The sequence below is a fragment of the Cobetia sp. 3AK genome (assembly GCF_029846335.1).
Classification (GTDB): domain Bacteria; phylum Pseudomonadota; class Gammaproteobacteria; order Pseudomonadales; family Halomonadaceae; genus Cobetia; species Cobetia marina.
The window spans coordinates 57,672-288,357 of record NZ_JARWKR010000003.1 but is presented as its reverse complement, the minus strand read 5'-3'; the positions used below and the strand labels follow the sequence as shown (position 1 = coordinate 288,357).

Sequence of the window (230,686 nt, the reverse complement as noted above, 5' to 3'; positions counted from 1 at the left end):
TCCTCTGCACGCGGGCAGGGCGGTGACAGGCAAAATCCGGTAGAATGCCTGCCCCCGTGAGGTAGAGCATCATGTGCGGTCGCGATGGTTGGCAGGCTCGCGGCGATGCACGAAAATGGAGGTTCCCGCGGGCGTGTCAGTCATCAGCAGGAGTCAGCCAGGCATGAGCGAGATGCAGGATCAGGATCGCGAGACGGCGGCGCTCAAGGTGCCCCCCAATTCGCTGGAGGCCGAGCAATCGGTCCTCGGCGGTTTGATGCTGGACAACAGCGCCTGGGACACGGTGTCCGAGCGACTGGTGGCCGACGACTTCTATCGCTACGAGCATCGTCTGGTCTACAACGCCATGTCCCAGCTGGTGGGCAGCAGCCGGCCGCTGGATGTGGTCACGTTGTCCGAGTTGCTGGAAAGCCGTGACCAGCTGGAGTCGGTCGGTGGGCTTGCGACCCTCGCCGAGCTTGCGCGCAATACGCCCTCGGCCAGCAACATCAAGGCCTATGCCGACATCGTTCGCGAGCGCGCGACGCTGCGCAAGCTGATCCAGGCGGCCAACCAGATCGCCGAGAGCTCCTTCAGCCCTCAGGGGCGAGACGCCGACGAGCTGGTCAACGAGGCCGAGCGTCTGGTGTTCCAGATCAGCGAATCACGCCCCAAGAGCGGCGGCCCCAAGGGCATGAGTCAGCTGCTGACCGGCGCGGTGGACCGCATCGATGAGCTGTTCAATCTCAAGGGCCAGATGACCGGCCTCTCGACCGGCTTCCGGGACCTGGATGACATGACCTCCGGTCTGCAGCCATCGGACCTGGTGATCATCGCGGGGCGCCCCTCGATGGGCAAGACCACCTTCGCCATGAATCTGGTCGAGCATGCCGTGGTCTCCGGCGACAAGCCGGTGGCCGTGTTCTCGATGGAGATGCCGGCCGAGTCGCTGATGCTGCGCATGATCTCCTCGCTGGGCCGCATCGATCAGACCAAGGTGCGTACCGGTCAGCTGGATGATGAGGATTGGCCGCGGCTGACCTCGGCGGTCAACCTGCTCAAGGACAAGCAGCTGTTCGTCGATGACACGGCGGCCCTGTCGCCCAACGAGATGCGCTCACGCTGTCGCCGCATGGCGCGCGAACACGGCGGCATCGGCCTGATCATGATCGATTACCTGCAATTGATGCAGGTGCCGGGGCTGTCCGAGAACCGTACTGCCGAGATCTCCGAGATCTCGCGCTCGCTCAAGGGTCTGGCCAAGGAATTCGCTTGCCCGGTGGTGGCGCTCTCGCAGCTGAACCGCTCGCTTGAGCAGCGTCCCAACAAGCGCCCCGTGATGTCGGATCTGCGTGAATCCGGCGCCATCGAGCAGGACGCCGATGTCATCGCCTTCGTCTACCGTGATGAGGTCTACAACAAGGACAATCCCGACAACAAGGGCTTGGCCGAGCTGATCATCGGCAAGCAGCGTAACGGCCCCATCGGCACTGTTCACATGGCCTTCATCGGCAAGTACACCCGTTTCGAGGACCTGGCGCCAGACAGTTATGGCCAGGCCTTCGCTGAATGACGTGATGCGCATGCGCATCAAACATGTACCCGGGCGGCGGCAGCGACGTCGCCCCGCAAGACCCGCACTGACGGGGAGGAGATAGCATGGCAGGTGGATTTGGGCGCGGACGCGCACGCACTCCCAAGCTTCAGGGACGCGGTACGCTGGAGAGCCTTGAGCGCGAAGGGCCTTTCAAGGAATGGCTGGGCATGCCGGATCTCTATCGCTTCACGCTGGTCGTGGAGGGCGAGAGCTACAGCTATCAGACCGAAGACAGTGAAGTGCCGGTCGTCGCGGGCGACATGGTGGTCTTCCGTTACAAGGAAACCAAGGCCGGCAAGTGGATCGACCGCAATTCCCTCGGCAAGGCCATCGACCCCAACTCGCTGTAAGGCGTCCACTTCCGGCGTGGCATGAGCGTATTGGCCAGCCACGACCGTGCAGGCTCGTCGCAAGGCGTCCTTGCACGGCAGCACCGCGGTGATGTGCCCGACCCTTCGCTGACACATCACCGCCCGTGTCATTTTCCTGTCATATCAGCATGCTTTGATTCTGGTATGCTGCCATCCCCGCATCCCGCTTTAGCTGAGGCATCCACTCCCGAATCCGGCCAGGCGCTGGAGGCGTTGCTGCGTCTTCGCCAGTTGCGGATGCATTTCCAGCCCATCGTGGCGGCAGATGGCCGTGAGGTCTTCGCCTACGAGGCACTCGCGCGCGCTGCTGCGGGATGCAGCTTGCGCTCACCGATGGCGATGTTCGAGTCGGCTCGCCAGCATCGGCGCCTCGCCGAGCTGGACGGCCTCTGTCGTGAGCTGGCGCTTGAGCAATGGGCCGAGCAGGGCCTGAGTGAGCGCCTGTTCCTGAACGTGTCGCCGGAGGTGCTGCTGGACAGTGCGCATTCTCGGGGACTGACGCGTCATCTCCTGCATCGCCATGGGCTGCATCCGCATCAGGTCGTCATCGAGTTGACTGAGCAGACCCCGGGGCTTGACCCGGCACTGATGCGTGAGGCCGTCTGCCATTACCAGTCGATGGGCTTCGCCATCGCGCTGGATGACCTCGGTGAAGGGTACGCCAGCCTCAAGCTGTGGTCGGCGGTTCAGCCTGACTTCGTCAAGATCGACCGACACTTCATCAGCGGTATTCATCAGGATTCACTCAAGCGGCGTTTCGTGCGCTCGATCATCGACATCGCCCACGGCAGTGGCAGTCAGGTGATCGCGGAAGGCATCGAGCAGGAAGGCGAGATGGAATGCGTGTCTCAGCTGGGGGCCGAGTATCTGCAAGGCTGGCTGTTTGCGAGCGCCGAGGTGGACCCTGCTGGCCAGCGTGCCGGCCTCGAGCAGCGCCTGCGTCGTCTGAGTCGCCGCCGGCATGCCGCGCCTCTGGCACTCGGTGCCGGCAGCCTGCTGCGGCAGGTGGCGCCGGTACTGCAGGATACCTGTCTCGAGGAGGTGGCCGAGCGTCTGCATGCCGAGCCGGAATTGATGGCGCTGGCAGTGGTGGACGCGCAGCAGCGGCCGGTCGGCATGATCATCCGCCATCGACTGCTGGGATTGCTGAATCAGCGCTCCGGACCGGAGCTGCATGGACGACGAGCGATCCATGAGGTCATGCAGACCCATTCACTGCGTGTCGAGGAAGATGAGCCGCTCGAGCGTCTGTCGGCCAAGCTGCTCGGGCGCCGGGACATTCATCGTGACGAGGATTTCATCATCATGCGAGGGGGATGCTATCGCGGCCTTGGGCGTCCTCTGGATCTGCTGCGTATCCTCGCGGAACGTCAGCTGGCGGTTCGTGCTCAGTGTCCGTGAGCCTCTCCGGGGCGGCGGCCTTGAACATGACGTCATCCAATGGTCATGGCGGTGCCGTGCAATCGTCATCGTCCTCCCGCAAGCTGGCGTGAAGCCTTGACGCCACCATCACGATGATGGATACCTCAGACAACAGAGGTCCAGGAGCCGACACCATGTCCAGAATTGCCGCTGCCTTCACACCTGCTGGCCTGCTGGTCAGCAACCTGAATGCGCTGATCGCCGAGTATCCGGCACTGGAGGCGCGCGTGATCAGTCATGCCGCCAGCCGCTTCTATCAGGTCCAGCTGGTACTGGAAGCGGGTGCCGATGAAGACGATGAGCGCAGTGAACTGTTGATGAAACGTGGCAAGCCGATGCTGTTCCGCTCGCTGGAGGATGTCTACAGCGAGCTCAGGCGCGCCGGTCTGTCACGCGCCTGGCTGGTATCCCAGGTGGCCAACGACGAGATGATCGGCCGACCGCCTCAGTACCATCAACCGTTGAGCTCGCGCATCCCCTTGAGCTTCTGAGTCAGCGTCTCCTCTGGGGGATCCAACGGCCGATACGCTCACGGTGGCGGGCAAAGACCCGATAGCCGACATCCAGCATCGGACGCAGCCCCGGCAGCAATGACAGCCTCACCAGGCGCCGATAGCCGAGCACCGCATAGAGGGCTCGGCTGGCGTCCATGCCGACATACCACTCCCCGCGCGCATCCTGCACGTGCAGGCGCCCCATCATCGTCTCGAAGCTCAGCCCCAGAGCATCTGGGGAAAAGTCCTTTGCACGAATGTCGACCGTCCTGACCCGTTCCCGCCTCGGGTGTCTCGCCAGCCAGGCGACCTCCCGCTGGCACAGGGGGCACTTGCCATCGTGATAGAGCGTGACCGGTGCACTGGCCTGCCAGATGCGACTCATGAGGATTCCTTGTCGGTCGTGGAACTGGAGGGCGCGGGATGGTAACCCGCGCGATGGGCACCGCTGCCATAGTCAGCGGCGCTGTCGAGTCGGGCGAGAAAGGCCTCGGCCTGTTGCAGCAATGCCTCGCGCTTGTCGTCCTTCATGCGTCGCCAGCTGCCATAGACCAGCGACATGCGCGGGTTGCGTGACAGTGATTCGCGATGGCGTTCGATGAAGTGCCAATAGAGACTGTTGAAGGGGCAGGCATGCGTGCCGGTGACCTTCTTCGGCGAGTACTGGCATCTGTCGCAGTGATTGGACATGCGATCGATGTACTTGCCCGAGGCACAATAGGGTTTGGAGCCCATCAGGCCGCCATCGGCGTGCAGCACCATGCCCAGGGTATTGGGCAGCTCCACCCACTCGCAGGCATCGACGTAGACCGCCAGATACCAGTCGCACAGCGCCTCGGGCTTCACGCCGCACAGCAGGGCGAAATTGCCGGTGACCATCAGGCGGCGGATATGGTGGGCATAGGCATGATCACGCGTACTGAGGATGGCTTGATCCACACAGCGCATGCCGCTGTCGCCGCGCCAGAAGACCTCCGGTAGATCCCGTGTCGCACTCAGGCGATTCTCCTGCTTGTAGCCGGGCATGCGTGTCCAGTAGATCCCACGCACATACTCTCGCCAACCGAGAATCTGCCGGATGAAGCCCTCGGCGGAGTTGACCGGTACCTCGCCACGTCGCCAGGCATCATCGACGGCAGCGCAGACTTCGTGGGGACTCAGAAGCCCGATATTGAGCGCCGCGGAAAGTCGGGAGTGGAACAGGAAGGGGTCACTGTCATCGATGGCATCCTGATGGCGGCCGAAGTCTGCCAGGCAGTGCGCGAGGAAGTGAGCGAGATCGTCGAGCGCCTGGGCGCGGGTCACGGCCCAGTTGAAGTTGTCCAGATTGCCGAAATGACGCAGCTCGCCCTCGGCTCCCTCGCCGAAGCGGGTGTCCACCAGTGTCAGCACTTCGCGCGTCAGCGCATCCTGGCGGTGGTCATGCTGCGGTGGTGGCGGTGACTGGAAGTTGGCGGGAATCGGTTCGCGATTGTCATGATCATGATTGAACTTGCCGCCGGCGGGCTCGCTGCCTTCCATCAACAGGTCCGTGTCACGACGCTGTTCACGGTAGAAGTATTCCATGCGCAATTGCTTGCGTCCGTCGGCCCAGGTCGCGAACTGTGCCGGTGTGGTGAAGAAGCGGTGATCTTCCAGCACCACCCAGGGGATCTCGCCTTCCTCGCGGCGTGCGAGGAAGGCCTCCAGCAGTCGCCATTCCCCGGGGCGAGTCACCAGAATGCCGTCACACTGATGGAGCGCGGCCAGCCGCTCGGCTTCCAGGATCAGCGATTGACGATTGTCCGGGTCATCCAGGCGGCTTTCATGCACCTGCCAGCCGCAGTCGCGCAGCTCCTGTGCGTGATGGCGCATCGCGGCCAGCATCATCGCGATCTTGTGCGGATGGTGTGGCACGTAGCGGCCTTCCTCCTCGACCTCGCAGAAGGCGATCAGACTCTCGGCAGGTGCCTGCTTGAGGCTCGCAAGCTCGTGACTGAGCTGGTCACCGAGAATCAGCACCAGCGGGCGCGCGAAGTCGTGACGGGTGGCAAGTTGCAGAGTGGAGGTTTCGGGCACACTGACTCCTGCGGCGGGGCGCAAGCACGGCTTGCGTCAGGTTGTGACAATAATTGTCGTAAAGCTGTACAAATCGTGATGATAGTATAACTTCATCCCTCACGCACAGGGCGAGCTGGTAACATGGCTGCGCTGTCGGTGAGGGTGGCTGGTTGCCGCTTCACCTCTTTTCTTGCCTCTTGTCAGGAGTTCATCGCCCATGAGCACCCCGCGTTTCGGCGTCATGCTGGTCAATCTCGGCACCCCTGAAGCCCCGACACCCAAGGCGGTGCGTCGCTACCTCGCGGAGTTTCTCGGTGATGTACGCGTGATCGACCTGCCGCGCCTGCTCTGGCTGCCGATCCTGCATGGCCTGGTGCTGACGACTCGCCCCAAGAAGGTCGCCGAGGCCTATGCCTCGGTGTGGACGGAAGACGGCTCGCCGCTGATGGCGATCGGCAAGCGTCAGCGTGCCGCGCTGGAGGCGCGTCTGGCCGAATCGCTGGGCGAGGAGATTCCGGTAGAGCTTGCGATGACCTACGGCAAGCCGACCATGGAAGAGGTGGGGCGCAAGCTGGCCAGTCGTGGGGCAGATCGCATCCTGGTGCTGCCGCTCTATCCGCAGTTCTCGCGGACCACGACTGCCGCAGTGTTCGATCGCCTGGCGCGCGCGCTCAAGCCGTGTCCGCACCTGCCGGAACTGCGCTTCGTGCGTGACTACCATGATCATCCTGACTACATCGCCGCGCTGGCCGCCAGTGTCCGTGAACACTGGGAAAAGGCAGGGCATCGCGGCAAGCGTCTGTTGATGAGCTATCACGGCATCCCCAAGCGCTATGCGACGGCGGGCGACCCCTACCCACGCCAGTGCGAGCGCACCAGCCAGCTGCTGGCCGAGGCGTTGGGGCTTGGGGACGATGAGTGGGCGATGACCTACCAGTCCCGCTTCGGCAAGGCCGAGTGGCTCAAGCCGTATACCGATGAGACGCTCAAGGCCTGGGGGGCTGAAGGTCTGGAAAGCGTCGACGTCATCTCGCCGGCCTTCGCGGCCGACTGTCTCGAGACGTTGGAGGAGCTGGAAGAGGAGAATCGCGGCTACTTCACCGAGTCCGGCGGGGGCGAGTTCCGCTACATTCCGGCGCTCAATGACCGTCGTGAGCATATCGATCTGCTAGAGGCACTGTGCCGCCAGCATGCTCAGGGCTGGTGACGAGCAGGGCAGGCATGAGGCCCGCCTGAATGATCTGAGCACCGCAGTCCGAGTGACAGATGCGCAGTGAAACGCTGGAAAGACAGCGCCCCCACCAGTCTCCTGGCGGGGGCGCTTTGCGTTGGTCTGCCGTCTCGCCTCGCGAGAGGAGTGGGGCCGACCGGGGCAGGTCAGAGCGTCAGGCGAACACGAGCGCTCAGGGCAGGCGCGATTCCGAGGCCTCGGCATTTGCCTCATCCGGTTCGTCTGATACCTCCAGACGTTCCGGCACGTTGCGGGTACGGATGTCCGCCACCAGCTTCTGATGCAGCGCGGCCTTGGACAGCAGGTGCGCGGTCACCGGGGCGGTGATGAACAGGAAGATGGTGATCAGCATCTCCTGGAAGCTGAAGTGACCGGTAGTGGCACGGAAATAGATCATCGACGCCATCAGTACGCAGCCGACCCCCAGGGTGGTGGTCTTGCTGGGACCGTGCAGACGCATGTAGAAGTCCTTGAGGTGCGTCAGCCCCAGCGACCCGATGAAGGCGAACAGGCCGCCGGCGATCAGGAAGAAGGCGATGACGCCTTCCAGGACAGGATAGAACCAGGTGGGCATGGAGACTCTCCGCTCAGGTCATTCGATGATGTCGCCGCGCAGCAGATACTTGCAGACTGCCACGGTGCTGACGAAGCCCAGCATGGCGATCAGCAGCGCCGCCTCGAAGTAGGCCTTGCTGTTGAGCTGGATGCTGAACAGCACGATCAGCGCGATGGAGTTCACGTACATGGTGTCCACGGCGAGGATGCGGTCCGGCAGGTCCGGGCCGATGGCCAGCCGGAAGACGTTGAGCATCAGGGACGCCGCGAACAGCGCGATGCTGATCCACAGGGCGATGTCTAGCATTCGTAGATCTCCTTCAGCGGGCGCTCGTAGCGCTGGCGGATCTCGTCGATCAATGCCTGTTCATCCTCGACATCCAGTGCATGGATGATCAGATGGCGACCATCCAGCGTGAGATAGGCAGAGACCGTCCCCGGTGTCAGCGTGATGGTGCTCGACAGCAGGGTGATCGGGAACTTCTGCTCGAGCTCCAGCGGATAGCGCACGAAGGCCGGGCGGAATTTCGCACGCGGATTCAGGATGAGTCGCGAGACCTGCAGGTTGGCGATGATGATGTCCAGGATGACGCGCAGCAGGTAGCCGATCAGTCGCCACGGTTTCTGGAGGTCCGGCTGCGGCTCCCAGAAACGATAGGTCAGTGCCGGAATGGCGATGGCCAGCACCGCACCGAGCAATATCTGCCCGGGCGAGACGCTGTTCTGCAGCATCAGCCACACGACCAGCAGCAGGGTCGAGAGCATCGGGGTGGGCAGAACGCGAGAACGAGACTTGATCATTGAGCGTCTCCCTTGAGCGGCAGAGCGGTTTCCGGTGCGGCGTCCTTGCCCAGAAGGGCATCGAGATAGGGGGCCGGGTCCGACAGTTGCTGTGCAGTGGCCTTGGTCCACTGCGAGACGGGACCGGCGAAGACGACCAGAGCCAGTGCGGCGGAGATCAGGCCGCAGGTCGCTATCCCGCGCGCGACACCGAGTCGTTCACCGCTGGGTTCACTGTTGCCGGTGCGCCAGAACACGCTGGAACCGGCACGCGAACAGGCCACGATCGAGCACAGCCCGGCCAGGAGCAGCACTGGCCACAGCCATACCTGCTGCTCCAGTGAGGCGGACGACAGGATCAGCGCCTTGCCGATGGCGCCCGAGAAGGGCGGCAGGCCCGCCGCGGCCGCCGTGCCGACCAGGAACAGTCCGCCCAGCAGGCCCGCCTGCAGCAGTGGCCGTGAGCGCACGATACGGGCGCCGGCCTTGCCACGCTGGCCTGCCATCACATCCACCAGCAGGAAGAGGCCGCCGGTGACCAGGGTGGAGTGGATCAGGTAGAACAGCAGGGCGCTGTCCGCCGCGATGCTGTTCATGCCCAGCGCCGTCAGCAGCGTACCGACCGAGATCATGACCAGATAGGCCACCAGGGTGCGCAGGTCACGTGCCGAGAGCACGCCGAGCATCGACACGACCAGCGTGGCGAGCCCTGCCCACCACAGCCAGTCGCGACCGAGGTCTGCCAGGGTGCCGGCGTTGTCGGTGAAGATCAGCGAATAGACGCGCAGGATGGAATAGATGCCGACCTTGGTCATGATCGCGAACAGCGCCGCCACCGGCGCCGAGGCCGCGGCGTAGGCGCGGGGCAGCCAGAAATACAGCGGCAGCATCGCGGCCTTGAGGCCGAATACCACCAGCAGCAGCAGACCGCCGGCTTCCATCAGGCCGGCACGCCCCGGGTCCAGCGTGGTGACGATGACGGCCATGTCGGCCATGTTCAGCGTACCGGTCACGCCGTAGAGGATGCCCAGCGCGATCAGGAAGAACGCCGACCCCATCAGGTTCAGCACCACGTAATGCAGGGCCGACAGCGTGCGTGCCTTGCTGCCGCCGTGCAGCAGCAGGGCGTAGGAGGCGATCAGCAGGACCTCGAAGAACACGAACAGGTTGAAGAGGTCACCGGTCAGGAAAGCGCCGTTGATCCCCATCAGCTGCAGCAGGAACAGGCCATGGAAGTTGGAGCCTGTCTCATCGATGCCCGCCGTGGCATACAGGCAGGCCAGCAGGCCCAGCACCGAGCTGAGCAGCACCATGGTTGCCGACAGGCGATCCAGCACCAGCACGATCCCGAAGGGAGGCTGCCAGTCGCCCAGCGCGTAGTAGCGAATGGTGTCGTCGTTGGCCTGAACGACCAGCGCGATGGCGATGGCCACCATGATGGCCTGGGTGATCAGGCTGATGCTGCGGCGCAGTACCGGTGATGAGCCGCGACTCAGCAGCAGGCAGGCGCCCACCAGCAGCGGCAGGACGATCGGAAGGACAATCAGGTGTTGCAGCATCACTTGCCATCCTCTTTCGAGTCGTCCAGACGGTTGCCGTTGACGTGGTCACTGCCCAGGTCACCGCGCGCGCGCATGGCGAGGATGACCACGAAGGCCGTCATGGCGAAGCCGATCACGATGGCGGTCAGCACCAGTGCCTGGGGCAGCGGGTCCGCCGTGGGCGAGCCTGAGCCGACCACGGCGGGGGTGCCGTGCATGGCAAGCCCCCCCATGGAGAACAGGAACAGGTTGACCGCGTAGGACAATAGCGTCAGCCCGACCACGACAGGGAAGGTGCGCCCGCGCAGGGTCAGGTAGACACCGCAGGCGGCCAGCAGGCCGGTGGTAGTGGCGTAGAGGGCTTCCATCAGCTCTTCTCCTTGGTCGGGCGGTGCGGTGTCGTCAGCTTGCCGAGGTTGGCGAGAATCATCAGGGTCGCGCCGACCACGGTCAGATAGACCCCGAGGTCGAACAGCAGCGCGGTGGCCAGCTCTATCTCACCGATCACGGGAATCGTGAAGTGGCCGAACGATGATGTCAGGAACGGATAGCCGAAGACCCAGCTGCCCGCGCCCGTCAGGCCGGCGATCAACACCCCGGCCGCCGCGACCGGCTGGTAGGGGAAGCGCAGCCAGCGCTGTGTCCAGTCCACGCCGCGCGCGATGTAGAGCAGGATGATGGCCACGGCGGTCACCAGACCGGCGATGAAACCGCCGCCGGGTTCGTTGTGGCCGCGCAGGAAGATGTAGACCGAGACCAGCAGCGCCAGTGGCAGCAGGGTCTGGGACACGGTGGCCAGAATCATCGGGTGGCGGTCCGGCGACCAGTTGCGGCCATCCAGGTCAGTGGATGGCATGAACAGGCGCAGGCGGTTGAGCAGCTTGAAGATCGCCAGTCCGGCAATCCCGAGTACGGTGATCTCGCCCAGCGTATCGAAGCCACGGAAGTCGACGAGAATCACGTTGACCACGTTGTGGCCCCCACCGCCGGAGACCGCATTGGCCATGAAGAAGTCGGAGATCGATTCGACCGGGCGGGTCAGGATGGCGAAGTTGAGGCTTGCGACCACCACGCCGAAGGCGCTGGCGAGCAGGACGTCACGCATGATGCGTCGCGCGCTGGATTCCTTGGGTGTGCGCTGTGGCAGGAAGAACAGTGCCAGCATCAGCAGGATCATCGTCACCACCTCCACCGCCAGCTGGGTCAGCGCCAGGTCCGGGGCGGCAAAGCGTGCAAACGCCAGCGAGGTCATCAGGCCGACCACTGACAGCATCAGCAGGGAGATCAGGCGCTTGCGGTGAGTGATCGCGGTGCCCAGGCCGGCCAGGCCGGTGATCACGGCACCCGTCAGCAGCATGCCATCGAAGGGCTGCTGCTCAAGCTCTCCGCCCAGGCGCGGCACGGCCAGCAGGCCGATGCCGACGAAGACCAGCGCGGTCAGCAGCAGCCACAGCATATAGCGCTGCAGCGAACCGTTCTCGAAGCTGTCCATGAAGCGCTCGGACAGTTTCACGACTCGCTGGACGTTGGCCTCGAAGACCAGCAGGGCGTTGCGGGCCCGGAACTGGCGCTGGAAGGCGTACAGATGATGGCGCAGGGCGTAGACGGCGACACCGCCGCCCAGCGCGATGACGCTCATCAGCAGCGGCAGGTTGAAGCCGTGCCAGATGGCGAGACTGAAGTCCGGCACCGGCGCTGCCAGTACGCTGGCGGAGGCGCTCACCAGCAGGTCCTTGATCACCAGTGACGGCAGGATGCCCACCAGCAGGCAGATCAGCACCAGCACCTCGATGGGCAGCTTCATGTAGCGCGGCGGCTCATGCGGGGTCTTGGGCAGGTCCTTCGGCTCGCCATTGAAGAAGACGTCGTGGATGAAGCGCAGCGAGTAGGCCACCGACAGGATGCCACCGAGGGTCGCCAGCGCCGGAATCAGCCAGGAAAGACCGCCCAGCAGCTGGGCATCGAGGCTCTCGGCAAAGAACATTTCCTTTGACAGGAAGCCGTTGAGCAGCGGCACGCCGGCCATCGAGGCCGAGGCGACCATCGCCAGCACCGTGGTATGCGGCATGTAACGGTACAGGCCGTTGAGCTTGCGGATGTCACGCGTGCCACATTCGTGGTCGACGATGCCGGCTGCCATGAACAGCGAGGCCTTGAAGGTCGCGTGATTGATGATGTGCAGCAGGCCCGCGACGGCGGCCATCTGGCTGTTGAAGCCGAACAGCAGCGTGATCAGACCCAGATGACTGATGGTCGAGAAGGCCAGCACGCCCTTGAGGTCCTGCTTCATCAAGGCGAACCAGGCGCCATATAGCAGGGTGGCAAGGCCCGTGAGGCTGACGATGTAGAACCAGAGATCAGTCCCCGAGAGCACCGGGTGCATGCGCGCCAGCAGAAAGACCCCGGCCTTGACCATGGTGGCGGAGTGCAGGAAGGCGGACACCGGTGTCGGCGCCGACATCGCGTGGGGCAGCCAGAACTGGAACGGGAACTGCGCGGACTTGGTGAAGGCGCCCAGCAGCACCAGTACCAGTGCGACAGGATACAGCTCGTGGGAGCGGATCTGGTCTGCTGCCGCGAGGACGTCATCGAACTGGTAGCTGCCGACGATATGACCGATGACCAGGATACCGGCCAGCAGCGCCAGCCCGCCCGCACCGGTGACGGTCAGCGCCATGCGGGCGCCCTTGCGCGCCTCGCTCAGCTGATACCAGTAACCGATCAGCAGGAAGGAGCTGAGACTGGTCAGCTCCCAGAACACCCACATCAACAGCAGGTTGTCCGCCATGACGATGCCGAGCATCGCGGTCATGAACAGCATCAGGAAGCTGTAGAGGCGTGCCAGCGAGTCCTCGCTCGACAGGTAGTAGCGAGAATAGAGGATGATCAGCAGTCCGATGCCGAGAATCAGCAGGACGAACAGAGCTGACAGGCCATCGAAGCGTAGCGCCAGATCCAGCCCCAGTTCGGTGATCCACGGCAGGTGGAACTGGGCTATCTGGCCGGCGAAGACATCGCCGAGATGGAAGACGGCGATACCAAGTGCCAGGGCAGGGGCAACCGCCGTCAGCCAGGCAAGGCGGCCGCGGGGCAGGTCTCTGGCCATCAACGGCACCAGGGCACCGAGCAATGGCAGTAGCACGATCAACAGCAGGGTCATGGAAGACTCGCTCCAGTCGTTGTAGGGCGTTGTCCCTCTGTCGTCAGCGGAGCGGACACGGGCTCAGGGCCAGGCCATCAGCTTCGAGGTCGGGACGCGGATTTCGGCCACTGGGTGCCGATAGGATAGGCGAGCGCATTGCAGGCTGCCGAGGTTGCCACCTCTGGATCACGCTTCCGTGTCAGGTCGACGCCTGCTCGGGAGGTGCGTGCCGCTATCAAGTGGCGGGAATGGGTGGCAGTGGCAGCCGATGGCGGCTCAGAGGTTCAGGCGCCCGGCAGGGACGCAGGTACCTCGGGATGAGACGTCACCGCCGCGGGCGGATCAGTCAGAAAGGGGAGGCGCACGGCACGAGGTGCCAGCATCCAGGTGGGGATGAGGTCCGCAGCGCGCCCCCGGCTGCCCGCGATGGGCAGACGGTGAAGATGCCGGGTTGGTGCGGTCATGTCATGTCTTGCGAGCATGGCCGTATTCCTCCTGAAGCCCCTGGATGACAAGTGTGTTTGCGGGTAGAGACACTTGCGCGATCTTGTTGAAAACATTGGTGGATCGTGACCTAACCTCTCGAATGTATCACGCACTTGCACCCCTCGCCAGCGCACGGGCGGCAGGTCGGATGAGGTCCCTGATCGGACAGCGTGTTGTACAGAGCGGGCTATTTATTGTACAAATATTATACGCCGATAACGCTTTGGAGCTCGCATGCGAGAGGCCATCAGCACGAATTCGGGCGGCCCACCGGAGACGTCACTTGTCTGGCTGCGTCATGACCTGCGTCTGGAAGACAACCCGGTATTCGCGCTGCCCAGTGTCCGTCGCCCCTATCAACTTCTGGTCATGTACGTGCTGGACCAGCGCTGGTTGACGCCTGTCGAGGGTCTGCCTCGCCTGGGACCTGCCCGCCTTCGCCTCCTCTGGCAGAGCCTGATGAACCTGCGTGGCATGTTGCTGCGCCGCGGCAGCGATCTGCTGGTGCGAGTGGGGGATCCCGTCAGCGAGGTGCTGGCCCAGGTCCGCCAGCATGACGTGGACTGCCTGGAAGTCAGTCATTCCCGCACCCCGGATGATGCCGGCAATCTTCAGCGTCTTGCCGCGCAACTTCCTGCCAGTACCCGGCTGCATTGCCACCCACGTGAAGGGCTCGTGCTGGAGCCGCTGGACGAGCGGGATGCGACGCAGGAGCCCACGGCCCTGTGGACGCCTCCGCAGGTGATGGAAAGCCCGGCCCATGGTGCGAAGGCGATGTCTCTCGCCGCCCCGGAATTGCCCGCTTCCTCGCGGCTCTCGCCAGCGCTGGCGTCACGCGGGGCGATGTCTCTGCGTCTCGATGATGCCCAGTGGTGGACGCGTCATGCCTCGCGCAATCCCTTGCAGGGGCTGCCGTGTTCCTTGCCGCCATGGCCGGAATCGGCATCACGCGGTTTCCCGCCGCTGGAGGCAGTGTGCGCCACGGCCAGCGCCTGGCAACCGGTGGGGGAGATCGCCACGCTTCAAGGCGGAGAGGAGCCGGCGCGCGAGCAGCTGTCTTCCCTCGTCTGGTCGCGTCCGGAATCAGAGGATGCCGAGGTGCAGGCTGCCTGGCGCCTGTCCGCCTGGTTGGCGCAGGGCTGCATCAGTCCGCGGCGCATCCTGCAGGCACTGGCGGAACATCGACGGGAAATGGGGGAGTCTCTCGCGGCGCATCAGCTGATGGCTGTGCTGCTCCAGCGCGAGTACTGGCAGCGGGTCCTGCAAGCGCAGCCCGAGGAATCGCTGATGGGCTGGTATGGCGAGGCGCTTGAGAAGGAGGCGGCCTGCGATGTGGCATTCCAGCGCTGGCGCGAAGGGCGCACGGGCGACGCACGGGTGGACCGGGCCATGCACAGGCTGACCCGGGAAGGCTGGCTGCCGTGGGATGAGCGCCAGCATCTGGCCCGTGCATGGCTTGCCGCCGGGGGAGACTGGCGACTCGGGGCGCGCTGGTTCGAGCACTGTCTGCTGGATTTCGATGCCGCCGTCCACTGGGGGGAGTGGCGGCATCTGGCGGGTCAGCCGGTGTGAGGTCTCAGCCCAGTCGCGCCAGCAGCGCCGTGACTGCCGTCTCGACGCGCAGGATGCGCTCGCCGAGGTGCACGCCCTCGAAGCCGGCCTTCATGAACTGCTCTACCTCATAGTCCACGAATCCACCCTCCGGGCCGATGGCCAGGATCACCGGCTCACTCACCGCGCGCGGGCACTCCTGCGGCATGCCCGGGTGCGCGATGATGCCGCGCGGCTTCACGGCGCTCTCCGGGGCCATCAGGCCCGGCAGTCTGTCCTCCACGAATGGCTTGAACAATGTCTCCTGCGTGACCGTCGGCATGATGGTGTCGCGCGCCTGCTCCAGTCCCAGCACCAGATGCTGGCGAATCTTTTCCTCTTTCAGCTCCGGCGACTGCCAGTAGCTCTTCTCCACGCGCCGCGTATGCAGCAGGGTGATGTGCTTCACGCCCAGCGCCGTGACGTGTTCCAGTGAGCGCGCCAGCATCCGCGGGCGTGGCAGCGCCAGCAGCAGATGGACATCGAGTGGTGCCGGCGGCTGACGCTCCAGACGCAGACTGAATTCGGCCACCTCGGTGTCCAGCCGCTCCAGGCGTCCACGACCGATCAGCCCGCCCTCGATTCCCAGGGTCATCTCGTCACCGACAGCGGCACGATGCACCTCGCGCAGATGGCGCAGTCTGCGCGGGTCCGTCACGCGTGCATGGTCGGAGGCGAGCAGGTCATCAGCGCCGAGCAGGATAAGGTTCATGGCGATACCGTAGACAGACAGGAGGAAAAGAGGCGGCATTCTAGCATGGACGCCAGATGGCTCGGCTTCGGCGAAATGACAGCGAAGGGGGCGATTGCCCGGGGCGTGGCGGGAGTGGATCAGGCGCGTGGAAGCGGCTTTCCTTGCAGTGCCCCCCCTTGAGTGCACAATGAAGAAAAATCGACAGGAGCTTGATCCGTGAGAGTCATCCGCAAATACGCCAATCGGCGTCTCTACGATACCGAGCAGAGCCGTTATGTGACCCTCGAGGACCTGCGCAGCCTGGTGCTGGCGGAAGAGGTCTTCAAGGTCGAGGACGCCAAGAGCGGCGAGGACCTCACGCGTACCATCCTGCTGACCATCATCATCGAGCAGGAGCAGGGCGATGGTGAGGCCGAAGTCTTCTCCAACGAGCTGCTGGAGCAGTTCATCCGCATCTATGCGATGGCCAAGCCATTGCCGCTGGCGGGGTATCTGGAGCAGGGCACGCGGCTGATGATGGAGCAACAGCAGCGCATGCAGGAGCAATGGTCCCAGGCCATGCGCCACTCGCCCATGGAGATGATGCGCGAAGTCGCCGAAGAGAATCTGCGCTTCTGGCAGCAGGCCATGGGGGGCGGCATCAACCGGGGCCGGACGAGCTCACGCTCTGCCGATGATGCCCCGGAGGGCGGGACGAACGACGACGGCGAGGCTCACGACCCCGAGGGCACACGCTGAGTGATGCCTGGTCGGCCGGCATGAAAATCACATGAAATCGCGTTGATGTGAAAAGGGGCGTCCCGAGGGGAGCCCCTTTCTGCCATAATGCGCAGCCTGACATTTCCTCGGTCGCCCGTGTCTTGCGGGCAGCCTTGATCCTCACTGGCTCATGAAGGTTGAAAAGATGAAGGTCCTGATCATCGGCGGCGGTGGCCGCGAACATGCGCTGGCCTGGAAAGCCGCCCAGTCCTCCCGTGTCGAGGAGGTCTTCGTGGCCCCCGGCAATGCGGGCACGGCGCGCGAGTCCAAGCTGACCAATCTGGCGATTGCCGCTGACGATCTTGATGCTCTGGTCGCCTTCGCGCGGGACAACGCCATCGAGCTGACCATCGTCGGCCCGGAAGCGCCGCTGGTGATCGGCGTGGTCGATCGCTTCCGCGAGGCGGGGCTCAAGTGCTTCGGCCCGACGGCCGGCGCTGCCCAGCTGGAAGGCTCCAAGGCCTTCACCAAGGACTTCCTGGCGCGTCACGCCATCCCGACTGGCGACTACGCCACCTTCGCCGAGGTCGATGCGGCGCTTGAGTACCTGGCCGCCCACCCGGCACCGATCGTCATCAAGGCCGATGGTCTGGCGGCGGGCAAGGGAGTGGTGGTCGCGATGACCGACGAGGAAGCTCGCGCCGCCGTGCGTGACATGCTCGAGGACAACGCCTTCGGTGATGCCGGTGCACGCGTGGTGATCGAGGAGTTCCTTGATGGCGAGGAAGCCAGCTTCATCGTGATGGTCGATGGCGAGAACGTGCTGCCGATGGCCACCAGTCAGGACCACAAGCGGGTCGGTGAAGGCGATACCGGCCCCAACACCGGTGGCATGGGGGCCTATTCTCCGGCACCGGTGGTCACCGCCGATGTGCACCAGCGCGTGATGGACGAGATCATTCTGCCCACCGTGCGTGGCATGGCGGCAGAGGGACATCCCTACACCGGCTTCCTGTACGCCGGCCTGATGATCGATGCCCAGGGCGCGCCGAAGATCATCGAATACAATTGCCGCTTCGGTGATCCGGAGACCCAGCCGATCATGGTACGTCTGAAGTCCGACCTGGTGGCGCTGTGTCTGGCCGCCGAAGACGGGCGCCTCGATACCCAGACCTGCGAGTGGGATTCCCGCGCGGCGGTCGGCGTGGTGCTGGCGGCAGGCGGCTATCCGGCCAGCTACCGCAAGGGCGATGTCATCACCGGGTTCGATGCTGCCGAGGCGACCGGTTGCAAGGTCTTCCACGCCGGCACCGCCGAAAAGGACGGGCAGGTGGTCACCAGTGGCGGTCGCGTGCTGTGCGTCACCGCGCTGGGCGACAGCGTGGCCGCCGCCACCGAGCGTGCCTACGAGGGTGTGGACGCCATCGACTGGCAGGACGTGCTCGTGCGACGTGACATCGCCTGGCGTGCCATCGCCCGTGAGCGTGGCGACGCCTGAGCCTGTCCGGCATCATCGCATTGTCTGCAAGACCCGGCCTCTGGCCGGGTCTTGTCGTTATCGCACCGTGATTCTCGCGTCGGCCATTCTACGACCATCGTGTCGAGAGTCTGGTCATGTCGGTGTCGGCCGTGCGATAACCTTCATCATCACTTGTTCACGCATGAACGGCGGCCCATGGGTCTCCCCGGCCTTGAGCATGGCATCGGGGAAGCATGGCGACTCCGCCGTCATCGTCCATTTCCGTCTCGCCGACGAGGAGTCCTCATGGAGCGTATTCGGCTCGAGTTCCCAGAGCAGCGCCTGGTGCATCGTCATGCGATGACGATTCGTGTCAGCGATATCAATTATGGCCAGCATCTCGGTCACGATAGCGTGGTCAGCCTGGCGCACGAGGCACGTGGCCAGGCCTGGCAGGCACTCGGCTTCCCGGAATGGGATGTCGATGGCCTCATGAGCATCGTCTCCGATCTGGCCGTGCAGTATCAGGGGGAAGGCAAGCTGGGCGATGCGCTGGTGGTGGAGACCGCCATGGACCCCGTGTCCGGCAAGGGGCTGGGTGTCCATCATCGTCTGGTGCGGGTCGGTGACGGCAGCGTGCTGGCCACCGTCAGGGTCGGGCTGGTGTTTGCCGGCCCCGACGGACTGGCCGTGCCGAGTGCACGTGTCAGTGACGAGATCGAGCGCACGGTCGCGGCGCTGGCCTGCGAGGTGGCGCGCTGATGTCGCGGGAGTATCCGATCATCGCCGTGACGGGCTCCTCCGGTGCGGGGACGACCACGGTCATGCGGACCTTCGAGCGCATGTTCTCGCGTGAGTCGATCCATGCCGCCTATGTGGATGGTGATGCCTTTCACCGCTATACCCGCGATGAACTGGTACGCATGTTCCAGGAGGCGCCGGAGCGCAAGCGCGAGCTGTCACACTTCGCGGTCGAGGCCAACCAGCTTGATCGACTGGAAGCGCTGTTTCTGGAGTATGGCGAGCAGGGCTCCGGCACGCACCGTCACTACATCCATGCCGAAGACAAGCGCATGATCGAGGCGGGCTACAAGGTCGGGACCTTCACCGAATGGCAGTCGCTGCCGGATTGCACGGACCTGCTGTTCTACGAGGGCCTGCATGGCGGGCTGGTGACGCCCGAGCATGACATCGCGCGTCATGTGGATCTGCTGATCGGCGTGGCACCGACCATGAACCTCGAGTGGATCCAGAAGATCGACCGGGACACCAAGCTGCGCGGGCACTCCCAGGAAGCGGTGGTCGATACCATCCTGAGCCGCATGGATGACTACGTCCGCTATATCCAGCCGCAGTTCTCGCGTACCCATATCAACTTCCAGCGCGTACCGACGGTGGACACCTCCAACCCCTTCGAGCCGCAGGACATTCCCACCGATGCCGAGTCGATGGTCGTCGTGCACTTCCGTGATCCGGGCAGCGTCGATTTCCCCTATCTGCTGGCGATGATCCAGGGCTCCTTCATGTCGCGCCCGCATACGCTGGTGGTGCCGGGTGCCCTGATGGCGCTGGCCATCGAGCTGATCATCACGCCGCTGGTCAGGAGTCTGCTGGCCCAGCGCCGCTTCCGCTGAGACGTGAGGTCGGCGAGAGCAGGACGCGTCACCGCCCCTTGAGACGCGGCAGGATGCGTTTCTTCCACAGGCGCAATACCTGATTCAGGCGACCGCTGCGCATCAGCAGGCGAGCCTCGCGTGGCCGCAGCGGCAGCCCCAGCGTCCGTTGCTTGAGCTTGAGGGAGTGGCGCAGGTCGAAGCGACGCATCATGCGCATCACACCGGCCGTGCCCGGCAGTCGCGGCAGCCGCACCGCCGAGGTGAAATCGATCAGTACCGGTATGCCTTCGCGCAGTATGACGTTGGAGCCGCGGATGTCGTTGTGTGCCATGCGGCGCTGATGCAGCTGCTGCACGACGAGAATCAGCTGCTGGCAGAGTCCTGGATGCGCCGCGGGATCCAGCTGTGCATCGCTCAGCAGAGGGCCGGGAATGTATTCCATGGCCAGTGCCAGCGGGGAGACGCGTGCGATGGCGCGCGGTGCATGCGTCCAGCCGGCCAGGCGGCTCAGCATCTTCAGTTCTCGACGGACCAGCCAGCGCGCGACCAGTGCCGCCGGGGTGCCGGCATAGCGACGGTAGTCCTTGCATACCACCGTCTGGCCATCGAGGTGCGTGAGATAGACTTCCGCCTTGAGAAAGCCCTTGGCGCGCTGCAGAAAGTCCTCTGCCGCCGGTTCGCGTGACAGCGTCCCGGCAGTGTCCGCGTCAGGCGTGGCCACTGATGCCTTGGGTGTCACTGTACCCGTGGTTGTCCTGCCGGAGGCGTCCAGCTCGTGAGTCGCCTTTTGCAGGGAGGGGGTCAAGGAGGTTTGCAGGCGCATGACGGCAGGCTTCTTGTTAGCGAGGTAACAATGATTATCCTATCATTTAGCGAGTCCGCCCACCGTCGTGAGTGAATCATTCTGTTGCCCATCCAGCGACACTCGTCTCATGCGCAGGAGCCTGTCGGTATCGGGGACGTCTCGGTGATCACTGTCTCGGTGATCATTGTCTTGGTGATCATTGTCTTGGTGATCATTGTCTTGGTGATCATTGTCTCGGTGATCATTGTCTCGGGGCTTGGCCCATTGCGGTGCTGACGCTACGCTTGCACCTTGCGCTGCCGTTGGCGGCGACGTCATTGTCGAGGGAGAAGGTGTCATGGACTGTCTGTTCTGCAAGATCATCAATCGCGAGATTCCCGCCGATATCGTTTATGAGGATGAGGAGGTGCTGGCCTTCAATGACATCAACCCTCAGGCGCCGACCCATGTGCTGATCATTCCCAAGCAGCACATCGCCACGCTCAATGATATCGAGGAAAGCCAGCTGGCCACGGTGGGACGCCTGCAGTACACCGCCGCCAGACTGGCGAAGGAATACGGCTTCGCCGACGATGGCTACCGTGTGGTGATGAACTGCAATGAAGATGGCGGCCAGACGGTCTATCATATTCACATGCACCTGATGGGTGGTCGCCGCTTCACCTGGCCGGCTGGCTGAGCCGGCGTAGAGCAGGCGCCTGTACCGGCGGTTCGCGGGCAGGTAGCGGCTAGCGATATACAAGCGTGCGGCACACGGGCGCATACCGGGCATGACGTGAAAGCGTCATGCCCGGTCTTGTTCTGCAGGCTGCAGGCAGGAGATGTCGGAGCGATGCGAGACTCAGACGTGCCGACGACGACAGCGTCACTCTGCCCCTTACCGTGAGTGGGGGCCTTGCGTAAGATGGTGGCATTGCTCACGCCGTGCAGGAGTTCTTACATGACGCACCCCACCGCCAGTCAGGCACAACGTCACCACAGTCGCGCCGACCAGTTGATCCATCAGTTCGATACCGTTCTGCGCACGCTGGTCCCTCATGCGGCTCAGCCGTCACGACCTACCCCGGCAGGCGATATCGTGGACAGCGAGATCAGTGATGCGGAGCGTCAGCATGCTGCCGGTCTGATGCGCATCAATCACACCGGTGAAGTCTGCGCCCAGGCGCTGTACCAGGGCCAGGGGTTCACGGCGCGTCTGCCGGAAACGCGCAGCCAGATGGAGCTTGCCGCTCAGGAGGAGATCGACCATCTCGCCTGGTGCGATGCACGTCTCGTCGAGCTGGATGCCAATACCAGCCTGCTCAATCCACTGTTCTACATGACGAGCTTTGCGCTCGGGGCAGCGGCCGGCGCCATCAACGACAAGGTCAGCCTCGGGTTCGTGGCCGCGACCGAGGAGCTGGTAGGCGAGCATCTGTCGAAGCACCAGCAGACACTGCCCGAGGGCGATCAGCGTTCACGCGCGGTGCTGCGGCAGATGGAGATCGATGAAGCGCATCATGAGCAGTGGGCGCTGGAGGCCGGAGGACATCGCTTCCCGGGGCCGCTGAAGAGCGCCATGCGGCTGATGTCCAAGGTGATGACCGCCAGCGTCTATCGCGTGTGAGGGTCAGGCACCTGAGCTTGCCTGCGTAGCGTCAGGTCGCTGAAACGAAGAAGGCCGCCCCGTGGGGCGGCCTTCTTGCGTCGTGTGACCCTGAATCGGTCATCGGTCATCGGTCATCGGTCATCGGTGTCGGGGCTTATTCCTTGACCTGGTACTCACCATCCAGCGTCGCGGTGCTGGTGCCGTCTTCGCGTGTCGCATCCCGCGAATAGTTCTGGCGGCCGTTGGCCTTGTCCTGGGCTTCCTGCATGCGCTGTTGCATCTCGCTCATGCGCTTCTTCATGCGCCGGCGGATGAAGGGCAGCATGATGATGCCCAGTACCATCATGACCAGTGCCGCGAACAGGCTGAAGATCATGACGACACCGCCGATCAGCCAGGCAGCGACCAGCTTGAGGCCGGACAGGCCTTGAGAAGGACGCTGGTTGCCGGCGTTGGCCTGCCATTGGCGAGCCTGGTTCCAGAGAGTGTTGTGCTGTTGGCCTTGCATGTTGATTCTCCGCAATGGTTGCCGGGCCGATGGGCCGGGCAGGGAAGACCCGATGTGTGAAGGTGGATGGTCGGGGGTATCGGGTCTGGAAAGTGGGGTGTCTCATTTGGCTGTCAGCGCCTGAAGCACCTGAGCCAGGGCGGTGCTGCAGGCCCCTGCGAGATTCGTCATGCCTTTGGCTGCCTCATGATCTCAGCATCGAGGTTGGCAGCGTTGTCGTCAAGGCGATTGTCGTGTCCGCAGGGGCGCGGTGGAGGCCGTCAGGTCCGAGCGTCATCCGCCCGGCATCGTGCTGGCAAGGGTGGGCAGGCTCAAGGACAGGGTCTGCTGTCGGCCTTGCCCGTCCAGTCCGACGATTCGGATGGCATGCGCCTCCACGTCGACACTGCGTATTCTTTCAATGCCGTCGCTGGCGGCAAAATTCAAGGTCTGACGCAGGCTGTTTCTCCCCATTGCCCCTTCCTCCGTCTGGCGGGTCTGGCGGCGTAGCGCCTCATCGATCAGCTCGCCATCCGCGCGATTGATGGACAGTTCCATCTCCCAGCCGTCTCGCCCCCAGCCGGTGAAACGGACCTGATTCGCCACGATGTCCATGCCACTGAATTGACGCATCCCACTGTGGCTGGCTCGCATCATCAGCTGGGTCAGCAGTTCCGGGGCCAGCCCCGTGGACAGAAGGCGAGAGCTTTCGTGAGAGCCTGCGTGATCGCGCTGCGAGTCCGGTGCCGCTTGCCCTGACGTGGCATCGCCATTGTCATCGCCCATCCCCGCAGCACGCCTGTCAGGACTGCCAAAGCTGTCAGGACTGCCAGAGCTATCGGGACTGTGCCCGCTCGCCGTGGCGAGCGCGGCCACCTCGCGACGAGTGTCATCCAACCCCGTGCCCAGCGTGGAAGCACTCAGTCGATGCTGGGGAGGGAGATCCTCGATGCCATTGGCATAGGCGGGCACCGAGCCCAGCATCAGGCCGAGAGCGCCCGCTCCCAGTCGCTGGCGAAGGTTCACGATGGAGCGCCCCGCCAGCCGGATGCTGATGGCCCGAGAGCGAGCCTCCTTCACACTGGTAGAGGCAGGAGATGACGGCATGGACGCCTCCTCAAGGCAGTGGAACATGGCCTCACTGTGAGACATGCGACCTTGCATGACACTGAGAGGGGGATTCATCTGAGGTTCATTGCTGCCTGTCAGTCTTTGCGGCATGCGGTCATCCGTGCGCATCCGCTGGCGTCCGCGCTGTTCCAACGCAGGTTTGCTTGCACATTCCATTGCCAGGATGCTTGTCGAGCATCAGCGCCCGTCGCGGCGCATCAGACCCGCCGCAATTCAAGAGGTTTTCCGTCATGCCGACTCCCCGCAAGGCCCAGACAGGCGCCAGCGCATCCCGCGTCAGCCAATGGCGGCAACGCTATGGATGGTTGTGCCTGGGGCTGGGCGGCTTGCTGATCGGTGTCCTGGCCATGCCGCCGCATGCGCTGTGTGACAGTGAGCGCTGGCGTAGCCTGCACGATGAGGTGGCTGCCGGCCGTGTCATTTCACTGTCTGAACTGCTGGACAGTCTCGAGCGTGACTGGCTGGGGCAGGTGGTCGAGGTGGAGCTTGAAGACATCCATGGCGAGTTGATCTACGAGGTCGAGATGCTCGGACCGCAGGGCCAGATGGCCAAGTTCACCGTACGGGCCGCTGATGGAGAGCTGCGTGAGGTGCGTGGCGTCAATCTGGACGCGATGCGCCGTCATGCTCCCGAGAGCCCGGCAGGCCCGTCGCCATCCCTGAGCGAGCGTCAGCCAACGGGCGGTCTTGAGGGTGCCGAAGACCCCTGAGGACCGTTATGCTTGCAGCAGTGTCCTCGTGTGATGCCGTGACGCGGTATCCGTCACCGGATAGCGACTGCCCAGGAGTGCCCAGAATTCATGAAGATATTGTTGGTGGAAGATGACATGCCGTTGGCCGAAGCGCTGATGGCACGCCTCAGTGAGGCAGATGTGCTGGTCGAGCATGCCGTCAATGGTGCCGATGCCGATTTTCTGGTGCAGACCGAGCGCTATGATGCGGTGGTGCTGGACCTTGGCCTGCCGGATGGTGATGGCACCCGCTGGCTGGCCCAGTGGCGTGAGGCCGGCATCGAAGTCCCGGTGCTGGTGCTGACGGCGCGCGAGCGCTGGTCGGACAAGGCGGCCGGTTTCTCTGCCGGTGCGGATGATTACGTGACCAAGCCCTTCGAGACGGCCGAGGTCATCTTCCGCCTGCGCGCGCTGGTGCGTCGCTCGCGCGGGCATGCCCATCCGGTGCTCAAGCTGGGGGATCTGGCCTGTGATACGCATGGCGGCACCGTCAGCCTGGCGGGGCGCCCCGTGTCACTGACGGCACAGGAGACGCGGTTGCTGATGCACCTGATGCATGCCGTGCCCGGCGTGGTGAGCCGTTCGGAGCTGGTCGAGCATGTCTATGATCGCGACCACGAACCCGACTCGAATGTCATCGATGTCCAGATCAGCCGCCTGCGTCGCAAGCTGGGGGCTGAGCGTATCGAGACCCTGCGCGGCCGCGGTTATCGCCTGCGCGACCCGGATGCCGAATCGGGTGGCGCAGACGGGGCCGGCGCAGCGGGAGCGGACGGCCGCGACGCATGAAGCCATTGTCCGTCGGCCGGCGACTGCTGGGTGGCTCGCTGGTCATCGCCTTGATCGTCATGCCGTTGACCGGTCTGGGGCTGGCGTGGAGCTTTCGGGATGCGGTGACGACGGCCTTTGACCAGCGGCTGCTGTCGCTGTCGAAGGTGTTGATCGCCGCGATCCAGTTCGATCGCGAGAAGGGCCGCCCGGGGCTTACGCGCTCGTTGGGTGATCCGCGTTTCGATCAGGCCTACTCCGGCTGGTATTGGCAGATTTCCGATCGCCACGGCAATGTGCTGACCTCGCGCTCGCTGTGGGATCAACGCCTGCCGATTCGCGATGAGATCAGTGCCGACGGGTTCCTGAGCCGGGATCTCGACGGGCCGCGTCATCAGTCGTTGCGCGCCATCGAGCGTGATATTCGCCTGCCGGGCCGCAGCCAGCCACTGCATGTGATGGTGGCGGCGAGTCGCAGCGAGGTGGACGCCGAGGTCGCGCGTTTCGAATGGTTGCTGGCGGGAGCGCTTGTCGCGCTGGCGTCGTTGCTGGTGTGTGGTTCCGCCGCGCAGATCAGCTGGGGGTTGGCACCGCTGCGGCGGTTGCGGGCACGCCTCAAGCGGGTCGCGGAGGGGGAGGCGGACAGGCTGGAAGAAACACGCCTGCCACCTGAGCTGACTGAGCTGACGCGCGCGATCAATGCAGTGCTGGAGCGAGATCAACGCCTGATCGAGCGTGGGCGTGCCGCGGCGGGCAATCTGGCGCATGCGCTCAAGACGCCAGTCAGTGTGCTCAAGGCCCAGTCCGAGCGCTTTGATGGCGAGGACCGCGCCCGCATCGATGCCGAATTGCGACGTATCGATGAGGCCGTGCGTCACCATCTGGCGCGGGCGAGTGCCGCGGGCGGTGCGCATCTCAGTGGGCGAGTCAGTCTGCGCGAGGCCGCCGGGCCGGTGTTCGATGGCCTTGGGCGCCTGGCGAGCCGGCGTGGCATCACTCTCAGCCTCGCGCTGGAGGATGATGCCGGTGTGCGCGTCGACCCGCAGGACCTGCAGGAGATGGTCGGCAATCTGCTCGAGAACGCGCTGCAATGGGCGCAGCAGCAGGTACGTGTGACCAGCGAGTCCCGCGATGGCGGTGTGCTGCTGGTCATCGAGGATGATGGCCCGGGCATGAGCGACGAGCAGAGCGCCGCCGCGCTGGGGCGTGGTGCACGTCTCGATGAGGGGCGCTCCGGTTCAGGACTCGGGCTTGCGATCGTGGACGACCTGATGGCGCTGTATGGCGGCGAGCTGAGGCTGGAGCGCTCCGCTCTGGGCGGCCTGGCGGCGCATGTCTGGCTGCCCAGCTCACCGCTGGTGGGGACCAAGCCCACGGCCTGATGGGAAGTGGGGTGTCCTGCAGTCCTTTGACATAAGTCTATTGCAAGATGTCAATCCATAGGGCTTGGCTATCATCTCGATCCCGAGAGATGATTGGGCGTCACGCCAGCCGCACCGTATTCTGAAGGGGTTCGGCTGGCAGCCGGACGGGCTTCGTTTCTGAGTCTCGTCTGCCGCGCCCTGCGGTGATGACGAACTGGCGCTCCTTCGGGGGCGCTTTTTTTATGCCTGATATCTCCCTGTTCCGGCAGCGGGATGCGCGCCTGTCAGTGACCCCGGGAGAGGGTTGGCGGGTGCGCAAGGCGGAGATTGAACGCAGGGAGGCTAACGGTCGTCTTCAGGATCGCATAGGCTGTCAGACAGGAGTCGTGTGAATTCTCAGGCGTCAGGAGGTGGGCATGAAGGACATGACGATGTGCGCTCAGCGTGGGGATCTGGAAGGGCTCAGGGAAGCGCTTGCCGAGCCCGGGGCGCGTGAGCGCCTCAATGATGTCGATTATCGCGGCCGCTCGCCGTTGATGGTGGCCGTGCAGGCCAATCAGCCCGAAGCGGTGGCGGTGCTGTTGGCCGCGGGAGCTGACAGCGAGCAGACCGACGCCCTGCATGACACGCCTTTGCTGGCTGCTGCGGCGCTGGGATATGGCAATTGCCTGACCTGCCTGCTTGAGCACGGTGCCTCGGCCACGGTGCTCAATCGGTTCTCCTCCACGGCCCTGATGTCCGCCAGCGAGCGCGGCCATGCGGATATCTGTCGCGTGTTGCTGGAGCAGACGGACGTGCCGCCTGATCATCAGAATCGCCTTGGCTGGACGGCGCTGATCGAAGCCGTATTGCTGGGGGACGGCGGGGATGCCTATCAACAGGTGGTCAAGCAGCTGCTGGATCACGGCGCTGACGTCAATCTCGCGGATGCCGAGGGAGTGACACCTCTGGCGCACGCCCGCTGGCGCAAGTTCGAGACCTTGAGTGACATGCTGGAAGCGGCTGGTGGTCGGGAGCAGGGCGTGGCGCATGTCGTGTCAGACGAGACACTTCAGGCAGCCCGCTCGGCGAGTTCCCGCCAGACATGATGGCCAACCTACGCAGGAGGCAGCGCATGGTATTACCCTGGGGGCTGTTGATCATCGGCGTGGCGCTGCTGTTGCTGGGTGCGCTTCGCTGGCAGTACGCACAATCACTCGCACGGGAAAGCGTCCAGGTGATGGGAGAGGTGATCAGTCATGATCGCGCCCTGAACGTGGAAGGGCGCGGCCGCATCCATCTGCCCAAGGGCGGTGAGTTGAGTGAGGACGAGGCCCTGGCGATGGCAGGCTTGCCGCCGGGGGGACGCTTCAATGTCGAGTCGATCCAGTACGCGCCCATCGTGCGTTACCAGGACAGGCGTGGCGGTTGGCATGAATATGTATCACCGCTGGCGGTGCAGACGCCGACGCCTGCGGTCGGCGAGACCGTGGCCGTGAACTATCGACGCAGTGCGCCTCACGAGGCCAGTCTGCCTGGCACGCGCGGCTGGTTGATCGGCGTCCCATTGGCGCTGGGGATCGCGCTGTGTCTGGTGGCGCTGCGTCTGTTGTTGAGAGGGCCGGTAGCATGAATAAGACCGGTAGCATTAAGAGGGCCGGTGGCATGGAGGGGGACGCATGTTGGCAACTGGCTGTCAGAGGTGAGGGTGAATGAAGGATTCTGAAGGCCAGGGGACAACCCGGCGTTACGGTATCGGCATGCTGGTGCTGTGCTGGGGGCTGATACTTGGCATGCTGGTGTGGTGGTTCCAGGGGCAGCTCGAGGAGCGTACCCGTCCGAATGCCTCGCTGGCCGGTCAGGCATTGTCCCAGGGGGAGCCGCTGACCCTGACGCGCAACCGCTCAGGGCACTTCGTGGCCCCCGGCGAGATCAATGGTGAGCCGGTGACCTTCCTGCTGGATACCGGCGCCACCTATGTCTCGGTGTCCGAATCACTGGCCGAGCGTCTGGCGTTACCGCGCGGGCGCGATGCCCGCTTCACCACCGCCAATGGGGTGAGCCATGGCGCACTGACCACGCTGGATGTCGTCAGTCTGGCGGGGCTCAACCAGCGCGAGGTGCGCGGGGCCATCGTGCCGGGCATGCATGATGAGGTGGTGCTGCTGGGAATGAGCTTTCTGGGGGAGTTCGATATCAACATGCGGGGGCAGCAGATGACACTCACGCCGGTTGCGGGGCGTGGCGGCTGACGAGACTGCCGGGCAGGAGAGGCCGGCCAGATAGTCAGACTGACAGGTTCTGATGCTCATGCTGTCTTGCCAACGATGGCCTCGCCAACGAAACGCCCCGCTCATGGGAGACCATGAGCGGGGCGTTTCACGTCTGACGCGTCAGCGGAAGATCAGTCCTGCTTGGGCGGCTCGACATGACCACCGAAGCCGAAGCGCATCGCGGACAGCAGACGGTTGGCGTAGGTGTTTTCCTTGCGCGAGCTGAAGCGCGAGAACAGCGCGTTTGCCAGCACCGGCACGGCAACGCCCTGCTCGACGGCGGCATCGACGGTCCAGCGGCCTTCGCCACTGTCGGAGACGGCACCGCTGTAGTGATCCAGGCGCGCATCGCCGGCGAGCGCCTGGGCGGTCAGGTCGAGCAGCCAGGAGGAGACGACGCTGCCACGACGCCAGACTTCCGCGATGTCGGCCAGGTTGAGGTCGAATCGCTGGTCTTCCGGAAGGTCCTCGGAGCCCTTGCTCTGCATCAGCTCGAAGCCTTCGGCGTAGGCCTGCATCAGGCCGTACTCGATACCGTTGTGCACCATCTTCACGTAGTGACCGGCACCGACCGGGCCTGCGTGGATATAGCCACGTTCCGCGCGCTCATCCGGGGCATTGCGACCCTTGGTGCGCTCGAGGTTGCCATAGCCGGGGGCGAGGGTGTCGAACAGCGGCTCGAGATGATCGAACACGGCTTTCTCGGCGCCGATCATCATGCAGTAGCCGCGCTCCAGGCCCCACACGCCACCGGAGGTGCCCACGTCCACGTAGTTCAGACCCTTGTCCTTCAGCGTGGCAGCACGACGGATGTCGTCCTTGTAGAAGGTGTTGCCGCCATCGATGATGGTGTCGCCGGCTTCCATCAGCTCGGCCAGTGCGCTGATGGTCTGCTCGGTGATCTCGCCCGCCGGCAACATGACCCACACGGCACGCGGTGCCTTCAGCTGCTGGACCAGCGCCGCGAGATTGTCGACGTGGGTGGCGCCGTCAGCGACCAGTGACTGGGCAATCGCCTCGTCACGGTCATGGGCGACCACTTCGTGGCCATTGCGCATCAGGCGGCGGGCGATGTTGCCGCCCATGCGGCCGAGTCCGATGATACCGAGTTGCATGTTCGTTCCTTTCACGTGAAGCCGGGGAGAGTCGGGACGGCGCGAAGCCTACCCTGTGCGGGCGCTGGACGCAAAAACGGGCCATATCAATGACATGGCCCGTTGGGGTGCTCAGCGGAGACAGGCGTCAGTCGCGTGCCTGTCTCCGGGAGAGGGAGTGATCAGCGATCAATCCCAGCTCAGGGCACCGCCGACCTGATATTCGGTGACGCGCGTCTCGAAGAAGTTCTTCTCCTTGCGCAGGTCGATGATCTCGGACATCCACGGGAACGGGTTCTTGGCGCCCGGGAACTGCTCCTTGAGGCCCAGCTGCGCGAGGCGACGGTTGCAGATGAAGTGGAGGTATTCCTCCATGATGGCCGCGTTCATGCCCAGTACGCCGCGCGGCATGGTGTCACGCGCGTATTCGATCTCGAGCTGGGTGCCTTCCAGAATCATCTGGGTGACTTCGTCCTGGAATTCGGCGGTCCACAGGTGCGGATTCTCGACCTTGATCTGGTTGATCACGTCGATGCCGAAGTTCAGGTGCATGGACTCGTCACGCAGGATGTACTGGAACTGCTCGGCGACGCCGGTCATCTTGTTGCGACGACCCATGGACAGGATCTGGGAGAAGCCGCAGTAGAAGAAGATGCCTTCTGTGACGGCGTAGAAGCCGATCAGGTTGCGCAGGAACTCCTGGTCCGCTTCCGGTGTGCCGGTGTGGAAGTCGGCACGCGCCAGCGCCTGGGTGTGCTTGAGGCTCCAGGCGGACTTGCGCGCCACGGAGTCCACTTCACGGTACATGTTGAAGACTTCGCCTTCGTCCATGCCCAGGGACTCGATGCAGTACTGGTAGGCGTGGGTGTGGATCGCCTCTTCGAAGGCCTGACGCAGCAGGTACTGGCGGCACTCCGGGTTGGTGATGTTCTTGTAGACGGCCAGCACCAGGTTGTTGGCGACCAGCGAGTCGGCAGTGGAGAAGTAACCCAGCGAGCGCATCACGATCAGACGCTCGTCTTCGGTCAGGCCGTCCTGGCTCTTCCAGAGCGCGATGTCCGCGTTCATGTTCACTTCCTGCGGCATCCAGTGGTTCGCGGAGCCGTCGAGGTACTTCTGCCATGCCCAGTCGTACTTGAAGGGCACCAGCTGGTTGACGTCGGCGCGGGCATTGATCATGCGCTTCTCATCGACCTGAATGCGCTGGGCACCCATTTCCAGTTCTTCCAGACCCTTGGCCACGTCAAGATCGTCCAGCGCCTGCTGGGCGCGGGCGATGCGTTCCGCTTCGCTGACCGCGTAGCCTTCGCTGTTCTCGCTCGCGACGGCAACTTCAGCCGCCGGGGCAGCCGCCGGGGCTTCGGCCTGCGGCGCCGGTTTGGCAGCGGCCGGCTTCTCGGCAGCGGGGGCTTCGTCTTCGTGGAAATCGTCCCAGTTCAACATGTTGCGTTCCTCGTGTTCGTAGTGGTCACGCGGGCAATCAGCGTGACAAGAAGGCGTTGGCGGTGCGTCCTGCGACGCTGGCGCCATCGAGAGGCGTGATCTGCCGAGAGGGAAGGTCAGGCCCGGGCCGTGTTTCGAGACAATGTCAGGAGGCAGTGATTGTTGTGTCGGCACAAGACCGAGCCAGGCTCGGTCTTGAGAAAGTGCCGCAGCCCGCCTGCCGGGGATGTCATCGCAGGCGGGGAGTCAGGCAGGGCCTGACTCGAGTCTTGCGCAATCGCTTACTGACAGGCCTCACAGCCCAGCTCATCGATGTTGCTGGCGGAGGGGGCACGCTGACCGCTCTTGCCTTGCAGGAAGTCTTCGATGCCACGCGGTTCCGGCTTGGCTTCCGGTGCCGGGGTCGGCGCGGGAGCAGGAGCCGGGGTCGGTGCGTTGCCGACGGCGTTGTGCTTGCTGCGATCGACGGTGGACTTCTCCACGGCGGTCGCACCCAGAGCACGGAGGTAATAGGTGGTCTTGAGGCCACGGAACCATGCCATGCGGTAGGTCACGTCCAGTTTCTTGCCGGACACGCCCTGGATGTACAGGTTCAGGGACTGCGCCTGGTCGATCCACTTCTGGCGACGCGAGGCGGCTTCGACGATCCACTTCGGCTCGACTTCGAAGGCGTTGGCGTACAGCGCCTTGAGGTCTTCCGGAATGCGCTCGATCGGCTGGACGCTGCCGTCGTAGTACTTGAGGTCGTTGATCATGACCTCATCCCACAGGCCGCGCGCCTTGAGGTCGTTGACCATGTAGGCGTTGACCACGGTGAACTCGCCAGACAGGTTCGATTTGACGAACAGGTTCTGGTAAGTCGGCTCGATGGACTGCGAGACGCCACAGATGTTGGAGATCGTCGCGGTCGGCGCGATCGCCATCACGTTGGAGTTGCGCATGCCCTGGGTGCGGACCTTCTCGCGGATGTAGTCCCAGTCCTGAGTCTGGCTTTCGTCCATCTCGATGTAGTCGGCGCCACGCTCGGTCTTGAGCTTCTCGATGGAATCGATCGGCAGGATGCCCTGACTCCACAGAGAGCCGTCGAAGCTCTCGTAACGGCCACGCTCGGCCGCCAGATCACTGGAAGCTTCGATGGCGTGATAGCTGACGAGTTCCATGGATTCGTCGGCGAAGGTCACGGCTTCTTCGGAGGCATAGGCGATGGACTGCGCATAGAGCGCGTCCTGGAAGCCCATGATGCCGAGGCCGACCGGACGGTGACGCATGTTGGAGCGACGCGCCTGCGGAACGGCGTAGTAGTTGATGTCGATGACGTTGTCGAGCATGCGCACGGCGGTACGTACCGACTTCTTGAGCTTGTCGCCATCCAGCTTGCCGTCGATGACGTGCTGCGCCAGGTTGATCGAGCCCAGGTTGCAGACCGCGATCTCATCCTCGGAGGTGTTGAGGGTGATCTCGGTGCACAGGTTGGACGAGTGCACGACACCGGCGTGCTGCTGCGGGCTGCGCAGGTTGCACGGGTCCTTGAAGGTGATCCACGGGTGGCCGGTCTCGAACAGCATGGAGAGCATCTTGCGCCACAGATCACGCGCCTTGACGCGCTTGAACAGCTTCAGCTGGCCCTGACGGGTCATCTCCTCGTACTGCTCGTAACGCGCCTGGAAGGCCGCGCCGTACAGGTCGTGGAGGTCCGGGCAGTCGGACGGCGAGAACAGGGTCCACTCGGTGTCATCGAAGACACGCTTCATGAACAGGTCCGGCACCCAGTTGGCGGTGTTCATGTCGTGGGTACGACGACGGTCATCACCGGTGTTCTTGCGCAGGTCGAGGAATTCCTCGACGTCCATGTGCCAGGTTTCCAGGTAGGCACAGACGGCGCCCTTGCGCTTGCCACCCTGGTTGACGGCAACGGCGGTGTCGTTGACGACCTTCAGGAAGGGCACGACGCCCTGGGACTTGCCGTTGGTGCCCTTGATGTAGGACCCCAGTGCGCGCACCGGCGTCCAGTCATTGCCGAGACCGCCGGCCCACTTGGAGAGCATGGCGTTGTCGCGGATGGCACCGTAGATGCCATCGAGGGCATCCGGCACGGTGGTCAGGTAGCAGCTGGACAGCTGGCTGCGACGGGTACCGGCGTTGAACAGGGTCGGCGTGGAGGCCATGTAGTCGAAGCTGGACAGCAGCTCGTAGAACTCGATGGCGCGACCTTCGCGGTCTTCCTCGTTCAGGGACAGACCCATGGCGACACGCATGAACATGACCTGCGGCAGCTCATAGCGCACGTCGTTCTGGTGCAGGAAGTAGCGGTCGTACAGAGTCTGCAGGCCGAGATAGGTGAACTGGTTGTCACGTGTGTGATCGATGGCCGCGCCGAGGCGATCCAGATCGAAGGTGGCCAGTTGCTCATCCAGCTGCTCGAAGGCGATGCCGCTCTCGATGTAGGCCTTGAAGGCGACCGGATAGTGGTCCTTCATCTCGCCGAAGGTGGCCTCGTCAGCGACCTTGAGGAAGCTCAGGGCTTCGCGGCGCAGGTTGTCCTGCAGCAGGCGGGCGGTGACGTAGGTGTAGTTCGGGTCCTTCTCGACCAGCGTGCGCGCGGTCATCATCAGCGCGGTGGACACGCCATCGACCGGCACGCCGTCGTACAGGTTCTTCAGCGAGTCATCGACGATCTTCTGGGCGTCGACGTTGGACAGCTCGGCGCAGGCATCGAACACGAGTGTCTCGATACGGCCCAGATCCAGCGGACGCACGCTGCCGTCGAGGTGCGTGACATTGATGGTCGGGTGCGGCTTGGCGATGCCGTCGTTCTGCGCGCTGCGGGCACGGGCGTGCTCGTCACGGTAGAGAACGTAGGCGCGGGCCACCTTGTGCTCGCCGGAGCGCATCAGGGCCAGTTCGACCTGGTCCTGGATGTCTTCGATATGCAGAGTGCCACCATCAGGCATGCGACGCTGGAAGGCATCGGTGATCTGGCTGGTCAGCTGCTGGACCAGATCGCGGATGCGCGAGCTGGACTCGACCTGGTCGCCTTCCACGGCGATGAACGCCTTGGAGAGTGCGACGGAGATCTTGCTGGCATCGAAGGGCGCAACATCGCCAGTGCGCTTGATGACGCGCAGGCGCTGGGGTGCGGTCACGTCGACTGCCGCCTGATCGGTGCTGAAAGTGGAATCCATGACGCCTTCCTGAATCGTCTGAAGGTGAATCGTTGCCCGGCGAGGGCCCGTGGGCAAAGCGTGTGTCACTGCCGGCGAGGCACCCGGTAGGGCGTGCATCACGCACGGCTGGCTGACATATCGTCTGATCGCTGTCTCGGCTGGCATGACCCGTCAGGCCACTGAAAGGCGGTCAGACAGGAAATTTGGTACCGATGACAGCTTGGTCGCGGCAGATCATGCGTTGCCGCGCCATCTGCTGAATCATCTCTTTCGGGCTTGACTTGAGGCTTGAAAATTGCCTTTCCGGCTTATGGGGGCGGACGTCGCCAAAACCCTACATATGGGGTGTGAGCTGAGTTTGGACACAAGATAGTGTTGTTTTTGGGGTCGTGCAAGTGGATAACTTGTGGGTAAGGTGTGGTTGAAAATCCGTGCCTGCCGCCCGGGGATGTCAAGACATTGCGTGTTAATTTCTTTGCCCCTCGTCAGTGCGCATGTGTGCGGGACAGCTGGCGCGTAAATCCCCAAATTGGCGTATCATTCGTGACAAATCACCCTGAAAAGGTTACGACGTGGCACAGGACGGTAACTCCCTGTGAGCCGCTGGCCACGCCGACCCAACGATGCGGATGGAATGCCCTTGGATACCAATGCGCAAGAACATGTACTGATTGTCGAGGATGACGAGCGTCTGGCGACATTGACGCGTGAGTATCTCGAAGCCAATAACTTCCGCGTCAGCGTCGAGCACGATGGCGGCCGGGCAGTGGACCTGATCATCAGCCTGCGCCCCGACATCGTGATTCTCGATCTGATGCTGCCGGGCGAGGATGGCCTGTCCATCTGTCGTCGCGTGCGGCCCCAGTTCTCCGGCCCCATTCTGATGCTGACGGCACGTACTGATGACATGGATCAGGTGCTGGGCCTCGAGATGGGCGCCGATGACTACGTGCCCAAGCCGGTGCAGCCTCGCGTGTTGCTGGCGCGCATGCGTGCCTTGCTCAGGCGGGCCGACGGCCCGGAAGAGGCGGCAGGCGAGACGCGTCTCGTCTTCAATGACCTGGAGATCGACAACGCTACCCGTGAAGCCTGGCTGGCGCGTGAGCGTATCGAGCTGACCAGTGCCGAGTTCGACCTGCTGTGGCTGTTGTCTTCCAATGCCGGGCGTGTGCTGACTCGTGAAGAGATCTTCTCGGCGCTGCGTGGCATCAAGTATGACGGCCAGGATCGCTCCATTGACGTGCGCGTCTCGCGCATCCGGCCCAAGATCGGTGATGACCCCAATCACCCTGAGCGGATAAAGACGGTACGCAGCAAGGGTTACCTGTTCGTCAAGGACCTCTGATTCATGCGGCGTGCGCTGTCTGACAGTATCTTCCTGCGCGTCTACGTGGTGCTGCTGCTGGCGTTGCTCCTGACGCTGGGCGTGGCGTTGGGCGGTTATCAGCTGACCAACGCTGTCCGACTCGAGGCCTACCAGACCCGCCTGGGGGCGGCGCCGATGCTGCTGCTGACCCGGCAGGTGGCCGAAGCGCCTCCTGCCGAAAGGTCGAGCCTGCTGGAGCGCTCCTCGCGCCTGCTGGATGCGCGGCTGATGCTGGCGCCTGTCGAGGTATTCGACCTCAACTGGTGGGAGAAGCGCCGTCTGGCGGCCGGCCGGCCTCTGGTGCATGAGCATCAGGATGCTGGCTGGCAGCTACTGATGCAGGTGCCGGGTGAGGAGCAGGTGCTGGAGCTTAGGCTGCTGCATCTGGCTGAGCGACAGTTGCGGGGATTGATGTCGTTGCTGCGGGAAACCTTGTTGCCCATGGCACCGGAGCAGCGTGTCGCTCTGTTGTCGGAGCTGCAGGATGCCTCCGGGCTGGCCTTCGCTCAATTGCCTGACATGCCCAACGGGCTGGATGCGCAACAGGTCGGGCGGATCAACGACCAGCGAGTGGTGCTCAACATGGCAAGCCATGGACAGGCGCTGGCGCTCTATACCCGCCTGGAGGGTCACAACCTGATCAAGGTCGGGCCGCTGCAGGTCTTCGAGACGACCCCGGCGGCATTGATCGTTGCCATGATTCTGGCCGTCATCAGCCTGTTGGGGGGTGTCATCTATCTGGTCGTGCGTTCGCTGGAGGCACGGTTGACTCGACTGGAGAAGGCGGCGACCCGGATTGCCGGCGGCTACCTCGATACGCGGGTCAGGATCGAGACCAATGACTTTCTTGGCCGTCTCGGCATGGCCTTCAATGGCATGGCCGAACGCGTGCAGGGATTGCTGGGAGCCCAGCAGGACATGATTCGCGCCGTCTCCCACGAGCTGCGTACCCCGGTGGCACGTATCCGCTTCGCGCTGCAGATGATCGAGGACATGGTGGATGATGATTTCGTGCTCCGGCAGATCAAGGGCGCCGATGGTGACATCGAGGAGCTCGACAAGCTGATCGACGAGATCCTGACCTATGCACGCCTCAATGACGCCGCCGGGGTTCAGCTGGATCTGGGGGCGGTGGACTGTCGGGAAGTGGCGGAGCAGGTCTGTGAAACCCTGGCGCCACTGCATCCTGAGCTGCTGCTGAGCATTGAAGGCGGTGCCTTTGATGTGGAGGCGGAGGCACGCTATCTGCAGCGTGCGCTGCAGAATCTGGTCTCGAATGCCTGTCGGCATGCAGATTCACGTGTGCTGGTGCGCATCTCCAGAGACCCGCAGGTGGTGCGCATCGATGTCGAGGATGATGGCCCCGGCGTGGGCGAGGAGGACCGCAAGAAGGTCTTCAAGCCATTCGCGCGACTGGATGATTCACGCACGCGATCTTCAGGTGGCTATGGTCTGGGGCTCTCCATCGTGCAGAAGATCATGCACTCTCATGGCGGAAGCGTGGTGGTCGATCGGGGCATCGCCCTTAAAGGGGCACGTTTCAGCCTGCTGTTGCCCTTGTCCAGCAGCAAGCTGGGACGTGAGGCGCCTCCTTCCTTGCCGCCCGTGACCCCCGGGGAGGGGGATGACGGGCAGCGCACCTGAGCGATGCTACTCTATCGTGATACGCAGTGGTGCGAAGCGATGTCATCAGCGAGGAGGGCAAGTGGATGAATCTGCAAGATGCGAGCCGTGACGTCGGGGCTCTGCATGACGCATTGATCGGCTCCTGGGAGCTGCAACGCTTCTGGTATGCCTGGCCGGATGGGCGTGAATGGGAGCCATTGGGGAGGTGTGCGGGTCAGCTGCACTATCTCCCCAATGGCTTCATGAGCGTTCAGCTGGCGGCTCGTGAGCGTGAGCCTCTTGGGGTGGCGCCCACTGATGATCAATTGATGGCGGCCTTTCGACAGGGCTTTGCCTATTGTGGGCGCTGGTGCTGGGATGAGCAGCGTCAGGAGGTCCGTCATCAGGTAGACGTCGCGAGCATCGCGGACTGGAGTGGCGTGACGCTGGCGCGGCGAGTCCAGCTCACCGGAGAGTCACTGCTGCTGGGCACGGACGCGCCCAATCTTCAGCTGCCTGCAGGGGGCTATACCACCTGGCTTGCCTGGCAGCGTCTTCATGATAGATGACATCATTACCGAAAAGGCTTGACGGGATCATGGCTTAAGGTGCAAGGTAACCCCTGTTGGATAGCAAGACGCACCACTCAGTCGCCTGTGCTGCTCGGTAAAACGCCTTGAGCGCCCCGAAATGCCTCGCTGATTTGATGCATGGTTTTGCTTTGCCCACGCTCTTCGGGTAATGCCCGTTATTTCAAACATGCTAATCAGAGAGGAATTTCTCATGGCAACTGGTACAGTTAAGTGGTTCAACGACGCGAAAGGTTTTGGTTTCATTGCTCCGGCTGACGGCGGTGACGATCTGTTCGTTCACTTCTCCGAAGTCCAGGCAGAAGGCTTCAAGACCCTGCAGGACGGCCAGCAGGTCTCCTTCGACGTGACTCAGGGCCAGAAAGGCCTGCAGGCAGCCAACGTCAAGGCTATCGACTGATCATCACTCGCTGCGGAATCCGTTCCGTGTGAGATGATAGATGTCTAGAAGCGCCCCAGCTCATGCTGGGGCGCTTCTGTTTGTGTGCGTGAAAAAAATGCAGTATCGGTGACCTGGTACGCCCCGCAGAGGCATGCCATGAACAAGAGCCCCGTCCCATTGCACGAGAAGCGCAGTGGGACGGGGCTCTTGTCGTTCAAGTGGTTGTCCGGAGATGCCCTGGGGCATTGGCTCAAGCTGGCTTCACGCCGCTGAGCACCTCAAAGGAGGTCTCGCGGGCAGTGCGCAGGAAATCATCCATCCAGGGAGTGCCCAGCAGATCCTCTCGCACCGCGGCATAGAGCGTCGCCCAGATTCCGTCGCCCAGAGGCAGGCCACGAACATAATCGCGGGTCAGGTATTCGGCCAATGCCCAGTTGGGCAGTGCCGTCACGCCGCGACCGCTGGCGACAAGCTGCATCATCATGACCGTCATCTCGGCATGGCGGATCTCGCGAGGGCTGATGTTGGCGGGCTCGAGGAACTGGGTGAACACGTCCAGTCGGTCATGCTCGACAGGGTAGATGATCAGCACTTCTTCCCGCAGGTCTTCCGGTTCCACACGGCCCTTGAGAGCCAGTGCATGCTGGCGTGCCACGGCCAGCATGACTTCGTAGCGGAACAGTGGCAGGTACTGGATACCGGTCATCTCCACCGGATTGGCCGTGATGACCAGGTCCAGCTGCTCGCGACCCAGCGCCTGGAGGGGAGAGAAGCTATGGCCCGAAGGAATGTCGACCTCGATCTCCGGCCAGTGATCCCGGAAGCGATCCACCGTCGGCATCAGCCATTGGAAGCAGCTGTGGCATTCGATGGCCATATGCAGCCGTCCTTGCTCACTGCCTGCCATGCGCGCGATGTCACGCTCTGCCATGCGAAATTGCGGCAGTACCTGTTCTGCCAGTGACAGCAGGCGTTGCCCTGCACGGGTGAACTCGACCGGGCGCGTCTTGCGAATGAACAGTGGCGTGCCCAGGCGCTCTTCCAGGTCCTTCAGCTGATGTGAGAGGGCGGACTGGGTGAGGTGGATGCGCTCGGCAGCCTCGACCAGCGAGCCGGCATCACGCAGTGCCAGCAGCGTGCGGAGATGGCGTAGTTCGAGCATGATGAGTTTTGCTCATTTGGATGAGTGAACAGTTCATTTTCATTCAATTCTTGGGCGAAGTGCAGCGCAGGTCAATCGCTGCTGCGCGAGGAAGCGCCAAGGAGCTCCGTTGGGCATTCCCCCTGAGCCTGATGGATCTCGGCATGGCCATCGCAGAGGGAGGCGTCTCATGCAGGCAGTGCCAGTGTCTTCACGATGACGGCACCTCATGGGAATTGCCGTGAATCGAGGCCCACAAGGCTGGCTGCGCTTGATAGACTTTCTTCATGCGCCAGGATGGCGTTGCTCTCTACGCCTTGAAATCACGCTGTGTCGCCGCCTCCAGCGGAGTGCGGTGCGTTACTTTCTGTCGTCAGGCATGCCCAGGGAGGGCTTTTCATGTTTCCGTTTCACTCGCGCCCGGATCATACGAGGGCCGCTGCCTGTTCGGCGCCAGATGTCTCGCCTTGGCGTGGCGGGCGTCAGGTGGCCACTATCTCGACATGCACTGCGACAGGTATCTCGACAGGCGCCTCGGCCAATCTCCTGTGCGTGTCGATGATGGCGCTGCTGAGTGGCTGCTCCATGCTGTCGGATGAATCGCGTGATGCGCCGAGTGCGCAGGTGATGCCGGCACCGCTGAAGATTCCTGAAGTGCGTCCTGCCACGAAACCAGTCAAGCCCAGGGCACCCAGTGCCGAGTCGTTGGGTCAGGCGCCGGCGGTGACATTGCCCGCGACCTTCCTGCCGCCCCGGGGGGCCAGCGAGTATCAGGTCTGGCGCTGTACGCCGGCGCAGGATCTGTTGATGGCCTTCAGTGATGGACAAGACGCGAGGGGCAGGCCTCCCGTCTCTGTGGCGACGGACACCCCTCAGGAGGCGACTGCTGAAGGCTGGCTGCGGCTATGGTCGCGTCAGCATGCCTACGCCCTGGGGCATGTGGTGAGTGCTTCCGGCGCCCGTTATCGGGCCAATGACGCCCCGGTCTCCGAGCGGCAGCGTCAACAGGCCGAGGGGGGAGCCCGTGAACTGGAAGTCTGGTTCAAGGGGCGGGAAGCCACGCTGCACAATGCGCGCGGCAATCTTGAGTGCGTTCAGGATGATCAGCGCACCATCCAGATCCCCGATGACCAGCCGCTGCTGGTGGCACAGGGTCACGAGCCTGAGTGGCGTATCAGTCTGGATCGAGCGCATAACCGGATGACGGTGACGGCATCGCCCGACCTGTTGGGTGCCGTGCAAGGCAAGGCGCGGGTGACGCAGGACGCTACAGGCACCGATGACAGCAGCTCTGGCGTTGCCGGGAACGAGAGCGGCAAGCAGGAGCAGGAGTCATCGTCGCTCAGTCAGTTGACGTTACCCTATCGGGTCAATGACGACGGCAAGCATGGCAAGGTGCTGTCGGCGCGCTTGCCGCGCGCTTCAGTCGGCAGGGGGTGGCTGAAACTGAGCCTGACGCCGGGTGCCTGCTTCGACACCATGCAAGGTACCCCGTATCCGCTGACCTCCGAGCTGACTCTGACGCGAAAAGGAGGAGAATCTCGAGATCTGAGTGGCTGTGGAGAGGCATACCTCCCCTGACATGACGTTTTTTTCGTCGATTTTTTCGAATGGTTGGTGCGATCTTTATCGCTTTTCGTGCCACGGAGTTCATCTATCATGGCGGGCAGCTCTCCATCACGGGCAACGGATGCCAAGCCTGGCTCGTGATGGGAAATCGTCCTTTCTGTCTGCGGAGAACCTGCCATGTCTGCCACACCGCTCAATGTTCTGCTGGTCTCATCTTCCCTGTTCGGAGAAAAAGGCAACTCTCGTGAACTGGCTTCCGCGTTCGTGGATGCCTTGCAGGCGTCCGGTCACGAGCATCAGTTGACGCATCATGATCTGGTCGAGCGCGATCTTCCGCACCTGGGCGCCGCCGAGATGCAGGCATGGATGACGCCGGCGGATGAGCGAAGCGCCGAGCAATGCAAGCTCGCCGAGCTGTCTGATGGTTTCCTGGCCGAGCTGAGAGCGGCAGACCTGCTGGTCATCGCGGCACCGCTCTACAATCTGGGCCTGCCGACCCAGATGAAGGCGTGGTTTGACCGGGTGCTGCGTGCCGGCGAGACCTTCCGCTACACCGAGAAGGGGCCGGTAGGTCTGCTGGAAGGCAAGCAGGCACTGGTGCTGGCAGCACGTGGCGGGATGTATGCAGGCAGAGACCTGGATTCCCAGACGCCGCATCTCAAGTCGATGCTTGGGCTGATGGGCATCACGGATCAGCACTTCGTATACGCTGAAGGCCTCAACATGGGCGATGAGCCAAAGGTGGGAGCTCTGTCAGAGGCCAGGACAGGCATCGCCAACTACGTAGATGCTCTCTGACCCGGTGTATCTGCCGTAGCTGAGTCACATTGGTTGAGCATGATGAATGAAAACGCCACCGCCGCTCTGAGAGGAGCGGCGGTGGCGTTTGTGCTATCGGGAAGCAGAGGTCACTGTGGGAGGAGACAGTGGCTGGAAACGCTCAGCCTTGGTCTTCGAGCACTTCCAGTTCGCCCTTGAGGCGCGCATGCAGCTCTTCCAGCGGCGGCTGAGCGCCGCCTTGCGGCCAGCCCGCCGTCAACACCACGCCATCGGCGGCATAGTCGCTGGCATCCACCGGTACATCGTAGCCGCTCAGCCAGTGACGCACGTCGGCCTCATGAGCGAATCCGACCTTGAGGCGTCTGGGTGTACGCGGCGTGAAGGTGGTGGTGGGCAGTCGCTCGAGGGCGTCGAGCACGGCACGACTGTATGCACGAGCCAGGCCACCGGTGCCCAGCTTGATGCCGCCGAAGTAGCGGATCACCACGCAGGCGATCTGCCCCACGCCGCTGCCTTCCAGTACCTGATACATCGGCCTGCCGGCGGTACCGCCCGGCTCTCCGTCATCGGAGAAGCCGATGGCATTCTGCTCATTCGGCGCACCCGCGATGAATGCCGTGCAGTGATGGCGTGCATTGGGATGGGCGAGATGCGCCTGTTCCAGCAGCCGCGTCATGGCGTCTGGTGTCGGAGCGTGGGCCAGCCAGGCGATGAAGCGGCTCTTCTCGATCTCGATGCTGTGCTCGTGATGCGCCTCTGGCGCCAGTGCAGGTATCTGATAGCTCATCGTGCCATCTTAGCAAAGCGTCGCCCTCAATGAGTGACGGCGTTGCCGCGTACGACACCCATCACCATGCCCAGCACTTCGATATCGGCATTCTTGAGGTAGATGGGGGCCATGCTGTCGTTGGCCGGTTGCAGGCGTACACCGCTCTTCTCGATATACAGCTTCTTCAGCGTCACTTCCTGCTGGTTGATCATCACCACGGCGGTCTCACCATTCTCGGCACTTTCACTGCGCTCGATGATGATGATGTCGCCATCATGGATGTTGCAGTTGATCATCGAGTGGCCGCGAACGCGCAGGGCGTAGGTGTTGCGTCGCACCATGCGCGTCGGCACGGCGATCGTGCCGCAGTCGGCGATGGCTTCGATGGGCATGCCGGCGGTGATGTTGCCGAGCAACGGGATATCCATCATGTCGCTGGCAGTGATTTCCTGCCAGGCCTCGTCATTGAGCGGCAGATTGTGAAGGCGCTGAAGGTAGTGTGGAGCGTGAAGACGTGACATGAGCTATCCCCTGATGCTGTGCGGTCGGCAGAGGGAGCCGACCTGCGATGCAGCGTGAAAGGTCGTCAGGCTGAGTTCATCTGCGGCCTGATAGGCTCTGCGAACATGATGACAACGCGATGAGAGCCGACCCGTTCGGTCTGCTGCCCGGGCAATGCCAGGCATGCGATGACGATACTGTATGAGTACTGTTTTTGTATACAGTGTCTGCATCATAGCAAGCCAGCGCGAGGTGGCAAGGGGTGAGTCGGTCGTCGATGCCAATCAGGCGATGGGTGTGTCGTATGAATGTGCACCATGCTTTGCTGATGGAGCGCGCGAGAACTTGACTCCCGTGCAAGGCTCGACGCGTGCGGGTCGCGTCATTCGGGCGACCGGTGGTCAGTGCCGGCTTCAGCTCGTAGAATGACGCGATTGGATCCCTCGGGACCAGCCTCTGATGTCGCGCTCCGCGACTGACCAGCCGCGAGATGTCGGGATGTCGATCCAGCCAGTCAGCGATGAAGCCCGTTGCGTGCCGCCCTTGCTGGCGGTGCGGGCGCTTGGGTGTGAGCGCGATGAGCGCTGGCTGTTCCAGACGCTCGACTTCAGCCTCGCGGCGGGCGAGATCCTGCAGATCGAAGGCCCCAATGGCAGTGGCAAGACCACCCTGCTCAAGATTCTGTCCGGGCAGTTCCATGATCACGAAGGCGAAGTGCTCTGGCAGGGGCAGCCTGCCTCGCGGGTGCGCGACGATTTTCTGGGATCTCTGCTCTATCTGGGTCACCAGCCCGGCATCAAGGGCACGCTGACGGCATTGGAGAATCTTGCCTGGTATCAGGCGCTCGGTGACGCTGCATCTTCTCGAAACGCCGCGGAGCGACGCTCGCTCGCCTGGGCAGCGCTGGACGCCGTGGGGCTTGCCGGCTTCGAGGATGTGCCGGCCCAGCAGCTGTCGGCTGGTCAGCAGCGGCGCATCGCCCTGGCGCGATTGCATCTGACACCGCGTCGACTGTGGGTGCTCGACGAGCCCTTCACCGCCATCGACAGCGATGGCGTCCAGGCGCTGGAGGCGCTGCTGCTGGCGCATGCCGAGCGGGGTGGCAGCGTGGTGATGACGACCCACCATCGCTTCTCGGATGTCTCGCGATTGCGCCGAATAGGCCTTGGGCAACGCGCTGGCGCGGAGTCGAGGGAGGGCGCCTGGGCATGAGACATGATCCTCTGACACCATTGTCCGAGTCTCCCGTTGCCTGCTCGTTGGGAGGGGCACTCAAGGCGACACTTCGACGCGACCTGCGTCAGGCGTTGCGCCGGCGCAGTGAGCTGATCAACCCGCTGGTATTCTTCGCCCTGGTGATCACGCTGTTTCCGCTGGGGATCTCGCCGGACAAGGCGTTGCTGGCGACACTGGCGCCGGGGCTGTTGTGGGTGGCGGCCTTGCTGGCCACGTTGCTGTCACTTGAGGGGCTGTTCCGGCAGGACCTCGACGACGGTAGCCTTGAGCAACTGCTGCTGACACCCCAGCCGTTGCCATTGCTGGTGCTGGCCAAGGTGGCGGGGCACTGGCTGTTGACCGGTCTGCCGTTGGCGCTGATGGCACCGCTGCTGGGCGTGATGCTGGGGCTGCCGAGCGGCGCCTTCGGGGTGCTGATCGCCTCGCTGGCGCTGGGCAGTCTGAGCCTGTCGCTGATCGGCGCGATCGGCGCGGCGCTGACGGTCGGGCTGCGGCGCGGCGGCGTGCTGCTCTCGCTGATCATCCTGCCGCTGTACATTCCCGTGCTGATCTTCGGCGCCGGCGCGGTGCAGAGCGCCGTCACCGGCATGCCCAGCGCCGCCCACCTGGCCATGCTGGGTGCGATGCTGGCGCTGGCACTGTTGCTGGCGCCGCTTGCCATCGCCGCCGGCCTGAGGTTGAGCATCAATGGCTAGTCCCTGCTCCCTGCCGGCTGGCAGAGGGTGGCCTGAGTGCCGCCAGCACTTCGCCAGATATCCTTTCGCCCCTGACAAGAGGCTCGTGTGAACGCCGATTCCGACTCTCATCAAGCGCCTGCTCGCAAGGTTCGCCCGCGCAAGGGCGGGCTGTGGCCATGGCTGCATCGCTTGGGCACACCGGCGACCTTCTTCGCGGCCAGCCAGCGCTGGCTGCCGTGGCTGTGGGCCGTGGCGATCCTCGCGCTGGTGGCCGGCAGTGCCTGGGGGCTGGCCTTCGCGCCGGCGGATTACCAGCAGGGCAACAGCTTCCGCATCATCTACGTGCATGTGCCGGCGGCGATTCTCGCCCAGTCCTGCTTCATGCTGCTGGCGGTATGCGCACTCATCTACCTTGTCTGGAAGATCAAGCTGGCGGACATGGTCGCCACGGCCGCCGCCCCCGTCGGCGCCTTGATGACGGCGCTGGCACTGTTTTCCGGCTCGGTATGGGGCATTCCCACCTGGGGCACCTGGTGGATCTGGGATGCCCGGCTGACGTCGATGCTGATCCAGCTGTTCCTGTATCTGGGCGTGATCGTGCTGCGCGGTTCCTTCGCCAGTCGTGACAGCGGCTCGCGTGCCGCCTCGATTCTGGCGCTGGTCGGCATGGTCAATATCCCGATCATCAAGTATTCGGTGGATTGGTGGAGCACACTGCATCAACCTGCCACCTTCACGCTGAGTGAAGCACCGCCGATGCCGGCCAGCATGTGGATTCCGCTGCTGCTGATGGTCATCGGCTTCTACGCCCTGTTCGGTGCGCTGGTACTGATGCGCACGCGGGTCGAGGTGCTGAGGCGTGAGAGTCGCAAGCAATGGGTGCGTGACCTGCTGAGCCCGCACTCGGACTCACGACCCGGCCAGAATTCGCCTGCAGGCCCCGTTTCCACAGAGGGTGATCACTGATGAGCTTGCCCGATGTCGCCTTCTCGAGTGTCAGCGAGTTCTTCGCCATGGGAGGGCACGCCCTCTATGTGTGGTCCGCCTGGGGGCTGACGGCGGCATGCCTCGCGGGGCTGGTGATCGCCACGCGGCTGTCCCGTCGCGCGGTGGAGGCCGATATCCGCCGCCGCCTGCGTCGGGAATCCGCCCGTTCCTGAATCCATTCTCGACCTCCCGTGCCAGTCGTCCCGCTGGTCGCGAGAGGCATGATCGTCCCTTGCCCTGATCGAGCCCTGACCATGACCCCCAAACGCAAGCAGCGCCTGTATCTCGTCACGGCCATCGTGCTGCTGGCCGCCCTCGCGGTGGGCCTCACGCTCTATGCCCTGCGCGCCAACATCAATGCCTTCTACACCCCGACCCAGATCGCCAGTGGCGAGGCGCCCCAGGGGCGTCAGATTCGCGCAGGCGGCATGGTGCGCGATGGCAGTGTCAGGCGTGACAACGAGACGCTGGATGCCATCTTCACCGTCACCGATTTCGATCATGACGTGACGGTGCATTATCAGGGCATCCTGCCGGACCTGTTCCGTGAAGGGCAGGGCGTGGTGGTGATGGGCACCTTCGATGGTGAGCATCTCGAGGCCAGCGAAGTGCTCGCCAAGCATGACGAGAAGTACATGCCGCCGGAGGTGTCTGATGCTCTCAAGGCGTCCGGACGTGATGTCTCTGGCAACAGGACGGATGACAGGATAGACACCGGGATGACAGAGAAAACACCTCAGGAGGCGCAGTGATGGTGACGCAACTGTTGCCGGAAATCGGCCATTTCGCGCTGATTCTGGGGGCCTGTCTGGCCTGTGTGCAGGCGGTGGTGCCGCTGGCGGGAGCCGCCACGCGTCGCCCGCTGTGGATGAGTTTCGCCCAGCCGATGGCCTGGGGGCAGTTCCTGTTCGTGCTGATCGCCTATGCCTGCCTGACCGCGAGCTTCCTGCTGGATGACTTCAGCGTCGCCTACATCGCCAACAACTCCAACAGCCAGCTGCCGTGGTACTTCAAGTTCAGTGCCGTGTGGGGCAGTCACGAGGGTTCGGTGCTGCTGTGGAGCCTGATACTGGCGGGCTGGGGCTTTGCCGTCTCGCTGGGTGCGCGCGATCTGCCGCGCGACATGCTGGCGCGGGTACTGGGCATCATGGGATTGATCTCCACCGGTTTCATGGCCTTCGTGCTGCTGACCTCCAATCCCTTCGCACGTCTGCTGCCGGACATGCCGGCAGATGGCGCGGATCTCAATCCGCTGTTGCAGGACATCGGGCTGATCATCCATCCGCCGATGCTCTACATGGGCTATGTCGGTTTCTCGGTGGCATTCTCGTTCGCGATGGCGGCCCTGCTGGGCGGGCGCCTCGATGCGGCATGGGCACGCTGGGCGCGCCCCTGGACCAACATCGCCTGGGCGTTCCTGACCGTCGGCATCGCGCTGGGCAGCTGGTGGGCCTACTACGAGCTTGGCTGGGGCGGCTGGTGGTTCTGGGACCCGGTGGAGAACGCCTCCCTGATGCCGTGGCTGGCGGGGACCGCACTGATCCACTCACTGGCGGTCACCGAGAAGCGCGGTGCCTTCAAGAGCTGGACGGTGCTGCTGTCGATCTTCGCCTTCTCGCTGTCACTGCTGGGGACCTTCCTGGTGCGCTCCGGCGTGCTGACCTCGGTGCACGCCTTCGCCAGTGACCCGGACCGCGGCCTGTTCATCCTCGTGCTGCTCGGTATCACCGTCGGTGGCTCGCTGTTGCTGTTCGCGCTGCGCGCACCGCGCGTGCGCTCGACGCTCGGCTTCCACTGGCTGTCGCGGGATGCCTTTCTGCTGGTCAACAACCTCGTGCTGCTGGTGATGATGGTCACCGTGCTGCTGGGCACTCTCTATCCGCTGGTGCTGGATTCGCTGGGGCTGGGCAAGATCTCGGTGGGCCCGCCGTACTTCAATGCGCTGTTCGTGCCGCTGACCACGCTGCTGTGTGCCTTCATGGGGCTCGGGCCGGCCTCGCGCTGGAAGCAGATGCCGGGGCGCGAGCTCGCACGCCGTCTGGCACTTTCCGGCGGCGCGGCACTCATCATCGGCGGGCTGCTGCCGCTGTTGCTGGATATCGAGTGGAGTCTCTCGGTGGCGCTCGGGCTGGTCATCGCGCTGTGGGTGGTGCTGCCGCTGCTGCGCGACCTGTGGGACAAGAGTGCCTCCAGGGCAGGGCGTCTGGCAGGTCTCAAGCGCCTCACGCCCAGCTACTGGGGCATGCAGCTGGCGCATCTGGGCCTGGCCGTGACCATCGTCGGCGTGACGCTGGTCTCCAATACCGAGGTCGCCGAGAACGTGCGCATGGTGCAGGGCAAGGAAGTCAGCGTGGGCGGCTATCAATTCCGCATGACCGAGCTTGGCGAGTATCGCGGCCCCAACTACCTGTCCGACCGCGCCACGGTGGAGGTCAGTCGTGATGGCGAGGCGGTGACGACGCTGCATCCCGAGAAGCGCCTGTTCCTGGCCAGCGGCATGCCGATGACCGAAACCGCGCTGGATGCCGGCTTCACGCGTGACCTCTACGTCGCCATGGGCGAGAAGCTCGATGACGATAGCTGGGCAGTACGCATCCAGGTCAAACCCTTCGTGCGCTGGCTGTGGCTGGGCGCCTTGCTGATGGGCGCGGGCGGCGTGATCGCCGTGCTGGATCGCCGTTATCGTCGGCGTGTCGAGGCCAGTACGGTGACCGACAATCCCTCACTCACCGCGCAGGAGGCTCACCCATGAATCTTCGTCGTCTGGTGCTGTTCTTGCCGTTGGTGGTCGTGGTGGGGCTGGGCGCTTTTCTCTATCAGCGCCTCGATGATGACCCCTATGCACGGGACTCCGCGCTGCTGTCGCGGCCCTTCCCCGAATTCTCGCTCAGCACCTTGAGTGATCCGCAGGCGCGCTTCGATGCCTCGCTGCTCAAGGGGCAGGTCAGCCTCGTCAACGTCTGGGGCGAGTGGTGCCCGACCTGCAAGCACGAGATGCCGCAGCTGCTGGATCTCGCGAATCGCGGTGTGCACATGGTCGGGGTCGACTACAAGGACACGCGTGCCAAGGGCCGGCAGTTCCTGGAGGAATTCGGTGACCCGTTCAGCGTCAATCTCTTCGACCCGGACGGCACCCTGGGGTTTGATCTCGGCGTCTATGGAGCACCGGAAACCTTCCTGGTCGATGCCGAGGGCGTGATCCGCTATCACCACACCGGCTACATCCGCCCCGAGGATGTCCGTGATGTCATCCTGCCGACACTGGAGCGGATCGCGGAACCTGCGACTGGTGCCGCCGGCGAGGAGGCCAGCTCATGAAGTCCGTGCTCAAGAGTGTCGCCATCCCGCTGGTGCAGGCGCTGGTGGTGCTGATGTTTCTCTCGTGGCTGTCTGCCGGCAAGGCGCAGGCCGCCATCGAGATGCATCAGTTCGACAACCCGGTGCTGCAGAAGCGCTACGACAGCCTGACCGCCGCACTGCGCTGCCCCAAGTGTCAGAACCAGGCGATCGGTGACTCGGATTCCCCCATCGCCGGTGACATGCGCCAGAACGTGGCGGATCTGCTCAATGATGGTCGCAGTGACAGCGAGATCCAGAATTTCATGGTCGCGCGTTTCGGCGAGTACGTGCTCTACAATCCGCGCCTTGATGGGCGTACCTGGCTGTTGTGGGGCGGCCCGGCGGCCCTGATCGCGCTCGGACTGCTCATCGTGGCCTTGATCGTGCGGGCCCGGCGACGGGCACGGGTGCGTGCGCTGGACGATGATGAGCAGGCACGCCTTTCAGCGCTGCTCGACAGGCATCGCGATGCCGGCAATGCACCGCAAGACGCCAAGGAGCGCTCATGATTCTGTTATGGCTGGCGATCGCCGTGCTGCTGCTTCCCGCCGGTTGGCTGCTGTTGCTGCCACTGCGCCGCGCGCGCCGTGTGCATGCCGCCCAGCAGGCCTTCGAGGACAACGACAGCCTCGGTGCCGAGAATGTGCGTGTCTATCGACGTCGACTGGCCTCGCTGGAGCGCGGCCATGCGCGCGGCGAGCTGGATGACACGGCGCTGGCGGAAGGGCGTGTCGAGCTGGAACGCAGCCTGCTGGAAGACGCCGAGGCTTTGAGGCGCTCCCCGCTCAAGGCGGCCGGCAGTGGTCGTGTGCTGGTGCCCGTGTTGCTGGTAGCGATGGTGGCGGGCTCGCTCTACTGGTATCAGCGCGAGGGGGCGAGCGGCGATCTGGCGCTGGCGCAGGCGATTGCCGCCACGCCGATCCATGATGCCGCCAGCTCCAATGCGCGCATCGCGCGTCTGCGTGCCGAGGCCGAGGCACAGCCGGACAACGCCAAGGTGTGGATGGCACTGTTTCCGCTCTATCGTGATGCCGGACGCCTCGATGAGGCGATGCAGTCTCTCGAGGCGTTGATCGCGCTCGAAGGTCGGGTGCCCGCGCTGGTCGCGCAGCTGGCGCAGCTCAAGTTCTTCGCCGCGCAGCGCACGCTGACCGATGAGGTGCAGGGGCTGGTCGACGAGGTGCTGGCAGCCGACCCGCGTCAGCCCACCGTGCTCGGCCTGTTGGGTATCGAGGCGTTCGAGCAAGCCCGCTATCCCGAGGCCATCGACTACTGGCGCAAGGCGATTGCCGGTTTCGAGAACCCCGATGCCGCCAAGGCCCTGCGTGAAGGCATCGCGGCCGCGCGTCAGCGCATGGCGAGTGCCGGTGAAGTCGATGCCTCGGTGGCGCTGGACAGCCCGGCAACGGCTGCTGCTCAGGACAGTCAGGCAGGCACTGCACGTCTGACCCTCAAGGTGTCGCTGGACCCCGCACTCGAGGCGCAGCTGGCGGCGATGCCGGTGAGTGCTGACGAGGCGACCCTGTTCATCGTGGCGCGTGATGCCGAAGGCAAGTTGCCGCCGCTGGCGGTGGTGCGTACCACCGCAGACACGCTGCCGTTGACGGTCACGCTCTCGGATGATGATGCCATGGCCCCGATGGCGCGGCTCTCGATGGCGGAGCGCGTCACTCTCGTCGCGCGCATCTCCGCTTCCGGTCAGCCGGCGGCGCAGTCGGGGGACCTTGAAGGCAAGCTCGAGAATGTCATCGTTACTCGCAGCACCGAGGCCGATGCTGATGTCAGTCACGAGGCTGCGGACGCGCCACTGATGCTGCGTATCGATCACCGCGTCGCACGGTGAGTCGCGATGTGCCCCGACTCGACGATCTGATCACGTGGATCATCATTGCGCCGGTTGGGGCCATCGCCGCTTTTGGGTAGACTGCGCGCTGGTTTTTCGAAATGCCCTCGATGAGCGGCTGCTTCGTCGTTAGGACATGTTTACCCTGCGGCGGCGCGGGCTCTCCACCGGGAGACCTGAGAGACCGCGGCGGTTCAGGTTTTCCTGCTTCAGCTCTTCTTCCTCCAGACTCAAGGACGCGCCAGGCGCAATGCGGCTCAAATCGATCAAGCTGGTCGGCTTCAAATCCTTCGTCGATCCGGTCACCGTGCCCTTCGACAGCAACATGACGGCGATTCTCGGCCCCAACGGCTGCGGGAAATCCAACGTCATCGATGCTGTGCGCTGGGTCATGGGCGAGTCCAGCGCCAAGAACCTGCGCGGCGAGTCGATGACGGACGTCATCTTCAATGGCTCCACCGGTCGCAAGCCGGTGGGGCAGGCCTCCATCGAGCTGACCTTCGACAATGCCGACGGCAGCCTCGGTGGCGCCTGGTCCGAGTACGCCGAGATCGCCGTCAAGCGTCTGGTGACGCGTGACGGCCAGTCCGGCTACTTCCTCAATGGCCAGAAATGTCGCCGACGTGACATCTCCGATGTCTTCCTCGGCACCGGGCTCGGCCCGCGTTCCTACTCCATCATCGGTCAGGGCATGATCTCGCAGCTGATCGAGGCGCGCCCGGATGATCTGCGCAGCACCCTCGAGGAAGCCGCCGGCATCTCCAAGTACAAGGAGCGCCGCCGCGAGACCGAGAACCGCATGAAGCGCACCCAGGAGAACATGGAGCGCCTGGATGATCTGCGCGAGGAACTCGACAAGCAGCTCGAGCGCCTCAAGCGTCAGGCCGAAGCCGCCAAGCGCTACCAGACCCTCAAGCAGGACGAATACCGCCTCAAGGGCGAGCTGGCCGTGCTGCGTCGGCGTGGCCTGCGCGCGCAGCAGCGTGAGCAGCAGTCACGTGTCGCGGAGCTGGAAACCGGCGTCGAGCGCGAGATTCTCGGTCAGCGTCAGTGCGAGAGCCAGCTGGAAGAGCAGCGCTATCAGCACGACGAGCTGGCCGGTGAGCTGGAAACGCATCAGGCCGCCTTCTATGAGACCGGTGCCCAGATCGCCCGTCTCGAGCAGAGTCTCGAGCACGCCCGAACCCGTGAGCAGCAGCTGGCGGCGGATCTCGAGATCGCGCGGCGTGAGCTGAGCGACATCCAGCGCGTCGAGGGCGAGGACGGCGAGCGTCTCGAGATGATCGAGGCACGTCTGGAAGATATCGCGCCGGAACTGGAGCTGGCGCGTGAGACGCTGGAAGGCCTTGAGCTTTCATTGGAGGAGGCTGAGGAGCGCCGCCAGGACAGTCAGAGCGAGTGGGAGCGCTTCAGTCAGGCCGACAACGAATCCCAGCGCGGGGCCGAGCGTGCCCAGAGCGAGATCCAGCGCATCGAGAATGCCATTCGTGACGCCGAGACTCAGCGCGAGCGCCGTCGTCAGCAGCTGGCGGAGTTGCCGGATGTCGCCGAACTGCGCGAAAGCCGTGAGGAACTGCGCGAGCAGCTCGACGAGCTGACGCTCGGCAGCGAATCGCTGGAGTCGCGCCGCGAGCAGGCCAGTGAATCCCGTGAGCAGGCACAGACGGATCGTCTGGCGCTGGACGGTGAGCGTGACCAACTGCGCCAGCGTCGCAACGTGCTGCAGGGCGAGCAGGCCTCGCTTCAGGCGCTGATCGATGCCGCGCTGCGTGATGACGATGACAGCCTGGCGACGCATCTGGACCGACATGGTCTCGCGCAGGCCCCGGCGCTGGCCGAGGGGCTCGAGGTCGCCGAGGGCTGGGAGTCCGTCAGTGCCTGGGTGCTGGGGCCCTTCCTCAAGGCACGCATGTCCCGTGCAGAGTCGGATGCGACGGCTGCCCTGATGAGTGAGTTGCCCGGAGGCGAGCTGTTGCTGGTCGATGCTGCCGGGGAGACGAATGCCACGGCTCCTGAAGGCACGCTGGCGGCGCGGATCAGCGGTGCCCCGGCGCTGACGGACTGGCTATCCAGCATTCACTGCGTCGAGTCACAGGCCGCCGCCTGGGGCCGGCGCGATTCGCTGGCCGCCCATGAAAGCGTGCTGACACCGGACGGCCTGTGGTTGGGGCGTGGCTGGAGTCGGCGTCAGATAGCGGGCGAGCGCGCCGACAGCGTGATCGGCCAGCGCGCGCGTCTCGAGCAGGTCGTGCTGGAACTGGAAGCGCTGGAGTCGCGACTCGACGATATCGAGGCGCGGCTGGCTGCCGCTGACGAACAGATTGCCGGCGCCGAGCAACAGCTCGAGCATCTGCGGGTCGAAGAGCGGGAGCTTGGCGAGCGTCAGCGTGAGCTGAGCCTCAAGGAGGCGGGGCTCGCCAGCCGACTCGAGCACGTCGATGGCCGTGCCCGTGAGCTTGAGGAAGAGCTCGAGCAGCTGGCGGAGACCCGCGAGAATCATGCCCTGACGCTTGAGGAAGCGCGTGAGCGCTGGCAGCAGGCGCTGGAGTCAGTGGAGAACAATGCCCAGTCGCGTGAGTCGCTGGAGCGCTCACGGCGCGAGCATCAGGAGGCGCTGGCCGGGCTGCGTGCCCAGTTGGCGCCCGCGCGGGAGCAGGTCAGCCGTCTCGACATGGAGCGTCAGCGCCTGGTGACAGAGCGCGATGGCATGCAGGGCCAGCGCATGCGAGCCGTCGAGCAGCGCGAGAAGCTCGCCGAGCGCATCGAGCTGCTCGAGGCCAGCCGTGAAGAAGCCTCGCTGCCGCAGGAAGAAGAGCGCGAACAGCTCGAGATGTTGCTCGAGACACGCCTCTATCAGGAAACCAAGCTGAATGCCTGTCGTGACAAGACTCATGAATTGGTCGAACAGATGCGCCAGGCGGAACAGTCGCGCCAGACCCATGAACGCAATCTCGAGGGCATTCGTCAGCGCCTCGAGGAAGGGCGCATGCAGGTGCAGGCCCTGACCTTGAAAGCGGATGCGCAGGATGAGCAGCTGCTGGAGCTGGGCTATGACGAGGCGGCGATCACGCTGCTGGAGGACGAGCTGGACCCGAACGCCACCGAATCGGCCTGGAGCCACAATCTGGAGCAGGTCGGTGAGCGCATCAAGCGGCTGGGGGCCATCAACCTGGCCGCCATCGAGGAGTACGACCAGCAGGCCGAGCGTCGCAACTACCTGGAAGCCCAGCATGCGGAGCTGGCCGAGGCGCTGGAGACCCTTGAGCGTGCGATACGCAAGATAGATCAGGAAACGCGGGTGCGTTTCAAGGACACCTTCGACAAGGTCAACGCCGGAATCCAGACGCTTTTCCCGAAGATCTTCGGTGGCGGAACCGCGTGGTTGACACTGACAGGCGATGATTTGCTCGAGACGGGCGTGGCGATCATGGCACGCCCGCCGGGCAAGAAAAACTCGACCATTCATCTTCTGTCAGGCGGGGAGAAGGCTCTGACGGCGCTGGCGCTGGTCTTCGCCATCTTCCAGCTCAATCCGGCCCCGTTCTGCATGCTCGATGAGGTGGATGCGCCGCTGGATGATGCCAACGTCGGGCGTTATGCAAGGCTGGTGAAAGAGATGTCGGAAAGCGTACAGTTCATCTATATCACCCATAACAAGATCGCCATGGAGGCGGCGGATCGGTTGATGGGCGTCACCATGCAGGAACCGGGCGTCTCGCGTCTTGTCTCTGTAGGGATCGAAGAAGCGGCGGTACTGGCTGAAGCGTGAGTGAAAAGCCGTGCAGGAGGCCAAGGTCATCCTTGTGCGCGGTAGCCAGCGGCCGTCTTTGCGGCCAAGTTGGCAAAATCGTGTTGCACATAGAGATCGAAAGCACTACGAGTTTGCGTCATAGTGTCAGTCAGGGATAATTGAAGGGCGATTGCGCAGGTCACCACCACAGGATTGACATTCGAAAAATGTCCCCTTTTTCTGCAATCGCGCTATGCTGTTCACGTGCATGGTGCCCAAGCAAACAGGCTAATGACCCATGGAATTGAGAGAGTGGCTCATCTTGTTGGGGTTGGTGCTGGTCGCAATCATCGTCGTTGACGGTGTGCGCAGGCTCCAACGTCAACGTCGAGTACCCCGACTGGATCGAGCGGGTACGGAAGATTCCACCGAAGAGGCGGGTGTTTCCGCGGTGGAAGAAGAGGAAGAACGTGACAACTGGGAGCTGCCGAATGGCGGCTACCGGGTGGTTGGCGATGCCGAAGCGCAGGCCGAGGCGGAGCAGGATGCCGTGCTCGACAATGCCCATGGCATCAAGGCCTCACGGGTGACGCAACCGAGTCGTCCGGCACAGCCCATGGAGCGCCGTGAAGCGCCGGAGCGCAAGGGCTTCGGCGAGCGTGCGGCGGCCTTCGGTGCGCGTGCCAGCCAGTCGATGCGCGACGTGACCGCCAGTCTGGGCGCGCGGCGCGACGACGAGCATGACGAGGCGCATCGCGAGCCTGTGCTCGGCACCGCCTCCAGCGAGCAGTCAGAGACGGCGCGCGAAGAGGACTTCCATGAAAAGCCGGTGATCACCGCCGAGGACGACAGCATCAGCGTCTCCTCCACCCAGGCCAATGATCTCGAGCCAATGGCCGAGATCGAGGAAGGTCAGGATGTGAAGGCCGAAGCGTTCTCCGCTGGCCAGCAGGCCGATGACGAGCACGCGGCTTCCGAGCGCAAGGAGCCTTCGCTGGAAGCGGCCGCCGTGCCTGCTGCCGACACGACAGTCTCCGAGGATGATCGCCATCCGCTGGTGCTGCGTGCCGAGCGCAATCAGGTCGATGACCAGCTCGCCCGTGACACCCTGGCCGATGCCAGTGAAGTCATCATCATCTCGGTGATGGCGCGTGGCGAGGAAGGCTTCAGCGGTGAAGACGTGCTGGGCATCTCGCTGGCCTGTGGTCTGCGCCATTCCGAGATGGGGCTGTTCCTGCGCCATGAGGAAGATGATGACGACAGTCCCTTGCAGTTCGCGATGGCCAACGTGGTCAAGCCGGGGATCTTCACGCCGGCCGAGATGGTGGACAGTCAGCTGGATGGTGTCACCTTCCTGATGCCGCTGCCGGGCGCGGACGACACTTCTGCCGCCTTCGAGACCATGGTCGAGATCGCCATGCTGCTGGTGCGTCGCCTGGGCGGTGAGCTCAAGGACGAGAACCACAGCGTGATGACGGCCCAGACCATCGAGTTCAAGCGCCAGCAGGTGCACGAGTTCGAGCGTCGCAATCGTCTGCATCGCTACCAGGCCAACTGATCGACTCGCGAGCCATTCTCTGAGTGGGTCCGTCATGCCACAAACGCCAACGGCGACCTTCGGGTCGCCGTTGGCGTTTGTGTTTCATGCGATTCTCCGTCCTCGTTCTGAAGCGCCTGATGCCATGTGTCATCTGCGGCCTTTCCTCTCAGCCGGGAGTGGGGTCCATCGAGCGCTTTGAGTACAATGACGGCGTCATGGCGATCCCCCGGCCCTGCGATTCAGGCCGGAGGACCTGTCGCCACCCGCTTTCCGGTCGATCAGCGTAGCCCTTTGGGCACTGCTGATGAGGCCACCGTTTCGAGTGAGTGTCATGTCAGCCCAGGATGATCTGTTTTCGGCCCCTGCCGATGATTCCAGCGCCTCGAGCGTTCCTCAGTCCGCTGCTCCGGCCGCGGTGGAAGGTGTGCCTGCCAAGGTCATGGAGGAGGTCGCGCAGCTGCATCGCGAGCTGCTCGAGGCCAGCCACCGCTATTACGTGCTGGATGACCCGACGCTGACCGATGCCGACTACGACACGCGCCTGCGCCGTCTCGAGGCACTGGAAGCCGACTACCCCCAGCTGATCACGTCGGAGTCCCCCACCCAGCGTGTCGGGGCCGCACCGGCCAGCGGTTTCGAGGAAGTGCAGCATGCGGTACCGATGCTGTCGCTCAACAATGCCTTCGATGACGATGAGCTGCGTGCCTTCGTGCAGCGTGCGGCGAAAACCCTGGAGTTGGGCGATGCGGAAGACGCAGGCGAGGCATTGAGCTTCTGCTGTGAACCCAAGCTCGATGGCCTGGCCGTGTCGCTCATCTACGAGAATGGCGTGCTGGTACAGGGCGTGACGCGCGGCGATGGACGTACCGGGGAAGGCATCACCACCAATCTGCGCACCATCCGCTCGATCCCGCTCAGGCTGCGGGGGGATGATCTGCCGGCGCTGCTTGAAGTGCGCGGCGAGGTCTACATGAGTCACGCCGGCTTCGAGGCGCTGAATGCGCGCGGCCGCGACGAGGATGGCAAGGTGTTCGCCAATCCGCGCAATGCCGCCGCCGGCAGTCTGCGTCAGCTGGATTCCAGTATCGCTGCCTCGCGCCCGCTGGAGTTCTGTGCCTATCAGGTCGCGCGCCTCGATGAGGCGCTGCTGGCCACGGAGGTCGGTCAGAATCATTCCAGCCTGATGGCGCTGCTCAATGACTATGGCTTTCGCACCAGCCCGCAGCTTGAGGTGGTGCGAGGTGCCCAAGGCATCATCGAGTACACCCGCCGTCTCGGCGAGCAGCGCGAAGGGCTTGATCACGACATCGATGGCGCGGTCATCAAGCTGGATGCGTTGCGTCTGCAGCGCGAGCTGGGCTTCGTGGCGCGCGCGCCGCGTTGGGCCATCGCCTTCAAGTATCCCGCGCAGGAGCAGGAAACCACTCTGGAAGGCGTCGATTTCCAGGTCGGACGGACTGGCGCGCTGACACCGGTCGCCCGGCTGGCACCGGTGCAGGTCGCCGGGGTGGTGGTCTCCAATGCCACGCTGCACAACATGGATGAGGTGGAACGTCTCGGCGTGCAGATCGGTGACAGCGTGATCATCCGGCGGGCCGGCGATGTCATCCCGCAGGTGGTGCGGGTCGCCAGCGAAGGTGCCAGCCGTGAAGCCATCGTGCTGCCGGACGGCTGCCCGGTGTGCGGCTCCGAGATCGAACGTCTCGAAGGCGAGGTGGTGGCACGCTGCGCGGGCGGACTGATCTGCGCCGCCCAGCGCAAGGAAGCCCTCAAGCACTTCTCCAGCCGCAAGGCGCTGGATGTCGATGGCCTCGGCGAGAAGCTGATCGAGCAGCTGATCGAGCGTGAGCTGGTCAAGACACCGGCGGATCTGTTCCATCTCGACGCTGCCACACTGGCCGAGCTGCCGCGCATGGGCGAGAAGTCCGCCGCCAATCTGGTCGCCTCGCTGGACAAGAGCCGCCACACCACCCTGGCGCGCTTCATCTATGCCCTCGGTATCCGGGAAGTCGGCGAAGCCACCGCGGCGAATCTGGCCACGCACTTCGGCACGCTTGAAGCGCTGCGTGCAGCGGATCAAGCCGCGCTGGAAGCCGTGGAAGATGTCGGCCCCATCGTCGCGGCGCATATCCATACCTTCTTCCAGCAAGCGACCAACAACGAGACGCTGGAGGCGCTTCTCGCCTGCGGTCTGCGCTGGGAAGAGGTCGAGATCGGCGAGCGACCCCAGCCGCTGGCAGGCCAGACCTGGGTGCTGACGGGGAGTCTCGACAGCATGACGCGTGATGAAGGCAAGGCGCGCCTGCAGGCGCTGGGCGCCAAGGTGGCGGGCAGTGTCTCGAAGAAGACCGCTGGTGTCGTCGCCGGGGAGGCGGCGGGCAGCAAGCTCGAGAAAGCCATGCAGCTGGGGCTCACGGTGCTGGATGAAGCGGCCTTCGTGGCGCGTCTGGCCGAGTGGGAAGCCGGCACCGACTCAGTTTCAGGCTCAGATTCAGATCCAGGCTCAGATTCGGACGCGCAGAAAGCCGATGCGCAAGACAGTGCAGGAGAGGATGCATGAGTACGGACACGCTGAATGATGCACCGCAGGCGCCAATGGCTGCGTCACGTTCCACGGATGAACAGGAGCTACCCATGAGTCAGATGCCGCTTGATCAGATGGACCCGAAGGATCGCTTCATCGAGGTGCCGCAGACCATGCTGCCCGCCGACACGCGTCGCGCCCTGCTCGAGACCTTCGTCACCCGTCAGGGCTACGACACCACCGATGTCGGCGAAGGCATGGCCGGCTGGGTCGCGGAGCTGGAAGGCCAGCTGTCACGCGGCAAGCTGTTGATCGTCCATGACATCGGCACCGAATCCACCGAGGTGATGACGCTGGAGCAATGGCAGTCCTTCGGGCGTCAGCTGGCAGACGATGAGGAAGAGGGCGACTGAGCCCGGCCAGCGGCCATGATCCGTTGGCGAAGCCCTGACCTTGCTCCTAACCCTGGAAACGACGACGCCCCCGGCACAGGCCGGGGGCGTCGTCGTTCCTGCAGCGTCTGTCGAGGCACCTGGCGTCGGTGCTCCTATCGAGGGCGGATCATGCGAATCGAGGCCGGATCATGCGAACCACATCGGCACGACCAGACTCGAGATCAGCAGGATCAAGGCCCCGCCCAGGCGCGAGGAAATCTGCGCGAAGGGCATCAGCTGCATGCGATTGGCCGCCGAGAGGACCGCGACGTCACCCGTGCCGCCCATGTTGGCCATGCACAGGCCAGCGGTGATGGCGGACTCGATGGGATAGAAGCCGACCAGCTTGCCCACCAGCCCTGCACCGAAGGCGGCGCCGGCGACGACACCGAAGACGATCACCACGTAGGTGATGGTGATGGCGTCGATCACCTGGCCCAGGTCGGTATAGGCCACGCCGATGCCGAACAGCAGCGCGAAGGTCCAGTTGCCCGCGACGAAACGGAACCATTGAGCGGCAGCCTGGTTGATGCTTTCCGGCACCAGGTTGGCGCACTTGAGTGCGGCGACCGCGATGATCATCAGCGCGTAGGGGTGCAGCGGGATGACCTTGCCGAGAATCTGGCTGGCGACGAAGAAGCTCAGGGCGATGACCATGCCGATGCCCAGCTGGGAGAGATCAGGCGCGCTCTTCTCTTCACGGACATCGACACCCGGCATCATCTGGCCGCCGCCGGTCAGTGACGGGAAGCGCTTGCCAAGCCCGTTGAGCAGCCCGGCAATGATGATGGCGAATACATTGCCCAGCGCCAGCGCCGGTACCAGGATCGAGATGTAATAGCTGGCCGGCTGTCCCAGCAGTTGCTCGTAGATCTGGCTCATCGGCACGGCGCCTGCCCCCATGCCACCGCCCATGATGGGCAGGGCGATGACCATGACGGCATCCTTGGGCGAGAAGCCCATGATCCAGCCGACCAGCATCGCGAAGAGTGCCGCGAACAGCACCGAGCACAGCAGCGGCAGCGCGAAGCGTGCCCCGACCTTGACCAGCACGCGGGAGTCCATGCCGAGAATGCTGCCGGTGATCAGTGCCGCGATGTAGAAATTCAGAAAGCCGCCGGCCTTCATGAACTCGCTGACGCTGGCCGTGACATCCTGTGGCAGCCAGCCGCTATAGACCAGCGCTGCGGCACCGAAGATGGCGAGAATCGCTCCGCCTCCCAGGTAGCTGTTGATGATCGGCAGGCGATCACCCAGAAAGCCCAGCAGCTCACCGAGGACCATCATGACCATCAGGGCGCCGATCATGCCGGCCGGCAGGGTATCGGTGGCGATGGCGGCGATCAGGACCAGAAACGACAGGGCGAAGATCGGCAGGGACATGCCGAAGATGCGTGTCTTCAGGTAAGGCGACTCGTCGGCAGGCGTGGCCGTGGCGGTCTGCGAGGAATGTGTCATGCAGGCTCCTTGTCCTGCACTCTGTCGTTGCAGGACCTGTTGTCATGTCCGGATGCGCTGGCGTGGCATCGCGGGATCGGTTGGGACAAGGTGGGACATCATGTCCGCGCAGTGGATGCGCGTCACAGGGAGCTTACGATGTGGCTTTCGAGGGCCAAGTTTTGCGAATTAAAGAAAGCCTTTTGAAACTTATGAAACCGCATGGCGCGGCTCGCTCACGTGCTGGGCGAATTGGCCATGCCACCAAGGGGGCACGTGGACTGTCTGGCGTGTTGCATTCTTCTCAACCCGGACTGAGCGCGCTGACCTCGCTGCTGGCTGCCGGCATGGTGATCGTCAGTCTGCTGGTCGCGGCCTGGCTCTTCAGTGCGCAGCTGGAGCGGACCCAGCATGAGATACAGGGACAGCGCATCGCCGCCCTCGCGCAACGCATCGCGCGGCTGCCTGAGGTGCGCGCCACCTTGAGCGAAGCCAACGCCTCGCAGGCAGCGCCTCCCGTCGCGGACAGCCGCCTGGCGGCACGCATCGAGCGGCTGCGCCGCGAGAATGCCGTCGACTTCATCGTGGTGATGCGTCCGGACGGCGTGCGACTCAGTCACCCGGAGCCCGCGCGGATCGGCCAGCCGTTTCAGGGGGGAGACGAGCAACGTGCGCTCGGAGGCGCGGCCTATCTCTCCGAATCCCGCGGTACGCTCGGCGAAAGCCTGCGCAGCTTTGCCCCGGTGATGGCCTCTGCATCCGATGGCGAAGCGCGTTCCGTCATCGGCGCCGTTGCCATCGGCATCACGCTGGATTCGCTGGGGCGGCGGCTGGCCGATGAGAAGCGTCAGCTGCTGATCGGGCTGGGCATCCTGATGCTGTTCGGCACGCTGGGGGCGCTGGGGCTGGCACGCTATCTGCGCAGACAGCTCAAGGGGCTGGAGCCGGCGGCCATCGCGCGTCTGGTGGAAGAGCATCAGGCGGTGCTGGCCAGCCTGGAAGAGGGCATCATCGTGGTCGACCCCGAGGGGCATGTCACCCTGGTGAATGCCGCGGCGCGCGAGCTGCTGGGGACGGCCCCCGAACCGGGAGAATGCCTTGAGGCGTGGTTGCCCGATACCGGCATGCACGAGTGTCTAGCTGCGCACTCGCCGGTGGCGGAGCAGGACGCGGCTCGCCTGCGTCAGGTCACCCATGACGGGCGGCGATTGTGGGTACGTTGCCAGCGGGTGCATGATGGCGAGCATCTCATGGGCGGCGTGCTGGTATTGCGTGAGCACGACCGCATGCAGCGCCTTGCCGAGGAGCTGACCGGCGTTCGCCGACAGGCAGAGTCACTGCGCGCCGCGCGCCATGAGTTTCGCAATCGGTTGCATGTGTTGTCAGGGCTGACGCAGATGCAGGACCTCGACGGCCTGCGAGATTACCTGGCATTGCTGGTGGAGCGGGAGCTGCCTGCGGATGCCGCGGCCGCCGAGCGCATCGCGGACCCTCTGCTGGCAGGATTGCTGATCGGCAAGCACAGTGAGGCTCGCGAGCGTGGCATCGCGCTCAATGTCGAGCTGGACGTCGAATGGCATCATGCACGGCCCGAGCACCGGGAGATGCCCAGCGCAGCGCTGTCTCAGTCCGAGTTGTCTCTGGCCGAGTTGTCTCAGGCCGTGCTGCCGGTGCTGGAGCGCAGCTTGAGCCATGATCTGGTCAGCGTGATCGGCAATCTGCTCGACAATGCCTTCGAAGCGCTGGAGGAAATGGACGATGCCACACACGCCCCGGCCGTCACTCTGAGCCTGATGCTGGAATCCGTGGGTGAGGCGTCAGAGGCCCAGTTGTCGATCAGCGTGGCAGACAACGGCCCCGGCATGTCGGCGGAGCTCATGGAGACGGCGCGCGCGGCGGGGGTAAGCAGTCGTGGTGAAGGTCGCGGGCTGGGGCTGTCGCTGGTACAGGAGATCGTGACCGCGCGCGCGGGAGACTGGCACTTCTACTCGCCCCCGGGCGGCGGCACCCTGGTCGAGCTGACCTTGCCCTGCCAGCGGTCGCCCACTGCGGCGCCCTGAGAGCATTTCACGTCGTTGGACGGCTGCCGTCCAAGACCCCGCATGATCAAGGAGCCTGAGCGCATGCGTGTGCTGATAGTCGAAGACGACCCCATGGTCATGCGTCTCAATGTCGAATACCTCAATCGTATCGATGGCATGCGCCTGGTCGCCCAGTGCGAGGATGTCGCCGCGGCGCTGGAGGTGCTGGCGCAGGAGGCGGTGAACCTGGTGCTGCTGGATGTCTATCTGCGCAGCCGCAGCGGTCTGGAGGTATTGCGCTGGTTGAGACGCCATGCCGCCCCTGACATCCAGGTGATCCTGATCACCGCCGCCAGTGAGGCGGACACGGTGCGCAGCGCGCATGCGCTCGGAGTATGCGATTACCTGGTCAAACCCTTCAGCTTCGCCCGCTTCCAGCAGGCGCTGGCACTGGCACGGCGTGGTCGCCAGCAGCTGGAGAGTCTCGAGGGGGAGGTCAGTCAGCAGCAGCTGGACCAGCTGTTCGGCTCGCAGATGGCGGTCAGTGGCGCGGCGGGGACGGTGTCTGATGGCCGCCTGCCCAAGGGTGTGACGGCGGCGTCCCTGGCGCTGGTCGCCGGTGCCATCCAGGCGCTGCCACGCGATGAAGACAGTTTCACCAGCGAGGCGTTGCTGAGCGCCACGGGCATGTCGCGCGTGACCATCCGCAAGTACCTGCGCCATCTGGCGGCCTGCGGCATGCTCAGCGAGGCCTTCCACTACGGCCAGATAGGCCGCCCCTCCTTCACCTATCAGGTCATCGATCGTCAGGCGCTTGCCAGGCAGTGCCGGCTCCCCTGAAGGACGTCATCGGAGGGCGAGCCCTGTGTCTCTGCCAATGCCCACCCATGTCTGCCAATGTCCGCCAATGCCTCAGCGCCGCTGCACGATATCGCGGATCAGGCGGCGTCCCGGGTGCAGGTGCTCGGCCAGTTCGCGCTCCAGCGGCAGCGGCTCGCCGCACAGCTGTGAGGCGATCAGCTCCGCACACAGCGGTGCGGTGGTGAAGCCGCGTGAGCCATGCGCGGTGGAGAGCCACAACCCCGGCAGATGGGCGCCGCTCAGTGATGGCACGCGCTTTTTCGCATCGAAGGCCATGGCGGCGTAATCCTCACGCCATTGCGCGGCGTCCGGTGCCGGGCCGGCCAGCGGGCTCTTGTCGGGGCTGGCGGCGCGCCAGGCGACACGCCCCTGCCAGGCATCGTCTTCCAACCTGACGCCACGCGCCCGCTCCCAGGCAGCGACGAAGGCGGGCAGCGCACTGCGCAGCTCGGCGACATTGGCGCTGTGGTCTGCTTCACGTACCGAGTCATCCTCATCGCGCGGGGCGAAGGTCGCGCCGAAGCTGAGCGTCACGCTGCCGTCGGCGTGATGCTGACAGGGCGAGACATAGCCACCGGCACACACCACGCTGTTGAGCATGGGCAGCCCTGCTGCCTGTTCGGGCGGCACCGTGATCTCGCTGACCTGACCACGAATCGGCTGCAGCGGCAGATGCGCGAGCGGCTCGGGCAGGTGAGTCTGCTCCCCCAGCGCGACGATCAGCTGATCCACTTCCAGGCAGCTGCCGTCGCTGGCTTGCAGCTGCCAGCGTGGCGCTGGCTCGGCGTCGCCAGAACCCCCATCTTCCTCGGCCCCCAGCGATTGAATGGCCTCGATGCGCGCCTGCCGAAAGCTGATGCCCGGCGTGGCGGCGAGGTGCTGACACAGCGCCTTCGGACGCACCCAGCCCGCGACGGGATAGAAGAGGCCATCGAAGGTGATTTCGCTGCCGGCGATCTGGCTGGCCTGGCCGGCAGTGACCGGCCTGAGCAGCGCCTCGGGCAGCGGGTGATTGTCCGCGAAGCGCTGTTGGCGCTTGCGCTCACGCTCGCTGGTGGCCAGCTGCAGCACGCCGCTGGCGGACCACAGGGTCTGCTCGGGGTCGAGGCTTGCCAGCCAGCGCCGGCTGTATTGCAACGCGGCCAGCTGGAAGCGGCTGGCAGGGTTGGTCTCGGCGGCCAGCTTCACGTAGAGCGCCCCCTGGGTATTGCCGGAGGCCCGCGCACCGGGGGCTTCGGCGTCGATCAGCGTGACCTTCACGCCACGCCGCGCCAGCGCCTCGGCGCAGCTGGTGCCGGCGATGCCAGCGCCAAGTACCGCGACGTGTGTCTCGCGGGAGATGGGCGCCGGCTGGGGCGGCTGCGTCCAGGGCTGTTCCCGGCGCAGCGGATGAAGCACCCCGCGCTGTGCGGGCGATGTCAGCGGGGGACGGGGCTGGTCATGCTGTCCCTGCCTTTCGGCAAGCCCCATCAGCTCGGCGCGCGCCGCCGAGGTGGCGGCGTCCAGCTCGCCGCAGATCATCTCGCGCTTCATGCCATGGCCGGGCACCTTGCGCCAGGCGAAGCCTGCCGCCCGCAGGCCGCGTCGCACGAAGCCCGCGGCGGTGAAGGTGGCGAAGGTCGCCTCGGGATGCGAGATGCCGGCCATGGCCGCGAACAGCGCCGGTGACCACATTTCCGGATTCTTCGACGGCGAGAAGCCATCGAGGAACCAGGCATCCACGCCTCCTTCGAGGCGTGACAGGCGCTCGACGGCATCGCCGAAGTGCAGATCCAGCGTGATGCGCTCATCCAGCCACAGACGATGCACGCCGAGTACCGCAGCCGGCCATTGTGCCACCAGCGGTTTCGCCAGTGAGGCGAGATCCGGCCAGGCGGACAGCGCGCGTTCGAGATCCGCGGCACGCATCGGATGCTTTTCCACCGAGACGACATGCAGGCGTGCCTCGGCGGGTGCCGTGGCCAGAAAGCGCTGGGCGGCGCACAGGATGTTGAGGCCGGTGCCGAAGCCGGTCTCGCCGATCACGAAGGGGCGCGCTACCCGCCAGTCACGGAAGCGCTCGCTCAGACGATTGCTGTCGAGGAAGACGTGTACGGTCTCGGCGCGGCCATCGTGGATCGAGAAGTACACATCCCCGTAATCCATGGCCTGTGGGGCCGCGTCATCCCATTCAAGGCGTGCCTCTTCCAGCGCGGCCAGCGGTGCCAGCGGGACCTCCGGCACTACGCCGGGTGCCGTGACAGGGTCGATCGCGCTCGGTGGCGTCGTCGTAGACTTGCGTGTCATGGCGTCCGGCCTGTCCTTCGGCGCCGCATCGGACACTGACGATGCGGACGGCTCAGGCGTGGCGGAAGCAGGCTGGCGGGGGGAGGAGGGACGATCGTTCACGGGCATTCCTGGCAGGAGGTCGAGCGGGAGAGCAGGGCATCAGGGCAGTGGCCGGGCAACGTCTCCAACGCAGACGACGGACAGCCAGGCTGTCCGTCGTCAGGGGGCGAAGCTGCCGGTCAGCGGCCGAGCGGCAGTCAGGACTAGGGCAGTGTCTGCTTGAACGGCTTCACTTCGGCGCTTGCATAGACACCGGCGATGACGAAGGGATCGGCATCGGCCCACTTCTGGGCCTCTTCGAGGGAATCGAACTCGGCGATGATGACGCTGCCGCTGAAGCCGGCGTCTCCCGGTGCTTCGCTGTCGATGGCCGGGTTGGGGCCTGCGATGACCAGACGGCCTGCGGCATTCAGGGCCTCAAGACGTGCCAGATGTGGCGGTCGTGCTGCCATGCGCGCTTCGAGACTACCTTCGACATCCTGACAGACAATGGAATACAGCATCACGAATCATCCTTATGTGAAGAGGTGGAAGAGGAAGACTCTTCCTGAGGGGCCTGCACCATGTGACGGGACAGATAGACGCCCTGAACGATGACGAACAGCAGTGTCAGGCCAAGCATGCCGAACAGCTTGAAATCGACCCAGATGTCTTCCGAATAGTGGCTGAAGACATAGATGTTGAGGCCGCCCATGGCGAGGAAGAATACCACCCACGCCAGGTTGAGGCGGTGCCAGATGGCACGCGGCAGCTGGATCGCCTTCTCCATCATGCGCTCCACCAGCGGCTTGCCGCCGAACAGCGGCGAGAGCAGGAAGGCGACGGCAAACAGCCAGTTGACCACGGTCGGCTTCCACTGGATGAAGGCGCTGTTGCCGAACAGCACGGTCGCGCCACCCAGCACGACGACCAGCGCCAGCGTGACCAGCTGCATCTTTTCGACACGCTTGTGACGCCAGTAGATATAGAGCACCTGGGCGAGGGTGGCAGGGATCAGTACGGCCGTGGCCATGATCATGTCGCCAGTCGTCTTGTAGACGGCGAAGAAGATCACGATCGGCAGAAAGTCGAGCAACATCTTCATGAGAAACACACACTCCTGGACACGACGGCGGTGCCGTCGGGAAGGCAAGGGCTTGTGCGAGTGGTATCCTTTGGCAACCAGCGGCGCACCCTTGCCTGCATGCGTTCATTCTGCCGCCATTGCTGCCTGCTGACAAAGCCCATGTGGCTTCCAGACATATACGGCAGTCAACACTGCCCCTGACGTCCTTGCCGAGGGCTTGCCAGCATGATCGGCAACTCGAGGCTCTGGACGTTCATCCCGAGAGGTTTTCCCGTGTCCGACGTCCTGTCCGACCATCCGCCGACATCCGAGTCGCCCGCTCACCAGCCATCATCGCCACCGCCTGCCCGTCCGGTCCCCCGCGCGCTGCCCCAGCGTTTCGAGACGGACATCGAGGTGCCGGACATCGACCTGCACATGCACTCGACCGCCTCCGATGGCGGCATGGCGCCGGCAGAGCTGGTCGCGCTGGTCGCGCGGCGCGGCGTCTCGCGCATGTCACTGACCGATCACGACAGCATGGAAGGCATCTTCGAGGCTCAGCAGGCGGCGATTGCCCATGGCGTCACCCTGCTGCCGGGCTGCGAGCTGTCCGTGCGCTGGCGCAATCAGACCATCCACCTGGTGGCGCTGATGCCCGAGGGCGCCGGAGACGCGTTGAGCGCCGGCCTCAGGCAGCAACATGATGCACGTGAGCGGCGCAGTCACGAGATCGCCGCGCGCATGGAGAAGCTGGGACTGAGTGATGCCATGCAGCGTGCCCGTGAGCAGGCCACGCTCAGCGGGTCGGGAGACCGCCCCCTGTCGCGGCCCGACTTCGCGCGCGCGCTGGTGGAGGCGGGGCTGGCCCGTGATCTTCAGGATGCCTTCAAGCGTCACCTGGGCTCCGGCCAGAAGGGCGACGTCAAGGCACACTGGCCCGAGATGGAAGAGGCGGTGGGATGGATACGTGCTGATGGCGGTGTCGCGGTGATGGCGCACCCGATGCGCTACAAGCTGACCCGCACCAAGCGCGGTGAGCTGCTGCGGGACTTCATCTCTGCCGGCGGTGAGGCCGCCGAGCTGGTCAGCGGCTTCCAGAACATCGACCGTGCGCGTGACCTGGCGCGTCAGCTGGATGAACTAGGCCTCTATGCTTCCGTCGGCAGTGATTTCCACTTCCCCGGGGGGCCGCTGGCACCCGGCAGCATGAGTCCGCCACCGCGCACCAGAGTGCCGCCCGTCTGGTGTCATCCGCGCCTTGCACCCTTTTTTGCGGCCGCCACCGCCACCATGTGATAGAGATGGCAGAGCCGGCCTGACTGGCGTGTCGCGTCGTGTCAGGCCGGTCTTGCCGAGAGTTCGCCGAGAATTTGCCGAGAGTTCGCCGAGATCAGTGCGCCAGTGCCCGGCGCACTGTGCTGACGCAAGGAGCGCCGCATGGGACAGTTTTTCCAGATACACCCTGAAAACCCGCAGAAACGTCTTATTGATCAAGCGGTTGCCATCATTCGGCAGGGGGGCGTGATCGCCTACCCGACCGATTCCGGCTATGCACTGGGTTGCCACCTGGGCGAGAAGAAAGCCATCGAGCGCATCAAGCGTCTGCGTGAACTCGATGACAAGCACAACTTCACCCTGATGTGCTCGGATCTGTCGGAAATCGGCACCTACGCCAAGGTGGACAATGCCGTCTTCCGGCTGCTCAAGAGCCACACGCCCGGAGCCTTCACCTTCATCCTCCACGCAACCACCGAAGTGCCACGCCTGCTGTTGCATCCCAAGCGTCGCTCCATCGGCGTGCGCGTGCCGGACCATGCCATCACGCATGCCCTGCTGGAGGCACATCACGAGCCGCTGATGAGCGTGACGCTGATTCCGCCGGGCGAGGAGCTGCCGATGACGGACCCGGAAGAGATCCGTCAGCGCTTCGGGCATGCGCTGGATCTGATCATCGATGGTGGGGCCTGCCGCCTGGAGGCCACCAGCGTGGTGGACCTGCGCGACCTGCCGCCCGTCATCGTGCGCGAAGGACGAGGCGACATCTCGAACTTCGTCGAGTGAGGCACACCGCGTGACGCGCGTGGCGAGATGCTCATGACGACGAGAAGCGGGTGGCGACATGGCAGGCGAGGTCGTTGAACAGGAATTCAATAACGCTGAGTGTTAATATTCGGCTGTCTTGATAATTCAACGACATACCTATCATGCACAGAGGATCATCGATGCCGATCACGTCTTCATCTCAAGCGCGTGTCTCGTTGCTGGCGAGAGCCACCAGGGTCGCGACACTGGCAGGAATCATGGGCCTGGGAGTCGCTCCCGTCAGTCAGGCGGCCGAGACACCCGAGGCAGCGCAGTGTCCGCCGGCAGCATATGCCATGGCACTACGCTATCAGCAGCAATCGGCGGAAGTCGCGGCCCTGCAGCGTCAGAGCTATGCGCTGGCGACACGTCATCTGGAGACACTGCTGGCATCGCGTGATGACGAGAAACCTGCCGCGATCATGACCGACCTTGATGAAACCGTGATCGACAACTCCGCGCTGCTGGTGCGTGATCTGAAGGCCTGTCATGACTTCACGGGCTGGGACACCTGGAAGGCGTGGGAGCGAGAGGGCAAGCCGACCCTGATTCCGGGTGCCAGGGAGTTCCTCGAACTTGCCGCATCGCGTGGCGTGGCGATCTACTACGTGTCGGATCGCTACGAGGAGAACAAGGACGCCACGGTCACCACGCTGAAAGCCCTGGGTCTGCCCGGTGTCGATGACGCCCATGTGCGCCTGCTGGGGCCGAGCAAGTCGGTGCGTCGCCAGGCGATCGCGGAGGATCACGACATCGTGATGCAGCTGGGCGACAGCCTGCATGATTTCGCGGATGACTTCTCCGACAAGACGCCCGAGCAGCAGAAGGCGCTGGTCGCGGAGCAGGCGCAGCATTTCGGCAAGGATTGGATCATGTTGCCGAATGCCTCCTACGGCAGCTGGAGCGAGGCCACGCTGACCGCCTGGGACAAGCCCTTCTCTGACCGCTAGCCCTTGCCGGCTTCCGGCTGAATGACAACGCCCCCGGACCTTGCGGTCTCGGGGGCGTTGTCATTTCCGAGGCGTTGTCGTGTGCCGAGTGACACTCGGCCTCGTCAACTGCGATCGCGGTCGGGGGAATCGTCGCCTGAGGAGGGGGCCTCCTCCTTCGCTGGCGGCTCGGCGTCGGGCTCAGGTCCGGGTTCTGGGTCTGTCTCAGGCTCTGGTTCAGGCTCTGGCTCGCGTGGGTCACGCGTGTCTTCATCCAGCCAGGTGCCGCAGAACTTGCAGTACTTGGCATTGCGATCATGGCCCTCACGGCCACAGCCGGGGCAGGCTTCATCGCTGGTCTGCTGCATGCGCAGGCCGTTGAGCACCTCGGCCGAGAACACGCCGGTGGGCACGGCGAGAATCGAATAGCCCAGTATCATCATCATCGCCGAGATGAACTGGCCCAAGGGCGTGATGGGGGCGATATCGCCGTAGCCCACCGTGGTCAGCGTCACCACCGCCCAGTAGAGCGCCTTGGGGATGGAGGTGAAGCCGGCTTCCGGGGGTTCGATCAGATAGATCAGGGCACCGAATACCGTGATGATGCTGAGTACGGTGATGAAGAACAGCAGGATCTTGCGACGACTGCGCGCGAGAGCCTCGACCAGCATGCGACCTTCGCCGACGAAGGCCATCAGGCGCAGCACGCGGAACAGCCGCAGCACACGCAGCACGCGCACCACCAGCAGTGCCTGCGCCCCCGGAATCAGCAGCGAGAGCCAGGTCGGGGCGATCGACAGCAGGTCGAGCACGCCGTAGAAGCCCTTCGCCCAGGTGCCGGGGTGTTTGAGGCAATAGAGGCGTACTGCGTATTCCAGCGTGAACAGCAGGGTGAAGGTCCATTCCAGGATACGGAACAGCTCCCCATGGCGGGCATTCAGCGACGGCACGCTATCGAGCATCACCACGGCGACGCTGGCGAGAATCATCGCGACCAGCGCGATATCGAAGGCCTTGGCCGCCTTGGTGTCGGACTCGAAGATCCAGTGGAACAGCCGGGCGCGCAGCCTGCCGCTGGCCGGCTCGAAATCGCTGGAGCGAGGGGGGGCGGTGGCGGATTGTGACGTACTGCCGTATTCGTTGGCCGGCCCTTGGCGTTCAGGCATGCGGGCTTCCTTGACTGGCGTCGCAGCGCCGGGGCGGGCTGCGACGCGATGGTGGGGGCAGGGCAGGTGAGGGCGCGATGGCCTGGCGCTCAGCGAGCGATTTCACCGGGGTCTCTCAATGAGCTTTCTCGATGAGCTGTCTCACTGAGCTTTTAATGAGCTGTCTCACTGGCCTCGGCTGCGCAATGCCGCCAGCAGCGACAGGCTTTGCTGACCGAAGGCCGCTGTCATCCAGCTGTCTGACGTGCCCTGCTCACGGGATTCGCTCAACGCCTCCGTCAGCGCCACCGCATGGACATGACCGGGATGCTGACTGGCGGCCAGGCGCGAGGCCAGGGCCGAGAAGGCGGCCAGGGCGTGGTCGTGCCAGCGCATGTCATCTTGCTGCTGGCGGTCGGCATGTGCATCCAGGGCATCGATGGCCGCGGCGAGCAGGGCATTCGTGTCGGTGGTATCCAGCGTCTTCTCGTGCCATTCGCCATCTCTGAGTGCGGCACCGCGGCGTGCCTTGCTGGCATCTGCCGGGCGCAGGGCCAGTCGGCTGGCCAGGGATTCCGCCAGCGTCCACAGCACCCCTTCGCGCTGCTCGGCGCTCAGGTCGTCACCGCCAGTGAGTTCCAGTTCGATCTCGCGGATGTGCGTTTCCCGACCTGCTGCCTTCACGTGGCCGAGATCCAGCGCCATCTCGACGCCGACACCCGCTGTCTGGCCATCCTGCGTCACCGTCAGCTCCAGCTGCCAGGCATGACGTTCGAAATCCGTGCTGAAGGTAGGGGCGAGGGCGCCGAGCAGGTGCTCACGCGGACCTTCCTCAAGCGCCTGCAGAGGGGGAAGGCCGCGCAGGCCATCGAGATCGAGGCCTGTCTGGCCGTCGGGCAGCGCCCATTCCCACTCGCCCCGCGAATGCAGGCCGCCATGGCTTTCGCCACTGGTCTTGAGGGTCTGGCGCAAGGGGCCCGTACTGTCGGCATCCTCTCCACTGCGGCGCAGGCGCAATGCCATCTTGGCGCGTTCCAGCGCATGCTCAGGCGTGTCGAAATAGGTATTGGCCAGCCAGCGACGACGGGGCGTGGTGCCAGCCAGTTCCGCGATGTCCGCAAGACGTTCCAGAATCGCCGTGCGTCCGAGGCCGCTGTGGGTCAGCGCCAGCTTGAGTTCGATTTCCTGCGCCATGACGACGGCACTCCCTGTACGAGAAGATGAAGAATGAAGATGGCCGGGCATGGATGACGACAGCGATACGAGGACGCTGGCGGCCTGTCCGAGATCCCGGGACAGGCAGCCCCCGGCGGCTTCATGCTCGCGCCTGTCCCTTGCCAAGGCAAGCGCGGAGCGTGTCGCCAGCCTTCCCACGGCAGGTGATCCGTCAGCAGAATCACAGTGATATGACAGTATCGTGACATTTGTGTGACATGAATTGCCTGCCGCCAACTCCTTGGTTATATTATGAACAATGTAATCAGTCAGCGACCCCGCGTCCTGTCGCTACATGACAATCTCTCCTCTGGAATCCTTCGAGTTCCCCCCGACTGCCGCTGATGTTGCGTGAAGTACAACAGCATGGCGGTATCGTGTCGTTACGATGAAAGTTATGTGATCGTCACAAAGGCTTTGCTACACTCCGCGCGTCAATCCTTAACGCCGACGGCCACTATGGTAACGACCAACCCTTTCTCTTCGATGTTCGGGCGCTCGCCTTTCAAGGCGCTGCACACCCACATCATCAAGACAGACGACTGTGCCCAGCACTTGCTGACCTTCTTCGACGCCTGCGAACAGGGTGATTGGGATCAGGCGGCCAGCATTCGTCAGACCATCAGCAAGCTGGAGCGTGAAGCGGACGAACTGAAGACGCAGCTGCGTCTCAATCTGCCCAATTCGCTGTTCCTGCCGGTATCCCGTTCCGACCTTCTCGAGCTGATCCATGTCCAGGATTCCATCGCGAACGTCACCAAGGATATCGCCGGCATCATGCTGGGTCGCCACATGCAGATACCCACCGCGCTGGTGCCCGCCATGCGTGAGTATCTGAAGACTGCGGTCGAATCGGTCTGCCAGGCGCGCCGTGCGCTGGGCGAGCTGGAAGATCTTGTCGAGTCCGGCTTCGGGCGCAACATGAGCGAGCTGGTCGACAAGCTGATCAATGAGCTGCATGAGCTCGAGAAGCAGTCCGACGAACAGCAGATCGCGATCCGCCAGACCCTGTTCTCGCTGGAAGCCGCTCTGCCACCGGTCGACGTGATCTTCCTCTACAAGATTATCGACTGGGTCGGCGATGTCGCCGATCAAGCTGAAAAGGTCGGTACCCGACTGCAGATCCTGATGGCGCGCTAAGCGCTGTCAGGACGTCCTGCCATCTGCTCAAGAGTTCCCTAATGTCCATCATTGCTCAATACGGCGATGTGCTCGTCATCCTTGCCTGCGTATTCGGTTTCTTCATGGCGTGGGGTGTAGGCGCGAACGATGTCGCCAATGCCATGGGTACCTCGGTTGGTTCCAAGGCCATTACCATCAAGCAGGCGATCGTCATCGCCGTGATCTTCGAATTCCTCGGTGCCTGGCTGGCTGGTGGTGAAGTCACCGATACCATCCGCAAGGGCATCATCGACCCGTCACTGCTGATCCAGAATCCGCAGTTCCTGGTCTACGGCATGCTGGCATCACTGCTGGCCGCCGGTATCTGGCTGCTGATCGCGTCCATGAAGGGCTGGCCGGTCTCCACGACCCACTCCATCGTCGGTGCCATCGTCGGCTTCGCGGCGGCGGGTCTCGGCGTGGATGCGGTCGAGTGGCCCAAGGTCGGTCAGATCGCGGCCTCCTGGCTGGTCTCGCCGCTGCTGGCGGGCTCCATCGCCTTCGTGCTGTTCAAGTCCGTGCAGACGCTGATCTTCGACAATGAAGACCCGTTCGCGGCCGCCAAGCGCTATGTCCCGATGTACATGTTCCTGGTCGGCTTCATCATCTCGATGGTGACCATGGTCAAGGGCCTCAAGCATGTCGGGCTGCACCTGAGCTTCGAGTCCAGCCTGCTGCTGGCCGTCGTCATCGGTGCCATCGTGATGGGGATCGGCGTGCTGATGGAGCGCAAGGTCGCGCGTTCTCGCCTCAAGGAGAAGAATCGCGCCACCGGGGATGATTTCGACTTCAGCGGCGTCGAGAAGGTCTTCGGCCTGCTGATGATGTTCACCGCCTGTGCCATGGCCTTCGCCCACGGCTCCAACGACGTGGCCAACGCGGTCGGTCCGCTGGCAGCCATCATCAGTGTCGTCGATTCCGCCGGTCAGATCGGTGCCAAGGCCAGCATGCCCTGGTGGGTACTGGTGCTGGGTGGCGGCGGTATCGTCGTCGGCCTGGTCACCTATGGTCGCCGCGTCATCGCCACCGTCGGTACCGGCATCACCGAGCTGACCCCGTCTCGTGGCTTCGCGGCCACCCTGGCGGCGGCCTCCACCGTGGTGCTGGCCTCCGGCACCGGCCTGCCGATCTCCACCACCCACACCCTCGTCGGTGCGGTGCTGGGGGTAGGTCTGGCACGCGGCATGGCAGCGCTCAACCTGCGCGTGATCGGTACCATCGTGATGTCCTGGCTGATCACTCTGCCGGCCGGCGCGATCCTGTCGATCCTGTTCTTCTTCATGTTCAAGGGCATGTTCGGCTAAGCCGACATCTGCCTCAGCGCCCGGGCTTGCGACGGGGTGTGCGACAGGGCGCTGCATGAGAGAAACACGCAAGATGCATTGGCAAGACGCATCGGCAAGATGTATCGGCAAGACGCACTTGAAAAACGTTTTTGAAAAAACGTTTTTTAAAAAAAAGAGAGGCGACCTTCGGGTCGCCTTTCTCGTTTAGGCCGCATGGATGTCAGGGGCGTCGCTCGCCGTGCAGGCTGCGGCGCTGATATGATGATTCACGGGCATGCCTGACATGTCATTTTCCTCCCTCCTGCACGGAGCTGGCTCTTGAACACGCGTTTTCCCTTCGCGGACTGGTTTCGCAACTCCTCTCCCTACATCAACGCTCACCGTGGGCGCACCTTCGTCATTCTGATCGAAGGCGAAGCGCTGTCTTCCTCACGACGAACGCAGTTGATTCAGGATCTGGCGTTGCTGCACACCCTCGGCGTGCGACTGGTGGTGGTGTTCGGCGTGCGTCCGCAGGTCAGGGAAGCACTGGAGGGAGTGGGAATCGAGGCCGAGCGTCATCAGGGACGTTGGGTCGTCACTCGTGACATCCTCGCGCATCTGGAGCAGCAGGTCGCCACGCTGCGCCTGCGCCTGGAGGCCAGCCTGTCGCTGGGGCTGCCCAATACCCCGCTGCATGGTGTCGAGCTCTCCGCCGTGTCGGGCAATCTGGTGATGGCCAAGCCGCTGGGCGTGCGAGAGGGCGTCGACTTCCTGCACGGTGGCGAGGTGCGTCGGGTGCGCAGCGAGGCCATCCAGGGGCTGCTTTCCCAGCAGGCCATCGTGGTGCTGCCGCCGCTGGGCTTCTCCAGCACCGGCGAAGTCTTCGACCTCGATGCGGCCGAGGTGGCCGAGCACGCGGCCGTGGCGCTGGCCGCCGACAAGCTGATCCTGCTGGGAGAAGGGGAGGGGCTGTTCGATGAGCATGGCGTACTGTTGCGTCAGCTCAACCCTGAGCAGGCCGCCGCCCTGGCGCCGCCACGTGAGGATGACAGCGAACTGTCTCGTCATCTGGCCGCGGCCTGTGGTGCGGCGCGGCGCGGCGTCGGTCGCACTCACCTGCTCAGCTGGCGGGATCGCGATGCGTTGCTGGGCGAGCTGTTCACCCGCGACGGGATCGGCACCATGATCACCCGCCAGGGCTACGAACAGCTGCGCAAGGCACGCCTGGAGGATGTCGGAGGATTGCTGGCATTGCTGGGGCCGCTGGAGCAGCGCGGTATCCTCGTCGCTCGCTCGCGTGAACGCCTCGAGCACGAGATCGACGACTATGTCGTGCTCGAGCGTGACGGCATGATCATCGGCTGTGCAGCCCTGCATGTCAGTCGTGACGCTGCCATGGGCGAGCTGGCCTGCGTGGCCGTGCATGATGACTACCGTCGTGGCCAGCGGGGTGAGCAGCTGCTGGCCGAGATCGAGGTGCGTGCACGGCGTGGTGGCCTCACGCATCTGTTCGCGCTGACCACGCATACCCTGCACTGGTTCATCGAGCACGGCTTCGTGTCAGCCGGCCTGGATGACCTCCCGCCGATGCGACGAGAGATCTACAACTCCGCGCGCAATTCCAAGGTGCTGATCAAGGCGCTCTAGTCACGACCCAAGCACGTGGCGCTCAAGACGCTTGCCGTCGCCCTCAAGACTCTCGACCCCCGTCAGCCGCCTGAACTTTCAGGTGACTGACGGGGGTCTTGTGCATGATGCGCGGGAAATTCCGGCAAGATGCCGCGCTTCTGGCTCGATGTCGCACTTCTTGATCGATGTCGCACTTCTTGATCGATGCCGCGCTTCTGGATCAATGCCGCGCTTCTGGATCGATGTCGCACTTCTGGATCAGTGAGTGGCGCGATGTCTTGCAAAAGAGACGTTTCAATTGATTGATATGGAAGGAGAAAATCGGATACCAACGATAACTGTTGGCATTTTGCGACGAAAAGGACGTGTATTTCATCGTTTCACGTCTCGTGCGTGGGAATCCACGCCGATGCCGGTTTTTGTGTCTTTTCAAGTCATTGTTTTTGAATGTGTTTTGCGGTTATTGGCACGGCGTTGGCAATAGTCATGTTGAGCACGAGGGAGTGCCCATGAAAATGGACATTTTCTCCGGCCTTCCAGCGATGACGGTACTCACTACCCTGTGCGCTCCGTGATCGCTGACAGGCCAAGCGTCTGCTCCACGCGATGTGTGACTTCAGGTTGCGATGAGACAGGTACGGCCCCCAGAGGGCATGGAAAGTATCTTTAGGGCAAGGATGCCCGGGCATGGATGCCCGATACTGGATGCGGTGATGCTTGATCCGTCACCGCCATCCCCGGAATTCAGGTGAGCGCCGGGAAGTGCCCGGCGAGCGCCGCAAGCATTGCGATGCATCGCCCCCCTGTGATGTATCCGATAGGGAGCTCGGACCCTGTCCGAGGCGAGTGTCAACTGACCTGGAACGACCACCAGGTGGCACTGGCGACTCCCGGGCCAGCGACAGGCAGACCACCTGTCAGGCCCAGCAATCACGATGGAGGTCTGCTCTCCAGGTAACAGGCATTCGTCGTGATGACTGACCCTTCAGTTCCCTGCGTACTTGGGCCGGCTCTTGCCGGCCCTCTTTTTGTGCGTTTCACGAGGATGGGTCAAGTGAATCATCCACGACACCTGCCCGGGCGCGGTTTCTGTCGTCGAGCGGGGATGAATTAAATCAGAATCATATTGATTAACGAACTGGCAACCGCGATGGGCGCTGGCGAACTCTGGTATCCTTGGAAGACGTGATTCGATGATGACCACCCCTTTCCTGCATAGAGTTCTTTCAATGGCCTCCAAGGTGACACGGCACTGGCGCCCCCGCTCTCTGCTTCAATTGGTATTGATGGCATTCATGGTGGTGATGCTGCCGATTGCAGTGCTGATGTTCCAGGCGGGTCAGGCACTCTCCGAGCTCTCGGAGCTGGCCGATGTCAGCGCTCGCCAGGCGGTTGACCAGACTCGCCGAGCCCGCACCCTGACCAATCTCGCCGTCGAGATGGAGCGCAGCGCACGCCAGTACGCGGTGCTGGAAAATCCGGATCTGATGAAGATCTACGCTGACAAGGCCAGTGCCTTCCGCGAGCTGCTGGACGAGCAGGCGCGCCTGCTGGGCGAGGGAGACCCGCGCGTCAGCGAACTCAAGGGCTCGCTGTCGCAACTCGAGCGCATGCCGGAGATGAGCGTGGCGCAGGTCAGCAGTCATCTCGAGGACTTCGGTCCCTTCTCCATCCAGGCCAGCGGCCTTCTGAACTCCACCCGTGAACTCGTCGATGCCCGCATCGAGGGCATTCGTGCGCGCGCCTCCCAGGTGAAGACTCAACTGTGGTGGCAGACGGCCGCGCTCGTCTCCATCAGTCTGTTGCTGATGCTGTTCTTCACCTGGCTGATCATTCGTCCCATCCGTCAGCTGGAGCGGCGCATCAATGGTCTCGGCAGCGGCACCGACCGAGAGGGTCCGCTCATCAAGGGGCCCGCCGAGCTGGTCCAGCTGGGTGAGCGTCTCGACTGGCTGGCGGCGCGTCTGGATGAGCTGGAAGAGCAGAAGCAGCAGTTCCTGCGTCACATGTCGCATGAGCTCAAGACACCGCTGGCCAGCATCCGTGAAGGCACCGGGCTGTTGATCGATGAGGTCGCCGGTCCGCTCAGCCCGCATCAGATGGAAATTCTTGGCCTGCTGGATGACTCCAGCAAGGAATTGCAGAAGCTGATCGAGCAGCTCCTGGACTACAATCTGCTGCAACACAATCAGGGGCTCGAACGTAGCCGCTTCGATGTGCACGAAGTCTTCAAGGAAGTGCTGTCAAAGCACCGCCTGGCACTGGAGAAGAAGGGCATGCGCGTGCACCTGCCACCCGCCAGCCTCAGCTGGGAGGCGGATCGTCCGCGTACCGGCCGGATTCTCGACAACCTGATCTCCAACGCCATCGCCTATGGGGAAGATGGCGGCGATCTATGGCTGAGGGCGCGCAAGGAGCGTCGCCAGCTGGTGATCGAGGTCGCCAACAGCGGCGAACCGATCGCTCCGAAGGACCGCGATCACCTGTTCCAGCCCTTCTATCAGGGCGCGGTGAAGCGCAAGGGGCCGCTCAAGGGCTCCGGTATCGGTCTTTCGGTGGCCGCCGACAGTGCTCGCGCCCAGTTTGGTCAACTGGCGCTGGTGGAGGACGCCAAGGCCGACGTCTGTTTCCGCCTGACCTTGCCGACCCCCAGCCGCTCACCCTCCTCTGGTCAGGAAGGTGAGCAGGTCCTGCTGGGGGGTGACAGTGCACCCCATACCACATGAAATGGCACCCGAGAGTGCCATCAGACACGCAAGGAAGAGAAGTGATGAAGGGTCAACGACTGTTGACGGGAATCACCACCGGCATGCTGGTCAGCTTGCTCAGTGCCTGTGGCGCCCTGTCGAATATCACCTTGCCGGGCAACGAACACGTCGCCGATACTCCCAGCGTTCAGGACAGCTGTCATGGGGCGGGCGATCTGCCCGATTTCAAGGAAGGAAACTGCCTGCTGGATGAGTGGGTCGCCTTTGCGCTGCAGGCTCAACGCGGCAACGATCAGTGGCGCGACAGCACCCTGATGCAGCTGGAAGGCAACCGCCATGACCGTCGTCTGGCGCGTGCCATCGTGCTCAGCTGGGGAGACGAGTCCGATTGGGAACTGGCCTCTGACCTCTACAAGGCGGACCTGCCCACCGCGCCGAGTCGTCTGCAGCCGCTGCTGCGCCAGTGGCTCAACGGGCTGGAGGAGCGTCGCGGCCTGATCGCGGATCGCGACAAGAGCGAAGGCGTCCGCCGCAAGCTGAGTGCCGAGAACGCCCAGCTCAGCAAGAAGCTCGAGGCGCTGACCGCCATCGAGGAAGCCATCAATTCTCGCCGTCAGACCACGCCCTGAATCCGATGCCGGGCGTGTCTGGCCACGAACTGTCATTGGCCCAACCGGCTGCATGACGCAAGACTGTGCGGGACTGACGTCGGAGGGATTTCCGAGCGACAGGCCCGCAAGGAGAGTTAGTGTGAAATACGCTCAAGCGCATATTCTGCTCGTGGATGACGATGCAAGTCTGCTCAAGCTGCTCGGCATGCGTCTCGAAAGCCGTGGCTTCAAGGTCACCACCGCCAGTAGCGGCCGTGAGGCGCTCAGCCGTCTGGAGGCGGCGCGTCCTGACCTGGTGCTGTCTGACCTGCGCATGGACGAGATGGATGGCATGGCGCTGTTCGGTGAGCTGCAGAAGCGTCAGCCGGGCATGCCGGTCATCCTGCTCACGGCGCATGGCTCGATTCCGGATGCCGTCAGTGCCACTCGTCAGGGCGTGTTCAGCTTCCTGACCAAGCCCGTCGACAAGGATGAGCTGTTCGCGGCCATCGACGAGGCGCTGGCCCAGGCGCCGCCCGTAAAGGAGGGTGACGATGCCTGGCGTGCCGGCATCATCACGCGTTCCCCGCAGATGGAGCAGATTCTCGAGCAGGCACGCATGGTCGCGGCTTCCGATGTCAGCGTACTGGTCACCGGCCCGTCCGGCTCCGGCAAGGAGCTGATGGCCAAGGCCATCCACAACGCCAGCCCCCGTGCCTCGCGTCCCTTCGTCGCCATCAACTGTGGCGCGCTGCCGGAGCAACTGCTGGAAAGCGAGCTGTTCGGTCACGCCAAGGGCTCCTTCACCGGTGCGGTCAGCGCGCACCAGGGCCTGTTCCAGGCCGCTGATGGCGGTACCCTGTTCCTCGATGAGATCGGCGACATGCCACTGGCGTTGCAGGTCAAGCTGCTGCGTGCGCTGCAGGAGCGTCAGATCCGCCCGCTGGGCTCCACGACGTCAGTGCCCATCGATGTGCGCATCATCTCCGCCACGCACCGCAACCTCGACAAGGCGATGCATGACGGCGACTTCCGCGAAGATCTCTACTACCGCCTCAACGTGGTCAATCTGAAGCTGCCCGCCCTGCGCGAGCGTGCCGAGGATGTGCCGCTGCTGGCCAAGTACCTGATCAGCCAGGCGGCTGCCCGCCACAAGCCGTTCGTGAAGGGCTTCTCGCCGGAAGCGCTCAATCTGCTGGCCTCCAGTGCCTGGCCGGGCAACGTGCGTCAGCTGGTCAACGTGGTCGAGCAGTGTGTCGCGCTCACCAGCTCCTCGATGATTCCGGAAGCGCTGGTCTCCCAGGCGCTGGCCGCGGAAGAGAACGCCTTGCCGTCCTTCTCCGAGGCGCGTGCCGGTTTCGAGCGCAGCTATCTGATCAAGGTGCTCAAGATCACCGAAGGCAACGTGACCCAGGCCGCGCGGATCGCCGGGCGCAACCGCACCGATTTCTACAAGCTGCTGGGACGTCATGATCTGGAGCCGGGCGCCTTCAAGCCGGGCGCCGAGCAGGGTCCGCCTGACTTTTGATCCAGCGCGCCCGAAGCTGCGCGAAAGGCGTAAGGTCAAAAGCGATCCAGCGCGCCCGGAGCTGCGCGAAGGGCGTAAGGTCAAACGCGATCCAGCGCGTCCGAAGTCACGCGAAAGACCAGGGTCAAGACCTGTGTAGCCGTTCACGCGTGTCAGTGTGAGTGGTGCGCAAGGCGAGTGATCAAGAGCGGTCCGGTGTATCTGACGTGAACCGCCCATGAAAAAGCCCCGTTACCGGTTCCGGTAGCGGGGCTTTTTTCGGTCTGGTGGCGCATCAGTGCCGATCAGGTGCTCAGGGTCTGGGCTTGTAGCGGCGCTTGACCTCGACGGCCAGACGGCCCTCGCCGAGGCGGATCGAGAGCATCTCGCCGGGCTGGGTCTGATGGGCGGCGCGGATCACCTTGCTGTCGTCCGCTGCCGGCGTCTGGCTGCCGCCGACGCGCTCGACGATGGCATAGCCGCGGTTGAGCACGTTGAGCGGGCTGACCGCATTCAGTGCACGCATCGCGCCTTCCAGTCGCTCACGATCCGCTGCCAGCCGGCGCGGCAGGGCATTGTCGAGGCGTGGTGTCAGCATCGCCAGCTGCTGGCGATGGCGCTGGATGTCACGTGCGGGGCTGGCCTGCTGCAGGCGGCGGGTCAGCTGGTCGGCCTTCTGCTGCTCACTGGTCATGCGCATGCGCACTGCGGCGTGCAGGCGGCGCTCCAGTTCCCGGGCTTGCTGGCGCTGGGCCTGCAGCTCGCGCGCCGGATGGCGCAGGCGCGAGCGGGCGTGATCCAGTCGCTGTGCCGCCTGATCGAGCCGTCCGCGCTGAGCACGCCATAGGCGCTGCGTGAGGGCAGCCAGCTGCTGCACCTGGGCACGTTGATCCGGATACAGCGCCTCGGCGGCGGCGGATGGCGTGGGCGCGCGCAGGTCGGCGGCCAGTTCCGCCAGTGTGGTGTCAGTCTCGTGGCCGATGGCCGCCACCACCGGCAGGCGCGAGTGGAAGATCGCGCGCGCCAGATGCTGGTCATTGAAGGCCCACAGGTCCTCGAGACTGCCGCCGCCCCGCGTGATCAGCAGCGCATCGCAATCGCTGTCGCGATTGGCCATCGCCACCGCACGAATCAGCTGGGGTACCGCCTGTGGCCCCTGCACCGCCACCGGCAGCACGCTCAGGCGTGCCTGAGGCCAGCGCTTGCGGGTCACCGCGATCACGTCCTGCAGCGCCGCGCCGGTCGCGGAGGTGATCACCCCCAGATGGCGCGGCGGGTGGGGCAGGGCGCGCTGATTGGCGAACACGCCCTCGGCTGCCAGCTGCTCCTTGAGGCGCGCCAGGCGCGCCAGCCACTCCCCCAGCCCCGCCTGCTGCAGCGCCTCGACGATCAACTGATAGTCGCCACGCGCCTCGAACAGCGACACCTTGGCGCGCACCCGTACCCGGTCACCATCCTTGGGCTTCTCACGCAGGAACTGGGCGCGGCTCTTGAACAGCGCACAACGCACCTGGGCGTTGTCATCCTTGAGCGTGAAGTAGCAATGGCCGGAACGCGGCTGCGAGAAGCCCGAGATTTCCCCCTCGATCCAGAGCTCCCCCAGCCCCCGCTCCAGCAGGCGCTTGGACTCACGATTCAGCTGAGTGACGCTGATGGCATCGGCGGCAGACGATGTTTCGAACACGCGGCAATCCTTGTGTGAGGGCTTGTGGGGGAATCCGTAGCGGAGCTTGTCTGGTAGATGGAGAGGGCCATGATGCCACAGGCGGGGAGCCTGCCACCAAGAAGCCCCCGGACTCCTGAGGGAGAACGGGGGCTTGGGGGGTGCCACACGGGGTGCCTTGCTCAGGCTGTACGCGTCTTGCGCTTGCCGAGTCGTGACAGCAGGAAAGGCCCGAGCAGCAGCAACAGCGAGGCCAGCCACAGGCCCTGCGAGATGCCCGATTGCCACAGGATACTGCTGTCGCCACCGCTGATGGCCAGGGCGCGACGCAGATTCTCTTCCATCAGTCCGCCGAGCACGAAGCCCAGCACGATGGTGGCCAGCGAGAAGTTCAGCTTGCGCAGCAGGTAGCCCAGCACGCCGATGCCCAGCATCAGGTAGATGGCCCCCATGTCGGAATGCAGCTGATAGACCCCGACGAAGGACAGGATGACGATGCCCGGTACCAGCGCCCAGCGCGGGATGGTCAGCACGCGCGCGAAGAAGCCGGCCAGCGGCAGGTTGAGCAGCAACAGCACGATGTTGCCGATGTACAGCGAGGCGATCAGGCCGCCCGCGACCTTGGGATGCTCGCTGAACATCATCGGGCCGGGCGTGATGTTGTAGAGCATCAGCGCGCCCAGCAGCACGGCGGTGGTGCCGGAGCCCGGAATGCCCAGGGTCAGCATCGGCACGAAGGAGCCCGCTGCGGACGCGTTGTTGGCGGCTTCCGGCGCGGCCAGGCCACGCATGTCGCCGGTACCGAAGGTATTGTTCTTGTCGCTGACACGTTTCTCGGTGGTGTAGGAGACGGCCCCCGCCACCGAGGCGCCGGTACCCGGCAGCACACCGATCAAAAAGCCGAGCAGGCCGGAGCGCAGCATGGCGCCCTTGCAGTAGAGGATTTCCTTCATCGTCACGAAGACGCGGCCGATGACAGGCAGGGCGCCGGTCTTGCCATGCTGCAGGCGGCTTTCCAGCATCAGCAGGATTTCACTGATCGCGAACATGCCGATGATCAGCACCACGAAGTCGATGCCGTCGTAGAGGTCGGGGATATCGAAGGTGAAGCGCTGGATACCGGTGCCGGAATCGACGCCGACGGTGCCGATCAGCACGCCGAGAATGGCGCCCAGCGCCGTCTTGACCGGGTCCTTGCCCATCATCACCGACATGGACGCGAAGGCGAACACCATCATGGTGAACAGTTCCGCCGGACCGAACTGCACGGCCACCTTGGCCAGCAGCGGGGCGAACAGGGTCAGACCCAGGATCGCGATGCTGGCACCGACGAAGGAGCTGATCGCCGAGATGCCCAGTGCCGGTCCCGCCAGGCCCTGCTTGGCCAGCGGATAGCCGTCGAGGGTGGTCATCACGGCGCCGGCATCCCCCGGCACGTTGAGCAGAATGCTCGACATCCGGCCGCCGTATTCGGCACCGGTATAGATGCCTGCGAGCAGAATCAGTGCCGATTCCGCCGGCAGGCCGAGGGTATAGGCCAGCGGCATCAGAATGGCGATGCCGTTGATGGGGCCGATGCCCGGCAAGGCACCGAACAAGGTGCCCAGCAGTGCGCCACTGAAGGCCAGGCCAAGGTTGAGTGGCGTCAGTGCGACGCCAAAGCCTTGGAGGATGAAATCAAACATGAGAAAGCCCTCTCGGAATCAGGAAAACCACAGCCCGGTCGGCAGCGAGATTTCCAGCACGGCGGTGAACAGCACGTAGCTTGCGCCGGCCATCAGCACCCCGGTCACGCAGGCAGCGCGCCAGCGGGCACCGAACAGACGGGCGATGGCGGTGATGGCGGCGACGGCCGTGATGGGGTAGCCGAGGCGCACGAAGAAGAAGGCGAAGGCGATCAGGATCACCATCACCAGCCCCAGTTGCAGCATCACGCTGGCGGATGGCCAGTCACCTTCCGGGCCGGGGCGCAGGATCAGCACCAGCGAGAAGATGGCCATCAGGATCGAGAGGCCGATGGGAAAGGCCTTGGGGCCTACCGGGTCGTAGGCGAAGGGCACTTCGATACTCAGGGACTGGGCGACGATGAACGCCGCCAGTCCCATCAGGGCGAAGCCCAGGATGCGATCGGCGGCGAGTCTCATTTTGTCAGTCCCACTTCCTTGGCGAGGGTCTTGAAGTCGGCGACCTGGCCTTTCACGTAATCGTCAAAATCCGCGCCGAACTTCTGGATCGGGAACAGACCGCGCGCTTCACGGATCTCGGCGAATTCCGGCTTTTCGCTCAACTGCTTGAGGCGTTCGACCCAGGCGTCGTAGTCGGCATCGCTGACGTCCTTGCCCATGTAGTAACCACGCCAGATCGGCCAGGTCACGTCATAGCCCTGTTCGGCAGCCGTGGGAATCTCGGCGAAGGCGCCGTCCATGCGTTCTTCGGACAGCGCGGCCAGTACGCGAATCTTGCCGCTGGAAAGCTGGGACTTGAGCTCGGACAGATCACCGGTATAGACCTTGATGTGATTGCCCAGCAGTGCCGCCAGGGCTTCACCACCGCCCTCGAAGGACACGTAACGCAGCTTGCGCGGCGAGACATCGATGGACTTGGCGATCAGCGCAGCCTTCATCCAGTCCTGGCTGCCGATGGTGCCGCCGGCGCCGAAGGGAATCTCGCTGGGGTGTGCCTTGAGGTCCTGCATCAGTTCATCGAGGGTCTGCCACGGGGCGTCTGCATTGACGACCACCGCGCCATAGTCGACCCCCAGTGCGCCAACCCAGCGGACGTCATCGGCGCTGAACTTGCCGAACTTGCCCAGCGCCAGATTGACGGCGGCACCGGTGCTGGCGGCCACGACCAGATTGGGGTCATCACTGCGTACCCCGATGACGTGGTTGTAGGCGACCGCGCCGATGCCACCCGGCATGTAGGTGACCATCATCGGCGAGTCGATGATGCCGGTTTCCAGCAGGCCGTTGGCGGCCAGGCGGCAGGTGAGGTCGTAGCCACCGCCGGGCTTGGCCGGGGCGATGCATTCGCTCTTGTCGGCCGCGGCGGCGGGCATGGCGACCAGGCTTGCCGCGGCCAGCGCGAGCGGCGCAGCCATGGCGGCGGCGAGGCGCAACGGCGTGATGTCGCGAAGGGAAGAGGGCAGGCGTCGGGACTGGCGCATGGTGTGCTCCTGATGGCTGTTGTTTTTGTCTTCACAGCGCCTTTTGCTTTATGTTCATGGCGACAGGGTGGCGCTGTCTGATCGGTATATCGCAGCGGTAGTTGCGATACCGGCATGGTAGGAGCGCGACCTTTCATCAACCTGTCACTTTCCCTTCCCCTTACTGAGACTTTGGATGCATGCGCCTGCTCGTCGTCGAGGATGATCCCCTCATTTCCCGCACCCTGCAGCGCAGTCTGTCGACGCTGGGCTATGCCATCGATGTCTTCGATACTCTGGCACCTGCACGGGACGCGGCGCGCCAGGGCGGCTTTGATCTGATCCTGCTTGATCTCGGCCTGCCGGATGGGCAGGGCATGGACCTGCTGTCGGAGTTGCGTCAGCGCAATGACCTGACGCCGGTGCTGATCATCACGGCGCGGGATGGGGTGGACGACCGGGTGCGTGGACTGGATCTTGGTGCCGATGATTACCTGGCCAAGCCGTTCTCGCTGGTGGAGATGGAAGCCCGTGTGCGGGCCTTGCTGCGGCGCAGTCAGGGGCGCAGTGACAACACGCTTCGCTTCGGTCCGCTTGCCATGTCGACCCGCAGCGGCACTTTCACGCTGGTGGGCGCGACGCTGGATCTGCCACCACGGGAGCGTCTGCTGCTGGAAAGCCTGATGCTGCACGCCGGCAAGGTGGTGTCGCGGGAGGTGATCGAAGGCAAGGTATTCGGCTATGGCGAGGTGGGCTCGAATGCGTTGGAGGTCTACATCAGTCGGCTGCGCAAGCGCCTGGCAGGCAGTGAGATACAGATCCGTACCCTGCGTGGGCTGGGCTATCGTCTCGAGATGACAGACGCTGGATGATCATCCACGGCAAGCTGCGCAATCGCCTGCTGGGGTGGATGCTGAGCATGATGCTCATCGTCGGCGGGCTCGTGTTGATCGATGCCTGGGTCACCAGTCAGCGCTCGGCCCAGCGCGCCTTCGACAATCAGCTCGAGGATGCGCTGCTGGCCATGTCAGAAGCCATCCAGTGGCAGGATGACAAGCCGCGCATCATGATGCCGCCGGCTGCCCTCAAGATTCTCTCCACACGACATCAGGAACGTGTCTTCTACCGCCTGCTGGATGATCAGGGGCGGGTACTGGCCAGCAACCTCGAGATCCCGCTAACCCCGCAGATGCTGCGCGAGGCTGGAAAAAGGGATGTCTGGCAGGCCATCCGTTATCAGGGCGTCACGTGGCGGCTGCACGCGCGCAGCGTGCGTTCCGCAGGCTGGGAGCGGCAATTTCGTGTGCAGCTCTGGGTCGGACATACCACCGAAGGGCGCCGGCAGCTGGCGCGCGAGCTGATGATTCGAGCCACGGGCCGCATGCTCATCATGGGGGTGCTGGCGGTGGTGATGATCCTGATCACGCTGAGGCTGGCGCTGACACCGCTCAAGCGTCTGCGGCATCAGTTGCGTCGGCGTCAGCCGCAGGATGCCACGCCGCTGGAGGGCACCATGCCGGAAGAGATGCGCGAGCTGGTCGAGACGCTGGAGCAGCTTTTCCACCGCCAGGGAGAATCCCGCGATGCGTTGCTGCGTTTTACCGCCGATGCCAGCCACCAGCTGCGCACGCCGCTGGCGGGAGTGCAGAACCTGGCGGAGTTCGCGCTGACGAGCTCATCACCTGACGAATGGCGCGCAGCGCTCGGGGATATCCACGCCAGCGCTGCACGCACCAGTCGCCTGGCGGGGCAGTTGTTGAACCTGACGCGGCTGCGTCACCTGGCATTGCCCACCGAGCAGGATGCGCTGGATCTCGGTGAACTGCTTCGCGGCGTGGTGCTGGAATGGGTTGATCACGATCTCGCGCGCCTGCATGACCTGGGGCTGGCCGAACTGCCTGCACAGCCGGTCTGCGTGATTGGCGAGTCGTGGGCGCTGCGCGAACTGATCGGCAATCTGATCGAGAATGCGTTGCGCTACACCCCGCCCGGCAGCGAGATCACCCTGCGCCTTGCCGCCCATGACGATAGCGTGCTGCTCAGCATCGAGGACAACGGCCCCGGTGTGCCGAAGGAGATGCTGGAGCGACTCTGTCAGCCCTTCGAGCGCGCAGGGCGTCAGGACACCGACGGTTCGGGACTTGGGCTGGCGATCGTCGAGACGATCGCCCTGCGCCATCAGGCTGACTTGCAGGTCACCAATCGCGATGTGGGAGGGCTGTGCATTCGCATCCGCTTTCCGAGGTGGCCGTCATGAACCTCATGTCTGGCAGGCTGCGCGCCACCCCAGGGGCCCGTCGAGTCACGAGTTGCCTGGTGCTGGCCCTGTGGGCAGGTCTTGCCATCCTTCTGGCTGCCAGGCCAGTCATGGCGGCACAGGACCGCCTGGTCATTGAAGCGGCAATGGATCGCCAGGTCGCGGCGCCCTTGCTGGCGGCCTTCTCGCGCCAGTATCCCGCCATCGAGATCGTCTATCACGATCGCACGACGATGACGCTCAATGCACTGGCCGTTCAGGACAATGCGGGGGCCGATATCATCATCAGCTCGGCGATGCCCTGGCAGGTGGCGCTGGTCAATCAAGGACTGGCCCAGCGACTGGACAGCGAGGCTGCAAGGCAATGGCCCGAGTGGGCCAAGTGGCGCGATGAAATCTTCGCCTTCACCTTCGAGCCCATCGTGATGGCCTACCGGCTGGATCTCGCGACCAGAATGATGCCGCCATCCTCGCATGCCGACGTACTGAACCTGCTGACGGAGCATGCCGAGACACTGACGGGGCGAGTCGTGGCCTATTCGCCCTCGAAGAGCGCACTGGGATACGCGCTCCATCTTCAGGATTCCTACTATTCAGGACGCTTCTGGAAACTGGTCGCGGCGCTCGGACAGGTCGACACCACTCTCGAGACCAGCACGCAGCGCATGCTGGAAGGCCTGAGCGATGGCCGCTACTGGCTGGGGTACAACCTGCTGGGGTCCTACGCCATCCGCTGGGCACAGTCCCACCCTGAGGTCATCGTGCAGATGCCCATTGACTATGCGCTGATCTCCATGCGCACCGCCTTCATCCACCGCGATGCTCCGCATCCGGAGGCTGCGCGAACCTTCATGGACTTCCTCATCGGACGGCAAGGGCAGCATGTGCTGGCGGGCGAGACACCGCTCTACAGCATCCGCACGGATATCACCGGCCCCTACACCGCCCAGTCGCTGCGGGATCAGGTCGGCCAGCGGCTCTACCCGCAGCCTCTGGACGCCTCGATTCTGAGCATGCTGGACAAGGCGCGTCGTCACGATTTTCTCGACCGCTGGTTCGATGCCTACTCCGGCGGTACGCCGACCCCCTGACGCAAGCGCATCCGCCGGCGCATCCCGCCGCAGGCCGCGCCATCCGTGGCTCTAGTTGACCAGATGGTTAGTGTCAGGGGGTACGAAATCGCGAGATTGATAGCCTGCGACGTTTGTCTCGAGTGGGGCGAATGGGTTATCATGGGTGATTACCTCGCAGCAACCGCTAGAACCGTAGTCATGGTGCCCGTCCATCGGGCCCTGCACTGCGGCTTTCGCGCATCCCTCATAAACTGCTACTGGGCGTTCGACATGCTACGTATAGCGCAAGAAGCTCTGACGTTTGATGACGTTCTTCTCGTCCCCGGCTACTCCGAGGTCCTCCCCAAGGACGTCAGCCTGAGATCACGTCTCACACGCGACATCAGCGTCAATATCCCGCTCATCTCCTCTGCGATGGATACCGTCACCGAAGCTCGCCTGGCCATCGCCATGGCGCAGGAAGGTGGTGTCGGCATCATCCACAAGAGCATGAGCATTGCCCAGCAGGCCGCGGAAGTCCGCAAGGTCAAGAAGCACGAGAGCGTCATCGTGCGTGACCCGGTCACTGTCAGCCCGAAGGCCAAGATCCAGGATCTGCTGGCGATGTCCGAGGAGCATGGCTACTCCGGCTTCCCGGTGGTCGAGGGTGAATACCTGGTCGGCATCGTGACCGGTCGCGACATGCGCTTCCAGCCTGATTTCAGCGATACCGTGGCCGGCATCATGACCGGCCGCGACAAGCTGGTCACCGTGCTGGAAGGCACGCCGCTGGAACAGATCAAGGCCAAGCTGCAGGAAAGCCGCATCGAGAAGATGCCGATCGTCGATGACGAATTCCGCCTGCGCGGTCTCGTCACTGTTCGCGACATCGAGAAGGTCAAGACCTACCCGAACGCGGCGAAGGACAGCAACGGCAGCCTGCTGGTCGGCGCCGCCGTCGGCACCGGCCCGGAAACCCCGGACCGCGTCGCGGCCCTCGCCGAAGCCGGCGTTGACGTCATCGTCGTCGACACCGCTCACGGTCACTCCAAGGGCGTGATCGACCGCGTCGCCTGGGTGAAGGAGCATCATCCGAAGATTCAGGTCATCGGTGGCAACATCGCGACCGCCGAAGCCGCCATCGCCCTGGCAGAAGCCGGCGCGGACGGCGTCAAGGTCGGCATCGGCCCGGGTTCCATCTGCACCACGCGCATCGTCGCCGGTGTCGGCGTGCCGCAGATGAGCGCTGTCGCCAACGTCGCGGCCGCCATGGCCAAGTACGACGTTCCGGTCATCGCCGATGGCGGTATCCGCTTCTCCGGTGACATCGCCAAGGCCATCGCCGCAGGCGCCAGCATCGTCATGATCGGCGGCCTGCTCGCCGGTACCGAGGAAGCGCCGGGTGAAGTCGAGCTGTTCCAGGGCCGTACCTACAAGGCGTATCGCGGCATGGGCTCCATGGGCGCCATGTCCCAGACCCAGGGTTCCAGCGATCGTTACTTCCAGGACAAGAACGCCGGCGTCGAGAAGCTGGTACCGGAAGGCATCGAAGGCCGCGTGCCCTACAAGGGCATGATGAGCGCCATCGTGCACCAGCTGATGGGCGGCCTGCGTGCCTCCATGGGCTACACCGGCAGCCAGACCATCGAAGAGATGCGCACCAAGCCGCAATTCGTGCAGATCACCGGTGCCGGCTTCGCCGAATCCCACGTCCACGACGTGCAGATCACCAAGGAAGCGCCCAACTATCGGCGCGACTGAGACATAGCGAAGCGCGATGCAAAGCGGGAGCCCTACACGGGTTCCCGCTTTGCTTAGGTCGAAGAAACTTCTGGTCTCGGCTATTCTCGGCGCCAGATTGTGTCGACCCCGCGCTCCCTCGCAGCTCCGAAGCGGGTCACATGACTCCCCAATGAGAGACTGAAGATGCAAGACATCCATTCCCACAAGATCCTGATCCTCGATTTCGGCTCCCAGTACACTCAGCTGATCGCACGTCGCGTGCGTGAGCTGGGCGTGTTCTCCGAGGTGCGTGCCTTTGACATCACCGAGGAAGAGATCCGCGAGTACAACCCCAACGGCATCATCCTGGCCGGTGGCCCGGAATCCGTGACCGAGCTGGACTCGCCGCGTGCGCCGCAGTGCGTGTTCGAGATGGGTCTGCCGGTGTTCGGCATCTGCTACGGCATGCAGACCATGGCCGAGCAGCTCGGCGGCAAGGTCGAAGGCTCCAACGTGCGCGAATTCGGCTATGCCCAGATTCGTGTCGATGGTGAGTCCGCGCTGTTCAAGGACATCAAGGACCACCTGGACGACGAAGGCCGCCCGCTGCTCGACGTCTGGATGAGCCACGGTGACAAGGTCGCGAAGGTCCCGGAGACCTTCACCGTCACCGCCTCCACCCCGAGCTGCCCGATCGCCGCCATGGCGTGGGAAGAGAAGCAGTTCTACGGCGTGCAGTTCCACCCGGAAGTCACCCACACCCTGCAGGGCCAGCGCATCCTCGAGCACTTCGTGATCGAGATCTGCCAGTCCGAGCGCCTGTGGACCCCGGCCAAGATCATCGAAGACCTGACCGATCGCGTTCGAGCCCAGGTCGGTGACCGCAAGGTGCTGCTCGGCCTCTCCGGCGGCGTCGACTCCTCCGTGGTCGCGGCGCTGCTGCACAAGGCCATCGGTGACCAGCTGACCTGCGTCTTCGTCGACAACGGCCTGCTGCGCAAGAACGAAGGCGACCAGGTCATGGAAACCTTCTCTCGCCACATGGGCGTCAAGGTCATCCGTGTAGACGCCGAAGACCTCTTCCTCGGCAAGCTCAAGGGTGTCAGTGACCCGGAAGCCAAGCGCAAGGCCATCGGCAACACCTTCATCGAAGTGTTCGATGCCGAAGCCGCCAAGCTCAAGGACGTCGACTTCCTCGCCCAGGGCACCATCTACCCGGACGTGATCGAATCCGCTGCCAGCAAGACCGGCAAGTCCCACGTCATCAAGTCCCACCACAATGTCGGCGGCCTGCCGGACGACATGAAGATGGAACTGGTCGAGCCGCTGCGCGAACTGTTCAAGGACGAAGTCCGCAAGGTCGGTCTCGAACTCGGCCTGCCCTACGACATGGTCTACCGTCACCCCTTCCCGGGGCCGGGTCTGGGCGTGCGTATCCTCGGTGAAGTGAAGAAGGAATACGCGGATATCCTGCGTGAAGCCGACGCCATCTTCATCGAAGAGCTGCACAACTTCGACTGGTACCACAAGACCAGCCAGGCGTTCGCCGTCTTCCTGCCGGTCAAGTCCGTCGGTGTCGTCGGCGATGGCCGTCGTTACGAGTGGGTCATCGGTATCCGTGCCGTCGAGACCGTCGACTTCATGACGGCCCGCTGGGCGCACCTGCCGTATGAGCTGCTGGAGAAGGTCTCCAACCGCATCATCAACGAGCTGGAGCACGTCTCGCGCGTCACCTATGACGTCAGCAGCAAGCCGCCGGCCACCATCGAGTGGGAATGATCGCCTGACGATCCCCCCTCGCTGAGCTGACGCAGCGTTCTGTCGAGACGGTCTCTTGAACTGATCCAGACAAGAACGTAGCAAGCAAAAAGCCCTTCTGGCCATTGGTCGGAAGGGCTTTTTTTGTGGGTGTTCTTTTCAAGTAATGGATGCACTAACCATCTAAATTTTGTGATTATTTCTCAACTATAGGTGAGAGGTTAAGGAGCAAGATGCTGAGAGTAGACGAGAATAAAATCTTCGAATTATCGTCTATAATAAACTCGAGGTCAAAACAAACTCTCTAAGTTGCCGAGCCTGAAACCATAACAGGCTAGACAAGAGAGCATTATCCTGAGATTGTAAGATGTATTGGCTACCCATGTTCTTGGAGATAGGAAAAGCTAAAGCTTGCTATTTTAATAGCACCAGTAATTAACACGCTCTATAAAGAGGATAGTTTTTTAGTCTATGGCATGAAAATTGTTAAGGAATTGTTCACATTTAGATGATAGGTGGTCTATACTTGCTTATGACTCTAAAAATTTGACCACGCTGGTCGAACAAGTGTCAAAGCATCCATTAGATAAATGATTATCCATAGCGTATGGCGAACAAAAAAGTAGAAGAGATTTTGCTAGTAATTAGCTGACTGTTTTTATCTGTCTATAGGTTTCAGCAATAAGAATGTAGTGGTGTAGTTTATACGGAAATATTTATAATACAAGGAAGAATTGTGACTAATATAAGCGATAAAGATACCAAAATTCGTTTGCTTGATTTGAATCGTAAAACAAGTAGCGAGCTTATAGAAGAGAAAGATTTACAGAAAGATCTTTGGATGAACCTTGTTAAATTATTAAAACCTAGTGAATCGCTCGGTGAAAATAATAAGGATGAATTTACTCCTAAAAGCTTGCGTATTTCTCAAGACCGTGTTCATGAAGCAATCTTCATAGGTGGACGACGAGGTGAAGGCAAAACTACGATTTTACTACAAGTATTAGGCAAAATAGAACGTGGTGAATGGCCTAATTATCGTAGTCTTGGATTACTTGACCCAACTCTACTAGAAACTAAGCAAAACTTAATATTGTCTATTGTCCAGCGCATTCGTGAATATTTAATTCATGAGGAAGATTCATGGGGTAAGCGGAGCCGGGGAAGTGAGCAAAAGTTACAAAAGGCGCGAGAAGCCTTAAAAGTTTTGGCCAAAGGTATTACTGTTCTGGACGGTATTGGTAAAGATGTACATGATGAGGACTGGTCTGAGGCATCTTTCATTCTAGATGAAGGAATGGAACGTGCAGAAGCAGCTTATGGATTCGAAGAAGGCTTTAGGAATTTCGTGAGCTGTGCAGCAGAAGCTGTTGGTTGTGAGGCCTTTGTATTGTGTATTGATGATGTAGATACCAAGTCAGAAATGGGAGGGCCGGTACTTGAAGCACTGCGCAAATATCTGACATCTCCGAAATTACGAGTAATAGTTTCAGGTGACCCAGAGCTTCTACAATCTCTTACACGTAAGTTACAGCTTGAAGGTCTAGGTAAAAATTTCTTCGATTTTGAACATAGTATCAGTAAATCTTACCCAGAACATTCCCGTGTTGGCATGCTATTGGAGCAATTATCCGGACTTGAAGATCAGTTTCTTACAAAAGTAATGCCGCCTAATCGTCGCCTTAAGCTTAAAACTCTTAATGAGATAGACGCTCGGCCTGATACTAAGATAATGCTTAGGCAAAGGCATGCCAAAGAAGAAGTGCCACTTAAGAAATTCCTGAAAAAAATAATTATCCATCACTGGGGTGAGCACAACCCGAGTGCACTTCATCATTATCGTTCGGCTATCTTATCCATGCCGGTCCGTAGTATTATCGAGTTTCTAAATGTATGGGATGTAGAGGATAATAGCAGTCCATACGCAGAGGATGTTACTGCACGTATGATTGAAATTGCACGTAGCCAGTTATCTGAGGTTGGTTTACGAATAGACTCTATTCAAAATATCCCTACACCAGAGATGAAAATACGTCGTATCGTTGAGTGGATGTGCCAAGAGCCAATACGATGGACAGATTTTTCGAATCTTGTGCCAAACGGAGCACATGAAGGGCATGATCGTGTCGTGCTGGCTCTATCCTCACTAATGTCTGGTGGGATGTTAGATAAATTATCAGGTATTATTCGGTTTTGGCTCCTGTTCGCTTTACTCAAGGATCAAATTGAACTCGGGACTTTCGGCGATAATGACAAGCTAAAACATAATCTATTAAGATTTTTAGCACATACTCGATATATGCAAGATCAACCAATAGGAAATATGCTCGGATACTGGGCGGGGTGGACCAGAAGTCCAGCCGAAAGTAATCAATCGGGTATACTAATGGATTTGACTATTGTTGGTATCCCTGTAGCGACAGATCGAGTCCGTAATCCCAATCGTGCAATTAAACGTTTATATGGTGTTGAATATACCAGTGGCAGTGGCTGGAATCCATTTAAGAGAAAAACTGTAAAAGAAATAGATAGCTTTATCGAAACACTTCCTGAGGACTTAGCTTCATTTCACAAGAAACTGTCAGTTAATAGGAGTGTGTATGGAAGAACCCAGAATACCCTATCGGGGGCTTTGTATAACTCCGTAGAAGGTCTAGCTAAAAACTTAGATAGTACCGCTGGGTCTGCATTGTTGCTTCCTTATACAAAAGTTTCGAGCCCTCAACGCTTTGAATATGGTAATTACAGTCTTTTATCTGTTTTTGCTGGTGTTATAGATTTGTTAATTGTAAAAGATTGCCCACGGGTTATGAAGGGCTGGCAAAAAAATAATACTTTCCCTATAGTTCGCAATAGTAGAGCTGAAATAAGTGCTGAAAATGATTTATTAGAGCAGGATGGATATGAAAATAATGAATATACTTTTAGTGATCAAGATAGTGAAGATGATTTTGATGCGGACTTTGTGAAAAAATTAGAGTTTTGGTCAGCTTATGATGCTATTAGTGGTGAAATTTCCTCTAGTTTACTCATGTCAATTTGGAAAAAATTTACTAGCGCAGTACCGCGTCTATTCGAGAATGGGAATGCCGGGACAAAAAACTTAATCAATCGCAATATATTTCTTGGTCGTTTTTTCCATCGACAGGTGATAATTTTCCTTCACGCATTTGGTGTAGAGTTGTATTTGCGCGAAGGTGGTCAGATAAAAGTTAGTTTACAGAGCAGTCCAACGAATTCTGATAAGATTTTTTTAGATCTTCTTACACATTTTTCTTCTTCAAAAATTCTTTATGAAGAGGAGATCAATAATTCTGGGAAGAGTTTCAAGGATACACCTGGAGGAGAGCTTTTCTATCATGTTCTAGAGTTTCCAATGTGGGCATATTATCTTGAGTCAAAGTCATATAATGAAATTAAGACCTATTTCCGCGACGAAGGAGCAGGAGCAGTTATACCTGAAATTTCATATATGCCTAATGGAATTGGTAAAGGTGATGAAATAAAATTTAATAGTCTTTATCTTCTTCTCAATACTATAGTCATGTCCGAGGAATATAAGCCATGAGCGCACTATTTTATCGTAGAGCGTTCTCTGATCATCATACGCTTTATGAACTGTCTCTTGGTAACGTCCCTGAGTTTGAATCTTGGCGGCGACGCTTGTATCTTCTGGAGCAGCGTGAGGTGGTCGGCCAGCCTGACCATTTGCTTAAGAGCTATCGGGATATACGCTTTCCGATGTGCAATAAAAAAAGCAATATGGAGGCTTTTGGTCATTTGACTTGGGCGTCACTAGATAGTCTCGCTGAGCGTTTTATTGAACGTCATCTCGGTATCTTAAGCATAAAGCAAGATAGATTTCAGGAATGGCATAATCTTATTACGCATTTTTCTCCATTAATGATTATTGTTGCTTTCCTCGTTAAGGAAGGAAGGCTTAAAAATCATAAGCCGCAAGAGCTATATAGAGCACTACGCCAAGAAATCGGAGATACAGCTCTCCTTTCTTCATATGATCCTGGTATAGAACATATGATCGAAAATGAAGGGCTCAATGAGATGCATATGCATCTTAATGGTTCGACAGAGCTAGATACTATCTGGCCGGATGCGGTTCGTGATCCTTTAGGCTTTAAAAGGTATCTGAATGATACGGGAGATGTGCGGGATCAGTATGAAAATATTCTTCCTAACTGGTCCGTGGAAAAACTAGTGCGAGTACTATTTAGTGCTCGCCGGGCTAGATACTTGATTTGGCATGTCGTAACTAAGGTTGCTCAGGGAGATGATCCCGAGATCTCAACTTCTGCTGTACTAAATATCATTAATTCAGAAAAAACAGATGGAGACTGCAAAAGATTATGGTGTAATATTTCTGGTTCACTTGCAATGCCCTATGATCTTAAATGTCATCCGACTGAAGGTCTCTTTGATAATGTACGTGATAGCGGAACGCTGCTTCATGATGAAGCAGTGTTTCTTTTTATGACTTTAGACACGCTTAGGAACAATAGTCTGCAGAGTAGTATCGCTTTGGCCGTGTTTTTTGTATTCTGCGTTCAGCGTCAAATTATCGAATTATCAGTGCAGCAATTAACACAATATGGCTTCGATCAATTCCAAAAATTTACAATGAACGAGATACGTTCTCGAGTGGAGTTGACGTATGAGCAGAGATTTAAGCAACTTAATATTCGCCCGCCCTATCGAGTTATAAGGCACTTAGAAGGTCGTTTTGCACCCAAAAATGATGTAAAAAAATTGGAAGATCTATTGGGCAGAATTATAGACGGAGCTTCTAGGTTTAGATCTTCCGTAGATAATAACTCGATAAGTACAAAACCCAACCGGCTTGCCCAGCTTCGCAAGCCTGCTGAAGGTAATCTAATTGGCTTTGGAGATAGTAGCGGTTTTGGTAGGCATGACTTTGAACTATCTTTAGTGGCACATTTTATTAAAAAACCTAGTAGTCTTAAGGATGCACTTTATTTAAAAAGAAGAACTGAATTAAGAAAAGAGGTTAAAACTCTTACTCGAGTACTGAAGCGGCGTCCTGCTCTTGCTCAGCTCGTGCGTGGAGTTGATGGTGCAGCCAACGAGCTTCATTGTCCCGCAGAGGTCTTCGCCTCAACCTTTCGGCAGTCTCGTGCAGCAGGAATTCCTTATGCAACTTTCCATGCCGGTGAAGATTTCCGACATCTTATTGGTGGAATTCGTGCTGTTCATGATGCTGTGACTATGCTGAATCTTCAAGCAGGTGACCGCATAGGGCACGGCACAGCTGTGGGAATTAGACCAGGTTTTTGGCTTGAACGAGCCCCTGAGCGTGTGCTGCAAGCACCTTGGGATACTTTGCTAGATTTAGTGTTCGCACGCTCCTTGCTCCATGTTCTAGATGGCTTTTCAGCAGAAGTCCATAAGCTGGAAAATGAAATTACCGATTTGTCTTTACGCTTGATAGGCCGTAACGTTTCTGCCTCTGAACTAGAGGCAGCTTTGGCTTTACGATATATAGATGTATTGGAGTACCACGATATATTAGGCGCTAGTACTCCGAGTTATACGTACTTTGAGTCCCGAGCAAAGACTTTAAGCACGGATATTTCTCGTCAAGAAAATGCTCTTATAGCTTCTGTTGCTAGAGATAAGCCACATGTGTTTGATTTATTTATGGAGCTCCAGTGGAAGCGGAAAAATTGTATATATAAAGAGCCATTTGAGATGAATTGCGATATTCTTTCTGCACGGGCCCTATCCGCAATGCAATCACAGGTGATAAATTGTCTCAATAGAAAGCGTATTGTGATCGAATCTTTGCCGACAAGCAATCTTCGTATTAGTCTTTATGATAACTTTGTTGACCATCATCTGTTCCGATGGCTTGGATTGATGGTAGATGAACCCCTCGACATAATTCCCGACTTTTGTGTGGGAAGTGATGATCCAGGCATTTTTGCTACAAACCTGAAAAATGAATTTATTTTAATTTCAGAAATACTTCGCAACCATTATGGGTGTACTCATAAAGAAGTTGCACAAATTGTTTCTTCATTAAATAGGACTGCGTTAGCATTTCGCTTTAAGCCCGGTGTAGGCAAAGTAGATGCTTCTTGAAAGGCACTTAATTAGTGTACATTATGCAAAAAGCCCTTCTGGCCATTGGCCGGAAGGGCTTTTTTGTGGGTACGATTCAGAGATCGCTTACCGCCTTGTTCACTTCTGCTCGACTGGCCCTTGCCTAGCTTTCTGCAGGTTCAGTCGGACGCCGTGGGCGGAGTGGAAGAAGCCGAAGCCGGCCAGCGGGCGGGTGGCGCCGTCAGGCGTCTGCCAGTAGACATCGGCGCGGTGATTGCGGACCTCGTGCATCACGGCGTCGTATTTCAGCAGTAGTGAGTCCGGTTCGGGTTTTTCGGTCTTCACGTTCCATTCGGTGATGACCAGCACGTAGTCGCCGAGTTGTGGTTGATAGGTGGATGCGAGATGCGCCCCGTTCAGCCTCAGCGGCAGGCTGTCGCCATCCTCGGAGAGCGCGAGGTGGTGACGGAGGTAGTCGCCGAGTTGATCTGTCAGCGGCTGCGGCAGGGGCTGGCCTGGTGCCTGCTCACCAAGGGCTGCCAGTTCCGGCGCGGCGATCAGCAGGTCTTCACGCGGGAACTGGAGCGTGAGGTGCAGCGTGTGCTGCGGTTGCTGCTCGAATGTCAGCACGCTGCCGGGCAGGGCGTGGGCGTGAGCCGTCTCGATGAGGCCACCTCCCGCCCCGCTGGCCTCATTGCCGAGGGAGATCACGGCAAGGGCGAGCAGGGCGGTGCGCCAGGAAGCGCGCCGGCTCATTCGGTCTGGCCGCCGTAGTCGTCGGTGCGATCCCGCCATACCGAGTGGGGATGGTTGCCGACCTTGTCGGTGGACTTGTTCGACTGCAACGAGAATTCGATCCACAGCGAAGGGCCGTGGATACGCACGTAATCGTTCTCGGCGCTGACCTGCGGCGTGCCGGAGAAGCCGAGGTAGGTATCCGGAAGCTCTGCGGTGTACTTCGCCATGTAGGCCTTGGCCTCCGGCGCGGAGATGTCGTCCACGTAGGTCTCGATGGCCGTCAGCAGCAACGCTTGCTGGTCGTCATCCAGCTCGGAGACGGGAATGCCTTCATAGCTCTCGGGGATGGCATCGTCGGCCTGGGGGCCAGCGAGGATGTCACGGTAGGTGCCTTCCAGTGTCGCATCGGCCTGTTGATCCTCGGAGAGCGAGCTGAGCAGGGTGGCGAAGGCATCGCGTTCCTGGGTCAGCGGCTCGTTCACGCGCCCGTTCATCTCGAAATACGGGAAGGGTTCCACGCCACGGAAGGAGGGCGTGGCACCGGCCAGCTTGCCGTCGGTGTAGGTGTTGGCGAAGGCCATGTGATGGCCGCCGTAGTACAGCTCCCAGGTGCCGCTCTCACCCGGTGTGCCGAGGAAGGCAAACTTGGTGTTGTAGGAGGAGTAACCGGCCTTGTAGTCGGTGCTGACGGTGTTGATGTAGTCGTCGGCATTGAGCGTCTGAATCATCTCGTCGAAGCCTTCATCCGGCGCGTGGCCGGTGGCTTCCAGCATGATGGCCTTGACGAGGCCGCGCTGCTTGATGTTCAACTCGCCCAACAGCACGCCGGGACGTTTCGGGAAGGCGCCAGCGGGCAGGTTGCTCCAGTTCTCGGCCTCTGCGAGGGAGTAGTCATGCTGCAGGTTCTGCATGATGTCATCGTCGGAGATATCGGCCTTGAGCAGATCAATCAGGCACAGCATGCGCTCATAGCCTGGCGTGTCGCCGCACTCGGCGGCGCTCTCGGGGATCGGCACGCTCTGCATCTGGGTGCTGGTGTCGCCCATGCGCGCGCGCAGCGCCTCGCTCAAGGCCTGGTCTTCCGCTGACATCGGCGGCGGGCCATCGTGATCGGGCGGCGGCCCGTCGTGCCCTTGTTGTGCGAGGACGGGGAAGGACAGGAGCGCGGCCAGCGCGGCTCCTCCGGTCACTGCGAGACGTCGGGACATCGATGGGCCTATTTTCCGGGGACAGGAAGAAAACCTTAGCCCGCCTGACGTCGAGCAGGAAGCCTTCGCCAGATGAATTCTTTGTGCACATGCCGTGGGCTGTGCGTCGGCTGGCGACGACAGCCACTGGCTATCTCGCGCCTCACGCCAGCGTCAGATCACCGTCGTATTCGAAGCACCTTTCCTCGCCGCTGACGGGATCAATGAACTCGAATCCCTTGGAGAGCAGCTGCAAGGGGCGCGCGTAGTCATCCGGCGAGAGCGGTTGCAGCTCGGGGTAGTAGCGGTCATTCAGGATCGGCCAGCCCAGTGACTGCATGTGCACCCGCAGTTGATGGCGACGCCCGGTGATGGGGTGCAGCTCGAACAGCGCCCGGCTACCGCGTTGCGCGACACAGCGGATCAACGAGTGGCTGTTGGGCTCGCCTTCGGAGACCTGAAAGCGGAAGCGTTGCTCGGCCTGTTCAAGGCGGTTCTTCACCTCCCACTGCTGGCCCACCAGGGTCTCCTCGCTGTGGGTTTCGGCAATGGCCTGATAGGTCTTGTGGATATTCCGCGACTTGAACAGCTCATGATAGCGGTGACGCGATTCGGGATTCAGCGAGCACAGCACCAGCCCGGCGGTGGCCCTGTCCAGGCGATGCACCGCCTGCAGCGCCTCTATTCCGGTACTGTCGCGCAGGCGCTGCTGCAGGCACTCGTTCACGTACAGGCCACCGGGTGTCACCGGCAGAAAGTGTGGCTTGTAGGCCACCAGGATGTGCTCGTCCTGATGGAGAATCCGCTCCGCGAAGGGGATGCTCGGCTCGCGCGCCACCTCACGGTAATAGAAGACGCGCAGATGTGGCTGGTAGGGCGTCTGCGGGGTGATCAATGCGCCATCCTCGCGATGCACCTTGCCGGTGGCCATGCGCTCGCGCCAGGTGGCCTCATCGATGGCCGGAAACTTCTGCAGCAGATATTCCAGTACCGTCGCCACGCCGGGGTTGATCTGCGGCAGGCTCAGCTTGGAGGGGCGGGCGGAAATGGACATGGAAGGCATCACGGTGGCGAGAAGAAAGGGCGAGCGTGGGGCGAGCAAGCCTCACCCTCATGGCGATGGCCCAGTGTAACCGAGCGACGCATGGCTGTCGGGGCAGATGGCCTTGCGAGAGGTTGGCGCGGGAGTGGAGCGATGCGTGCGAGAGGCTTGCCGAGGCGACCAGTGCGGCCTGTGGCTGGGGATATGCGGGTTATCTTTAGAAGAAAATAGCCAAATAAGCCTTGTCGTCTTACGCTGAAAGCCACGCATGACGAGGCTTTCATCCCCACCCCCCACGACTGGAGCGAAGACGCGATGCAAGATGCCAACAGCCACCTGTCGATTGCCATCATCGGGGCAGGCCCGATAGGGCTGAGCGCTGCGGTCAACCTGCTGGCTGCGGGCCTGGAGCCCATCATCTTCGAATCAGGCGAGCAGGTCGGGGAGCATCTGGCTCGCTGGGGGCATGTGCGCATGTTCTCGCCGTGGTCCTACAACGTGGACCCCGTGGCAGCCGAATGGCTCACGCCCACCGGCTGGCAGGCGCCACGAGCGGATGCCTTCCCCACCGGCGCGGAGCTGCTCGCCGACTACCTTCAGCCGCTGGCCGCGCTGCCGGAGATTGCCTCCTGCCTGCATACAGCGACACGGGTCACGCATGTCAGTCGCCTGCAGCATGATGTGCTGCGCTCGCAAGGGCGAGAGGAGGCACCCTTCGTGCTGCGTGTCTCGGGGCCGGATGGCGAGCGCGACGTGCTGGCACGGGCGGTGATCGATGCCTCCGGCACCTTCCAGTGCCCCAACGGCATCGGGGCGCATGGCATTCCCGCACTGGGGGAACTCGCGGCGGCAGAGCGGATCGCCTACGGCGTGCCGGATATCACCGGCAAGGCGCGGGAAGACTATGCCGGCAAGACGGTGCTGGTGGTCGGGGGCGGGCATTCGGCCTTCAACGCGCTGCAGGATCTGGTCAGCCTGGCCGAGCAGAATCCGGACACGCGCATCCTGTGGGGCGTGCGCTCCGCCACGCTGCACAACGTCATCCGCTCCCCGAAGGACGATGAGCTGCAGGAGCGCCGGGCACTGGAAGTGCGTATCCAGCAATGGCTGGAAGACGGCAGATTCGAGGTGGTGACCAATCTCGCCATCGAGGCGATTCATCCACAGGAAGAGCAGGGTGCTCGCCTCGTGGTGGAAAGCGGTGGCCAGCGCCTGCCGGCGGTGGACCGCATCATCGCCGCCACCGGCTTCCGCCCGGATCTTGCGCTGCTCTCGGAGCTGCGTGTCTCGCTCGACCCCGCCACCCAGAGCCCGGCGCGCCTCGCACCGCTGATCGACCCCAACCAGCACAGCTGTGGCTCCGTGCCGGAACACGGCGCCGCCGAACTGACCCACGCGGAACCCGGCCTCTATATCCTCGGCATCAAGAGCTACGGTCGCGCACCCACCTTCCTGATGCGCACCGGCTACCGCCAGGTGAAATCCGTCGTCGCCGCACTGCTGGACCCCGACGCCGTCACCCCCGCCCCGGTGTGTGGCGCCATCAGCAGCACTGCCAATCAGGCATCACGCCAGTGTGAGCCATGTGGGTAAGAGCAGGTAAGGACTGACAATGAAAAAAGCCCTCCCGGCATCGCCGGGAGGGCTTTTTCATGCGTCTTGCGGACTACGTTCTCCGATGGATGATCTGCGGGTTTCTACTGAGATCATCGTCTTACATCGGGTGTTGCTCTTCTTCGTAGAGCTCGGCCTTGGCGTCGCGGAGGACATCTTCGCAGGCGCTGTGGTTGGCCAGTTGCAGCATCAGATTCTGGCTGAGGGCGAAGCCCTTGCCCAGACAGGTGTCGACCTCTTCGCGACTGAGCGCCGGGGTGACATTGCAGTCAATCTTCATCGTACGACTACCGCCATCAAAGCGGTCGGCGAGGGCGCGCAGGCGCCAGGCAAGCCGTGTTTTCCAGCGGGCGGTGGGGTCGGGACCTTCCGTCACGTCGAGCGTGCAGCGCCATTCAGGTTTGTAGACCTTCATGTGAACCTCCTCGGCTGGTCGTTTCAATGATCGATCGTGATGTTCTGCTCCGCTTGCTGTGCTTGATATCTTGCGTTGTTTCTCGTACCGGAAGTCCGTTCCAGACGTGCTCCTGGTCGTCGTGCGCGTGCATCTGCCACGAGGGCGGCGGCGAGACATGGACTGTCGTCAACCGGGCCCGTCACTTCACCATACGAGTTTTGGGCCCGGGTTACATCAGTTCGAGTGTAAACGTTGGTTATCCTCATGTGTTTTCAGCAGGCATTCCAGTGCCAGATGCAGCCAGTCAAAGGTGTCACGCGGGGCTACCGCTAGCGAATCATCAGGGCTGAGGGCTCTGGTGTGCTCGCCCAGCAGCTCCGTAAGCGTCTCGATCTGCATGCCGTGATGTAATGCGAATGTCTCAAGCTCCCCACTGGTAGACCAGATCTCCTGCATCACGGTCGGCACGGCGCTCATGGCGCAGGCGGCGTCCAGTATCTCGCCGCGTGCACGCTCGGCCTGTATGCGCGCAGCATGCTCCAGCAGCCTTGCGCTCAGGGCGGGAAAGCGTGCCTGGACAATCGCGGGCGGCAGGTGGGAGGGAGATGTGCACGGCGGGTGGGCAGAAGCGTCGCGCGGTGCCTGCCAGCGGCGCAGCGGTGCGCCGGATGTCGGCGTGTCTGGTTGAGAGGCCATGTGGATAACTCCAGTGTGCAAGCGCCAGTGCTACAGGTGTCTTGAGGATGGACAGGCATTCAAGCGTTGTCAGTCGCGGCAGGAGAGCAGAGATGAGGCGGCATCACCGCTGACGCAGCAGTGACTTGCGCTGAAGAGCGCAATCGCGTGATGCACTGCCAAGTGGTTCATTTCGCGAGAAAAAAGTCGATCTGGATGCAACCAGACCTCAATGGTGTGCGTACACAGGAAGACGTGCCCGGCACGAGGCGGCGCTGACTGCCTGACAGGCCCATTTCCTCTGGAGAGAATTGACATGACGAAGTACGCCGATCGAATCCGCATTTCCCTGCTGCTGCTGCGCCTCGGGGTCTTCCTAGTGATGACAATGTGGACGTTGGACAAGTTCTTCAATCCCGGTCACGCCGCGGCCATCTTCGAGAAGTTCTATTCCATCGGCGGTGTCGGCGAAGGCATCGTCATCGTGATCGCCGCCATCGAGATGGTGCTGTTGCTGATGTTCCTGGCAGGCGTGAAGAAGACCCTCACCTATGGGCTGGTGCTGGTGCTGCATGCCGGTTCCACGCTGTCCGCCTTCAATCAGTATCTCGCGCCGTGGGAGCACCTGCTGTTCTTCGCCGCCTGGCCGATGCTGGCCGCCTGTGTGGCGCTGTTCCTGCTGCGGGAAATCGATACCTGCTTCACCCTCGGCGGCAAGCAGGCACGTCTCGCGCAAGCACAGACCCAGGCCGGCTGAATCGCGGGTTCGTGAATGCGCTCGCCTGAGGGCAGTTGCGCTCAGGCGATTCGTGAGTCACCCGTTGCCCGTGCGCTGACAGCAAGCGCCAGTAGCCAAAAGGCCCGGTCATGCGATGCATGGCCGGGCCTTTCATGTGCTTGCTGCAGGGTGTCGTGTGTCTCTTTCGCCTAGTGTATCAGAGTGTCATTTCTCGTTATTGTTATCTTTGTGATAATCATGATGGCGTTGTTGAGGTTGTCAGCGCCTTGTTGACGTATTCATAACGACGCCAGGTCATTACGTAAGATCTGACGCAAGGCGTGGCATGAGCCCTCATGCCTTGTCGGTGCATGTCAGGCGATGCTGGAGCGCAGTGGCGAGGACAGAGTCTCGCTCAGCGTGTTCAGCGCTGTGGTCAGCTCGCGTTCGGCCTCCTTCACGCGTTGTGCGCCAGAGGATGGCGCTGCCTGCTCGGCCAGCTGGGTGGCGGCGGACAGCGGGTCCGTCACCGGTGCTGCCACATGCTGCGTTTCCAGGCGTGCGAGGATGGTCTCCAGTGCTGGCAGGCTTGCGTTGTTGTGGAATTGCCAGACGCCGTAGATGCGGCCATCGAAGGCGGCTTCACTGCCCAGGGTGGGGTCTGCCGCCAGTCCGGCGCCGAGTCCGAACAGGTAGAGGCCCTCAAGGAGGTTGCCTGAGAGGTCTCGGGGATTGCCGGTGGCATCGGAATCCAGTCCGCCCTTCACTTGGCTGAGCGGCAGCGGCTGACGCGTCGCATCCAGCAGGCGCGGCAGAATCGGCTGATAACCGTTGCACTGCACCACTACCGGCGCGTCGGCCAGAGCTTCGCTGGCCGCGAGCAGGCGTTGCTGAGGGCCGGGGCCGGTCTGGATGAGCCTGACCTGCATGTCGCAGTCTGCTATCCGACCGCTGGAAAGCACTTGCTGGCCAATGCTCAGGGCACGGTAGCGCAGCCCGCCGGAGCGATTGATGCGTCTGCTGATGGGGCAGACATCGCGCTCGGCATCATAGGAATAGCCCGCGGCCTTGGCCTCTTCGGCGTTCTCGAAGAACAGCCGGACAGGCGAGCGGTGGAGCAGGGTGATCTCGTCGATGCGCGTCTTGTGGAATGCGCTGGCGAGCAGATCCAGCATCGAGAAGGCGCTGTGGGAGCCACCCACCACGCAGACACGCCCACCACGCCGCAGGCGCGGCAGCAAGAGGCTGCGCAGCTGACCTTCCGGCATGCGCAGCAGTTCATCACCGCTGTAGATGCGCGCACGCGGTGACAGGGACAGTCCCTGGCGCGAGAGGTCCTGGGTCAGGTGTTCCGGGCATTGATAGCCGCCGAGATTGAGCACCAGATTGGAGGTGCGGATCCGTGTCGGACGAGACGCGTGTTCCGGTGTGTGAGTCAGCGTCAGCAGATTGTCATCCTCGATACGCTCAACCTCATCGAGACTCGTGCCGCACCACAGCTCCACGCCGACAAGGCGGGTGGCGTGTTCCAGCACCAGCCGGGACGCCGCTTCCAGCAGGGCGCCCACTTCACTGAGCGCCGGGGCGGTGAAGGCCTGGGCGCGGATGTTCTCCAGGCACGGATCGCCTTCCAGCGGAGCGAAGACTTCCGCGAGGGCCGGGTCTCTCAGGCAATCGAGAAAGACATCCCCCACCGAGTTGGCCGTGATGCGATATTCGCCCAGCCGTCCGGCCCCCAGAGGCGCATCCCGATGAATGCCTCCGGCATCCAGTATCAGCAGACCATGGCGTGCGAGTTGCGCCAGTTTTCCGGTTTTCAAGGCATTGAATAGAAACCCCATGCCCGCTGGGCCAACACCGGCCACGACACATCCGTAGGCGGTGATTCGTGAAATATCCTTCATCAGGTTCTGCTCCCTTTGTGGTTCGCTGCGTCCTGAAACTGTCTTGATGACGGGGTGTTTCTCCTGACCAGTGGAGCCCCTATTCCTCAAGAAGATCGTGGCCATTCAGCGCCAGTCTGTGCTGGCTGGTGAAGGCGTCATTGGCGTCGTCGGCCCTGGCCCACGCGGAGGGTATGAGCGTGTTCGGGCTGTCATGCCTTCATGAAAAGGCATTGATATTTCTCATTGATATCAATTTAATCAACAAGATAGCGGAGTAATGGGCGTGATGATGCGGTGATGCTCTCATGACGGGACATGGGTGTTGCACAGATGATGCAGACGATGATCAGTGACGAGACTCGATACCGGTGCGTCCCTTTTTCGTTGAGGTCCGCACCCTTGATGCAACGCTTGAGGCATGGCGATAGGTATCGATGACAATCAATTCTCACACGCGCACGATCACTCGTGGCGTGGCGCAAGACGTGGGAAATGACAGGAACGTCAACGGGTATTCTGGTGAATCGGACAGGATTAATAAATGACCTGAATCAGGATTGAAAACGGCTGATGACGAAAATCATTCATTGCCATTAATGCGATATCGTTTGCCTCATGCGAGGGGATTATCGACTGGTGCGAGGAAGGGACTGACAACCAGCAGTCGATCAGCTGTCGTGTCGTTGGAAAGGATGGCAAACGTGAACGCGGGCGGCGCGCTGGCAGGAACCCGCAGACATGTGAAGTCGCAGGTAGAGGCGTGCAGGCGAGCGAGCGCTGGCTCTGTTATGCTCTGCGCCCGCACGCATGCCTGTTCGGCTCGTGCCTGTTCATCGACTGAAGGAATGTCCTCGTGACTGACGCCACCGCCACCCCTGCCTTTGCCTCTCTGGCGCTGGCGCCCGAGCTGCTCACCAATCTGGAGACGCTCGACTATCACACCATGACGCCGATTCAGGCGCAGAGCCTGCCGCCGATGCTGGAAGGGCGCGATGTCATCGCCCAGGGCCAGACGGGCTCCGGCAAGACCGCCGCCTTCGGCCTCGGCCTGTTGTCGCGCCTCAAGGTCTCGCGCTTTCGTGTCCAGTCGCTGGTGCTGTGCCCCACGCGTGAGCTGGCCGATCAGGTCGCCGGCGAGATTCGCCGTCTGGCGCGCGGTCTGCACAACGTCAAGGTGCTGACGCTGTGTGGCGGTGCGCCCTTCGGCCCGCAGCTGGGCTCGCTGGAACACGGCGCGCATATCATCGTCGGCACGCCGGGCCGGGTGGACGAGCACCTGCGCAAGGGCAGCCTGAGCCTTGCCGAGCTTAATACCCTGGTGCTGGACGAGGCCGACCGCATGCTCGACATGGGCTTCGCCGAGGTGCTGGAAGCCATCATCGCCGAGACCCCGGAAGCGCGTCAGACGCTGCTGTTCAGCGCGACCTTCGCCGATGGCGTGCGCCCGATCGCCGAGCGCATCCTGCGGGAGCCGGTCAGCATCGAGGTCGCCTCCACCCACGATGACAGCAGCATCCGTCAGCTGTTTCATCGGGTAGCGGATGAAGAGGCGCGTTTCGAGGCGCTGCGTATCCTGCTGCTCAAGTATCGTCCTGACACCAGCGTGGTGTTCTGCAACACCAAGCGCGAGGCACAGGAGGTCAGCGATGCCCTCAATGAGCACGGTTTCAGTGCCATGGCCCTGCACGGTGATCTGGAGCAGCGCGAGCGTGATCAGACGCTGGTGATGTTCGCCAACAAGAGCACCTCGATTCTGGTGGCCACGGACGTCGCGGCACGCGGGCTGGATATCGACGCGCTGGATGCGGTCTTCAATTACCAGATCGCCCGGGACCTCGATGCCCACGTCCACCGTGTCGGGCGTACCGGTCGCGCGGGCAGCTCCGGTATCGCCTGTACGCTGTATACCGAGAAGGAAGACTATCGCCTGGCCAAGCTGGGAGATTTCCTCGAGCAGACGCTGGAAGCCGAGCCGCTGCCGGCGAAGAGCATGCTGACCCGTGAACCCTTCCGCGCGCGCATGGCGACGCTGCAGATCGATGGCGGCAAGAAGGACAAGCTGCGTCCCGGCGACATCCTCGGTGCCCTGACGGGCGATGGCGGCCTGCCGGGCAGCCAGATCGGCAAGATCAAGGTACTGGCCCGCACCACCTACGTGGCGGTGGAGCGCGATGTCGCCAAGGCCGCGCTGACCCAGCTGATGAACGGCAAGCTCAAGGGCCGCTCCTTCCGCGCGCGTCGCCTCAAGAGCTGACAGGGGCGCACGTCTGATGGCGTGGAAATCAGCAGAGGAGTGACATGGCAGGTCCCACGTCTCTCATCTGGATCACGACCTTGTCATCACGTCATTCGATGCCCGCCACTTCGGCGGGCATCGTGCTTTTTGAGCAGTAGATTGACTCTCGCGGGCCATGACGGCGGTGGCTAAGCTTGGGGGTGACGGCCCTGATCGACAGGGCGCTGAACCGGTAACTCGTGATGACTGACAATCCCGCCGATAATCTTCGCATCCGTGAAGAACGTCTCATCGATCATGAGCGCATCTACCGCATCCATGAATCCGTGTTTGCCGGCCACCGGGAGGCTCGCCTGGGCGACAGACTGCGTCGCAGTGATCTGGCGCAGATCTCGCTGGTGGCCGAGCGCTTCTCTGACCCGGAAAGCGGGCGTCACCTCAGTGAAGGCGAAGGAGGGCTGCTGGGGCATGTGATGGCCTCGCGCGTGGAACTCTCCGGCTGTCCGGGACGCGTGCTGATGGCATTGGCGCCTCTGGCGGTGCTTCCCCAGCACCAGCGTCATGGCATCGGCAAGCGGCTGGTGATCTCGGCGGTCAAGCGTTGTCGTCTGCTGGGAGCGGGCGCCGTGGTGGCGGCGGGTCATGCCGAGTTCTATGCCCATCTGGGCTTTCACCCGGCGCGCCATTACGGCCTTTATTGCCATCACGAGGATGTGCCGGGCGCCTTCGTGGCCATCGAGCTGGTGCCGGACTATCTGGCGGGGCTGGGAGGCGAGGTGCTCTTCGACCATGGTTTCTCTGACCTGGGCCTCTGACCTGGGCCCCTGGCTCGAGCGCAGATTCGCGCTCTGATCCGGGCTCCTCGAAGGGGTTTGCCCTGTGGTGTGCCTCGTCACTCGGTCATCCCCTTGCAACTCGGCGTTGCGCCACCCTTGAAACCGCGCGACACCCGCTCCATGTCCTGTGTATCCCCGCGCTGTTGTCTGTACTGGTGTGCAGGCCGGGGCGTTATCCCGACCGATGATTCAAGGAGAGACATCATGAAGCTCAAGACTCTGGGTAGTTCGCTGATGATTGCCATGCTGGGTCTCGGTGGCCTGTCACTCGCCGGTTGCGAGGACGAGGGCCCGATGGAGAAGGCTGGCGAGAAGATGGACAACGCCGTGGAAGACGCCGGTGACAGCGTCGAGAACGCCACCGACAGCTGATGGCTGGCCGTGACTCGCCCGCGAGCACGGCGAACCGCAAGGTGTGAATGCACAAAGGCCCCGCCTCTCATGAGACGGGGCCTTTGCATGTCAGGGCTCCGTGTATCAGGGCTGCATGTATCAGAGGTTTGAGAAAGTCTCAGGAAGAGACAGGCTCAGACAGACACGGGCTGCTGGTCGCTCTGCTGCTTGCGTTCCGCGACGGCGGCGTCATAGGCGCGGCCTTCCTCGGCCTCGGTGGCGGCGCTGAAGCGCACCAGCAGGGCGAACAGCGAGATCACGATCACGCCCATGCCCAGATACATCAGGCCTTCCTGATAGGTCAGTTCTTCACTGCGGAACAGGAAGCCCGCGGCGACAGCCCCCGCGTTGCCGCCCGCACCGACGATACCGGCCACCGCGCCCAGTGCCTTGCGATTGACGAAGGGTACGATCCCGAAGGTGGCGCCTTCCGCCATCTGCACGAACAGGCTGAACACCAGCATGATGCCGATGGCCACCGCGAGGGTTTCCATCTGGGCGAAGCCGACCAGCGCCACGCCTTCACACAGCAGCGCGATGAACAGCCAGCGCACGCGACCCTTGAGGCCGGACTGACGGGCGAACAGGTCGGAGAAGACGCCGCCCAGGGTGCGCGCGAACAGGTTCATCAGGCCGAACAGGCCCGCGATGAGGCCGGCGGTGGCGAGATCGAGATCGAAGTGATCGAAGAAGTAGATGGCGGCGACGTTGTTGATGGTCAGCTCGACCCCGAAACAGGCGCCGTAGACGAGGAACAGGGCCCAGACACGGATGTCGCGTGCCGCCGCGCCGAAGGTGGCGCGCATGCTGTATTCCTTCTCGGCCTTGGGCAGCTCACCACGCTCACGCAGCTCGCTGAAGTTGCCGTCCGGCGCATCCTGGGTGAAGAAGTAGTAGGCGATCCCGGTGAGGAACAGCACGATGCCCGGCACGACCATCGCCAGACGCCAGCCCAGGGTCTGCTCGACGCCCAGCATCAGAAGACCGGCCATCACCAATGGCATCAGCATCTGGGTGGTGCCGCCGCCCAGGTTGCCCCAGCCGGCGGTGGTGGCATTGGCGGTGCCGACCACGTTGGGGCCGAACATCACGGAGGTATGGTACTGGGTGATGACGAAGGACGCGCCGATGGCACCGATGGCCAGACGGGCGAGGAAGAAGGATTCGAAGCTGTCGGCGAAGCCGATGCACATCACCGGCAGCGAGCCGAGGCACAGCAGCCAGGTGTAGGCCTTGCGTGGCCCGATGCGATCACACAGCACGCCGATGGCAAGTCGCACGATCACCGTGATGGCGACGGAGGCGATGATGGTGTTGCCGATCTGGGTCTTGGTCAGGCCGAGGTCATCGCGCACCACGGCCATCAAGGGCGCGATGCCAAACCAGCCGAAGAAGCAGACGTGGAAGGCGAACCACGACATGTGGAAGGCGCGCATCTGCGGGGTATTGAAGCTGAACAGCCGGATACGGCTGGCCTTGTTGCGAATATCCATGAGTGGGCTCCTGGTACAGCGTCGGTGCCGGACGCCAGGGTCTCGGCGCACGACGGGTGGTCGAACAGCTGTGAACGACAGCGGGGCGCCTCGTCATTGAGGGGCCTGGTTCGACGCACTCGTACTCCCGGGAGCCTGGTCCACGTCATGGATGATGCATGGCACGCTTGTCTGCCATTGCCTGACTCAAAGCAAGTAGCGCGCCACTTGCGGGGGTGTTGTGCGTCCAACCCCCGTCATATCAAGGGCTTGGAATCATCATGTCGGGCAAGACAGCAGTGGGGAGTAAGCAGGGCGATGCCCAGTGGCGGTGCGCGGCGGGGTGAGGATGATCCAGTCTGGCGCACGTGGCGGGCGAGAGATCGCCAGATCACGCCATGCATCATTGCTGTGCAGCCGGGCGCGCCCTTGCGCACTGCGGAAGGCCTTTAAGGCCAGCGCTGCACCAGTTTGTGGCATGAATCCTGCAGTGTCAGAGGCGTGGCGCCATCCTGACTCCCGCTTGCGAAGACGCCGTCGTCGTTGATCTCGGACGTCGGTGCCTGATCGCTCGAGGCGTCGCCTGACACCCCGGCACCACCGCCTGACACACTGCCAAGGAAGCCTGATATGCCCGTGACCGTGTTGATCGTCGATGTGCGCAGCGAGCGTTCCGCCGCTCTGGAGCAGGCGCTGTTGAGCGCCGGCTTCGAGGTGGCGCTGCGGGTCGATGAACACGAGGACCTGCATGCGCTGGTGCAGCACCATCAGCCGGATGCCGTGATCATCGACGCCGACCTGCCCAGCCGTGACACCCTCGAGCACCTCGGCCAGCTGGGGCGTCACTATCCCAAGCCGATGATCATGCTGGCCAGTGAGGACGCGCCGGACCTGGTGCGCCAGGCGGCTGGCGCCGGCGTGTCCGCCTACGTGGTGGATCACGTCATGCCGGCGATGGTGCGCAGCATGGTCGAGGTGGCCATCACCAGCTTCGAGGCTCACCGTGCCCTCAAGGGCGAACTCAATCGCACCCAGACCACTCTGATACAGCGGCGCAGCGTGGATCGCGCCAAGGCGCTGGTGATGGAGAGTCGCGGACTGGGGGAGGATGCGGCCTACCAATATCTGCGCAAGACCGCGATGAATCGGCGTCTGGCATTGCACGAGCTGGCCGATGAGCTGCTCAAGGCGTCGCGTCGGCACTGAGCCGAGTCTCGTGATGTCCTTCTCTTTCGATCGTTCAAAAGGTGGATGTGATGCTCAGTGATTCTCTTCTCAATGGCCATCAGTTGACGCTGGGGTTGATGCCGCTCAATGACGCGGCACCTCTGGTGGTGGCGGAGCGTCAGGGGTTCTTCCGTGAGGAGGGGCTGGCCGTGACGCTCAAGTGGCAGCCGTCGTGGGCGGCACTGCGCGATGACCTGCAGACCGGCGTGTTGCAGGGCGCGCAGATGCTGGCGCTGATGCCGCTGACCTCGACCCTGGGGCTGGATGGCCGCGCCACACCGGTGATCAGCGCGATGACGCTCAATCTGGGCGGCAACTCCATCACCCTGTCGCGGGCCCTGATGGCGGCGCTGGCCGAGGAGGGGCATGACCTGGGCTCTCCGCTGGCGGTGTCTCGGGCGCTGGCGGCGCACGTGCAGGCGCGCCGCGAGCGTGGGGAGGCGGCGCTCAAGCTTGCCAGCGTGCATCCCTTCTCCTCGCACCGCTATCTGCTGCGTTACTGGCTGGCGGCCGGCGGGATCGACCCGAATCGCGACATCGAGATGCGTGCGGTGGCCCCGCCGTTGATGGCCGCCCAGCTGGCAAGTGGCGCGCTGGACGGCTTCTGTGTCGGAGAACCCTGGAACAGTCTGGCCGCCGTGCAGGGCATGGGGCAGGTGGTGGCGGGCAGTCATGATATCTGGCGCTTCGGACAGGAAAAGGTGCTGGGCGTGCGCGAGGACTGGGCGGAGCAGCACCCGCTGGCGCATCAGGCGCTGATTCGTGCGCTGCTCAAGGCCTGTGCCTGGCTGGACCGCCCGGGCAACCGTGAGCAGGCCGCGCAGTGGCTGCATGATGAAGGCATGCAGGAAGTGCCGCTTTCGGTGGTGGCGCGTGGACTGCGCGACGTGGATGTCGAGCAGTCGGTGGAGGCGTTCCAGCGGGAAAATCCCGGCTGGACCATCTTCCATCGCTACGCGGCCAACTTCCCGTGGCGCTCGCAGACCCGCTGGTATGCCGCCCAGATGCAGCGCTGGGGGCATCTCGAGGGAGTCAGCGACAATGACCTCGAAGCGACCCTGGCACGCTGCGTACGCCCGGACCTCTACCGCAGCGCAGCCCGCAAGCTGGGCATGGTGGTGCCGGTGGCGGATGAGCGCAGCGAAGGCACGCATCCGGCGCCCTGGTGGCTGAGCGGCGAGGCAGGGCAGGTGCCGATGCCGGCGGATGGCTTCATCGATGGGGCGGTCTTCGAATGACACCGCTGGCGCGCGCTGAAGCGTGAGGCGACAAGCCGAGGGGTGAGCAGTGGGAAGCGAGTCAAGAGGCGAGGGGTGAGGGGGGAGGGGTGAGGGGGTAGAGAAGAGGCGCCCGCGAGCGCGAAACCTGTCGGCTCAGGCATGTTGGCAGTGCGGTTATGATATTCTCATCGGACTGCCAGCACCGCGTCAGGGGATCGCATGACCACTCGCAAGTCTCAGATTCGCAAGGATAATGTCGGCCGCATCCTGCTTGCCGCCGAAAAGATCTTCGCTCTCAAGGGCTATGTCGGCGCCAGCATGGTCGATATTGCCGCCGAGGTAGAGCTGCCCAAGTCCAATCTGCATTACTACTTCAGCACCAAGGAAGCGCTGTATCGCGCGGTCCTCGATGGTCTGCTGGCGCTGTGGAAGGAAGATGCGCTGTGCTTCGAGGCCTATGACGACCCGCAGCTGGTGCTCTCCACCTACATTCGCGCCAAGATGATGCACTCGCGCCAGCGTCCGTATGGCTCCAAGGTATGGGCCAGCGAGATCATGCAGGGCGCGCCGGTGCTGGGCGAGGAGCTGACGGTGTGGCTCGACGAGTGGGCCGAGATGAAGAAGTCACGCCTGCGCCAGTGGATCAGCGAGGGGCGCATCGACAACGTCGATGCTTCCGCCTACCTGTACATGATCTGGGCCAGCACCCAGCACTACGCCGACTTCGACCACCAGATCGCGGTGCTCAATCAGGGCAAGGCGCTGAGTGATCGCGAATTCGAGCAGGCGGTGCAGAACGTCACGCGGGTGCTGCTGAAGGGCGTTGGCTTGTCCGCCTGAGTCATCAGGTGATGTCATGATCAAATTATCCTGAGGCTAACAATGATCATCATTGATGGATCATGAGGCCATTGAAAAGGGGCTGCCATTGCTGGCAGCCCCTTTCTGTTTTCACGCCACTGAACGTGGTGTCATGCGCTGGAATCTGTGCGGATCATCCGGGTCTTGTCCGCAACGTCAGGGGCACGCCGCGCGATGCGGGTTGCGCGGGTCCTCCATCCAGTTCATGTACGGCTTGCCGGTGTCCTGCACCTCCATGGTGATGCAGTCCTCGACCGGGCAGGTGATCTCGCACAGGTTGCAGCCCACGCAGTCGGCGTCCTTCACCTCATAGCGGGCGGTGCCGTTGTCCTTGGCCAGATGCAGGATGGCCTGGTGCGAGGTGTCCTCGCAGGCGATGTAGCAGCGTCCGCAGCCGATGCACTTGTCCTGGTCGATCCGCGCGATCACCTGGTAGTTCATGTCCAGCTGCTTCCAGTCGGTGGTGTTGGGCACCGCCGCGCGGGAGAACTCGTCGATCCGCTGATAGCCCTTGCTGTCCATCCAGCGCCCCAGGCCGTCCTTCATCTCCTCGACGATACGGAAGCCGTGCAGCATCGCCGCGGTGCACACCTGCACGCTGCCCGCGCCGAGGGCGATGAATTCCGCGGCATCTTCCCAGTTGGAGATGCCGCCGATACCCGAGATCGGCAGGTTGGCGGTTTCCGGGGTGCGCGCGATCTCGGCCACCATGTTCAGCGCGATGGGCTTCACGGCGCTGCCGCAATAGCCGCCGTGGGTGCTGCGGTCACCGACGATGGGATGCGCGACCATGCGGTCGAGATCCAGATGGGTGATGGAGTTGATGGTGTTGATCAGCGAGACGGCATCCGCGCCGCCACGCCAGGCGGCCTTGGCCGGTTCGCGCACGTCGGTGATGTTGGGGGTCAGCTTGACGATCACCGGCAGCGAGCTGTAGGTCTTGCACCAGCGCGTGACCTGCTCGACATACTCCGGCACCTGACCCACCGCGGCGCCCATGCCGCGTTCCGGCATGCCATGGGGGCAGCCGAAGTTGAGCTCGATGCCATCACAGCCGGTAGCCTCGACCTGCGGCAGGATGGTCTTCCAGGCCTCTTCCTCGCACGGCACCATCAGCGAGACGATCAGTGCGCGGTCCGGCCAGTCCTTCTTGACCTGGGTGATCTCGCGCAGGTTGATCTCCAGCGAGCGGTCGGTGATCAGCTCGATGTTGTTGAAGCCGCTGACCTCGCCATTCGGGCCATAGTGCGCCGAATAGCGCGAGGAGACGTTCACTGCCGCCGGGTCTTCCCCCAGCGTCTTCCAGACCACGCCACCCCAGCCGGCCTCGAAGGCGCGTACCACGTTGTAGGCCTTGTCGGTGGGCGGGGCGCTGGCCAGCCAGAAGGGGTTGGGGGCACGGATGCCAGCGAAGTTGACCGACAGATCGGCCTTGTAGCTGGCGACGTGATCGTCAGCCGCTGCAGAACTTGAGCCAGCGCCTGCCGGACGCGCGTTGTCATCATTGAGCGGGGTATGAATAGTCATCAGGCGGCCTCCACCTTGAGCATCAGATCGTGATGGATGGCCTCGGCGGCCAGCTTGCCGTGGGCGACGGCTTGAACGGTGAGATCCTGTCCGCGAGCGATGCAGTCACCGCCGGCATAGACGCCCGGCAGACTGGTGCGCAGCATCTCGTCCACCTCTATCTTCGCCCCCTCGCGGGCCAGCCCCGCGGCATGCGCATCGCTCAGGCTCGCGTCATCGAAGCCCTGACCGATGGCGGTGAAGACCCCATCGCAGGCCAGCGTGAAGGTCTCGCCGGTATCGACGAGTCGGCCATCCTCGACCCGTGTGCGCGCGAACTGCATCGCACTGAGCGCGGCGTCACCACCATCCTCACTGTCGCTTGCCACATCGATGGCCAGCGGACGCGCCCAGGTGTGGATCATCACGCCATTGGCCCGCGCGATTTCCTGCTCGTGATGGGTGGCGGACATCTGCTCCTCGCCACGCCGATAGACCAGATCCACCGTCTGTGCGCCGAGGCGCCTGGCCTGCACGGCGATGTCGATGGCGGTGTTGCCCGCGCCGATCACCACCGCGTGCCTCGGCACTGCCAGCGCGTTCAGTTCGCCGCTCTGACGCAGCACCTTGATGAAGTCGGTGGCCGCCATCAGGCCGCTGGCATCCTCGCCGGTCAGGCCGAGAGCATGGCTGGTGCCAAGGCCCAGGCCCAGGAAGACGCTGTCGAACTCGCGTGTCAGGGCGGCCAGCGCCAGGTTGTCGCCGAGGCGCTGGCCGTGGCGGATCTCGATGCCGCCGATCTCGAGCAGGAATTCGACTTCGCGGGCGGCGAAGTCATCGGTCAGCTTGTAGCGGGCGATGCCGTATTCATTCAGGCCACCGGCTTTCTCCTCGGCCTCGAAGATCACCACGTCGTGGCCGAAACGCGCCAGGCGGTGGGCGCAGGAAAGCCCGGCAGGCCCGGCACCGACCACGGCGATGCGCCGGCCGGTGCTGGCTGCCCGCGTGAACGGGTGGGTCTCGAACTGGGCGTTGTCCAGTGCATGGCGCTGCAGCAGACCGATCAGCACCGGCTGGCACTCATCGCCCTGATTGCGCACGCAGGACTGCTCACAGAGGATCTCGGTGGGGCAGACGCGGGCGCAGCTGCCGCCGAGGATATTGGCATCGAGAATCTCACTGGCGGCGCCTTCGAGATTGTCATCGTGGATACGGCGGATGAAGGTCGGGATGTCGATGCTGGTCGGGCAGGCCTTGATGCAGGGCGCGTCATAGCAATACAGGCAACGCGAACTCTCGATGAAGGCCTGACGCTTGGTGAGCGCCGGATGCAGATCAGTGAAGCGCGCACTCAGCGCCTCTTCCGCGAGCCCGGACGGGGCCCAGTGGGAAGGAGTGGAGGATGTCGTCACGGTGTGGCTCCTGCCCGCGCTCAGGCGCGGGGTCGTTGTTGTTGGTCTTGCAGGCGAGTCAGGTGGCGCGGCTTGGTTGGCAACGCCTTGATTGGCAGCGCTTCGGGACCGGCAGCGCGTCAGGTGCGCTGCCAGGCCGTCGTTCAGTCGTGTCGTTCAGTCGTGCCGGTCTTGTCTTGTTCGAGTCGTTCGTCGGCCGTCAGCTGCGATCCACGGCGGTGACGACATTGCTCTCGGCGCGGGCCTTGAGCTGGTCGAAGACACTGGGGTAGGGCGGGCGTTCGACGTATTGGCCGTGACCGCGCTTGGCATGCAGCTCGCCATCGCGCCATGCCCAGTCGCCGCGGCTGATGGTGTGACGCGGGATACCCTTGACGGTGCGGCCTTCGAAGATGTTGAAGTCGATGTTCTGGTGGTGAGTCTTCGCCGAGATGGTGCGTTCGGCGTTGGGGTCCCAGACCACGATGTCGGCGTCGCTGCCGACCCGGATCGCGCCCTTGCGCGGGTACAGATTGAAGATCTTGGCGGCGTTGGTGGAGGTCAGGCCGACGAAGTCCTCGGCGGAGAAGCGCCCGGTGTTGACGCCCTCGTGCCACAGCATCGCCATGCGATCCTCGACCCCGGCGGTGCCGTTGGGAATCTTCGAGAAGTCGTCCTTGCCCATCTCCTTCTGCTCGGCACAGAAGCAGCAGTGATCGGTGGCGGTGGTCTGCAGGTCACCGGACTGGATGCCGCCCCACAGTGCCTGGCGGTGCTCCAGCGAGCGGAACGGCGGGCTCATCACGTGGCCTGCCGCGAATTCCCAGCTCTTGTTCTGATAGACCGCTTCATCGATCAGCAGATGGCCTGCCAGCACCTCGCCGTAGACTGGCTGGCCGTGCTCGCGGGCGTAGCGAATTTCCTCCAGCGCATCGGCGGTGGAGACGTGAACCAGATACACCGGCGTGCCCAGGGTGCCGGCGATACGGATGGCGCGGCTGGCGGCTTCACCCTCGACCTGCGGCGGACGCGACAACGGATGCGCTTCCGGCCCGGTGATGCCATCGGCCAGCAGCTTCTGCTGCAGGTGGTAGACCAGCTCGCCGTTCTCGGCATGCACGGTGGGAATCGCGCCCAGCTCCAGGCAGCGCGCGAAGCTCGAGACGAGGGTGTCATCCGGCGCCATGATGGCGTTCTTGTAGGCCATGAAGTGCTTGAAGCTGTTGACCCCGTAATCGGAGACCAGTGTCTGCATGTCCTGGCTGACGCTTTCGTCCCACCAGGTGACGGCGACGTGGAAGCTGTAGTCGCAGCACGACTTCTCGGCCCACTCGCGCCAGGTGTGATAGGCCTCCATCAGCGGTTGCTGCGGGGAGGGGATCACGAAATCGATGATCATGGTGGTGCCGCCGGCCAGCGCCGCGGCGGTGCCGGTCTGGAAATCCTCGCTGGCCACGGTGCCCATGAAGGGCAGCTGCATGTGGGTGTGCGGGTCGATGCCGCCGGGCATCACCAGACAGCCGCTGGCGTCGATCACCTCGCAGTCGTCCGGTACCTCGAGGTCGGTGCCGATGGCGGTGATGGTCTCGCCGTCACACAGCACATCGGCGGTGTAGCGCTCTTCGTGGGTCTGGATGCTGCCGCCCTTGATCAGGATTGCCATGAATCTCTCCCGGCCGCATCGCGCGGCCTTGTCCGGCATTGAGTGTCAGGTCGTGTTGTCGTTGTCGTTATCGTGCTGGCCGTCATTCACCATCGGTGAGGCGGGTATAGGCGTCCGGACGGCGGTCACGGAAGAACTGCCAGTTGTTGCGCACCTCGCGCACCATCGCCATGTCGAGATCGTGGATCAACAGCTCGTCCTCGGTGGCACTGGCCTGGGCTTCGATCTGGCCGCGTGGATTCACGAAGTAGGAGGAACCGTAGAACTCGCCGATATCCCAGGGTTGTTCATGGCCGACACGGTTGATGGCGGCGATGTAGCAGCCATTGGCGGCGGCGGAGGCGGGCTGTTCCAGCTCCCACAGATACTGGGAGAGGCCGGCGACGGTGGCGGAGGGATTGAAGATGATCTCGGCGCCGTTGAGCGCCAGCGCGCGCCAGCCTTCCGGGAAGTGGCGGTCATAGCAGATGTAGACGCCGATGCGCCCGTAGGCGGTGTCGAAGACCGGCCAGTCGGACTTGCCGGGCTTGAAGAAGAATTTCTCCCAGAAGCCCGCCACCTGCGGGATGTGGGTCTTGTGATACTTGCCCAGATAGCTGCCGTCGGCATCGATGACGGCGGCGGTGTTGTAGTACACCCCTGGCTGCACTTCCTCGTAGAGGGGCACGATGATCACCATCTGATGCTTCTTCGCGTACTGCTGCATCAGGGTGACGGTGGGGCCGTCGGGCACGCGCTCGGCGGCGGCATACCACTTGGCGTCCTGACTCGGGCAGAAATAGGGCTGATTGAAGACTTCCTGGAAGCACAGGATCTTGACGCCTGCCTCACCGGCCTGGTCGATCAGCGGCAGGTGGGCCTCGTTCATGGCATCGCGGATCTGTGCGGGCTCGAGGTCGGTGGAGACGTTGAGTCCCATCTGGATGACGGCGCAGCGCAGCTTGCCGGCATCCTCGGTATAGGAGATGCGGGAGTCGTTCGACATGTCATCCTCATCGGGCGGCTTGGCGCCGGTTGTTGTTGTCTTCAATGAGTGCTGGTGGGCAGAGCGGGTGAGCCGGGATAGCGCGAAATGGACCTTGGAAAATCATGCCGCCTGTCCGGAAAGTCTGCATGCCGGCGGCAGGTATCGTGGGTCAGGGAAGGTCCGATGCAGATCCTGTCTCGCCAGTCAGCTTAATGAACATTAGACAGTGTTCCCGCGTTCGGCAAGACGAAGTGTCAAATAAAGTCTCGTGAATTTATCTTGTTGTTATGAAAGGATTTTCGGTCAAGATTTCGCATGAATTCACCATTGTGGTGCCAGGAGAATCAGCGTGGTTCACGCGATTTTCAAAGGAAAACTCAATGCATATCAGTGGCTTGTGACCGTCTGTATGGGCCCTGTGCAAGACCGCCTTGCACCAGCTTGGAACCTGACCATACTGACAATTGGCGCGAACACGGCGTGTCGCCACCTGATGGGCATCAGACGGTCAAACCCGCGCCATTGCCTCTCAAGTTGTCTTGCGGGACAGGTTTGATTTGACGGCAATAATGCCGCCATCGGCATGCGATTTGCCCATGAAAGGTACCGCTTCATGTGGATGGGTAATTCGAGCATCCCTTGGCTGAAACAGGGTGAAAAGTGAATCAGGAGGGTGAAGGAAGGGACGGATCTTCAAAGACGGCAAGACGCGCCACAGAGCGCAAAGGCAGGACAAGCGACGTGCATCACCCTCAACAATAACAACAGCTGAACAGGTGAGGACTCATGGCCCCGACACAGACTCGCTCGCACATGGTGCGCAGCAATGAGGAAATGATCGAGCTGGTGGTGGCGCAGGACGTCGCCCGCAGCCCGCGCTACAACGAGGATATCGCGCCGACCAGGAGTGCCGAGCGCACCTGGTCGCGCTGGAACATCGCCGCGCTGTGGGTCGGCATGTCGATCTGCGTACCCACCTATACCCTGGGCGGCGTGCTCACTGCCTACTTCGGGCTGAGTGTCGGCGAGGCGCTGATCACGATTCTGGTCGCCAATCTGGTGGTACTGATTCCGCTGACCCTCAACGCCTTCCCCGGCACGCGCTTCGGGATACCCTTCCCGGTGGTGCTGCGCTCCTCCTTCGGCATCATCGGCTCCAACGTGCCGTGCATGATTCGGGCGGTGGTCGCCTGTGGCTGGTTCGGTATCCAGACGATGTTCGGCGGCCTGGCGATTCACCTGCTGCTCTCGAGCCTCTCGGCGGACTGGAAGGCGCTGGGCGGGGTGGGCGAGGTCATCGGCTTCTTCATCTTCTGGGCGCTCAACCTGTTCGTGGTGATTCGCGGCGCGGAATCCATCAAGTGGCTGGAGACGCTCTCCGCGCCCTTGCTGCTGGCGGTGGGGGTCGGCCTGATGGTGTGGGCGCTGCCGCATACCTCGATCAGCGAACTGCTGGCCCAGCCACCGAATCGTCCCGAAGGCGATGGCGTGGCCAGCTACTTCATGGCGGGCCTGACCGCGATGGTCGGCTTCTGGGCGACGCTGTCGCTGAACATTCCGGACTTCAGTCGTTACGCGAAGAGCCAGAAGGACCAGATCGTCGGTCAGATCATCGGCCTGCCGCTGACGATGTTCTTCTTCGCGGCGCTCGGCGTGGTGCTGACGGCCGCTTCCAGCTCGCTGGTGGGGGAGACCATCTCCGACCCGGTCAACCTGATCGGTCGCATCGACAGCCCCGGCTGGGTCGCCATCGCCATGGTGCTGATCATCATCGCGACGCTCTCCACCAACACCGCCGCCAACATCGTCTCGCCGACCAATGATTTCCAGAACATCGCGCCGAAATTCATCAACCAGACGCGCGGCGTGCTGCTCACCGGGCTGGTCGGGGTGCTGCTGATGGGCTTCGAGCTGATCAAGAAGATGGGCTGGATCGTCTCCGACGTGAGCCTCGAGAGCCTCTATTCCAACTGGCTGTTGGGCTATTCGAGTCTGCTGGGGCCGATCGCGGGGATCATGATCGTCGACTACTTCGTGATCCGTCGTCAGTCCTTCGATCTGCCGGCGCTCTATCTGGATGGCAGCACCTACCCGGCCTTCAATCCAGCGGGCTTCATCGCCTTCTTCGTGCCGGTGGGGCTGACGGTGATCAGCTTCTCGCAGCCCGGGCTTTCCTGGTTCTACGACTACGGCTGGTTCACCGGCTCGCTGCTGGGGGCGCTGGTCTACTTCGTGGCCAGCAAGCTGCTGGTCAAGGCACCGCAGGTGCACCTGCCGGAGGCGATACCGGGTGGCGGCGCACAGCGTGCCTGACGCCGCTGGCGGATAGCTCGCAACGCAACGTCACGTGCAACGACAGACGGGCTGCCCATCGGCAGCCCGTCTGTCGTCGTGGCAAGGGGAAGTGATAGCCGGTTGAGGCCTTCGCGCCCTGGGCGTCAGCCCACCAGGCCGGGGATGCCGTCCTCGAAGCGCTCGACCATGAAGTCGACGAACTGGCGCACCTTGGGCGAGAGATGGCGGTGGCGGGGATAGACGATCCACACCCCGGTATCGCGCACCTGATACTCATCCAGCACCGAGATCAGCTGGCCACTGGCCAGGTGAGGCGCGACGTAATAGTCGGGAATCTGGGCAAGCCCGAGGCCCTTGAGCGTGGCGTCCAGCAGTGCCGGCCCGGAATTGGCCTGCCAGCTGCCGGAGATGCGCACCTCGCGTCGCTGGCCCTCGACCTCGAACAGCCATTCACGCTTGGAGCCCGCCAGGCAGCGGTGGCTGGAGAGCTCCGCCAACGTGTGCGGGCGCGGCGCACGCTGAAAGTAGTCGTGCGAGGCGACGACATACTCCTGGCGGTCCACCAGTCGCCGCGCGATCAGCGAGGAGTCCTTGAGCACGCCCATGCGAATGGCGACATCGAAGCCCTCGTCGATCAATTCCACCGGACGATTGGTGAAGTGCATCTGCACCTCCAGCTGCGGGTGCAGCAGCTGGAAGTCGTTGACCAGTGGCGCGACGTAGCGCTCACCGAAGGTGGTGGCGCTGGTCAGCTTGAGAACGCCGCTGGGACGGGCATGGAAGTCGCCGATGGCCTGTTCGGCGGCGCGGAAGCCATCGAAGAGGTGATGGCAGTGCTCGTAATACACCTGTCCGGCATCGGTGAGACGTGTCTGACGGGTCGTGCGATAGAGCAACTGGGTATCAAGCTGGGCTTCCAGCTGGCTGATCAGGCGACTGACATGTGAGCTGGAGACCCCGAGATGACGGGCGGCACCGGAAAACGAGCCGATTCTGACGACTTCCACAAAGGCTTCGATGCGGTCCCAACGCTGCATGCCCGCTCCTCATCATTGTTGTTGAGTGACAATAATCATCTGAGTGCTGACGGCTTAATCCCGCCAAGGTCACTGCGTAGACTGTGTTGCATACTGATGGCACCGCACGCGTTGCGGCAATGCATTGCTCCTTGCCTGTCCCCCCGGGTGAACCCCTTGTGAGCAAGGGGTCACCGGCAGGCTCGCCGGGAGAATGCCACGGATCAGTCTACCGCCATTGTTGCTCCGAGGAGATATTAATGAAATCACGTGCTGCGATTGCGCTGGAAGCCGGCAAGCCGCTGGAGCTGGTCGAGATCGATGTCGAAGGACCGAAGGCCGGTGAGGTGCTGGTACGCATCGTCAATACCGCCGTCTGCCACACCGATGCCTACACCCTGTCCGGCGCAGACCCCGAAGGCCTGTTCCCGTCCGTACTGGGCCATGAAGGCGCGGGTATCGTCGAGGAAGTGGGCGAGGGCGTCACCGGTCTGGTGCCGGGCGACCACGTCATCCCGCTCTATACCGCCGAATGCGGCAAGTGCAAGTTCTGCCTCTCCGGCAAGACCAACCTGTGCAGCGCCGTGCGTGCCACCCAGGGCCGTGGCCTGATGCCGGATGGCACCTCGCGCTTCTCGCTGGACGGCAAGATGCTGCACCACTACATGGGCACGTCTACCTTCTCCGAGTACACCGTGGTGCCGGAAGTCTCGCTGGCCAAGGTGTCCAAGGAAGCGCCGCTGGACAAGATCTGCCTGCTGGGCTGTGGCGTCACCACCGGTATCGGCGCGGTGATGAATACCGCCAAGGTCGAGCCGGGTGCCACCGTGGCCATCTTCGGTCTCGGCGCCATCGGTCTGGCCGCCATCCAGGGCGCGGTGATGGCCAAGGCGTCGCGCATCATCGCCATCGACATCAATGAGGACAAGTTCGATCTGGCCCGCAAGTTCGGCGCCACCGACTTCGTCAACCCGAGCAAGCTGTCCGTGCCGGTCCAGGAAGCCATCGTCGACATGACCGACGGCGGCGTCGATTACTCCTTCGAGTGCATCGGCAACGTCAAGGTCATGCGTGCCGCGCTCGAGTGCGCGCACAAGGGCTGGGGCGAATCCATCATCATCGGCGTCGCCGGTGCCGGTGAAGAGATCGCCACCCGTCCCTTCCAGCTGGTGACCGGGCGCGTCTGGAAAGGCTCCGCCTTCGGTGGCGTCAAGGGCCGTACCGAGCTTCCGGGCTACGTCGAGCGCTACATGGATGGCGCGATCAACCTCGACGACTTCGTCACCCACCAGATGCCCTTCGAGAAGATCAACGAGGCCTTCGACCTGCTGCATGAAGGCAAGTCGATCCGTACCGTGCTGAGCTTCTGATCCGCGAGCGATCTTTGGCTGAAACGCCTCCGGGCCGGGCAGGCAAGCGTGATGCCTGGGCGGGCTCGGAGCGTGAAACGGCGTCGGCTTGCCGACGCCGTCTTCATGAGGCGATATCACAAGGGAGAGCATGATGACCGCGACCGAACAACTCGAGCTGGTCAGCGCCAACAAGGTGCATGGTGGCTGGCTCAAGCGTTACCGCCACCGCAGCGGCAGTCTGGATTGCGACATGGTGTTCGCCATCTACCTGCCGCCGCAGGCCGAACAGGGCTCGGTGCCGATGCTGTGGTGGCTGTCGGGGCTGACCTGCACCGACGAGAACTTCATGCAGAAGGCCGGCGCGCAGCGCAAGGCAGCCGAGCTGGGCATCGCCCTGATCTGCCCGGATACCAGCCCGCGTGGCGTGGACCTGCCCGGCGAAGACGACAGCTACGACTTCGGCAGCGGTGCCGGCTTCTACGTCAATGCCACCCGCGAGCCGTGGGCGCGCCATTACCGCATGTACGACTACGTCACCGAGGAGCTGCCGGCGCTCGTCAAGCGTCACTTCCCGGTGGATGGCGAACGCGAGTCCATCTCCGGTCACTCCATGGGCGGCCACGGCGCGCTGATCTGCGCGCTGAAGAATCCGGGCCGCTATCGCTCGGTCTCCGCCTTCGCGCCGATCGCCAATCCGATGGCCTGCCCGTGGGGCGAGAAGGCCTTCAGCGGCTATCTCGGCGATGACCGCACCCAGTGGGCGCAGTGGGATACCTGCGAGCTGGTCAAGCAGGCGGGTAACAGCGGTGCCGCGCGTCAGGAGCTGTTCGTCGAGCAGGGCGAGAATGACCAGTTCCTGGAAGAGCAGCTCAAGCCGGAGCGTCTGGAGGCGGTCTGCGCCGAGCAGGGCCACCCGCTGATCCTGCGTCGCCAGCCCGGCTATGATCACAGCTACTTCTTCATGGCCAGTTTCATCGATGAGCATCTGACCTACCATGCGAAACACCTCCTTTGAGGTGTGAGGATGGTAGCCAATGAAGATAAAAAGGCATGCGAAACACCTCCTTTGAGGTGTGAGTGTGGTGGCCGGTAGAGATGAAATGGCATGCGAAACACCTTCTTTCTTGAGGTGAGCCTGAAGCCTCGAGCTGTGATGTGACATGGCCAGCCACAGGGGATCGCTCCCCGAGCAGAGAACCTGCGTGAAAGACAGAAACGACAGCCCCGGCATCCATCACAGGATGTCGGGGCTGTCGTTTTTCCGTCATGAGCGACACCGCCTTTCAGAACCTTTCGCTATGAAGGACAGTTTTCGTGGCTCGCGGTTATATCGCGTCGATGTCAGCCAATCACGGCGTTATTCTGTGCCGTACAGCAACGATGATTTGCCGTGCAGCGGCGATTTAATCGCTGCGCGGTATCAGGGCGATGGTTTACTGTCGAGAGGTGGACAACGCACGACGTCCAAGCAGTGATTCACGACACCCCTGACGTTATCGGACTCCTTCGGGTCGCATCCCGAGTCGCTCAAGCGAAAGATCACGATGATGGCTGTCATCACTGCTGGAATCGCCAGCCTTCCGGTCGATTCCCTGCTGAGTGCCAACAACGACAATATCGCGGACCCCCTGATCTCCGACTGATCCGGGTGAGGGCATTCATGCTCCGGTCTGCAACTCAGGCAGATAGCAAGAAGGAGTTTCCCATGGCACTGACCAGTGGCTGCATTGATCGCCCGCACGATCGCTCTCACATGACATCCGGCTTTTCCTCCGATTCCCGCCGGGCGGGGGCCCGCTCGCTGGGCCCTCAGGCCGGCGAGACACGCCAGCCGCAGACCATCGGCTTCCTGCTGCTCGACAGCTTCACGCTCATCTCGCTGGCCTCGGCGGTCGAACCGCTGCGCATGGCCAATCAGCTGGCCGGACGTGAGCTGTATCGCTGGTACACCGTGACCCTGGAAGGCATGCCCGTGCGTGCCAGCGATGGTCTGCAGGTCACGCCGGATGTGTCGGCCGAGACCTGTCCGGCGCTGGACATGGCCATCGTCTGTGGCGGCGTCGGTATCCAGCGGGCGGTGCAGCGCCCGCATGTCAGCTGGCTGCAGGCCCAGGCGCGCGCTGGCCGTCAGCTGGGCGCCGTGTGTACCGGCAGCTGGGCGCTGGCGCAGGCCGGGCTGCTGGAAGGTCACGAGACCAGCATTCACTGGGAGTGTCTGGCGGCCATGCAGGAGGCCTTCCCGCGCGTACCGCTGACCACGCGGCTGTTCTCCATCGACCAGCAGCGTGCCACCGCCTCGGGCGGCACCGCGCCGATGGACATGGTATTGACCATGATCGCCCGCGAGCATGGCCGCGAGCTGGCGGCGGGCATCTCCGAGATGTTCATCTGTGACCGCGTGCGCGGCGAGCAGGACCAGCAGCGTGTACCGCTCAAGCACGTGCTGGGCACCACCCAGCCCAAGCTTCTGGAAATCGTCGCGCTGATGGAGGCCAATCTGGAGGAGCCCATCGGTCTGGACGAGCTGGCCCACTACGTGGATGTCTCGCGCCGTCAGCTGGAGCGCCTGTTCCAGCGCTATCTGCACTGCTCACCGTCGCGCTACTACCTCAAGCTGCGCCTGACGCGGGCGCGTCAACTGCTCAAGCAGACGGCGCTGTCGATCATCGAGGTGGCCTCGGCCTGTGGCTTCGTCTCCACGCCGCACTTCTCCAAATGCTACCGCGAGTACTTCGGCATGCCGCCGCGCGATGAGCGTATCGGTGGTGAGCGTCAGCCCGGCGTGTCTGACGTGCCGTGTCGTGCCGATGTCGATCATCAGCTGCACGGCGTGGCCAGTCTGGAAGGCGTACTGCATGGTGCCATCCATCAGTCGCTGAGCCAGACGACTGCCTCCTCGCCGCTGCATACCGCCGCCGAATCGCCGGTGTCCTCGGCGATCCTGGCGCTGGCCAATGCGCGTGGCGAGCCAACCTACGCAAGCGTCAGGCTCTGATCGCCATACACCTGCGTGACGGGATGACCCCTCGATGCCCCTGCCCTTCGGCCGGGGCATCTTGGTTTTCACAGGAGCCATCGGCGGGCTCTGGTACACTCGAGCGCTGCATGAGGCAGTAGCTGACAACAAGGGCTGGGAGACGGGATGACCCGTCGTGATCAGCCACGACACGCGCGACAGGGGACGGCGAGGGATGGCACGAACACAGGGGCAGAAGACCCGCGATGGGCAATCGGCACGCCGCGGCGCGACACGCAGGCCGGCGGCGTCCGTGAAGATGCGCCCGATGGAGCGTCTGCGCTGGCTGGCGGTGTGGGCATTCAAGATCGTCGCCTGCTGGATGGTGGCCTGTGTCGGCCTGGTGGTGTTGCTGCGCTTCGTGCCATTGCCGGTGTCGATGGTGATGCTGGAGAAGTGGGGCTACAGCCTGGTTTCGGGGGCGCCGATGGCGCTCCAGCATGACTGGGTGCCGATGGAGGAGATTTCCCGCAATGCCCGGCTGGCGGTGATCGCCTCGGAAGACCAGAAATTTCCCGATCACTACGGCTTCGATGTCGATCAGATCGTCAAGGCCATCGATGCGCGGCTGGCCGGTGAACGGCTGCGCGGGGCCAGCACCATCAGCCAGCAGACCGCCAAGAATGTCTTCCTGTGGAACGGGCGCAGCTGGGTGCGCAAGGGGCTGGAGGTCTGGTTCACCATCCTGATCGAGGTGATCTGGCCCAAGGAGCGCATTCTCGAGGTCTATCTGAACGTCGCCGAGTGGGGGCCGGGGGTGTTCGGTGTCGAGGCTGCGGCCGAACATCACTTCAATACCGATGCCGCCAGCCTGTCCGCCTATCAGGCCAGCCTGCTGGCGGCGGTACTGCCCAACCCGATCCGCTTCAATGCCGGCAAGCCTTCGGCCTATATCCAGCGGCGTGCCAGCTGGACACGGCGCCAGATGAACAATCTCGGCATGGGCTATCTCAAGCGGCTGGAACAGCCGCGTGGCTGGTTGAGCTGGGACCTGCTGCCTTCGCTGAAGGAGCTGTCCCCCGCGCACTGACCGGCTTGACGGTACACCATCGGCTGTCCCACGACGCCCCGGCTCTCTCGAGTCGGGGCGTCGTCGTTTCAGAAACGACAGTCCTGACGCGATTCGGTAGCCACGCGTCGCATCTGGCGTCAGAGGGGGAAGAGGGCAGGACTATGCTGGCACAGCCTGCTGGAGATCGTGTTCCGGCAGACCCTGTCCGCCGGGTACGGGCAGTGACCTGACTTCCAGAGCCGCCTGCCCAGCGCCGGAGCGACATGATGTCCGAATTCTCCTCCTCCTTCGGTGGGTCCGATGCGGCCCGCGCCCTGCACGATGACAGCATCGTCATCGATGGTCTGGTGATCGCCAAGTGGCAGCGCGAGCTGTTCGAGGACATGCGCAAGGGCGGTCTGACCGCGGCCAACTGCACCGTCTCGGTCTGGGAAGGCTTCCAGGCGACCGTCAACAACATCGTCAAGAGCAACCAGCTGATCGCCGAGAGCAGTGACCTGGTCTGCGTGGCGCGCACCGCCGCCGACATCCGCGCCGCCAAGGCCGCGGGCAAGACCGGCATCATCTACGGCTTCCAGAATGCCAACGCCTATGAAGACCAGATCGGCTATGTCGATGTCTTCAAGCAGCTCGGCGTGGGCATCGTGCAGATGTGCTACAACACCCAGAATCTGGTCGGTACCGGCTGCTACGAGCGCGATGGCGGCCTGTCCGGCTTCGGGCGCGAGATGGTCGCCGAGATGAACCGCGTCGGCGTGATGTGTGATCTCTCCCACGTCGGCTCGAAGACCTCCGAGGAAGTCATCCTCGAATCGAAAGTCCCTGTCTGCTACTCCCACTGCGCGCCGGCCGGTCTCAAGGACCACCCGCGCAACAAGTCCGATGCCGAGCTGCGCTTCATCGCCGAACACGGCGGCTTCGTCGGCGTCACCATGTTCACCCCCTTCCTCCGGGCTGGCGTCAACGCCACCGTCGATGACTACGTTGAGGCCATCGAATACGTGATGAACCTGGTCGGCGAGGATGCCATCGGCATCGGCACCGATTTCACCCAGGGTCACGGTCAGGACTTCTTCGAGTGGCTGACCCACGACAAGGGCTACGCCCGTCGTCTCACCAACTTCGGCAAGATCGTCAATCCGGAAGGCATCCGCACCATCGGCGAGTTCCCCAATCTGACCGAGGCGCTGCTGCGTCGCGGCATGAGCGAGCACCAAGTGCGCAAGATCATGGGCGAGAACTGGCTGCGCACGCTGGAAAACGTCTGGGGCGGCTGAGTCTGCCTGCCTGGGCCTTTTCTGGTTCGCTCTTTCTTGATCGCACTTTCGTGATCTCTCTCCTGATCTCTTTCTTGAACTCTCTTTTGCATCTCCCTTTCAGCCCCTTTTGAGGACACCGACATGAGCAAGATGGCCCCTGAACTGCCGATCGAGGTGGATAGCGAGACCGGCGTCTGGACATCGGACGCACTGCCGATGCTGTACGTGCCGCGTCACTTCTTCATCAACAACCATGTCGCGGTGGAAGAGGCGCTGGGCGTGGAGAAGTACGCCGAGATTCTCTACCACGCCGGCTACAAGAGCGCCTGGCACTGGTGCGAGAAAGAAGCCGAGCTGCACGGCCTGGTCGGGGTGGAGGTCTTCGAGCATTACATGAAGCGTCTGTCACAGCGCGGCTGGGGTCTGTTCATCACCGAGGAGATCGATCTGGAGCGCGGCACCTGCAAGGTACGCCTGGAGCACTCCTGCTTCGTCTATCAGCAGGGCAAGACCGGCACAAAGCTTGAGTACATGTTCACCGGCTGGTTCGCCGGCGCGATGGACCAGATTCTGGCCGCGCGTGGCAGCGAGCTGCGCACCGTCGCCGTCCAGACCCAGAGCGGTGGTGAGGAAGGCTGTGATGTGGGGTATTTCGAGGTCGCTCCCGGAACAGTGTGACGTTTTCAGATCCGCCACTCTCTATTCCATGGCTCGGGTCAAGGCCCAGGCCCGGCCCAGGCAAAAGGCAAAAGCCGGCTGCCCGATCCTCTCTCTGTCACGACACTCACCACACACACAACAACGACAACGCAACGCCTGAGCGCCGCCTTTCCTGACATGCAAGACGCCTGACGCCGCCCGCCGCCACGAGCCCCGACTCGAGGCGGCGGGCAGGCCAGGCCGGCGTGACAAGGCGGCGCTCTCCCCGGCGAGGAGCTTTCACCATGGCATTCGACGCACTCTTCCAGCCGATCGAGATCGGCAAGCTGACCATCCGCAACCGCGTCGTCAGTACCGCCCATGCCGAGGTGTATGCCACCGATGGCGGCATGACCACCGAGCGCTACGTGCGCTACTACGAAGAGAAGGCCAAGGGCGGGTGTGGCCTGTGCATCTGTGGTGGCTCCTCGGTGGTGTCCATCGATAGCCCGCAGGGCTGGTGGAGCTCCGTCAACCTGTCGACTGATCGCATCATTCCGCATTTCCAGAATCTGGCCGATGCCGTGCACAAGCATGGCGGCAAGATCATGATCCAGATTACCCACATGGGCCGTCGCTCACGCTGGGACGGTTTCGACTGGACCTCGCTGATGTCGCCGTCCGGTATCCGCGAGCCGGTGCACCGCTCCACCTGCAAGACCATCGAGGTGGAAGAGATCCAGCGCATCATCGCCGACTTCGCCCAGGCGGCGCGGCGTGCCAAGGAAGGCGGCCTGGATGGCGTCGAGCTGTCCGCCGTGCACCAGCACCTGATCGACCAGTTCTGGAGCCCGCGTGTCAACAAGCGCACCGATGAGTGGGGCGGCAGCTTCGAGGGCCGCATGAAGTTCGGTATCGAGGTGCTCAAGGCGGTGCGTGCCGAGGTCGGTGATGACTTCGTGGTCGGCATGCGCATCTGTGGTGATGAATTCCATCCCGATGGCCTGTCGCATGACGACATGAAGCAGATCGCGGCCTATTACGACGCCACCGGCCTGCTCGATTTCTTCGGCGTGATCGGCTCCGGCTGTGATACCCACAACAGCCTCGCCAACGTCATTCCCAACATGTCCTACCCGCCGGAACCCTTCCTGCATCTGGCCTCCGGCATCAAGGAAGTGGTCAAGATTCCGGTGATCCACGCCCAGAACATCAAGGACCCCAATCAGGCCGAGCGCATCCTGGAAGGCGGCTATGTCGACATGGTCGGCATGACCCGCGCGCACATCGCCGACCCGCACATCATCGCCAAGATCAAGATGGGCCAGCTCGACCAGATCAAGCAGTGCGTCGGTGCCAACTACTGCATCGACCGCCAGTACCAGGGGCTGGACGTGCTGTGCATCCAGAATGCCGCGACGTCACGCGAATACATGGGCCTGCCACACGAGATCGAGAAGACCAGCGGCCCGGTGCGCAAGGTCGTCATCGTCGGTGGCGGTCCGGCCGGCATGGAAGCGGCCCGCGTGTGTGCCGAGCGTGGCCATGCCGTGACGCTCTTCGAGGCGAAGGAAGAGCTGGGTGGCCAGATCACCACGGCTTCCAAGGCACCGCAGCGTGACCAGATCGCCGGTATCACCCGCTGGTATCAGCTGGAGCTGGCGCGTCTGAAGGTCGACCTGCGCCTGGGCACCCGCGCCGATGAGGCCACCATCCGTGACCTGCGCGCTGACGTGGTGATCCTCGCGGTGGGCGGCCGTCCGTTCATGGAGCAGTTCGAATCCTGGGGCTACGACGAGGACCCGGCCAAGAGCCTGATCGTCTCTTCCTGGGACGTGCTGGACGGGCGTGTCGCGCCGGGCAGCAACGTGCTGATCTACGACAGCATCTGCGAATTCTCCGGTGTCTCGGTGGCCGATTATCTGGCCACCAAGGGCGCCAGGGTCGAGATCGTCACCGATGACATCAAGCCGGGGGCGGCGGTCGGCGGTACCACCTTCCCGACCTATTACCGCAGCCTGTATGCCAAGGAAGTCGTGATGACCTCCGACATGGTGCTGCATGAGGTCTACCGCGAAGGCGAGGGGCTGGTGGCGGTGCTCGAGAATGAATACACCGGCACGCTGGAAGAACGCGTCGTCGACCAGATCGTGGTCGAGAACGGCGTGCGCCCCGATGAAGCGCTCTACTACGCCTTCAAGGACGGCTCGCTCAACAAGGGCCAGATCGACGTCGAGTCGCTCTACGCCATCAAGCCGCAGCCGTGCCTGAGTCAGGCCACCGACGGGGATGATTACCTGCTGTTCCGTCTCGGCGACTGCAATGCACCGCGCAACACCCACGCCGCCATCTATGACGCCCTGCGACTGTGCAAGGATTTCTGATCGCGTCTGACACATCGGTGGGAGGTTTGGCTATGAACGAAACAGTGTTGTCGGTGTTGATCTTCGCCGCCTTGGCGCTGGCCGCCATCGGTGCGGTCAAGCGCATCGGCCTGTGGCGCCAGGGGCGGGCGGATGCCACGTCCATGAGCGTGGGAGAGCTGATCGCGAGCCTGGCCAAGGTGCCGCGCCGCTACGGGGTGGACCTGCACCATGTGGTCGCGCGGGACCGCTACATGGCCAATACCCACGTCGCCACCGGCGGTGGCTTCGTGGCCGCGGCGCTGCTGATGGTGGTGGTCTACGGCTTCGGCTTCGACTCTGCCTGGCTGGGTGTCTTGCTGCTGCTGGCCAGTGGCGCGATGTTCGCTGGGGCGCTGTTCGTGCGTCGTCGTCGTCTCGACCCGCCGGCGCGCCTGTCGCGTGGTCCGTGGATGCGTCTGCCAAAAAGCCTGCTGGTGTTCTCTGCCAGCCTGTTCGTGATGAGTCTGTCACTGGTGCTGCCGGAAGGCGTCGGCGGGATGATCTCCGGCGGTATCCTCGGGCTGGTGCTGGTGGCGGGGATCGCCTGGGGGCTGCTCGAGATGATCGTCGGCATGACCGGTGGCGGCTCGCGCATCACCGGGCCGATGAAGCATGCCTTCGCGGGCGCGCTGCATCTGGCCTTCCATCGGCGTCCGGGGCGTTTCAGCACCCGTGACAGTGCCGGCATCCGCGATAGCGCGCTGCTGCCGCTGGATCTTTCCAATCCCGAGGCACCGCTGGGCGTCGGCAAGCCTGCCGACTTCAACTGGCGTCAGCTGCTGGGCTTCGATGCCTGCGTGCAATGCGGGCGCTGTGAAGCGGTGTGTCCGGCCTTCGCGGCCGGTCAGCCGCTCAATCCCAAGAAGCTGATCCAGGACATGGTGGTGGGCATGGCGGGGGGCAGCGATGCCGCCTACGCTGGTTCGCCCTATCCGGGCGATGAGCCGAAGCGCGCGCCCGGCCAGCATGGCGGCGGCCCGCAGCAGGCCATCGTCGGGGCATCGCCGCATGCTCGCCCGGCAGGTCAGGCAGCGTCTTCCGGACCGATCCAGATCAAGGCGGCTCCGGGCGCTGCGGGCAAGCCGGCAGACGCCGACAAGCTGATCCACGAATTCACGGTACTGGTCGAGCCGGAAACCCTGTGGGCCTGCACCACCTGTCGCGCCTGCGTCGAGGAGTGCCCGATGATGATCGAGCACGTCGATGCCATCGTCGACATGCGGCGCCACATGACGCTGGAGCAGGGCGCGACCCCGGGCAAGGGCGTCGAGGTGCTCGACAATCTGATCGCCACCGACAACCCGGGCGGCTTTGCGCTCGAGGCGCGCCTGCACTGGGCGGCGGATCTCGACCTGCCGCGCATCGCCGAGGTTCAGGCCGCCCGCGAGGCGGCGCGTGATCCGCGTCCTGTGGAAGCGCTGCTGTGGCTGGGCGACGGTGCCTTCGACATGCGCAACCAGCGCACGCTGCGCGCCTTCGTGCAGGTGCTGCGCGCGGCCAGGGTCGATTTCGCCATCCTCGGTGCCGAGGAGCGTGACAGTGGCGACGTGGCACGCCGTCTGGGTGACGAGGCGACCTTCCAGTCGCTGGCCACCCGCAATATCGCCACCCTGTCGAAGTACCGCTTCGCGCGCATCATCACCTGCGATCCGCACAGCTTCCATGTGCTGGGACGTGAATATGCCGCCTTCGGTGGCGACTACCTCGTCAATCACCACACCAGCTACATGAATGAGTTGCTGGCGGCGGGACGTCTGAGTCTCGATGCCACCAGACTGGCCACGCTCGGCTCGGTCACCTGGCATGACCCCTGCTATCTGGGTCGCTACAACGGGGAATTCGAGGCGCCGCGCACCTTGCTGGCGGCGCTGGGTCTTGAAGTGCGCGAGATGCAGCGCGCCGGCTTCCGCTCACGCTGCTGTGGCGGTGGCGGTGGCGCGCCGGTGACGGACATCCCCGGCAAGCAGCGTATCCCCGACATGCGCATGGGTGACGTGCGCGAGACCGGCGCCGAGGTAGTGGCGGTGGGCTGCCCGCAGTGCACCGCGATGCTGGAAGGCGTGGTGGCGCCGGCCGGTGAAGCCGAACCCCAGGTGCTGGATCTGGCGGAGCTGATGGCGCGGGCGCTGGTAGCGGATGCGTCCACGCAAGGCTTGGCGACGTCGACCACGCAGCCCACTGACGCGGAGGTGGCGGCATGACGATCCCCGTCGATCCACAAGCAACCGAGCATCCACACGCATCCGAGCGCGAGCCACTGCCACGCCGTGACCCGCGCCTGGAGCAGCAGGCACGCAATCGTCTGCACCCGCAGCATCTCAGCGCGCTGCAGGCGCTGGGCCGAGGCGCGGCCACTCCTCAGGAACGCTGGATGGGCCCGAAGGGCGTGATGCGTCGCAATCCCCACGTCGGCCACTTCATCGCTGCCAATGGTCGCAAGCGCATCGACCGCAGTGGCCGCTCCGGGCCTGTCGCGGCAGGTGCCGGTCAGGCCGCCGTCGTGGCCAAGGCGCGCGTGCTGCCGCTGGTCGAGATCGCATCACCTGCCTTCCTGATCGCGGTGGTGCCGGACATGACCGGCGGGCGACTCTCGAGCCACGACCGCGATGTGCTGGGGCTGGCGCGTCAGATCGCCGATGCCGACCCCGCCCATCTGGGGGCGGTGCTGGCCGTCACCTTCGGCACCTTGCGCGAGGAGGGTGACGCCGCCGACAGTGTCGGACTTGGTGCGGCGGGTGCCGATCGCTGGCTGCATTTTGCCGATACCCTCCACGATGGCTACGCGCCGCTGTCCCAGCTGGCGGAGCTTGAGGCCATTGATACACGCCTGGCACCACGGCTGTGGTTGCTGCCGGAATCCCGCACTGGCGGCGGTGAGCGTGGCCGACGTCTCGGGGCGCGCCTGCTGTGCACGGGCGATGCGCTGGCGCGGCCCAGCGGCAATGTCTATCAACTCGAGGGCGAGCTTGCGGCCATCGGGCGTGGCGAGCTTGCCGAGGTGAACGTCACCGGGCGCAGCGGCAATGGTCAGCAGGACCTGACCCGCGCGCTGACCCGTATCCTGCTGTGCGAGGCGGAATGCGCCGAGCCGGTGGAAGATGTGCGCCACGCCGCGCTGCCGCTTGAGTGGGAGGCAGCCAGCACCGCGCACGCCGTGCCAGACGTGATCGAGGATCTTGGCCCGGTGGCGGTCGATCCCTCCGCGATCGCGCTGGGCGAGGCCGAATTCATTCTCTCGGCGGGCAACGGCATCCGCGATTGGGATGGCTTCCACCGTGCCGCCAGCCTGCTGGGGGCCACCGAAGGCGCCTCGCGGGTGGCGGTGGATGACGGCTTCATGCCGCGTGCCCGTCAGGTCGGCGCCACCGGTACCTGGGTGACGGCGCGGGTGTACGTGGCGGTGGGCATCTCGGGGGCCATCCAGCATCTGCAGGGCATCCAGCGCTGCGACAAGGTGGTGGCGATCAATCTCGATGGCGGCTGTGACATGGTCAAGCGCGCGGATCTGTCGGTGATCGGCGATGCCGGGGCGATCCTCGCCAGTCTCTGTCAGCAGCTCGAAGCCGAACGCGGTGCCGGTGTTGACGCCGCCCAGGCGGCAGGTGGTGCCTCGGCGGCGGGTCAGTCGTCTACTGCGCCCGCCATGTCCTCCAACCCGTCATCCGCCACGCTTGCCGCCGACGCGGCCTGAACTCGCGCCTGCGACAGGAGAAAGGAGAAGGACATGAAGGCAGATCATTCGTCCATTGCGCAGCAGGCCTCGGAACCGCTTGAGGTCGTGAGTCTGGTATCGCTGGGGCAGCACCCGGTCTCGGGGCGTCTGCGGCGCGCCGAGCAGGACGCCCGCGCTCTGGAGCTGTGTCTGGCGCTGGAGCGCCAGTCGGCACCCGGTGCCGTCAGCCTCAGCGCCTGGCACGCCAGTGGCAGCAAGATCGCGCCCGGCAGCGAGCAGGACCAGGCACTGCGCGGTTATCTGGGCATGGGCCTGGAGTCGTTGACGCTGGTGACGCCTGACTCTCTTCAAGCTGAACCGCTCAAGGCTGCCGATCCGTCGCTCACGGCTGTCGATCCGCAGGCGGCGGCTGCCGATCAACCGGTCATCGATGTCTGGCCGCTGCTGGTGACGCGCCTCAAGCAGGCGGCACCGCAGCTGGTGGTGTGCGGTGGCCAGAGTGAGACCGGCGAGGGCAGTGGCCTGCTGCCGCATCTGCTGGCGGAGAGCCTCGGCTGGCCGCTGGTGGAGGGTATCGTCGCGATCGAGAGCTGCGATGGCGCGCATCTCACCGCCTTGCAGGCCCTGCCGCGTGGCCAGCGGCGGCGACTGCGGGTGAAGCTTCCGGCACTTGTCAGCGTCGATGCCGCCGCGCCGGCGGCACGTCAGTCGGCCTTCGCGCAGGCGCGGCGCGGTGAACTTGCCTCACTGGCCAGCGGCGAGCTTGTTCATGACGCGGTGGCCGAGGCCTTCGGCGTGGCCCCGGCTCGCAAGCGACCCAAGCGCTTGAAGCGCATCAAGGCGACCAGCGCGCGGGACCGCTTCAAGGCCGCGGCCGCCAAGGCCGAGGGTGGCAGCGGCAAGCGTCTGGAAGGCGTGAGTGCCGAGGAGGGCGCGGCGGAAATCCTCATGCTGCTGCGCGAGGAAGGCGTGCTGCGCTGAAGTTGCGCAGACATGAAAACGCCCCTGTCAGCTCGGCTGGCAGGGGCGTTTCGTCGTTCAGGCGTGTCATTCATCCCACTGCCAATCCTCGTCATCCAACGGCGCGGGCGAGGTATGTTCCTCGCTGCCCGAGGAGGTCTGACGGGTGGCCTCGCCGGCTTCGCGCTGGCGCATCGGCATGCTGTCGATCACCTGATAGATCTGGTCCGGTGCGACGAACCCCTCCAGCTGCATCTTCTTGCCACCGTCCTTGCCGATCAGGATGACGGTGAAGGGCGCGCCCTCGCGCAGCTGCATGGCATCACGCAGGGCGCGAACCTCCTCGAAGCTCATCGGCACGCCATCGTGGATGCCGCGCGTGCCCATCAGCGTATAGAGCGTGACATCGCGCTGCTGCATCTCGCCACGCGTGGCGCGCAGCTCATCACGCTGGCGCTCCAGCTCACGGTCCTGTTCATCCGGCGCGACCAGCACCAGCGAGCGACGGTTCCAGGTCTCGCCCAGCAGCGGGTTGGCGGCGGGGTCGACGTTGGCGGCGGTCATGGTGGTATCTACCGTGTCTGGTGGAGAGGGCGGTGGCGGCGCCCCTGCGGAAGTCTCGGCGGGCGCATTCAGCTGCGGATTCTCATCCAGCAGGCTGAGGGCCTGGGCGGGGAGACTGGTGAACAGTCCGGCCAGCAGGCACAGACTCACTCCTCGGGCGAACGCTGCCCGGACAGCGATGTGGCGCGGCAACGAGCGGCGCGAGGGCGAAGACGGCGTATATCGGGACATGACAGTCCTCCGGCGGCGTGGGGCAAGAATGCAGGACAGTCCGGCATGGGACCGCAACGCAGGGGCCTGATGTCAGGTTATGTCAGTCTGCACCAGTTTGCCGACCTTGTGCAGGCGGTTTGTGTGGTACTGCACGGGGCGATATATCAGCGGTATCTGCACGGATATGACACGTGCTGTCTGACAGGATGGCTGCCAGATGAGGGAAAGTGTCTGCACGATCTTTCTCGGGCAACTCGGTGATTGTATGGGTGTCCAGCTCGCAGGAGGCCTGCCATGCGGGGCTTGGTGGTCTTTGCGTTGCTCGTTTGCGACAGTTGTATCCAGAGTTATCCGAATGTTTTTCAAACAGTTACACGAAAGATTGAACATCCGGCCGTGGTGTCCGTCTGAGTTGGTGTAATCACTTTTTGATGATCAATGAATGACTGGAGGTTGCAATGAAACGGATGACTGCATACATGACGGCTGCCCTGATCTCTGCGGGCATGGTGTCTGCGCCGGCGTTCGCTGCTGACGCACCGGCCCAGGGTCAGGCTCCTGCTCAGGCGACACAGGCTCAGGCCGGTGACTTCAGCGATGCGCAGTTGGAACAGTTCGCTGCTGCCTCCCAGGAGATCGCACGCATTTCCCAGGATTTCGCCGGCAAGCTGCAGGAAGCTGACGACGAGACCGAAAAGCAGAGCGTCCGTCAGGAAGCCAATGACGAGATGGTCAGCGCGGTCGAGGACTCCGGTCTGGAAGTCGCGACCTTCAACTCCATCGGTCAAGCGGTGCAGAACAACCCGGACCTGATGAAGAAGGTGCAGAAGCTGGCTCAGGAAAACTCCTGATCTTGCCTGGATGACGTTCGGGTCATCCAATGAAGACGCCGCCCCCGGTTGCCGGGGGCGGCGTTTTTTTGTGCTCATGATCCGTCAGCGCCGCATGTCAGGCGCCGGTGACCGGTCGGGCGAGCGCGTCCTGCGCCTTCCTTTCCTGCATCAGACCACGGAACAGCGAATAGCACATCACCAGCAGTACCAGCGTGAACGGCAAGCCTGTCGCGATGGCACCGGCTTGCAATGAGCCGAGTGCGGCACTTCCCCCGCCGTACAGCAGGGCACCGGCAATCAGTCCCTCCATCGCCGCCCAGAAGACTCGCTGGCTGACCGGCGCATCCACCTTGCCGCCGGCAGTGATCGAGTCGATCACCAGTGAGCCGGAATCCGAGGACGTGACGAAGAACACCAGCACCAGCAGGATGGCGATGAAGGACGCCACGCCGGACAGCGGCAGGTTGTCGAGCATCTGGAACATGGCCAGTGACACGGAATCGATGCCGTTGGCCAGCGCGCCGACCCCATTGATGGCCTGTTCCAGCGCCGTGCCCCCGAAGACGGACATCCAGACGATGGTGACGAGTGTCGGTACCAGCAGCACGGCGGTGACGAATTCGCGCACCGTGCGGCCGCGCGAGACACGCGCGATGAACATGCCGACGAACGGCGACCAGGAAATCCACCACGCCCAGTAGAAGACGGTCCAGCCGTGGAACCAGCTCTCGTCCGGGCGATCGATCCAGTTGGACAGCGGCAGCAGGTATTGCACATAGCTGAGTGTCGTGGTGCCAAGTCCCGTGAGGATGGCCAGCGTCGGCCCGAAGATGAGGATGAAGATGATCAGTACGGCGGCGATGATCATGTTGATGTTGGAGAGCAGCTTCACCCCGCCATCCAGGCCGCGACTGACCGAGTAGATGGCGACCAGGGTCACCAGGATGATGATCGCGATCTGGGTCGGCAGGCCATCGCCGATGCCGAACAGGTAATCCAGCCCCGATGCCGCCTGGGCGGAGCCCAGTCCCAGCGACGTCGCCAGCCCGAAGATGGTCGCCAGCACGGCCAGAATGTCGACGACATGCCCCATCCAGCCCCAGGTGCGCTCACCGAGTATCGGGTAGAACGCCGAGCGGATGGTCAGCGGCAGGCCCTTGTTGTAGGTGAAGAAGGCCAGCGACAGACCCACCACGGCGTAGATGGCCCAGGGATGCAGGCCCCAGTGATACATGGTGGCACCCAGCGCGGCGCGAGCGCCCTCCGGCGTGCCGGCAGGCGCATTCAGCGGCGTGCCGTACCAGTCGGTGTAATAGGCCACCGGCTCGGCGACGCTCCAGAACATCAGACCGATGCCCATGCCGGCGGCGAACAGCATCGCGAACCACGAATGCGTCGAGAACTCGGGAGTCGCCTTCTGGCCGCCCAGGCGCAGCTTGCCCACCGGGTGAATGATCAGCAGCAGGCAGAACAGCACGAAGAGGTTGCCGGCCAGCATGAACAGCCAGTCGCCATGTGCGATGGACCAGGCCTTGGCGCCGCCCAGGGCACTTTCCGCGCCCGCGGGGAAGACGATGGCAAACAGGATGAAGCTGACGATCAGCACGGCGCTGATCGCGAAGACGGGGTTATGCACATCGAGACCCATGACCTGGACATTGTCCTGGCCGATCTCGTAGTCCGTGTCATACGGATTCGATGACATGTGGTGACCTCATGTTGTTATTGGTGTCGCCATCCGAGCAGGGCGGGTGGGGCGAGTCGAGGCGTTGTCGCGGGTGTCTCCCGTGGCTGCGATGAGGGAAGGGGGTGGAGTGGCAATTCAGAGCGCGGTGGCGAGTCTGACTGCGGGACAGGTCGCCGCCGGGCCTCGGTGATTGTGTGAGGGCTGGGCGAGGGCGAGTTAGCTGGATACGACGCCGACATGTGCGTGACTGACATGCGAGGCGATTCGGCGGGGGAGGCGGTTGTCGCGGCTCTGCCCGCTTTGTAGATTGCGATCTACAGTGAAGGAACCTGCCCGGCGTGACGCACCTGCCGGACAGCGCCCACCTTCACGCAGACGCGTCCACGGTCCAGCCAGGCCGTTGTCTCGACCGCACGCTCCGCCAGTTCATAACGATAACAATGTGGTGCCGCCATGACGCCTGAGACCCTGACCGAGCCGACCCCCGTCGCTCGTCGCCGTTCGCGCAGCCAGTTGCGCGGCCGCCCGCTGGATGCCGAGGCCTGGGCCGAGGTGCAGCGCCTGCTGGGCGATGCCCCGGCGCAGCGTGATCTTCTGCTCGAATATCTTCACGTGCTCAATGATGAGGTCGGCTACCTGACGCTGGCCCATCTGCGCGCGCTGGCCGAGTGGATGCGCCTGCCGATGGCCGAGGTCTACGAGACGGCCACCTTCTATGCCCATTTCACCGTGGTGCGCGATGGCGAGACGCCGCCTGCGGCACTGACCGTGCGCGTCTGTGATTCGCTGTCCTGTCAGCTGGCCGGCTCCGAGGCCCTGCGCGCCGGTCTCGCCTCCGGGCTGGACCCCGCACAGGTGCGCGTGCTGCGGGCACCCTGCATGGGGCGCTGCGACAGTGCGCCGGTGGCGGAGGTCGGGCATTGCCATCTCGGCCATGCCAGCGTGGAAGGCGTCACGGCGGCGATCGCCGAGGGCCATGTGCATGCCGCGCCGGCCGCGAGTCTCGACTATCCGCGGCTGGCGGAATATCGCGCCAGTGGCGGCTATGGGCTGCTCGCCGCGCTGGAGGGCGGTGAGGTCAGCATCGATGACCTGGCGCAGATGATCGAACAGGCCGGTCTGCGTGGCCTAGGCGGAGCGGGCTTCCCGACGTTTCGCAAGTGGGGCTTCGTGCGTGCCGAGGCAGGGCCGCGCTATTGCGTGATCAATGCCGATGAGGGCGAGCCCGGCACCTTCAAGGACCGTTGCTACCTGGAGCGTGAGCCGCATACCTTCCTCGAGGGCGCGCTGGCCAGTGCGCATGCCATCGAGGCCGAGGCGCTCTACCTTTACCTGCGCGACGAGTACCCGACCCTGAATGACGTGCTGCGCGAGTGTATCGCGGAGCTGGAAGCCGCAGGCCTCGTCGCGCCCGGCTTCATCCATCTGCGGCGTGGCGCCGGTGCCTATATCTGCGGCGAGGAATCGGCACTGATCGAGTCGCTGGAAGGCAAGCCCGGCAAGCCGCGCCAGCGTCCGCCCTTCGTGGCCCAGTGCGGGCTGTTCGGACGCCCGACCCTGGTCAACAACGTCGAGACGGTCTACTGGATCGCGCGGCTCCATCGCGAAGGGCACGCGCCATACGTGGCAGCCGGACGCCAGGGGCGTCAGGGGCTGCGCAGCTTCTCGCTCTCCGGGCGCGTCAGACGCCCGGGCATGTATCTGGCACCGGCCGGCATCACGCTCAATGAGCTGGTCGAGGAATACGGCGGTGGCATGGCCGAGGGCCATCGCCTGCGGGCCTATCTGCCCGGTGGGGCCTCCGGCGGCATTCTGCCGGCCAGCAAGGCGGACCTGCCGCTGGACTTCGACACCCTGCAGGCCCATGGCTGCTTCATCGGCTCGGCCGCGGTGGTGGTGCTGTCGGACCAGGATGACCTGGCGGCGGTGGCACGCAATCTGATGAGCTTCTTCATGGATGAGTCCTGCGGCCAGTGCACGCCGTGCCGCGTCGGCACGCGCCAGATGCTGGCGGCGCTGAGCGGCGATGAGTGGGACGAGGCGCTGCTGGCGCGCTTGTCGCAGGTGATGATGGATGCCTCGATCTGCGGGCTCGGACAGGCCGCGCCCAATCCGGTGCTCGGCCTGCTCAAGGATTTCCGGGAGACCCTCGCCAGCAGCGGGGTGCGCTTGATCGCCACGAGCCATGCGGCTGACGCCACGGGAGGTGAGGCATGAATGCGCTGACAGGACTCGGCAACTCGCCTTCGGATGATCAGCCGCTGCGCGAGGATGGCTTCACCATCACGCTGGATGGTGCCGAGGTGACGGCCTATCCCGGCGAGACGCTGTGGACGATCGCCAGGCGTGCCGGCGAGACGATTCCCCACCTCTGCTACAGCGAAGCGCCGGATTATCGCGGCGATGGCAACTGTCGCGCCTGCATGGTCGAGATCGATGGCGAGCGCACCCTCGCCGCCAGCTGCATTCGCGAGGCGCGCGCGGGCATGGTGGTGCGCAGTGCCAGCTCACGGCGGGCGGGTGCGGCGCGCGCGATGGTGGTGGAACTGCTCGCCGCCGACATGCCAGCCGAGGCCCATAACCCCGATGTCAGCAGTCACTTCATGGCGATGGCCGAGCTGCTGGCGGTGGATGTCGGGCACGCTCGCGAGACGCTGGGCGGTGCCCGCGAGACGGTCCGCGAGTGGCTGGGGGATACGGCTGAGGAGTGGCTACCGATGCCGGCCAGCGCTCTCGATCACTCCCATACCGCGATGGCGGTCAATCATGACGCCTGCATCAGCTGTGGCCTGTGCGTACGCGCCTGTCGCGAGGTGCAGGTCAATGACGTGATCGGGCTGGCGGGGCGTGGCAGCAATACGCGCATCGTGTTCGATCTCGAGGACCCGATGGGCGACAGCACCTGCGTCGCCTGCGGCGAGTGCGTGCAGGCCTGCCCGACCGGCGCCCTGATGCCCGCCGCCCAAGTGGATGAGCAAGGTCATGGCGACAGCGCCGCCGTCGATGCGCGCGTTGCCTCTGTCTGCCCGTACTGCGGCGTGGGCTGTCAGCTGGAGTATCAGGTCAGTCGGGGCAGCGGCGAGGCGTTGGTCGGCGAAGGCCAGCAGGCCGCAACGCTGGCGGATGTCCGAGAGCTCAGTGCGCCCTCAGACGCGATCACTCGCGAAGCGACCAGCCACCGTCAGCCGGTCGCGGATGCGCGGCTCGACAACATCATCGCGGTCAGTGGTCGTGATGGCCCCTCCAATCACGGACGCCTGTGCGTGAAGGGACGCTTCGGCTTCGATTATCCGCGTCATCCGGCGCGCCTGATTCGCCCTCTGATCCGCCGTGACGGCGTGGCCAAGGGGCTGGATGCGAACTTTGACCCCGCCCACCCGCTGACCCACTTCCGTGAGGCCAGCTGGGACGAGGCCCTCGAGGTCGCGGCCGAGGGGCTCATGCGCCTCAAGCGAACGCATGGCCCCGATAGTCTGGCGGGCTTCGGCAGCGCCAAGTGCACCAACGAGGAGGCGTGGCTGTTCCAGAAGCTGGTGCGCACCGGCTTCGGCTCCAATCATGTCGATCACTGCACGCGGCTGTGTCATGCAAGTTCGGTGGCGGCGCTGATGGAAGGCGTCGGCTCGGGCGGCGTGAGCGCCTCCTTCATGCAGGCCGAGCAGTCTGATCTCATCGTGCTGACCGGCTGCAATCCGGGCGTCAATCATCCGGTGGCCGCCACCTTCTTCAAGCGCGCCGCCAGGCGAGGCACGCGCATCGTGGTGATCGACCCGCGCGCGCTGGCGCTGCGGCGTCATGCGCATCGCTCGATCCAGTTCACGCCGGGGGCGGACGTGGCGCTGTTCAATGCCATGCTCAACGTCATCATCACCGAAGGGCTGGCCAATCAGGCCTATATCGAGGCGCATACCGAGGACTTCGCCGCGCTGGCCGAGCACGTCACGGCATTGACGCCGGAGGCGATGTCGCCACTGTGCGGCGTGGCGGCCGAGGAGATTCGTGCCGTGGCCCGTGAGTACGCGATGGCCGAGCGCGCGATGATCTTCTGGGGCATGGGCATCTCGCAGCATACCCACGGCACCGACAATGCCCGCTGTCTGATCGCGCTGGCGCTGGTGTGTGGTCATGTCGGGCGTGAAGGCACCGGCCTGCACCCGCTGCGCGGGCAGAACAATGTCCAGGGCGCCTCGGATGCCGGGATGATTCCGATGGTCTTCCCGGATTATCAGCCGGTGGGTGACACGGCGGCGCGCGCGCGACTGGAAGCGCTGTGGGATACGCCGCTCTCGGCCACACCGGGCCTGACGGTGGTGGAGATCATGCACGCCATCCATGCCGATCAGATTCGCGGCATGTACATCCTCGGCGAGAATCCGGCGATGTCGGATCCGGATCTCGATCACGCGCGCAGCGCGCTGGCGCATCTCGAGCATCTGGTGGTGCAGGACATCTTCGTCACCGAGACGGCGCAGTTCGCCGATGTGGTGCTGCCCTCGTACGCCTGGCCGGAGAAGGACGGCAGCGTCACCAACACCAATCGCCAGGTGCAGCGCGGGCGGGCGGCACTGCGTGCCCCGGGCGAGGCCAAGCCGGACTGGTGGATCACCCAGCAGCTGGCGCGGCGCATGGGGCTTGCCTGGGATTACGCCGGGCCGCAGGAGATCTACGCCGAGATGCAGCAGGGCATGGATTCCCTCGACAACATCGACTGGGCGCGGCTGTCCGAGGAGAACTCGGTGACCTACCCGTGCCTGACGCCGGGAGGCGAGGGTGAGGATGTGGTGTTCGGCGATGGCTTCCCGCGCGCCAGCGGTCGGGCCCGCTTCGTGCCGACCTGGCCCACGCCGCCGGATGAGACGCTGGATGACGACTATCCGACGGTACTGACCACCGGCCGTCAGCTGGAGCACTGGCATACCGGCTCGATGACGCGCCGCGCGTACGTGCTCGACAGTCTGGAACCTGCCGCCGTGGCCACGCTCAACCCCGTCGAGCTGGAGCGACTGGGGATCGCGGCGGGGGAGGCGCTCTCGATCACCACGCGGCGCGGTCAGATCACGCTGGCCACCCGCGCGGACCCGCTGACGCCGGCCGGCATGGTCTTCGTGCCATTCTGCTACGCCGAGGCCGCCGCCAACCTGCTGACCAATCCGGCGCTGGACCCGGTGGGCAAGATCCCCGAGTTCAAGTACGCCGCCTGCCGCCTGGCCAGAGCCGAATCTGCTTCGGCCAGTCTGGACATGTGAACGCGAGGGTAGGTGAGAGGAGGGAAAGGAAAGGGCAGGGCACGTCTGGCGCAAATGCCTATGGCAGTGGCGCTGGCGGATACGCAGGGCGTGCCTCGGTCTGACCAGAATGTCGGAGACGGCTCGCCGCACGTTTCGGCTATCCTCAGAAGGGCCATGCTCAGAACAGAGTGGGTCAATACCAATGACAATGCCCGCCGTCAGCGAGCAAGGAGAATGACGATGATGATCGTGGAGCTGATTGATCACGAAGACTTTCGTGAGCGGCTGGTGGCACTGGGCGTGCAGATTTCCGAACATGCCTGCGCGGACACCTGTGCGCGCATGGCGTTGAGAAAGCATGTGGAAGTCGGGGTGCCCGGCTTGCAGGAGCTGGTGCGCGAGCTGGTGATGCACTCCGATATCCTGCTGCCTTCGGTGCGTCAGGCACTCGACAAGTACCTGCTGCCGGGGTTGCGCTGAAGCTTTCCCGCCACCGTCAATCCTCTGGGGCAGCGATTGCGGGATAGGTGAGTCACCAGAGTCACGAGAGCATCTTGAGCGGGCCTGTCATCAGACAGGCCCGCTCTGCGTTTCGGCCCGCTCAAGGCTGATCAGGCAGGTCGCTCAAGGCTGATCAGGCAGGTCGCTCAAGGCTGATCAGGCAGGTCGCTCAAGGCTGAAGAGACTGTCGGTGCGCGCATAATCGCTGCCGGCCATGCGCCCGATGGCGCGCAGCACCTCATTGTCGACATGGCGGCCATCCCAGACCTCGGGGTCTGCATGGACCACCACGACCTCGGCGAGCACCAGTGAGCCGGACAGGGGCTGGTCTCCCAGGTGGATGATGTCGCGGAGTCGGCAACCGAAGGCGATCGGCGCGCCGTCCACGCGGGGGACCTGCAGCGGCGGCATGGCTAGCTTGTTCAAACCGGCGTGGGCGAATTCATCCTCGCTGGCCGCGAGGCTGGCACTGGTGAGATTGAGTGCCTCGCTCATGGCCTCGCCCCCGATATGGATGACACATTCCGCCACCTGTCCGAGGTTGTCGAGAGTGTCCTTGGTACGCCCTTCGCCGTTGCGCAGCGGGCTGAAGGCCAGCACCGGTGGATTGACGCTTGCCACGGTGAAGAACGAGAACGGCGCCAGATTGGCATTGCCGGCGGTATCGATCGTCGAGACCCAGGCAATGGGCCGCGGCGCGATGCTGCCCGAGAACAGCCGATAGAGAATGCTGGCGGGTAGCTGGTCGGCGTCGAGCAGGACATGGCTGGCGGAGGGGGACTGGTCAGTCGTCATCGGGCGCTGCTCCATCGGGTAGACAGGTGCCCCTGGCAGGGGAGGGCGATGCGCAAGCGAGGTTCGATGTCGAGAAGCAGCGTCGAGAAGGCAGGGCTCGTGATCGCTCAGCGGCGCTGCATCAGGGTCTCGAATCTCGTCTCGACATGCCGCCTGCTCCCTTGCGGCAAGGGGGTGAACAGCAGGATAGCGCGTGTCCCTGCAGGAACAAACCTCCAAGTCTCGTTGCGCCGCGGCATGCGTATCAATGATTCGGGAGGATAGTCTGTACGGGAAAAGGAAAGTGAAAAATCAGAAAGATCATTGGCGACATTTCTGGTGTGGTCAATTGTCGCATCCCTTGACCTGATGCTGAAACATGGTTCCTGAGATGCCATCACGTTCTTCAGGCCTGGTGGCTCCGCAGGACTTTTCAGAGACTTGGCTGGCACTTGTGTGGTGTTTTTGTATCCATTTGGTATCTATTTGGTGTTTATTTGTAAAATTTTTATGAAATGGCGCGAGGCGTCATCTGATGAAAAAAGACTGAATATGAACAAATGATGAGGACAAAGTCGCTGGATTGTGACAACGATTTCATCCATTCGTGCGGGAATGAAAAATGTCATGGTGAATCAATATAAGGAGAATTACGTCACGATTTCCAGAGCAGGATGGGAAATTATAATGGAACGAAGTGCGGCATTTTTTGCAATTGAGAGTGTGAAAAAGACGTCGGTGATCTCGGTCCGTCGGTAGGCAGGCAGTCAGGCGTCTCGATGTGACGAGGTGTTTCTGCCAGGCGGCACTCCTTGCGCGGGTGCCATTGCACGCACTTCTTTGAATGAATATTGCTGTATTTATTGTTTTGTTGAAATTTTATACTCTTTTCGTGCTTGGGGTTGGCGTTTCCCGTGGGGCCTCGGCGGGCGCTCGTGGACCTGGGAAGGCACGTGAGTCGGGAAATGGTCATCGCGCAATGCGGGGGTGGCCAGAGCCTTGTCGGCGGGAGGAGTCAGGGCACCTCGAAGGGAGGAAATTCCGGATTGGCGTCTGGCCGCCCAAGTGACGCCGTGTTGCCTGTCAATATGATTGACGCCTTCGTCAGGTTCCTCGTTCAGTGGTCAGGGCATAACCCGAACGCGTGAGGGAGGGCATCGTCCTCTCCCGATGGTGATTGGCTGCGCGCGCGAGGGGAAATTGATCGGCAGGTGCGACTACCTGCGTCAGTGTGCCCCGTAGTCAGCCCCCCTGATTTTTCTCTATCCTGTGCCCCGCCTGCGGGAAATCCTCTGATTTCGTTCGAACGATCGACGGCTTCCTGTTGGTCATTTCTTCGAACGCTGTGTTCCACATGTGGGCTCGTCATGACGTCATGGCGTGTTCCAACGAGGTCGTGAGATGAGAAAAAGCCTAATGCGGGGGGCTCTGCGGGGACTCCCCATCCTCGCGGGATTGTTGATGCTGTCCGGCTGTGATGCCGTGCTCTTCGATCCCAAGGGACCCATCGGTGAATCCGAGAAGTCGCTGATTCTGACTGCTACCTACCTGATGCTCGTGGTCGTTGTCCCGGTCATCTTCATGACGCTGTGGTTTGCTTGGCGCTATCGCGATACCAAGCAGAGCAAGGCGACCTATACGCCCAACTGGGCGCATTCCACCAAGATCGAGATCGTGGTCTGGGGCATTCCGTGCCTGATCATCCTCGCGCTGGGCATCCTGACCTGGAAGAGCACGCATGAGCTGGACCCGCGTGCCGAGATCCAGGATGGCGGCGAGCCGATCGAGGTTCAGGTCGTGTCGATGGACTGGAAGTGGCTGTTCATCTATCCGGAGCAGGGCATCGCGACAGTCAATGAGCTGGCCATGCCGGTGGATCGCCAGGTGCGCTTCCACATCACCTCCGAGACCGTGATGAACTCGTTCTTCGTCCCGCAGCTCGGCAGCCAGATCTACGCGATGGCAGGCATGGAAAACCGCCTGCACCTGATCGGCAACGAAGTGGGTACCTATGACGGTATCTCTGCCAGCTACAGCGGCGCCGGCTTCGCTGACATGCACTTCAAGGCGCATGTGATGAGCGAAGGCGACTTCGACGCCTGGATCGAGAAAGCGCGTGGCAGCAGCAAGGTGCTGGATGACGCCGGCTACGAGGCACTCAAGGAGCCGAGCGAAGACGTGGCACCCACCTTCTATGGTCAGGTCAAGCCGAATCTGTACGAACAGATCATGGCGCCCTACATGGATGGCATGGAGCTGGGCATGGGTGACATGAAGATGGGGGGCAAGCATCACGGCGAGTCCGCCCACGACATGTCAGGCCATGACGCTGCCGGTCACGCTGAATCTGCGATGGCAACCGAGGAATAAGCAATGCTTGGAAAACTCACAATAGAGGCTGTTCCGTATCACGAGCCGATCGTCATGATCGTGCTTGCGGCGGTAATCCTCGGTGGTGCAGCCCTGTTCGGCTTCATCACGGTAAAGAAAAAGTGGGCCTACCTGTGGAATGAGTGGTTCACCTCTGTCGATCACAAGAAGATCGGCATGATGTACATCATCGTCGCGCTGGTGATGCTGATTCGTGGTTTCTCCGATGCGATCATGATGCGTTCCCAGCAGATGCTGGCGTCCACCGGCGGTCACGGCTATCTGCCCCCGGATCACTACGACCAGATCTTCACTGCCCACGGCGTGATCATGATCTTCTTCGTGGCGATGCCGCTGGTCATCGGTCTGATCAACGTCGTCGTGCCGCTGCAGATCGGCGCACGTGACGTGGCGTTCCCGTTCCTGAACTCGCTGAGCTTCTGGCTGTTCGTGGTCGGCGCGCTGCTGGTCAACATCTCGCTGGGTCTGGGCGAGTTCGCCAAGACCGGCTGGCTGGCCTATCCGCCGTTGTCGGGGGCCAATTACAGTCCCGGGGTCGGGGTGGATTACTGGATCTGGTCATTGCAGATTTCCGGTGTCGGTACCCTGCTGACAGGTGTCAACTTCGTCGCCACCATCCTCAAGATGCGTGCGCCGGGCATGACCCTGATGAAAATGCCGGTCTTCACCTGGACCGCACTGTGCGCCAACGTCCTGATCATCGCGGCCTTCCCGATCCTGACCGCGACCATCGCGATGCTGACGCTCGACCGTTATCTTGATTTCCACTTCTTCACCAATGACCTTGGTGGAAACATGATGATGTACGTCAACCTCATCTGGGCCTGGGGCCATCCTGAGGTGTACATCCTGGTGTTGCCGGTCTTCGGTGTGTTCTCCGAAGTCATCTCCACCTTCTCCAAGAAGAAGCTGTTCGGTTACACCTCTCTGGTGTGGGCGACCATCGTCATCACGATCCTGTCGTTCGTCGTCTGGCTGCACCACTTCTTCACCATGGGTGCCGGCGCTGACGTGAATGCCTTCTTCGGTATCGCGACGATGATCATCTCGATCCCGACGGGCGTGAAGATCTTCAACTGGCTGTTCACCATGTACCGCGGTCGTGTCGAGATGACCTCTCCGGTGCTGTGGACCCTCGGCTTCATGGTCACCTTCACCATCGGTGGCATGACCGGTGTCCTGCTGGCCGTGCCGGGCGCCAACTACGTCCTGCACAACTCGCTGTTCCTGATCGCCCACTTCCACAACGTCATCATCGGCGGCGTGGTCTTCGGTGCGATGGCCGGTATCACTTACTGGTTCCCGAAAGCGACCGGCTTCATGCTGTGCGAGAAGTGGGGCAAGCGTTCCTTCTGGTTCTGGATCACTGGCTTCTACCTCGCCTTCATGCCGCTGTACATCCTCGGCTTCATGGGCATGACCCGTCGTCTGCAGCACGTCGACAACCCGCTGTGGGTGCCGTACCTGGTCGTCGCCTTCATCGGTGCCTGCCTGATCATGATCGGTATCGCGTGCACCGTGATCCAGATCGCGGTCAGCATCAAGGACCGCAAGAAGCTGCAGGACACCACTGGCGATATCTGGGGCGCGCGTACGCTGGAGTGGAGCACCACTTCACCGGCACCGTTCTACAACTTCGCTCACGAGCCGCAGGTCTCTGAACTCGACGAGTTCTGGGAAATGAAGGAACGCGGTATCGAGCAGGAGGCCAAGAAGCCTTATGCGCCGATCCACATGCCGCGCAACGCAGCGGCCGGTGTCATCATCTCCGCCTTCAGCCTGGTGTTCGGTTTCGCGCTGATCTGGCACATCTGGTGGATGGCCGTGGTCGGGCTGGTCGGCATGGCCGTCAGCTTCATCGTGCGCACCTTCAACTATGACATCGACTACTACGTGTCCGTCGAGGAAGTGGAGCGTGTCGAGCGCGAAGGTCGCGAGCGTCGTGCCCTGCCCAGCGCCCGCACACCTAACGACACAGTGGTTCAGGGGTAATCATGGCGAACAATGCAATGACATCTCATGATGGGGCGCACGACGCCCATGACGATCACGAGCATCACGATACCAATGGCCTGAAGGTCTTCGGTTTCTGGCTCTATCTGCTGAGCGACTGCATCCTGTTCGCGATGCTGTTCGCAGGCTATGTGGTACTCAGCCAGGCGTATGCCGGCGGCCCGACGGGCGCCGAGATCTTCGAGCTTGACTTCGTGCTGGTCGAGACCGCGCTGCTGTTGGCCTCGAGCTTCACCTACGGCCTGGCGATGCTGGGCATGAACCGCGGAGATAGCTCCGCGGTGATCAAGTGGCTGATGATCACCTTCGCCTGTGGTGCGGGCTTCATCGCGATGGAAATCTATGAGTTCCATCACCTGATCGTGAATGGCCATGGCCCGGACAAGTCCGCGTTCCTGTCAGCCTTCTTCACGCTGGTCGGTACCCACGGTCTGCACGTGACCGTCGGTCTGGTCTGGATGGCGCTGCTGATCATCCAGGTCAAGCAGAAAGGCCTGACGGAAATGCATCGTGGTCGTCTGATGATGCTCAGCCTGTTCTGGCACTTCCTGGACGTCATCTGGATCTGCGTCTTCACCGTCGTCTATCTCACAGGAGTGATGCTATGAGCCATTCCAACAACGACCACAACGACAATCACGGCAGCGTCAAGCAGTACGTGACCGGTCTGATCCTCTCCATCATCCTGACCATCATCCCGTTCGGGATGGTGATGATGATGGACGATCCGGGTGTCGGCGTGATCTGGGCCATCTACGGCTTCGCCATCGCTCAGGTCTTCGTGCAGCTGTACTTCTTCCTGCACCTGGACGGCTCCAAGGAGCAGAGCTGGAATGTCATGGCCATGCTGTTCACCCTGGTGATCGTGGCAATCGTCGTTGGTGGTTCCATGTGGATCATGATCGAGCTGAATCAGAACATGATGCCCATCTGATAGCGTGAGCCTGATGATCAAGGACTACCTGCGTACCACCAAGCCGGGCATTATCTTCGGCAACCTGATCACCGTCAGCGGCGGCTTCTTTCTCGCTTCCGGTGGTGAGGTGGATTGGGCGCTGTTCATCGCCACCCTGGTCGGGGTGGCGTTGATCGTGGCCTCAGGCTGTGTGTTCAACAACTGCATCGATCGCGACATCGATCGTCACATGGCGCGTACCCAGGGCCGTGCTCTGGTGCAGGGCGACATCTCGCTGACGGGGGCCTTCGTCTTCGGCAGCGTGCTGGGCCTTGCGGGCTTCTGGCTTCTGGCCGCGATGACCAATCTCATGGCGATGATCGCCGTGGGTCTGGGCTTCGTGATCTACGTCGGGGCCTACAGCATGTGGCTCAAGCGTGGCTCGGTGTATGGCACCCTCATCGGTTCACTGTCCGGCGCCGCGCCGCCAGTGGTCGGTTACCTGGCTGTCACCGGCCAGGCGGACATGGGGGCGCTGCTGCTGTTGATCATCTTCAGCATGTGGCAGATGCCGCATTCCTATGCGATTGCCATGTTCCGTGTCGATGACTATCGGGCCGCCAATATTCCGGTACTCCCGGTAGCGCGAGGCATGGAGCATGCCAAGCGTGTAGTGACGGGGTACATTGCCGGCTTCATCCCGGTGTCGCTGTTGCTGACACTGTGGGGATATACCGGCATCTGGTATCTGGTAGTCGCGACCGTCACGGGTGGCTGGTGGCTGTATCTGGCCGCCTGGCGCCTCAAGGATCAGCCTGATGCCTCCTGGGCACGCAAGCTGTTCGGCTTCTCCATCATCATCGTCATGGCGCTCAGCCTGATGATGAGTCTGGACACGCAGCTGTAATCCAGCCGTAGTATCTCTCGGGTGACCGCCTTCGGCGTGTTGCCCGGGTGAAAGCCAAAAAAACCCGCCACCGGCTTGCCGGTGGCGGGTTTTTTCTTGTCTGTCCTTTGGAGTCCAGATTTCGAGGACTCAAGGACTCAAGCCCTCAGGCCCTCAGGCCAGCTGCAGATGCGGCTCCTGCTGTTCCTTGAGCGCTTCCTGCATGCGCTCGGCATACCAGTCGACGAAGTCGACGACGCCGAACTCGAAGGTCGCCGAGTAGGGGCCGGGCTGATAGGCGCTGGAGTTGACGCCGCGCTGGTTCTCTTCCACCAGCTGACGGTCCTGATCATTGGTGGCGTCCCACACCTTGCGCAGCTTCGCCAGGTCGTAGTCGACACCTTCCACCGCGTCCTTGTGCACCAGCCACTTGGTGGTCACGCGGGTCTTGAGGGGGCCGATCGGGTCGACCTGGAAAACCACGGCGTGATCGCCCATGAAGTGGTTCCAGGAGTTGGGCAGGTTGAGGATGCGCAGCGAGCCCATGTCGGGGCTCTGCAGGCGACCCAGCAGCTTCTTGCACGCCGGCGTGCCGTCCGTGGTCATCGAGACGGTGCCTTCCAGCAGCGGCGTGCGCGTCATGCGATTGCGGCGACCGAAGCGCACCAGCTGATAGGGCACCTTCTCGGCATCCCAGTCGGCCTGCTTCTTGGCGACCAGCGCCTTGTAGGCTTCGGTGGCTCGCGGGTCATCGGTGTCATCGAATTCCTGCAGGGTGTTGAGCAGCTCCGGGTGGGAGCCGTCGCAGTGATAGCACTCGCGATTGTTCTCGATCACCAGCTTCCAGTTGCCTTCCTCGATGATGGAGGAGCTGGCCGCGACCTTGACGTTCTCCATGTCGTAGGGCTTGAGGTAGAACTCCAGCGTCTTGAAGAACGGCTCACAGTTCTCGGGCTGCTCGGCGAGGTTGATGAACAGCATGCCGCCGGCTGAACGTACGTGGACGGGGTGCAGGCCGTAGTCACTGGTATCGAAGGTGGTGCCCATGTCGGAACCGGCGAACAGCAGACGGCCATCCAGTTCATAGGTCCACTTGTGATAGCCGCACACCAGCTTGGCGACCTTGCCGCGCTCGGTGCTGCACAGGCGAGACCCGCGATGGCGACAGACGTTATGGAAGGCATGGATGGCCCCGTTGTCACCGCGCACGATGATGATCGGGCTGTTGCCCACGTCCATGGTCATGAAGTTGCCCTTGAGCGGGATCTCGCTGCCGAGACCGGCAAACAGCCACTCGCGCTCGAAGATCTCCTTCATGTCGAGATCGAACAGGCGCTGATCATTGTAGAAGGGCTGGGGCAGGGTATAGCCGGGACTGCGGGCCTGTAGAAGCCGCGCGGCGGCCTCGCGTACCGCCTGACGCTGCTGGTCCTGAGCGTGTTCCAATAGATCGCTCATCGCGATGTCCTCGCACGGTCGGTAGGCGCCGGGAGCAGGGTCGCCTTGGGTTGAGTGAATGTGCTGATCATTGTTGTTGTGAAGCCGGGACAGAGGAAACGAGTGAACAGACCATTACCGGGCAGCACCGCGGCAGACATCAGCGCACCTATGAGTCAGCGCACCTATGAGTCAGCGCACCTATGAGTCAGCGCACCTATGAGTGAGTGCCGATGCATCGCGCGGTGCGTCGTCCCGTCCTGGTCGGTTCGGGTGTCGAGGGCGGCGCAGGCAGAGGGGCCGCTCGCTCAACAGGATAGTCAGCGTGGAAGTTCAGGCAGCCCGCATGATATCCGGTGGCTTTGCCACGCATGGATCGCAGTGTGGCTGAGGTCAAGTCGCGACTTGTGTCTGATGGCGACGCTCAATGATGTATTTCCGACGCCGGTCGTCTGCGCAGGGCCTTCGAGGCACAGGCAGGTGCAGCGGTGAGGCGGGGGCAGGGCACTGCGGGGTCGTGATTGGAGGGATCGGGCATGTTTCTGTCGTGCACGGATAAATGCTTGCCGGACGCTGACTCGACAATCCAGAGCATGTCCCACCGTTGGTCGCGCACGCAGCGCAGGGTGGCCTGACACTGTCTCTTCAAGAACTGACACTGCCCCTTCAAGAACATGTCTCCAAGAACAACATGCCCAGCGAGGCCTTCATGAGCACCACACTCAGCAACTTCAACCCGGTTACGACGCAGACCTGGACCAACGGTCGACATAGCGTGCGCTGCGTGAAGGTCATTCAGGAAACCTGGGATGTGCGCACCTTCTGTTTCATGGCCGAACAGCCGGTGATGTTCTTCTTCAAGCCGGGGCAGTTCGTGACCCTGGAGCTGGAGATCGATGCTCAGCAGATCATGCGCTCCTACACCATCTCCAGCTCGCCGTCGGTGCCCTACAGCTTCTCGATCACCGTCAAGCGCGTGCCGGGCGGACTGGTCTCCAACTGGCTGCATGACAATCTGAACGAAGGTGACGAGCTGGCCGTGCACGGCCCGGTGGGCAACTTCAACTGCATCGACTATCCGGCAGAACGCATCCTGATGCTGTCAGGCGGGGTTGGCATCACGCCGCTGATGTCGATGGCCCGCTGGTACTTCGACACCAATGCCAACGTGGACATCGCCTTCTTGCACAGCGCCCGCAGCCCGCGCGACATCATCTTCTGGCGTCAGCTCGAGTTCATGGATTCGCGGGTGCCGGAATTCAACATGCACATCATCTGCGAGCGCTTCGAGACCGGTCAGACCTGGTCGGGCTACCGCGGCTATCTGACCGACGCCATGCTCGAGATGATCGCGCCGGACTTCATGGAGCGCGAGATCTTCTGCTGCGGCCCGACTCCCTACATGAATGCGATCAAGCATCTGCTTCGCAGCCATGGCTTCGACATGAGTCGCTACCACGAGGAGTCCTTCGGGGCCACGCCGGTGGAGGTCGAGGAGGAGGCCATCGAGCAGGCCGAGCAGGCGGAAGTGCTGGCCGATGAGCTGGACCGCGCCGACCTGACGCGCGTCGAGTTCGCCACGACCGGCAAGTCGGTGCAGATCGCCCCGGGCGAGACTGTCCACGCCGCCGCCGCCAAGCTCGGCCTGCATATTCCGAAGGCCTGCGGCATGGGCATCTGCGGCACCTGCCGCGTGCAGAAGGTCTCCGGGGAGGTCGCGATGGAGCACAACGGCGGCATCACCGATGAAGACGTCGCGGATGGCTTCATCCTGTCCTGCTGCAGCGTGCCCAACGGGGATGTGGTGATCGATTACTGATCTCGCCCTCTCTCGCCGGCAAGATGACATTGGCGACAGGTTTGAGGAGAGGTGAATGAATCTCGTGCAAGTGATTGGCAGAAAGTCGTAGACGATGTCGCATTCAGGGAGGTAGATGCCGCTGTCAGCCATCTGGAGCGGCGTCAGTCGATTAGCGTGGGGGTACAACAAGTACAACTGGCTAATGGAGCAATACCTCATGACTCGTGATGTTGATGCACCGCAACGCCCCTCTCTGCCCATGGCCAGCCTGCCGATTCTGGCAACCCTGGCCGTGCTGGCCCTGCAACTCTTCGTCTTTGGCGAATTCACTCCTCACGTGCCGCTGATCTGTGGTGTCGCCATGACGGCGCTGGTCGGTTGGAAGCTGGGGCACGGCTGGTCGGCGATGGAAGAGGGCATGATGCGCATCGTGCGTGTCGGCCTGCCCTCCATCGCCATCCTCATTCTTGTCGGCATGACGGTCGGGGTGTGGATCGCCTCGGGCAGCGTGCCGATGATCATCTATTACGGGCTCAAGCTGATCTCGCCGGAATACTTCCTCGCGACGGCGATGCTGCTGTGCTCGGTGGTCTCGGTCACGCTCGGCACCAGCTGGGGCACCGTGGGCACCGTGGGGCTGGCCTTGATGGGCATCGGCGCCGGTTTCGGCATTCCACCGTGGTGGACGGCCGGTGCCGTGGTCTCCGGGGCCTTCTTCGGCGACAAGGTCTCTCCCCTGTCGGACACCACCAACCTCGCTCCCGCCGTCACCGGGGTGAATCTGTTCGCCCACATCCGCAACATGATGCCCACCACCATCCCCTCGATGCTGATCGCCCTGGTGATCTACCTGGTCGCCGGCAACCTGCTCGCCGCCGGGCAGACACTGGATCTCGAACGCATCACCGCGATTACCCAGGGCCTGGACGGGGCCTTCGAATTCAATCTGTGGGTGCTGGTGCCGCCGCTGCTGGTGATGACACTGGCCATCGCCCGCATGCCGGCGTTGCCGGCGCTGTTCGTCGGGGTGCTGGCCGGGGCGGTAGTGGCCTATGGTGTCCAGGGCGAGGCCATCAAGGCGCTGTTCGGTTACATGCAGAGCGGCTACACCCTGAATACCGGCGTCAGCGAGATCGACAGCCTGCTCAATCGCGGCGGCCTCATGTCGATGGCCTGGGTCATCCTGCTGGTGATGATCGCACTGGCCTTCGGCGGGATGCTGGAGGTGATCGGCTGTCTCGAAGCGCTGTGCGCCGCCGTGCTGGTCAAGGTGCGCGGCATCTTCGGGCTGCAGGTCGCGGCCAGTTCCACTGCCGCGCTGACCAACGTCATCGCGGGCGACCCCTACCTCTCGATCGCCTTGCCGGGACGCATGTACGCACCGATCTTCCGTGGCGAAGGCTACTCGACCCTCAACCTGTCCCGCTCTCTGGAAGAGGGTGGCACGCTGGTCTCGCCGCTGGTGCCCTGGAATGCCAGTGGCGCCGTGGTCATCAGTTCGCTGGGGCTGATCACCAGTGGTGGCAGTCTCGAGGGGCTGCTCTACATTCCGCTGGCCTTCGCCTGCTGGTTATCGCCGCTGATCGGGCTGCTTTACACCCTGGCGGGACGCTTCATCGTTCGCGCCGACGATGCTGAGCGCGCCGAATGGGCGGACAAGGGCCATGCCGTGGTCTCCCTGGCGCAACTTCGGGACACGACACGGCAGACCGCACAGGCGGGACGACCGCTGCAGGCGCACGGTTGAGCGCCTCAAGCATGAGGGTTCTACGACTTCATGCTCAGGTTCATGAGCAAGTCGACTCGCGCAGGATGACGGCACAAACCATCTGGAGGAAGTGCCGGCCTCGAGACTACGCTTCAGGTGTTGCCGACAGGAAGCCTGCTGGCTGTCAGGAAGGTCGTTGCGGGGTGCCCGCAAGCGCGATCCCCGTATCGTGCACCAGAGACCGACACTTCCTCTGCCAGCTTCCAGCTGCAGATCGAGAGCGGAAGACATCCTGAACGATGCGTGATGGCCACTCCCGTCACGGGAAAATCGGAAAAAAGGGCAATGTCTCATCAAGGGAACGGTTCACTGCCCCCAGGCTGAGAGGCAGTGACGGACGACTAGAACAGCCGGCAGAACAGGAAAGTTTCGCACTGCGGGAGCACGACGCATGCCTGGGCATGTGGAGATGGGCTCCCGCGGTGCGGCCACTTTCTGCAGGAAGATACCCACGACCACGCATGCCTCGGCCTGCGTGGTTTTTTCATGCGCCGAGCAAGCGCCGGGGCATGCCCGGCAGACATCACTGCCCCATCTCGGCCCCCAGCACGGCGAGCAGCGCCGGCAGGTAGAGGAAGGCCGCCAGGGTCGAGCAGAAGACCAGCGTGGCCACGTATTCCGGCTCGCGGCCTGCCTTCTGGGCAAACATGTAGTTGTAGACCGCCACCGGCATGGCCATCTGCATCACCAGCACGTGCAACGCCAGCGGCGGCAGCTCCAGCAGCGTGCCGATTCCCCAGGCGCAGGCGGCGGCGAAGGGGATGCGCAGGGCGCTGAAGCCCACGCCTGCCGCCAGATTCCTGACGCGGATACTGGCCAGCGAGACGCCAAGGGTGATCAGCATCAGCGGCACGGTGAAGCCGGAGATCAGCTCCAGGCTGTTGGCCACGAAGCGCGGCATGTGGATGTCACTGAGCAGCAGGGTGGTGGCGAGGATACTGGCCCAGATGGTCGGGGATCGCACGACGCTGCGCAGCGGGTTGCCGCTGGTGCTGGCAAGCCAGGCACCGAGCGTGAACTGCAGAAGCGACATGGTGACCATGATGGTGATGGCGTAGGCGAAGCCGGCCTGGCCGAAGGCATACAGGGACACGGGCAGGCCCATGTTGCCGACGTTGGAGAACAGCAGCGGGGCCACCGCGACCTTCCACGGCTTGCCGATCAGGCGAGAGAACGGCCAGCTCAGGGCCAGCAGCAGCGCCATTACCGTGAGGGTCGCCAGGCCTGTGCGCAGGAAGCTGGAATTGTCGATCTCGGCACTGCCCAACGCGTTGAGAATCAGTGCCGGTGTGCCGATGTAGAGCACCAGCCGAGTGACGAAGGCCATGGGGTATTCATTGCCCAGGCGCACCCAGAAGAAGCCGATGGCGGCGCCACACAGCACCGGAGCCATCACCGCCAGCAGTTCCATCAACATGCCACCTTCCTCCTTGTCTTCCCGTTTCGCCCTGAGTCTTCCCGTATCGCCCTGAGCGCGACAGCCCTTGCTGTCTGCGTATCTTCGCATATGCCTGTCGCTAGCATACCTGCCTTGTGGCGCCAGCCCGAGTCGCAACTGCGCAGGCATGTCGCATTCGCACTGCACGGTGACGCTGACAAGCAGCCTGCCCGTCAGGGGCGGGGCTAGTATCGGAGCACATCTGCAAGGTTTGACCTGCCGGGTCCTCATGACCCCTCTGCATTTCCAACGACAACATCCGATAACCGGAGGCGCGCAATGTCTCAGCAACATGGCTACACCCGTGATGACCGACTGGCCAGACTCGATCCCGCTCTGGCCGAGGCCATTCTCGAAGAGACAGCGCGTCAGGAAGCGCATATCGAGCTGATCGCCTCCGAGAACTATGCAAGCCCGCTGGTGATGGAAGCCCAGGGCAGCCAGCTGACCAACAAGTATGCCGAAGGGTATCCGGGCAAGCGCTACTACGGTGGCTGCGAATTCGTCGACAAGGTCGAGACACTGGCCATCGAACGTGCCTGTGCGCTGTTCGGCTGTGACTACGCCAACGTGCAGCCGCACTCCGGTGCCCAGGCCAATGCCGCCGTGTTCATGGCGCTGGTCTCGCCGGGCGACACCATTCTCGGCATGAGCCTGGCGCATGGCGGTCACCTGACCCACGGCGCCGCCCCCAACTTCTCCGGCAAGCACTACAACGCCATCCAGTACGGCCTGACCGAAAGCGGCGAGCTGGACTACGAGGAGATGGAGCGTCTGGCGCGCGAGCACAAGCCGAAGATGATCATCGCCGGCTTCTCCGCCTACTCGCGCGTGGTCAACTGGCGTCGTTTCCGCGACATCGCCGACGAGATCGGTGCCTGGCTGATGGTCGACATGGCCCACGTGGCCGGTCTGGTCGCGGCGGGTCACTACCCGAGCCCGATCCCCCACGCCCATGTCGTCACCACCACCACGCACAAGACCCTGCGCGGCCCGCGTGGCGGCCTGATTCTCTCCGCCACCGGCGACGAGGCACTGTACAAGAAGCTCAATGGTGCCGTCTTCCCGGGTCAGCAGGGTGGCCCGCTGATGCATGTCATCGCTGCCAAGGCCGCGGCCTTCAAGGAGGCGATGAGTCAGGACTTCGTCAGCTACCAGGCGCGCGTGATCACCAATGCTCGCGTGATGGCTCACGTCTTCATGGAACGCGGCTATGACGTGGTCTCCGGCGGCACCGATGACCACCTGTTCCTCGTCTCGCTGATCCGTCAGGGCGTGACCGGCAAGGACGCGGATGCCTCTCTGGGTCGCGCCCACATCACCGTCAACAAGAACAGCGTGCCGAATGATCCGCAGAGTCCCTTCGTGACCTCCGGCCTGCGCATCGGCACACCGGCCGCCACCACGCGCGGCTTCGGCGAGGCGGAATGCGAGGCGCTGGCCGGCTGGATCTGCGACCTGCTCGACGCGCTGTCCAGCGGCGAGAGCGACAAGGTCGAGGCTGAAGTGCGCGGCAAGGTCGAGGAAGTCTGTGCACGCTTCCCGGTCTACGCCTCCGCCAGCATCACTGATACCGCCGAGATTGCCTGAACAGGGCGCTGGCGAGAGACAACGATAACCACGACACATGCCGCAAGCGCAGAGACATCACTCGGGTGACAACAACAGACATCACTCGGGCGAGAGCACCGGACAGCGCTTGCGGTGGCAAAGATGTGAGGAGGGTGGCAAATGCAGCGTTACTCGGGATTCGGGCTGGTCAAGCATGCGCTCAGCCACCATGAGAACTGGCAGAAGGTCTGGCGTAGCCCAGAACCCAAGAAGGAATACGACGTCATCATCGTCGGTGGCGGCGGGCATGGACTGGCCACGGCCTACTACCTGGCCAAGGAACACGGCATCACCAATGTCGCGGTGATCGAGAAGGGCTGGCTGGGCGGTGGCAACACCGCGCGCAACACCACCCTGGTGCGCTCCAACTATCTGTGGGACGAGGCGGCGGCGCTCTACGAGCACTCCATGAAGCTGTGGGAAGGCCTGTCCCAGGACCTGAACTACAACGTGATGTTCTCCCAGCGTGGCGTGCTCAACCTGGGCCACACCCTGCAGGACATGCGTGACATCCAGCGCCGCGTGAACGCCAACCGTCTGCAGGGCATCGACGGCGAGGTGCTGGACACCCGGCAGGTGCAGGAACTGGTGCCGGCGATGGACTGCTCCAGCCGCGCACGCTATCCGATTCTCGGTGCCTCCTGGCAGCCGCGCGGTGGCGTGGCGCGTCACGACGCCGTGGCCTGGGGCTTCGCGCGCGGTGCCGACAGCCTCGGCGTCGACCTGATCCAGCAGACCGAGGTCACCGGCTTCCGCAAGCAGGATGGCGCCATCGTCGGGGTGGAAACCTCGCGCGGCTTCATCGGTGCCAAGCGTGTCGGCGTGGTCACCGCTGGCAACTCCGGGGTGATGGCCGAGAAGGCCGGCTTCCGTCTGCCGCTGGAATCCCACCCGCTGCAGGCGCTGGTCTCCGAGCCGCTCAAGCCGATTCTCGACACCGTGGTGATGTCCAACCACGTCCACGGCTATGTCAGCCAGTCGGACAAGGGCGACCTGGTCATCGGGGCCGGCATCGACGGCTACGTGGGCTACGGTCAGCGTGGCAGCTACCCGACCATCGAGCACACCCTGCAGGCCATCGTCGAGATGTTCCCGATCTTCTCGCGGGTGCGCATGAACCGTCAGTGGGGCGGCATCGTCGACACCTGTCCGGACGCCTGCCCGATCATTTCCAAGACGCCCGTGAAGGGGCTCTATTTCAACTGCGGTTGGGGCACCGGTGGCTTCAAGGCCACGCCCGGTTCCGGCAACGTCTTTGCCTGGACACTGGCCAAGGGGCGCACCCATCCGCTGGCAGAACCCTTCTCCTATGACCGTTTCAACACGGGCAAGCTGATCGACGAACATGGCGCCGCCGGCGTCGCGCACTGAACCTGCCGTCAGGAGACGACCGACCATGATGCATATCTTCTGTCCCTACTGCGGCGAGCTGCGCGAGGAAGAGGAATTCCACGTCAAGGGCCAGGCGCATATCGAGCGCCCGAAGGACCCCGAAGCCTGCTCCGATGCCGAGTGGGGGGATTATCTGTTCTTCCGCAACAACCCGCGTGGCGTTCATCACGAGCTGTGGATTCACGCCGTGGGCTGTCGCAAGTATTTCAACATCACCCGCCACACCGTGACCTACGAGATTCTCGAGACCTATCGCATGGGCGAGCAGCCCACCATCACCGGTGAGACGAAAGCCGATCCGACCACGCAAGCCAAGGGGGTGAGCGCATGAGCCAGCAAGACCACCAGACCGCCGCTGCCCCGCGCCGTCTCGCCTCGGGTGGACGCATCGATCGCGCCACGCCGTTGACCTTCACCTTCAATGGCAAGCGCTATCAGGGCCTGGCAGGCGATACCCTCGCCTCGGCGCTGATGGCCAACGGCCTCGATGTGCTCAACGCCAGCTTCAAGTATGCGCGTCCGCGGGGCCTGGTCGCCGCCGGTGCCGAAGAGCCCAACGCCATCCTGCAGCTGGGCAGCACCGAAGCGGGCCAGGTGCCCAACGTGCGTGCCACCCAGCAGGCGCTTTACGACGGCCTGGAAGCCCACGCCGTCAGCGGCTGGGTCAAGGCCCAGAAGGACCTGATGAGCCGTTTCCTGCCGCAGGTCGGCAAGCTGGGCGGCAAGTTCATGCCGCCGGGCTTCTACTACAAGACCTTCATGGCGCCGGCCTCGCTGTGGATGACCTATGAAAAGTACATCCGCAAGGCCGCCGGTCTCGGGCGTTCTCCGCTCGAGGACGACCCGGACATCTATGATCACCTGCATCAGCACACCGATGTGCTGGTGATCGGCTCCGGCCCGGCGGGCCTGATGGCGGCGCTGGTCGCGGCCCGCAGTGGCGCGCGCGTCATCCTGTGTGACGAGCAGGAAGAGCTGGGTGGCTCACTGCTCTCCATGTCGGCGGACTGTCTCGATCAGACCCTGGACGGCAAGCCCGCCATCGAATGGCGTGACGCCGTGCTGGCGGAGCTTGCGGCCTGTGAGGATGTGCAGCTGCTGCCGCGCACCACCGCCAACGGCTATCACGATCACAACTTCGTGACCCTGCACGAGCGCCGCACCGAGCATCAGGCCGATCTCGCACCGCGCAATGCCCGTGGCGCCCAGCAGGCACGCTCCCGTCTGCATCGCGTGCGCGCCCACCGCGTCATCATGGCCACTGGCGCCCACGAGCGGCCGCTGGTCTACAGCCACAACGATGTGCCGGGCAACCTGCTGGCCGGTGCCGTCACCACCTATCTGACCCGTTACGGCGTCGCCGCCGGCAACAAGCTGGTGCTGTCGGTCAACAACGACCACGCCTATCGCGCGGCGCTGGCATGGAAGGCGGCCGGTCGTGAGGTGGTCGCGATCGCTGATGCGCGTCCGGCCCCTGCCGGCGTGATGGTCGAGGCGGCGCGTGCCGCCGGCATCCGCATCATCGCCGGCTCCGCCGTGATCGAGGCCAAGGGTGAGCGCCGCGTGACGGGCGCGCGCATCGCGGCCATCGATATCGATGGATTTACTGTCACCGGTGAAGTGGAAGAGCTCGCCTGCGACACCATCGCCAGTTCCGGCGGCTACAGCCCGGTGGTTCACCTGGCGGCGCACACCGGCGCGCGTCCGGTATGGAGTGATGAGATCCACGGCTTCCTGCCGGCGCTGGGCGCACCGATGCTCAAGGGCTTCGATGCCTGCGGCGCCGCCAATGGCAGCTTCGCGCTGGAAGATGCGCTGGTCGCGGCCTATGCCAGCGGTGTCGCCGCGGTGGAAGCCTGCGAGTTCGAGATCGCCCAGGCCGAGGTGCCAGCGGTGTCCGAGCTTGCGGAATCCCCGATGCTGCCGCTCTATCAGGTGCCGCATGACAAGCCCACCGCACGCGCACCCAAGCAGTTCGTCGATCTGCAGAACGACGTCACTGCCGCCGGGATCGAGCTCGCCACCCGCGAAGGCTTCGAGTCCATCGAGCACGTCAAGCGCTACACCGCGATGGGCTTCGGCACCGACCAGGGCAAGCTGGGCAACATCAACGGCATGGCGGTCGCCGCGCGCTGTCTGGGGCAGACCATCCCCGACACCGGCACCACCGTATTCCGCCCCAACTACACACCGGTGACCTTCGGCGCCATCGTCGGCCGTCACTGCGGCGAGCTGTTCGACCCGATCCGCTACACCGCGATGCACGAATGGCACGTGGCGCAAGGCGCCAAGTTCGAGGATGTCGGCCAGTGGAAGCGCCCCTGGTACTACCCGCAGGGCAGTGAGGACATGCATGCCGCCGTCGAGCGCGAGTGTCTGGCGGTGCGCGAGAAGGTCGGCGTGCTGGATGCCTCGACCCTGGGCAAGATCGACATCACCGGTCGCGATGCGCGCGAATTCCTCAACCGCATCTACACCAACGCCTGGGCCAAGCTGGGCGTCGGCAAGGCGCGCTACGGCCTGATGTGTCACGACGACGGCATGGTGATGGACGACGGTGTCACCACCTGTCTGGCCGAAGACCACTTCCTGATGACCACCACCACCGGTGGCGCGGCCTCGATCCTTGAGTGGCTGGAACTGTGGCACCAGACCGAATGGCCGGAGCTGGACGTGCAGATGACCAGCGTCACCGATCACTGGGCGACCCTGACCGTCACCGGCCCCGAGGCGCGTGCGCTGGTCGGCGAGCTGACCGATATCGACCTCGACCGCGACAGCTTCAAGTTCATGGAAGTGCGTGAAGGGCTGATCGCCGACATTCCCGGGCGCATCTTCCGCATCTCCTTCACCGGCGAGCTGTCCTACGAGCTCAACGTGCCGGCCAACTACGGGCTGCATGTCTGGAAGCGTCTGTTCGAGTGCGGCAAGAAATACGGCCTCACGCCCTACGGCACCGAGACCATGCACGTGCTGCGCGCCGAGAAGGGCTTCATCATCGTCGGCCAGGACACCGATGGCTCGATCACCCCGGAAGACCTCGGCATGCAGTGGTGTGTCGGCTACAACAAGCCGTATTCCTGGATCGGCAAGCGTGCGCTGTCGCGTCCGGATACCCGCCGCGATGACCGCAAGCAGATGGTCGGCCTGATTCCGACGCGCAAGAAGGCCGGCGATGAGCGCATCGTGCTGCCGGAAGGCTCGCAGATCGTCTTCGACCCCGAGCACGCCATCCCGATGCCGATGGTCGGCCACGTGACCTCCAGCTACTACAGCCCGACGCTGGGACATGGCTTCGCGCTGGCGGTGGTCAAGGGCGGTGCCAAGCGCATCGGCGAGACGGTGTTCCTGCCGCAGGCCGATGGCACGACGCTGGAAGCCGAAATCACCTCACCGGTGTTCTACGACAAGAAAGGGGAGCGCCAGCATGTCTGATGCCACCACACTCGACCCGCAAGCGGGTGCCGCCGTCGAGGCGCAGCCGCAGGACATGACAAGTTCTCAGACGTCGGTGATCGACCAGCGCCCGACGCCTGAAGTTCACGCCCAGAGCGCCCGTTCGCCGCTGGCGCATCTGTTCACGGCCCGCGATGACGGCGATGCCGGCGTCGTGCTGCAGGAGAAGGCGTTTCTCGGTCATCTGACGCTGCGCGGTGATCCCGCGCAGCCGGGCTTCGCCGAGGGGGTCGAGGCGGCGCTGGGGCTGGCGCTGCCGCTGACACCGGCAACCCTCCACCAGAATGAGGGCGGTCGCTCGATCCAGTGGCTGTCACCGGATGAGTGGCTGATCCTGGTGCCCGGCGAGGAAGCCTTCGCTGTCGAGAAGGCGCTGCATGAGCGGCTTTCGGGGCGCTATCAGGTGGTCAACGTCAGTGGTGGCCAGACCGCCATCTCGCTGAGTGGCGACCAGGCGCGTCAGGTGCTGATGAAGTCGACGCCTACCGATGTGCACCCGCGAGCCTTCCCGGTCGGGCGGGGCGTACCGGCGGTGTTCGCCAAGGCGACGCTGGTGCTGCGCCGCGTCAGCGAGAGCGAATTCGAGCTGGTGGTGCGCAGAAGCTTCGCCGATTACCTCGGCCGCTGGCTGCTGGATGCCAGCGAGGAATTCGGGGTCTGCATCAAGGCCTGAGATCTGCGTCTGGAGAGAGGTCTGCGTCTGGAGAGAGCTCTGTCGCAGGCGCACGCCATGATCTGAATCAACTGCCAGGGGCCTTGCCCGGGCCAGGAGGCGGGCTTCAGAAATACTGAAGCCCGCCTCAATAATATTGGTTTGTCGCGCAGGGCCCCGGATGCAACCCTGACGTTGCAGCTTCCAACAATGAATAATCTTTACATGACAGGCACCTATGTATGCGTGATACCTGGATTCTGACCGCCCAATGTCCCAGCCGTATCGGCACGGTGGACGTCGTGACACGCTACCTGCGCGAGCAGGGCTGCTATATCACCGAGCTCAATTCCTTCGATGACCGCCTGTCGGGGCGCTTCTTCATCCGGGCCGAATTCCGGCCGCAGACCGAGGCCGGCGAACTCAGCGACAGCTTTGACGCCGCCGGTTTCGAGCAGGGCCTGGGCACGCGTGCCGCCGACTTCGAGATGGACGTCAGCCTGAGTGCGCCGGAGGAGCGCATGAAGGTGGTCATCATGGTCTCGCGCTCGGACCACTGCCTGAACGACCTGCTCTATCGGCATCGCATCGGCCAGCTGCCGATGGACATCACCGCCGTCATCTCCAACCACCCGGACATGGCGCCGCTGGCCGAGTGGCATGGCCTGCCCTATCACCACCTGCCGATCACCGCCGAGACCAAGGCCGAGCAGGAAGCGCAGGTGTGGCAGATCGTGCAGGACACCGGTGCCGAGCTGGTGATTCTGGCGCGCTACATGCAGGTGCTGTCGAGTGACATGTGCGAGAAGCTCTCGGGGCGGGCGATCAACATCCACCACTCGCTGCTGCCGGGCTTCAAGGGCGCGCGCCCCTATCACCAGGCCTACGAGAAGGGCGTCAAGCTGGTCGGTGCCACCGCGCACTACATCAACGATGATCTCGATGAAGGGCCGATCATCACCCAGGGCGTCGAGACGGTGGATCACGCCCACTATCCGGAAGACCTGATCGCCAAGGGCCGTGATATCGAGTGCCTGACCCTGTCGCGTGGCGTGCGTTATCACCTCGAGCGCCGCGTCTTCCTGCATGACAGGCGCACGGTGGTGTTCGGCAACTGAGTGCAGATGGCGAAAAGAGAAACGCTGAAACACGAAGCCCGCGATCAGGAGGTCGCGGGCTTCGTGTCTTCTGGCGTCGTGTCTTCTGGCTGCGTGTCTTCTGGCGGTGAGGCCTCTCAACGAGAGCGACTCAGCCCGACTTGCGCAGGCTCCACAGGAAGTAGCTGCCGCCGATCAGCGAGGCCATCAGGCCGGCGGGGATCTCGTAGGGCGAGAGCAGCTGACGGCCCAGCCAGTCCGCCAGCACCATCAGCAGCGCCCCGCACAGCACCGCGCCGAGCATGTGCTCTCGCGCGCGGCTCAGCCCCAGCAGACGCGCCAGATGCGGTGCCAGCAGGCCGACGAAGGACAGCGGGCCGACGATCAGGGTCGCCAGCGCGGTGAGCACCGCCACCGCACCCAGCAGCACCAGACGGGCGCGGGTCACGCCGATGCCCAGCGCACTGGCGCTCGCCATGCCCAGCGGCAGGATGTCCAGCCAGCGCGCCAGCGGGCGCACCAGCAGCACCGCGACGATCGCCAGCGCGAGCACGCCAACCGCCGCGGAGAGGCCCACGTAGTAGGTGGAGCCGGACAGCCAGGCCAGAATCTGCTGACCGCGCGGGTCCCCATCGGCGAGGATGATGCCGCGCACCGCATCGTAGAGCGCCGTGATCGCCACCCCGCACAGCAGCACGCGTTCGGGGATGAAACCGCTGCGATGATTGAGCGCCACCAGCAGCGCCAGACAGGCCAGTGCCCCGCAGACGCCCGCGCCCAGCAGGGTCAGCTGGCCCGGTTCCGGCACCAGCAGCAGTGTCAGCATCAACGCGATGGCGGTGCCGCCGCTGATGCCGAGAATCTCGGGGCTGGCCATCGGGTTGCTGGTCAGGCGCTGCAACAGCGTCCCGGCGAGGGCCAGCAGCACGCCGGCGCCTGCCGCCGCCAGCACGCGTGGCAGGCGGAAGTCCAGCACGCTGGTCTGGCCTGACAGCAACTGTTGGAGCATGTCACCGCCAAGCGTCCAGCCATCGGCGCCATTGCCGACGAGAAGCGCCAGCAGCAGGGCGATGATGACCCCGGCCAGCAGCCAGCCCAGCAGGCGGTCGGGACGGGGATGACGATGCGTCAGTGACATGTCGTGATGACTGGCGGGGCCTGCTCCCTGCGCCATCTTCAGGCGCGGAATCAGCCACAGCAGCAGCGGCGCGCCGAGGGCCGCCGTCATCGCGCCGGTGGGAATCAGGTTGGGCAGCAGGCCATCGAGACTGGCGACCACCAGGTCCGTCACCGCCAGCAGCAGTGCCCCGAACAGCGGTGCCCACAGCAGGCGCTGACCCAGGCGGCGTGCGCCCATCAGACGCACGCAGGCCGGCGCGGCCAGGCCGATGAAGCCTATGATGCCCAGCACGCTGACCACGCAGGCGCTCAGGAATACCGCCAGCCCCAGGCTCATCAGACGCAGCTTGCGCAGCGAGACGCCCAGGCTTCTGGCATTGGCCTCGTCGAGATCCAGTACCGCCAGCGGGCGCATCAGCACCAGTGCCAGCAGCATGCCCGGCAGCAGACGGGTGATCAGCGTGGTCACGCCGTCCCAGCCGTTCTGCGCCAGCGAGCCTGCGCCCCATACCAGGGTGCCGTGAAGGGCTTCCTGATGGAACAGCAACAGCACCATGCCCAGCGCGCCGATGTAGAGGTTGACCACCAGACCCGCCAGCACCACCACGGTCGGCGACATGCCACGCGCCCAGGCCAGCGCGAATACCAGCCCCATGGCGGCCAGGCCACCGGCCAGCGCGACCCATTCTCGGCCGAGCTGGAAGCCGTCACCTCCAAGACCCGTGCCGGCCATCAGCGCCGGGGCGAACAGCGTCGCCAGCATCATCGCCAGACTCGCGCCACTGGCAACGCCAAGGGTAGTGGGCGCGGCCAGCGGGTTGCGCAGCACCTGCTGCATCAGCACCCCCGCCATCCCCAGCGCAGCCCCGGCCAGCAGCGCGCAGACCAATCGCGGCCACCAGCTGACATGGGCCACCAGCTGGGCGGAGAGCAGGGCACTGTCTGCCTGGCCGAGACTGGCGGCATTCGTGACATCGGGGGATGTCCACAGTGCGGTCAGGCCCTGCATCAGGCTCAGGCCGTCACGGTTGAGGGCGAGGCTGCCCAGCACCAGCAGGGCCAGCGTGAGCAGACTGCAGGCTCTGCCGGGAGTGAGCCGAAGGGGATTGGGGGCGGAAGAGGAACGCTCTCTCATGACCTGCTCAGGGGTGGCCATCGGTGATCTCTCCCTCAGGTGCCGGCTCGCCGTCGAGTGCCGTGTCCGTGTGGTCGTTGAACAGGTGCTCGTCAAGCAGATCCTCGTCAAGCAGGTGCCTGGCGAGCAGGTCGGCGAAACGATTGGCCGAGGGCAGGGCGCCAAAGCTCCATACCGGCGGCAGGAACAGCGGCGCCGAGGCAGCGCTGTTCTCGCGCACGCCGGGCATGGCCTGCCACAGACCATTGCGCGCCAGGGCCTCGCGTCCGCCGGGTGGCAGGGGCTCCACCACCACCATGCGGCCCTTGAGGGTCACCAGCTTCTCGAGACTGACGGTGGCGAAGCCCCAGGCATTGGTATCGCCTTGCCAGGCATTGTCGATGCCCATGCGCTCGATCACCGCCTGGAACAGGCTGTTGTCACCGAAGATGCGCACATGGCGGTCATCCATGAACTGCACCATCAGCAGGGGGCGCAGCGCCTGGCCAGTGCGAGCGCTCTGCTGGCGCAAGGCGGCAGCGTAGCCGGCCAGTCGGGCCGTGCTCTGGCGAATCAGTTGCTCGGCCTGTGGCTCGCGCTGCGTCAGCTTGCCCAGCTGGCGGGTCGCCGCGACCAGCGTCTGCCAGGTGTCGGCATCCGGGGTATAGATGGCGACACTGGTGACCGGCGCGATGGTCGACAGGCGTGGCGTGAGGCTGGCGAGCATCGGGCTGATCAGGATGTCATCGGGGGCGAGGGCGGCCAGCTGCTCCAGATTCGGTTGGGTGCGCAGGCCGAGATCCCGCGTGCCTTGAGGCAGCGCCGGTTGAGCCACCCAGCTGGCGTAGGTCTCCACCTGGCCCACGCCCATGGCGCGCACCCCGAGTCCGGTCAGGGTCTCGGCCAGGGTCCAGTCCAGTGCCACGACGGGGCGATCGACGAAGCCCGCTGGTGCCTCATGGGCGTCACCCGTCGTGGCGGCGCTGGCGGATCCCGCGGCCAGCAGGCTCAGGCCGATCAGTGCCATCAGCCACTTCATACCGGCACCGCGATCTGCTGCTGGCCATGCGCCGGGGTGATCACCTGCATCTCGACGCCATAGATATCCTTGAGCGTGGCGGGATTCATCATCTCGTCGGGCGCGCCTTCGGCCAGCACCTTGCCACTGTGGAGCGCTACCAGACGGTCGCAATATCGCGCCGCCAGATTGATGTCGTGCAGCACGATGATGATGCCCAGTCCCAGGGTGTGGCTGAGATGCGAGACCAGCTCCATCACCTCGATCTGGTGGGCGATATCCAGCGCCGCCAGCGGTTCATCCAGCAGCAGATAGCGGCTGCCCTGGGCCAGCAGCATCGCCAGCCACACGCGCTGACGCTCGCCGCCGGAGAGCGTATCGACCTGCTGGTCGGCGAAGGCCTCGGTGTGGGTCAGTGTGATGGCGCGCTCGATGGCGGCCTCATCCTCGGCGCCGGGACGCCCCAGCAGGCCGTGCCACGGATAGCGCCCGAAGGCGACCAGCTCTCGTCCGGTCAGCGCTTCGGCGGCCGGCAGGTGCTGGGGGAGATAGGCCACGGCGCGGGCGAATTCACGGTTGCCGAATTCCGAAAGCGCACGCGCATCCAGCGCCAGCCGGCCGCTGGTGGGCTGCATCTGTCGTGCCAGCAACTTGAGCAGCGTCGACTTGCCGGACCCGTTGTGACCGATCAGGCCATGCACCTTGCCCGGCGCGAAATCCAGCGCGGAGGCTTGCAGCAGACAGCGCTGACCGAGGGTGAAGCGCAGTTGGTCGAGAGTGAACATTGAGGCGTCCGTCAGCCGCATTCGAGGCGGTGCTTGAAGGTGGAAATCATGATGAAGACCCGGGGAGGTCGCCAGCGCGCGTCCTGTTGTCGGCCCGCTCACCGCGAAAGCAGCCGGCCGCCGTCAGTCGATCCGCGCAATGGCGTTGCGCCTGCTGGACATAGCGGCCTGCCATGCGCTCCGAGACCCCCAGACGCTCGCCGATCTCACGCTTGGTCACGCCTTCCAGTCGATACCAGAGGAGTGACTGACGAAGATGGTGGGGCTGCTCGGCGAGCGCCTGCTGGATCACCTGAAGCTTCTGGCGCCGCGCGAGACAGCGCTCGGGGTCCAGGCGTGTCGCCGAGAGACGCTCGTCGTCGTCCTCCATTTCCTCGAAGACCGGGGCGCGCGACTGGTGGCGGTGATGATCGATGATCAGATTGCGTGCGATCCGATACAGCCAGGCGCGCGGATTGCGCGGCGGCTCCCCTGTCATCCTGAGGCGCAGATAGACGTCATGGCACATGTCTTCCGCCAGATCATGCGAGGCCAGCTGACGGGTCAGGAATCCGATCAGCTCCTGGTGATAGCGGGCAAACAGTGCGTCCAGCGACGCCAGCTCATCCTCGGCCACCGCGCTGGTGTCCGTCCGGGCGTCAGCCACCGGGCAGGCAGCCCGTGCCGGCGAATCGCAGGGGGGCCGTTGCGTCTGCAGGTCAGCGCCCTCATCTGAGCGGGCTTCTGTCAGTGCTTGGAATGCGCAGAAGAAAGAGGACATCCACGGCTCGCAATGAGGATTGGCGTGATGGGGCGCTCAATCATATTGGTGTTGCGAATCATTATCAATGTCTGTCTGGCAGGCACGCGTCTGACCGCCTGCGAAGCATTCGGAGGCGGTCAGACGCGCAAGGCGGGACTTGCGCGGAGGGGGCCGGCCTCCCGGATCACGTTCAGCGAGATGATCCGGGAGGCGCGACGCCGTCAGTGGCGGGCGAAGGCGGCGATGGGGTTGTCCAGCTCTCCCTTGAGCTGCAGGGCACCGGAGGGGTCGGTGAGGTCGACCATCTGCTGGTTGTTGCGCAGCTGCAGTCGGTTGAGGCACGACAGCGTGAAGCGTGGCGCGAACAGGTCGTGACGCGCGAACTTGTCGGCCATCTCCGGGTGCGCATCCTGGTAGTCATGGATGCAGGCCGCGACGCGTGACCAGAAGGCGTCTTCCGTCATCACCTGCTCGCGCACCAGCAGCGGTACCGCGAAGCGGAAGATGCAGTCGAAGATATCGGTGAGCAGCGACAGGATGCGGATCGGTTCCGGCACCTCGACCACCAGACGCTCGACTCCTTCCGGCAGCTCCAGGGCGCGGGTCTCGTCGGTGGCGAACAGCGCGGCCTCTTCGGCGATGTCCTTCATCAGTGCACCACACGGCACGCCATCGCGCAGGCGCATGATCAGGTTCTCTCCGTGGGGCATGAACACCAGATCATGCTTGAAGTAGCAGTGCAGCAGCGGCGTCATGTAGGCCGTCAGCCACTTGTCGATCCACGCTTCGGCGCCGATGCCGGAGCGCTCGATCAGCGCAGGCAGCAGTGCCTTCTCGTCGTTGTCGACGTGCAGCAGCGCGGCCATGGTCATCAGGCGCTCGCCCTCGTCCTTGACGTCTTCCGGGCTCTCGCGCCACAGACTGGCCAGCATCTTGCGATAGCCGACGGCCGCCGGGTCGGCATCTTCCAGCACGTCATCGCGATAGCCGATGGCGGCGACTTCACGCAGCAGGCGGAAGCCCCATGTCTCGAAGGAGGGGTCGGAGTCGATCAGCCCCTGCAGCCACTGGTTGATGGCCGGCGTGGCGCGCATGTAATAGGGCGACAGGCCGCGCATGAAGCCCATGTTGAGGATCGACAGCGCGACCTTCACGTAGCGGCGGCCCGGCTGGTTGCGGTTGTAGAGCGTGCGGATCGACTGCTGGGCCTGGTAGCGGTCCTCGCCAAGGCCCAGGCACACGATGCGCTGGCTTGAGATCTCGGCGGCGAAGGTGATCGCCAGCTTGTGATTCCACTGCCACGGGTGCACCGGCATCATCAGGTAATCGGCGGCATCGAGGCCCTTGGCCGTCAGCTGATGCTCCAGGCGGGCCAGTTCGGCGTGACCCAGTTCCTCTTCCAGCAGACGGCGCGGATCGAGACCATCCACGCCGGAGTAATGCGCGTTGTCGCGATGTACGGCGATCCACACCAGCGCGAAGGGCTGTGCGGCCTCCGGCGCGTAGGCGCGGTAGTCCAGCGCATCGAAGCCCATGCGGCCATTGTTGGCGACAAAGCACGGGTGGCCTTCACTCATCGCCGATTCCAGGGTCTGGAAGGAGGCACCGGCCAGCACGCGGGCGGATTGATTCTCGCGCACGGCGCGCTGCATCTTCCAGGCGCTGGAAGCGAGCGTGGCGCTGACTTCCTCGAGATAGACCGGCAGCAGGCGCGGCGGAATCTCCAGCACGTCGTTGAGCTCCAGAATCAGCTCGCGGGCATCCAGCGGCAGGGCCTTGCCATTGGCGTCCAGACGCTGGAGGGAGGCCGCGTCGATCAACCAGTGATCGAGCTGGAAGCGGCGCGCCACGAAGCGATATTCCACCGCACGACGACTGACGGGGGCCTTGTCGCTCGCCGGGGCAGACAGCGACAGGCGGTAATGATGCCAGCCATCCGTGATGCGGGCGTTGGTCTCGTCGGCACACTGCGGGTGGATCAGGCGCTCATGGCTGAATTCGGCCAGTGCCTTGCGCACCAGCAGGCGATTGGCCTGCTGCCAGTCCGGCCCGGTGAGGTGCTGGCCGGCCGCCGCCGGATTGGCGGTGATGGTGGTATCCAGTCGCGGGCTGCGGCTCGCCAGGGCGGCGCGGAAGTCCTGCGGGGTGCAGAAGCACAGACGCGCGGGCTTGCCGTCGAGATCCAGCGGGCCGTGATCGACGAAGCCGACGGCGGCATTCAGCGGGTGAATGGCGGTATTGCGGCTGTCGGGTTCGACCACCACGCGAGTGACCGGGCGGACTGCCTCACCGGTATCCGCGGCGTGCTCGTCACGGAACTGGCCGGCGAAGATCATCGCCATGATCGTTTCGATCACCGCACGCGAGAAGCCGCTGATGGGGGCCTGATCCTCGCTGCGCGGCGCGATGAGGAAGTGCATGCCGAAGTCGCCTGGCTGCACGGCGTAATGCTTGCCGAGCGGGTCGTGTGCCGGGTCATAGAGCTCGACCAGAAACGCCGGCTGGTCGTTGTAGAGACCGAGCCAGCCCTGGGCGTGGCGACTGTCTTCCAGGCCCTGATAGAAATCGTGCTTGGTGGTGAGCAGGTCTTCGCTCATGCCCCAGAAGCTGGCGCGCGCGCCACTGGTCCACTCGTCGACCAGCGCCATGTCGGCGGCGAGATCCAGCGGTCGCAGCGCGAATTCCGCTCGCTCCGGCGTGCTGTCATCCTGCGGCTTGCGCAGGCGCGCCTGGGCCTGTTCGAGTTCCACCGAGCGGCGCGTGAAACGTGTGCCGGGTACCGGGCTCAGCAGGTCGAGTGCCGGGGAGGTGTCCAGTGATGTGTCGCCGAAGATCTGCTGGGCCGGGGTCGCGGCGCTGTGGGCGTTGGCACGGGTGGTGGTGATGTCGACGGGCATGTTCATGCGGTGGTCTCCCGGTGTTGCGCTGCGCGTGAGGACTCGGTGGGGGCGGTGCTGGACGAGGCGGTCTTTTCGCTGGCTGCACTGGCATGCAGGTCGGTCTCGCCGTAGGCCAGATGGGCGGCGGGCAGAGGCGTGAAGCCGTTGCCGTTGCCCTTTTCAACGCCCGGGGCGCCGAAGCTCTGGAAGGCGATGCGTCGCTCGATGGGATAGACCTCACGCCCGGTGATGGCGCGCAGGATGCAGCTGTTGCGGTAGCAGGCCATGCCCAGGTCCGGGGCGGCCAGCGAGTGGGTATGTAGCTCGGCGTTCTGGACGAAGATCTCGCCGGCAAAGGGCGACTGGTCACCTTCATTGCCTTCGGCGTCTGCGGTGCTCTGCGCGTCGACGGCGTAGAAGCGCCCGACGGCGTAGCGGCCTTCGGCGTCACGACGGATGCGTGATTCGATGCTCTTCAGGAAGGGCGGGGCGACGTAGTGATAGCCGGTGGCCAGTACCACGGCACTGGTCTCGTGGCGCCATGCCTGCTGCTGTTCGCGCTGATAGAGCCCCAGGCTGAAGTCGCCATCGGCGCTCTCGCGAGTCAGCGAGGTCAGCTCGGTATTGGTCATCAGGGTGGTGGGCACCACGCCCTGCAGCTGCTTGGCGTAGAGGGTGTCGTAGATCTCGTTGATCAGTTCGAGATTGATGCCCTTGTAGAGGCCCTTCTGGGTCGCCAGCAGGGTGTTGCGCTGTTCGCGCGGCAGGGCATGGAAGTAGTCGATGTAATCCGGTGACGTCATCTCCAGCGTCAGCTTGCCGTATTCCAGCGGGAAGAAGCGCGGCGAGCGCGTGATCCAGTTGAGCTGGTAGGCGTGCTGGTCGATCTCGCGCAGCAGGTCGAGGTAGATCTCGGCGGCGCTCTGGCCGGAGCCGATGATGGTGATGGCCGGCTGGGACGTCAGTTCGTCCTTGCGCGCCAGGTAGTGGGCGTTGTGGCACACGCGGCTGCCCGCCACCGGCACCTCGCCGCGTACCGCATCGGCAGCGCCGGGCAGATACGGCTGGGTGCCGGTGCCCAGCACCAGCTTGCGTGCACGATAGGTGAAGGCCTCGCCGGAGCTGGGGCGAGTGCCGCGCATCACATAGATGTCGCCGACATGCTGGATGTCCTGGACCTCGTGATCGAAACGCAGGCTGGTCAGCTCGCGCGCCGCCCACTGGCAGTACTGGTTGTACTCGCGGCGCAGCAGGAAGAAGTCTTCGCGGATGTAGAAGTTGTAGAGCTTGTCATGCAGCTTCAGGTAATTGAGGAAGCTGAAGTGGCTGGTCGGGTCGGCCAGCGAGACCATGTCCGCCATGAAGGGCGTCTGCATGCTGGCGTCTTCCAGCAGCATGCCCGGGTGCCAGTCGAATTCGGCCTTGCGCTCCAGGAAGACGCCGTTCACGTCCTCCAGCGGCTCGCTCAGACAGGCAAGGCTCAGGTTGAAGGGGCCGATGCCGATGGCGACGAAGTCGAGCACCTCATTGCGCGTTTCAGCTGTGTCGGTGACGTGAGGAGTCGAGGTGTCATGCATGACGGCTTTCCTTTGCTTCTGTGGTGTGGCTGCGACGGCTGGCGGCCGGAATGTCGGCCAGTGGTGCGCCATGGCCTGCCTGGGCCGTGGTGCTGACGGCGAGATGATGCGCCTTGACCAGCGCCTGACCATGCTGGCGGATCAGCTCGACCACCGCGGCGATGTCGTCGCGGGTGGTGTCCGGGTTGAGCAGCGTGAACTTCAGATACTGACGGCCGGAGACCTTGGTGGCGGCGACGATGGCTTCCCCGCTGCGCGACAGGCGCTTGCGGATCTCGCGATTCAGGGCGTCCCACTGTGCATCGCTGAGGGTGTCTTCGTTGGCGTCATGGAAGCGGAACACCAGGGTGCTGAGCTCCGGGGCCTGGACGACATCGATGTCCGGTGCCGCCGCGAGCAGCTGATGGCCCTCGCGAGTGAGGTCGATCACGCAATCGAGCATGTCGCCGAGGGCATCGGCGCCCATCAGGCGCAGCGTCAGCCACAGCTTGAGCGCATCGAAGCGCCGCGTGGTCTGCAGGCTCTTGTTGACCTGATCCGGTGTGCCCTCGCGGGCCTGCAGTTCCGGGTTGAGGTAGTCGGCGTGATAGGTGACGTGGCGCAGCTGGGTGCGATCACGCACCACGCAGGCGCTGCAGCTGACCGGCTGGAAGAAGGTCTTGTGATAATCGATGGTGACGGAGTCCGCCATCTCGACGCCCTTGAGCCAGTGGCCGTGACGACGCGAGGTGATCAGACCGCCGCCGTAGGCGCCATCGACGTGGAACCAGATGCCACGTGCATGACATTCACGGCCGATGGCCTGCAGCGGATCGATGCTGCCGAAGTCGGTGGTACCGGCGGTCCCGACCACGGCCATCGGAATCAGGCCTTCCGCGCGCGCCTTGTCCAGCGCCTCACGCAGGGCTATCGGGTCCATGCGGCGACGCTCATCCACGGCGACGGGGATGACGGCGTTGTGGCCGAGGCCGAGCAGGGCGCAGGCCTTCTGCAGGCTGAAATGGCTGATGCCGGAGGCGAAGACGCGCAGGCGCCCGGCTTCCGGCGGCAGGCCGTGGGTCTGGTTGCCGGGGTGGTTGGGCAGCTTCTCGCAGACCGCGTCACGCGCCAGCAGCAGCGCCATCAGGTTGGATTGGGTGCCGCCGCTGGTGAAGATGCCGTCCGCGGTCGGACCCAGGCCCAGTCGTTCGGTGGTCCAGTCGATCAGGCGCTGCTCGATCAGGGTGCCGCCGGCACTCTGATCCCAGGTGTCGAGTGAGGAATTGATCGCGCCGAGCAGGCTTTCCGCCCAGACACCCGGCAGCACGACCGGGCAGTTGAGGTGTGCGATGTAGCGCGGGTGATGGAAATAGACGGCATCCTTCAGGTAGAGCGACTGGAGCTCCTCCAGGCCCGCTTCCAGATTCTCGAGGGGCGTCTCGAGATCCAGCTCGGCAAAGGCCGGGCGCAGGGCTTCCGGGGTGATACCGCTGAAGGGTTGCTGAACGTTCTCGAGCTGTTCGGCGACCAGACTGCTGATGCGTTGCATGCCGGCCTGCCAGGCATCCATGTTGGCAGGTGAGAACAGGGCGGCGCTGGGCGAGCGGGACAGGGAGCTCGCGGCGGCAGCGGCCTGGGGGGCAGACGCGTGGGATCCTGCAGCCGCGCCATAGGTGGCGGCGGAATCATGAAGGCTGTGCATTACATAACCTTATGCGAATGTTCGCAGATAAAGACTTGGAAGAGACTCGCAGCCAGCCAGGGCAGGTGGCACAGGTGCGAGGACCAGTCAGGACATTCATCAAGTGCCGCGTGATGCGGTCGTTGTTGTTGGTGGAGTTGTTGGTGAAGTTGTTGGCAAAGCGGTTGGCGCGGTCAGTCACGCCTGCCGTGGGCATCGGCAGAGAGTGAGTCGTCACCGAGCGCCCCTGTGTCGGGCAATCTCGATGTCATGTGCGGCACACGCCAGAGGTATCAGACGATGAGTGGTTCAGGGCGATGGTGCCGGCGACATCCTTGCCACCGGCGGGTCATGCGGGTCGATTCAGAATCGACGGACGGCGGACGTGTCGGAATCAGAAATCATAGGTCAGTGTCGCGGTCACGCTGCGCTCGGCACCGTAGTAGCAGAAGCTGGTGCTGTAGCAGGACGCGATGTATTCCTTGTCGAACAGGTTGCTGACGTTGAGTTGCACGCTGGTGCCGCTCCAGCCGACCTGGCTCAGGTCGTAGCCTACCAGGGCATCGACGAGTGCGTAGTTCGGGACCTTCTCGGTGTTCTCGGAATCCGCCCACATGTCGGCGTAGTAACGCACGCCAAGGCCGGCATTCAGGCCGGTCAGAGGGCCCTCGTTGAAGGCGTAGTCACCCCAGACGCTGACCTGGTGCTTCGGCACCTGGTTGGCATCGTTGCCTTCGGTGCCATCTTCCGCCTTGGCATAGGTCACGTCGGTGTAGCTGTAACCGGCCTGCAGCGCGAAGTCGCGGGTCAGCTGGGTGCGGGCTTCCAGCTCCAGGCCCTGGGACTCGATCTCGCCGTAGGACGTGTAGTAGCTGTCTTCCGGGTCCTTGGAGGCGACGTTTTCCTGATTGATGCGGAACAGCGAGACGCTGTACTGATCACGCGTGCCGTTGGGCTGGTACTTCATGCCGACTTCCACCTGCTTGCCGGTGGTCGGGTCGAGCAGGTCGCCATCCTCGTCGGTGTAGGAGTTCGGCGAGAAGGACGTGGAGTAGCTGACGTAGGGCGAGATGCCGTTGTCGAAGCCGTAGATCAGGCCGATACGGCCGCTCATCTCGTTGTCGTTCAGCTCACTGCTGGTGTTGTAGTCGCGATCGGTATTCTTGATGTTGACCCAGTCCTGACGCAGGCCGGCGGCCAGGTTCCAGCGGCCCCAGCTGAGCTGATCCTGCAGGTAGACACCGGTCTGATCCAGTTCACGCTTCTGGTTCTCGGTGGCATAGATGGAGACATCGGCATCGCTGCTGCTGGTGACGTCCAGCGAGCTGGCGGTCCCGTATTCCCAGTCCACGTCGTTGGTGCGGGTCTGATAATCGGCACCGAACAGCAGGGTGTGATCGATGTCGCCGGTGGAGAAGCGGGTCTCCAGCTGGTTGTCGACCGTCCAGGCACGCAGGCTTTCCTCGCCACCGGAGTAGTAGCGGGTCAGCTCGGTATCCGAGGCCCAGCCATAGGCGTAGACCTGCTCGAGATCCACGTCGGAACGCAGGTAGCGGAATTTCTGGCGCGCGGTGACATCGTCATTGAAGCGATGCTCGAAGTCATAGCCGAGCATGCGTTCGGTGCGATCGAATTCCTCGTAGTCCTCGTCGCCTTCGTAGAAGTCGTTGCCGAGCTTGATGCCGTCGTGACTCACCACCGTGCCCTCGTAGGGGAGGCCTGAGTGGTAGCCGCCTTCCGGGTCCTTCTGGAAGTAGCCCATCAGGGTGACGGTGGTGTCGTCGGTGACATCCATGGTGATCTGTGGCGAGAAGGCATAACGCTCTTCGCTGACGGAATCGACCTGGGTGTCTTCGGCGCTGGCAAGGCCGGTCAGGCGATAGGCGATGCGCTTCTCGTCGTCCAGCGGGCCGGTGAGATCGAAGGCCGCGCTGCGCTCGTTGTCGTCACCGACGGTGAAACGCACCTGGCCGGAGTCCTGGAACTCGGGGCGCTTGGACTGCATCGCGACCAGACCACCCGGCGAGGAGCGGCCGTAGAGGACGGAGGACGGCCCCTTGACGACTTCGATGCTGTCGAGGAAGTAGGGGTCGATGGTCATCGAGCTGTAGGAGCCCGAGTCACCCATCAGCTTCAGACCATCCAGGAAGGTGTTGCTGACACTGCCATCGGAGAAGCCGCGCAGGACCAGATAGTCATAGCGGTTGGAAGCACCGATCTGATTGGTGAACACGCCCGGCGTGTAGTCCGCGGCACGCTGCACCGTCTCGGCGGCGCGCTTGTCGATGTCATCACGGGTGATGGTGGAGACAGCCTGGGGAGTTTCCAGGTAACCGGTCTGCGTCTTGGTAGCCGCCGTGGTGGTGACCGTCATGGTATCCAGCTGCTCGTCCTGAGCATCCCGATGGTCGGCCGCCACGGCCTGCCCGGTGAAGGGTAGGCTCAGGGCAATCGCCAGTGCCAGCGGGTGCCGTGGCAGTGAAAGCAATGGGGATTGATGCGGGTGTCGCGTGGCGGAGTCTTTCATGAGTGACGATGTTCCATCCTGAATGATGTTTTTGCGAATGCTTCTTGTTTGTCGTTCTCTCCTGAGGGAAGACGTACAGGGTTGGTATTTCTGAACCATGAATGAGAATTATTTTTGTTATCTGATGTCAGTGGGCCGTGTACGTGGCCTGGCGGGGGCTTCCGGTGGCGCTCAGACATGCAAAGACCGCCCCGAAGGGCGGTCTTTGTCAGAGGGCGGTCTTTGTCAGAGTGCGGTCCTTGGCAGAGGGGCGCCTCGACGGAGGATGGCGCTGGCGGGGGATCAGCGGTCCTGCATCTCGCCCTGCAGCGTGATGGGGATATCGCCGACCAAATTGCCATAGCCCAGCAGGCCAAGCAGGGTACTGCCGACCTGGTTCTTGGCGACTTCCGCGCTGTCCAGCGCCATGGGCTCGGCGTTGGCGAAGCTCAGGCGGTCGGCACTCTCGCGGGTCACGTTCAGAGGCAGGGTGTCGCGGTGAGTGCGGTTGCCATCGGTGGCCGTGAAGGGCACCTTCATGCGTGTCGTCCTGCCTGTCTCCAGCGCTGCCAGAGCCACGGGGTCCAGATTCAGCGTCAGGGTGGCGAGACGCATCTGACTGACGCCTGACAGCCACGGCGGCAGCTCGCCGACCTTGTCCAGCAGGTCGGTCTGACCGACGCTGAGCGGAATGCTCATCTTGCCGTCATCACCGACGGTGCCGCTCAACCCACGCAGGTGGTGGACGTGCTCGACATTGCCCTGCGCCTTCTGTTCGGTCAGCGTGGCGGTGGCGCCACTGGCATCCGGGATCAGCTGCCAGGCTGCCTGGCTGGGCACGCTGATGCCGATACCACTCATGGCAACGGCCAGGGCGAGGGCCTTGATAGGGGCGCGAAGGCGCTTGTGGAAGGAAGAGGTCCAGCGAAGAAAGGGAAATGACATGGTGACTCCTGATGGCTGGGCGCTACGAAGGGTGAGCTCTGTGCGGCGCATTGAGGCATTGGACACGCCAGTGGCGCAAGGGTTCGTGACAGGGTGGCAGGCGGGATGGGGCTGATCGGAGGCGGTGACGGCGGCTCGTGTCCAGCGAGGTCTATGTTGTTGAGTTTTCGGGCTTTCCTGACGCTTTGGCTTTCGCTATCATAGCGGCGCTGTCCGGGCCCATAGCTCAGTTGGTTAGAGCACTCGACTCATAATCGATTGGTCGCAGGTTCAAGTCCTGCTGGGCCCACCATCCCGAGGCGCTTTTCTGTAGCGCCTGCCAGGTCGCCATCGGCGGCTTTTTTTGTGCCTGCCCGTTTCGCCAGATCGATGGTTTTCCGCTTTCGGCTTCATCCGTGGCTCTTCGCCTTTCGCTGGCGGGGAACTCGGTTGCATGGGCTTGCATCAGCACGTCAGTCGTTCCGGCTCGCCTTCGCACCGCCAGATACCAGAACGCCCCGTGCCAGGTGGCGACGGGGCGTCGGCTCGAACGTCGTAAAGGACTGCTCTGATGTCACTGCCTTGCGGGCGGCGGCGAATCCTTCATGTCACTGCCACGAGAATGGCGCGAGACGCTTCGATATCAGTGATGATCACTGAGTCTCGTCTGTCATCTCATCCTGGGCGTCATTGGCGGCACCGCTGATCGCGTTGCCTGCCGAGGTCAGGGCATTGGCGGTTGCCTGACGAGTGTCCTGCCAGGCGCTGGCAGCAGTGTCCTTGGTCTCATCCCAGGCAGCGGCCGCGCTCTTGCGAGTGTCCTGCCACCAGTCGGTGGTGTACTGCGGCTGTTCCTTGAGCTGAGCCTCATCCATGTTCACATGAATGCGATATTCGAGATTGTCGATGTCGTCACCCTGACGGGTTTCCAGCGTGAACTTGCCGGTCTCGACCACGTACTGCTGATCATCAAGGCCCAGCACTTCATCACTTTCGACCACCAGCGCGGCGACCTGCATGTTGTCGTCGAGCAGCACATCTTCCACTTCGCCCACGACTTGCTGGTCGTCGTTCTGCAGATAGACGTCAGCATCCATCAGTTCATCAGCGGAGTAGAGTCCCTGCGGATTGGCCATGGCCAGGCCGGAGGTGGTCAGCAGAGTGGTCGCGGTGATCGCACCCAGAATCTGTTTGCGGTTCATCTTGCTCATGCCGTACTCCTTGCGTGTCGATTCTTCATTGCCGTCTGCCCTGATGTAATCCGGCGGCGACTGCGTGGCGTGCTGCAGTGGTGGGCCAATCAGGACATGGACGATGTCGGGCTGCCATCTCGTGCAGCCATGCTTCCTAAGATTCAGATGACGCGATCAAGTTTCAAGGGGGGAGTGGAAAAACTTGTACGGTAGTTCATGCGCTCGTCACGAATCAGGTGCACTTTTCGGCCAGCGAGATGCCGGCGTCTGGCGGGGCTACGGCGGTCTGCCGGCAGAACAGGAGGGCAAGGCATGGAGGTGTCCATCAGTGAATATCGACGGCCAACCGCGCTGTCATCCGTGCTGGCGGAGGAGAATTCCGCACTGTACCTGCAGTTTTCATTGCACGATCACTGAATTTGTAGCGAAGTGTTACGGTCGGGGCGTGACGATCGTCAGTGGTGAGATCGACATCTGCAGGGGGATCAACGCTGCGTAATCGCAGTTCAAGAGGGGAAGTTCAGGGTGTACGTTAGCTATACAGATACGTTTTGATACTCAGAAAAACTTGTACAGCAGTTTTCAAGTGTCTAACTTTGAGGGTGTCAGAGCGCAGCGAGGCCAACGATGAACGCCTCGCCAAGAGAGGGAATGGAGATCCGCAGCGTGCTTTTCAAGCCCTCGTCCTTTCCTTGCTCGAGATCTGGCAGGTCACGGTCGAATCTATTGAGGAAGGCCGTGAGAGTTTTCATCAAGGATCCAGCGGAGGGCATCGAGATGAACGCAGTGCGCAAGGTTCCCATGGAGTGTTCACGTTGTGGCAGCAATCGCGTCAATCTGGGAGAAAGCCCGGCAGATGACGATATCGTGAGCTGCGCCGAGTGCGACGAATTTCTCGGGGTGTGGTTCATGCTGCGCGACCGGCTTGAAGCCAGCGCTCGCAAGCGTGCCACCATCGACCCTGCCTTGATGGCCAACCAGGTGATCAAGCAGCTTGATGCACAGGCTTGAGATGTTCTCCCCACTGACAGCCAGCAGGTGATGCGGCATTCATCAGTCGTCCAGCATGCTGGTCAGTGAGATGTGAGAGTCAGGCTTCGGCAATCGTCATCCTTTCGGTCAATCGTCCATTGCCGGAGCCCCGAGCAAGTGCCTTGTCAGAGGCGACATGAATTCGTGATACCGCTGGCGACTGTCCAGCGTCCTGGTCGACCCCCTCGGTGAGCGTTGCCTCCCGATTCAGGTCCTGTTCTGCCTGAGAGTGTTTTCCCGGCCATTGGCCGGGATTTTTTTGTGTGTCATCCGACAAGGCAATCAGCGTGTTTCGAGACAGCCTTGATCTGCATCATCCGTGGGAGTGTTATTCGTTTGTAAGATTGTCCTGTCAGGATGAGGCGCGTCTGATGCCCTGTCGCGGATGAGACATGCTGGAGATGCCTCGAGATATCCGGGACATCAGCAAGGAATCTGATATTTCTAACATAAAGTGCAATGGAGTCTGCGGCCTCGTGTCTCCATCATGCGCACGCATGCTGAGCCATGTCTGCATGATCCCCTTATCGAGAGCCTGGTCATGACAACGTCACCTCTTGCGCCGAAAAGGAGTTCGCGCATGTTTTCTACTTCAATCCCGACCAGTAATGGTCCTCGCTGCCCCGAGTGCAATGAATCATTGCATTGGCCAGCCTGTGATCTCCCCGATGAGCACCTGTTGAAATGCCCGAATGGTCATGTCCTGTGTTCCATGGGGGACTTCCGATTGGCAGCGCGTGAGATGGCACTCCAGGAAGAGTTTCGTCTGACGCGAGATGGTGCCCGCTCCCATGCGCAACGACGCCCACTGGAGCACTCCGCGAGAAATCGTCAGGATGCCATCGTCAGCGGTGAACGCATCAGCGCGGCTTGAGAGTTCGCGCATTCTGAGGTCTCCAGCTCATTGCAAAGCCCCCGCCCACGCCGGGGGCTTTGCGTTCCTGGCACACGACGCGAGCGGGAAGGGAGTCGTGTGCAGGAGGCAGGCAGCCGCCTCACGGCTGCTCTTCTCGACCTTCGGTGGCAAGCACGCCATGGGGTTGCAAGCAGGATGCCTGCCCCCATGTCTTTCACAACCGCATGGATCCTGCGCACTTCCCGTTCCCCGGGCTTGCGTCGTGGATGCATGCCTTCCAGAGACTGCACAGGAGGCTGTTACATGTCCGATCTATCCGAGGAACTGCGTATCCCCAAGCCGTGCCCCGACTGTGGTAGCAAGCGGATGCGCGTCTCTCAGGTGCACAATCCGGAAGACAAGGTCTTCTGCGCCTCGTGCGGCACTTACGTCTGCCTGTATGCGGATGTGGCCAGGATGCGCGAGGAGGGGGCGTCCAGTGAAGCCGAAGAGCTGCTGGAGCAGGCCGCCAACAAGGGTATCAAGAAGTAACGACATCACCGGGGTATCCGGAGATGCCACGCCCTGAAACGCAAGAGGCCCTCACGTCGGTGAGGGCCTCTTGCGTTTCAGGGCATGGCGCGAATCAGCTTTCGTCAGAGCCTGTCGGCGTCGATGCCTTGGCGATGGCGCCGGTGTTGTCGGCGGCTTCCAGCTTGGCCAGCATGTTCTGTGACTCACGCTTGAAGGCGGCCAGCGCCTTGCCGGACAGTGACTTGTTGTTCGGCAGCTGGACGCGCATGGCATCGACCTGACGATTGTTGACCATCACCTCATAGTGAAGGTGCGGGCCGGTAGAGCGGCCGGTATTGCCGGACAGGGCGATCTTCTCACCCATCTTCACGCGCTCGCCTTTCTTGACCAGAGGTCTGGAGAGGTGCAGGTAGCGGGTCTTGTAGCCATTGTCCATGCGCAGCACGAGGTAGCGGCCCGCCAGCGGGTGATTGCCGACCAGTTCGACCACGCCATCAGCCGTGGACAGGACCGGTGTACCGACGCGAACGGCAAAGTCGGTGCCCTTGTGCGGGCTGATGCGACCAGTGACCGGATGGCGACGGCTCAGGTTGAAGGGCGAGCTGATGCGCGCCTTGTGAGCCAGCGGGTAGCGATTGAAGGCCGGGTCGAGCCCCTTGCCGTCCGGAGTGTAGTAGCGGCCATCGGCGGCATTGCGCACCACGGTCAATGACTTGCGGGTACCCTCGTAGCGGGCGGCCAGAATGCGCGAGTCGGTGCTGGTGCCATCGATCATGTCGGACTCGACCAGCACCTGGAACTTGTCGCCCTTGCGGGTATCGCGACGGAAATCGATCTTCTTGCCCAGTACCTGGGTCAGCTGGGTGACATCCGCCACGCCAAGACCGGTGGCCTCCGCCGAGAGCGAGAAGCTGCCGCTGACGGTACCGGCGAACAGACGCTGGGTCGCTTGAGTGGCCTTCTCTATCTTGGCGACGCTGAAGGAATCCTGCTGAGGGTCACGCTTGACCATGAAGCCGCGACGCGCATCCTTCATGATGCGCAGCGCCAGCAGGTTGCCGTCCTCGTCGAGCTTGTAGTCGAGGCTGTCACCGATACGCCAGTGGGTCAGCACACGCTTGTCCGGCAGCGACTTGATGATGCGGGTGGTCTCGCGATAGCCGAGCCCCAGAGAACGCTCCGCCATCACGGCAAAGGTGTCGCCCGCCTGCACGGTGTAGGTCTGCCATTCCGGGACATAGACTTCCTTGGCTGCCAGTTCGGTCTGCAGCGTCGGGCTCTCGCCCAGCTCGACCGGATCGACGGACAGATCATCGTAGGAGGTCCCGCCGGCCTGCTCATCGGTCGCGGTGGCGATCACCGCCTCGGCCGTCTTCACGGCAGAAGGTGCCAGTGCCACGATCGGGCCGGGCTCAGCCTCACCGGCAGGGTAGTTGGCGTCGGTCAACATCACCGGCATGTCGAAGTCGACATCGATGACCTCACTCGGCGTCAGCGCGGAGAGTGGCACCTCGCCAGCTGCGCTCAGTGCCTGATGCCCCGCATCAAGACTGGCCGTGGCCAGCGGAGCAGGCGTCTGTTGCGCGTGCGCGATGGCAACCGGCAATGCGTTCGTCACCTCCGAGCTGGCATTGGCCAGGTCGATGGCGAGGTGGCGAGAGGCAGGTGAGATCTCTTGAGAGTCCAGAGTTTCAAGAAGCTTGTGAGCGCCCAGCACGGTGACCATTGTGGCAACAGGTAAAAGAAGATACTTGTGCACGCGTGGGAGCGAATGAAGGATTCGCAGCATAGTTGACCGATGATGTGATGAAGTGAACAGAACAGAAGACGACAGATTCGCATCCGAACCTTAACCAAGCTTTTGCGCATTCGATAGGCTGGACACATGTCCAGTATTAGGAATTCAACCCTGTTTTGATCATCAGGGGTCGTGCTAGCGGTGTCTGTTTTATGAGGACAGTCGAAAATCCCGCCATTTTTGCTTAAGAAACGCTGTTCTCACAGTAATATCTGCTTGCTGTTAAATTTTGTAACTTCGTCGAAATATTCTGCAAGTCAGTGCGTACATCACGAGGATAGCGTCCTGTTGTCAGAGGATTGTGACGCAGAGTGGCGAACGTGTTGGCACATGATGCTCTGGCGTCGCAACATGAGATCTCTGAAGGGGGCGAAGATTGTCCAGAGGGACAGCAGGGTGGCGTCGCTCGTGTCGCCCTGTCTCGCCTTTCGTGCGCCCGCGTGGCAACAAGAAATCAGTGGAGAATGTCCGATGTCGTCTCGAGTGACTCTGGCCCAATGGCAGATGCTGGCCGCCGTGGTCGATCATGGCAGTTTTGCCCGAGCCGCCGAGGCCGTGCACAAGAGCCCCTCCACGCTCAATCATGCGGTGCATCGCCTGGAGGCGTTGCTGGGAGTGCCGTTGCTGGAGCCGGTGGGGCGCAACGTGCGCCTGACCGAGGCCGGCGAGATGCTCCTGCGTCGCGCACGCCAGTTGATCGAGAGTGCCAGCGCGCTGGAGGATGTGGCCCAGGCGCTGTCACAAGGCATGGAGAGCGAGATAAGCCTGGCCGTGGACCAGCTGTTTCCCTCGGACCTGCTGGCCCGTGCGTTGGAGGGGTTCTCCGCGGCCTATCCCCAGGTACGGATACAGCTGCACGAAACCACCCTGACGGGTGGCAGTGAGCTCTGGGATGCCGGCCAGGTCGATCTGCTGGTCAGCGCGCTGCCACAGGAAGGGCAGCTTGGTAGCCTGCTGGTGCGGGAAACCTTCGTGGCGGTAGCGGCGCCAAGGCATCCCCTGCATGCGCTGGGACGGCCGCTGGATCTGCGTGACCTCGAACAGCATCGACAGCTGGTGGTGCGCGACAGCAGTCGCTCGACAGGCATGGATGCCGGCTGGCTGAAGGCAGAGGAGCGCTGGACGGTGAGTCATCTGGCGACGTCCGTCGATCTCGCCGAGCGTGGCCTGGGCTTTGCCTGGCTGCCGCGTTCACGAATCTCGCAGGCGCTGACCCAGGGGGCACTCGTGCCCTTGCCCTTGCTCAACGGCGGCGAGCGTGAGATCGACATTCATCTCTACCTGCCTGATGCCGACAGCGCCGGCCCTGGCGTGCGTGCGATGGTCGAGCAGCTGCATCACAGCGTTCAAGGGGGGTGAAGCACTCCTGAGCCACATGAGAAAGCGGCTGGGGATTGGAAAAGCCTCTGGGCGCTACCACCTGTCAAAGAGGCGTCATTCGTTGCGTGCGGGGACCATGGCTCCTCTGCGATCCCTTGAATGGCTATCCTCACCTTGCATGACAGGACATTTCCTCATGGGCTTACTGGTCGATGGCACCTGGCAGAATCGTGGTTACGATACCGACAGCAATGGCGGGGAATTCAAGCGCGAGAGTGTCAGCCTGCGTGACTGGGTCGTACCCCCCGGTGCGGCCGAGCAGGGCCCTGACGGCCAGTCTGCCGTGCCCGCCGAAGTCGGGCGCTATCATCTCTATGTCTCGCTGGCCTGTCCGTGGGCCCACCGTGCGCTGGTGATGCGCTCTCTCAAGGGACTGACGTCGGTCGTGGGCATGTCCTTCACCAGCCCCTACATGCTGGAACATGGCTGGAGCTATCTCGAGGAAGAGGGCTCCAGTGGCGATCCGATCAACGGCGTGCGCTACCACCATCAGCTCTACACCATGACCGACCCGCACTACACCGGCCGTGTCACCGTACCGGCGCTGTGGGATCGCAAGGCGGGGCGCATCGTCAACAACGAATCCGCTGACCTGGTGCGCATCTTCAACGACGCCTTCGATCCGCTGACCGGCAATAACCTGGATTTCTCTCCCGAAGACCTGCGCGGCGAGATCGACGCTCTCAATGCCGAGATCTACGACAAGGTCAACAATGGCGTCTACAAGACCGGTTTTGCCACCCGCCAGCAGGCCTATGAGCGTCACTTCACCGCGCTGTTCGCCTGCCTGGATTCACTGGAACGCCGTCTGGCCGACTCGCGCTATCTGGTCGGTGAGTGGTTGACCGAAGCGGACATCCGCCTCTTCACCACGCTGCTGCGCTTCGATGTCGTCTATCACGGCCACTTCAAGTGCAATCAGCGCCGCATCAGTGACTATCCCAATCTCTCGAATTACCTGCGCGAGCTGTACCAGTGGCCGGGCGTCGCCGAGACCTGCGATCTCGCGCAGATCAAGACCCACTATTACGGCAGTCAGCTGGCGGTGAATCCGACCGGTATCGTGCCCCTCGGCCCGACGCTGGATCTCGAGGCACCGCATGATCGTGAGCGCCTGACAGGGCAGGGCATTCGCCGCCACCACTGAAGCCATCGCTGCCGGGACGAGGCGTTTGGCTTCACGGCCTGGTTCGTCTGGCCTTGGCCAGCCAGCGATCCAGCGCATTGCCGAAGTCGCGCTGCTCGCGCTGGCCATAGGTGGAGGGGCCGCCGGTGTGTTCGCCGCTGGAACGCATGCTCTCCATGAAATCGCGCATCTGAACCTTGGCGCGGATGTTGTTGGCATCCAGTGTCTCGCCGCGGCTCGTCATCACCAGGGCGCCTTTCTCGATCGCCTCCAGCGCCAGCGGCAGGTCGGACGTGATCACCATGTCGCCGGGCCGGGCGCGCTCGACGATCAACTGGTCCGCCGCATCGGCACCGGCAGGGACGGACAGCGCCTTGACATGCACCGAGCGTGGCAGCGGTACCTGATGATTGGCCACGAACCAGGTGGGGGTCGCGGTCCGCTCCGCGGCGCGGACCAGGATGTCGCGCGCCGCGCGCGGGCAGGCGTCAGCATCGACCCACAGCGTGGTGATGGGCTCGGCGGGTGAGGGGGTGGTGGGGTCTTGCACGTCAGTCATGCCGTCTCCTGTCAGAGGGAATTGGCGAGTGTGGCCTGCGCCGACAGACGCCTGGCCTGCGACCAAGGTCAAAAGAAAGGATGCAGAATGCGCGAGGGACTGCTAGAATGCCAGCTCCTCGCATGTAGTGACCCACCATCCTGAGTAGCCGAAGCCGGTGATCGCCTTTCTTGACAGGCCTTCAGACGGTAATTTCGCGCCTCCCGGACCGAGTGGCGTAGCTTGCCCCGAGCCCTCCGTGACCCCTCGATCCTTCGATGTCCGGCCGCCGCGACGCAAGACCCGTCCCAGTCCACAGTGTGCATGATGGAGCGCCCCGAGACTCTCAAGTGGAGAGCCTCTGGTTGCTGTACGGTCGCCGCAGCGTTGTGCCTGATAGCGGAAATGCGTCTGCCATCAGAGCAACCCGGGCCCGTCCATGCCAAGACGTCCAAGCACTCGTACGTTTTTTCTGATGATGCCAGCGCCTCGTGCCTGACGGCATCGCCAGACGGAGCCCTTACGCTTCGTGTCGGTTCAAGCCGACCCATTCTTCAGCTACAAGCTTCACTTGTAGCCATTTAGGTGTGAGATATACATGACCACGACTTCCGTCGTCGATCGCTTCAGCGATCTTGCCCTGCTGCCTGCCGTCCTGACCTCTCTCGAGAAGCTGGGCTACGAAACACCGTCCCCCATCCAGGCCCAGACCATCCCGAGCCTGCTCGATGGCCGTGACATGATCGGTCAGGCCCAGACCGGTACCGGCAAGACTGCGGCCTTCGCTCTGCCGCTGCTGACCCGTCTGGACCTCGACCGCCGCGAGCCGCAGGTTCTCGTGCTGGCTCCGACCCGTGAGCTGGCTCAGCAGGTCGCTGTCAACTTCACTCGTTACGGCCAGTTCATGCGTGGCCTGGAAGTTGCCACCCTGTGTGGTGGTCAGGACTACCGCGAGCAGATGCGCAGCCTGAAGAGCGGCGCCCAGATCGTCGTCGGTACTCCGGGTCGTGTCATCGACCACCTGGATCGCAAGAGCCTGAAGCTCGACGGCCTGTCCGCCCTGGTGCTGGACGAAGCCGACGAGATGCTGCGCATGGGCTTCATCGATGACGTCAAGCGCGTCGTCGCCGATACCCCGAAGGAAGCACAGCGCGTGTTCTTCTCCGCGACGCTTCCGACCGAGATCGAGCGTATCGTCAACCGTTACCTGGTTGACCCGATCAAGGTGGCCATCAAGTCCGAATCCAAGACCGCTTCCACCATCGAGCAGATGATGGTGCGTGTCGAAGGCGGCGCCAAGCTGGAAGCGCTGTCTCGCCTGCTGGAAGTCGAGACCGTCGATGCCGCCATCGTCTTCGTGCGGACTCGTGCCGCCTGTACCACCGTCGTCGAGCAGCTGATGGCTCGCGGTATCTCTGCTGCGGCACTGTCCGGTGATCTGGACCAGTCCCTGCGTGAGCGTACCGTGACGCGTCTGAAGCGTGGCAAGGTCGACGTGCTGGTCGCGACCGACGTCGCCGCTCGTGGTCTGGACGTGGCGCGTATCACCCACGTCTTCAACTACGACCTGCCGGGTGACAGCGAATCCTTCGTGCACCGTACTGGCCGTACCGGTCGTGCCGGTCGTGAAGGTCGCGCCATCACCTTCGTCAGCGGTCGCGAGATGCGCAAGGTTCGCTGGATGGAGCAGGCCCTGGGCCAGCGCATCACCGAACGCCAGCTGCCGAGCGAAGAAGAGATCCGTGCTCACCGTGACGCGGCCTTCCGTGCTCGCGTCGTCGAAGCCCTGGGCAGCAGCTCCAATGGCCACCGCGCCCTGGTGCAGAGCCTGATCGAGGAAGGTCATGATCCGGTCGAGCTGGCCGCGGTCTTCGTCAAGATGGCTCGCGCCGAAGAGACGCCGATCCAGTCCCTGCCGAAGCCGGGTGCGCGTCGCAACGAGCGTCCTGAGCGCGGCGAGCGTCCGGAACGTGGTGAGCGTCGCAACTCTGCGCCGGTCGCACGTGAAGGCATGAAGCTCTACCGTGTGGCCGTCGGCCATCGTGACGGCGTCAAGCCGGGCCAGCTGGTTGGCGCTCTCGCCAACGAAGGTGGCATCGAAGGTTCGCGCATCGGTCGCATCGACATCCGCAACACGCACAGTGTCGTGGAACTGCCGAGCGGTCTGCCGACCAGCATCGTGTCCAAGATGGCGCGCGCTCGCGTCGCTGGCCGTCCGCTGGAACTGGCAGAAGACGGTGCGGGCGCTCGTCCGCAGCGCCGTGAAGGTGGCAACGACGACCGTCGTCGCGCCTGATCAGGCCTGAGTCTGGCCGGCGCTGAACACAGTGCTGGCCACGGCTTCTGAAAAGACCGGTACCTCTCACGAGGTGCCGGTTTTTTTGTGCCTGGACGAAAGGCGCCACAGGGGCTGGTATCCTGTTCTGGCATAGCGGTGGAGCGTCCACCGTCCATCATTTCCCGAGGATGCCCACATGATCTCTTCACTCGATGCCCTGCGCCGTGGCCTGAAGGCCGCGCCCGCCCGCCAGCTGATACTGTGCGCTCTGCTGGCGACACCCTGGTTGTCGCTCAGCGCGGCCCACGCCGAGTCCGGCATGCCCGCCAGCAGCGCCACGCCGGAGATTCGCGTCCCGCTGGTCTCGCTGGAGGCCCTGCGGCTGTCACCGGTGGTCACGCCGCAGGGCGAGGTGCTGGGTCGGGTCGAGGATGTGCTCAGTGATACGCGTGGCCAGATCCATCGTCTGTTGATCCGTCCGGAAGGCGGTGACAAGGCGGCCAGCATCGACTTCGCGCGCTTCACTCGTGAAGCCGTCAGTGATCCGCTCGCCGCCACGGCCCCCGGCGACATCCGCTACCGCCTGGTGCTCGACATGACGCCGGAGCAGCTGGCGGCACGCGCGGATCAACCGCTTTCCAATCGGCTCTCGCGTCAGCTGGAACGCGGCATGGGGGAGGTCGGCAACGGGCTGGACAGCTTCCGCAACCAGGCGGCGGAGGTGCTGCGCTCACTGGGCAAGCAACTTGAAGGTGAGGGCGATCGATAGCATCTGAGAGGGAGAGACCCGCAACCGCCGTGAGGGAATGCATGAGTAAGTGCATGAGTGAGTGGACGACAGCACTGCACGATTGGAATCTCGACCCTGCCGACGCCGTTGCCATGCAACGCGAAATGGCGACGCGACTGACGCTGACGCCGCCCTGGGGAGCAAGCTCCGAGGACTGGCCGGCGACCATCACGGGGGTCGATATCGGCTTCGAGGATGCAGGCGAGGTGACACGTGCGGCGGTGGTGACGCTGGATCTGGCGACGCTGGAACCCCTCGAGCAGCAGCTGATCCGTCAGCCGACCCGCATGCCCTACATTCCGGGCCTGCTGTCATTTCGGGAGCTGCCCGCTGCCATCGCCGCCATTGAGGCACTCGAGCGGCCGCCCGAATGCCTGATGGTGGACGGTCACGGCATCGCCCATCCGCGCCGCCTGGGCGTGGCGGCGCATCTTGGCCTGTGGTGTGACCTGCCGTCCTTCGGAGTGGCCAAGAAGCGTCTGTGCGGCAAGCATGGCGAGCCGGGCGATGCGCGTGGTGACTGGGTCGCGTTGACGGATCGCGTACGCGAGGCGGATGCCGAGCTCGGCATCATCGAGGACACCGAGCTGCCCAGACGCGAACAGCGCAGCCAGCTGGGCGCCGTGCTGCGCTCACGCGCGAAGGTCAAGCCGGTGTTCGTCTCGCCGGGCCAGCGCATGAATCTGGAGACGGCGCTTTCGATGACCCTGCACTGTCTGGGCAAGACCAAGCTGCCCGAGCCGACCCGACTGGCGGATCAGCTTGCCAGCCGGCGTCTCAAGCGGCTCCGTGATGCCTAGCTTCGCATTACCTGTCTTCGCGTTATCTGTCTCTGCGTTATCTGTCTCTGCGTTATCTGTCTTTGCGAGGCCTGGCGACGCTTAGCCTTCGATTTCCAGACGGCTCTGACCGTTGCCCGAGGGGCGCACCGCGATACGCACCGGAATGCGTTCATGCATCTCGGCCACATGCGAGATGACCCCGACGCGACGGCCGCTGGCCTGCAGGCCATCCAATGCCTCCATCGCCAGCGCCAGCGAATCCGGGTCGAGACTGCCGAAGCCCTCATCGATGAACAGCGATTCGATGCGCAGCTCGCCGGAGGCCATGCCCGCCAGGCCCAGCGCCAGTGCCAGCGAGACAAGGAAGGTCTCGCCGCCGGACAGCGAGTGAACGCTGCGCAGCTCGTCCCCCATCTCGGTATCCACCACCACCAGCCCCAGCGGGCTGGCGCCGCGGGCCAGACGATAGCGACGTGCCAGATTGGTCAGGTGCAGATTGGCATGCTCGATCAGGCGCTCGAGATTGAAGGCTTGGGCGATGGTGCGGAACCTGGCGCCGCTGGCGCTGCCGATCAGCTCCGACAGCGCCCCCCAGCGCTGATGTTCGGCCCGCGCGGCTGCGAGACGCTCGGCAAGCGCGGCGCTGCCACTGCGGCGCTGATCATCATTGAGTATCGCTGCCTGTGCCGTCTGATGGGCCTCGCGCACGGCATCGAGCGGTGCCTTGAGTGCCGTGATCAGACTGGCCAGCGCCTCGCCAAGCTCGCGGGTGTCGTCCTCGGGCCCTGGCGGCGCATCCGTCAGTGTGCCAGCGGCTCCTTCTTCCGGGGCCTCCTGCAAGCGGGCCTGCAGACCAGCATGCACCGCCAATGCCTGCTCGGCCTGGCCGCGAATGACGCCGAGCTCTTCAGCTCCTGATGCACCGTCTCCCGCGGTACCGTCTGCCTGCGTATCGTCTCCAGTCGTGTCCTCGGCGGGCGCTGCCAGCTGTTCGAGTGCTGCCTGCCAGTCGGAGCTCCGAGCGGCCTGCCAGTGTTTGAGCTGACGCGCATTGCGCTCCTCACACAGGGCATCCGCGCGTGCGACTCGCTCGTGGGCGCTACGCAGTTGCTGGCGCAGTGCCTGCAGGTCGTGATCCTCGACGGCCAGCAACTCCTCGATACGCGCGTCATCCAGGCCAGGGTTCTCGGCCTGCCAATGCGCGCGTTCACTGTCGAGCGCGCGCTGCTCCTCTTGCAGCTCCGTCTGGCGTTGCTGCAGGTTGGCCTGCTGCTGCGTCAGCTGCTGTTGCTGGTCGCTCAGCTCTTGCAGCGCCTGACGCGCATCCTCCTGCTCATTGCGCATGCGGGTGGTCAGCGATTCGACCCAGTCGGACCAGTCGCTCACGCTGGCATGCTGTCGCCTGGGGTCTGCGCTCAGCTGCTGGGCAAGCGTGCCGCTCAGCTGCTCGATCTCGCTCGCCAGCGCCGCGATGCGTGCCTCACACTGCTGAAGCTGCGCTTCGCCATGCTGGCATTGCGTCGTCAGCGTGGCGTGGCGTGTCGCCAGTGCCTGGCGTTGCTCCCGCAGCGGCGTCAGCTGACGCAGCGTCGTCACCAGCGCGTTCTGACGGGCGTCCAGTTCGCCAAGGCGCTGCTCGATCAGTTCCAGTGCTCGTGCGGCAGGCAGCTGGGGCAGGGACTCAAGCAGCGGCTGCTCTGACAGCGAATGCCGAGCCAGAATGTCGGTCAGGTTCGACTGACAGGTCTGCGCCTGCTGCTGCAGACGTTGTCGTTCCGTATGCAGCTGCGCCTGTTCCTGCTGCAGATAGCCGAGCTGCTGCTCGAGACGTGCGTGCTCGTGACTGGCCGCCTCCATGGCGTGCTGCGCGGTGGCCGTGGCCTGTCGGCGCTGTTCAAGGCGCTCGCGGGCCTGCTGTTCCAGCTGAGCGATCAGCGCCTCGGCCGGCGCGGCCTGGCCGGCGGCGGGGTGCTCATGGCTGCCACATACCGGACATTCCTCGCCATGGACCAGCCCACGGCGCAGCGCCATCACGTTGTCGCTGCGTGCCAGACGCTCCTGCTCCTGCTGGCGGCGCTCGGCGTCTTCCTCGTGGCGCGCCTGATCACGGGCCTGCAATGCCTGGGCCTGCCGGGCAGCCACATCGCGCAACGCCTGTTGCTGCCGAGGCAGCTGCTGCTCCAGCTCGACAAGGCGCTGCTGGACCTCATCACGGCGGGCCAGGCCATTGATCTGCTCGCTGAGCACAGGTTTCAGCTGCAGCAATGCATCGCGCTGACGCTGCAGCTGGTCCCGATGGTCTTCGGCATCGCTCAGCGGCTGACCGGACTCGTCGACCAGCGTCGCCTGCAGCTGCTGGAGTTGATGATCCAGCTGCTGGCGCTGTCGATCCTGTGTCTCCAGCTCCTGCTGATGGTGGCCGAGCGTGTCGCGCAGGCGTTGCTGTTCATTCTGCTGGCTGACATGTGTCTCGCGCTGTTGCGCCAGACGCGAGGCCACCTGACGGGCCTCTTCCAGCTTGGGCAGTTGCTCGCCACGCCAGGTCTCGCAGCGCTGCATGCGTTCATCGGCGGCCTGCTTGTCGGCCCGGGCCTGCTCGGTGCGTGGTGACAGAGTGCCGAGCTGTTGCTGTACTCGGGTGAGCTGCGTGGTCAGCTGGGCATGCTGCGGCGCGATCGCCTTGAGGCGCAGCAGGGCAGGGCGAATCGGTGCGAGGGCTTCCAGGGCGCTGAGTTGCTCGCGCTGACGGGATAGCGCAGCACTGGCGGCGTGAGCCTCCTTCTGTTCGAGCTGTGCCTGACCCAAGGCCTGTTCGAGCTCGCCCGCTGTGGTGGTCCACTGGTGATAGGCCGTCAGCGCATCATGGTGTTCGCTGAGGCGGGTCATGGCCGTCTGGCGTAGACGGACCTCATCTTCGAGTGCCTGGCGCTCGTCCGGGCTTGCCGGCAGCTGGCCATCCAGCTGGCGTTCGAGCTCGTTGACGGCCTCGCGGGCGCTGCGCTCACGCTCGTGGGCGGCGATCGAGATATCGGAGTAGTGGCCGGTGTCGGTCAGTTTCTCCAGCAGCTCCGAGCGCTCGTTGTCGTTGGCGCGCAGGAAAGCGCTGAACTCGCTCTGGGCCAGCAGCACGGCGCGGGTGAACTGCTCGAAGTTCAGTCCCAGTCTGTCGATGATCAACGCCTTGGCGTCATTGCTGGTGGTATTGAGGGTCTGAGCTGACTGGGTGTCATCGGCCGTGGGCAGCAGCTGGAGATGTTGCTTGGCGTTCTGCAGGCGTCCGCCGGGCTTGCCGCGCGCGCGGCTGACCGTCCAGCCGGCGCGATAGCGCAGGCCATCGCGGCCGATGAAGTCCACCTCGGCCTTGCCTTCGCCGCAGCCGCGCCGGAGCAGGCTGCGCGGGTCCTTGAGCGTCAGCTGATGCTCGCCGACATCCTCCAGCTGACCGCCGCTCGGGGTCTGGCGCAGGCGTGGCGTGGTGCCGTATAGCGCCAGACACAGGGCATCGAGCAACGTGCTCTTGCCGGCCCCGGTGGGGCCGGTGATGGCGAACAGGCCCGCATCGGACAGCGGCGCCTTCTCGAAGTCGACTTCATGCGCGCCGGCCAGTGAGGCCAGGTTGTCGAGGCGCAGGGCGAGAATTTTCATGCCTGACCTCCCTTGGCCTTGTCTGCCGAGGCTGTCTTGTCGTCCTGGCGACTGGGCTTGGTGGCCTTGCTCGGTTCCCCTGCCAGGCGTGCCTCACGCGCGATCTCGACCTCCTCGAGCAGCTGGGCGAAATCCTCGATCAGTGACGGGGCCGGCTCGCTGTCATAGGTGGCGCGATAGTGGCGCTCGAACAGCCCCATCGGCCCCAGTTCATCGAGCTTCACGCCCTTGGGCGCGCGATTCTCGGCGCTGGGCGCCGGATAGCGGGTGACCAGCTTGATCAGCCGCAGCGGCGCGTCTTCCAGCAGTACCTCGATGCGCGCGCGCAGGTCGATGACGGGCGCTTCCAGCTGCACGCTTACCTCAAGCCACGGCCAGCGTGCCGACTCGAGTTCACGGTCTGCCTCGGCGACCAGCGCCGTGAGCTGGGCGGTGATCTCGGTCAGCGGTGCCGGTCCGATGCGCGTGAGCGCGACATGGCAGGGCACGCGATGCTCCTCGACGCCCGCGAGTGTCTCGTCTTCGAGAGTGATCTCCAGCACGCGGTGACCGTAATCGACCTCGGAGAAGTCCATCGCCAGCGGCGTGCCGCAATAGCGGATACGCTCCTGGCCGCCCACGCGTTGCGGACGATGCAGGTGGCCGAGCGCCACATAGGCGATGTCGTCGGGGAACAGGCTGGTCGAGAGCGCCTCTTCGCCTCCCATCAGGATCGGACGCTCGCTGTTCTCGGAGACCTCGCCGTCTCGCATGTGCGCATGGCCCATGGCGATCAGCGCCTCGCCGGGCTGGCGGGCGGCACGCGCCGCGCTGACCAGCTGCTCGTGCACACGGGCCACTCCCGCGCGATAGGCCTCGCTGCGGGTGCGCTCAGGCTTGTTCACGTCCTGCGACTCATCCTCGCCAGCTCCCAGGCCGGTGACCTCGGCCGGGCGCAGAAAGGGCACCGCCAGACACAGGGCGCGGCGCTTGCCGTCACGATCATGCAACGGCACCAGCAGATGCTGACAGTCGAGATGGTGGGCATCCCCTTTGTCGGCAGAATCATCGACCCAGCGCACACGGCCCAACGCATGGGTCTTGAGGCGGGCCAGCAGGGCAGCCGGCAGCTCGATGCGTGAGCCGGAGTCATGATTGCCGGCGATCATCACGATCTCGAGCGCCGCGTCCTGCTCGTGGGCGCGCACGATGAAGTCGTAGAGCAGCTCCTGGGCGGCGAGGCTCGGATTGACCACATCGAACAGATCACCGGCGATCAGCAGGGCGTCCGGGGTCAGACACTTGAGCCGTGCCAGCAGCCAGTCGAGAAAGGCGGCATGTTCGACATGGCGACTCTGGCCATGGAAGCTCTGGCCGAGATGCCAGTCCGAGGTATGCAGAAAGCGGAAGCTCACGATGCGTTCCTTGCGATGTCAGAAGGAGAATCACGAACCCGGTCGAGCTGACGTCCGAGTCTGGATGTGCTCAGTGTACGGATTGCGTCTGGTCGGGCGAAGGGGAGGGCATCATGTGTCGTGCATCTGGAGCGCATTTTCAGGCAGTTGATCTGGATCAATCCCGTTCACGGGCAAAATCGACAAAAGTCGCTACGCTGAAAGTCGAGGCCTGTGTCGAAATCCGACAAGCCCCGGCGATGGCAGCGTCAGGGTGGCTTCAGAAAGGCAGGAATCGATGGACGACCAATGAACAACAATCAGGCCGGCAACATGGGAAGCCGTTGCCGATGCCCAGAGATGACAGGAAGGAATCGCAATGCGCCACGGTCTTTTTGCCTCACCTCGCCCCGATAACCTCGGCCTGCATGATGGGCTGCTGGCACCACCCCCGAGTACCCCCAACGGGGTCAGCTCCCAGGCCTCCGACAGCAAGCATTACGTAGCGCCGCTCCCGATGCCGACGGACTGTTGCCTGAGCGCGATGGAGAAGATGCACAGCATCATCGAATCCATGGGTCATGCGGAAATCATCAGTACGGATGACGGTTATCTGCATGCGGAATTCCACACGCCCCTGCTGGGCTTCGTCGATGACGTGGAAATCGTCTGCAATGAACAGGAAGGCGTCTGTCATGTACGCAGCGTGTCACGCATGGGACATTCCGACCTCGGCAAGAATCGTCAGCGGGTCGAGGATATCCGTCATCGTCTCGAAGGCTGGGGTTACTGCAGCTGAAGCTGCCCCGAGAAGGGCATCGCTCACGTCGATGCGCCATCTTCACCTCGCCAATGCACCTGTGTGTCTCCCGACGACTTCCCATCACCCCGGTCGGCCTGTTCAGGCGCCGGGGTGTTTCGTCTGCGTCTTTCGTGCCTGATCTGCCTGGCCGGGCTTTCATGTCCCTTCGCGCGCTTGCGACATTTCGTGTCCCTCGCTGCAGAAACCGCCCGTAATCCGTGAGCGGGCGCTACCCAGCCACGGGCGTGTTTGCTACTCTGGGTGCGTTACATGAGACGCATGACTGCATCGAGCAATATTGTGTTTTTCGCAATACAGTGATGCAGCGTACGCTGGCAGGATTCCGCACCATCGCCACGCCCGGGGCAACCCCGGTGCTTTCCGCCATTGCGCTCGCTAGAACGCCTGTAAGTGGCGTCTGCGAGGCTTGTGCTGAAAGACGACACGACAACAAGATGCGCGACGCGTGAATCACTCTTGACCATCGCTGGACACCAGCCCCCGCTAACACAGAGATCCATGAACGATTCCGTCCCCGCAGCGGGCTCAGCCACCGCTGCCCACGATTTGCCCAACGAAAATTCGCTCAAGCGTGGTGACATCAAGGTACTTGGCCTGTCCGCACTCGGCGGCGCCCTCGAGTTCTATGACTTCGTCATCTTCGTGTTCTTCGCCACCGTCGTCGGTCAGCTGTTCTTCCCGCCCGACATTCCCGAATGGCTACGTCAGGTGCAGACCTTCGGTATCTTCGCCGCCGGTTACCTGGCGCGCCCGCTGGGCGGCATCATCATGGCCCACTTCGGCGATACGCTGGGTCGCAAGAAGATGTTCACGCTGTCCATCTTCATGATGTCGTTGCCGACCCTGCTGATGGGCATGCTGCCGACCTATGCCGTCATCGGCATGTGGGCGCCGCTGCTGCTGATCATCCTGCGCATCTTCCAGGGTGCGGCAGTCGGCGGTGAGGTGCCGGGGGCCTGGGTGTTCGTCAGCGAACACGTCGCACCGCGTCACAATGGTCTGGCCTGCGGCACCCTGTCGATGGGGCTGGTGGGCGGCATCCTGCTGGGCTCGCTGATGGCCAGTGCCATCAACAGTGTCTATACCCCCGAAGAGGTGAGTGATTTCGCCTGGCGGATTCCATTCATCATCGGTGGCGTGTTCGGGCTGTTCTCGGTCTACCTGCGTCGCTGGTTGCACGAGACCCCGGTCTTCGCCGAGATGCAGCAGAAGAAGGCGCTGGCCGCCGAGCTGCCCTTGAAGATGATCCTGCGTGAACAGCGTCCGGCGATTGCCGTGGCGATGGCCGTCACCTGGGTGCTGACCGCCGCCATCGTGGTCGTGATCCTGATGACGCCGAGCCTGATCGCGGAGCTCGAGGGGCTGACTCGTGCCGCTGCCTTCTCCGCCAACAGTCTGGCGATCGTGGCGGTGTGCATCGGCTGCATCGTGTCCGGTTACATGGTCGATCGCATCGGTGCCGGGGTGACTCTGGTGCTGTGGAGCGCTCTGCTGGGCATCACCTACTGGGTCTTCCTGGCCACCATGCACTCGGACCCCAGCCTGCTGGTGCCGCTCTACTGCCTGACCGGCTTCAGCGTCGGCATCGTCGGCGCGGTGCCGAGCATCGCGATCCGCGGCTTCCCGCCGGCAGTGCGCTTCACCGGGCTGTCGTTCTCCTACAATGTCGCCTACGCCATCTTCGGTGGCTTCACGCCGATTCTGGTCTCGCTGATGATGACCGTCTCGCCGCTGTCGCCCACCTGGTACGTGGCGGCGCTGTCGCTGATGGGCGTGGTGCTGGGTCTGTGGCTGGCGCTCAGTCCGCGCGGCCGCGAGCTGATGGAAATCACGCGCTGAGCAGAGCACTGACTCGGCGCCAGGGCGACTGTTCCCGACCAGTCAGGCATTCATCTGCCTGAAAACGCGCATCACCCTCCGGGGTGGTGCGCGTTTTCGTTTGGGCCAGCGCCGAGGCGACGCTAGGATGGAGGCACTCGTCACGCCTCGCTCTCGACTCGTCTCGCCTCGGCCATGAGGGCTCGGGGGCTTTGCCAGCAGGATGCCCGCATGTTTACCGTTCTTCACGCCAATCACCTCGAGGATCTGCGCGATCTGGCGCTCAAGGTGATCAAGGCCGCTCCCCAGCCTCCGCTGGTGCCGGAAACCTTTCTCGTCCAGTCCAACGGCATGGCCCAGTGGCTGAGGTTGTCATTGGCCGAGGCCGATGGCATCGCTGCCTCGGTCGATTTTCCACTGCCCTCAAGCTTCGTGTGGCGTGCCTATCGCGGGGTCCTGGGTGGCGTGCTGGGTGATGAGATTCCGGAGCTGTCACCCTTCGACAAGGGCCCGCTTGCCTGGCGTCTGCTGCGCCTGTTGCCGGGCCTGCTGGCCGATGAATCCCAGGCGGAATGCTATGCGCCGCTCAGGGATTACCTGTGTCGCGATGAGCGTGGCCAGCTGATCGAGGCAGTCGATGAGGGTGCCCTGCCTGCACTGCCCGAGGGGCCGGAGGCAGAGCGTCAGCAGTGGCAGCTGGCCTGCCAGCTGGCGGATCTCTTCGACCAGTACCTCAACTACCGTCCCGAGTGGGTGCGCAGCTGGGAGAGCGGGCTGGAGGATGACAACTTCCGCGATGCCTTCGCGCGTCAGCAGGCCGCAGGCGAGCTGCCCGCCAATCTGCTGCCGGACAACCTGCCCGCCAGCCAGAAATGGCAGCCGGCCCTGTGGCGCGCGGTACTGGCGGATGCGCCGCCCAGCAGCCGACAACATCACCGTGCCGCTCTGCATGGTCGCTTCGTCGCGGCCGCGCGCGCGCTGGAATCACTGCCCTCATCACGCCGCCACCCGTTGCCGCCACGGCTGTTCGTGTTCGGCATCTCGGCACTGCCGGGGCAGACGCTGGATGCGCTGCATGCGCTGTCCGGGGTGATGGACATCTACCTGATGATCACCAATCCCTGCCGTCATTACTGGGGCGATATCGTCTCCGACCGCGAAGCCGTGCGGCGCAGTACGAGAGCCGACAGTCTGCGCATGGACAGCGAGCGCGTCGCGCGACAGCGTGCCCGTCACCCCGAGGCACCGGCGCTGACCGGGCTGGCGGAGGAGGAGCTGCACCTCAAGGCCAATCCGCTGCTGGCCGGGCTGGGAGCCCAGGGGCGTGACTTCATCGTCAATCTGTATGAATTCGAGAGCGCGCTGTCCGGCCGCGACAGCGGTTTCGATCTCGAACTGGACGTCTTCGTGCCGCGCATCAACGAGGATACGCCGCCCGAGCAGGCACCGCTGCTGCATCAGATCCAGGACGAGATTCTCGAGCTGGTGCATCCCGGCGAGCGCGCCCTGGCCGAGGGAAGTCCTCGCAGGCTGGAGGCGCAAGATGATTCCATCAGTCTGGTCAGCGCCCACTCGGCGCTGCGTGAAGTCGAGATTCTGCATGACCGCCTGCTGGCGGCCTTCGAACGTGCCCACGAGGCGGCCAGGCAGGGTGGGGGCGAACCGCTGCGGCCGCGCGACATCCTGGTGATGGTGCCGGACATCGACCGATATGCCCCCTATATCGAGGCGGTCTTCGGTCAGCTGCCGCCGGGCAATCCGCGCCATATTCCCTTCACCATCGCCGACCGGGTGGCCAGTCAGGCCAATCCGCTGCTCGGACTGGTCTTGATGCTGCTGGAGCTGCCGGAGCGCCGCCTCGGCGTCAGCGAGGTGCTGGATGCACTGGATGTCGCCGCCTTCCGGCGTCGCTTCGCCATCGAGGAGGGCGAACTTGAGCGCCTGCGGCGCTGGCTGGCCGACAGCGGCGTGCGCTGGGGACTCTCCGGTGAGCACCGTGAGCAGCTCGGCTTCATGCCCCTCGACGAGAACAGCTGGCGCTTCGGGCTCGAGCGCATGCTGCTGGGCTACGCCACCGGGGCCCCGGCGGCCGGCGCCCCGGCGGCCGGCTCCCCAGTACAAGGTGAGCAGAGCGCCGACCTGATGGACGGCCTGATGGATGGCCTTGTCGACATGAACGGCCTGAGCTTCGATGGCGTGGTGCCCTTCGATGAAGTGGCCGGTCTCGAGGCCGAACTGGCAGGCAAGGTCGGCGAGCTGATCGAGAGCCTGGATCGCTGGCGCCGCTGGCTGGACACCTCACGTACGCCAGCGGACTGGGCGACTACGCTGCAGCGATTGTGGGAGGAGAGCCTCAGCCCGGACAGTGCCGAGGAATTCGACATTCTGGCGCGTCTGCAGGCGGCGCTTTCCCGCCTCGACAAGGGCTGGCAGCAGGCCGGTTTCGATGGCTGTCTGTCGCTCAAGGTGGTGCGCGAGGCGCTGCGTGGCGAGCTTGACAGCGGCGGTCTCGCCCAGCGCTTCCTTGCCGGTCGGGTCAACTTCGCCACCCTGATGCCGATGCGTGCGATTCCCTTCCGCGAAGTGCACCTGCTGGGCATGAACGATGGTGACTACCCGCGCGTGCGCATGCCGCAGGATTTCGATCTGATGGCCAGCCGCCCTCAACCGGGAGACCGCTCACGGCGTGACGATGATCGCTACCTGTTCCTGGAGGCGCTGCTGGCGGCGCGGGATCGCCTGTCGATCTCGTGGGTCGGGCGTGACCAGCGCGACAACGGCGAACGGCCGCCCTCGGTACTGGTCGGTGAACTGCTCGACTACATCGAGCTGGGCTGGACCCCCGAGACGCATGCCGAGGCACCGGGTGCCTCTCGCGAAGCTGCCCTGCGCGAGCGTCTGATTACCGAGCATCCATTGCAGCCGTTCTCGCGGCGCTATTTCCATGCCTCCCAGGCGACGGCTGGCGACCTGTTCAGCTATGACGCCAGCTGGTCGAGCCTGTATCGCGCGGCGGATCAGGCTCCCACCTCAGAGGCATCCCCGGCGAATCAACGCGAGGCCAGCAAGGCGAGCGCGGCGGGGGCCGCCGCCTTGAAGCAGCTGGTGGAGCAGGCGCCGGAGTCCCATCTGCGTCTCGGCGCGGACTCGCTGGCGCGCTTCCTGCGTCGCCCCTGGCAGCTGGGGCTGGACCGCGTCGGCGTGCGCTTCCGCGATGCCGAGGTGCCGGATGAGGACAACGAACCCTTCGCCCCCGACGGGCTGGAGAACTTCACCCTGACCCGCGAGCTGCTGGACGCCGCGCTCACCGGACAATCCTTGCCGCTGGCCGCCGAACGTCTGCGCCGGGCCGGGCGCCTGCCGGCGCTGGGCTTTGCCGATGCCTTGATCGAACCGCGCCTCAAGCGTCTCGATCAGCAGCTGGCCAGCTGGCGCGACCAGCTCAGCGATGCCACCTCGCTGCCGCCGCGCACCCTCGAGGTGCCTCTGATCATGCAGGATGAGGACGGCAAGCCCTTGCGGGTGACGCTCACCACGCGTCTGATCAGCCGTCGGCAACTGCGCGATGACGCCGAGGGCGAGAGCCGCCTGCTGGCTACGTTGGAGGCGACCCACTTCGGCACCCTCAAGCCTGGCAAGGAGGGCCGCTACAAGAAGCTCGGCAAGCCGCATCGTCTGCTGGCCGGCTATCTCGACTGGCTGATGGCCAACGCGCGCCCCGGCCTCGGGGAGGTGGCGGGTGATCAGGGCGCAAGCCGAGAAGGCTATCAGTGGCTGGCGGTGTTCGAGGACCGCTGGCTGCTGTTCCCCGCGCTGCGCATCGGGCAGGCCGAAGCTGCGCTGCGCCATCTCGTCAAGGCGTATGCCCAGGGCTGGCAGGCGCCGCTGGCCGCCGCGCTGGAACTGGCGACCACCCTCTGGGAGGTAGTGGGCGAGGAGGATCGCAGTGCCTTGTTCGGCGCACTCAAGGCGCAGGCCGCTGACGGCACGCCAACGCTTGAGACGGCGCTGGCCGCCATCCACAAGCCCTGGCTTGCCGACAGTCTGTCGCGCGCCATGGAAACCCGCTTCACGGAAGACATCTTCAAGGGCCCCCAGGCGCTCAGGCGACAGGAAGGCGCGCTGGGCGAGCTGTGGCCGGAGTTTGACGCCTTCGCCCGTGCGGGCGGCGTGCTCAACAGCGTGCAGCTCTATCAGCCGTTGATCGAGAGCATGATCGGCGTGCGTCAGGGCATTCTCGGCGAGCGCGCGGTGGAGCTTGCCACCGGGAAGGGGCAGTCATGAGCGATACCAGAGGGGAAGACATGCGCGGTGTGGAGAGTGGCGTGAGGAGTGGCATCGCTCAGGACAAGGAAGCGGCAATGAGTGACGAGATGCATCAGAGCCAGCAGGGCCAGGCCCTCGATATTCCGACGCTGCCCCTGCTCGGTCAGCATCTGATCGAGGCGAGTGCCGGCACCGGCAAGACCTTCACCCTCGCCGCGCTCTACGTGCGGCTGGTGCTCGGGCCCTTGCCCGGGCAGGCGGCCAGCGTGAGCTATCCGCGTCCGCTGACGCCGCCGGAGATTCTGGTGGTGACCTTCACCGAAGCCGCCACCGCCGAGCTGCGTGACCGCATTCGCGCGCGTCTCAAGCAGGCGCGTGAGGCGCTGCTGGGGCGTGCCAGTCCTGATCCGATCCTGGCCGAGTTGCTCGCGCCGCTGCTGACACCCTCACCTGCCGAGGACGCATCGCGCCTCAAGGCCGCGGCGGCACGGCGGCTCGATCAGGCCGCGCGCCTGATGGATGACGCCGCCATCTTCACCATCCACGGTTTCTGTCAGCGCATGCTCAGTCGGCATGCCTTCGATGCCGGCGGACGCTTCGGCGCCGAGCTGCTGCAGGATGGTCAGTCATTGCTGACACGTTGCGTCGAGGATTACTGGCGCTGCGAATTCTACCCGCTGGCCCGCGAGTGGCAGGCCTTGATCCGTGGGCGCTGGGCCGGCCCGGAAGCACTGGGAGAGGAGCTGCGCGGCCTGTTGCGTGACGGCACGCCACGCCCGCTGTATCGCGACGGTGAATGTCTTGAGGCCCCGCAAGACCTGAGCGAGCTGCTCGGCAATGCCGAGCAGTGGCGTCAGCAACAACAGGCCGCGCGGCGCGCCGTCGAGGAAAGCTTCGATGAGCCGGCCATTCGAGACGTGATGGGCGAGGCCTTCGCCAGCAAGGCGCTCAACGGCAACAGCTACAAGGAGGCCGAGCTGGAGCCGCGCCTGGCGGCGACAGCCGCCTGGCTGGCCAGCGGCGAGCACGATTTCGCCGCCGACATGCTCGACAGCAAGAAGCTGTGCTGGCTGAGTCAGGCCAAGCTCGAGAAGGGCACCAAGAAGAACTGCCAGACGCCGCGTCACCCCTTCTTCGCGGCGCTGGACCTGCTGGCCGAGGTGCCGGCACCGGACGCCGTGCTGCTGGATCAGGTCGCCGTGCACGCGCGTGACAGTGTCGCCCGCGCCCTGATCTGCGAGAAGCGCCGTCTGGGACTCTGGGAATTCTCGGACCTGCTCAATGACCTCGACCACGCGCTGGACCCTTCGCTCAATGGCGAGGCCAGCCAGCGTCTGGCGCGTCAGATCCGTCAGGAACTGCCGGTGGCGATGATCGACGAATTCCAGGATACCGACCCGGTCCAGTACCGCATCTTCCGGCGCATCTATCCGCAGACGGCGGGCGATGGCTCGCTCGATGAGCAGCACGTTGACGTTGCTGACAGCGACGAGGCTGACGAGGCTCCCAGCACGCTGTTGATGATCGGTGACCCCAAGCAGGCCATCTATGCCTTCCGCGGTGCCGATATCGACACCTATCTGGCGGCGCGCCAGGTCACCCCCTCGCGCTTCACCCTGCCGCGCAACTTCCGCTCCAGCGCCGCGATGGTGGCGGCGGTGAATGCGCTGTTCGCCCAGCATCCCGCGCCCTTCGGCAGTGAGGACATTCCCTTCCAGCCGGTCGAGGCTCAGGGCACGCGCACCCGGCTGGTGCTGCGGCATCCGGATGGCCGCGAAGAGGCCGCCTGTGCACTGAATCTGTGGTGGGCCAACGGTGAGCGCCTGAGCGCCGATGCGCATCGCCGCGACATGAGTCGCGCCTGCCGCACCCAGATCCAGACACTGCTCGAGGGCCAACAACGCCTGGCGGCGGGCGAGCCGGGACTGGTGTTCATGGACGCGGGAGATGCGACGCCGCGTGGCGTGGCCGCCAGCGATATCGCGGTGCTGGTACGCAACGGGCGCGAGGCCGCAGCGGTGCGTGGGGCGCTTGCCGAAGGCGGTATCCGCAGCGTCTATCTGAGCGAGAAGAGCTCGGTGTTCGACACGCCGGAGGCCTTCGAGCTGCTGCAGCTGTTCGAGGCTGTCGCCCATCCGCGGGATGACCGTCGTCTGCGCGCCGCGCTGGCGACACGCCTGCTGGCGGATGACCTCTCGCTGGTCGAGCGTCTCGGCGTGGATGAGCTGGCCTGGGAGCGTGAGGTCGAGCGCTTCGATGGCTATCACCGTGACTGGCAGCGGCGCGGCGTGCTGCCGATGCTGCGCGGCGTGATGCGTGACTTCCGGGTCGGTGAGCGGCTGGCGGCCCGCGCCGGGGGGGAGCGTGCCCTGACCGACGTGCTGCACCTGGGGGAGCTGGCCCAGAATGCTGCCCAGCGGCTCGATGGCGAACAGGCGCTGCTGCGCTGGTGGCATCAGGCACTGGAATCCGGCCATGAAGCGCTGGACAGCGACAGCCTCAGTCAGCGACTGGAAAGTGATGAGGGGCTGGTGCGGGTCGTCACCATCCACAAGTCCAAGGGGCTTGAGTATCCCATCGTGCTGTTGCCGTTCATGGCCAGCTTCCGCGCCGCCGAGCCGGACAGGAATTTCGGCCTGCTGACCCTCAAGCAGCGCTGGCTGGCTGTGGCTGACGTGGGAGGTGATGACCAGGGAGGTGATGACCAGGGAGGTGATGACGAGGAAGTACCTGCTCGGAGAGTCGATCAGGAGGATGACGCGCTCGATGACAGCATCCTGGTCAAGAAGCCCTCCAAGGAGGCCATCGCGGCGGCCGACCATGCACGGCTGATGGAAGACGTGCGCCTGCTCTACGTGGCGCTGACACGGCCCAAGTTCGCCTGCTGGCTGGGGCTGGCGCCCATCGGCAAGGGCGGCTTCAGCAAGCAGCTCAGCCTGCCCGTCACCGCCATCGGTTATCTGCTCGGCATGAGTGACAACGAGGAGATCGAGGCCAGCGCCATCGAGGCTGCGCTGCACGGCTGGTGTGAACAGCAGTCTGCCGGACTCGCTCGCGTGTCCGGTCTGCCGGAGTTGCCCGGTCATGACTATCAGCCACCGGCGGAGCGCGATCAGCACTTCCATGGCGCGCGTCACTTCGCCGGCGGCATCGAGGATGACTGGTGGATCGCCTCCTACACCGCCTTGCTCACGGATGCCCGTCAGGTGACGGCGGCGCTGGAAGACACCGGCGATGCCGAGGATGACCGCGTGCCGGAAGGCGCCACCGAGATCGCGCTGGAAGAAGGCGAGCAGGGCCTGACCCGCCCGGACCGCGAGGTGGCGGGCCAGTCAGGCCCGCTGCTGGCTGGCGGCCTGCCGATGACGGTGGGCGAGATCCACCTGCATGATTTCCCGCGTGGGCCGCGTCCGGGGACCTTCCTGCACGGCCTGCTGGAGGCGGTCGATCTCGATCGTCTCGGTGCGGATGACTATCGCGGCGAGCTTGAGCGGCTGGTGGGCTCGCGACTGCATTTCGGTGGCTTCGATGCCAGCTGGCAGCCACGTCTCACCGACTGGTTGGAGCAGGCACTGACCCGTCCGCTGCGGGGCTTCGAGGGCGAGCCTATCCTGCTCAATCGGCTGGAGGCCTGGCAGCCGGAGCTGGAATTCTGGCTGCCGGCCGTACACGCGCGCAGTCTGCCGCTGGACGCCGTGGTCACCGCGCTGGAGCCGTTGCCGCGCTCGCGGCCCAGGCTCGCGCCACGCCGCATGCACGGCATGCTCAAGGGCTTCATCGATCTGACCTTCCAGTCCGGCGGGCGCTGGTACGTGCTGGACTGGAAATCCAACTATCGGGGCGAGCGCCCCGAGGATTATCTTGGCGAGTCACTGGCCCGCGCCATGGTAGAGCACCGCTACGACCTGCAATACGTGCTCTACACCCTCGCGCTGCATCGCCTGCTCAAGGCGCGCCTCGGCGAGGACTACGATTACGAGCGCTGCATGGGCGGGGTGCTGTATGTCTTCCTGCGCGGCCTGGATGCCGGCGGTGACTCACCCGCGCTTGCGGTGGACGCCGAGGGGGAGGCGCCCGGAATGGCGACGCCCGGCGTGGCGACGCCCGGCGTGTTCCAGCGGCGGCCATCACAGGCGCTGATCGAGGCGCTGGATCTCTGGCTGGGCGGTGACAGTTCCGCATTGGATAGCCTGCTCCTTCACACCACCGACACCACGCCACTCACGCAAAGCGGCCAGCAGGGGGCCTTCGATGTCTGACGCCACGCCTTTGGAAACGCAGCAGCTCAGCGCTGCCCCTGACGCCCCGTCTGCCGAGACCCTGCTCGCGACGCTCGGCCTGTGGGTGGAGCTGGGCTGGCTCAGGCGAGTCGATGCCCATCTGGTGCGCTTCATGGCGCGTCATGTACCGGAGGCCCCGGCCAGCGTGCTGCTGGCGGCTGCGCTTGCCAGCCACCAGCTGGGGCGCGGGCATGTGTGCCTGTCGCTGTCGCGGGCGCTGGCCGAGCCACGCGCGACCCTGTCGCTGCCACCGCTGGAGCAGTCCGAGGCGCATCTTGCCGAGGTCAGCGTGGCCCTGCCAGAAGCCTTCCTGGCGGATCTCGATGCCGGCCGCTGGGCCGAGCAGCTGGCGGAATCGCGGCTGGTCAGCGTGCTGGCGCAGGCCGATTCCCCGGCAGGCCATCTGCCGCTGCGCCCGCTGGTGCTGGTGGGCGAGCGCCTCTATCTGCGGCGTTACTGGCAGGCCGAGCGTGAAGTCGCGGCGGGGCTGCGTGCGCGGATGGGGCCGAGCGAGGAGGGCGAGACACGGGTCAGCGATGCGCTGGGCGAGCGCCTGCGTGAGCTGTTCGCCAGCAATCAGCCGGACCCCCACGGTGAGCCGGACTGGCAGAAGCTGGCCTGCGCCCTGGCGCTGCGTCAGCGCCTGACGGTGATCTCCGGCGGTCCCGGTACCGGCAAGACCACCACCGTCACGCGCCTCTTGGCACTGTTGCAGGCGCAGGCGCTCTCTGGTGGAGCTGGCGGTGTGGAGGTGGAGAGCGGTGTGGTAGGCAGTGTCGAGAGCGTTGAGACAGGCCATCCGCATGAACGGCGGGCGCTGGATATCCGACTGGTCGCCCCGACCGGCAAGGCGGCCGCGCGGCTGTCGGAGTCGATCCGTGGCGCGGTGGCGAAGCTCGAGGTGCCGGACGCGGTGCGCGCTGCCATCCCGCGTGAGGCAAGCACCGTGCACCGCCTGCTGGGCGCACGTCCGGATTCCCGCCACTTCCGCCATCACGCCGGCAACCCGCTGGCGCTGGATCTGCTGGTGGTGGATGAAGCCTCGATGGTCGATCTCGATCTGATGGCCGCACTGCTCGGGGCGCTGCCTGCCCATGCCCGCCTGATCCTGCTCGGCGACAAGGACCAGCTGGCCTCGGTGGAAGCCGGCGCCGTGCTGGGCGATCTCTGCGAGCATGCGCTGCCGCCGCGTTACTCACCGGCAGTGTGTGCAGATCTCGCCCGCCTGACCGGCGAAACGCTGGATGAGGCCATCGCCACGCCGGATGTCTCGGAGACGCAGGATACGGCAGGCCGCGGCCGACTCGCCGATCACGTGGTGGTGCTGCAGAAGAGCTACCGTTTCTCCGCCGACAGCGGTATCGGTGCCCTGGCGCGTGCCTGCAATGCCGGAGACCGCCAGGCGCTGCGCGCCGTCTGGAAGACCGGTTATCGCGATATCGCCTGGCTGAAGCTCAGCGGCCCGGAGGACCGCGATCTGGAGACGCTGGTGGTCAATGGCTATCGCCCGGCGCTGGAGGCCGTGCGTGAGCGGCGCCCGGCACGAGAGGTGATCGATCTGCTGCTCGAGTTTCAGCTGCTGTGCGCGCTGCGCCGTGGCCCCTATGGGGTCGATGGCCTCAATCAGCGTGTGGCGCGGGTGCTGATGCGCCGTGGCCTGATCGCCGAGGAACGCGGCTGGTACGCCGGGCGTCCGGTGATGGTGACGCGCAATGATCGCGCGCTGGGGCTCTACAACGGCGATGTCGGCATCACCCTGCCGGACCCCGCCGCCGGGGGACGCCTGCGCGTGTTCTTCCCGGTCGAGGAGGAGGTGTCGTCAGACGCCGAGCGTGATGGGCAGGACACCGAGATCCAGCGCTTCCACCGTGGCGTGCGCGCGGTATTGCCGTCACGTCTCGAGGCGGTGGAGACGGTCTTTGCGATGACGGTCCACAAGTCGCAGGGTTCCGAGTTCCGCCATGTGGTATTCGTGTTGCCTGAGGGTGCCAATCCGATTCTGACTCGCGAGCTGGTCTACACCGGCATCACGCGGGCCAAGTCGCGGGTCACGCTGGCGGGCACCCGCCGCGAGACGCTGGAAGGCGCCATTGAACGACGCGTGGTGAGAGCCAGCGGGCTGGTGCTCTAGACCGGACGCCGACGGATGATCGTCAGGTCTGGCCCCGCTGCGCTCGACAGGAGGAGGGGACATGACGGATGTCAGCAGTCGCGTGAAGGGAAGGCCGCAGCCACAGAGCGAGATGATTGCCGTGCCGCTGGCCACGGCGGCCAGCCAGCTCAAGGACCCGCAGGCGGCGGTGGCCGAGCTGGCCCGAAAGCTTGATGACTCGCTCGGTGGCCGCCAGCGGCTCGGCGGGGTGCTGTTCTTCTGCTCGGCGGATTACCCCCTCCCGGCACTGGGTCAGGCGCTGGCCGATGCCTTCGGTGAGGTAGCGGTGAGTGGCTGTACCACCGCCGGCGAGATCACGCCCGAGGGCTATGCGCGCGGCTCCATCACCGCCATCGGCCTGGCGCGCAGCGACTTCGCGCTGGCGCAGGTGTTGATCGATGATCTGAGCGGTTTCGACCTTCCGCGCGCCCAGACGTTGAGTGATGAGCTGCTGGCGCGCTGTCGCGAGCAGGCCGTGGCGCCGGTGATGGGCAACAGCTTCGCGCTGACGCTGCTCGATGGCCTCTCGAGCAGCGAGGAGCAGGTACTGGCGACGCTGGATGCGGCGCTGGGCAGCATTATTCCCGCCTTCGGTGGCTCCGCCGGGGACGACAACCGGTTGGCGCATACCTATGTCTACGCCGACGGGGTCTTCCATGATCAGGCGGCGGTCGTGGTAGTGATCAATACGCGGCTGCCGTTCGAGGTCATCAGCACTCACCATCTCACGCCGCTGGCCGACAAGCTGGTGGTGACGGCGGTGGACCGCGATTCACGCCGCGTGCTGGAGCTGAATGCCGAGCCCGCCGCCGAGGAGTATGCGCGGCTGGCCGGTGTCGCGCCCGAGGCGCTGGAGGAGGCGGTCTTCGCGCGCTGCCCGCTGGCGGTGCGCATCGGTGAGGCGCATTACGTGCGCTCCATCCAGCGCGTGAATGCCGATGCCAGCCTGAGCTTCTACTGCGCGGTGGAGACCGGCATCGTGCTCACTGCCATGCAGGCCACGCCGATTCTCGCGCAGCTCGAGCAGCGGCTGGCCGAGGTGGAGGCGCGTCTGGGGCCGCCCGCGCTGACCATCGGCTGTGACTGCTTCCTGCGGCGCATGGAGATCGAGGCGCTGGGGCTGGAGGCAGAGGCTTCGCGTCTGCTCAGGCATCACCGGGTGATCGGCTTCAATACCTACGGTGAGCAGCATCACGGCATGCACATCAACCAGACCTTCACCGGCGTGGTGATCGGCCAGCGCCGTCTCGCGGCCGATGGCACGGGAGGGCAGGATGGCGCCTGATACGCCGCTGACAGATTCCCGAAAGGACGGCCTGAGCGCTGAACTCGCCGCCCTCAAGGCGCGCAATCGCCAGCTGGAGAAGATCAACGCCGCCCTGATCGAGCGGGTCGAATCCAGCAGCCCTTCACCGAGCGCGCCCTACGCCGCCTTCGAGCACGCCGTCCTGCTGGCGGATCAGGTGCGCGAGCGTACCGACACCCTGCACCGCACCCTCGATGAACTGGGGGCACTCAATCGACGCCTCACCGCCGCCAAGGCCGCCGCCGAGGCGGCCAACCACTCCAAGACCCGCTTTCTCGCCGCCATCAGTCATGATCTGCTGCAACCCCTGAATGCCGCCCGATTGTTCGCCAGCGCCCTAGAAGAGCAACTGGCGAGGCTGGCACTTGATGACCCCACGCCGGGCGACGCTTCGCCTGCCGAGCTGGTGGCGCGGCTGGGGCGCTCGCTGGCCGATGTCGAGAGCCTGCTGGGCACGCTGGTGGACATCTCGCGGCTGGATGCCGGCGTGCTGACGGCCGATGTCGCCACCTTCCCGGTGCGTGAGCTGCTGGATGTGCTCGCCGAGGAATATCGTCAACTGGGCGCTGCCCGTGGGCTGGAGTTGCACTACGTGGCCAGTCACCTGAGCGTCGAGTCGGACCTGCAGCTACTGGCGCGCGTGATACGCAATTTCCTGAGCAATGCGCTGCGCCATGTCCCGGATGGCTCGACGCGCGGACGCGTGCTGCTGGGGTGTCGCCGGCGTGGTGACTGGCTGGAGATCACGGTGGCCGACAACGGCCCCGGCATCGCCGAGCATCAGCGCGAGGTGGTCTTCCAGGAATTCCGGCGCCTGGCGCCGCGCCAGGACAACGAGCAGCGCGGCCTCGGGCTGGGGCTGGCGATCGTCAAGCGCATCACCGGCCTGCTGGAGCACCCCCTGTCGTTGGCCAGCACCCCGGGGCGCGGTGCCGCCTTCGCGGTGCGCGTGCCGATTCGACAGCCTGCCAATGTGATGGGCCCATCGGCTGACGCGCCTTCTACCGGTCAGTCTTGCGTGTCACCGCTCGCGCAGCCGCTGCTCGATACCGTTATCTGGGTGATCGAGGATGATCGGGAGGTATGTGCCGGCATGCAGTCATTGCTCGAGGGCTGGGGCGCGAGTGTCCACTGCGCCGATACCGCCGAGGTGCTGTTGCAGCAGGCGCTGGCCGCGCCGCAGGTCTTGATCGTCGATCATCAGCTGGGTGACGGGCAGCCCGATGGTCTGGCGCAGGCACAACGCCTGCGCAAGCGTTGGCCAGACTTGCCGGTGGTGGTGATCAGCGCGGACCACTCGGCGCCGCTCAAGGCCAGGGCTCGCGCGCTCGGCTTCGGGTTCCTGCTCAAGCCGGTCAAGCCGCTGCGCCTGCGCCAGCTGTTGGTCAACCATCGCTGAGTTCCTGTCGCTGAGCTTTCTTTGCTGAGCTCTCGGCATTCGGAAACAAGGGAATCGGGGCATTGGGGCAATGTGCAGAATTGAAGGAGGCTATCAGGCATCGCGGTAAATTTTAATGAGAATTGATCGTATTTAGCATGTATCCTCGTGTCATGACATCCCGCATCCCCTTTCTCTGTTCGCGGGCCATTGATCTGGCAGGTTTCCCCCCCATGCTGAATATCATGTCCGATAAATCCGTACGTCATGCCGCCAGCATGTCGCTGGGCAGTGAAGGTGAAGCCTCTGCTGCCGGCGGTGTGCGCACTGTATCCCCTCTGTCCCTTGCGGGACGCCTGCGTCGCGCGCTGCCGTTTCTCGGCCCGGCGATGATCGCCGCCGTCGCCTACATCGACCCCGGCAACTTCGCGACCAACATCGAGGCCGGCTCCCGCTATGGCTATACCCTGCTGTGGGTGGTGCTGTGGGCCAATCTGATGGCGATGTTGATCCAGACCCTGTCCGCGCGGCTGGGGCTGGCCACCGGCAAGAATCTGGCCGAGGTCATCCGTGAGCGCTTCCCGCGTCCGGTGGTCTGGGCCTTCTGGGTGCAGGCGGAGATCGTGGCCATCGCCACCGATCTGGCCGAGTTTCTCGGCGCGGCGCTGGCCTTCAATCTGCTCTTCGGGCTCAGCATGCTGGAAGGGGCGCTGTTGACCGGTGCCATCACCTACGCGGTGCTGGTGATGCAGCGCTACGGCTTCCGCATGATGGAGATGATCATCGGGGCGATGATCCTGGCGGTGTCGGCGGGATTCCTGCTCGAGATCATCCTCAGTCGTCCGCCGGTGGAACCGATCATCTACGGCCTGCTGACACCAGGTTTCCCGGATAGCCATGCGATCTTCCTGGCGGCCGGTATCCTGGGCGCCACCGTGATGCCCCACGTCATCTACCTGCATTCCGCGCTGTCCCAGAATCGCATCCGGGTGCGTGACAGCGGTCAGCGCCGTCGCGTGATGGGCTACTACCGTCTCGATGTGATCATCGGCATGGCGCTGGCGGGGCTGATCAACATGGCGATGCTGGTGCTGGCCGCCAAGGTCTTCCATGGCAATGGCGAGACCGGCGTGGCTTCCATCACCGAGAGCTACAAGCTGCTGTCGCCGCTGATGGGCCAGAATGCCGCCAGTCTGATCTTCGGCTTCACGCTGCTGCTGGCGGGGCTGTCCTCGTCCATCGTCGGCACCCTGTCCGGGCAGGTGGTGATGCAGGGCTTCGTCAACTTCCGCATTCCGCTGTGGCTGCGCCGCGTGATCACCATGGCACCGGCCATCGCCATCATCCTGATGGGGCTGCCGGAGCAGCAGGTGCTGGTCGCAAGCCAGGTGGTACTCAGCTTCGGGATTCCCTTCGCGCTGGTGCCGCTGCTGATGTTCACCGCCAATCGCCGCCTGATGGGGGACCTGGTCAATCGTCACTGGGTGACGGCCATCGGCATGCTGGTGGCAGCGGTCATCATCCTGCTCAATGGCTATGTGCTGGTCGGGGAGCTGATGTAGGGCGAGTCACTCTGTCCCGACACCTGATGGGCAACGCCCCGGTTCGCGCCTCATTCGTGAGCGTTGGACCGGGGCGTTTCGCGTCGTGGGGCGGCAGAGGCCTCACTCGGGCCTGACACGGCAGGCAGGGCGTGGCTGGCCAGCAGGATCGCCTGCACCCGGCTGGCGACCCCCAGCTTGTGCAGGATGGCGGAGACATGCGACTTGACGGTGGTCTCCGCCACGCCCAGCTGCCAGGCGATCATCTTGTTGGACTCGCCCAGCACCATGCGTTCCAGCACGCCGCGCTGCTTGGTGGTGAGGGTCTGCCAGCGCCGCGCGAATTCAGCATCGCTGAGGCTCGGCGCCAGTTGGGGCGCTGGCGGTGGCACTGATACCGATGATGCTGGTGCAGATGATGCAGATGCAGCTGAGAGCGGCGCTGGACGCGGCGCAGCGCGCATCAACTGGGCAGGCACGTAGACCTCCCCGGCCAGCATGCGTGCGAGGGCATCGCGCAGGGTCTGCGCCGAACTCGACTTGGACAGATACCCCACCGCACCGAGCGCCAATGCCTCGAGTACCGTCTCGCGCGCCTCGTGGGCGGAGAGAATCGCCACCGGCAGCCAGTCTGCCTCCTCACGCAGGCGCGCCAGGCCTTCCAGGCCGTGGCTGTCGGGCAGGTCGAGATCCAGCAGCAGCAGGTCGAGGCTGTCAGCATGATGAGCGATCACGCTGAGCGCTTCCTCGAGGCTGGCGGCCTGCAGCAGCTCGTATTCTGGCGTAGAGCCGTCAGCGACGGCCAGATTCAGGGTACGACTGATGGCATCACGGAACAGCGGATGGTCATCCGCGATCAGCAGACGGTACATGAAGGCTCCTGGCCGGTCGTTGGCGGGCGATGTTCTGGTCATGACGTTCCAGGCCATGGCTTTCCTGATCATGACCTTGCTGACAATAGCTACCCTGAGCATAACGTCATGGCGTGGTGTCGTGCCTTGCGGCCTTCGCGGTATGGCCCGTCTTTCCTGTCCCCACCTGTCTTCCTGTCCCATCTTTCTTGCCTGCCGGGTTTCTCCCTTTTCTCCTCCCAAGGGATGAGACAGTTTCCGCCCATGGGCGCATGTCGCGAATGCCACAAGTGAACAAGACTGTGAGGGTCGCCTGATCAAGCAGTTCTTGATGCAGTCATTGATCCAGTCGTTGACGGTCAGGCGAGGGACAGGAGCGCCATCTCCTGTCCACGTGACTTACAACAACAGGTCGTCGATCACGAGCGCCACTCGTGAATCCGACCCACAGGAGTTCGCCATGATCTACGCCTCCCCGGGCAGCGCCGACGCGCTGGTCACGTTCAAGGACACCTACGGCAATTACATCGGCGGGCGTTTCGTCGAGCCGGTCAAGGGGGAATATTTCGACAATGTCAGTCCGGTGACGGGTGAGGTGTTCTGCCGTATCCCGCGCTCGAGTGCGGAAGACATCGATCTCGCGCTGGACGCCGCCCACAAGGCAGCCCCCGCCTGGGGCAAGACCTCTGTGCAGGAGCGTTCCAACATCCTGCTCAGGATCGCGGATCGCATCGAGCAGAATCTCGAGATGCTGGCGGTCGCCGAGACCTGGGACAACGGCAAGGCGGTGCGCGAGACGCTGAACGCCGATATCCCGCTGGCGGCGGATCACTTCCGCTACTTCGCCGGTTGCCTGCGCTCCCAGGAAGGCACCGCGGCGGACATCGATGCCAATACCGTCTCCTATCACTTCCACGAGCCGCTGGGGGTGGTGGGACAGATCATCCCGTGGAACTTCCCGATCCTGATGGCGGCCTGGAAGCTCGGCCCGGCGCTGGCGGCGGGCAACTGCGTGGTGCTCAAGCCGGCGGAACAGACCCCGGCCTCGATCCTGGTGCTGGCGGAGCTGATCAATGACCTGCTGCCGGCAGGGGTTCTCAACATCGTCAACGGCTATGGCGCCGAGGCCGGACAGGCACTGGCGACCAGCAAGCGCATCGCCAAGATCGCCTTCACCGGCTCCACCCCCGTGGGCTCGCACATCCTCAAGTGCGCCGCGGAGACCATCATTCCCTCCACGGTGGAGCTGGGCGGCAAGTCCCCCAACATCTACTTCGCCGACATCATGAATGCCGAACCCGAGTTCATCGACAAGGCCGCCGAAGGGCTGGTGCTGGCGTTCTTCAATCAGGGCGAGGTGTGCACCTGCCCGTCACGCGCTCTGATCCAGGAAAGCATCTACGACGACTTCATGGCCCGTGTGATGGAGCGCGTGAAGACCATCAAGCGCGGCAATCCGCTGGATACCGACGTGCAGGTCGGCGCACAGGCCTCCCGCGAGCAGTTCGACAAGATCATGTCCTATATGGATATCGCCCGTGAGGAGGGGGCCGAGGTGCTCACCGGCGGCAGCAGCGAGCAGCTGGAGAACGAGCTGGCCAACGGCTATTACATCCAGCCGACCCTTCTGAAGGGCCACAACGCGATGCGTGTCTTCCAGGAGGAGATCTTCGGGCCGGTGGTCGCCGTCACCACCTTCCGTGACGAGGCAGAGGCGCTGGCCATCGCCAATGACACCGAATTCGGTCTCGGCGCCGGTGTCTGGAGTCGCGACATGAATGTCGCCTTCCGCATGGGGCGCGGTATCCAGGCCGGTCGCGTGTGGACCAACTGCTACCACCAGTATCCCGCCCATGCCGCCTTCGGTGGCTACAAGAAATCCGGTGTCGGTCGCGAGACCCACAAGATGGCACTGGAACACTACCAGCAGACCAAGAACCTGCTGGTCAGCTACGACATCAATCCACTCGGCTTCTTCTAGGCCTGACCGTCAGCGCCACCAAGGCTAGTGGCCCTGAATCCACCTCCCGCGATGCCTCCTCGAGGAATTCCTCTCGATGCCCGCGCCAGATCCGACTTGCTTGATCTGGCGCAGGGCAGGGAGCACCGCGTCTGGTTTCAATGAAGAGGCAGGTCCGGGGCGTGCGCGAACACTGGCCCTCGCTCACGACCGGACGGGATCGCACTCTCCGCCTGATCTCTGGCTCGCCTTTCCAAGGTTCGTCTTTCGACAATGAATGAGGAGTCCATCATGGATAACAGCATGAAAGCCGCCGTGGTACGTGAATTCGGTGCACCGCTGGTGATCGAGGAAGTCGCGGTACCGCGACCGGGGCGTGGCGAGATTCTGGTCGAGGTCGCCGCCTCCGGGGTCTGTCACACCGACCTGCACGCCGCGCATGGCGACTGGCCGGTGAAGCCCAACCCACCGTTCATCCCGGGACATGAGGGAGTGGGGACCATCGCGGCGGTGGGCGAGGGTGTGACCCACGTCAAGGAAGGCGACCGGGTCGGGGTGCCCTGGCTCTACTCGGCCTGTGGCCATTGCGAGCACTGCCTGGGCGGTTGGGAGACGCTGTGCGAGAGCCAGCAGAACACCGGCTATTCGGTGAATGGCGGCTTTGCCCAGTACACGCTGGCGGATGCCGGCTACGTGGGGCGTCTGCCGGACAGCGTGGGCTTCGTGGAGATCGCGCCGGTGCTGTGCGCCGGGGTCACGGTCTACAAGGGGCTCAAGATGACCGACACTCGCCCCGGTCAGTGGGTGGTGATCTCGGGGATCGGCGGGTTGGGTCACATGGCGGTGCAGTACGCCCGCGCCATGGGCCTGAACGTGGCGGCGGTGGACGTGGATGATGCCAAGCTGGAGCTGGCCCGCCGTCTGGGGGCCACCGTGACCGTGAATGCCATGAAGGAAGACCCGGCAGCCGTCATCAAGCGCGAGATCGGCGGCGCACACGGCGCACTGGTGACGGCGGTGTCGCCCAAGGCCTTCGATCAGGCTCAGAACATGCTGCGCCGTGGCGGTACCCTGGTGCTCAACGGCCTGCCGCCGGGTGACTTCCCGCTGCCGATCTTCTCCACGGTGCTCAACGGCATCACGGTGCGTGGCTCCATCGTCGGCACGCGTCAGGACCTGCAGGAGGCGCTGGACTTCGCCGCGGAAGGCAAGGTCGCGGCCACCGTTCAGACCGGCAGGCTCGAGGATATCAATGACATCTTCGGGCGCATGATCGACGGCAAGATCGAGGGGCGCATCGTGCTCGACATGAAGTCTTGAGGCGTTCAGTGTCCTGAACTTGAACTCTCTCCACCGACGACAGGTCTGCAGGATTCGGCAGGATTCGGCAGGATTCGGCAGGATTCGGCAGGATTCGGCAGGATTCGGCAGGCGGCAGGAGACCAGACACGACAACGCCAGCCCCGGGGCTGGCGTTGTCGTGTCTGGCATGGCCGTGTGCGTCAACTCTTACGCGGGCACTTCAAGGAGCTCTCCATGACGAGCTCGGGCTTCTGCTCATACCGTGCCGAATTTCTCGTTCTCACCCATGTCCGGGGTGTGGTCCTTGTCGAGGTTGGCGCGCGCAATCTCATAGAGTTGATACGCCTTGCTCTCCTTGGCCTTCCAGTGTTCACCGGATTGCACCTTGACCTCCAGCAGAGTGACATCGGGGTCATCCTTGCCTTCCGGGAACCAGGCGGCCACGAACGGATTCCAGAACTTGTCGATCAGGCCCTGATCGCGGTGCAGATTGGCATGACCGCTCAGCGACACATAGACGCCATCATCCTGATCGGAAAAGCTCAGGCAGACCTCGCTGTCCTTCTTTGCTTCAAACACCTTCTCGGCACTGGCTCGCGTGAAGAACCACAGGGTGCCGTCGTAGTCATCCTGCACCAGATGCATCGGGCGGGCATGTGGCATGCCGTCACCCTGCGTCACCAACATGCCGACCTTCACATCCTTGATCAGCTTCCAGATCTTCTGCTTGTGCTCCGGGCTCGACATCGTGTGTCACTCCTTTGCCTCATGCGAATGAAAATCCGGCTGGCTAGCCGTTGAACAAGACCTTGGAGCGACACCCCACAACTTCAAGGGATGATGATGAAGCTTTCGCTTGATGAGTCAGTGCTTGATGAATCAGCGCTTGATCAATCGGGGCTTGATTCAGGCGCCCGGGCGGCTCACTGCGCTGCCGGTGCCTGCCAGGCCTCGCTGCCCCACAGCGGCACGCTGCTCAGCGCATGCTTGAAGCTGCCGCTGGTTTCCTTGGTGCTGTAGGCGATGTAGAGCAGGCTTTGGGAGTCACGGTCCAGAATACGCCGGATCTTGAGGCTCTTGAGCAGCACGCTCTTGGACTTGCGATAGACCTCCTCGCCACTCTTGGAGGTGTCGATGTCGGCGAGCATCGCCGGGGTGATCGGGCCGGTCTGGCGGCAGGCGATGCTCATGTCGGAGGGGTCGGAGAAATCGAGATTCGCCTCGATGTTGCTCAGGTGACAGGTCACGCCCGGCACCTTGGGGTCGATCAGGCTCTCGATCTTGATGTCCTTGGTGGTGAACAGGCCCAGCGAGACATCCCCGACCTCATTGTCGTCACAGCCGGCCAGCAGCAGGCCAGAGGCGATCACGCCCAGCAGGGCGGCACGAGGGGATAGGCGGCGCAGTCGAGTCATGGGGTCATCCTTGAGTCAGTGGGTAAGGCGAAGGCGGCAAGGCGATGATAGCGTGTCGGGCGACGTCCGGGCCTCACTCATCGCCGAAGACTTGCAGATTCAGCAGGTGGGAGCTGCCCAGCCACATCACGCCTTGGGTGTGATCAAAGAGATCATCACCGGTGCCGGCGTGCACGAAGATGTCCAGCGTGCCGCGATTGAGCGCCAGCCACGGGATGATGCGCCCGAAGTCTTCGGGAGCGAAGGACAGCTGACAGCTCCACAGCGGGTGCGGGCCTACCGGCTGCTCATGGAAGCGACCGACGCGCAGCGGAAAGTGCTGCTCGGCCTGGGCCGCCAGCTCGCGAGCGGCGGCCAGACTCTGCTCATCGGTGTAGTAGAGGTGTGCGTGGTAGTAGTGGACCTGCGGTGTCATGGCGTTGCCCCGATCATTCTCGAATGTCTGTCTGAAAGCGTGGACCAGAAGGTCATGCTGGCTGGCGATAGAGGTCGCCAGGCGTGATGGCGCGCGGAGATCAGCCCCAGGCCTTGTAGATCAGCTGTACGCCGACCAGTGCCATCGCGAGGATGATCAGGCGGAAGAACAGCCTCTCGTTGACGCGGGATTGCAGCCACAGGCCGCTCCTGACACCTGCCCAGGCCACCGGCACCAGTAGCAGCGAGGTGGACAGACTGGTGAGGTTGACCTCGCCCAGCGCCACGTAGGGGCCCAGCTTCATCAGATTCATGCCTGCGAAGATGATCACCGTGGTGGCGATGAAGGTCTCCTTGGGATGCTGACGCGGAATCATGTACAGGTTGTAGGGCGGGGCACCGGCGTGGGCGAAGAAACTGGTGAAGCCGGCCGTGGCACCGGCAGGAATGGCCAGCCAGCGCGGCAGCGGATTCCTCGCGGTGGGCTTGAACAGCATGTAGGCGGCGAACAGCAGCGAGATGACGCCCAGCAAGCCACGAATCATGTTCTCGTTCAGCTCATCGAACAGCACCACGCCCACCGCGATGCCGATGGCGGCGCTGGGCAGGATGATGCGCACCTCCGACCACAGCTGCTTGCCCCACCAGGCGCGAGCGCTGAGAAAGTCCATCACGATCAACAGCGGCAGCAGGATGCCGGCCGCTTCCAGCGGACCGATGGCCAGCGCCATCAGCGGCACGGAAAGCGAGCCGAACCCGCCGGCGAAGCCGCCCTTGGAGATGCCGGTCAGGTAGGTCGAGAAGACGATCACGCTCCAGGCCAGGGCGGAGTAATCGGGCAGGGTCAGCAGAGAGTCGAGAAGATCGGTCACGGGCAGCTCTTGTCAGTGGCAGTCAGGACGAGGCCGGGGCCGGGGCGTGTCATTCTCGCCATGTCGCTCCCGTCATATCGTGCTCGCCATGTCGTGGTCAGGTGTCGTCACGCCGTCGGCGTCATGCCATTGTTGAACAATTCCGTCCGGTCTTCATCCCGACACGCTGCAATGAAGTCTTTCCCTTGACGCACCAATGCGCTAAAAGGCGCATGTCGCACAGTGTTTTCTTTCGAGACACTGGGCGAGCAGCCTGATCTGGCAGGAGCTGTCACGACGCCTGTCGCTCGTTGGTCGAACAATCTCTGAGGTGGCGATGTCACGCGCTCCATTTGAAATCAGCGGTACCCGCATCGCGCCGGGCACACGGGCTCAGGTCGATGTGCCGGTGGCCAAGCTCTACACCCACGCACCGTTGCACATTCCTGTCGAGGTCGTGCATGGACGACAGCCCGGGCCCGTATTGCTGGTGTGTGGGGCGATTCATGGCGATGAGATCAATGGCGTCGAGATCGTGCGGCGTCTGCTCAAGAGTTCCAGCCTCGCGCGGCTGCGCGGCACCTTGATCGCGGTGCCCATCGTCAACGTCTTCGGCTTCGTGCAGCACACGCGCTACCTGCCGGACCGCCGTGACCTCAACCGCTGCTTCCCGGGCAGCGAGAGCGGTTCGCTGGGCTCGCGGGTGGCGGCGCTGTTCCGTGAGCAGATCGCCGATCAGGCCACCCACATCATCGACCTGCACACCGGCGCGATCCACCGCACCAACCTGCCGCAGATTCGCGCCACCATGAGCGGCAGCGACGCCACGCGCCAGATGGCGGATGCCTTCGGTGCACCGGTACTGCTGAACGCCGAGCTGCGTGAAGGCAGCCTGCGTGCCTATGCCAGTGGCCGTGGCGTGCCGGTCATCACCTATGAGGCCGGCGAGGCGCTGCGCTTCGATGAGTGGGCGATTCGTCCGGGGGTCAGCGGCGTGAAGCGCGTGATGCGCTCCATCGGCATGCTGGCCAAGGACCGCGACCGCAAGCCCAGCTCCCGCGCGGTGGAGATGTCCAACGGCTCCAGCTGGGCGCGCGCCTCCATCGATGGCATTGTCCAGAGCCGCGTGGGCTTGGGAGACCGCGTCGAGAAGCATCAGGTGCTGGGCATCGTCGCCGACCCCTTCGGCAACAGCGAAAGCGAGGTGCTGTCGCCCGCGGATGGCATCATCATCGGCATGGCCAATCTGCCGCTGGCCAACGAGGGCGAGGCGCTCTATCACGTGGCGCGCTTCCATGCGATCGATGATGCCGAGAGCGCCGTCGACAACTTCCAGCAGCTGTTCGTGCCGGACTCCATCTAGGCGGTTTGTTTCACTTCAGGCCACTTTATGGCCCTGTTGCTGGTAGTGACAACGCAAACGCCCCGCTCAATGAGCGGGGCGTTTGCGTTGTTGCAGCAGCCTGTCGTGTCGTCGTCGGTAGTGAAGATGACGACGACTGCGAGATCAGCCGTGGCTGGTCTGGGTCTCGAGCGGGCCGTCATGACGCGATTCCGCGCCGTGCATCCAGTCGACCAGCTTGCCGGCGAACACCAGCAACAGCAGGCCGCCGAGCACGCCCGTGATGGCGATGCCACCGAACACGCTCATGGCGCCGGCTTCGCCGACCAGCGAGCCGATCATCCCGGCCAGGTAGTTGGCCAGTGCCACGAAGGCGAACCAGGCGCCCATCATCAGCGCGCCCATGCGAACCGGCGACAGCTTGGTGACCATCGACAGGCCCACCGGCGACAAGCACAGCTCGCCCAAGGTGTGGAAGAAGAAGGCACCGACCAGCCACATCATCGAGGCGCTGCCCGCGGCTTTCTGCTCCAGCACCGCGCCGATCATGCATACGAAGCCGATGCCGAGGGCGATCAGGCCGAAGGCGAACTTGACCGGCGAGCTGGGCTCGCGGTCATTCATGCGTGTCCACAGTCCCGCCAGCAGTGGCGAGAGCAGGATGATGAACAGCGGGTTGAGCGACTGGAACCAGGCCGCCGGGACTTCAAAGCCCATCAGCATGCGGTCGGTGTAGTCCTGCGCGTACAGTGCCATCAGGCCGCCGCCCTGCTCGAAACCGGCCCAGAACAGGATGGTGAACAGACCCAGCACCAGGATTACCTTGATGCGATCGCGCTCCTCGCGGCTCAGCGGTGTCCTGGTGGTGCTCCTCTTGCTCAGGCGAGCCTCGCGTCTGGCGCTGGGCTCCACGCCGAGCTCGCCCAGATGGCGTGGCGCGAAGATCAGCTGGATGGCGACCGCCAGCAGCATGCCGATACCCGCCACCAGGAAGCCGGCGTTCCAGCCATAGCCTTCGGCCATGGAGCCCGCGACGATACCTGACAGCAGCGCACCGAGGTTGATGCCCATGTAGAAGATGGTGAAGGCGCCATCACGACGGTGATCGCCCTGTGGATAGAGATCGCCGACCATCGTCGAGATGTTGGGCTTGAACAGGCCGTTGCCGACGATCAGCAGGCCGAGACCGACATACAGCAGCATCTCGGCATCCAGACCACTCATGTCCGGTGGCACGGCCAGCACGAACTGGCCGGCCGCCATGATCAGACCCCCGATCAGAATCGCGCGGCGTGCGCCCAGCCAGTTGTCGGCCAGCGCGCCGCCGAACATCGGCGTGATGTATACCAGCCCCGTGAAGATGCCATACAGCTGCAGGGCATCGCCCTGATTCCAGCCCAGCCCGCCGCTGGTGACGGCATCGGTGAGATAGAGCACCAGCAGGGCGCGCATGGCGTAGTAGGAGAAGCGTTCCCACAGTTCCGTGGAGAACAGCAGATAGAGTCCGGCCGGGTGCCCGAACAGCTCACGGCTGTTGGCTCCGGAGGGGGAGGATGTGGACATGGAACCTCGAAGGATGTGTCAGCATGAGCAGCGCAGTCCGTGATGGGGGACTGCATGGACCGGTCCACAGGTCTGTGGGGGAAGCCGGTGACGGAGCCGTTGTATGGCCGTCAACACGTCAGCACGACGTGACGATGACGTGACCTGTTGTTGTCCGCATGGTCAGTCATTCTGCGCGAGACGCCCTTGTCAGACAATCAAACGAAAGTCATGCATGTCATTGGTATTAAAGGAGTTATCAGCTTATACAGCGACGCAGGGTTGCGTGTTTCGGCATCTGTGAATGTTCTGTCATCGCGCCTTTCGCGATAGGGGCTGCCGGTCGCTGGCTCGACGGATCGACGGATCGACGGATCGTTGGGGATGTTGAGAACATGGGAATGCCAGAACGACGACACCCGGCACATGGGCCGGGTGTCAGTGAACGGTCTTCTGGAAATGCTGCGTTCCTGAGGAAAGGGGCAGAGGCTGCCGGATCAGGCCTGTTCGGCCTGAGTCTCGGGCTGGTGCTCCGGCACGCGCGCCATGGCGTCATCGATCACCTCGATGCCCGCGCCCGGCTTGTGGGCGTTCTCGGAGACATGGCGGCGGAACTGGCGTCCGCCCGGCTGGCCCTGGAACAGCCCCAGTAGATGGCGGCTGATGTGATTGAGGCGCACGCCCTCGGCGAGACGCTTCTCGATGTAGGGGCGGAAGGCACGCAGCGCATCGTGGCGGCTGGTGTGCGGATTCTCGGCCTCGCCGTACAGCTCGCTGTCCACCGTCGCCAGCAACCAGGGGTTGTGGTACGCCTCACGGCCGACCATCACGCTGTCGACATGCTCCAGCTGCGCGTGCAGCTCATCCATCTGCTTGAGACCGCCGTTGATGCCGATATGCAAGGACGGGTGCGCCTGCTTGAGGCGGTGCACGCGGCCGTAGTTCAGCGGCGGCACATCGCGGTTCTCCTTCGGTGACAGGCCCTGCAGCCACGCCTTGCGTGCATGCACGCTGAAGGTGTCGCAGCCGGCGTCGGCCACGGTGCTGATGAAGCGCTCGAGATCGGCGTCCTCATCCTGATCATCGATCCCGATACGGCACTTCACCGTCACCGGAATCTTCACCTGCGCCTGCATCGCCGCCACGCATTTGGCCACCAGCTCCGGATGGCCCATCAGACAGGCACCGATCATGTTGTTCTGCACGCGATCGCTCGGGCAGCCGACATTCAGGTTCACCTCGTCATAGCCCCAGCTCTCGGCGATCGCCGCACACTCGGCCAGCGCCTGCGGGTCACTGCCACCCAGCTGCAACGCCAGCGGGTGCTCCGTCTCGTCGTGACCGAGGAAACGCTCGCGGTCCGGATTGAACAGCAATGCCCCGGTGGTCACCATCTCCGTGTACAGCAGCGTACGACGGCTCAACACGCGCGCGAAGGCGCGGTAGTCACGGGTCGTCCATTCCATCATCGGCGCAACGGAAAAGGTGCGGTCAATCGGTGTCATCGGCATGGCAGTCATATCGGCTGGTGTGGGAGCGATTTTCGCGGGCATTTTACCATTTTGATCCCATGAATGCAGGAAAGAATGTATATCGTGGTCTATAGTCGTTTTATTCGATTATTTTGTTTTAGTGTAAGCTTGTAAGTGGTTTTGTTTTATTGGTAATAATTGTGCTGGGGGGGGAGTAGCAACTTTAGTTAGGTAAGCTTCTAGAATATTTTCGACTGGAGATAAGTGACATGGACGTGGCGAAATGTATCTTAGATGATATAAACTATTACATTGCTAGCTTCTCGGAGCTACCAGAAGGAGAGTTATCGGAAAAGAGGCGAGCTCTCGTATGCACAGGTTGTGGTAATCAAGCTTACTTTAAGCGTGCCGCGACTAGTGGTCAGGGAGCTTGTTTTGGGGCAAGGCCTCATGCGAAAGATTGTAAATTTGCTACTCCTGAGGCTGAGGAGATAAAGGGAGAGCTTGAAGATAGGAGCATTTTAACTAATCCAGGTAATCGCATAATTCTTGATCTTCAGTATGGAGCACATGAAGGTTCAAATGTTTCTCCTGGTGGCCCCGAAGGAAGTACTAATCCTAGAGGGATGAGGTACATAAGTGAAAATGCCGGAAGAACGGCAGACTCCCGAAGAAGGCTCAGTACTGTTTTAAGGAACCTTATTGCCTCGGATGATTTTAGGCGGTCTGAAACCGTTGTTGAAGTTTCTCAAGAAATCACAATGCCAATTAAAGACTTTTTTGTAAATTTCAGTATGGTTGATGATAGCTTTATAAATAAAAAGCGAGGGTTTTGGGGGCTGATATATGATACTGGGGATGGTGTAGAAGGTAATTTATGGCTGAATACTGGAAAAAAAGACAAACTAAGTA

The 230,686-nt window shown here is 63.5% G+C and carries 177 protein-coding genes, 1 tRNA gene and 2 pseudogenes (1 of these 180 running past the window's edge); 113 read left to right on the top strand and 67 right to left on the bottom strand.

Going from position 1 to position 230,686, the window contains the following annotated elements; translation table 11 throughout:
• Positions 1 to 172: 172 nt before the first annotated feature.
• The 4 genes from dnaB (at position 173) to QD228_RS05950 (ending at position 3,860) form a co-directional block, all read left to right on the top strand.
• The gene (gene dnaB / locus QD228_RS05965) at positions 173 to 1,552 is read left to right on the top strand and encodes a replicative DNA helicase (protein WP_077379359.1); all 1,380 of its coding nucleotides are present in this window, start codon (positions 173 to 175) and stop codon (positions 1,550 to 1,552) included.
• A gap of 86 nt (positions 1,553 to 1,638) precedes the next feature.
• The gene (locus QD228_RS05960) at positions 1,639 to 1,926 is read left to right on the top strand and encodes a hypothetical protein (protein ID WP_043334752.1); all 288 of its coding nucleotides are present in this window, start codon (positions 1,639 to 1,641) and stop codon (positions 1,924 to 1,926) included.
• 165 nt (positions 1,927 to 2,091) lie between these two features.
• Positions 2,092 to 3,348: an EAL domain-containing protein gene (locus QD228_RS05955; protein ID WP_279874779.1), complete on the top strand. Its 1,257-nt coding sequence runs from the start codon at positions 2,092 to 2,094 to the stop codon at positions 3,346 to 3,348.
• 155 nt (positions 3,349 to 3,503) lie between these two features.
• Positions 3,504 to 3,860, top strand: coding sequence for a DUF6482 family protein (locus tag QD228_RS05950; RefSeq protein WP_219815849.1), 357 nt, complete (start codon positions 3,504 to 3,506; stop codon positions 3,858 to 3,860).
• Between the two features lies 1 nt (position 3,861).
• Here the strand turns inward: QD228_RS05950 and QD228_RS05945 are convergent, their stop codons facing one another.
• Both QD228_RS05945 and QD228_RS05940 read right to left on the bottom strand, forming a co-directional pair.
• The gene (locus QD228_RS05945; RefSeq protein ID WP_279874776.1) at positions 3,862 to 4,248 is read right to left on the bottom strand and encodes a DUF393 domain-containing protein; all 387 of its coding nucleotides are present in this window, start codon (positions 4,246 to 4,248) and stop codon (positions 3,862 to 3,864) included.
• A complete protein-coding gene (locus QD228_RS05940; RefSeq protein WP_279874774.1) occupies positions 4,245 to 5,921 on the bottom strand; it encodes a cryptochrome/photolyase family protein in 1,677 nt (558 codons plus the stop codon). The genes QD228_RS05945 and QD228_RS05940 overlap by 4 nt, the downstream gene beginning before the upstream one ends.
• A 199-nt stretch (positions 5,922 to 6,120) precedes the next feature.
• On the opposite strand from QD228_RS05940, the gene hemH reads away from it, so the two are divergent.
• Positions 6,121 to 7,110, top strand: a complete 990-nt coding sequence (gene hemH / locus QD228_RS05935; RefSeq protein WP_077378824.1) for a ferrochelatase — start codon at positions 6,121 to 6,123, stop codon at positions 7,108 to 7,110.
• Positions 7,111 to 7,306: 196 nt separating this feature from the next.
• Here the strand turns inward: hemH and QD228_RS05930 are convergent, their stop codons facing one another.
• The 6 genes from QD228_RS05930 to QD228_RS05905 are packed head-to-tail and all read right to left on the bottom strand — an operon-like array spanning position 7,307 to position 13,170.
• On the bottom strand, positions 7,307 to 7,708 hold the full coding sequence (locus tag QD228_RS05930) for a Na+/H+ antiporter subunit G (protein ID WP_077378827.1): 402 nt from the start codon (positions 7,706 to 7,708) through the stop codon (positions 7,307 to 7,309).
• Positions 7,709 to 7,726: 18 nt separating this feature from the next.
• Positions 7,727 to 7,996, bottom strand: coding sequence for a K+/H+ antiporter subunit F (locus QD228_RS05925; RefSeq protein WP_077378830.1), 270 nt, complete (start codon positions 7,994 to 7,996; stop codon positions 7,727 to 7,729).
• Complete coding sequence (locus QD228_RS05920) at positions 7,990 to 8,490, bottom strand: Na+/H+ antiporter subunit E (RefSeq protein ID WP_077378833.1); 501 nt, start codon at positions 8,488 to 8,490, stop codon at positions 7,990 to 7,992. The genes QD228_RS05925 and QD228_RS05920 overlap by 7 nt, the downstream gene beginning before the upstream one ends.
• Entirely contained in the window at positions 8,487 to 10,028 is a 1,542-nt protein-coding gene (locus tag QD228_RS05915; protein ID WP_176493691.1) for a monovalent cation/H+ antiporter subunit D, read from the bottom strand. The genes QD228_RS05920 and QD228_RS05915 overlap by 4 nt, the downstream gene beginning before the upstream one ends.
• Positions 10,028 to 10,378, bottom strand: coding sequence for a Na+/H+ antiporter subunit C (locus tag QD228_RS05910; RefSeq protein WP_077378839.1), 351 nt, complete (start codon positions 10,376 to 10,378; stop codon positions 10,028 to 10,030). Before QD228_RS05910 ends, QD228_RS05915 begins: the two co-directional genes overlap by 1 nt.
• The gene (locus QD228_RS05905) at positions 10,378 to 13,170 is read right to left on the bottom strand and encodes a monovalent cation/H+ antiporter subunit A (RefSeq protein WP_136939080.1); all 2,793 of its coding nucleotides are present in this window, start codon (positions 13,168 to 13,170) and stop codon (positions 10,378 to 10,380) included. The genes QD228_RS05910 and QD228_RS05905 overlap by 1 nt, the downstream gene beginning before the upstream one ends.
• A gap of 702 nt (positions 13,171 to 13,872) precedes the next feature.
• Between QD228_RS05905 and QD228_RS05900 the strand changes: the two genes are divergently transcribed.
• A complete protein-coding gene (locus tag QD228_RS05900; protein ID WP_279874772.1) occupies positions 13,873 to 15,210 on the top strand; it encodes a deoxyribodipyrimidine photo-lyase in 1,338 nt (445 codons plus the stop codon).
• A 4-nt stretch (positions 15,211 to 15,214) separates the two neighbouring features.
• Here QD228_RS05900 and QD228_RS05895 read toward each other — a convergent pair whose 3' ends face one another.
• Positions 15,215 to 15,940: a 16S rRNA (uracil(1498)-N(3))-methyltransferase gene (locus QD228_RS05895; RefSeq protein WP_141392264.1), complete on the bottom strand. Its 726-nt coding sequence runs from the start codon at positions 15,938 to 15,940 to the stop codon at positions 15,215 to 15,217.
• Positions 15,941 to 16,138: 198 nt separating this feature from the next.
• Here QD228_RS05895 and phaR point away from each other — a divergent pair, with 198 nt between their 5' ends.
• The 4 genes from phaR (at position 16,139) to QD228_RS05875 (ending at position 19,714) form a co-directional block, all read left to right on the top strand.
• Positions 16,139 to 16,660, top strand: a complete 522-nt coding sequence (gene phaR, locus QD228_RS05890; RefSeq protein WP_084209401.1) for a polyhydroxyalkanoate synthesis repressor PhaR — start codon at positions 16,139 to 16,141, stop codon at positions 16,658 to 16,660.
• 166 nt (positions 16,661 to 16,826) lie between these two features.
• A complete protein-coding gene (gene purD / locus QD228_RS05885; RefSeq protein ID WP_077378851.1) occupies positions 16,827 to 18,119 on the top strand; it encodes a phosphoribosylamine--glycine ligase in 1,293 nt (430 codons plus the stop codon).
• A gap of 267 nt (positions 18,120 to 18,386) precedes the next feature.
• Positions 18,387 to 18,842 carry an acyl-CoA thioesterase gene (locus QD228_RS05880; protein WP_077378853.1) on the top strand — a complete coding sequence of 152 codons (456 nt, stop codon included), beginning with the start codon at positions 18,387 to 18,389 and terminating at the stop codon, positions 18,840 to 18,842.
• A complete protein-coding gene (locus tag QD228_RS05875) occupies positions 18,842 to 19,714 on the top strand; it encodes a phosphoribulokinase (RefSeq protein ID WP_077378856.1) in 873 nt (290 codons plus the stop codon). The genes QD228_RS05880 and QD228_RS05875 overlap by 1 nt, the downstream gene beginning before the upstream one ends.
• Positions 19,715 to 19,742: 28 nt before the next feature.
• Here the strand turns inward: QD228_RS05875 and QD228_RS05870 are convergent, their stop codons facing one another.
• The gene (locus QD228_RS05870; RefSeq protein WP_279874769.1) at positions 19,743 to 20,519 is read right to left on the bottom strand and encodes an RIO1 family regulatory kinase/ATPase; all 777 of its coding nucleotides are present in this window, start codon (positions 20,517 to 20,519) and stop codon (positions 19,743 to 19,745) included.
• Positions 20,520 to 20,838: 319 nt separating this feature from the next.
• Here QD228_RS05870 and QD228_RS05865 point away from each other — a divergent pair, with 319 nt between their 5' ends.
• Both QD228_RS05865 and coq7 read left to right on the top strand, forming a co-directional pair.
• A complete protein-coding gene (locus QD228_RS05865; protein ID WP_084209399.1) occupies positions 20,839 to 21,180 on the top strand; it encodes a histidine triad nucleotide-binding protein in 342 nt (113 codons plus the stop codon).
• Positions 21,181 to 21,441: 261 nt separating this feature from the next.
• Positions 21,442 to 22,107: a 2-polyprenyl-3-methyl-6-methoxy-1,4-benzoquinone monooxygenase gene (gene coq7 / locus QD228_RS05860; protein WP_084209398.1), complete on the top strand. Its 666-nt coding sequence runs from the start codon at positions 21,442 to 21,444 to the stop codon at positions 22,105 to 22,107.
• 136 nt (positions 22,108 to 22,243) lie between these two features.
• Here the strand turns inward: coq7 and QD228_RS05855 are convergent, their stop codons facing one another.
• Together QD228_RS05855 and QD228_RS05850 are read right to left on the bottom strand one after the other, a co-directional pair.
• Entirely contained in the window at positions 22,244 to 22,597 is a 354-nt protein-coding gene (locus QD228_RS05855) for a hypothetical protein (RefSeq protein WP_279874767.1), read from the bottom strand.
• 273 nt (positions 22,598 to 22,870) lie between these two features.
• Entirely contained in the window at positions 22,871 to 23,683 is an 813-nt protein-coding gene (locus QD228_RS05850; RefSeq protein ID WP_279874765.1) for a hypothetical protein, read from the bottom strand.
• Positions 23,684 to 23,937: 254 nt separating this feature from the next.
• Here QD228_RS05850 and QD228_RS05845 point away from each other — a divergent pair, with 254 nt between their 5' ends.
• The 6 genes from QD228_RS05845 (at position 23,938) to QD228_RS05820 (ending at position 28,801) form a co-directional block, all read left to right on the top strand.
• Positions 23,938 to 24,417: a hypothetical protein gene (locus QD228_RS05845; RefSeq protein ID WP_191236523.1), complete on the top strand. Its 480-nt coding sequence runs from the start codon at positions 23,938 to 23,940 to the stop codon at positions 24,415 to 24,417.
• 90 nt (positions 24,418 to 24,507) lie between these two features.
• Complete coding sequence (locus QD228_RS05840) at positions 24,508 to 25,227, top strand: response regulator transcription factor (RefSeq protein ID WP_077378872.1); 720 nt, start codon at positions 24,508 to 24,510, stop codon at positions 25,225 to 25,227.
• Complete coding sequence (locus tag QD228_RS05835; protein ID WP_077378875.1) at positions 25,224 to 26,588, top strand: HAMP domain-containing sensor histidine kinase; 1,365 nt, start codon at positions 25,224 to 25,226, stop codon at positions 26,586 to 26,588. The genes QD228_RS05840 and QD228_RS05835 overlap by 4 nt, the downstream gene beginning before the upstream one ends.
• Before the next feature lie 398 nt (positions 26,589 to 26,986).
• Positions 26,987 to 27,658 carry an ankyrin repeat domain-containing protein gene (locus QD228_RS05830; RefSeq protein ID WP_077378878.1) on the top strand — a complete coding sequence of 224 codons (672 nt, stop codon included), beginning with the start codon at positions 26,987 to 26,989 and terminating at the stop codon, positions 27,656 to 27,658.
• Positions 27,659 to 27,684: 26 nt separating this feature from the next.
• On the top strand, positions 27,685 to 28,182 hold the full coding sequence (locus QD228_RS05825; protein WP_084209394.1) for a DUF3592 domain-containing protein: 498 nt from the start codon (positions 27,685 to 27,687) through the stop codon (positions 28,180 to 28,182).
• A 79-nt stretch (positions 28,183 to 28,261) separates the two neighbouring features.
• The gene (locus QD228_RS05820) at positions 28,262 to 28,801 is read left to right on the top strand and encodes a retropepsin-like aspartic protease (RefSeq protein ID WP_077378883.1); all 540 of its coding nucleotides are present in this window, start codon (positions 28,262 to 28,264) and stop codon (positions 28,799 to 28,801) included.
• A 152-nt stretch (positions 28,802 to 28,953) separates the two neighbouring features.
• Here QD228_RS05820 and gnd read toward each other — a convergent pair whose 3' ends face one another.
• The 3 genes from gnd to QD228_RS05805 form a co-directional block, all read right to left on the bottom strand.
• Positions 28,954 to 29,937, bottom strand: coding sequence for a phosphogluconate dehydrogenase (NAD(+)-dependent, decarboxylating) (gnd, locus tag QD228_RS05815; RefSeq protein ID WP_077378886.1), 984 nt, complete (start codon positions 29,935 to 29,937; stop codon positions 28,954 to 28,956).
• Positions 29,938 to 30,105: 168 nt separating this feature from the next.
• A complete protein-coding gene (locus QD228_RS05810) occupies positions 30,106 to 31,359 on the bottom strand; it encodes a ribonucleotide-diphosphate reductase subunit beta (protein ID WP_136939074.1) in 1,254 nt (417 codons plus the stop codon).
• Between the two features lie 281 nt (positions 31,360 to 31,640).
• Positions 31,641 to 34,541, bottom strand: a complete 2,901-nt coding sequence (locus tag QD228_RS05805; protein WP_084209391.1) for a ribonucleoside-diphosphate reductase subunit alpha — start codon at positions 34,539 to 34,541, stop codon at positions 31,641 to 31,643.
• Positions 34,542 to 35,157: 616 nt separating this feature from the next.
• On the opposite strand from QD228_RS05805, the gene QD228_RS05800 reads away from it, so the two are divergent.
• From QD228_RS05800 to QD228_RS05785, 4 genes are all read left to right on the top strand, one after another.
• Positions 35,158 to 35,868, top strand: coding sequence for a winged helix-turn-helix domain-containing protein (locus QD228_RS05800; RefSeq protein WP_077378895.1), 711 nt, complete (start codon positions 35,158 to 35,160; stop codon positions 35,866 to 35,868).
• 3 nt (positions 35,869 to 35,871) lie between these two features.
• Complete coding sequence (locus tag QD228_RS05795) at positions 35,872 to 37,533, top strand: HAMP domain-containing histidine kinase (protein WP_077378898.1); 1,662 nt, start codon at positions 35,872 to 35,874, stop codon at positions 37,531 to 37,533.
• Between the two features lie 65 nt (positions 37,534 to 37,598).
• Complete coding sequence (locus QD228_RS05790; protein ID WP_279874762.1) at positions 37,599 to 38,063, top strand: lipocalin-like domain-containing protein; 465 nt, start codon at positions 37,599 to 37,601, stop codon at positions 38,061 to 38,063.
• 214 nt (positions 38,064 to 38,277) lie between these two features.
• The gene (locus QD228_RS05785) at positions 38,278 to 38,484 is read left to right on the top strand and encodes a cold-shock protein (RefSeq protein ID WP_077378903.1); all 207 of its coding nucleotides are present in this window, start codon (positions 38,278 to 38,280) and stop codon (positions 38,482 to 38,484) included.
• 232 nt (positions 38,485 to 38,716) lie between these two features.
• Here the strand turns inward: QD228_RS05785 and QD228_RS05780 are convergent, their stop codons facing one another.
• Positions 38,717 to 39,628, bottom strand: a complete 912-nt coding sequence (locus QD228_RS05780) for a LysR family transcriptional regulator (protein ID WP_077378906.1) — start codon at positions 39,626 to 39,628, stop codon at positions 38,717 to 38,719.
• 537 nt (positions 39,629 to 40,165) lie between these two features.
• Here QD228_RS05780 and QD228_RS05775 point away from each other — a divergent pair.
• Positions 40,166 to 41,188, top strand: a complete 1,023-nt coding sequence (locus tag QD228_RS05775; protein WP_279874759.1) for an MliC family protein — start codon at positions 40,166 to 40,168, stop codon at positions 41,186 to 41,188.
• Positions 41,189 to 41,353: 165 nt separating this feature from the next.
• On the top strand, positions 41,354 to 41,974 hold the full coding sequence (locus tag QD228_RS05770) for an NAD(P)H-dependent oxidoreductase (protein ID WP_279874758.1): 621 nt from the start codon (positions 41,354 to 41,356) through the stop codon (positions 41,972 to 41,974).
• Positions 41,975 to 42,116: 142 nt separating this feature from the next.
• Here QD228_RS05770 and QD228_RS05765 read toward each other — a convergent pair whose 3' ends face one another.
• Together QD228_RS05765 and QD228_RS05760 are read right to left on the bottom strand one after the other, a co-directional pair.
• Entirely contained in the window at positions 42,117 to 42,743 is a 627-nt protein-coding gene (locus tag QD228_RS05765; protein ID WP_279874756.1) for a YigZ family protein, read from the bottom strand.
• A gap of 26 nt (positions 42,744 to 42,769) precedes the next feature.
• Positions 42,770 to 43,246: a LexA family transcriptional regulator gene (locus QD228_RS05760; protein WP_077378921.1), complete on the bottom strand. Its 477-nt coding sequence runs from the start codon at positions 43,244 to 43,246 to the stop codon at positions 42,770 to 42,772.
• Positions 43,247 to 43,724: 478 nt separating this feature from the next.
• On the opposite strand from QD228_RS05760, the gene ccmA reads away from it, so the two are divergent.
• The 13 genes from ccmA to QD228_RS05695 all read left to right on the top strand — a co-directional run bounded on the left by ccmA (position 43,725) and on the right by QD228_RS05695 (position 59,515).
• Positions 43,725 to 44,438 carry a cytochrome c biogenesis heme-transporting ATPase CcmA gene (gene ccmA, locus QD228_RS05755; protein ID WP_084209827.1) on the top strand — a complete coding sequence of 238 codons (714 nt, stop codon included), beginning with the start codon at positions 43,725 to 43,727 and terminating at the stop codon, positions 44,436 to 44,438.
• Positions 44,435 to 45,157: a heme exporter protein CcmB gene (gene ccmB, locus QD228_RS05750; RefSeq protein WP_077378925.1), complete on the top strand. Its 723-nt coding sequence runs from the start codon at positions 44,435 to 44,437 to the stop codon at positions 45,155 to 45,157. The genes ccmA and ccmB overlap by 4 nt, the downstream gene beginning before the upstream one ends.
• Positions 45,158 to 45,307: 150 nt before the next feature.
• Positions 45,308 to 46,105, top strand: coding sequence for a heme ABC transporter permease (locus tag QD228_RS05745; RefSeq protein ID WP_136939156.1), 798 nt, complete (start codon positions 45,308 to 45,310; stop codon positions 46,103 to 46,105).
• Positions 46,105 to 46,299, top strand: a complete 195-nt coding sequence (gene ccmD / locus QD228_RS05740) for a heme exporter protein CcmD (RefSeq protein WP_077378928.1) — start codon at positions 46,105 to 46,107, stop codon at positions 46,297 to 46,299. The genes QD228_RS05745 and ccmD overlap by 1 nt, the downstream gene beginning before the upstream one ends.
• A gap of 81 nt (positions 46,300 to 46,380) precedes the next feature.
• The gene (gene ccmE / locus QD228_RS05735) at positions 46,381 to 46,878 is read left to right on the top strand and encodes a cytochrome c maturation protein CcmE (RefSeq protein ID WP_176493676.1); all 498 of its coding nucleotides are present in this window, start codon (positions 46,381 to 46,383) and stop codon (positions 46,876 to 46,878) included.
• On the top strand, positions 46,878 to 48,878 hold the full coding sequence (locus QD228_RS05730; RefSeq protein WP_279874753.1) for a heme lyase CcmF/NrfE family subunit: 2,001 nt from the start codon (positions 46,878 to 46,880) through the stop codon (positions 48,876 to 48,878). The genes ccmE and QD228_RS05730 overlap by 1 nt, the downstream gene beginning before the upstream one ends.
• A complete protein-coding gene (locus QD228_RS05725; protein ID WP_279874752.1) occupies positions 48,875 to 49,444 on the top strand; it encodes a DsbE family thiol:disulfide interchange protein in 570 nt (189 codons plus the stop codon). Before QD228_RS05730 ends, QD228_RS05725 begins: the two co-directional genes overlap by 4 nt.
• Positions 49,441 to 49,974 (top strand): cytochrome c-type biogenesis protein CcmH, encoded by a 534-nt coding sequence (locus tag QD228_RS05720; RefSeq protein WP_279874751.1) that lies wholly within the window; start codon positions 49,441 to 49,443, stop codon positions 49,972 to 49,974. The genes QD228_RS05725 and QD228_RS05720 overlap by 4 nt, the downstream gene beginning before the upstream one ends.
• Complete coding sequence (gene ccmI / locus QD228_RS05715; protein ID WP_279874750.1) at positions 49,971 to 51,308, top strand: c-type cytochrome biogenesis protein CcmI; 1,338 nt, start codon at positions 49,971 to 49,973, stop codon at positions 51,306 to 51,308. The genes QD228_RS05720 and ccmI overlap by 4 nt, the downstream gene beginning before the upstream one ends.
• A 250-nt stretch (positions 51,309 to 51,558) precedes the next feature.
• Complete coding sequence (smc, locus tag QD228_RS05710) at positions 51,559 to 55,077, top strand: chromosome segregation protein SMC (protein ID WP_279874748.1); 3,519 nt, start codon at positions 51,559 to 51,561, stop codon at positions 55,075 to 55,077.
• 283 nt (positions 55,078 to 55,360) lie between these two features.
• Positions 55,361 to 56,596, top strand: coding sequence for a cell division protein ZipA C-terminal FtsZ-binding domain-containing protein (locus tag QD228_RS05705; RefSeq protein ID WP_279874746.1), 1,236 nt, complete (start codon positions 55,361 to 55,363; stop codon positions 56,594 to 56,596).
• A gap of 421 nt (positions 56,597 to 57,017) precedes the next feature.
• Positions 57,018 to 59,138 carry an NAD-dependent DNA ligase LigA gene (gene ligA, locus QD228_RS05700; protein WP_279874841.1) on the top strand — a complete coding sequence of 707 codons (2,121 nt, stop codon included), beginning with the start codon at positions 57,018 to 57,020 and terminating at the stop codon, positions 59,136 to 59,138.
• Between the two features lie 74 nt (positions 59,139 to 59,212).
• A complete protein-coding gene (locus tag QD228_RS05695) occupies positions 59,213 to 59,515 on the top strand; it encodes a YheU family protein (RefSeq protein WP_240499610.1) in 303 nt (100 codons plus the stop codon).
• A 168-nt stretch (positions 59,516 to 59,683) separates the two neighbouring features.
• Here QD228_RS05695 and QD228_RS05690 read toward each other — a convergent pair whose 3' ends face one another.
• Complete coding sequence (locus QD228_RS05690; RefSeq protein WP_279874744.1) at positions 59,684 to 60,994, bottom strand: 2-hydroxycarboxylate transporter family protein; 1,311 nt, start codon at positions 60,992 to 60,994, stop codon at positions 59,684 to 59,686.
• Between the two features lie 269 nt (positions 60,995 to 61,263).
• On the opposite strand from QD228_RS05690, the gene QD228_RS05685 reads away from it, so the two are divergent.
• Together QD228_RS05685 and QD228_RS05680 are read left to right on the top strand one after the other, a co-directional pair.
• Positions 61,264 to 63,033, top strand: a complete 1,770-nt coding sequence (locus QD228_RS05685) for a sensor histidine kinase (protein ID WP_279874743.1) — start codon at positions 61,264 to 61,266, stop codon at positions 63,031 to 63,033.
• 63 nt (positions 63,034 to 63,096) lie between these two features.
• Positions 63,097 to 63,834, top strand: a complete 738-nt coding sequence (locus QD228_RS05680) for a response regulator (protein WP_279874742.1) — start codon at positions 63,097 to 63,099, stop codon at positions 63,832 to 63,834.
• Between the two features lie 72 nt (positions 63,835 to 63,906).
• On the opposite strand, the gene mnmC is transcribed toward QD228_RS05680, so the two are convergent.
• The 3 genes from mnmC to QD228_RS05665 form a co-directional block, all read right to left on the bottom strand.
• Positions 63,907 to 66,141: an FAD-dependent 5-carboxymethylaminomethyl-2-thiouridine(34) oxidoreductase MnmC gene (gene mnmC, locus QD228_RS05675; RefSeq protein ID WP_279874741.1), complete on the bottom strand. Its 2,235-nt coding sequence runs from the start codon at positions 66,139 to 66,141 to the stop codon at positions 63,907 to 63,909.
• 245 nt (positions 66,142 to 66,386) lie between these two features.
• Positions 66,387 to 66,686 (bottom strand): YciI family protein, encoded by a 300-nt coding sequence (locus QD228_RS05670; protein WP_077378958.1) that lies wholly within the window; start codon positions 66,684 to 66,686, stop codon positions 66,387 to 66,389.
• Positions 66,686 to 67,267: a septation protein A gene (locus QD228_RS05665; protein WP_077378961.1), complete on the bottom strand. Its 582-nt coding sequence runs from the start codon at positions 67,265 to 67,267 to the stop codon at positions 66,686 to 66,688. Before QD228_RS05665 ends, QD228_RS05670 begins: the two co-directional genes overlap by 1 nt.
• A 255-nt stretch (positions 67,268 to 67,522) precedes the next feature.
• Between QD228_RS05665 and QD228_RS05660 the strand changes: the two genes are divergently transcribed.
• The 3 genes from QD228_RS05660 (at position 67,523) to QD228_RS05650 (ending at position 70,263) form a co-directional block, all read left to right on the top strand.
• Positions 67,523 to 68,527, top strand: coding sequence for a PHP domain-containing protein (locus QD228_RS05660; RefSeq protein WP_240499608.1), 1,005 nt, complete (start codon positions 67,523 to 67,525; stop codon positions 68,525 to 68,527).
• Positions 68,528 to 68,668: 141 nt separating this feature from the next.
• Positions 68,669 to 69,292, top strand: coding sequence for an L-threonylcarbamoyladenylate synthase (locus QD228_RS05655; RefSeq protein WP_077378966.1), 624 nt, complete (start codon positions 68,669 to 68,671; stop codon positions 69,290 to 69,292).
• Between the two features lie 161 nt (positions 69,293 to 69,453).
• Positions 69,454 to 70,263, top strand: coding sequence for a 5'-nucleotidase, lipoprotein e(P4) family (locus tag QD228_RS05650; RefSeq protein ID WP_279874740.1), 810 nt, complete (start codon positions 69,454 to 69,456; stop codon positions 70,261 to 70,263).
• Positions 70,264 to 70,367: 104 nt separating this feature from the next.
• Here the strand turns inward: QD228_RS05650 and QD228_RS05645 are convergent, their stop codons facing one another.
• Together QD228_RS05645 and QD228_RS05640 are read right to left on the bottom strand one after the other, a co-directional pair.
• Positions 70,368 to 71,408 (bottom strand): ion transporter, encoded by a 1,041-nt coding sequence (locus QD228_RS05645; protein ID WP_279874739.1) that lies wholly within the window; start codon positions 71,406 to 71,408, stop codon positions 70,368 to 70,370.
• 165 nt (positions 71,409 to 71,573) lie between these two features.
• On the bottom strand, positions 71,574 to 72,581 hold the full coding sequence (locus tag QD228_RS05640; RefSeq protein ID WP_279874738.1) for a CYTH domain-containing protein: 1,008 nt from the start codon (positions 72,579 to 72,581) through the stop codon (positions 71,574 to 71,576).
• Positions 72,582 to 73,061: 480 nt separating this feature from the next.
• Here QD228_RS05640 and QD228_RS05635 point away from each other — a divergent pair, with 480 nt between their 5' ends.
• The 6 genes from QD228_RS05635 (at position 73,062) to glrR (ending at position 81,486) form a co-directional block, all read left to right on the top strand.
• Positions 73,062 to 73,742, top strand: coding sequence for a TIGR00153 family protein (locus tag QD228_RS05635; RefSeq protein WP_077378976.1), 681 nt, complete (start codon positions 73,062 to 73,064; stop codon positions 73,740 to 73,742).
• Between the two features lie 41 nt (positions 73,743 to 73,783).
• The gene (locus QD228_RS05630; RefSeq protein WP_077378980.1) at positions 73,784 to 75,067 is read left to right on the top strand and encodes an inorganic phosphate transporter; all 1,284 of its coding nucleotides are present in this window, start codon (positions 73,784 to 73,786) and stop codon (positions 75,065 to 75,067) included.
• 300 nt (positions 75,068 to 75,367) lie between these two features.
• Positions 75,368 to 76,678, top strand: coding sequence for an amino-acid N-acetyltransferase (gene argA, locus QD228_RS05625; RefSeq protein WP_136939061.1), 1,311 nt, complete (start codon positions 75,368 to 75,370; stop codon positions 76,676 to 76,678).
• 1,211 nt (positions 76,679 to 77,889) lie between these two features.
• Positions 77,890 to 79,386, top strand: a complete 1,497-nt coding sequence (locus tag QD228_RS05620) for a HAMP domain-containing sensor histidine kinase (RefSeq protein WP_077378985.1) — start codon at positions 77,890 to 77,892, stop codon at positions 79,384 to 79,386.
• A gap of 44 nt (positions 79,387 to 79,430) precedes the next feature.
• Entirely contained in the window at positions 79,431 to 79,997 is a 567-nt protein-coding gene (locus QD228_RS05615) for a hypothetical protein (RefSeq protein ID WP_077378987.1), read from the top strand.
• Positions 79,998 to 80,118: 121 nt separating this feature from the next.
• On the top strand, positions 80,119 to 81,486 hold the full coding sequence (gene glrR / locus QD228_RS05610; RefSeq protein WP_127736341.1) for a two-component system response regulator GlrR: 1,368 nt from the start codon (positions 80,119 to 80,121) through the stop codon (positions 81,484 to 81,486).
• Positions 81,487 to 81,778: 292 nt separating this feature from the next.
• Here glrR and xseA read toward each other — a convergent pair whose 3' ends face one another.
• The 4 genes from xseA to QD228_RS05590 form a co-directional block, all read right to left on the bottom strand.
• Positions 81,779 to 83,149 carry an exodeoxyribonuclease VII large subunit gene (gene xseA, locus QD228_RS05605; protein WP_271302373.1) on the bottom strand — a complete coding sequence of 457 codons (1,371 nt, stop codon included), beginning with the start codon at positions 83,147 to 83,149 and terminating at the stop codon, positions 81,779 to 81,781.
• Between the two features lie 161 nt (positions 83,150 to 83,310).
• Positions 83,311 to 84,813 (bottom strand): tripartite tricarboxylate transporter permease, encoded by a 1,503-nt coding sequence (locus tag QD228_RS05600; RefSeq protein WP_084209371.1) that lies wholly within the window; start codon positions 84,811 to 84,813, stop codon positions 83,311 to 83,313.
• 18 nt (positions 84,814 to 84,831) lie between these two features.
• Positions 84,832 to 85,272 (bottom strand): tripartite tricarboxylate transporter TctB family protein, encoded by a 441-nt coding sequence (locus QD228_RS05595; RefSeq protein ID WP_077378995.1) that lies wholly within the window; start codon positions 85,270 to 85,272, stop codon positions 84,832 to 84,834.
• Positions 85,269 to 86,294, bottom strand: coding sequence for a tripartite tricarboxylate transporter substrate binding protein (locus QD228_RS05590; protein ID WP_255304463.1), 1,026 nt, complete (start codon positions 86,292 to 86,294; stop codon positions 85,269 to 85,271). The genes QD228_RS05595 and QD228_RS05590 overlap by 4 nt, the downstream gene beginning before the upstream one ends.
• A gap of 179 nt (positions 86,295 to 86,473) precedes the next feature.
• Here QD228_RS05590 and QD228_RS05585 point away from each other — a divergent pair, with 179 nt between their 5' ends.
• The 7 genes from QD228_RS05585 to QD228_RS05555 all read left to right on the top strand — a co-directional run bounded on the left by QD228_RS05585 (position 86,474) and on the right by QD228_RS05555 (position 99,179).
• Complete coding sequence (locus QD228_RS05585; protein ID WP_077378999.1) at positions 86,474 to 87,145, top strand: response regulator; 672 nt, start codon at positions 86,474 to 86,476, stop codon at positions 87,143 to 87,145.
• A complete protein-coding gene (locus tag QD228_RS05580) occupies positions 87,142 to 88,530 on the top strand; it encodes a sensor histidine kinase (RefSeq protein WP_279874737.1) in 1,389 nt (462 codons plus the stop codon). Before QD228_RS05585 ends, QD228_RS05580 begins: the two co-directional genes overlap by 4 nt.
• 59 nt (positions 88,531 to 88,589) lie before the next feature.
• On the top strand, positions 88,590 to 89,621 hold the full coding sequence (locus tag QD228_RS05575) for an ABC transporter substrate-binding protein (RefSeq protein WP_279874736.1): 1,032 nt from the start codon (positions 88,590 to 88,592) through the stop codon (positions 89,619 to 89,621).
• Positions 89,622 to 89,873: 252 nt separating this feature from the next.
• Positions 89,874 to 91,343, top strand: a complete 1,470-nt coding sequence (guaB, locus tag QD228_RS05570; RefSeq protein WP_077379374.1) for an IMP dehydrogenase — start codon at positions 89,874 to 89,876, stop codon at positions 91,341 to 91,343.
• Between the two features lie 165 nt (positions 91,344 to 91,508).
• Positions 91,509 to 93,083, top strand: coding sequence for a glutamine-hydrolyzing GMP synthase (gene guaA, locus QD228_RS05565; RefSeq protein WP_077379004.1), 1,575 nt, complete (start codon positions 91,509 to 91,511; stop codon positions 93,081 to 93,083).
• A 715-nt stretch (positions 93,084 to 93,798) separates the two neighbouring features.
• Positions 93,799 to 96,630: a hypothetical protein gene (locus QD228_RS05560; RefSeq protein WP_279874735.1), complete on the top strand. Its 2,832-nt coding sequence runs from the start codon at positions 93,799 to 93,801 to the stop codon at positions 96,628 to 96,630.
• Positions 96,627 to 99,179: a hypothetical protein gene (locus QD228_RS05555; RefSeq protein ID WP_279874734.1), complete on the top strand. Its 2,553-nt coding sequence runs from the start codon at positions 96,627 to 96,629 to the stop codon at positions 99,177 to 99,179. The genes QD228_RS05560 and QD228_RS05555 overlap by 4 nt, the downstream gene beginning before the upstream one ends.
• 99 nt (positions 99,180 to 99,278) lie before the next feature.
• Here QD228_RS05555 and QD228_RS05550 read toward each other — a convergent pair whose 3' ends face one another.
• The 3 genes from QD228_RS05550 to QD228_RS05540 all read right to left on the bottom strand — a co-directional run bounded on the left by QD228_RS05550 (position 99,279) and on the right by QD228_RS05540 (position 102,119).
• Positions 99,279 to 99,896: a hypothetical protein gene (locus tag QD228_RS05550; protein WP_279874733.1), complete on the bottom strand. Its 618-nt coding sequence runs from the start codon at positions 99,894 to 99,896 to the stop codon at positions 99,279 to 99,281.
• Positions 99,893 to 101,086, bottom strand: a complete 1,194-nt coding sequence (locus QD228_RS05545) for a DUF3500 domain-containing protein (protein ID WP_279874732.1) — start codon at positions 101,084 to 101,086, stop codon at positions 99,893 to 99,895. The genes QD228_RS05550 and QD228_RS05545 overlap by 4 nt, the downstream gene beginning before the upstream one ends.
• A 142-nt stretch (positions 101,087 to 101,228) precedes the next feature.
• Positions 101,229 to 102,119: a pseudouridine synthase gene (locus QD228_RS05540; RefSeq protein ID WP_191236542.1), complete on the bottom strand. Its 891-nt coding sequence runs from the start codon at positions 102,117 to 102,119 to the stop codon at positions 101,229 to 101,231.
• Between the two features lie 303 nt (positions 102,120 to 102,422).
• Between QD228_RS05540 and QD228_RS05535 the strand changes: the two genes are divergently transcribed.
• Positions 102,423 to 103,700 (top strand): NAD(P)-binding domain-containing protein, encoded by a 1,278-nt coding sequence (locus QD228_RS05535; protein ID WP_279874731.1) that lies wholly within the window; start codon positions 102,423 to 102,425, stop codon positions 103,698 to 103,700.
• A gap of 121 nt (positions 103,701 to 103,821) precedes the next feature.
• Here the strand turns inward: QD228_RS05535 and QD228_RS05530 are convergent, their stop codons facing one another.
• Together QD228_RS05530 and QD228_RS05525 are read right to left on the bottom strand one after the other, a co-directional pair.
• Positions 103,822 to 104,136: a hypothetical protein gene (locus QD228_RS05530; protein ID WP_077379015.1), complete on the bottom strand. Its 315-nt coding sequence runs from the start codon at positions 104,134 to 104,136 to the stop codon at positions 103,822 to 103,824.
• A 216-nt stretch (positions 104,137 to 104,352) separates the two neighbouring features.
• Positions 104,353 to 104,814, bottom strand: a complete 462-nt coding sequence (locus QD228_RS05525; RefSeq protein WP_279874730.1) for a hypothetical protein — start codon at positions 104,812 to 104,814, stop codon at positions 104,353 to 104,355.
• A 295-nt stretch (positions 104,815 to 105,109) separates the two neighbouring features.
• On the opposite strand from QD228_RS05525, the gene QD228_RS05520 reads away from it, so the two are divergent.
• Positions 105,110 to 105,550, top strand: coding sequence for a hypothetical protein (locus tag QD228_RS05520; RefSeq protein WP_077379019.1), 441 nt, complete (start codon positions 105,110 to 105,112; stop codon positions 105,548 to 105,550).
• Between the two features lie 335 nt (positions 105,551 to 105,885).
• Here the strand turns inward: QD228_RS05520 and QD228_RS05515 are convergent, their stop codons facing one another.
• Positions 105,886 to 107,415, bottom strand: a complete 1,530-nt coding sequence (locus QD228_RS05515) for a hypothetical protein (RefSeq protein WP_279874729.1) — start codon at positions 107,413 to 107,415, stop codon at positions 105,886 to 105,888.
• Positions 107,416 to 108,250: 835 nt separating this feature from the next.
• On the opposite strand from QD228_RS05515, the gene dbpA reads away from it, so the two are divergent.
• The 3 genes from dbpA (at position 108,251) to QD228_RS05500 (ending at position 110,841) form a co-directional block, all read left to right on the top strand.
• The gene (gene dbpA, locus QD228_RS05510; protein WP_084209362.1) at positions 108,251 to 109,651 is read left to right on the top strand and encodes an ATP-dependent RNA helicase DbpA; all 1,401 of its coding nucleotides are present in this window, start codon (positions 108,251 to 108,253) and stop codon (positions 109,649 to 109,651) included.
• A gap of 224 nt (positions 109,652 to 109,875) precedes the next feature.
• Positions 109,876 to 110,448: an N-acetyltransferase gene (locus tag QD228_RS05505; RefSeq protein ID WP_077379022.1), complete on the top strand. Its 573-nt coding sequence runs from the start codon at positions 109,876 to 109,878 to the stop codon at positions 110,446 to 110,448.
• A gap of 225 nt (positions 110,449 to 110,673) precedes the next feature.
• On the top strand, positions 110,674 to 110,841 hold the full coding sequence (locus QD228_RS05500) for a hypothetical protein (protein ID WP_164850377.1): 168 nt from the start codon (positions 110,674 to 110,676) through the stop codon (positions 110,839 to 110,841).
• A gap of 155 nt (positions 110,842 to 110,996) precedes the next feature.
• Here the strand turns inward: QD228_RS05500 and QD228_RS05495 are convergent, their stop codons facing one another.
• The gene (locus tag QD228_RS05495; protein ID WP_176502998.1) at positions 110,997 to 112,355 is read right to left on the bottom strand and encodes a NarK family nitrate/nitrite MFS transporter; all 1,359 of its coding nucleotides are present in this window, start codon (positions 112,353 to 112,355) and stop codon (positions 110,997 to 110,999) included.
• A gap of 609 nt (positions 112,356 to 112,964) precedes the next feature.
• Here QD228_RS05495 and QD228_RS05490 point away from each other — a divergent pair.
• The 3 genes from QD228_RS05490 (at position 112,965) to QD228_RS05480 (ending at position 115,621) form a co-directional block, all read left to right on the top strand.
• Positions 112,965 to 113,540 carry an ANTAR domain-containing protein gene (locus QD228_RS05490; RefSeq protein WP_077379026.1) on the top strand — a complete coding sequence of 192 codons (576 nt, stop codon included), beginning with the start codon at positions 112,965 to 112,967 and terminating at the stop codon, positions 113,538 to 113,540.
• A 50-nt stretch (positions 113,541 to 113,590) separates the two neighbouring features.
• Positions 113,591 to 114,799, top strand: a complete 1,209-nt coding sequence (locus QD228_RS05485) for a CmpA/NrtA family ABC transporter substrate-binding protein (RefSeq protein WP_084209361.1) — start codon at positions 113,591 to 113,593, stop codon at positions 114,797 to 114,799.
• A 201-nt stretch (positions 114,800 to 115,000) separates the two neighbouring features.
• Positions 115,001 to 115,621 carry a TetR/AcrR family transcriptional regulator gene (locus QD228_RS05480; protein ID WP_077379030.1) on the top strand — a complete coding sequence of 207 codons (621 nt, stop codon included), beginning with the start codon at positions 115,001 to 115,003 and terminating at the stop codon, positions 115,619 to 115,621.
• A 177-nt stretch (positions 115,622 to 115,798) separates the two neighbouring features.
• Here QD228_RS05480 and preA read toward each other — a convergent pair whose 3' ends face one another.
• From preA to QD228_RS05460, 4 genes are all read right to left on the bottom strand, one after another.
• Entirely contained in the window at positions 115,799 to 117,169 is a 1,371-nt protein-coding gene (gene preA / locus QD228_RS05475; protein WP_279874728.1) for an NAD-dependent dihydropyrimidine dehydrogenase subunit PreA, read from the bottom strand.
• Positions 117,169 to 118,560, bottom strand: a complete 1,392-nt coding sequence (locus QD228_RS05470; protein WP_279874726.1) for an NAD(P)-dependent oxidoreductase — start codon at positions 118,558 to 118,560, stop codon at positions 117,169 to 117,171. Before QD228_RS05470 ends, preA begins: the two co-directional genes overlap by 1 nt.
• Before the next feature lie 199 nt (positions 118,561 to 118,759).
• Entirely contained in the window at positions 118,760 to 120,202 is a 1,443-nt protein-coding gene (gene hydA / locus QD228_RS05465; RefSeq protein WP_279874725.1) for a dihydropyrimidinase, read from the bottom strand.
• 82 nt (positions 120,203 to 120,284) lie between these two features.
• Positions 120,285 to 121,187 carry a nitrilase-related carbon-nitrogen hydrolase gene (locus QD228_RS05460; protein ID WP_216060109.1) on the bottom strand — a complete coding sequence of 301 codons (903 nt, stop codon included), beginning with the start codon at positions 121,185 to 121,187 and terminating at the stop codon, positions 120,285 to 120,287.
• A gap of 816 nt (positions 121,188 to 122,003) precedes the next feature.
• On the opposite strand from QD228_RS05460, the gene QD228_RS05455 reads away from it, so the two are divergent.
• The gene (locus QD228_RS05455) at positions 122,004 to 123,482 is read left to right on the top strand and encodes an NCS1 family nucleobase:cation symporter-1 (RefSeq protein ID WP_279855941.1); all 1,479 of its coding nucleotides are present in this window, start codon (positions 122,004 to 122,006) and stop codon (positions 123,480 to 123,482) included.
• 125 nt (positions 123,483 to 123,607) lie between these two features.
• Here QD228_RS05455 and QD228_RS05450 read toward each other — a convergent pair whose 3' ends face one another.
• Entirely contained in the window at positions 123,608 to 124,501 is an 894-nt protein-coding gene (locus QD228_RS05450; protein WP_279874724.1) for a LysR family transcriptional regulator, read from the bottom strand.
• Positions 124,502 to 124,740: 239 nt separating this feature from the next.
• Here QD228_RS05450 and QD228_RS05445 point away from each other — a divergent pair, with 239 nt between their 5' ends.
• The 11 genes and pseudogenes from QD228_RS05445 to QD228_RS05400 all read left to right on the top strand — a co-directional run bounded on the left by QD228_RS05445 (position 124,741) and on the right by QD228_RS05400 (position 138,817).
• Positions 124,741 to 125,850 carry an S-(hydroxymethyl)glutathione dehydrogenase/class III alcohol dehydrogenase gene (locus QD228_RS05445; protein ID WP_077379043.1) on the top strand — a complete coding sequence of 370 codons (1,110 nt, stop codon included), beginning with the start codon at positions 124,741 to 124,743 and terminating at the stop codon, positions 125,848 to 125,850.
• Positions 125,851 to 125,983: 133 nt separating this feature from the next.
• A complete protein-coding gene (fghA, locus tag QD228_RS05440; RefSeq protein WP_279874723.1) occupies positions 125,984 to 126,847 on the top strand; it encodes an S-formylglutathione hydrolase in 864 nt (287 codons plus the stop codon).
• A gap of 690 nt (positions 126,848 to 127,537) precedes the next feature.
• A complete protein-coding gene (locus QD228_RS05435; RefSeq protein ID WP_279874722.1) occupies positions 127,538 to 128,827 on the top strand; it encodes a GlxA family transcriptional regulator in 1,290 nt (429 codons plus the stop codon).
• A gap of 196 nt (positions 128,828 to 129,023) precedes the next feature.
• The gene (gene mtgA, locus QD228_RS05430) at positions 129,024 to 129,878 is read left to right on the top strand and encodes a monofunctional biosynthetic peptidoglycan transglycosylase (RefSeq protein ID WP_279874720.1); all 855 of its coding nucleotides are present in this window, start codon (positions 129,024 to 129,026) and stop codon (positions 129,876 to 129,878) included.
• Between the two features lie 248 nt (positions 129,879 to 130,126).
• Positions 130,127 to 131,137, top strand: a complete 1,011-nt coding sequence (locus tag QD228_RS05425; protein WP_279856141.1) for a dipeptidase — start codon at positions 130,127 to 130,129, stop codon at positions 131,135 to 131,137.
• A 123-nt stretch (positions 131,138 to 131,260) separates the two neighbouring features.
• On the top strand, positions 131,261 to 131,797 hold the full coding sequence (locus tag QD228_RS05420) for a DUF5943 domain-containing protein (RefSeq protein WP_043333737.1): 537 nt from the start codon (positions 131,261 to 131,263) through the stop codon (positions 131,795 to 131,797).
• A gap of 266 nt (positions 131,798 to 132,063) precedes the next feature.
• A complete protein-coding gene (dgcA, locus tag QD228_RS05415) occupies positions 132,064 to 134,142 on the top strand; it encodes a dimethylglycine demethylation protein DgcA (RefSeq protein WP_077379051.1) in 2,079 nt (692 codons plus the stop codon).
• A 32-nt stretch (positions 134,143 to 134,174) separates the two neighbouring features.
• A pseudogene (locus QD228_RS17150) lies at positions 134,175 to 134,873 on the top strand (DUF3483 domain-containing protein); the annotation flags it as partial.
• A 411-nt stretch (positions 134,874 to 135,284) separates the two neighbouring features.
• A pseudogene (locus QD228_RS17145) lies at positions 135,285 to 136,364 on the top strand ((Fe-S)-binding protein); the annotation flags it as partial.
• Positions 136,361 to 137,854: an electron transfer flavoprotein subunit alpha/FixB family protein gene (locus QD228_RS05405; protein WP_279874718.1), complete on the top strand. Its 1,494-nt coding sequence runs from the start codon at positions 136,361 to 136,363 to the stop codon at positions 137,852 to 137,854. The pseudogene QD228_RS17145 and the gene QD228_RS05405, both read left to right, overlap by 4 nt.
• Before the next feature lie 33 nt (positions 137,855 to 137,887).
• Positions 137,888 to 138,817 carry an electron transfer flavoprotein subunit beta gene (locus tag QD228_RS05400; protein WP_279874717.1) on the top strand — a complete coding sequence of 310 codons (930 nt, stop codon included), beginning with the start codon at positions 137,888 to 137,890 and terminating at the stop codon, positions 138,815 to 138,817.
• 66 nt (positions 138,818 to 138,883) lie between these two features.
• Here the strand turns inward: QD228_RS05400 and QD228_RS05395 are convergent, their stop codons facing one another.
• A complete protein-coding gene (locus tag QD228_RS05395) occupies positions 138,884 to 139,591 on the bottom strand; it encodes a DUF4174 domain-containing protein (protein WP_136939039.1) in 708 nt (235 codons plus the stop codon).
• 440 nt (positions 139,592 to 140,031) lie between these two features.
• Between QD228_RS05395 and QD228_RS05390 the strand changes: the two genes are divergently transcribed.
• On the top strand, positions 140,032 to 140,424 hold the full coding sequence (locus QD228_RS05390) for a DUF4168 domain-containing protein (RefSeq protein WP_279874716.1): 393 nt from the start codon (positions 140,032 to 140,034) through the stop codon (positions 140,422 to 140,424).
• Between the two features lie 97 nt (positions 140,425 to 140,521).
• Here QD228_RS05390 and QD228_RS05385 read toward each other — a convergent pair whose 3' ends face one another.
• Positions 140,522 to 142,111, bottom strand: coding sequence for a BCCT family transporter (locus QD228_RS05385; RefSeq protein WP_084209349.1), 1,590 nt, complete (start codon positions 142,109 to 142,111; stop codon positions 140,522 to 140,524).
• A gap of 435 nt (positions 142,112 to 142,546) precedes the next feature.
• Between QD228_RS05385 and QD228_RS05380 the strand changes: the two genes are divergently transcribed.
• The 3 genes from QD228_RS05380 to QD228_RS05370 all read left to right on the top strand — a co-directional run bounded on the left by QD228_RS05380 (position 142,547) and on the right by QD228_RS05370 (position 147,801).
• Positions 142,547 to 144,310 carry an NADH-ubiquinone oxidoreductase-F iron-sulfur binding region domain-containing protein gene (locus QD228_RS05380; protein ID WP_279874715.1) on the top strand — a complete coding sequence of 588 codons (1,764 nt, stop codon included), beginning with the start codon at positions 142,547 to 142,549 and terminating at the stop codon, positions 144,308 to 144,310.
• Complete coding sequence (locus QD228_RS05375) at positions 144,307 to 147,339, top strand: molybdopterin-dependent oxidoreductase (RefSeq protein ID WP_279874714.1); 3,033 nt, start codon at positions 144,307 to 144,309, stop codon at positions 147,337 to 147,339. The genes QD228_RS05380 and QD228_RS05375 overlap by 4 nt, the downstream gene beginning before the upstream one ends.
• A 222-nt stretch (positions 147,340 to 147,561) precedes the next feature.
• Positions 147,562 to 147,801 (top strand): hypothetical protein, encoded by a 240-nt coding sequence (locus QD228_RS05370; protein ID WP_077379069.1) that lies wholly within the window; start codon positions 147,562 to 147,564, stop codon positions 147,799 to 147,801.
• Between the two features lie 177 nt (positions 147,802 to 147,978).
• On the opposite strand, the gene QD228_RS05365 is transcribed toward QD228_RS05370, so the two are convergent.
• The gene (locus tag QD228_RS05365) at positions 147,979 to 148,617 is read right to left on the bottom strand and encodes a flavin reductase family protein (protein ID WP_191236555.1); all 639 of its coding nucleotides are present in this window, start codon (positions 148,615 to 148,617) and stop codon (positions 147,979 to 147,981) included.
• A gap of 1,380 nt (positions 148,618 to 149,997) precedes the next feature.
• Between QD228_RS05365 and cyoA the strand changes: the two genes are divergently transcribed.
• The 5 genes from cyoA to cyoE are packed head-to-tail and all read left to right on the top strand — an operon-like array spanning position 149,998 to position 154,802.
• On the top strand, positions 149,998 to 150,966 hold the full coding sequence (gene cyoA, locus QD228_RS05360; RefSeq protein ID WP_077379075.1) for a ubiquinol oxidase subunit II: 969 nt from the start codon (positions 149,998 to 150,000) through the stop codon (positions 150,964 to 150,966).
• Between the two features lie 3 nt (positions 150,967 to 150,969).
• Positions 150,970 to 152,979 (top strand): cytochrome o ubiquinol oxidase subunit I, encoded by a 2,010-nt coding sequence (cyoB, locus tag QD228_RS05355; protein WP_136939036.1) that lies wholly within the window; start codon positions 150,970 to 150,972, stop codon positions 152,977 to 152,979.
• Between the two features lie 2 nt (positions 152,980 to 152,981).
• On the top strand, positions 152,982 to 153,608 hold the full coding sequence (gene cyoC / locus QD228_RS05350) for a cytochrome o ubiquinol oxidase subunit III (RefSeq protein WP_077379079.1): 627 nt from the start codon (positions 152,982 to 152,984) through the stop codon (positions 153,606 to 153,608).
• A complete protein-coding gene (gene cyoD, locus QD228_RS05345; protein WP_054555337.1) occupies positions 153,605 to 153,934 on the top strand; it encodes a cytochrome o ubiquinol oxidase subunit IV in 330 nt (109 codons plus the stop codon). Before cyoC ends, cyoD begins: the two co-directional genes overlap by 4 nt.
• A 13-nt stretch (positions 153,935 to 153,947) precedes the next feature.
• Positions 153,948 to 154,802 (top strand): heme o synthase, encoded by an 855-nt coding sequence (cyoE, locus tag QD228_RS05340; RefSeq protein WP_084209346.1) that lies wholly within the window; start codon positions 153,948 to 153,950, stop codon positions 154,800 to 154,802.
• Positions 154,803 to 154,955: 153 nt separating this feature from the next.
• Here the strand turns inward: cyoE and QD228_RS05335 are convergent, their stop codons facing one another.
• Entirely contained in the window at positions 154,956 to 156,239 is a 1,284-nt protein-coding gene (locus tag QD228_RS05335) for an aromatic ring-hydroxylating dioxygenase subunit alpha (protein ID WP_077379084.1), read from the bottom strand.
• A gap of 688 nt (positions 156,240 to 156,927) precedes the next feature.
• On the opposite strand from QD228_RS05335, the gene QD228_RS05330 reads away from it, so the two are divergent.
• Both QD228_RS05330 and nhaC read left to right on the top strand, forming a co-directional pair.
• Positions 156,928 to 158,037: a hybrid-cluster NAD(P)-dependent oxidoreductase gene (locus QD228_RS05330; RefSeq protein ID WP_077379384.1), complete on the top strand. Its 1,110-nt coding sequence runs from the start codon at positions 156,928 to 156,930 to the stop codon at positions 158,035 to 158,037.
• Positions 158,038 to 158,236: 199 nt separating this feature from the next.
• Positions 158,237 to 159,766: a Na+/H+ antiporter NhaC gene (nhaC, locus tag QD228_RS05325; protein WP_244994954.1), complete on the top strand. Its 1,530-nt coding sequence runs from the start codon at positions 158,237 to 158,239 to the stop codon at positions 159,764 to 159,766.
• A 544-nt stretch (positions 159,767 to 160,310) separates the two neighbouring features.
• Here nhaC and QD228_RS05320 read toward each other — a convergent pair.
• On the bottom strand, positions 160,311 to 161,204 hold the full coding sequence (locus QD228_RS05320; protein WP_084209344.1) for an AEC family transporter: 894 nt from the start codon (positions 161,202 to 161,204) through the stop codon (positions 160,311 to 160,313).
• Positions 161,205 to 161,504: 300 nt separating this feature from the next.
• Between QD228_RS05320 and glyA the strand changes: the two genes are divergently transcribed.
• The 6 genes from glyA to purU all read left to right on the top strand — a co-directional run bounded on the left by glyA (position 161,505) and on the right by purU (position 169,454).
• Positions 161,505 to 162,815 (top strand): serine hydroxymethyltransferase, encoded by a 1,311-nt coding sequence (glyA, locus tag QD228_RS05315; RefSeq protein ID WP_279874713.1) that lies wholly within the window; start codon positions 161,505 to 161,507, stop codon positions 162,813 to 162,815.
• 141 nt (positions 162,816 to 162,956) lie between these two features.
• Positions 162,957 to 164,207 (top strand): sarcosine oxidase subunit beta family protein, encoded by a 1,251-nt coding sequence (locus tag QD228_RS05310; RefSeq protein ID WP_084209343.1) that lies wholly within the window; start codon positions 162,957 to 162,959, stop codon positions 164,205 to 164,207.
• Positions 164,208 to 164,232: 25 nt separating this feature from the next.
• Positions 164,233 to 164,559 (top strand): sarcosine oxidase subunit delta, encoded by a 327-nt coding sequence (locus QD228_RS05305; RefSeq protein WP_043333138.1) that lies wholly within the window; start codon positions 164,233 to 164,235, stop codon positions 164,557 to 164,559.
• Positions 164,556 to 167,663 carry a sarcosine oxidase subunit alpha family protein gene (locus QD228_RS05300; RefSeq protein ID WP_279874712.1) on the top strand — a complete coding sequence of 1,036 codons (3,108 nt, stop codon included), beginning with the start codon at positions 164,556 to 164,558 and terminating at the stop codon, positions 167,661 to 167,663. The genes QD228_RS05305 and QD228_RS05300 overlap by 4 nt, the downstream gene beginning before the upstream one ends.
• Complete coding sequence (gene soxG / locus QD228_RS05295; RefSeq protein WP_279874711.1) at positions 167,656 to 168,357, top strand: sarcosine oxidase subunit gamma family protein; 702 nt, start codon at positions 167,656 to 167,658, stop codon at positions 168,355 to 168,357. The genes QD228_RS05300 and soxG overlap by 8 nt, the downstream gene beginning before the upstream one ends.
• 221 nt (positions 168,358 to 168,578) lie before the next feature.
• Positions 168,579 to 169,454, top strand: coding sequence for a formyltetrahydrofolate deformylase (gene purU / locus QD228_RS05290; protein ID WP_136939031.1), 876 nt, complete (start codon positions 168,579 to 168,581; stop codon positions 169,452 to 169,454).
• Positions 169,455 to 169,584: 130 nt separating this feature from the next.
• Here purU and fhuB read toward each other — a convergent pair whose 3' ends face one another.
• The 9 genes from fhuB to QD228_RS05245 form a co-directional block, all read right to left on the bottom strand.
• On the bottom strand, positions 169,585 to 171,687 hold the full coding sequence (gene fhuB / locus QD228_RS05285; RefSeq protein ID WP_279874709.1) for a Fe(3+)-hydroxamate ABC transporter permease FhuB: 2,103 nt from the start codon (positions 171,685 to 171,687) through the stop codon (positions 169,585 to 169,587).
• A 7-nt stretch (positions 171,688 to 171,694) separates the two neighbouring features.
• Complete coding sequence (locus QD228_RS05280) at positions 171,695 to 172,705, bottom strand: ABC transporter substrate-binding protein (protein WP_279874707.1); 1,011 nt, start codon at positions 172,703 to 172,705, stop codon at positions 171,695 to 171,697.
• Positions 172,702 to 173,469, bottom strand: a complete 768-nt coding sequence (locus QD228_RS05275; RefSeq protein ID WP_279874705.1) for an ATP-binding cassette domain-containing protein — start codon at positions 173,467 to 173,469, stop codon at positions 172,702 to 172,704. Before QD228_RS05275 ends, QD228_RS05280 begins: the two co-directional genes overlap by 4 nt.
• Before the next feature lie 46 nt (positions 173,470 to 173,515).
• Positions 173,516 to 174,115, bottom strand: a complete 600-nt coding sequence (locus tag QD228_RS05270) for a sigma-70 family RNA polymerase sigma factor (protein WP_279874704.1) — start codon at positions 174,113 to 174,115, stop codon at positions 173,516 to 173,518.
• 317 nt (positions 174,116 to 174,432) lie between these two features.
• A complete protein-coding gene (locus tag QD228_RS05265) occupies positions 174,433 to 177,114 on the bottom strand; it encodes a GNAT family N-acetyltransferase (RefSeq protein WP_279874702.1) in 2,682 nt (893 codons plus the stop codon).
• Positions 177,111 to 178,667, bottom strand: a complete 1,557-nt coding sequence (locus tag QD228_RS05260; RefSeq protein ID WP_279874700.1) for a SidA/IucD/PvdA family monooxygenase — start codon at positions 178,665 to 178,667, stop codon at positions 177,111 to 177,113. Before QD228_RS05260 ends, QD228_RS05265 begins: the two co-directional genes overlap by 4 nt.
• The gene (locus QD228_RS05255) at positions 178,660 to 180,348 is read right to left on the bottom strand and encodes an aspartate aminotransferase family protein (protein ID WP_279874699.1); all 1,689 of its coding nucleotides are present in this window, start codon (positions 180,346 to 180,348) and stop codon (positions 178,660 to 178,662) included. Before QD228_RS05255 ends, QD228_RS05260 begins: the two co-directional genes overlap by 8 nt.
• 373 nt (positions 180,349 to 180,721) lie before the next feature.
• Positions 180,722 to 182,854, bottom strand: a complete 2,133-nt coding sequence (locus QD228_RS05250; protein WP_136939027.1) for a TonB-dependent siderophore receptor — start codon at positions 182,852 to 182,854, stop codon at positions 180,722 to 180,724.
• Between the two features lie 282 nt (positions 182,855 to 183,136).
• Complete coding sequence (locus tag QD228_RS05245) at positions 183,137 to 183,778, bottom strand: hypothetical protein (protein ID WP_279874697.1); 642 nt, start codon at positions 183,776 to 183,778, stop codon at positions 183,137 to 183,139.
• A 215-nt stretch (positions 183,779 to 183,993) separates the two neighbouring features.
• Here QD228_RS05245 and QD228_RS05240 point away from each other — a divergent pair.
• Positions 183,994 to 184,070: transfer RNA gene (locus QD228_RS05240), tRNA-Ile, on the top strand.
• A 340-nt stretch (positions 184,071 to 184,410) separates the two neighbouring features.
• On the opposite strand, the gene QD228_RS05235 is transcribed toward QD228_RS05240, so the two are convergent.
• Positions 184,411 to 184,968 carry a PRC-barrel domain-containing protein gene (locus QD228_RS05235; protein ID WP_084209333.1) on the bottom strand — a complete coding sequence of 186 codons (558 nt, stop codon included), beginning with the start codon at positions 184,966 to 184,968 and terminating at the stop codon, positions 184,411 to 184,413.
• Between the two features lie 587 nt (positions 184,969 to 185,555).
• The gene (locus QD228_RS05230) at positions 185,556 to 185,702 is read right to left on the bottom strand and encodes a hypothetical protein (protein ID WP_157109499.1); all 147 of its coding nucleotides are present in this window, start codon (positions 185,700 to 185,702) and stop codon (positions 185,556 to 185,558) included.
• Positions 185,703 to 185,727: 25 nt separating this feature from the next.
• Between QD228_RS05230 and QD228_RS05225 the strand changes: the two genes are divergently transcribed.
• The 3 genes from QD228_RS05225 (at position 185,728) to QD228_RS05215 (ending at position 187,369) form a co-directional block, all read left to right on the top strand.
• Positions 185,728 to 185,961, top strand: coding sequence for a hypothetical protein (locus tag QD228_RS05225; protein WP_065392415.1), 234 nt, complete (start codon positions 185,728 to 185,730; stop codon positions 185,959 to 185,961).
• A gap of 601 nt (positions 185,962 to 186,562) precedes the next feature.
• On the top strand, positions 186,563 to 186,856 hold the full coding sequence (locus tag QD228_RS05220; protein ID WP_136939025.1) for a hypothetical protein: 294 nt from the start codon (positions 186,563 to 186,565) through the stop codon (positions 186,854 to 186,856).
• Between the two features lie 285 nt (positions 186,857 to 187,141).
• The gene (locus QD228_RS05215; protein ID WP_077379159.1) at positions 187,142 to 187,369 is read left to right on the top strand and encodes a hypothetical protein; all 228 of its coding nucleotides are present in this window, start codon (positions 187,142 to 187,144) and stop codon (positions 187,367 to 187,369) included.
• Between the two features lie 94 nt (positions 187,370 to 187,463).
• Here the strand turns inward: QD228_RS05215 and QD228_RS05210 are convergent, their stop codons facing one another.
• Positions 187,464 to 189,077, bottom strand: coding sequence for a peptidoglycan DD-metalloendopeptidase family protein (locus QD228_RS05210; protein WP_240704272.1), 1,614 nt, complete (start codon positions 189,075 to 189,077; stop codon positions 187,464 to 187,466).
• Between the two features lie 543 nt (positions 189,078 to 189,620).
• Here QD228_RS05210 and QD228_RS05205 point away from each other — a divergent pair.
• Positions 189,621 to 190,508, top strand: a complete 888-nt coding sequence (locus QD228_RS05205; protein WP_077379163.1) for a LysR family transcriptional regulator — start codon at positions 189,621 to 189,623, stop codon at positions 190,506 to 190,508.
• A 157-nt stretch (positions 190,509 to 190,665) separates the two neighbouring features.
• Complete coding sequence (locus tag QD228_RS05200) at positions 190,666 to 191,676, top strand: glutathione S-transferase family protein (protein ID WP_279874693.1); 1,011 nt, start codon at positions 190,666 to 190,668, stop codon at positions 191,674 to 191,676.
• Positions 191,677 to 191,707: 31 nt separating this feature from the next.
• Here QD228_RS05200 and QD228_RS05195 read toward each other — a convergent pair whose 3' ends face one another.
• Entirely contained in the window at positions 191,708 to 192,214 is a 507-nt protein-coding gene (locus QD228_RS05195) for a YaiI/YqxD family protein (protein ID WP_191236568.1), read from the bottom strand.
• A gap of 577 nt (positions 192,215 to 192,791) precedes the next feature.
• Between QD228_RS05195 and QD228_RS05190 the strand changes: the two genes are divergently transcribed.
• The 3 genes from QD228_RS05190 to nfi all read left to right on the top strand — a co-directional run bounded on the left by QD228_RS05190 (position 192,792) and on the right by nfi (position 196,061).
• Complete coding sequence (locus QD228_RS05190; protein WP_271302404.1) at positions 192,792 to 194,489, top strand: DEAD/DEAH box helicase; 1,698 nt, start codon at positions 192,792 to 192,794, stop codon at positions 194,487 to 194,489.
• Between the two features lie 178 nt (positions 194,490 to 194,667).
• A complete protein-coding gene (locus tag QD228_RS05185; RefSeq protein ID WP_279874690.1) occupies positions 194,668 to 195,240 on the top strand; it encodes a PRC-barrel domain-containing protein in 573 nt (190 codons plus the stop codon).
• Positions 195,241 to 195,293: 53 nt separating this feature from the next.
• Positions 195,294 to 196,061 carry a deoxyribonuclease V gene (gene nfi / locus QD228_RS05180; protein ID WP_279874688.1) on the top strand — a complete coding sequence of 256 codons (768 nt, stop codon included), beginning with the start codon at positions 195,294 to 195,296 and terminating at the stop codon, positions 196,059 to 196,061.
• 81 nt (positions 196,062 to 196,142) lie between these two features.
• On the opposite strand, the gene QD228_RS05175 is transcribed toward nfi, so the two are convergent.
• A complete protein-coding gene (locus tag QD228_RS05175) occupies positions 196,143 to 199,688 on the bottom strand; it encodes an AAA family ATPase (protein ID WP_279874686.1) in 3,546 nt (1,181 codons plus the stop codon).
• A complete protein-coding gene (locus QD228_RS05170) occupies positions 199,685 to 201,082 on the bottom strand; it encodes an exonuclease SbcCD subunit D C-terminal domain-containing protein (protein WP_279874683.1) in 1,398 nt (465 codons plus the stop codon). The genes QD228_RS05175 and QD228_RS05170 overlap by 4 nt, the downstream gene beginning before the upstream one ends.
• A 358-nt stretch (positions 201,083 to 201,440) precedes the next feature.
• On the opposite strand from QD228_RS05170, the gene QD228_RS05165 reads away from it, so the two are divergent.
• From QD228_RS05165 to QD228_RS05130, 8 genes are all read left to right on the top strand, one after another.
• Positions 201,441 to 201,860, top strand: coding sequence for a DUF1499 domain-containing protein (locus QD228_RS05165; RefSeq protein WP_279874681.1), 420 nt, complete (start codon positions 201,441 to 201,443; stop codon positions 201,858 to 201,860).
• Between the two features lie 522 nt (positions 201,861 to 202,382).
• Positions 202,383 to 203,723 carry an MFS transporter gene (locus QD228_RS05160; protein ID WP_271302409.1) on the top strand — a complete coding sequence of 447 codons (1,341 nt, stop codon included), beginning with the start codon at positions 202,383 to 202,385 and terminating at the stop codon, positions 203,721 to 203,723.
• A gap of 210 nt (positions 203,724 to 203,933) precedes the next feature.
• Positions 203,934 to 207,986: an exodeoxyribonuclease V subunit gamma gene (gene recC / locus QD228_RS05155; protein WP_279874679.1), complete on the top strand. Its 4,053-nt coding sequence runs from the start codon at positions 203,934 to 203,936 to the stop codon at positions 207,984 to 207,986.
• A complete protein-coding gene (locus QD228_RS05150) occupies positions 207,983 to 212,227 on the top strand; it encodes a UvrD-helicase domain-containing protein (protein WP_279874677.1) in 4,245 nt (1,414 codons plus the stop codon). Before recC ends, QD228_RS05150 begins: the two co-directional genes overlap by 4 nt.
• The gene (gene recD / locus QD228_RS05145) at positions 212,220 to 214,379 is read left to right on the top strand and encodes an exodeoxyribonuclease V subunit alpha (protein ID WP_279874675.1); all 2,160 of its coding nucleotides are present in this window, start codon (positions 212,220 to 212,222) and stop codon (positions 214,377 to 214,379) included. Before QD228_RS05150 ends, recD begins: the two co-directional genes overlap by 8 nt.
• Positions 214,380 to 214,491: 112 nt before the next feature.
• The gene (nosP, locus tag QD228_RS05140) at positions 214,492 to 215,685 is read left to right on the top strand and encodes a nitric oxide-sensing protein NosP (protein WP_279874840.1); all 1,194 of its coding nucleotides are present in this window, start codon (positions 214,492 to 214,494) and stop codon (positions 215,683 to 215,685) included.
• Entirely contained in the window at positions 215,675 to 217,105 is a 1,431-nt protein-coding gene (locus QD228_RS05135) for a hybrid sensor histidine kinase/response regulator (protein ID WP_279874673.1), read from the top strand. Before nosP ends, QD228_RS05135 begins: the two co-directional genes overlap by 11 nt.
• A gap of 224 nt (positions 217,106 to 217,329) precedes the next feature.
• Positions 217,330 to 218,646 carry an Nramp family divalent metal transporter gene (locus QD228_RS05130; RefSeq protein WP_279874672.1) on the top strand — a complete coding sequence of 439 codons (1,317 nt, stop codon included), beginning with the start codon at positions 217,330 to 217,332 and terminating at the stop codon, positions 218,644 to 218,646.
• A gap of 50 nt (positions 218,647 to 218,696) precedes the next feature.
• Here QD228_RS05130 and QD228_RS05125 read toward each other — a convergent pair whose 3' ends face one another.
• Positions 218,697 to 219,497: a response regulator transcription factor gene (locus tag QD228_RS05125; protein ID WP_279874671.1), complete on the bottom strand. Its 801-nt coding sequence runs from the start codon at positions 219,495 to 219,497 to the stop codon at positions 218,697 to 218,699.
• Positions 219,498 to 219,936: 439 nt separating this feature from the next.
• On the opposite strand from QD228_RS05125, the gene QD228_RS05120 reads away from it, so the two are divergent.
• Both QD228_RS05120 and adhP read left to right on the top strand, forming a co-directional pair.
• Positions 219,937 to 221,457, top strand: a complete 1,521-nt coding sequence (locus QD228_RS05120; protein ID WP_084209318.1) for an aldehyde dehydrogenase family protein — start codon at positions 219,937 to 219,939, stop codon at positions 221,455 to 221,457.
• 270 nt (positions 221,458 to 221,727) lie between these two features.
• Positions 221,728 to 222,756 carry an alcohol dehydrogenase AdhP gene (adhP, locus tag QD228_RS05115; protein ID WP_271302417.1) on the top strand — a complete coding sequence of 343 codons (1,029 nt, stop codon included), beginning with the start codon at positions 221,728 to 221,730 and terminating at the stop codon, positions 222,754 to 222,756.
• 237 nt (positions 222,757 to 222,993) lie between these two features.
• Here the strand turns inward: adhP and QD228_RS05110 are convergent, their stop codons facing one another.
• From QD228_RS05110 to QD228_RS05095, 4 genes are all read right to left on the bottom strand, one after another.
• Positions 222,994 to 223,485, bottom strand: a complete 492-nt coding sequence (locus QD228_RS05110; RefSeq protein WP_084209317.1) for a pyridoxamine 5'-phosphate oxidase family protein — start codon at positions 223,483 to 223,485, stop codon at positions 222,994 to 222,996.
• A gap of 176 nt (positions 223,486 to 223,661) precedes the next feature.
• The gene (locus tag QD228_RS05105; RefSeq protein WP_077379193.1) at positions 223,662 to 224,153 is read right to left on the bottom strand and encodes a CreA family protein; all 492 of its coding nucleotides are present in this window, start codon (positions 224,151 to 224,153) and stop codon (positions 223,662 to 223,664) included.
• Positions 224,154 to 224,226: 73 nt separating this feature from the next.
• The gene (locus tag QD228_RS05100) at positions 224,227 to 224,568 is read right to left on the bottom strand and encodes a DOPA 4,5-dioxygenase family protein (RefSeq protein ID WP_279874670.1); all 342 of its coding nucleotides are present in this window, start codon (positions 224,566 to 224,568) and stop codon (positions 224,227 to 224,229) included.
• A 100-nt stretch (positions 224,569 to 224,668) separates the two neighbouring features.
• On the bottom strand, positions 224,669 to 225,439 hold the full coding sequence (locus QD228_RS05095; RefSeq protein ID WP_254696411.1) for a sulfite exporter TauE/SafE family protein: 771 nt from the start codon (positions 225,437 to 225,439) through the stop codon (positions 224,669 to 224,671).
• Between the two features lie 316 nt (positions 225,440 to 225,755).
• On the opposite strand from QD228_RS05095, the gene QD228_RS05090 reads away from it, so the two are divergent.
• Positions 225,756 to 226,781 carry a succinylglutamate desuccinylase/aspartoacylase family protein gene (locus QD228_RS05090; protein WP_077379197.1) on the top strand — a complete coding sequence of 342 codons (1,026 nt, stop codon included), beginning with the start codon at positions 225,756 to 225,758 and terminating at the stop codon, positions 226,779 to 226,781.
• 144 nt (positions 226,782 to 226,925) lie between these two features.
• Here the strand turns inward: QD228_RS05090 and QD228_RS05085 are convergent, their stop codons facing one another.
• Together QD228_RS05085 and dusA are read right to left on the bottom strand one after the other, a co-directional pair.
• Positions 226,926 to 228,323, bottom strand: a complete 1,398-nt coding sequence (locus QD228_RS05085; RefSeq protein WP_176493629.1) for a peptide MFS transporter — start codon at positions 228,321 to 228,323, stop codon at positions 226,926 to 226,928.
• A 476-nt stretch (positions 228,324 to 228,799) separates the two neighbouring features.
• Positions 228,800 to 229,807 (bottom strand): tRNA dihydrouridine(20/20a) synthase DusA, encoded by a 1,008-nt coding sequence (gene dusA / locus QD228_RS05080; RefSeq protein WP_279874667.1) that lies wholly within the window; start codon positions 229,805 to 229,807, stop codon positions 228,800 to 228,802.
• Positions 229,808 to 230,043: 236 nt separating this feature from the next.
• Here dusA and QD228_RS05075 point away from each other — a divergent pair, with 236 nt between their 5' ends.
• Positions 230,044 to 230,686, top strand: partial view of a hypothetical protein gene (locus QD228_RS05075; protein WP_279874665.1) — the 5' portion only. 176 nt of this gene lie beyond the right edge of the window; the window shows 643 of its 819 coding nt (coding positions 1-643); it begins with the start codon at positions 230,044 to 230,046; the stop codon falls past the right edge of the window.

Coding starts and splice junctions, on each gene's coding strand:
- soxG (WP_279874711.1), top strand. CDS start 167,656: ATGTCTGATGCCACCACACTCGACCCGCAAGCGGGTGCCGCCGTCGAG.
- dnaB (WP_077379359.1), top strand. CDS start 173: ATGCAGGATCAGGATCGCGAGACGGCGGCGCTCAAGGTGCCCCCCAAT.
- dgcA (WP_077379051.1), top strand. CDS start 132,064: ATGGCATTCGACGCACTCTTCCAGCCGATCGAGATCGGCAAGCTGACC.
- QD228_RS05850 (WP_279874765.1), bottom strand. CDS start 23,683: ATGCCGTCATCTCCTGCCTCTACCAGTGTGAAGGAGGCTCGCTCTCGG.
- QD228_RS05365 (WP_191236555.1), bottom strand. CDS start 148,617: ATGACGACTGACCAGTCCCCCTCCGCCAGCCATGTCCTGCTCGACGCC.
- ccmD (WP_077378928.1), top strand. CDS start 46,105: ATGAGCTTGCCCGATGTCGCCTTCTCGAGTGTCAGCGAGTTCTTCGCC.
- QD228_RS05245 (WP_279874697.1), bottom strand. CDS start 183,778: ATGTCATTTCCCTTTCTTCGCTGGACCTCTTCCTTCCACAAGCGCCTT.
- QD228_RS05455 (WP_279855941.1), top strand. CDS start 122,004: ATGATCGAGCTGGTGGTGGCGCAGGACGTCGCCCGCAGCCCGCGCTAC.
- QD228_RS05780 (WP_077378906.1), bottom strand. CDS start 39,628: ATGCTCGAACTACGCCATCTCCGCACGCTGCTGGCACTGCGTGATGCC.
- QD228_RS05765 (WP_279874756.1), bottom strand. CDS start 42,743: ATGAGCTATCAGATACCTGCACTGGCGCCAGAGGCGCATCACGAGCAC.
- QD228_RS05615 (WP_077378987.1), top strand. CDS start 79,431: ATGAAGGGTCAACGACTGTTGACGGGAATCACCACCGGCATGCTGGTC.
- QD228_RS05795 (WP_077378898.1), top strand. CDS start 35,872: ATGCGGCGTGCGCTGTCTGACAGTATCTTCCTGCGCGTCTACGTGGTG.
- QD228_RS05195 (WP_191236568.1), bottom strand. CDS start 192,214: ATGACTGACGTGCAAGACCCCACCACCCCCTCACCCGCCGAGCCCATC.
- mnmC (WP_279874741.1), bottom strand. CDS start 66,141: ATGACACGCAAGTCTACGACGACGCCACCGAGCGCGATCGACCCTGTC.
- QD228_RS05175 (WP_279874686.1), bottom strand. CDS start 199,688: ATGAAAATTCTCGCCCTGCGCCTCGACAACCTGGCCTCACTGGCCGGC.
- QD228_RS05405 (WP_279874718.1), top strand. CDS start 136,361: ATGACGATCCCCGTCGATCCACAAGCAACCGAGCATCCACACGCATCC.
- cyoD (WP_054555337.1), top strand. CDS start 153,605: ATGAGCCATTCCAACAACGACCACAACGACAATCACGGCAGCGTCAAG.
- QD228_RS05280 (WP_279874707.1), bottom strand. CDS start 172,705: ATGAAGTGGCTGATGGCACTGATCGGCCTGAGCCTGCTGGCCGCGGGA.
- QD228_RS05800 (WP_077378895.1), top strand. CDS start 35,158: ATGCCCTTGGATACCAATGCGCAAGAACATGTACTGATTGTCGAGGAT.
- QD228_RS05385 (WP_084209349.1), bottom strand. CDS start 142,111: ATGTCATCGAATCCGTATGACACGGACTACGAGATCGGCCAGGACAAT.
- QD228_RS05535 (WP_279874731.1), top strand. CDS start 102,423: ATGCAAGATGCCAACAGCCACCTGTCGATTGCCATCATCGGGGCAGGC.
- QD228_RS05215 (WP_077379159.1), top strand. CDS start 187,142: ATGTCCGATCTATCCGAGGAACTGCGTATCCCCAAGCCGTGCCCCGAC.
- QD228_RS05505 (WP_077379022.1), top strand. CDS start 109,876: ATGACTGACAATCCCGCCGATAATCTTCGCATCCGTGAAGAACGTCTC.
- nfi (WP_279874688.1), top strand. CDS start 195,294: ATGAGTGAGTGGACGACAGCACTGCACGATTGGAATCTCGACCCTGCC.
- QD228_RS05585 (WP_077378999.1), top strand. CDS start 86,474: ATGCGCCTGCTCGTCGTCGAGGATGATCCCCTCATTTCCCGCACCCTG.
- QD228_RS05375 (WP_279874714.1), top strand. CDS start 144,307: ATGAATGCGCTGACAGGACTCGGCAACTCGCCTTCGGATGATCAGCCG.
- ligA (WP_279874841.1), top strand. CDS start 57,018: ATGGAGGAGGTCGCGCAGCTGCATCGCGAGCTGCTCGAGGCCAGCCAC.
- QD228_RS05690 (WP_279874744.1), bottom strand. CDS start 60,994: ATGACACATTCCTCGCAGACCGCCACGGCCACGCCTGCCGACGAGTCG.
- QD228_RS05810 (WP_136939074.1), bottom strand. CDS start 31,359: ATGTTGAACTGGGACGATTTCCACGAAGACGAAGCCCCCGCTGCCGAG.
- dusA (WP_279874667.1), bottom strand. CDS start 229,807: ATGACACCGATTGACCGCACCTTTTCCGTTGCGCCGATGATGGAATGG.
- QD228_RS05250 (WP_136939027.1), bottom strand. CDS start 182,854: ATGAAAGACTCCGCCACGCGACACCCGCATCAATCCCCATTGCTTTCA.
- QD228_RS05550 (WP_279874733.1), bottom strand. CDS start 99,896: ATGAGCCGGCGCGCTTCCTGGCGCACCGCCCTGCTCGCCCTTGCCGTG.
- QD228_RS05840 (WP_077378872.1), top strand. CDS start 24,508: ATGAAGATATTGTTGGTGGAAGATGACATGCCGTTGGCCGAAGCGCTG.
- QD228_RS05330 (WP_077379384.1), top strand. CDS start 156,928: ATGAGCACCACACTCAGCAACTTCAACCCGGTTACGACGCAGACCTGG.
- ccmE (WP_176493676.1), top strand. CDS start 46,381: ATGACCCCCAAACGCAAGCAGCGCCTGTATCTCGTCACGGCCATCGTG.
- smc (WP_279874748.1), top strand. CDS start 51,559: ATGCGGCTCAAATCGATCAAGCTGGTCGGCTTCAAATCCTTCGTCGAT.
- cyoC (WP_077379079.1), top strand. CDS start 152,982: ATGGCGAACAATGCAATGACATCTCATGATGGGGCGCACGACGCCCAT.
- QD228_RS05655 (WP_077378966.1), top strand. CDS start 68,669: ATGGGACAGTTTTTCCAGATACACCCTGAAAACCCGCAGAAACGTCTT.
- QD228_RS05490 (WP_077379026.1), top strand. CDS start 112,965: ATGCCCGTGACCGTGTTGATCGTCGATGTGCGCAGCGAGCGTTCCGCC.
- QD228_RS05165 (WP_279874681.1), top strand. CDS start 201,441: ATGCGCCACGGTCTTTTTGCCTCACCTCGCCCCGATAACCTCGGCCTG.
- hemH (WP_077378824.1), top strand. CDS start 6,121: ATGAGCACCCCGCGTTTCGGCGTCATGCTGGTCAATCTCGGCACCCCT.
- QD228_RS05620 (WP_077378985.1), top strand. CDS start 77,890: ATGGCCTCCAAGGTGACACGGCACTGGCGCCCCCGCTCTCTGCTTCAA.
- QD228_RS05200 (WP_279874693.1), top strand. CDS start 190,666: ATGGGCTTACTGGTCGATGGCACCTGGCAGAATCGTGGTTACGATACC.
- QD228_RS05825 (WP_084209394.1), top strand. CDS start 27,685: ATGGTATTACCCTGGGGGCTGTTGATCATCGGCGTGGCGCTGCTGTTG.
- QD228_RS05265 (WP_279874702.1), bottom strand. CDS start 177,114: ATGAACATGCCCGTCGACATCACCACCACCCGTGCCAACGCCCACAGC.
- QD228_RS05845 (WP_191236523.1), top strand. CDS start 23,938: ATGCCGACTCCCCGCAAGGCCCAGACAGGCGCCAGCGCATCCCGCGTC.
- QD228_RS05150 (WP_279874677.1), top strand. CDS start 207,983: ATGAGCGATACCAGAGGGGAAGACATGCGCGGTGTGGAGAGTGGCGTG.
- preA (WP_279874728.1), bottom strand. CDS start 117,169: ATGACTATTCATACCCCGCTCAATGATGACAACGCGCGTCCGGCAGGC.
- ccmA (WP_084209827.1), top strand. CDS start 43,725: ATGTCGATCCAGCCAGTCAGCGATGAAGCCCGTTGCGTGCCGCCCTTG.
- QD228_RS05190 (WP_271302404.1), top strand. CDS start 192,792: ATGACCACGACTTCCGTCGTCGATCGCTTCAGCGATCTTGCCCTGCTG.
- recC (WP_279874679.1), top strand. CDS start 203,934: ATGTTTACCGTTCTTCACGCCAATCACCTCGAGGATCTGCGCGATCTG.
- QD228_RS05400 (WP_279874717.1), top strand. CDS start 137,888: ATGAAGGCAGATCATTCGTCCATTGCGCAGCAGGCCTCGGAACCGCTT.
- QD228_RS05760 (WP_077378921.1), bottom strand. CDS start 43,246: ATGTCACGTCTTCACGCTCCACACTACCTTCAGCGCCTTCACAATCTG.
- adhP (WP_271302417.1), top strand. CDS start 221,728: ATGGATAACAGCATGAAAGCCGCCGTGGTACGTGAATTCGGTGCACCG.
- QD228_RS05185 (WP_279874690.1), top strand. CDS start 194,668: ATGATCTCTTCACTCGATGCCCTGCGCCGTGGCCTGAAGGCCGCGCCC.
- mtgA (WP_279874720.1), top strand. CDS start 129,024: ATGGCACGAACACAGGGGCAGAAGACCCGCGATGGGCAATCGGCACGC.
- QD228_RS05915 (WP_176493691.1), bottom strand. CDS start 10,028: ATGCTGCAACACCTGATTGTCCTTCCGATCGTCCTGCCGCTGCTGGTG.
- QD228_RS05865 (WP_084209399.1), top strand. CDS start 20,839: ATGGACTGTCTGTTCTGCAAGATCATCAATCGCGAGATTCCCGCCGAT.
- QD228_RS05380 (WP_279874715.1), top strand. CDS start 142,547: ATGACGCCTGAGACCCTGACCGAGCCGACCCCCGTCGCTCGTCGCCGT.
- QD228_RS05770 (WP_279874758.1), top strand. CDS start 41,354: ATGTCTGCCACACCGCTCAATGTTCTGCTGGTCTCATCTTCCCTGTTC.
- QD228_RS05205 (WP_077379163.1), top strand. CDS start 189,621: ATGTCGTCTCGAGTGACTCTGGCCCAATGGCAGATGCTGGCCGCCGTG.
- QD228_RS05485 (WP_084209361.1), top strand. CDS start 113,591: ATGCTCAGTGATTCTCTTCTCAATGGCCATCAGTTGACGCTGGGGTTG.
- QD228_RS05835 (WP_077378875.1), top strand. CDS start 25,224: ATGAAGCCATTGTCCGTCGGCCGGCGACTGCTGGGTGGCTCGCTGGTC.
- QD228_RS05545 (WP_279874732.1), bottom strand. CDS start 101,086: ATGTCCCGACGTCTCGCAGTGACCGGAGGAGCCGCGCTGGCCGCGCTC.
- QD228_RS05895 (WP_141392264.1), bottom strand. CDS start 15,940: ATGAACCTTATCCTGCTCGGCGCTGATGACCTGCTCGCCTCCGACCAT.
- QD228_RS05335 (WP_077379084.1), bottom strand. CDS start 156,239: ATGAGCGATCTATTGGAACACGCTCAGGACCAGCAGCGTCAGGCGGTA.
- guaA (WP_077379004.1), top strand. CDS start 91,509: ATGCAAGACATCCATTCCCACAAGATCCTGATCCTCGATTTCGGCTCC.
- QD228_RS05520 (WP_077379019.1), top strand. CDS start 105,110: ATGACGAAGTACGCCGATCGAATCCGCATTTCCCTGCTGCTGCTGCGC.
- QD228_RS05595 (WP_077378995.1), bottom strand. CDS start 85,272: ATGAGACTCGCCGCCGATCGCATCCTGGGCTTCGCCCTGATGGGACTG.
- QD228_RS05945 (WP_279874776.1), bottom strand. CDS start 4,248: ATGAGTCGCATCTGGCAGGCCAGTGCACCGGTCACGCTCTATCACGAT.
- nhaC (WP_244994954.1), top strand. CDS start 158,237: ATGACTCGTGATGTTGATGCACCGCAACGCCCCTCTCTGCCCATGGCC.
- QD228_RS05525 (WP_279874730.1), bottom strand. CDS start 104,814: ATGGCCTCTCAACCAGACACGCCGACATCCGGCGCACCGCTGCGCCGC.
- QD228_RS05590 (WP_255304463.1), bottom strand. CDS start 86,294: ATGCGCCAGTCCCGACGCCTGCCCTCTTCCCTTCGCGACATCACGCCG.
- cyoE (WP_084209346.1), top strand. CDS start 153,948: ATGATCAAGGACTACCTGCGTACCACCAAGCCGGGCATTATCTTCGGC.
- QD228_RS05870 (WP_279874769.1), bottom strand. CDS start 20,519: ATGCGCCTGCAAACCTCCTTGACCCCCTCCCTGCAAAAGGCGACTCAC.
- QD228_RS05665 (WP_077378961.1), bottom strand. CDS start 67,267: ATGAAGATGTTGCTCGACTTTCTGCCGATCGTGATCTTCTTCGCCGTC.
- QD228_RS05135 (WP_279874673.1), top strand. CDS start 215,675: ATGGCGCCTGATACGCCGCTGACAGATTCCCGAAAGGACGGCCTGAGC.
- QD228_RS05645 (WP_279874739.1), bottom strand. CDS start 71,408: ATGCCTGAACGCCAAGGGCCGGCCAACGAATACGGCAGTACGTCACAA.
- QD228_RS05130 (WP_279874672.1), top strand. CDS start 217,330: ATGTCCGATAAATCCGTACGTCATGCCGCCAGCATGTCGCTGGGCAGT.
- glyA (WP_279874713.1), top strand. CDS start 161,505: ATGTCTCAGCAACATGGCTACACCCGTGATGACCGACTGGCCAGACTC.
- QD228_RS05695 (WP_240499610.1), top strand. CDS start 59,213: ATGAGTCAGATGCCGCTTGATCAGATGGACCCGAAGGATCGCTTCATC.
- purD (WP_077378851.1), top strand. CDS start 16,827: ATGAAGGTCCTGATCATCGGCGGCGGTGGCCGCGAACATGCGCTGGCC.
- QD228_RS05300 (WP_279874712.1), top strand. CDS start 164,556: ATGAGCCAGCAAGACCACCAGACCGCCGCTGCCCCGCGCCGTCTCGCC.
- QD228_RS05420 (WP_043333737.1), top strand. CDS start 131,261: ATGAGCAAGATGGCCCCTGAACTGCCGATCGAGGTGGATAGCGAGACC.
- QD228_RS05830 (WP_077378878.1), top strand. CDS start 26,987: ATGAAGGACATGACGATGTGCGCTCAGCGTGGGGATCTGGAAGGGCTC.
- QD228_RS05515 (WP_279874729.1), bottom strand. CDS start 107,415: ATGAAGGATATTTCACGAATCACCGCCTACGGATGTGTCGTGGCCGGT.
- QD228_RS05090 (WP_077379197.1), top strand. CDS start 225,756: ATGTCACGCGCTCCATTTGAAATCAGCGGTACCCGCATCGCGCCGGGC.
- gnd (WP_077378886.1), bottom strand. CDS start 29,937: ATGCAACTCGGTATCATCGGACTCGGCCGCATGGGCGGCAACATCGCC.
- QD228_RS05085 (WP_176493629.1), bottom strand. CDS start 228,323: ATGTCCACATCCTCCCCCTCCGGAGCCAACAGCCGTGAGCTGTTCGGG.
- QD228_RS05910 (WP_077378839.1), bottom strand. CDS start 10,378: ATGGAAGCCCTCTACGCCACTACCACCGGCCTGCTGGCCGCCTGCGGT.
- QD228_RS05900 (WP_279874772.1), top strand. CDS start 13,873: ATGCGAGAGGCCATCAGCACGAATTCGGGCGGCCCACCGGAGACGTCA.
- QD228_RS05650 (WP_279874740.1), top strand. CDS start 69,454: ATGCCGATCACGTCTTCATCTCAAGCGCGTGTCTCGTTGCTGGCGAGA.
- QD228_RS05720 (WP_279874751.1), top strand. CDS start 49,441: ATGAAGTCCGTGCTCAAGAGTGTCGCCATCCCGCTGGTGCAGGCGCTG.
- QD228_RS05230 (WP_157109499.1), bottom strand. CDS start 185,702: ATGAAAACTCTCACGGCCTTCCTCAATAGATTCGACCGTGACCTGCCA.
- QD228_RS05235 (WP_084209333.1), bottom strand. CDS start 184,968: ATGAGCAAGATGAACCGCAAACAGATTCTGGGTGCGATCACCGCGACC.
- QD228_RS05930 (WP_077378827.1), bottom strand. CDS start 7,708: ATGCCCACCTGGTTCTATCCTGTCCTGGAAGGCGTCATCGCCTTCTTC.
- QD228_RS05920 (WP_077378833.1), bottom strand. CDS start 8,490: ATGATCAAGTCTCGTTCTCGCGTTCTGCCCACCCCGATGCTCTCGACC.
- QD228_RS05370 (WP_077379069.1), top strand. CDS start 147,562: ATGATGATCGTGGAGCTGATTGATCACGAAGACTTTCGTGAGCGGCTG.
- fhuB (WP_279874709.1), bottom strand. CDS start 171,687: ATGAGAGAGCGTTCCTCTTCCGCCCCCAATCCCCTTCGGCTCACTCCC.
- QD228_RS05395 (WP_136939039.1), bottom strand. CDS start 139,591: ATGTCCCGATATACGCCGTCTTCGCCCTCGCGCCGCTCGTTGCCGCGC.
- QD228_RS05875 (WP_077378856.1), top strand. CDS start 18,842: ATGTCGCGGGAGTATCCGATCATCGCCGTGACGGGCTCCTCCGGTGCG.
- QD228_RS05260 (WP_279874700.1), bottom strand. CDS start 178,667: ATGCATGACACCTCGACTCCTCACGTCACCGACACAGCTGAAACGCGC.
- purU (WP_136939031.1), top strand. CDS start 168,579: ATGCGTGATACCTGGATTCTGACCGCCCAATGTCCCAGCCGTATCGGC.
- QD228_RS05635 (WP_077378976.1), top strand. CDS start 73,062: ATGGTAACGACCAACCCTTTCTCTTCGATGTTCGGGCGCTCGCCTTTC.
- QD228_RS05530 (WP_077379015.1), bottom strand. CDS start 104,136: ATGAAGGTCTACAAACCTGAATGGCGCTGCACGCTCGACGTGACGGAA.
- QD228_RS05220 (WP_136939025.1), top strand. CDS start 186,563: ATGTTTTCTACTTCAATCCCGACCAGTAATGGTCCTCGCTGCCCCGAG.
- QD228_RS05480 (WP_077379030.1), top strand. CDS start 115,001: ATGACCACTCGCAAGTCTCAGATTCGCAAGGATAATGTCGGCCGCATC.
- QD228_RS05540 (WP_191236542.1), bottom strand. CDS start 102,119: ATGTCCATTTCCGCCCGCCCCTCCAAGCTGAGCCTGCCGCAGATCAAC.
- QD228_RS05305 (WP_043333138.1), top strand. CDS start 164,233: ATGATGCATATCTTCTGTCCCTACTGCGGCGAGCTGCGCGAGGAAGAG.
- QD228_RS05310 (WP_084209343.1), top strand. CDS start 162,957: ATGCAGCGTTACTCGGGATTCGGGCTGGTCAAGCATGCGCTCAGCCAC.
- QD228_RS05495 (WP_176502998.1), bottom strand. CDS start 112,355: ATGGATATTCGCAACAAGGCCAGCCGTATCCGGCTGTTCAGCTTCAAT.
- QD228_RS05775 (WP_279874759.1), top strand. CDS start 40,166: ATGATGGCGCTGCTGAGTGGCTGCTCCATGCTGTCGGATGAATCGCGT.
- QD228_RS05640 (WP_279874738.1), bottom strand. CDS start 72,581: ATGGCGCAGGAAATCGAACTCAAGCTGGCGCTGACCCACAGCGGCCTC.
- QD228_RS05955 (WP_279874779.1), top strand. CDS start 2,092: ATGCTGCCATCCCCGCATCCCGCTTTAGCTGAGGCATCCACTCCCGAA.
- QD228_RS05785 (WP_077378903.1), top strand. CDS start 38,278: ATGGCAACTGGTACAGTTAAGTGGTTCAACGACGCGAAAGGTTTTGGT.
- QD228_RS05630 (WP_077378980.1), top strand. CDS start 73,784: ATGTCCATCATTGCTCAATACGGCGATGTGCTCGTCATCCTTGCCTGC.
- QD228_RS05105 (WP_077379193.1), bottom strand. CDS start 224,153: ATGACTCGACTGCGCCGCCTATCCCCTCGTGCCGCCCTGCTGGGCGTG.
- QD228_RS05580 (WP_279874737.1), top strand. CDS start 87,142: ATGATCATCCACGGCAAGCTGCGCAATCGCCTGCTGGGGTGGATGCTG.
- QD228_RS05680 (WP_279874742.1), top strand. CDS start 63,097: ATGCGTGTGCTGATAGTCGAAGACGACCCCATGGTCATGCGTCTCAAT.
- QD228_RS05275 (WP_279874705.1), bottom strand. CDS start 173,469: ATGTTCACTCTCGACCAACTGCGCTTCACCCTCGGTCAGCGCTGTCTG.
- QD228_RS05425 (WP_279856141.1), top strand. CDS start 130,127: ATGTCCGAATTCTCCTCCTCCTTCGGTGGGTCCGATGCGGCCCGCGCC.
- QD228_RS05905 (WP_136939080.1), bottom strand. CDS start 13,170: ATGACCCTGCTGTTGATCGTGCTACTGCCATTGCTCGGTGCCCTGGTG.
- QD228_RS05725 (WP_279874752.1), top strand. CDS start 48,875: ATGAATCTTCGTCGTCTGGTGCTGTTCTTGCCGTTGGTGGTCGTGGTG.
- QD228_RS05855 (WP_279874767.1), bottom strand. CDS start 22,597: ATGCAAGGCCAACAGCACAACACTCTCTGGAACCAGGCTCGCCAATGG.
- fghA (WP_279874723.1), top strand. CDS start 125,984: ATGACCGCGACCGAACAACTCGAGCTGGTCAGCGCCAACAAGGTGCAT.
- QD228_RS05125 (WP_279874671.1), bottom strand. CDS start 219,497: ATGTACCGTCTGCTGATCGCGGATGACCATCCGCTGTTCCGTGATGCC.
- QD228_RS05445 (WP_077379043.1), top strand. CDS start 124,741: ATGAAATCACGTGCTGCGATTGCGCTGGAAGCCGGCAAGCCGCTGGAG.
- QD228_RS05820 (WP_077378883.1), top strand. CDS start 28,262: ATGAAGGATTCTGAAGGCCAGGGGACAACCCGGCGTTACGGTATCGGC.
- coq7 (WP_084209398.1), top strand. CDS start 21,442: ATGACGCACCCCACCGCCAGTCAGGCACAACGTCACCACAGTCGCGCC.
- ccmB (WP_077378925.1), top strand. CDS start 44,435: ATGAGACATGATCCTCTGACACCATTGTCCGAGTCTCCCGTTGCCTGC.
- QD228_RS05390 (WP_279874716.1), top strand. CDS start 140,032: ATGAAACGGATGACTGCATACATGACGGCTGCCCTGATCTCTGCGGGC.
- hydA (WP_279874725.1), bottom strand. CDS start 120,202: ATGGCAATCCTGATCAAGGGCGGCAGCATCCAGACCCACGAAGAGCGC.
- nosP (WP_279874840.1), top strand. CDS start 214,492: ATGATTGCCGTGCCGCTGGCCACGGCGGCCAGCCAGCTCAAGGACCCG.
- QD228_RS05100 (WP_279874670.1), bottom strand. CDS start 224,568: ATGACACCGCAGGTCCACTACTACCACGCACACCTCTACTACACCGAT.
- QD228_RS05790 (WP_279874762.1), top strand. CDS start 37,599: ATGAATCTGCAAGATGCGAGCCGTGACGTCGGGGCTCTGCATGACGCA.
- QD228_RS05255 (WP_279874699.1), bottom strand. CDS start 180,348: ATGCACAGCCTTCATGATTCCGCCGCCACCTATGGCGCGGCTGCAGGA.
- QD228_RS05320 (WP_084209344.1), bottom strand. CDS start 161,204: ATGTTGATGGAACTGCTGGCGGTGATGGCTCCGGTGCTGTGTGGCGCC.
- QD228_RS05600 (WP_084209371.1), bottom strand. CDS start 84,813: ATGTTTGATTTCATCCTCCAAGGCTTTGGCGTCGCACTGACGCCACTC.
- QD228_RS05450 (WP_279874724.1), bottom strand. CDS start 124,501: ATGCAGCGTTGGGACCGCATCGAAGCCTTTGTGGAAGTCGTCAGAATC.
- guaB (WP_077379374.1), top strand. CDS start 89,874: ATGCTACGTATAGCGCAAGAAGCTCTGACGTTTGATGACGTTCTTCTC.
- cyoA (WP_077379075.1), top strand. CDS start 149,998: ATGAGAAAAAGCCTAATGCGGGGGGCTCTGCGGGGACTCCCCATCCTC.
- QD228_RS05925 (WP_077378830.1), bottom strand. CDS start 7,996: ATGCTAGACATCGCCCTGTGGATCAGCATCGCGCTGTTCGCGGCGTCC.
- QD228_RS05880 (WP_077378853.1), top strand. CDS start 18,387: ATGGAGCGTATTCGGCTCGAGTTCCCAGAGCAGCGCCTGGTGCATCGT.
- QD228_RS05960 (WP_043334752.1), top strand. CDS start 1,639: ATGGCAGGTGGATTTGGGCGCGGACGCGCACGCACTCCCAAGCTTCAG.
- QD228_RS05670 (WP_077378958.1), bottom strand. CDS start 66,686: ATGCTGTATTCCATTGTCTGTCAGGATGTCGAAGGTAGTCTCGAAGCG.
- QD228_RS05120 (WP_084209318.1), top strand. CDS start 219,937: ATGATCTACGCCTCCCCGGGCAGCGCCGACGCGCTGGTCACGTTCAAG.
- QD228_RS05210 (WP_240704272.1), bottom strand. CDS start 189,077: ATGGTCACCGTGCTGGGCGCTCACAAGCTTCTTGAAACTCTGGACTCT.
- ccmI (WP_279874750.1), top strand. CDS start 49,971: ATGATTCTGTTATGGCTGGCGATCGCCGTGCTGCTGCTTCCCGCCGGT.
- QD228_RS05435 (WP_279874722.1), top strand. CDS start 127,538: ATGGCACTGACCAGTGGCTGCATTGATCGCCCGCACGATCGCTCTCAC.
- QD228_RS05225 (WP_065392415.1), top strand. CDS start 185,728: ATGAACGCAGTGCGCAAGGTTCCCATGGAGTGTTCACGTTGTGGCAGC.
- QD228_RS05805 (WP_084209391.1), bottom strand. CDS start 34,541: ATGGATTCCACTTTCAGCACCGATCAGGCGGCAGTCGACGTGACCGCA.
- QD228_RS05110 (WP_084209317.1), bottom strand. CDS start 223,485: ATGTCGAGCCCGGAGCACAAGCAGAAGATCTGGAAGCTGATCAAGGAT.
- cyoB (WP_136939036.1), top strand. CDS start 150,970: ATGCTTGGAAAACTCACAATAGAGGCTGTTCCGTATCACGAGCCGATC.
- QD228_RS05555 (WP_279874734.1), top strand. CDS start 96,627: ATGAGCGCACTATTTTATCGTAGAGCGTTCTCTGATCATCATACGCTT.
- QD228_RS05160 (WP_271302409.1), top strand. CDS start 202,383: ATGAACGATTCCGTCCCCGCAGCGGGCTCAGCCACCGCTGCCCACGAT.
- QD228_RS05460 (WP_216060109.1), bottom strand. CDS start 121,187: ATGTCGAACGACTCCCGCATCTCCTATACCGAGGATGCCGGCAAGCTG.
- recD (WP_279874675.1), top strand. CDS start 212,220: ATGTCTGACGCCACGCCTTTGGAAACGCAGCAGCTCAGCGCTGCCCCT.
- QD228_RS05730 (WP_279874753.1), top strand. CDS start 46,878: ATGGTGACGCAACTGTTGCCGGAAATCGGCCATTTCGCGCTGATTCTG.
- QD228_RS05500 (WP_164850377.1), top strand. CDS start 110,674: ATGAAGCTCAAGACTCTGGGTAGTTCGCTGATGATTGCCATGCTGGGT.
- QD228_RS05950 (WP_219815849.1), top strand. CDS start 3,504: ATGTCCAGAATTGCCGCTGCCTTCACACCTGCTGGCCTGCTGGTCAGC.